General features: G+C 69.9%; 149 protein-coding genes and 1 tRNA gene. 89 read left to right on the forward strand and 61 right to left on the reverse strand.

The window, feature by feature from the left end; all coding sequences use genetic code 11:
* Window positions 1-17: 17 nt before the first annotated feature.
* On the forward strand, window positions 18-1391 hold the full coding sequence (locus RWN05_RS10785; protein WP_254628419.1) for an LCP family protein: 1374 nt from the start codon (window positions 18-20) through the stop codon (window positions 1389-1391).
* Between the two features lie 110 nt (window positions 1392-1501).
* Here RWN05_RS10785 and RWN05_RS10790 read toward each other — a convergent pair whose 3' ends face one another.
* The 4 genes from RWN05_RS10790 to RWN05_RS10805 form a co-directional block, all read right to left on the reverse strand.
* Window positions 1502-2320, reverse strand: coding sequence for a methyltransferase domain-containing protein (locus RWN05_RS10790; RefSeq protein WP_314139494.1), 819 nt, complete (start codon window positions 2318-2320; stop codon window positions 1502-1504).
* 99 nt (window positions 2321-2419) lie between these two features.
* Window positions 2420-3556, reverse strand: a complete 1137-nt coding sequence (locus RWN05_RS10795; RefSeq protein ID WP_079002852.1) for a glycosyltransferase family 1 protein — start codon at window positions 3554-3556, stop codon at window positions 2420-2422.
* Window positions 3553-4404, reverse strand: coding sequence for a dTDP-4-dehydrorhamnose reductase (gene rfbD / locus RWN05_RS10800; RefSeq protein WP_399542937.1), 852 nt, complete (start codon window positions 4402-4404; stop codon window positions 3553-3555). The genes RWN05_RS10795 and rfbD overlap by 4 nt, the downstream gene beginning before the upstream one ends.
* The gene (locus RWN05_RS10805) at window positions 4401-5033 is read right to left on the reverse strand and encodes a GtrA family protein (protein WP_314139496.1); all 633 of its coding nucleotides are present in this window, start codon (window positions 5031-5033) and stop codon (window positions 4401-4403) included. The genes rfbD and RWN05_RS10805 overlap by 4 nt, the downstream gene beginning before the upstream one ends.
* A 134-nt stretch (window positions 5034-5167) precedes the next feature.
* On the opposite strand from RWN05_RS10805, the gene RWN05_RS10810 reads away from it, so the two are divergent.
* Genes RWN05_RS10810 through RWN05_RS10820 form a run of 3 tightly spaced genes read left to right on the forward strand, consistent with a single transcriptional unit; the run spans window position 5168 to window position 9887 of the window.
* Window positions 5168-6121: a class I SAM-dependent methyltransferase gene (locus RWN05_RS10810; RefSeq protein ID WP_314139497.1), complete on the forward strand. Its 954-nt coding sequence runs from the start codon at window positions 5168-5170 to the stop codon at window positions 6119-6121.
* Window positions 6114-9254: a glycosyltransferase gene (locus RWN05_RS10815; protein ID WP_314139499.1), complete on the forward strand. Its 3141-nt coding sequence runs from the start codon at window positions 6114-6116 to the stop codon at window positions 9252-9254. The genes RWN05_RS10810 and RWN05_RS10815 overlap by 8 nt, the downstream gene beginning before the upstream one ends.
* Before the next feature lie 30 nt (window positions 9255-9284).
* Window positions 9285-9887 carry a dTDP-4-dehydrorhamnose 3,5-epimerase gene (locus RWN05_RS10820; protein ID WP_314139500.1) on the forward strand — a complete coding sequence of 201 codons (603 nt, stop codon included), beginning with the start codon at window positions 9285-9287 and terminating at the stop codon, window positions 9885-9887.
* 44 nt (window positions 9888-9931) lie between these two features.
* Here the strand turns inward: RWN05_RS10820 and RWN05_RS10825 are convergent, their stop codons facing one another.
* Together RWN05_RS10825 and RWN05_RS10830 are read right to left on the reverse strand one after the other, a co-directional pair.
* A complete protein-coding gene (locus tag RWN05_RS10825) occupies window positions 9932-11473 on the reverse strand; it encodes a glycosyltransferase (protein WP_314139502.1) in 1542 nt (513 codons plus the stop codon).
* Window positions 11474-11493: 20 nt separating this feature from the next.
* Entirely contained in the window at window positions 11494-11769 is a 276-nt protein-coding gene (locus RWN05_RS10830; RefSeq protein ID WP_314139503.1) for a hypothetical protein, read from the reverse strand.
* Window positions 11770-11927: 158 nt separating this feature from the next.
* Here RWN05_RS10830 and rfbA point away from each other — a divergent pair, with 158 nt between their 5' ends.
* The gene (gene rfbA / locus RWN05_RS10835) at window positions 11928-12797 is read left to right on the forward strand and encodes a glucose-1-phosphate thymidylyltransferase RfbA (RefSeq protein WP_314139504.1); all 870 of its coding nucleotides are present in this window, start codon (window positions 11928-11930) and stop codon (window positions 12795-12797) included.
* Between the two features lie 97 nt (window positions 12798-12894).
* Here rfbA and RWN05_RS10840 read toward each other — a convergent pair whose 3' ends face one another.
* A complete protein-coding gene (locus RWN05_RS10840) occupies window positions 12895-13635 on the reverse strand; it encodes an ABC transporter ATP-binding protein (protein ID WP_314139505.1) in 741 nt (246 codons plus the stop codon).
* Entirely contained in the window at window positions 13632-14471 is an 840-nt protein-coding gene (locus RWN05_RS10845; RefSeq protein ID WP_314139507.1) for an ABC transporter permease, read from the reverse strand. The genes RWN05_RS10840 and RWN05_RS10845 overlap by 4 nt, the downstream gene beginning before the upstream one ends.
* A 186-nt stretch (window positions 14472-14657) precedes the next feature.
* Here RWN05_RS10845 and RWN05_RS10850 point away from each other — a divergent pair, with 186 nt between their 5' ends.
* From RWN05_RS10850 to RWN05_RS10880, 7 genes are all read left to right on the forward strand, one after another.
* Window positions 14658-14924 carry a hypothetical protein gene (locus RWN05_RS10850; protein WP_314139508.1) on the forward strand — a complete coding sequence of 89 codons (267 nt, stop codon included), beginning with the start codon at window positions 14658-14660 and terminating at the stop codon, window positions 14922-14924.
* 8 nt (window positions 14925-14932) lie between these two features.
* Window positions 14933-16387 carry a glycosyltransferase gene (locus RWN05_RS10855; protein WP_314139509.1) on the forward strand — a complete coding sequence of 485 codons (1455 nt, stop codon included), beginning with the start codon at window positions 14933-14935 and terminating at the stop codon, window positions 16385-16387.
* A 17-nt stretch (window positions 16388-16404) separates the two neighbouring features.
* The gene (locus tag RWN05_RS10860; RefSeq protein ID WP_314139511.1) at window positions 16405-17643 is read left to right on the forward strand and encodes a glycosyltransferase family 1 protein; all 1239 of its coding nucleotides are present in this window, start codon (window positions 16405-16407) and stop codon (window positions 17641-17643) included.
* Complete coding sequence (locus tag RWN05_RS10865) at window positions 17636-18559, forward strand: NAD-dependent epimerase/dehydratase family protein (protein WP_314139512.1); 924 nt, start codon at window positions 17636-17638, stop codon at window positions 18557-18559. The genes RWN05_RS10860 and RWN05_RS10865 overlap by 8 nt, the downstream gene beginning before the upstream one ends.
* Window positions 18560-18687: 128 nt before the next feature.
* Entirely contained in the window at window positions 18688-19161 is a 474-nt protein-coding gene (locus RWN05_RS10870) for a hypothetical protein (RefSeq protein WP_314139513.1), read from the forward strand.
* On the forward strand, window positions 19158-21428 hold the full coding sequence (locus RWN05_RS10875) for a hypothetical protein (RefSeq protein ID WP_314139514.1): 2271 nt from the start codon (window positions 19158-19160) through the stop codon (window positions 21426-21428). The genes RWN05_RS10870 and RWN05_RS10875 overlap by 4 nt, the downstream gene beginning before the upstream one ends.
* A gap of 83 nt (window positions 21429-21511) precedes the next feature.
* Entirely contained in the window at window positions 21512-23536 is a 2025-nt protein-coding gene (locus RWN05_RS10880) for a hypothetical protein (RefSeq protein WP_314139515.1), read from the forward strand.
* On the opposite strand, the gene RWN05_RS10885 is transcribed toward RWN05_RS10880, so the two are convergent.
* The gene (locus tag RWN05_RS10885) at window positions 23512-25134 is read right to left on the reverse strand and encodes a DUF2142 domain-containing protein (RefSeq protein ID WP_314139516.1); all 1623 of its coding nucleotides are present in this window, start codon (window positions 25132-25134) and stop codon (window positions 23512-23514) included. The genes RWN05_RS10880 and RWN05_RS10885 overlap by 25 nt on opposite strands.
* A 214-nt stretch (window positions 25135-25348) precedes the next feature.
* On the opposite strand from RWN05_RS10885, the gene RWN05_RS10890 reads away from it, so the two are divergent.
* From RWN05_RS10890 to RWN05_RS10905, 4 genes are all read left to right on the forward strand, one after another.
* Complete coding sequence (locus RWN05_RS10890; protein WP_314139517.1) at window positions 25349-26587, forward strand: acyltransferase; 1239 nt, start codon at window positions 25349-25351, stop codon at window positions 26585-26587.
* Window positions 26584-27669 carry an NAD-dependent epimerase/dehydratase family protein gene (locus RWN05_RS10895; protein ID WP_314139518.1) on the forward strand — a complete coding sequence of 362 codons (1086 nt, stop codon included), beginning with the start codon at window positions 26584-26586 and terminating at the stop codon, window positions 27667-27669. The genes RWN05_RS10890 and RWN05_RS10895 overlap by 4 nt, the downstream gene beginning before the upstream one ends.
* 4 nt (window positions 27670-27673) lie before the next feature.
* Window positions 27674-28936: a hypothetical protein gene (locus RWN05_RS10900; RefSeq protein ID WP_314139519.1), complete on the forward strand. Its 1263-nt coding sequence runs from the start codon at window positions 27674-27676 to the stop codon at window positions 28934-28936.
* Window positions 28937-29067: 131 nt separating this feature from the next.
* Window positions 29068-30132, forward strand: coding sequence for an acyltransferase (locus RWN05_RS10905; RefSeq protein ID WP_314139520.1), 1065 nt, complete (start codon window positions 29068-29070; stop codon window positions 30130-30132).
* Here RWN05_RS10905 and RWN05_RS10910 read toward each other — a convergent pair.
* The 4 genes from RWN05_RS10910 to RWN05_RS10925 all read right to left on the reverse strand — a co-directional run bounded on the left by RWN05_RS10910 (window position 30065) and on the right by RWN05_RS10925 (window position 33282).
* Window positions 30065-30463 (reverse strand): DUF2304 domain-containing protein, encoded by a 399-nt coding sequence (locus tag RWN05_RS10910; protein WP_314139521.1) that lies wholly within the window; start codon window positions 30461-30463, stop codon window positions 30065-30067. The two genes, RWN05_RS10905 and RWN05_RS10910, sit on opposite strands and share 68 nt — an antisense overlap.
* Window positions 30460-31203, reverse strand: a complete 744-nt coding sequence (locus RWN05_RS10915; RefSeq protein WP_314139522.1) for a glycosyltransferase family 2 protein — start codon at window positions 31201-31203, stop codon at window positions 30460-30462. The genes RWN05_RS10910 and RWN05_RS10915 overlap by 4 nt, the downstream gene beginning before the upstream one ends.
* Window positions 31204-31295: 92 nt before the next feature.
* On the reverse strand, window positions 31296-32183 hold the full coding sequence (locus RWN05_RS10920; protein ID WP_314139523.1) for a glycosyltransferase: 888 nt from the start codon (window positions 32181-32183) through the stop codon (window positions 31296-31298).
* Window positions 32184-32235: 52 nt separating this feature from the next.
* On the reverse strand, window positions 32236-33282 hold the full coding sequence (locus tag RWN05_RS10925; protein WP_314139524.1) for a glycosyltransferase family 1 protein: 1047 nt from the start codon (window positions 33280-33282) through the stop codon (window positions 32236-32238).
* Window positions 33283-33472: 190 nt separating this feature from the next.
* Between RWN05_RS10925 and gmd the strand changes: the two genes are divergently transcribed.
* The 5 genes from gmd to RWN05_RS10950 all read left to right on the forward strand — a co-directional run bounded on the left by gmd (window position 33473) and on the right by RWN05_RS10950 (window position 40096).
* Window positions 33473-34504, forward strand: coding sequence for a GDP-mannose 4,6-dehydratase (gmd, locus tag RWN05_RS10930; protein WP_314139525.1), 1032 nt, complete (start codon window positions 33473-33475; stop codon window positions 34502-34504).
* Between the two features lie 5 nt (window positions 34505-34509).
* Window positions 34510-35445: an NAD-dependent epimerase/dehydratase family protein gene (locus RWN05_RS10935; RefSeq protein WP_314139526.1), complete on the forward strand. Its 936-nt coding sequence runs from the start codon at window positions 34510-34512 to the stop codon at window positions 35443-35445.
* Window positions 35442-36629 (forward strand): DegT/DnrJ/EryC1/StrS aminotransferase family protein, encoded by a 1188-nt coding sequence (locus tag RWN05_RS10940; protein WP_079002825.1) that lies wholly within the window; start codon window positions 35442-35444, stop codon window positions 36627-36629. Before RWN05_RS10935 ends, RWN05_RS10940 begins: the two co-directional genes overlap by 4 nt.
* 123 nt (window positions 36630-36752) lie before the next feature.
* Entirely contained in the window at window positions 36753-37580 is an 828-nt protein-coding gene (locus RWN05_RS10945) for a beta-phosphoglucomutase family hydrolase (protein ID WP_314139635.1), read from the forward strand.
* Complete coding sequence (locus RWN05_RS10950; RefSeq protein WP_064295207.1) at window positions 37577-40096, forward strand: glycoside hydrolase family 65 protein; 2520 nt, start codon at window positions 37577-37579, stop codon at window positions 40094-40096. Before RWN05_RS10945 ends, RWN05_RS10950 begins: the two co-directional genes overlap by 4 nt.
* 91 nt (window positions 40097-40187) lie before the next feature.
* Here the strand turns inward: RWN05_RS10950 and RWN05_RS10955 are convergent, their stop codons facing one another.
* The gene (locus RWN05_RS10955; RefSeq protein WP_314139528.1) at window positions 40188-41282 is read right to left on the reverse strand and encodes a glycosyltransferase family 1 protein; all 1095 of its coding nucleotides are present in this window, start codon (window positions 41280-41282) and stop codon (window positions 40188-40190) included.
* Window positions 41283-41355: 73 nt separating this feature from the next.
* Between RWN05_RS10955 and RWN05_RS10960 the strand changes: the two genes are divergently transcribed.
* Window positions 41356-42345 (forward strand): glycosyltransferase family 2 protein, encoded by a 990-nt coding sequence (locus RWN05_RS10960; protein ID WP_314139529.1) that lies wholly within the window; start codon window positions 41356-41358, stop codon window positions 42343-42345.
* On the opposite strand, the gene RWN05_RS10965 is transcribed toward RWN05_RS10960, so the two are convergent.
* The 3 genes from RWN05_RS10965 to RWN05_RS10975 are packed head-to-tail and all read right to left on the reverse strand — an operon-like array spanning window position 42342 to window position 45108.
* Window positions 42342-43622 (reverse strand): oligosaccharide flippase family protein, encoded by a 1281-nt coding sequence (locus RWN05_RS10965; RefSeq protein ID WP_314139530.1) that lies wholly within the window; start codon window positions 43620-43622, stop codon window positions 42342-42344. The two genes, RWN05_RS10960 and RWN05_RS10965, sit on opposite strands and share 4 nt — an antisense overlap.
* A gap of 7 nt (window positions 43623-43629) precedes the next feature.
* Window positions 43630-44475, reverse strand: coding sequence for a glycosyltransferase family 2 protein (locus RWN05_RS10970; protein WP_071262497.1), 846 nt, complete (start codon window positions 44473-44475; stop codon window positions 43630-43632).
* Between the two features lie 42 nt (window positions 44476-44517).
* Window positions 44518-45108, reverse strand: coding sequence for an acyltransferase (locus tag RWN05_RS10975; RefSeq protein ID WP_314139532.1), 591 nt, complete (start codon window positions 45106-45108; stop codon window positions 44518-44520).
* 124 nt (window positions 45109-45232) lie between these two features.
* Between RWN05_RS10975 and RWN05_RS10980 the strand changes: the two genes are divergently transcribed.
* Both RWN05_RS10980 and RWN05_RS10985 read left to right on the forward strand, forming a co-directional pair.
* Window positions 45233-46297: a glycosyltransferase family 4 protein gene (locus RWN05_RS10980; RefSeq protein ID WP_079002819.1), complete on the forward strand. Its 1065-nt coding sequence runs from the start codon at window positions 45233-45235 to the stop codon at window positions 46295-46297.
* On the forward strand, window positions 46297-47409 hold the full coding sequence (locus RWN05_RS10985; RefSeq protein WP_314139534.1) for a glycosyltransferase family 4 protein: 1113 nt from the start codon (window positions 46297-46299) through the stop codon (window positions 47407-47409). Before RWN05_RS10980 ends, RWN05_RS10985 begins: the two co-directional genes overlap by 1 nt.
* Here RWN05_RS10985 and RWN05_RS10990 read toward each other — a convergent pair.
* Window positions 47295-48632 (reverse strand): hypothetical protein, encoded by a 1338-nt coding sequence (locus tag RWN05_RS10990; RefSeq protein ID WP_314139536.1) that lies wholly within the window; start codon window positions 48630-48632, stop codon window positions 47295-47297. The two genes, RWN05_RS10985 and RWN05_RS10990, sit on opposite strands and share 115 nt — an antisense overlap.
* A complete protein-coding gene (locus RWN05_RS10995; RefSeq protein ID WP_079002817.1) occupies window positions 48629-49549 on the reverse strand; it encodes a polysaccharide pyruvyl transferase family protein in 921 nt (306 codons plus the stop codon). The genes RWN05_RS10990 and RWN05_RS10995 overlap by 4 nt, the downstream gene beginning before the upstream one ends.
* Window positions 49550-49734: 185 nt before the next feature.
* Between RWN05_RS10995 and RWN05_RS11000 the strand changes: the two genes are divergently transcribed.
* Window positions 49735-51180: a sugar transferase gene (locus RWN05_RS11000; RefSeq protein WP_314139538.1), complete on the forward strand. Its 1446-nt coding sequence runs from the start codon at window positions 49735-49737 to the stop codon at window positions 51178-51180.
* Between the two features lie 23 nt (window positions 51181-51203).
* Here RWN05_RS11000 and RWN05_RS11005 read toward each other — a convergent pair whose 3' ends face one another.
* The 3 genes from RWN05_RS11005 to RWN05_RS11015 are packed head-to-tail and all read right to left on the reverse strand — an operon-like array spanning window position 51204 to window position 55151.
* Complete coding sequence (locus RWN05_RS11005; protein WP_285039429.1) at window positions 51204-52481, reverse strand: O-antigen ligase family protein; 1278 nt, start codon at window positions 52479-52481, stop codon at window positions 51204-51206.
* 7 nt (window positions 52482-52488) lie between these two features.
* Window positions 52489-53916, reverse strand: coding sequence for an O-antigen ligase family protein (locus RWN05_RS11010; RefSeq protein ID WP_314139539.1), 1428 nt, complete (start codon window positions 53914-53916; stop codon window positions 52489-52491).
* A gap of 56 nt (window positions 53917-53972) precedes the next feature.
* The gene (locus RWN05_RS11015) at window positions 53973-55151 is read right to left on the reverse strand and encodes an acyl-CoA dehydrogenase family protein (protein ID WP_314139540.1); all 1179 of its coding nucleotides are present in this window, start codon (window positions 55149-55151) and stop codon (window positions 53973-53975) included.
* Between the two features lie 196 nt (window positions 55152-55347).
* Here RWN05_RS11015 and manA point away from each other — a divergent pair, with 196 nt between their 5' ends.
* Window positions 55348-56547 (forward strand): mannose-6-phosphate isomerase, class I, encoded by a 1200-nt coding sequence (gene manA / locus RWN05_RS11020; RefSeq protein ID WP_175117733.1) that lies wholly within the window; start codon window positions 55348-55350, stop codon window positions 56545-56547.
* A 31-nt stretch (window positions 56548-56578) separates the two neighbouring features.
* Here manA and RWN05_RS11025 read toward each other — a convergent pair whose 3' ends face one another.
* Window positions 56579-57559, reverse strand: coding sequence for a helix-turn-helix domain-containing protein (locus RWN05_RS11025; protein WP_314139542.1), 981 nt, complete (start codon window positions 57557-57559; stop codon window positions 56579-56581).
* A 93-nt stretch (window positions 57560-57652) separates the two neighbouring features.
* Between RWN05_RS11025 and RWN05_RS11030 the strand changes: the two genes are divergently transcribed.
* The 5 genes from RWN05_RS11030 (at window position 57653) to RWN05_RS11050 (ending at window position 64232) form a co-directional block, all read left to right on the forward strand.
* The gene (locus RWN05_RS11030) at window positions 57653-57796 is read left to right on the forward strand and encodes a hypothetical protein (protein WP_314139543.1); all 144 of its coding nucleotides are present in this window, start codon (window positions 57653-57655) and stop codon (window positions 57794-57796) included.
* A 54-nt stretch (window positions 57797-57850) separates the two neighbouring features.
* Complete coding sequence (gene galE, locus RWN05_RS11035) at window positions 57851-58813, forward strand: UDP-glucose 4-epimerase GalE (RefSeq protein ID WP_314139544.1); 963 nt, start codon at window positions 57851-57853, stop codon at window positions 58811-58813.
* A 186-nt stretch (window positions 58814-58999) separates the two neighbouring features.
* On the forward strand, window positions 59000-59329 hold the full coding sequence (locus tag RWN05_RS11040) for a WhiB family transcriptional regulator (RefSeq protein ID WP_079002812.1): 330 nt from the start codon (window positions 59000-59002) through the stop codon (window positions 59327-59329).
* Between the two features lie 111 nt (window positions 59330-59440).
* The gene (locus RWN05_RS11045; RefSeq protein ID WP_314139545.1) at window positions 59441-62809 is read left to right on the forward strand and encodes a glycosyltransferase; all 3369 of its coding nucleotides are present in this window, start codon (window positions 59441-59443) and stop codon (window positions 62807-62809) included.
* Window positions 62799-64232: a DUF5719 family protein gene (locus tag RWN05_RS11050; protein WP_121291867.1), complete on the forward strand. Its 1434-nt coding sequence runs from the start codon at window positions 62799-62801 to the stop codon at window positions 64230-64232. Before RWN05_RS11045 ends, RWN05_RS11050 begins: the two co-directional genes overlap by 11 nt.
* Window positions 64233-64248: 16 nt before the next feature.
* Here the strand turns inward: RWN05_RS11050 and RWN05_RS11055 are convergent, their stop codons facing one another.
* Window positions 64249-64686 carry a metallopeptidase family protein gene (locus tag RWN05_RS11055; RefSeq protein ID WP_064295223.1) on the reverse strand — a complete coding sequence of 146 codons (438 nt, stop codon included), beginning with the start codon at window positions 64684-64686 and terminating at the stop codon, window positions 64249-64251.
* A 107-nt stretch (window positions 64687-64793) separates the two neighbouring features.
* Between RWN05_RS11055 and RWN05_RS11060 the strand changes: the two genes are divergently transcribed.
* Window positions 64794-65003, forward strand: a complete 210-nt coding sequence (locus tag RWN05_RS11060; protein WP_369808449.1) for a DUF3499 family protein — start codon at window positions 64794-64796, stop codon at window positions 65001-65003.
* A gap of 82 nt (window positions 65004-65085) precedes the next feature.
* Window positions 65086-66576, forward strand: a complete 1491-nt coding sequence (ahcY, locus tag RWN05_RS11065; protein WP_121292048.1) for an adenosylhomocysteinase — start codon at window positions 65086-65088, stop codon at window positions 66574-66576.
* A 22-nt stretch (window positions 66577-66598) separates the two neighbouring features.
* On the opposite strand, the gene RWN05_RS11070 is transcribed toward ahcY, so the two are convergent.
* Window positions 66599-67459, reverse strand: coding sequence for an RDD family protein (locus RWN05_RS11070; RefSeq protein ID WP_085513390.1), 861 nt, complete (start codon window positions 67457-67459; stop codon window positions 66599-66601).
* A 67-nt stretch (window positions 67460-67526) separates the two neighbouring features.
* On the opposite strand from RWN05_RS11070, the gene RWN05_RS11075 reads away from it, so the two are divergent.
* On the forward strand, window positions 67527-68522 hold the full coding sequence (locus RWN05_RS11075) for a stage II sporulation protein M (RefSeq protein ID WP_121291866.1): 996 nt from the start codon (window positions 67527-67529) through the stop codon (window positions 68520-68522).
* Between the two features lie 3 nt (window positions 68523-68525).
* Here RWN05_RS11075 and RWN05_RS11080 read toward each other — a convergent pair whose 3' ends face one another.
* Window positions 68526-68921: a DUF5997 family protein gene (locus RWN05_RS11080; protein ID WP_314139549.1), complete on the reverse strand. Its 396-nt coding sequence runs from the start codon at window positions 68919-68921 to the stop codon at window positions 68526-68528.
* Between the two features lie 98 nt (window positions 68922-69019).
* On the opposite strand from RWN05_RS11080, the gene RWN05_RS11085 reads away from it, so the two are divergent.
* Complete coding sequence (locus RWN05_RS11085; protein WP_314139551.1) at window positions 69020-69886, forward strand: LysR family substrate-binding domain-containing protein; 867 nt, start codon at window positions 69020-69022, stop codon at window positions 69884-69886.
* Between the two features lie 60 nt (window positions 69887-69946).
* Here the strand turns inward: RWN05_RS11085 and RWN05_RS11090 are convergent, their stop codons facing one another.
* From RWN05_RS11090 to RWN05_RS11110, 5 genes are read right to left on the reverse strand one after another with little or no spacing between them, the layout of a single operon-like run.
* Window positions 69947-71254: a DUF58 domain-containing protein gene (locus RWN05_RS11090; RefSeq protein ID WP_314139553.1), complete on the reverse strand. Its 1308-nt coding sequence runs from the start codon at window positions 71252-71254 to the stop codon at window positions 69947-69949.
* A complete protein-coding gene (locus RWN05_RS11095; RefSeq protein WP_121291863.1) occupies window positions 71255-72244 on the reverse strand; it encodes a MoxR family ATPase in 990 nt (329 codons plus the stop codon).
* Complete coding sequence (locus tag RWN05_RS11100; protein ID WP_314139555.1) at window positions 72241-73458, reverse strand: DUF4350 domain-containing protein; 1218 nt, start codon at window positions 73456-73458, stop codon at window positions 72241-72243. Before RWN05_RS11100 ends, RWN05_RS11095 begins: the two co-directional genes overlap by 4 nt.
* Window positions 73455-74123, reverse strand: coding sequence for a DUF4129 domain-containing protein (locus RWN05_RS11105; RefSeq protein WP_175117739.1), 669 nt, complete (start codon window positions 74121-74123; stop codon window positions 73455-73457). Before RWN05_RS11105 ends, RWN05_RS11100 begins: the two co-directional genes overlap by 4 nt.
* Complete coding sequence (locus RWN05_RS11110; RefSeq protein WP_314139557.1) at window positions 74120-75619, reverse strand: hypothetical protein; 1500 nt, start codon at window positions 75617-75619, stop codon at window positions 74120-74122. The genes RWN05_RS11105 and RWN05_RS11110 overlap by 4 nt, the downstream gene beginning before the upstream one ends.
* 163 nt (window positions 75620-75782) lie before the next feature.
* Here RWN05_RS11110 and mtrA point away from each other — a divergent pair, with 163 nt between their 5' ends.
* From mtrA to hpf, 5 genes are all read left to right on the forward strand, one after another.
* Window positions 75783-76466: an MtrAB system response regulator MtrA gene (gene mtrA / locus RWN05_RS11115; RefSeq protein ID WP_064295232.1), complete on the forward strand. Its 684-nt coding sequence runs from the start codon at window positions 75783-75785 to the stop codon at window positions 76464-76466.
* A 6-nt stretch (window positions 76467-76472) separates the two neighbouring features.
* The gene (mtrB, locus tag RWN05_RS11120) at window positions 76473-78164 is read left to right on the forward strand and encodes an MtrAB system histidine kinase MtrB (RefSeq protein ID WP_064295233.1); all 1692 of its coding nucleotides are present in this window, start codon (window positions 76473-76475) and stop codon (window positions 78162-78164) included.
* 64 nt (window positions 78165-78228) lie between these two features.
* A complete protein-coding gene (locus RWN05_RS11125) occupies window positions 78229-79890 on the forward strand; it encodes an LpqB family beta-propeller domain-containing protein (RefSeq protein WP_314139559.1) in 1662 nt (553 codons plus the stop codon).
* A 275-nt stretch (window positions 79891-80165) separates the two neighbouring features.
* Entirely contained in the window at window positions 80166-80687 is a 522-nt protein-coding gene (locus RWN05_RS11130) for a ComF family protein (protein ID WP_285039438.1), read from the forward strand.
* Between the two features lie 141 nt (window positions 80688-80828).
* Window positions 80829-81473: a ribosome hibernation-promoting factor, HPF/YfiA family gene (gene hpf, locus RWN05_RS11135; RefSeq protein WP_064295235.1), complete on the forward strand. Its 645-nt coding sequence runs from the start codon at window positions 80829-80831 to the stop codon at window positions 81471-81473.
* Here the strand turns inward: hpf and RWN05_RS11140 are convergent.
* The gene (locus RWN05_RS11140) at window positions 81448-82068 is read right to left on the reverse strand and encodes a PadR family transcriptional regulator (protein WP_121291857.1); all 621 of its coding nucleotides are present in this window, start codon (window positions 82066-82068) and stop codon (window positions 81448-81450) included. The genes hpf and RWN05_RS11140 overlap by 26 nt on opposite strands.
* A gap of 227 nt (window positions 82069-82295) precedes the next feature.
* On the opposite strand from RWN05_RS11140, the gene secA reads away from it, so the two are divergent.
* Window positions 82296-85124 carry a preprotein translocase subunit SecA gene (gene secA / locus RWN05_RS11145; RefSeq protein ID WP_064295237.1) on the forward strand — a complete coding sequence of 943 codons (2829 nt, stop codon included), beginning with the start codon at window positions 82296-82298 and terminating at the stop codon, window positions 85122-85124.
* Between the two features lie 94 nt (window positions 85125-85218).
* Here the strand turns inward: secA and RWN05_RS11150 are convergent, their stop codons facing one another.
* Window positions 85219-85719, reverse strand: a complete 501-nt coding sequence (locus tag RWN05_RS11150) for an Rv3235 family protein (RefSeq protein ID WP_285039440.1) — start codon at window positions 85717-85719, stop codon at window positions 85219-85221.
* Window positions 85720-85866: 147 nt separating this feature from the next.
* On the opposite strand from RWN05_RS11150, the gene RWN05_RS11155 reads away from it, so the two are divergent.
* Window positions 85867-86457, forward strand: coding sequence for a hypothetical protein (locus tag RWN05_RS11155; RefSeq protein WP_314139563.1), 591 nt, complete (start codon window positions 85867-85869; stop codon window positions 86455-86457).
* Between the two features lie 33 nt (window positions 86458-86490).
* Here RWN05_RS11155 and RWN05_RS11160 read toward each other — a convergent pair whose 3' ends face one another.
* Window positions 86491-86787, reverse strand: coding sequence for a helix-turn-helix domain-containing protein (locus RWN05_RS11160; RefSeq protein ID WP_064295239.1), 297 nt, complete (start codon window positions 86785-86787; stop codon window positions 86491-86493).
* Between the two features lie 189 nt (window positions 86788-86976).
* Between RWN05_RS11160 and RWN05_RS11165 the strand changes: the two genes are divergently transcribed.
* The 4 genes from RWN05_RS11165 (at window position 86977) to RWN05_RS11180 (ending at window position 91082) form a co-directional block, all read left to right on the forward strand.
* Window positions 86977-87633, forward strand: a complete 657-nt coding sequence (locus RWN05_RS11165; RefSeq protein WP_314139566.1) for a hypothetical protein — start codon at window positions 86977-86979, stop codon at window positions 87631-87633.
* Complete coding sequence (locus RWN05_RS11170; protein ID WP_314139568.1) at window positions 87633-88898, forward strand: P-loop NTPase; 1266 nt, start codon at window positions 87633-87635, stop codon at window positions 88896-88898. Before RWN05_RS11165 ends, RWN05_RS11170 begins: the two co-directional genes overlap by 1 nt.
* Window positions 88899-89106: 208 nt before the next feature.
* Entirely contained in the window at window positions 89107-89442 is a 336-nt protein-coding gene (locus tag RWN05_RS11175; protein WP_314139570.1) for an Lsr2 family protein, read from the forward strand.
* Window positions 89443-89582: 140 nt separating this feature from the next.
* Window positions 89583-91082, forward strand: coding sequence for a sensor histidine kinase (locus tag RWN05_RS11180; RefSeq protein WP_079002802.1), 1500 nt, complete (start codon window positions 89583-89585; stop codon window positions 91080-91082).
* A gap of 77 nt (window positions 91083-91159) precedes the next feature.
* Here the strand turns inward: RWN05_RS11180 and RWN05_RS11185 are convergent, their stop codons facing one another.
* The gene (locus RWN05_RS11185) at window positions 91160-91408 is read right to left on the reverse strand and encodes a WhiB family transcriptional regulator (protein ID WP_056012627.1); all 249 of its coding nucleotides are present in this window, start codon (window positions 91406-91408) and stop codon (window positions 91160-91162) included.
* 193 nt (window positions 91409-91601) lie between these two features.
* Between RWN05_RS11185 and RWN05_RS11190 the strand changes: the two genes are divergently transcribed.
* Window positions 91602-92027 (forward strand): hypothetical protein, encoded by a 426-nt coding sequence (locus tag RWN05_RS11190; RefSeq protein WP_153303454.1) that lies wholly within the window; start codon window positions 91602-91604, stop codon window positions 92025-92027.
* Window positions 92028-92065: 38 nt separating this feature from the next.
* Here the strand turns inward: RWN05_RS11190 and bcp are convergent, their stop codons facing one another.
* The 3 genes from bcp to aroA are packed head-to-tail and all read right to left on the reverse strand — an operon-like array spanning window position 92066 to window position 94974.
* Window positions 92066-92545, reverse strand: coding sequence for a thioredoxin-dependent thiol peroxidase (bcp, locus tag RWN05_RS11195; RefSeq protein ID WP_079002800.1), 480 nt, complete (start codon window positions 92543-92545; stop codon window positions 92066-92068).
* Between the two features lie 13 nt (window positions 92546-92558).
* Entirely contained in the window at window positions 92559-93620 is a 1062-nt protein-coding gene (gene rsgA, locus RWN05_RS11200; protein ID WP_064295360.1) for a ribosome small subunit-dependent GTPase A, read from the reverse strand.
* Between the two features lie 4 nt (window positions 93621-93624).
* Window positions 93625-94974, reverse strand: a complete 1350-nt coding sequence (gene aroA, locus RWN05_RS11205; protein ID WP_314139573.1) for a 3-phosphoshikimate 1-carboxyvinyltransferase — start codon at window positions 94972-94974, stop codon at window positions 93625-93627.
* Between the two features lie 43 nt (window positions 94975-95017).
* Between aroA and RWN05_RS11210 the strand changes: the two genes are divergently transcribed.
* Together RWN05_RS11210 and RWN05_RS11215 are read left to right on the forward strand one after the other, a co-directional pair.
* Complete coding sequence (locus RWN05_RS11210; protein WP_079002798.1) at window positions 95018-95707, forward strand: sigma-70 family RNA polymerase sigma factor; 690 nt, start codon at window positions 95018-95020, stop codon at window positions 95705-95707.
* Window positions 95704-95955, forward strand: coding sequence for a zf-HC2 domain-containing protein (locus RWN05_RS11215; RefSeq protein ID WP_064295247.1), 252 nt, complete (start codon window positions 95704-95706; stop codon window positions 95953-95955). Before RWN05_RS11210 ends, RWN05_RS11215 begins: the two co-directional genes overlap by 4 nt.
* Before the next feature lie 16 nt (window positions 95956-95971).
* Here RWN05_RS11215 and RWN05_RS11220 read toward each other — a convergent pair whose 3' ends face one another.
* On the reverse strand, window positions 95972-97675 hold the full coding sequence (locus RWN05_RS11220; RefSeq protein WP_121291850.1) for a sodium:proton antiporter: 1704 nt from the start codon (window positions 97673-97675) through the stop codon (window positions 95972-95974).
* 136 nt (window positions 97676-97811) lie between these two features.
* Window positions 97812-101567, reverse strand: coding sequence for a multifunctional oxoglutarate decarboxylase/oxoglutarate dehydrogenase thiamine pyrophosphate-binding subunit/dihydrolipoyllysine-residue succinyltransferase subunit (locus RWN05_RS11225; protein ID WP_399542954.1), 3756 nt, complete (start codon window positions 101565-101567; stop codon window positions 97812-97814).
* 146 nt (window positions 101568-101713) lie between these two features.
* On the opposite strand from RWN05_RS11225, the gene RWN05_RS11230 reads away from it, so the two are divergent.
* Window positions 101714-103153 carry a GuaB1 family IMP dehydrogenase-related protein gene (locus tag RWN05_RS11230; protein WP_314139577.1) on the forward strand — a complete coding sequence of 480 codons (1440 nt, stop codon included), beginning with the start codon at window positions 101714-101716 and terminating at the stop codon, window positions 103151-103153.
* Between the two features lie 48 nt (window positions 103154-103201).
* Complete coding sequence (locus RWN05_RS11235; RefSeq protein WP_314139579.1) at window positions 103202-103501, forward strand: hypothetical protein; 300 nt, start codon at window positions 103202-103204, stop codon at window positions 103499-103501.
* A 15-nt stretch (window positions 103502-103516) separates the two neighbouring features.
* Here RWN05_RS11235 and RWN05_RS11240 read toward each other — a convergent pair whose 3' ends face one another.
* The gene (locus RWN05_RS11240; protein ID WP_079003972.1) at window positions 103517-104362 is read right to left on the reverse strand and encodes a LysR substrate-binding domain-containing protein; all 846 of its coding nucleotides are present in this window, start codon (window positions 104360-104362) and stop codon (window positions 103517-103519) included.
* A 203-nt stretch (window positions 104363-104565) separates the two neighbouring features.
* Between RWN05_RS11240 and RWN05_RS11245 the strand changes: the two genes are divergently transcribed.
* The 3 genes from RWN05_RS11245 to RWN05_RS11255 all read left to right on the forward strand — a co-directional run bounded on the left by RWN05_RS11245 (window position 104566) and on the right by RWN05_RS11255 (window position 108394).
* Complete coding sequence (locus RWN05_RS11245) at window positions 104566-105879, forward strand: MFS transporter (protein ID WP_071262469.1); 1314 nt, start codon at window positions 104566-104568, stop codon at window positions 105877-105879.
* A gap of 149 nt (window positions 105880-106028) precedes the next feature.
* Window positions 106029-107348 carry a hemolysin family protein gene (locus tag RWN05_RS11250; RefSeq protein WP_064295253.1) on the forward strand — a complete coding sequence of 440 codons (1320 nt, stop codon included), beginning with the start codon at window positions 106029-106031 and terminating at the stop codon, window positions 107346-107348.
* Window positions 107345-108394 carry a hemolysin family protein gene (locus RWN05_RS11255; RefSeq protein ID WP_064295254.1) on the forward strand — a complete coding sequence of 350 codons (1050 nt, stop codon included), beginning with the start codon at window positions 107345-107347 and terminating at the stop codon, window positions 108392-108394. The genes RWN05_RS11250 and RWN05_RS11255 overlap by 4 nt, the downstream gene beginning before the upstream one ends.
* A 75-nt stretch (window positions 108395-108469) precedes the next feature.
* Here the strand turns inward: RWN05_RS11255 and RWN05_RS11260 are convergent, their stop codons facing one another.
* A complete protein-coding gene (locus tag RWN05_RS11260) occupies window positions 108470-109546 on the reverse strand; it encodes an NADH:flavin oxidoreductase/NADH oxidase (RefSeq protein WP_314139583.1) in 1077 nt (358 codons plus the stop codon).
* Window positions 109547-109686: 140 nt separating this feature from the next.
* Between RWN05_RS11260 and RWN05_RS11265 the strand changes: the two genes are divergently transcribed.
* From RWN05_RS11265 to RWN05_RS11300, 8 genes are all read left to right on the forward strand, one after another.
* Window positions 109687-110550, forward strand: coding sequence for an ADP/ATP-dependent (S)-NAD(P)H-hydrate dehydratase (locus RWN05_RS11265; RefSeq protein ID WP_314139584.1), 864 nt, complete (start codon window positions 109687-109689; stop codon window positions 110548-110550).
* 149 nt (window positions 110551-110699) lie between these two features.
* Window positions 110700-111227: an FMN-binding protein gene (locus tag RWN05_RS11270; protein WP_139205505.1), complete on the forward strand. Its 528-nt coding sequence runs from the start codon at window positions 110700-110702 to the stop codon at window positions 111225-111227.
* Window positions 111228-111247: 20 nt separating this feature from the next.
* Window positions 111248-112135, forward strand: coding sequence for an FAD:protein FMN transferase (locus tag RWN05_RS11275; RefSeq protein ID WP_079002792.1), 888 nt, complete (start codon window positions 111248-111250; stop codon window positions 112133-112135).
* Between the two features lie 58 nt (window positions 112136-112193).
* Window positions 112194-113735: a hypothetical protein gene (locus tag RWN05_RS11280; protein WP_314139587.1), complete on the forward strand. Its 1542-nt coding sequence runs from the start codon at window positions 112194-112196 to the stop codon at window positions 113733-113735.
* An 89-nt stretch (window positions 113736-113824) separates the two neighbouring features.
* On the forward strand, window positions 113825-115054 hold the full coding sequence (locus RWN05_RS11285; RefSeq protein WP_314139588.1) for a glycosyltransferase 87 family protein: 1230 nt from the start codon (window positions 113825-113827) through the stop codon (window positions 115052-115054).
* A 2-nt stretch (window positions 115055-115056) separates the two neighbouring features.
* Window positions 115057-115365, forward strand: a complete 309-nt coding sequence (locus RWN05_RS11290; RefSeq protein WP_064295260.1) for a thiamine-binding protein — start codon at window positions 115057-115059, stop codon at window positions 115363-115365.
* Window positions 115366-115440: 75 nt separating this feature from the next.
* A complete protein-coding gene (locus RWN05_RS11295; protein ID WP_079002790.1) occupies window positions 115441-116742 on the forward strand; it encodes an MFS transporter in 1302 nt (433 codons plus the stop codon).
* A 330-nt stretch (window positions 116743-117072) separates the two neighbouring features.
* Window positions 117073-117789, forward strand: coding sequence for a hypothetical protein (locus RWN05_RS11300; RefSeq protein ID WP_314139590.1), 717 nt, complete (start codon window positions 117073-117075; stop codon window positions 117787-117789).
* 87 nt (window positions 117790-117876) lie between these two features.
* On the opposite strand, the gene RWN05_RS11305 is transcribed toward RWN05_RS11300, so the two are convergent.
* The 5 genes from RWN05_RS11305 to RWN05_RS11325 all read right to left on the reverse strand — a co-directional run bounded on the left by RWN05_RS11305 (window position 117877) and on the right by RWN05_RS11325 (window position 123795).
* Window positions 117877-118527, reverse strand: coding sequence for a response regulator transcription factor (locus RWN05_RS11305; protein ID WP_056012577.1), 651 nt, complete (start codon window positions 118525-118527; stop codon window positions 117877-117879).
* Entirely contained in the window at window positions 118524-119756 is a 1233-nt protein-coding gene (locus tag RWN05_RS11310; RefSeq protein ID WP_314139592.1) for a hypothetical protein, read from the reverse strand. The genes RWN05_RS11305 and RWN05_RS11310 overlap by 4 nt, the downstream gene beginning before the upstream one ends.
* The gene (locus RWN05_RS11315; protein WP_153303451.1) at window positions 119753-120910 is read right to left on the reverse strand and encodes a sensor histidine kinase; all 1158 of its coding nucleotides are present in this window, start codon (window positions 120908-120910) and stop codon (window positions 119753-119755) included. The genes RWN05_RS11310 and RWN05_RS11315 overlap by 4 nt, the downstream gene beginning before the upstream one ends.
* Before the next feature lie 89 nt (window positions 120911-120999).
* A complete protein-coding gene (locus RWN05_RS11320; protein ID WP_314139594.1) occupies window positions 121000-122205 on the reverse strand; it encodes a homoserine O-acetyltransferase in 1206 nt (401 codons plus the stop codon).
* A gap of 264 nt (window positions 122206-122469) precedes the next feature.
* The gene (locus tag RWN05_RS11325) at window positions 122470-123795 is read right to left on the reverse strand and encodes a bifunctional o-acetylhomoserine/o-acetylserine sulfhydrylase (RefSeq protein WP_064295265.1); all 1326 of its coding nucleotides are present in this window, start codon (window positions 123793-123795) and stop codon (window positions 122470-122472) included.
* Between the two features lie 204 nt (window positions 123796-123999).
* On the opposite strand from RWN05_RS11325, the gene RWN05_RS11330 reads away from it, so the two are divergent.
* Window positions 124000-124776: an SDR family oxidoreductase gene (locus RWN05_RS11330; protein ID WP_175117759.1), complete on the forward strand. Its 777-nt coding sequence runs from the start codon at window positions 124000-124002 to the stop codon at window positions 124774-124776.
* A 51-nt stretch (window positions 124777-124827) separates the two neighbouring features.
* Here RWN05_RS11330 and RWN05_RS11335 read toward each other — a convergent pair whose 3' ends face one another.
* Window positions 124828-126366 carry an MFS transporter gene (locus tag RWN05_RS11335; RefSeq protein WP_314139596.1) on the reverse strand — a complete coding sequence of 513 codons (1539 nt, stop codon included), beginning with the start codon at window positions 126364-126366 and terminating at the stop codon, window positions 124828-124830.
* Window positions 126367-126411: 45 nt separating this feature from the next.
* Here RWN05_RS11335 and RWN05_RS11340 point away from each other — a divergent pair, with 45 nt between their 5' ends.
* From RWN05_RS11340 to RWN05_RS11395, 12 genes are all read left to right on the forward strand, one after another.
* Window positions 126412-126909, forward strand: a complete 498-nt coding sequence (locus tag RWN05_RS11340; protein ID WP_071262460.1) for a phosphoribosyltransferase — start codon at window positions 126412-126414, stop codon at window positions 126907-126909.
* A 40-nt stretch (window positions 126910-126949) separates the two neighbouring features.
* Window positions 126950-127687 (forward strand): Type 1 glutamine amidotransferase-like domain-containing protein, encoded by a 738-nt coding sequence (locus RWN05_RS11345; RefSeq protein ID WP_064295268.1) that lies wholly within the window; start codon window positions 126950-126952, stop codon window positions 127685-127687.
* A 3-nt stretch (window positions 127688-127690) separates the two neighbouring features.
* On the forward strand, window positions 127691-128410 hold the full coding sequence (locus RWN05_RS11350; protein WP_079002785.1) for a uracil-DNA glycosylase: 720 nt from the start codon (window positions 127691-127693) through the stop codon (window positions 128408-128410).
* Window positions 128411-128475: 65 nt separating this feature from the next.
* Window positions 128476-129057, forward strand: a complete 582-nt coding sequence (locus tag RWN05_RS11355) for a GNAT family N-acetyltransferase (protein WP_314139599.1) — start codon at window positions 128476-128478, stop codon at window positions 129055-129057.
* 110 nt (window positions 129058-129167) lie between these two features.
* On the forward strand, window positions 129168-130598 hold the full coding sequence (locus RWN05_RS11360) for an amidase (protein ID WP_314139601.1): 1431 nt from the start codon (window positions 129168-129170) through the stop codon (window positions 130596-130598).
* 102 nt (window positions 130599-130700) lie between these two features.
* A complete protein-coding gene (locus RWN05_RS11365; protein WP_240555491.1) occupies window positions 130701-132221 on the forward strand; it encodes an NtaA/DmoA family FMN-dependent monooxygenase in 1521 nt (506 codons plus the stop codon).
* A 90-nt stretch (window positions 132222-132311) separates the two neighbouring features.
* Window positions 132312-133934, forward strand: a complete 1623-nt coding sequence (locus RWN05_RS11370; RefSeq protein WP_314139603.1) for an ABC transporter substrate-binding protein — start codon at window positions 132312-132314, stop codon at window positions 133932-133934.
* A 72-nt stretch (window positions 133935-134006) separates the two neighbouring features.
* On the forward strand, window positions 134007-135098 hold the full coding sequence (locus RWN05_RS11375; RefSeq protein ID WP_314139604.1) for an ABC transporter permease: 1092 nt from the start codon (window positions 134007-134009) through the stop codon (window positions 135096-135098).
* Window positions 135095-135967 (forward strand): ABC transporter permease, encoded by an 873-nt coding sequence (locus tag RWN05_RS11380; RefSeq protein ID WP_314139605.1) that lies wholly within the window; start codon window positions 135095-135097, stop codon window positions 135965-135967. Before RWN05_RS11375 ends, RWN05_RS11380 begins: the two co-directional genes overlap by 4 nt.
* The gene (locus RWN05_RS11385) at window positions 135964-137682 is read left to right on the forward strand and encodes an ABC transporter ATP-binding protein (protein WP_314139606.1); all 1719 of its coding nucleotides are present in this window, start codon (window positions 135964-135966) and stop codon (window positions 137680-137682) included. The genes RWN05_RS11380 and RWN05_RS11385 overlap by 4 nt, the downstream gene beginning before the upstream one ends.
* A gap of 35 nt (window positions 137683-137717) precedes the next feature.
* Window positions 137718-138482 carry an SAM-dependent methyltransferase gene (locus RWN05_RS11390; RefSeq protein WP_314139607.1) on the forward strand — a complete coding sequence of 255 codons (765 nt, stop codon included), beginning with the start codon at window positions 137718-137720 and terminating at the stop codon, window positions 138480-138482.
* 129 nt (window positions 138483-138611) lie between these two features.
* Complete coding sequence (locus tag RWN05_RS11395) at window positions 138612-139565, forward strand: oxygenase MpaB family protein (RefSeq protein WP_314139609.1); 954 nt, start codon at window positions 138612-138614, stop codon at window positions 139563-139565.
* 114 nt (window positions 139566-139679) lie between these two features.
* Here RWN05_RS11395 and RWN05_RS11400 read toward each other — a convergent pair whose 3' ends face one another.
* Genes RWN05_RS11400 through RWN05_RS11420 form a run of 5 tightly spaced genes read right to left on the reverse strand, consistent with a single transcriptional unit; the run spans window position 139680 to window position 144615 of the window.
* Window positions 139680-140465, reverse strand: a complete 786-nt coding sequence (locus RWN05_RS11400; protein ID WP_314139610.1) for an ATP-binding cassette domain-containing protein — start codon at window positions 140463-140465, stop codon at window positions 139680-139682.
* The gene (locus RWN05_RS11405) at window positions 140458-141246 is read right to left on the reverse strand and encodes an ABC transporter ATP-binding protein (protein ID WP_314139611.1); all 789 of its coding nucleotides are present in this window, start codon (window positions 141244-141246) and stop codon (window positions 140458-140460) included. Before RWN05_RS11405 ends, RWN05_RS11400 begins: the two co-directional genes overlap by 8 nt.
* Window positions 141243-142154 carry an ABC transporter permease gene (locus tag RWN05_RS11410; RefSeq protein WP_314139612.1) on the reverse strand — a complete coding sequence of 304 codons (912 nt, stop codon included), beginning with the start codon at window positions 142152-142154 and terminating at the stop codon, window positions 141243-141245. The genes RWN05_RS11405 and RWN05_RS11410 overlap by 4 nt, the downstream gene beginning before the upstream one ends.
* Complete coding sequence (locus RWN05_RS11415; RefSeq protein WP_314139613.1) at window positions 142151-143110, reverse strand: ABC transporter permease; 960 nt, start codon at window positions 143108-143110, stop codon at window positions 142151-142153. Before RWN05_RS11415 ends, RWN05_RS11410 begins: the two co-directional genes overlap by 4 nt.
* Window positions 143107-144615 carry an ABC transporter substrate-binding protein gene (locus tag RWN05_RS11420; RefSeq protein WP_079002776.1) on the reverse strand — a complete coding sequence of 503 codons (1509 nt, stop codon included), beginning with the start codon at window positions 144613-144615 and terminating at the stop codon, window positions 143107-143109. Before RWN05_RS11420 ends, RWN05_RS11415 begins: the two co-directional genes overlap by 4 nt.
* Window positions 144616-144888: 273 nt before the next feature.
* Between RWN05_RS11420 and RWN05_RS11425 the strand changes: the two genes are divergently transcribed.
* Window positions 144889-145344: an SIP domain-containing protein gene (locus RWN05_RS11425; protein WP_064295280.1), complete on the forward strand. Its 456-nt coding sequence runs from the start codon at window positions 144889-144891 to the stop codon at window positions 145342-145344.
* A gap of 46 nt (window positions 145345-145390) precedes the next feature.
* On the opposite strand, the gene RWN05_RS11430 is transcribed toward RWN05_RS11425, so the two are convergent.
* The 5 genes from RWN05_RS11430 to RWN05_RS11450 all read right to left on the reverse strand — a co-directional run bounded on the left by RWN05_RS11430 (window position 145391) and on the right by RWN05_RS11450 (window position 151067).
* Complete coding sequence (locus RWN05_RS11430; RefSeq protein ID WP_064295281.1) at window positions 145391-145801, reverse strand: hypothetical protein; 411 nt, start codon at window positions 145799-145801, stop codon at window positions 145391-145393.
* Window positions 145798-147213: an NAD(P)/FAD-dependent oxidoreductase gene (locus RWN05_RS11435; RefSeq protein ID WP_314139616.1), complete on the reverse strand. Its 1416-nt coding sequence runs from the start codon at window positions 147211-147213 to the stop codon at window positions 145798-145800. The genes RWN05_RS11430 and RWN05_RS11435 overlap by 4 nt, the downstream gene beginning before the upstream one ends.
* Complete coding sequence (locus RWN05_RS11440; RefSeq protein ID WP_314139618.1) at window positions 147210-148070, reverse strand: arginase family protein; 861 nt, start codon at window positions 148068-148070, stop codon at window positions 147210-147212. The genes RWN05_RS11435 and RWN05_RS11440 overlap by 4 nt, the downstream gene beginning before the upstream one ends.
* 76 nt (window positions 148071-148146) lie before the next feature.
* Window positions 148147-148923 carry a PspA/IM30 family protein gene (locus RWN05_RS11445; protein WP_314139619.1) on the reverse strand — a complete coding sequence of 259 codons (777 nt, stop codon included), beginning with the start codon at window positions 148921-148923 and terminating at the stop codon, window positions 148147-148149.
* Window positions 148924-148997: 74 nt separating this feature from the next.
* Window positions 148998-151067, reverse strand: coding sequence for a TPM domain-containing protein (locus RWN05_RS11450; RefSeq protein ID WP_314139620.1), 2070 nt, complete (start codon window positions 151065-151067; stop codon window positions 148998-149000).
* A 255-nt stretch (window positions 151068-151322) separates the two neighbouring features.
* Between RWN05_RS11450 and RWN05_RS11455 the strand changes: the two genes are divergently transcribed.
* Together RWN05_RS11455 and RWN05_RS11460 are read left to right on the forward strand one after the other, a co-directional pair.
* Window positions 151323-152069 carry a gamma-glutamyl-gamma-aminobutyrate hydrolase family protein gene (locus RWN05_RS11455; protein WP_064295286.1) on the forward strand — a complete coding sequence of 249 codons (747 nt, stop codon included), beginning with the start codon at window positions 151323-151325 and terminating at the stop codon, window positions 152067-152069.
* A 119-nt stretch (window positions 152070-152188) separates the two neighbouring features.
* Window positions 152189-153019, forward strand: coding sequence for a DUF3097 domain-containing protein (locus RWN05_RS11460; protein ID WP_071262446.1), 831 nt, complete (start codon window positions 152189-152191; stop codon window positions 153017-153019).
* Between the two features lie 230 nt (window positions 153020-153249).
* Here RWN05_RS11460 and RWN05_RS11465 read toward each other — a convergent pair whose 3' ends face one another.
* On the reverse strand, window positions 153250-154593 hold the full coding sequence (locus RWN05_RS11465) for an aminotransferase class III-fold pyridoxal phosphate-dependent enzyme (protein ID WP_399542967.1): 1344 nt from the start codon (window positions 154591-154593) through the stop codon (window positions 153250-153252).
* Window positions 154594-154752: 159 nt separating this feature from the next.
* Here RWN05_RS11465 and RWN05_RS11470 point away from each other — a divergent pair, with 159 nt between their 5' ends.
* Both RWN05_RS11470 and RWN05_RS11475 read left to right on the forward strand, forming a co-directional pair.
* Entirely contained in the window at window positions 154753-158757 is a 4005-nt protein-coding gene (locus RWN05_RS11470) for a Pls/PosA family non-ribosomal peptide synthetase (RefSeq protein ID WP_314139623.1), read from the forward strand.
* Window positions 158757-160091 carry a M1 family metallopeptidase gene (locus RWN05_RS11475; protein WP_314139624.1) on the forward strand — a complete coding sequence of 445 codons (1335 nt, stop codon included), beginning with the start codon at window positions 158757-158759 and terminating at the stop codon, window positions 160089-160091. Before RWN05_RS11470 ends, RWN05_RS11475 begins: the two co-directional genes overlap by 1 nt.
* Window positions 160092-160097: 6 nt before the next feature.
* On the opposite strand, the gene RWN05_RS11480 is transcribed toward RWN05_RS11475, so the two are convergent.
* Together RWN05_RS11480 and RWN05_RS11485 are read right to left on the reverse strand one after the other, a co-directional pair.
* Window positions 160098-160766 carry a 4'-phosphopantetheinyl transferase superfamily protein gene (locus RWN05_RS11480; protein WP_314139625.1) on the reverse strand — a complete coding sequence of 223 codons (669 nt, stop codon included), beginning with the start codon at window positions 160764-160766 and terminating at the stop codon, window positions 160098-160100.
* A 55-nt stretch (window positions 160767-160821) separates the two neighbouring features.
* A tRNA-Arg gene (locus tag RWN05_RS11485) sits at window positions 160822-160896 on the reverse strand.
* A 90-nt stretch (window positions 160897-160986) separates the two neighbouring features.
* Between RWN05_RS11485 and RWN05_RS11490 the strand changes: the two genes are divergently transcribed.
* The 9 genes from RWN05_RS11490 to rho form a co-directional block, all read left to right on the forward strand.
* On the forward strand, window positions 160987-161820 hold the full coding sequence (locus RWN05_RS11490) for a transglutaminase family protein (RefSeq protein WP_314139626.1): 834 nt from the start codon (window positions 160987-160989) through the stop codon (window positions 161818-161820).
* A gap of 60 nt (window positions 161821-161880) precedes the next feature.
* Entirely contained in the window at window positions 161881-163551 is a 1671-nt protein-coding gene (locus RWN05_RS11495) for an arginine--tRNA ligase (protein WP_064295369.1), read from the forward strand.
* A 118-nt stretch (window positions 163552-163669) separates the two neighbouring features.
* Window positions 163670-163939 carry a hypothetical protein gene (locus tag RWN05_RS11500; RefSeq protein ID WP_314139627.1) on the forward strand — a complete coding sequence of 90 codons (270 nt, stop codon included), beginning with the start codon at window positions 163670-163672 and terminating at the stop codon, window positions 163937-163939.
* 30 nt (window positions 163940-163969) lie between these two features.
* Window positions 163970-164251 (forward strand): hypothetical protein, encoded by a 282-nt coding sequence (locus RWN05_RS11505; RefSeq protein WP_314139628.1) that lies wholly within the window; start codon window positions 163970-163972, stop codon window positions 164249-164251.
* 37 nt (window positions 164252-164288) lie between these two features.
* Window positions 164289-165056, forward strand: coding sequence for a DUF2993 domain-containing protein (locus tag RWN05_RS11510; protein WP_314139629.1), 768 nt, complete (start codon window positions 164289-164291; stop codon window positions 165054-165056).
* A gap of 323 nt (window positions 165057-165379) precedes the next feature.
* Entirely contained in the window at window positions 165380-166786 is a 1407-nt protein-coding gene (lysA, locus tag RWN05_RS11515) for a diaminopimelate decarboxylase (RefSeq protein WP_314139630.1), read from the forward strand.
* A complete protein-coding gene (locus RWN05_RS11520; protein ID WP_079002763.1) occupies window positions 166783-168102 on the forward strand; it encodes a homoserine dehydrogenase in 1320 nt (439 codons plus the stop codon). Before lysA ends, RWN05_RS11520 begins: the two co-directional genes overlap by 4 nt.
* A gap of 65 nt (window positions 168103-168167) precedes the next feature.
* Complete coding sequence (gene thrB / locus RWN05_RS11525; protein WP_314139631.1) at window positions 168168-169124, forward strand: homoserine kinase; 957 nt, start codon at window positions 168168-168170, stop codon at window positions 169122-169124.
* A gap of 232 nt (window positions 169125-169356) precedes the next feature.
* Window positions 169357-171205 (forward strand): transcription termination factor Rho (rho, locus tag RWN05_RS11530; protein WP_314139632.1); only part of this gene is annotated, 1849 nt, incomplete at its 3' end.

Consider the following 171205-nt stretch of genomic DNA (forward strand, 5'->3'; position numbering starts at 1 on the left):
AACCTCAAAGCGCAGCTATGACGAGTGCAGCCACCGCCGCGAAGCCGATGCGGTACCCCGACACCCGTTCACGCGAGGTGATGACGAAGCGTGCCTGGTGGCTCGTCGTCCTCAACCTCCTGATCCCCGGCTCTGCACAGGTGCTCGCCGGGAACCGGAAGCTCGGCCGGTTCGGCCTCGGGTTCACCCTCTTCCTGTGGCTGCTCGTCGTCGTCGGCATCGCCACGATGTTCCTCGCCCGCGAGGTGCTCTTCACCCTCGCGACGAACCCGATCGCGCTGACCGTCGCCCAGGTCCTCCTCGTCGCCTACGCGATCCTGTGGGTCGTGCTGACGCTCGACACGCTGCGGCTCGTCCGCCTCGTGAAGGCCTCACCGAACGCCAGGCTCGGCGTCGCACTGTTCACGACCCTCGCCATGGTCCTGGTCGCCGGTGGCGCCGGGTACGGAGCGGTCGTCGCCGGTGCCACGCGCGGCTCGATCTCCTCCATCTTCGGCAACACGGGTCCCTCGGAGCCGCCGGTCGACGGCTACTACAACATCCTGCTGCTCGGTGGCGACGCCGGCCCCGACCGCGACGGCATGCGGCCGGACAGCATGTCGGTCGTCAGCATCAACGCCGAGACCGGGCAGGCGACGACGATGTCCATGCCGCGCGACCTCGTCGACGTCCCGTTCCCCGCGGGCAGCGAGATGGCGTCCCTGTACCCGGACGGCTACGACGACTCCTGCGATGTCGACGTCTGTCAGCTCAACTCGATCTACACCGAGATCGAGCTGAAGAACCCCGAACTGTTCCCCAAGGCGACGTCCGAGGCTAGTGAGCCCGGCATCGAGGCGATGAAGCAGGCCGCAGAGGGCATCACCGGGCTGCACATCCAGTGGTACGTCCTCATCGACATGTACGGCTTCGCAACGCTGATCGACACGCTCGGTGGAGTCGACATCGACGTCAAGGAGCGGCTCCCGATGGACGGCGACGCCGACCTCGAGAACGTCACGGCGTGGATCGAGCCCGGTCAGCAGCACATGGACGGCTGGACGGCGCTCATGTACGCCAGGTCGCGGCACTCGACGAGCGACTACGACCGCATGGAGCGCCAGCACATCCTGCAGACGGCGATGCTCAAACAGTTCAACCCGGCGAACGTCCTGGCGCGCTTCCAGGACGTGGCAGCCGCGGGCGGCGACGTCGTCAAGACCGATGTGCCGCAGGGCATGCTCGGCTACTTCGTGAACCTCGCGCTCAAGACGCGCGAGCTGCCGATCAACTCCCTGCAGTTCGTCCCGCCGACGATCGATCCGGAAGAGCCCGACTACACGCTCATCCACCAGATGGTGCAGGATCAGCTGTTCCCGCCGTCGCCGAGCCCGGAGCCCGACGCCGGCTGAGCCCGGTCCCTGAGGCGGCTTCCCGGTCCCTGAGCCGGCTTCCCGGTCCCTGAGCCTGTCGAAGGGCGGTCCCTGCGCCGCTTTATCGGTCCCTGAGCCTGTCGAAGGGCTCAGCGCACGGTCGCGATGATCTCACCGTGCGGGACGGCGAACCATCCGTCGTCCGCGTCGACCCAGTCCCGCCACGCTGTCGAGATCAGCGCGAGGTCGGCGTTGTCCGCGATCCCGGTCTCGAGCGCCTGGGTGGCGAAACTGGAGGTTCGCGCCCGCTCGGACCACGCGCCTCCCCACCACTCCCTGTCGTCCGGAGTCTCGAACGACCAGACGCTCGCGCTGCTCCGGATGTCCGCGAGCCCGGCTTCCATCGCCCAGGACTTGAGCCTGCTCCCGGCATCCGGTTCACCGCCGTTCGCCCTGGCGAGCTCCTGGTAGACCTCCATCCAGCGGCTGAGTCCGGGGGACAGCGGGTACCAGACCGCTCCGCCGTAGACGATCTCGCGCAGGGCGATGACGCCGCCCGGTCGGACCACCCGCCGCAGTTCGCGGATCACGGCGACCGGGTCGGCCACATGCTGGAGGAGCTGGTGGACGTGCGCGACGTCGACGCTGTCGTCGGGGAGGTCGAGTGCGTAGGCGTCACCGACGGTGAAGCTCACGTTGCCGATGCCGGCGGCGGCCGCGCGGGCTCGGGCGTCGGCCGTGACCTCGTCCGAGGCGTCGACGCCGATGACGCTGCCGGGCGCCACGAGGCGGGCGAGGTCGAGCGTGATCGTGCCCGGCCCGCTGCCGAGGTCCAGGACCTGGAGGCCTGCGTGCAGATGGGGGAGCAGGTGCGCTGCGGAGTTCTCGGCGGTGCGCCAGGAATGGGTGCGCAGGACACTGGGGTGGTGGCCGAGCGTGTAGCGCTCGCGAACGGTCGATGAGGTCACCAATCAACCCTACGAGTGTCGGATCGCTCGTCCGCCCACGTTACGAACGGGCGGGTTCAGCGGTGTGGATCGACGCCGATCGTCGGCATTCCGGCCGGCTCAGATCTCCGCGTGTAGCTGCCAGACGCGTTCTGCGGAATCGCGCCAGCTGAAGGCCTGCTCGCGGTCCATGCCGAGGATGCGCAGGCGGGAGAGGCGTTCGCTGTCGCCGATGACGTCGTTGATGGTAGCGATGAGACGATCGGCGTACCCCTTGGCTCCGGACTCGACCACGACGCCGGCTCCACCGCCGACCTCGACGAGCGCCGGCACGTCGGAGTGGATGACGGGCGTGCCGAAGCGGAACGCCTCGACGAGCGGGAGCCCGAACCCTTCGGCGAGACTCGGGTAGACGAAGGCGGTCGCGCGGTCGAGGACGACGGCGAGGTCGGCGTCGTCGAGGAATCCGAGTGCACGCACCCGCCCCTCCGGCAGGCCGGCTTCATCGGCCACCTGGGCGAGGGTGACGTCGCCCCAGCTGTCGGTGCCGACGATGAGCAGCGGGAGGTCGGGGGCGCCGGGGCGGCCGAGGCCGGTGATGAGCTCCGTGATCCCGCGGCGGGGGTCGAGCGAACCGACCGACACGAGGTATTCGGACGGGAGGTCGAGCGTCCGTGCGCGCCCGTCTGCGTCGGTGGGGATGGTGAGTGTCGTCGCGGCCGCGCCGCCGATGACCCGGACTCGATCGCCGAGATCGACGATGTCGCGCAGTTCGTCGGCGACCGCATGCGTCGGGACGACGATGGCGTCCGCGTGCTTCCGCGCCCGCTTGACCATCGCCTTCTGCCAGGCCACCGACATCGGCGTCAGTGACGAGGGGTGCGACCAGGCGAGCGTGTCGTGGATGGTGACGACGATCTGGTTGCCGTCGTTGATGCGATCGTGGCGGTTGAGTGGGGCGAGGAGCCCCGGGGCGTGCACCATGCCGTTCGCCGTCCCGGGTGCGACGATGCCGAGCTGCCAGGCGGCACTGAGCTCGCGACGCGGCAGCGTGGTGCGATGCAGCGCCGCCAGTCCGGGGAGCTTGGACTCCAGGAGGTCGATCTTCTCCTTCGGCACCGCCGAGACGATGCCCTCGACGTCGCACCCCGCCGGGGCGCTCGCGATGAGCTCCCGGGTGAGTTCCTCGGAGTATCGACCGACGCCACCGGCGACCGGCGCGACGATCTGGTCGACGACGACGCGCAGGGTGGTCACGGCGCCGTGACGACGCCGTGCTGCGTCGCTGCCTCGAAGGCCTCCCGCCAGTCACGCATCGGGGCGAGACCGGCGGTGGACCAGGCGTCGTGACCGAGCACCGAGTAGGCGGGGCGCGGGGCGGGGCGGACGAAGGCCGAGCTGTCGGTGGGGGAGACCCGTGCCGGATCCGCGCCGACCGCCGTGAAGACCGCCTGGGCGAACTCGTACCAGGAGGCCTGCCCGGCGTTGGTGCCGTGGTAGACACCGGCGGGTGCGTCGGCGTCGAGCAGCGCGACGATCTGCGCAGCGAGGTCGGCGGTCCATGTGGGCTGCCCCAGCTGATCGGTGACGACGGCCGGGTCGACGCCGTTCGCAGCCAGCTTCGCCATGGTCGCGGCGAAGTTCGGTCCGTTCTTGCCGTACAGCCAGGCCGTCCGGACGATGTAGCCGCCGTTCGGGTGCTCGGCGAGGACGGCTCGTTCCCCGTCGGCTTTCGTCCGGCCGTAGGCGCTGATCGGGGCCAGCGGGTGGTCCTCCTGATACGGCAAGGTGGCGGAGCCGTCGAAGACGTAGTCGGTGGACACCTGGACGAGCTTCGCGCCGGCCTCCCGGGCGGCGACCGCGAGGTTGCGGGCGCCGACAGCGTTCACGGCGGCTGCGTCGGCCTCATGCGATTCGGCGTCGTCGACCTTCGTATAGGCGGCGGCGTTGATGACGGCGGTGTGACCCGCGACAGCGGCGCGGACGGCCTCGAGGTCGGTCACGTCCAGCTCGGCGCGACCGAGGGCGGTGACCTCGCGACCCGTCAGGGCCTCCTGCAGGTCGTGGCCGAGCATGCCGGAAGCGCCGGTGATCAGGTACGTCAAGATAGGGGTCCTCTCGGGAGTGGCCCGTTCATCGTACCCGGCTCGGTCGGGGAGGTCGCTGACCGGGCGGCGCCGGCCGGCGGCTCCTCGAACAGGGTCCGCTGGGCCTCCTCCACACGGGCGAGGTTGGCCAGGCCGTCCGCCCGGTGGTGCCCGTACACCCAGAACCGGTAGAGGAAGAAGCGGAAGAGGGTTCCGAGGCCCAGTCCGATGACGTTCGACGCGATGTTGTCGGCGAGCAGCGAGGTGAAGCCGAGCACGTAGTGGCTCATGTAGAGGCACCCGACCGCGATGGCCATCCCGCCCAGGGAGACGATCACGTATTCGCCGAGCTCCAGGATGAAGTTCTTCCGGCGGTGCTCGCGGAAGGTCCAGTACCGGTTGCCGATCCAATTGAAGACGATCGCGACCGAGACGCTGATGACCTTGGCGCCGATGGGGGACTGCGCGAGGTGGTCATGCCCGAAGACGCCGACCCGCAGCAGGTTGAACACGAGGACGTCGAGGCCGAAGCCGATGAGTCCGACGACGCCGAACTTCACCGCGTACGCGGCGACGCCGTCCCAAAGGCGGCGGAGCAGGGACGGCCTGGGGTCGCGTCCCGGCGGGGTGGCCAGAGGAGTTGGCACCGTGCTCCCTCTGACCCGGCCCGAGTGTCGGCCGGTTGCCGACACGCTGTGTCCGGATCATCATAATCCGTCGGGCCCGGCCGCCCCGAGCGGCCGTCCGCGATAGCAACTGTCGACTTCGGTAGGGTGACTGCATGACCGTGCGCTCCGCCATCGGCACCGTCGTCGAGCGTATCGCCGGCGAACACCGCCTCAACTCCCTCCGCTCACGTGAGGATCGTTTCCGCCGTGGGCTCGCCAGGCGCCTCCACCCGACAGGCGGCGCCGAGCCGGAACCGGTCGCTCCGCCGGCCCTCCGCGAGGGCGAACCGGACAGTGACTTCGATGCGCCGGACCTGACCCGCCACGAGCTCATCTCCCGACTCCACGAGCTGCTCCAGCCGCGCACCTACCTGGAGATCGGCGTCAACGACGGATTGAGCATCGCCCTGTCCCGAGCGGTCACGATCGGGGTCGACCCGGACTTCGCCGTGCGCAGCGAAGTGCAGTGCGACCTGCAGCTCGTCCGGGCGACGAGCGACGACTTCTTCGCACGGCAACACCCGATGGGCCACCTCGGCGGTGTGCCGCTCGACTTCGCGTTCATCGACGGCATGCACCTCGCCGAGTTCGCCTACCGTGACTTCATGAACCTTGAGCAGTACATGGCGCCAACCGGCGTCATCGTCCTCGATGACATGCTGCCGCGTTCTTCGGACGAAGCGGCACGCAACCGCTTCACCCGGTTCTGGGCCGGCGACGTGTTCAAGTTCGTCGAGGTCCTCACCGAACTGCGTCCGGACCTCGTCGTCGTTCGGGTCAACACCGCGCCCACCGGCGTCGTGCTTGTCACCGGGCTCGACCCGGAGTCGCGCGTGCTCGCGGAGGCATACGACTCCGTCCTGGATCGACTCACCTCGGCCGATCCCCAGGTGGTCCCTGACTCCGTGATCCATCGGCGCGACGCCGTCGGAGCACAGTCGCTCCTCAGCTCGACGGCGTGGGCTCAGCTCGTCGCCGCACGCGACCAGGCAGACGTGTCGACCGTCGCGTCGGCGGTGTCCTCGCTCCGGCGATTGAAGACGCTCGGCGGAGCGTCAGGTGCGTGATCCACGAGCCATCGTTGGAGGCATCCTGGGACGTGCATCACGGATGCCGGCGGCCGACGCGATCATCCGTCGGGCCGTCGTCGTCCGGAGAGCGGCGTCGCTCATCGAGTCCGGCTTGTTCGACAGCGAGTTCTACGTTGCTCAAAGCGGACGGCGCTTCACGAGCGACCGCTCGGCAGCAGAGCACTTCTTCGCGGTCGGGATCGCCGCCGGGTGGTCGCCGCACCCGCTCTACCAGGAGGTCTGGTACGCCCTGGACACCGGGCAGCCCGCCGGGGTCCGGGTCCTGTCGATGCTGTTCGGCGCCGAGCCGCTCGCGGAGACGTCCCCCGTCTTCGACGCGCGCGCCTACGCAGCCGCTTGCGCGGACGAGGGACGGCCGGTGCCCGGTTCGACGCGCCAAGCTCTCGAACAGTTCCTGCGGCACGCGGTCCCCGAAACGGTCCTGCCGGTGTCCGGGAGAGCGCTCGGTCGGCCGACGCTCGCCGATGCACGTGCCGCGGCCATCCGCACGGCGCATGAGCAGCGTCGGCGCCGAGAGGATTCGCTCACGCCCTTCTCGGCGGTTTGGGACGACGATGCCGAAGCCCGGTTCCGCGCAGGGCTCACCGACCCCATCCCGGTCACCGGCGAGCTCGTCTCGGTCATCATGCCCGTGCGCGACCGCGCGGACATCGTGCCGGAAGCGATTCGCTCGGTCATTGCACAGGAGTACCGCTCGTGGGAGCTCATCGTCGTCGATGACGGTTCGGTCGACGACACGGTCGCCGTGCTGGAGCCGTTCGCCGCGGCCGATCCGCGGGTGCGCATCGTGCGTCAGGAGCCGGCTGGGGTCAGCGCCGCGCGTAACCGGGGGATAGCGGTCGCGACCGGACGCTATGTCGCCTTCCTCGATTCCGACAATCGCTGGTCGCCGGAGATGCTTCGCCTGAGTGTCGCGGCGCTCGCCGCACCGGGGGTGTGCTCCGTGCACACCGGTGCCAGGTTCGACCTCGCAGAAGGACCACCGATGTTCATCGCGGCCGAGGGGAGCCGACGGCAGCTCATCGACGACCAGAACTTCATCGACCTCAACACGTTTGTCGTCGAACGCGAGCTGCTCGACCACATCGGCGGGTTCGACCCGAAGCTCCGTCGGTGGGTCGACCATGACCTGTTCATCCGCTTGGCCGCCGAGTCCCGATCTCGGTTGCTGCCCTTCATCGGGGTCGCCTACACGCACTCGAGCACGTTCGATCGGATCTCGACGACAGAGTCCGCCGGGTGGCAGCAGGTCGTCAGGGAGAAACACCTCATCGACTGGGACCGCGTGCGCGCCGAGCTGCCGAGCCGCGATGCAGAGCTCGTCTCCGTGCTTCTCGTCGTCCGCGACGATGTCGACGCCGGCTCCAGGACGCTGCGATCGATCACCGATGCGGCTGGGGAGAAGACGGTCGAGATCGTCGTCATCGATGACGGCTCCCCCGACGGGATGCTCGAGGCGCTCGCAGCGATCTGCTGCTCCGTCCCGACCGTCCGTGTCCTCAGGCAGTGGCGCGGTGCCGGGACAGCGCTCGCGCTGAATCTGGCGTTCGCGGCCTCCTCCGGGGGGATCGTCGCTGTCCTCGACACCAATCTCGACGCGCGCGCCGGCTGGCTCGACCCGCTGGTCGATGCCCTCGCCGACCCGGACGTCCTCGGCGCGGCCCCGATCCTCAATGCGCCGGATGGCTCCCTGCGGGATGCGAACTGGTTGACCGCAGGCGACCGTATGCCGCCGGTCCGCCTGTTCGACGGTTACCCGGAGGAGGACCACGATCGGGTCGCCTCGGTGCGTCCGACGGCTCTGGGGGCCGAGGCGATGGTCGTCCGCGCTGCGGATCTCGCCGCTGTCGACGGATTCGACGCCCTGTTCATCAGCTCGTACGCCGACCTCGACCTCGGCCTGCGCATGCACGAGGCCAGGCCTGGTCGCTGGCTCGTCGAGCCGCGGTCGCGTGTCGTCCACCGCGGGTCCGGGCAACTCGAGTCGACCAGGAGCGAGGTCGACCTTCGGCTCTTGCGCGATCGCTGGCGCGGTCGCCTGCCGGAGGCGACCGGTCCGGCACTCCTCGCTGCCGGTCTGCGTTCGTCGGGCCTGGTCGACGGTGCGGATCTCGACCGGGCGTTCGTGCGTGACGCGCACCCGGACGTCATCGGGATCGAACCCGGCGACGCGACGCCGGAACGCCCGCACGGGCGCTTGCGCTGGTCGGTCAAGATCGCCTCGCCGACCGGAGAGCTTGGTGATCACTGGGGTGACACCCTCTTCGCGGCCGACCTGGCTGCGGCGATCCGGGCTGCCGGACACGATGCCGTGGTCGATCGGCGAGAGCGACACCGCAACCGTGCCGAGCACCTCGAGGACGTGGTCTTGACGATCCGTGGACTCGACGCAGTCGTCCCGAATCCGGCAGCGGTCAACATCCTGTGGATCATCAGCCATCCCGGCCTCGTGACCGAGCAGGAACTCCTCGCATACGACGTGGTGTTCGCCGCGAGCGAGACCTGGGCCGAGCGCACCACCGCGCGCACGGGGGTCCTGGTCCGACCGCTGCTGCAGGCGACGGAACCGCGACGGTTCCACCCGGCCGACGACTCGGAGCCAGCTGGAGGCGCCCCGGTGTTCGTCGGCTCCACCCGGGGAGTCCGCCGTCCTATCGTCGAAGCCGCGATCACCTCGGGTCACGCCCTTGCCGTGTTCGGCCCCGGTTGGACCGGACTCATCGCACCCGAGCATCACATCGCGGAGCACCTCTCGGCCGCTGAGGTGGGCGTGCTGTACCGGCGCGCCCCGGTGGTGTTGAACGACCATTGGCCGGAGATGGCGGCGCAGGGCTTCATCTCCAACCGCGTGTTCGATGCTGTGGCGTCCGCGACGCCGGTCATCACGGACCCCGTCGCCGGCCTTGAGGCGCTGTTCGGTCCCGCCGCACTCGTCGCTGCAGGGCCCGATGAGGTGGCGAGGCTGTTGGGCGACCGATCGGCACTCCCCGATCGAGCGACGCTCCTGCAGGTGGCCGCCGACGTCGCACGTCACCACTCCTTTGCTGCGCGCGCTGCGACGCTCATCGACGCAGTGCACGATCGGCTCGGAGCGTCGGCGATCCGCTGAGTGCCTGGGGCCTCTTGCTAGACTGCAGGGGTGCAGATCCGCGAACTGAACGTGCCAGACAGCTACGAGATCACCCCGAAGCAGTTCGGTGACGACCGAGGAGTGTTCCTCGAGTGGTACCGCTTCGACAAGCTCGAGGAGGCGTCAGGGCGGTCCATCGCACTTGCGCAGTCGAACACCTCGGTGTCCAAGCGCGGCTCGGTGCGCGGCGTCCATTTCGCCGACATCCCCATCGGGCAGGCCAAGTACGTGACGGCGACGCGCGGCGCCGTGCTCGACTACGTGATCGACATCCGGGTCGGTTCGCCCACCTTCGGGCAGTGGGACTCGGTGCTCCTCGACGACACCGACCGCAAGGCGATCTTCATCTCCGAAGGCCTCGGTCACTGCTTCGTCGCGCTCACCGATGACGCGACCGTGAGCTATCTCGTGACCGACGTCTACCGCCCGGAGCGCGAACACGGCATCAATCCGCTCGACGAGCAGGTCGGCCTCGTGATCCCACCCGAAGCCGGGACCCCCCTGCTCTCACCCAAGGACACCGAGGCCCCAGGGCTCGCCGAAGCTGCGGCATCGGGTCTGCTGCCCACCTGGGACGACGCACGGGCCTTCTACGCGTCACTGCGCGGCTGACCGTTCGCGATCGACGCCGCCCCGCCGAGGCGGACAGCGGCAGATCAGCCGATGAAGGGGTCGTCGGCGGTGTCGCCCCAACGCGCCAGGAGGATGCCGAGTTCTGCATCGGAGGGGTCAGCGGGCAGCGTGCTCCTGAGGTCCTGGACGCGGGCGTAGGCGAGCCACACGGACTGCAGGCCGGTGCTCGTGAGCTTGCGTCCGAGGTCGAGGTCCGCCGCATCACCCGAGAGGTCCTCGTTGAAGCCGCCGACGGCCCGGAAGGTCGCCGCGGAGATCGCGAGCGCATTCGAGGCCACAGCCGACACTTCGCGGTCGACGTACAGGGCATTGCCTTCGCCTGCGTCGTCGAGCGCGCGGCCGGTGTACGGACGCCGGTACGGGGTGAGCGCGTACCGGAAGCCCGCATCCCGAATGCGGTCCTCGGCGTCGATCGAGTGAGCACCCGTCGCGCCGACGCCTGATCGTGACAGTGGTCCGACGAGGTCGTGCAGGAACGCGTCCGAGCGCGCCCGTACGGTGTCGTCGAGGAAGACGAGCGTGGGGAACGAGGCGTGCGCGCTCCCGAGGTTCCTCGCCGCCGACGCCGCGCCCCGTGGATCGGCCAGGACACGGACCACCGGTCGACCCAACGCCTCCAGTGCGTCGAGTTCGGCGCGCGGTGTCTCCTGACCGTGGACGACGACGAACTCGAGCTCGACCCCGGCGGCCCCGTCGATGATCGAACGTACGGCATCGACGACGCCTGACGTGGTCCCATCGGTCAGCGGCCCACCGGTCGTCTGCACGCCGTCGATCGTCACGACCACGGAGACTGGGCCGATGTCCTGCTGTGACCAGTCGAGCCGATACGTGCCGGGGAGGCCCCCATGGCCGGCGGTGGCGTGGAGTCCGCGTCGATCCAGCGCGTCCTGCACGGCGCGCACTCCCGCGTCCCACGCGTAGTCCTTCGCGCGGACGTCGATGGCCGTCGAGCCGGCGACGGCACGCCAGCGGTACAGCACCTCAGGCACGTGCCGCACCTCGCGAGCGACCTCGACGACGCGCAGGACGAGATCGTGGTCCTGGGATCCGTCGAAGCCGCTGCGCAGGAGGCCGACCCGTTCGAGGACCGAGCGTCGGACGACCGAGGCGTGCGAGGTGTACATCTGGCCGAGCAGTCGTGACGGCGACCAGTCGGGCTTCCGGAACTCGCCCAGTGCCGAGCCGTCCTCAGCGATCTTGTCCTCGTCCGTGTACAGATAGTCGGTCTCCGGATGGGCCGTCAGCTCCGCTGCGATGCGCGCGAGCGCATGCGGGACGAGTGTGTCGTCGTGGTCGAGCAGGAGCACGAACTCGCCGCTCGCCGCGGCGACGCCCGTGTTCGTCGCCTCCGAGATGCGCCCGTTGACCTCTCGCCGGATGGACCGGATGCGGGGATCGGTGGGAGCGAGCCGCCCCAGGGCCGCCCGGGTCGCTTCAGACGGCGAGCGGTCGTCCACGAGCAGGAGTTCCCAGGATCGTTCGGTCTGGTGCACGACCGAGTCGACCATCTCGGCCAGGAGGTCCGGATCCGTGTTGTAGACGGGGGTGACGATGGAGAACATCGGCTTCATCCGCGCGCCCGTCACCGTGCGATGCCCCGCCGCACGATCTCGACCGGCGTGACGATCCGGCGGCCGACCCTCCATGTGGTCGAGGATTCGTATGCCGCGCGCAGTTCCCTGAGGTCGCGTTCGTGCTCTGCGCGCTCGGTGAGGATCTGCTGATCGCGGTCGTCCACGGTGCGTCGGCTGATCGACAGCTCGGCCCGTGCACCGAGGAGTTCGTCAGTGACTCTCAGGAGTTCGATGCGGAGATTCTGAACGGTGTCGATGGGGGCTCCGTCCTGCGGGTGGGTCAACCGTCTGTCCTTTGCTTCGCTGCGGGGGTCCCCACACAGTACCCGATCGTGCATGCAGGCACCCGGCTCCTGCGATAATGGTCCGATCGACTCGACAGTCGGCGTCCTCGACGGACGAGCGAACGAGAGACCATCGACCAAGGGAAATCTCAGAAACTATGCGCGGCATCATTCTCGCCGGTGGATCCGGCACACGGCTGTGGCCGATCACCAAGGGCATCTCGAAGCAGCTGATGCCGATCTACGACAAGCCGATGATCTACTACCCCCTGTCGACGCTGATGATGGCGGGCATCAAGGAGATCCTGATCATCACGACGCCCGAGTACAACGAGCAGTTCCGCGCGCTGCTCGGCGACGGCTCCGATCTGGGCATCCGGCTCGAGTACGCCGTGCAGCCGTCGCCCGACGGCCTCGCGCAGGCGTTCATCATCGGTGAGGAGTTCATCGGCGACGAGAGCGTCGCCCTCGTCCTCGGCGACAACATCTTCCACGGTACGGGCCTCGGCTCGGCGCTCCGCAACCACAACACGATCGACGGCGCGCTGATCTTCGCGTACCAGGTCGCCGACCCGAAGGCGTACGGCGTCGTCGAGTTCGACGAGGACTTCAAGGCGCTCTCGATCGAGGAGAAGCCGGCCAAGCCGAAGAGCAACTACGCCGTTCCCGGCCTCTACTTCTACGACAACTCCATTGTGGAGATCGCGAAGACCATCGAACCCTCCGCCCGTGGCGAGCTCGAGATCTCGACGGTCAACGAGCGCTACCTCGAGCAGGGGAACCTCCAGGTGCAGGTCCTCGACCGCGGCACAGCCTGGCTCGACACCGGAACCTTCGAGTCGATGATGCAGGCCTCCGAGTACGTGCGCGTGATCGAGGACCGCCAGGGCTTCAAGGTCGGCTGCATCGAGGAGATCGCCTGGCGCGCCGGCTGGATCGACGACGCTCAGCTCGCCGCCCTCGCAGCACCGCTCGTCAAGAGCGGCTACGGGCGCTACCTGCAGACGCTGCTCGACCAGCAGGGCTGAGACGCCGGCAGACGACACGAGGACGGCCGCTCACCGGGAAGGTGTGCGGCCGTCCTCGTCTGTCCGGGCGGAGAGGTGCCTCAGGGTGGTCGTGTGGTCAGGGCTGGTGCGGGTAGGACTGCTCGTACGCCGCAATGACCGGGTCGGCCCGGCCGACGAGCTCGAGGTTGCCCTTGTTAATCCATGCCGCGTGGTCACACATCGACTTCACGGAGCCCATCGAGTGGGAGACGAGGATGACGGTCTTGCCGGCGGCCTTGAAGTCCTCGAACTTCTGGAAGCACTTCTGCTGGAACTCGGCGTCGCCCACCGCGAGGACCTCGTCGACGACCAGGATGTCGGGGTCGACGTTGATCGCGACCGCGAAGCCGAGCCGGACGTACATGCCCGAGGAGTAGTTCTTCACCGGCTGGTCGATGAACTGCTCGACGCCGGAGAAGTCGACGATCTCGTCGAATTTCCGCTGGATCTCCTTGCGGCTCATCCCGAGGATCGAGCCGTTGAGGAAGACGTTCTCCCGGCCCGAAAGCTCGGGGTGGAAGCCTGAGCCGACCTCGAGGAGCGCTGCGACCTTGCCGTTGGCGGTGATCGTGCCCGTCTCCGGGTAGAGGATCTTCGCGAGGCACTTCAGCAGGGTGGACTTCCCGGAGCCGTTGCTGCCGATGAGGCCGAAGGTCGAGCCGGTCGGGACGTCGAAGGTGATGTCGCGCAGTGCCCAGAAGTCCTCGTGGACCGAGACCTTGCGTCGCATGATCGCCGACTTCAGGCTCTGGTTGCGCTCGTGGTAGAGCCGGAACTTCTTGCTCACGTCCTGGACGTGGACCGCGATCTCGCTCATAGGATCTCCGCCAGTCTCTTCTCTTTGCGGGTGAACACGAGGAACCCGGCGACGAGGGCGACGAGGGCCCAGGCGACGCAGGCGAGGACGTCGGCGGGGTCCGGCCAACGCTGGTCGTACATGAGGTTCCGGAAGACCTGCACGAAGTGGAACATCGGGTTGGACTCGTAGATGTCCATCACCGTGATCGGGGTGCCCAGCAGGCCGCCGACCTTATCCGACTGCACGCCCACGAGCGACGCCGGGTAGATGATCGGTGTGAGGTACATCCAGATCTGCAGCAGGATCGAGATCAAGTGCTGCGTGTCGCGGAAGTAGACGTTCGCGATGGCCAGCAGCATGCCGACGCCCACTGCGAAGGCGGCGAGAACCACCATGAACACAGCGACCAGCGGTAGCCAGACGATGACGCCCCAGCCGCCGACGGCGCAGAGGACGATGACGAGGACCGCCATCTCGAACAACCAGTTGTAGCCGGTCGTCAGGACGGCTGAGACCGGGAGCACGACGCGAGGGAAGTAGACCTTGGTAATCAGTCCGGCTCCGCCGACGATCGAGCTCATGCTCGCGGACAGCGCCCCGGAGAAGAAGGACCAGGGGAGCAGCCCGCACAGCAGCCAGACAGCGAAGATGTGGAGGCCACTCGGGTCACCGGCGGCAGGCTCTGCGCGCAACAGGAAGTAGAAGACGAAGGAGTAGACCAGCATCGACGAGAGCGGACTGACGAGCGACCACAGGCGTCCAAGGATGGTCCGCTTGTACTGACCGCGGATGTCTCGGAGAGTGAGATTCGCCAGGAGCTCCCTGGCGGATGCCAGTTCCCTGAGATACTGCATTAAGCCTCGATCGTGCGAGTGGACGGGTGGTGGTGTCGTGGAGCCTAGCCAATCTACCTCAGCTTTCGCCGCGTTCCTGTGAGGCGTGCACGGACCCCTGCGTCGCCCGGCTCTCAGGGCCCGTTCCGAGGCCGGTGTTACACTCGTCCAGTTCACCCGGCCGTACGAAAACGAGGCGAGAATTCCATGTCAGCGGATCGTCCGACACCTGAACAGATCGTCGCGGAACGCCGCGTCCTCGAGCTCGTCGACCGTGTGCTCGGTCTCGAGGCGGAGCTTGCGAGGGTGTCCGTCTACCACAGCCCCGGCCGCGAGCAGTTCGAGGCGCTCGAGCGCGAGAACGCCGGCCTGCGCCAGCAACTCGAGGCCGTCCGGTCGACGAGGACGTGGAAGGCGGGTCGCGCCGTCCTCTCGCCGTTGCGTCTCGTGTCCCGCGGCCGCGGCTCCCTGTGACGGACGCGGTGGCGCCCGCATCGACGGGTCTGACGTTCCTCCTGGTCGGGCTCGACGAGCGTGCGCGAGAGACCTTCGAGACGACGCTCCGTGCGGACACCGGGCGACTCGCGCCGACGGAGACCATCGTCGTGGAGCACGACGATGCTGGTGGGATCGCGGCTGCACTCGAGCGCGCTGCGTCCCCGTTCGTCTCGTTCGTGACCCGCGGGTTGCGTGTCCCCTCAGGCGCGATCGACGCAGTGCTCGCCGAGTTCGAGGTGCACTCCGCGACGGACGTGCTGTACACGGACGAGGCCGTCGAGCGCCCAGGCGTGGGCATCGAGCCCGTCCTCAAGCCCGACCCCGAACCGGAACGCCTTCGCAACCAGTACTTCTGGGGTGACCTCGTGGTCTTCCGCACCGAGGTGCTCCGGCGTCTCGGCGGGCCGCGCGAGGGCTTCGGCTCGGTGACGATGTACGACCTGGCCCTCCGAGCCACGCGTGAACCGCTCGTCGTACGGCACCTCGCCGTCGTCGGAGCGATCCGTGACGAGGCGTCCTCCCTCGGGGCGGTGGCGGAGGCCGACGTGCCCGCAGCACGCCTCGCGCTCGAGGAGCACCTCGCGGCGACGGGTGGCGGGACGGTCCGCTCGATCGGCCTCGACGGCGTGCACGACACCCGGCGCGCGGTGCAGGGCGAGCCGCTCATCTCCATCGTCATCCCCACCCGCGGCCAGTTCCTGCCCGGCGGCGAGCAGAGCTATCTCGTCGATGCGGTCGGGAGCATCGTCGAGCGCAGCAGCTACCCGAACTACGAGATCGTCGTCGTGATCGACGATGTCGCAGACGCCGGTGTCGTCGAGCGCATCACGGAACTCGCGGGGGACCGCCTGCACCTCGTGCCGTGGACGGAATCGTTCAACTTCTCCGGGAAGATCAACCTCGGCGTCCTCAACTCCATCGGCGAGTACGTCCTCATCCTCAACGACGACGTGCGCGTCCTCACTCCGGACTGGCTCGAGGCCATGCTCGCGCTCGCGCAGCTGCCGAACGCCGGGATGTCCGGCTGCATGCTCTACTACGAGGACGACACGATCCAGCACGCCGGGCACCACTATTGGCGGGGAGACACGATCCATGTCGGCATGAACGTCCCGCGCGGATCAGCCGGACCCACCGAGGGCTACCGCTTGGAGCGTGAGGTCGTCGGGATCACTGCGGCGTGCGCCATGATGCGTCGCTCCGTCTACCTCGAGGTCGGCGGCATGACGACCCTGCTGCCGGGCGCCTTCAACGACGTCGACCTCTGCCTCAAGGTCTTGCAGCAGGGCTACGACATCCTGTGGACGCCGCACGCCGAGCTCTACCATTACGAATCCAAAACACGTGACGCACGCGTCCGGCACTACGAGGTCACGACCGCGTGGGGCCGCTGGGAGCACCGGATGCACCAACCGGGCTTCTGGCCGTACCCTGTCTAGGTGACAGAGAAAGAATCATGAGATCCCTCCTTCGTTACCTCAAGGTCAGTCTCCACGTGCTCCGGCACGAGGGCCCGCGGCACTTCGTGCGCCGCGTTCAGATGAACCTGCGCGCCCGAGTCAAGGGCAAGACGATCTACCTGCCCGTCATCGTGTCCGACGCCGTCGCCGTCGACTGGACCCAGCCCGGTCCGCAGCTGCTCGACCCGGTGGTGGTCACCGACCGCAAGGCGCACATCGCGTGGATCATGTCCCCGCCGAGCGCGACGAGCGGCGGCCACCAGAACCTCTTCCGCTTCATCGACTTCGCCGAGCGGGCCGGTCACACCTGCAGCATCCACTTCTACAACAGCATCGGCGTCGTCGTGGACGTGAAGGACATGCGTCGGATGCTCACGCAGTCACACGCCTACCCGGACATCAAGGCGAGCTTCCACAACTACGACCCGAAGCGCGGCGTCGGCCCCGGGCACGACGCGCTGTTCGCGACGGGCTGGGAGACGGCGTACCCGGCGTACACCGACCCGTCGAACGCGCGCCGCTTCTACTTCGTGCAGGACTTCGAGCCCTCGTTCTACGCAGCAGGCACCGAGGCCGTCCTCGCCGAGAACACCTACAAGTTCGGCTTCCACGGCATCACCGCCGGCGGCTGGCTGTCGAAGAAGCTCCATGACGAGTACGGCATGCCGACAGACCACTTCGACTTCTCCGTGGAGCGCAAGTACTACTCGGTCACGAACCACGAGCGCCGCAAGGAGGTCTTCTTCTACGCGCGCCCCGTCACGCCCCGTCGCGCCTTCGAGCTCGGGGTCATCGCGCTCGCCGAGTTCGCGAAGCAGCGCCCGGACTACGTCGTCAACATGGCCGGCTGGGACGTCTCCGACTGGGACATCCCGTTCGAGCACAACAACCTCTCCGGCCTCGAGATCTCCGAGCTGAACGCGGTCTACAACCGCTGCGCCGCCGGGCTCGTGCTGTCGCTCTCGAACATGTCGCTGCTCCCGCTCGAGCTCATGGCCGCCGGTGTCGCACCCGTCGTCAACGACGCACCGAACAACCGCCTCGTCTCCGACAACCCGTTCATCGAGTACGTGCAGCCGGCACCCGGTGCCATTGCACGGAGACTCGTGGAGATCGTCGACCGTGAGGACGCCGTCGAGCGCTCGATCGCGATGTCCGAGTCGCTCGACAACACCACCTGGGAGGACAGCGGCCGACAGTTCGTCGATGCCTTCGAACGGGCCATGCGTGGCTAAAGCACTCGTCATCGGAGCCAACGGCTTCATCGGTTCGCACCTCGTCGACGCCCTCGTGGCCGACGGTCACGTGGTGTCGGCGTTCGACCGCTTCAGCGGGGGAGACCCGAGCTACACCTCGGATGGCGTCGAGCTGTTGCGCGGCGAGTTCCTCAGCCGGACCGACCTCGACAGTGCCGTCCGCGGCAAGGACTACGTCTTCCACTTCCTGTCCACGACGAACCCCGCGACGGCCGAGGCCGACCCGACGCTCGACATCCGCACGAACGTCGCCCAGACGGTCGAGCTCCTGGAATCGAGCGCCGAGGCGGGTGTCGGCCACTTCTACTTCGCCTCGACCGGCGGCGCGATCTACGGACCGCAGGGCAAGGCGAGCTACGCCGAGACCGATCGGGCACTCCCGGTCTCGCCGTACGGCATCGGCAAGCTCACGATCGAGCACTACCTCCACTACTTCCGCACGATGCACGGCCTCGACTCGACGAGCCTGCGGATCTCCAACCCCTACGGCACGAGGCAGCACCCGCACAAGAAGCAGGGTCTCATCCCCATCGCGCTGCGCCAGGTGGCGTCCGGCCAGTCGACGGTCCGGCTCGGCGACGGCTCGATGGTCCGCGACTACATCTACGTCACTGACGCGGTCCGCATGATCACGGCGATCGTCGGCCGCGACCGCAAGCACGACCTGTACAACATCGGCAGCGGCCAGGGCTACTCCGTCAACGAGGTCTTCGACTCGCTGCGGCGTGTCACCGAGATCGACTTCCCCATCGAGGATCGCCCTGCCCCGCCGACCTTCGTCGACCGCGTGGTGCTCGACGTCGCGCGCTACACGGCCGAGTTCGGCGCCCCGTCGATCGTCGATCTCGACGACGGCGTGCGCGCGACCTATGAGGAACTGCGCTCGATCCGATGACGTGAGGACGGCGACACACACGGACGAGTTGTCCGTGAGGCACGCCGGACATCGATACTTGTCGGAAAGAACTCTCAGCAACCGCTACCCTGAACGGGGGTAAGCAATCGAGAGTCGAGGACCCGATGATGAAGCGACCGGTCACCACGGCCGTGCTGGCAGCGGTGTTGCTCGCTGGCGTGTCCGCCCTGACCGCATGCACCTTCGGTTCGGGGGATGAGACGCCGAGCGGTTCCGCGACGAGCATCGCTCCCGGTGTGGTCCCGACCGACAAAGGATCAGACACGACCCCGACGCCGCCCCCGGCGGACGCCGTCGTGAGCTACGCGGGTGTCGACTTCGACGGACTACACGCCTCGGCAGCGGGGTACGTGCAGGGGATCATCGAGAACGGCGGCTCGTGCACCTTCACGTTCACGGGGCTCGGCGAGCCGATCGTCGTGACGAGTGAAGGTATCGCCGACTCCAGCACCACCTCATGCGGCACCGTGCAGGTGCCGCTCGAACAGCTCCCGTCCGGCACCTGGTCGGTCACGCTCACGTACTCGTCGGATGAGATCGACAAGCTCTCCTCGACCGCACTCGACCTGGAGGTGCCATGAGGCGCTCACGTTTCCCTGCGATCCTCGCGGCCATCGCGCTCATCGCAGGGGTCCTGACCATCGCTCCGGTCGCGGCGCAATCCGCGAGTGCGGCGAACGCCAGCGACTTCCAGGCCGGGAACATCATCACCGATGAGCTGTTCTACGACGGTGGAGCGTGGAGCGCGGCCTCGGTGCAGGGGTTCCTGAACTCGGCGCGTCCGACGTGCCGTGCCGGGTACACGTGTCTGAAGGACTTCGCCGAGGCCACGCCGACGCGCGCCGCGGTCGCCGGGCGTTGCGCGGCGTACGCGGGATCGTCCCGCGAATCGGCCGCGACGATCATCGCGAAGGTCGGTGCGGCCTGCGGGATCAGTCAGAAGGTCATCATCGTGATGCTCGAGAAGGAGCAGAGCCTGATCACCGACGACTGGCCGTCGGCCAGGCAGTACCGGAGCGCCATGGGCTACGGCTGCCCGGACACCGCTGACTGCGACACGAACTACTACGGCTTCTTCAACCAGGTCTACGCCGCGGCGCTGCAGTTCAAGAACTACCAGGCGAACCCCACCCGCTGGAACCACGTCGCAGGACGCGTGAACGCCGTGCGCTACAACCCGAACGCCGCGTGCGGATCGAGCTCCGTCTACATCCAGAACGCCGCGACCGCCGGCCTCTACAACTACACGCCCTACCAACCGAACGCCTCCGCGCTCGCGAACCTGTACGGCACGGGCGACGCCTGCGGCGCGTACGGCAACCGCAACTTCTGGCGCCTGTACACCGACTGGTTCGGTTCGACCACCGGCACGAGCAGCCTGGTGAAGTCGTCGGCGTCCGCGGCGATCTACCTCGTCGCCGGGACGCAGAAGTACTACATCCCCGACCAGGCGTTGCTTTCCGCGTACAGTGCGCTCGGCGGCGTCACCACCGTGTCGCAGTCCTACCTCGACAAGTACCCGACGGCTCAGAACGCCTCGCGGATCGTGCGTTCGCCGGCCGGCGGCATCGCCTTCATCGACGCGGGCATCAAGGTCGGCTTCGCCAGTTGCGAGATGGTGATCGACTACGGCGGCTCCTGCACACCCGCGGGCTACACCCAGCTCACCGACGCGCAGTTCAACCTCTTCGTCTCGGTCGGCGCGACCGTCACTCCCGTGTACGCGACCACCTCAGGTGCGCGCTACTACGTGACGCGCGGTACCAAGCGCGAGATCGTGGACGCCACGGCGCAGTCGCTCGCCGGAATCCCACCCGCGATGATCGTCCTCACCGAAGCCGGTGTCTCCAACCTGGCCGACGGGGTGCCGATCCTGCGCGACTCGGTCTATCTGCAGAGTCGCGGCGCGGGGACGTTCTCCTACGTGATGAGTGGCAAGCAGTACACGATCGACGCGGCGAGCGCCTCGGCCCTCGGGCTTCCGGCTCGTTCGTCGAGCGCGCTGTGGCCGAGGAACGTGGCGCAAGTCGCGGGTGGCGGGACCTTCCCCGGCGCCGTGTCGGTGAACGGGGGAGCGCCACAGGTGCTCACCTCCAGTGGACGGTTCAACTGGGGTGTCGGCGGATCCCTGGCGACCGTGCCGGCCAGCCAGGGCTTCGTGGACCAGTACGCCGCGCTCGGCACCATCGGTGAGGGCAGCCATGTGAAGGGGGCGAGCGCCGTCGTCTACTACGTCACCGAGGGCAAGGCTCGTCCGTACTCAGGTTGGGGAGCGCTCGTCGCGATGGCGGGCACGGAGAACCCGAACATCATCACCGTCCCGCAGCCCATCCTCGGCCAGGTACCGGTCGGCAACCCCGTGCTTGCACCCGGATCGCTGGTCCGGAGCCCCGAGAGCGCAGCAGTGTTCCTGATCGACGGCGCGAACAACCGCCTTCCGGTGACGAGCTTCGACTTCCCGACGGCGATGGGCGTCACCGGGACCTCGTTCGTGCCGCAGGCCTACCTCGACGCGTACCCGACCGGGCAGTACCTGGGGTACGGAATCACCTGCAACGGTCAGGACTACGTGTCCGCCGGTGGCTCCCTGCACAAGGTCTCCGCCGAGTTGAAGCCCCTCTACCCGATCACCTTCGTCGCGCTCACCGCGACGAATTGCGCGAAGCTCAAGATCGGCTCCGACGCGAACCGCTTCATCCGCAGCCCGGGCGGGACGCTGTACTACCTCGACGCTGGCACGAAGCGAGGGATCACCTCGATGGCGAAGTTCGCGGAACTGGGCGGCACCTCGTTCCTCGACGTCCCGTGGTCGTTCGCGAACCTGCTCCCGAACGGACCCAACGTCTGATCCGAAGGGATGCACACGGGCCGGTCCCAGGCGGGACCGGCCCGTGATCCGTTCCAGGCGCGAAACGGGCTACGCTCGACGGGATGCCTGATTCCACCGCACCTGATCTGCTCGCTCCCGCACGGCGCGAGCGCTGGGCACCGACCTCCGACGGGCTCCCGCGTCTTCGGGTCGTCCTGGCGCCCCTCGCAGCCCTCCTCGTCGTCTTCATCGCGCTCGTGGCCGGCGGGATCACCGGGAGCTCGTCGGGCATCCTCAACCAGTCGTTCAACTCGCAGGCGGACCCGAACCACCTCCTGGGCGACCCGCAGGCGATCCGAAGCGATGAGTGGGGCGTCAACACCTCCTGGATCATCTCCCAGGTGAAGCAGGGCCTCCCGGTCACCAACAGCAACTTCGCTGACAGCTACGACGCCACGATCCTGCAGGACCTCCCGAGTACGGACTGGTCGGTCGCGTTCCGCCCACACCTGCTCGGCTTCTTCCTCCTGCCGCTCGACAACGCGATGGCGGTCAAGTGGTGGCTGCCGGCCTTCGCGCTCATCGCGGCGATGTACGTCTTCGCCATCACGCTCATGCCGAGGCGCCCAGTCACCTCGGTACTCCTCGCCCTCGGGTTCTTCGCCTCGCCCTTCTTCCAGTGGTGGTTCGGCTCGAACACGCACTGGCCCGTCGCCTGGGCGCTGCTGCTCATGTCGAGCGTCGTGTGGCTCCTCCGATCCAGGCGCCGGAGGACGAAGGCCTTCTGGGGTCTCGTCATCGCCTACACCTCGGTGACCACCGGGATGACCGTGTACGTGCCGTTCATCGTCCCGGTCACGCTCGTCGCGATCGCCTTCATCGTCGGCTTCCTGCTCACGAGGCGGTCGACCTCCATCGTGGGCTTCGGTCGCCGCCTCCTGGCGCTCTGGCCGGTCTTCGCGGCCGGGGTCGTCGCCGGCGGTGTCCTCGCGGTGTGGATGATCACGCGGGCGGAGATCATCCGCGCGTTCACCGCGACCGTGTACCCGGGGGAGCGGCTGCAATCGACGGGCGACGGCACGATCCGCGACCTGCTGTCGCTGTTCGCCGGGCCGTTCTCGAAGGGGCTCGACGCAGCCCAGGGTGTGCCGTTCGGCCCCAATGCCTCGGAGGCCTCGACCTTCATCCTCGTGGGGCTCTTCCTCGCGCTCCCAGCGCTCTGGCTCGTGGTCGGTCAACCACGGCGTCGCCCCATGGTCGACTGGCTGCTCATCGCACTCCTCGCCCTCGGCGTCGTCCTGCTGGCCTTCTTCTTCATCCCCGGCTGGGACGCGATCGCGCACGTGCTCTTCCTCGACCGCGTGCCGCTCAACCGCATGCGCCTCGCGTTCGGGCTGCTTGCGATCGTCCTCGTCGTCGTGGTGGTCGTCCGGCTCGACGAACGGCGTGCCGCGGGTGAACGCGGTGTGCCGTGGTGGATCGTCGTGCTCGCGATCACACCGGCAGCGATCCTGTCGGCCGCGATCGCGTGGGACGCCCTGCGCTACCAGACGGCGGTCACCGCCGGCCCCGTGTGGGTGATCATGGTCGTGCTGACGCTCGTCTCGATCGGCTTCTTCCTGAGCCGCCGGCCGGTCATCGGCGCCGTGGCGTTCGCGATCGTCGGCGCCGTCACGGGCGGCACCGTCAACCCGGTGTACGCCGGTGTCTACGACCTCAACGGCACGACCCTCGTCAAGACGATGCAGGAGATCGACGCCGAGGCGCCGGGGAACTGGGTCGGCGCGGGCAACAGCTCCCTGCTCGGGATCACGCTCGTGCAGTCCGGGCTGCCCTCGTTCAACGGCGTCCAGGGCGCTCCGTCGCGCGAACTCTGGGACCGCATCGACCCCGACGGCTCGCACGAGTCCGCGTGGAACCGACTCGGGAACGTGTCGTGGGGTGTCGGCGACGGCCCCCCGAACCCGATCAACCCGACGCCGGACCAGATCAGGCTGATCTTCGACTCCTGCGAGACCTTCGCTCAGGAGAACGTCCAGTACGTGCTGTCCGAGTTCGACATCCAGCAGCCGTGCGTCGACCTGCTGCGCACCGTCAAGCAGGGGCCGTCGACCTTCTACATCTACTCGGTGGTCCCGCGGCCCTGAGCACGGGTGTCGAGGCGTTCGATCTCGGCGGTCTCGAGGCGCTCGGCGGGCGTGATCAGCTGATCGTCGCGGGTGATGTCCGCACCCTCAGCGACCGTGAACGCCCGCCGGAGCAGCAGCACGGTGAGGACTGAGGCGATGAGGTACACGAGCGCGAGGGACTTCCAGCCGAAGGGCGGCTCCCAGCCGTCGTTGAAGAACATCTCCGAGAGGCTGCCGTTCGCGCCGACGATGTAGCGGCGCAGCACCATCACGAAGGCGAGCAGGTGGCCGACGAACAGGAACCCGTAGGTGCCGGTCACGAAATGCCGCACCCGTCCGTCCGCTCCGAGACCCGCGTCGTCGAGGGCGACACCGGCGACGACGAGGAGGCACAGGAACATCGCGAGCATGTACCGCCCCTGCCAGATGTAGCCGTACTGCGCGTAGACGCCCAGCTGCGTGAAGCCCGGGACGAGCACGCAGACGACGAGGAACACCCACATCGCCCACTTCGTGCTCCGCTTGCCCCAGAGAAACGCGACGGCGACGAGGAGGGCGATGCACATGGCCCATGCCGCAAGGGTGAGCGAGGGGGCGCTCGTGTCCACCCAGCCGAAGAAGCCGATCATGCCGAACATGTAGTCGAAGGTCTGGAGCTCGGTGAAGAAGAAGACGAACGCGAGGCTCACGGGGCTCACCGGTGTCGCGGGTGACGGTGCGCCGAGCACGGGGGGATTGAGGTACCAGAGCACGGTGAGCGCCGAGACGACGCCGAGGCCGAGGATGAGCACCCACGCGACGGGGGAGCGCAGCACACGCAGCACGCGTTCGCGGTTGCCGAGCAACATGGAGACGACCGCGATGATGAGGAGCCAGAGCAGGGAGATGCTGCGCGTCGTGATGAGTGCGGAGGCCAGCACGAGTGCGAGCCCCGCCTGCTCGACGAGTCGTCTGCCGAGCAGCGAGCCGCGGAAGGTCGTGAGGAGCGTCGCGAAGAGCCCTCCGGCGGCGGCGACCTCGAGGCCGTTGGGATTGATGGAGCCGCCGAGGTAGAGCACCATCGGCGTCACGCCGACGGCTGCGCCGACGACCGCCCAGCGGAACCGGGGGAGTAGCGTCAGCTGCATGAACATGACCGCGAGGGAGGCGGCGCACAGGAGCACGCTCATCATGCGCATGCCGTAGAACGCGGCGTCGCCGGTCAGGAACAACGACGGCCAGCCGACGAGGGCGTAGAACACGGGGCTATTGAGCCCCGCGGAGGAGCCGGTCTCGACGAGCTGCTGCCCCGTGTCGCGGACTGCGGTCTGGCAGTCGGCGGTGACCTCGGCGTCGAAGGCGAAGCAGACGAGGTCGTGGGCGTTCGCGATGTTCTCCGGCACGGTCGCGGCGGTCAGCGTCGGGTTCTTCGCCCACGGCGTGGCGATGACCTCGCCCCGCGCGACGGCGGCCGCACGGATCGCGTGGGACGGCTCGTCCGGCACCGATCCGATGGGGGAGGCGAGCGCCCAGAGCGTCATCGGCACGAGGAGTGCGACGAAGGCGATGAGGAAGGTGAGCCAGCGACGCCGTTCCCAGCGGGAGGCGGCGGCGTGGGCGGGAGCGTTCGAGGCCATGGAGGGTGGGTCCTAACGGTGGCGAGCGAGCGGCACCCCGCGACGGTTCGGCGGGGCGCGACCGCAGGTCATCCTATCGCCACGGGGTTGACGAGCCGCGGCGACTGGCTGGCGCTGCCGCGACCGGCGTGCGGCTCGGGGTATCCTTACCGGGACCCCGCACCGCGGTGCCGGCGCGGAGGCGTCCGGCGCCACCAGCCACCGAATGGATCGCATGACCTCGACGACGAACGTCCCGTTCGATCAGCCGACGCGTCGTCGGTCCCGCCCGCTGCGGCGTCCTGGCGGGTCCGTCTCACTCTCCGAGGCGCTCGGCGGGCACCGCAACTCCCTCGGCATCCTGCGGCTCGTCCTCGCCTCGATGGTGATCTTCTCGCACGCCTTCCCGACGGGTGGCTGGGGTGAGGACCCGTCGAAGGGCTGGACGAACGGCCAGGAGACGATCGGCGGCTTCGCGGTCGTCGGTTTCTTCGCCATCAGCGGGTACCTCATCGCGAAGAGCGGTGCCTCGGCGGACATCCTCCAGTTCGTCTGGCGGCGTGCGCTGCGCATCTTCCCGGCGTTCTGGACGGTCCTGCTCGTCGGCGCCCTCATCGTCGGCCCGATCGCCTGGCGTCTGTCCGGCCACGGCCTGCGCGACTACATCGGCTCAGGGCCGATCATGTACGTGTTCCAGAACGCCGACCTCACGATCCGCCAGTGGGGCGTCTACGACATCTTCGTCACGACGACGCCCTACGGCCAGGCCGTGCAGTACAGCGTGTTCAACGGCTCGCTCTGGACGCTCGCGCTCGAGTGGGGCTGCTACATGCTCGTCGCGGCGCTCCTCGTGCTCGGGGTCCTGCGTCACGCCAAGTGGGTCGTCCCGGCACTCGCGGGCGCGTACTGGGCGCTCTTCATCATCTACAGCCTTGCCCCGACGATCGTCGCGCAGTTCGCGCCGCTGCTCGCCGACCCGAACAAGATCAAGCTCACCCTCGCCTTCCTGCTCGGCTCGACGCTCGCGATGTACTCGCGCAAGGTGCCGCTGAATGACTGGATCGGCATCGCGTGCGGCATCGTCATGGTCGTCACGCTGCTGACCGGCGGCTGGGTGCTCCTCGGCTACCCGGCGTTCGCCTACTTCGTCCTGTGGCTGGCCGTGCGGCTGCCGAAGCGCATCCAGTGGATCGGCGCGAAGAACGACTACTCCTACGGCATGTACGTCTACGGCTTCCTCGTCCAGCAGTTCACGGCCTTCTTCGGCTGGTACCTGCTCGGCTACTGGGCGTGGGTCGCGCTGACCATCCTCGTGACCGCGGCCTGCGCCTGGCTCAGCTGGCACGGCATCGAGAAGCGCGCGATGTCGCTCAAAGACCGGGGCCCGGGGCGCGGGCTCGACTGGCTCGCCACGCGCGGACGCCCTGTACCATCGAAAGTCGATCCGTCCCAGACCGAAGGAACCACCACGTGACTGCATCAACGCTCGGAACCGTCCTGGTGACGGGAGGCGCCGGCTTCATCGGCTGCGCGCTCTCCCACAAGCTGGCTGCAGCCGCGGAGCGCTGGGTCGTCATCGACAAGCTGCACCCGCAGGTGCACCCGAGCGCGGAGCGCCCGGCGGACCTCCACGAGGCGGCTGAACTCGTGGTCGGCGACGTCACCGACGCCGCGGCGTGGGACGCGTTGCTCGCCGACGTCCGGCCCGACGTCATCGTGCACCTCGCCGCTGAGACCGGCACGGCGCAGTCGCTCCACGCGGCAACGAGCCACGCCGAGGCGAACGTCGTCGGCACGACGGAGATGCTCGACGCCCTGGGGCGTGCCGGTCAGGTGCCCTCGCACTTCGTCCTCTCGTCGAGTCGCGCCGTGTACGGCGAGGGCCAGTGGCAGCGGGAGGACGGCTCGGTGTTCGAGCCCGGCCAGCGTTCGCACGCGCAGTTCGAGCGCGGCGAGTGGGACTTCCCCGGCGCGACCCCGCTCGCGAGCCGCGCGGCGGTCACGATGCCGGCGCCGACGAGCGTCTACGGCGCGACGAAGCTCGCGCAGGAGCACATCCTCTCGGCGTGGACGGCTGCACACGACGCTCAGCTCACGATCCTGCGCCTGCAGAACGTCTACGGCCCCGGCCAGTCGCTCATCAACTCCTACACGGGCATCGTGTCCCTGTTCTCCCAGCTCGCCATGGACGGCGGCACCATCCAGGTCTACGAAGACGGTCGGATCGTCCGTGACTTCGTGTTCATCGACGACATCGCCGAGTCCTTCCGAGCCGTCATCACGGCCGGGCCCTCGGCGGACGTGTCGCGATTCGACATCGGGTCCGGTGTCGGCACCACCATCCTCGAACTCGCCCAGGCGATCGCCGCATACCACGACGCTCCGGCACCTGTGGTCAACGGCATGTACCGCGACGGCGACGTCCGGCACGCCGAGTGCAGCATCGAGGACTCGCTCGCCGGTCTCGACTGGGCCCCCGCCTGGGACGTCACCCGAGGCGTCGCCGCACTGCAGGAGTGGATCGCCGCCCAGCGTGGTGCCGACGCGCGGGCCTAGCGGCGTGCCGCAGGAGAGCGGACGCCGCGGACCGAACGGCGCCGTCCTCATCCTCGCCGCGACGGCCATCGGCGGCGGCGCGGGCTACGTCCTGCAGATCATCACGGGCGCGGCGCTCGGCACGGCGGCGTATGCGCCGTTCTCCGTGTTCTGGTCGGCCCTGTATCTCCTCGTGAGCGCGCTGTCCGGCCTGCAGCAGGAGGTCGCCCGAGCGACCCATCCGCTCGAGAACGGCGCGACGGCCGGACGTACCCCGCTCCTGCGGAACTTCGCCCTCGGAGCGGCGCTCGTCGTCGCCGTCGTCCTCGCTGGGACCGCGTGGCTGTGGGTCGGGGCCGTGTTCCCAGTGAACGGCTGGTCGCTCGTCCTCCCGCTCGTTATCGGTCTGGCCGCCTACCTCGTCGTCGCCACGATCTCCGGCGTGCTGTACGGGCTCTCGTTCTGGACCGCCGCGGCCGCCATGACGATCATCGACGGCCTGCTGCGCTTCGCCATCGTCGGCGGGATGCTCCTGTTCACGACGGACACCGCGTTGCTCGCCTGGGGCGTCGCCCTGCCGTTCGCGATCACGCCCCTCGTGCTGTGGCGGTTCATCCGCCGCGGGGTCGTCGGGCGCTTCGGTATCGACGTCGGGCCACGCGAGCTCAGCTGGAACGTGCTCCGGACGGTCGTGGCCGCTGCCGCGACGGGCGTCATGGTGAGCGGGCTGCCGCTCATCATCCAGGCGACGGGGGACATCGTCTCGGCGAACGCATTCGGTTCGCTCACCTACGCCATCACCCTCACGCGCGCGCCCATCGTCATCGTCGTGCTCGCCCTCCAGAGCTACCTCGTCGTCGTCTTCCGCTCTCACGCGAACGCTGTGCTCGGATGGGTCCTGCGGCTCGCGGCCGTCGTGCTGGCGGGCTCCGGCCTGCTCGCGCTCCTGGCGTGGTGGCTCGGGCCGTGGGCGCTCTCGGTGCTGTTCGGGCGGCCCGACGTGCTCGCCGGCGGGACGATCGCCCTGCTCGTCGCGAGCGCGGGCCTTGTCGGCGTCCTGTGCGTGACCGGCTCCGCGACGCTCGCCCGCGCGCAGCACGGGCCGTTCACCGCCGGCTGGATCGTCGCGGCCGTCGTGACCGTACTCGTGCTCGCGCTGCCGCTCGGACTCCACGAACGGACCCTGCTCGCCCTGACCCTCGGCCCTCTCGCGGGGCTCATCGTGCACACGGTCGCGCTCGTGCGCGGTGGAAGGGGTCCGGCACCCGTCATCGAGCCGACCGCCTGAGCAGCGGCGCGGGCGCCAGCGGGCGTCGCGTACGGCACGCGCCGATTTCGAGAACAGACAGCTGTCGGATAGCGTGGTCGTCGCGTTCGCGGGAACGCGTCCACCCGTCCGGCGACATTCCGGGAGCCACCGTGACGCCCAACTCCTTCACCGCGCTCCGCCTCATCGCGGCGGTCGCCGTGCTCGTCAGGCACTCGCTCATCATCCTCGACGACGACATCTCGCCGTTCGGCCCGGTCGGCACCGACGACGTGCCGGCGCTCGGGCTCTGGGTGTTCTTCGTGGTCTCAGGCTTCCTGCTACCCGCTGCATGGGAGCGCCGGCCGCAGCTCGTCCGATTCGTATCGGCGCGTGTGCTCCGCATATTCCCGGGCCTCGTCGTCAGCCTGCTCGTCACGGTCGCCGTCATCGGCCTGATCGCCTCGACCCTCGGCGTGCGCAGCTACCTCGTCCACCCACAGACCCTGCAGCACCTGGCGAGCAACCTCGTGCTGAACCCCGACTACCTGCTGCCCGGCGTGTTCGCGGAGAACTCCTACGCGAACGCCGTGAACGGAGCGCTCTGGTCGCTCGGGCCGCTCTTCGCGATGTACCTGCTCGTGCCCGTCGTCGGCTGCATCCCGTGGCACCGGGTCCGAGCAGCCGTGTGGACCGCCCTGCTGCTCTGGTGCGTCGTCGCACCCCTCGCCGAGGCGGTCGACACCGACGGCATCGTCTGGGGCAACTACGTCCACGACATCCTGCGCGTCGGCGCGTTCTTCTGCGCGGGAGCCGCGCTCCGCGAGTGGCGGGTGCCGCTGCGCGGGGGAGCCGCCGTGATCTCCGGGTCCGTGCTCGCGATCGTCATGGTGCTCGCGCCGGACCTGACGTGGTTCCTCGCGCACCTCGCCGTGCCGTACGTGCTCGTCACGATCGGTGCGCAGCCGATCCCCGTCCTGCGCTCAGCCGGTCGGTTCGGCGACCCGAGCTACGGCGTGTTCCTCATCGGCTTCCCCGTGCAGCAGCTGCTGATCCACCTGAACCCGGAGCTCGACTGGATCCCGAGCATCCTCTGCACGCTCGTGATCTCGGTGGCCTACGGCTACGCGCTCTGGTGGTTCGTCGACCGCCCGATCGCCGGGCTACGCGTCAGGCCCGGTCGTCCTGCGAGGACCGACCGCGTCGCGCCTCGTGGAGCTGCGCTTCGAGTGCACTGATCCGCAGATCCTGCAGCGCGCTCTCCTCGGCGAGCGTGCGGCTGCGGTTCTCGAGCGTGGTGAGTTCCGAGCTGTGCTGGATGCTCACGAGGAACAGGATGAAGATGCTCACGAAGAACACGAGGTTCGTCGGGATCTCGACACCGATGATCCCGGCCGCCCAGACGAGGACCTGCGGGAAGACGCCGATGACGAGCGCGAGGATGCCCGCGAAGAGCCACCAGACGGCGTGACGCTCGCGCAGGCGCCGCTTGCGGAGCATCTCGATGACGATGCCGAGCGTGAGCAGCGCACCGACGATGCCGAGGATGTACGTGCCGACGGGGATCACGCGGTCACCACCTCTTCACCGCTGTGCAGGGCGACCGGCGGGCGGATGAGCGCGAAGACGAGCGCGAGCGCCGCGCGGGCGAGGTACTTGGCGGCCTTCACCGGGTTGTGGGACGGTGTCCCGCCGGCGCGGGGTCGCATCGCGACGGGGACCTGCCGGATGACGCAGCCGGCGCGGGCTGCGATGACGAGGGATTCGATGGTGTCTCCGAGATACTCGGCCGGGTAGTGCTCGGCGAACAGGCGGACGGCGCGTGGGCCGGTCGCGCGGAAGCCGCTCGTCGTATCGGTCAGCTTCGTCTTCGCGACACCGCTGAGCGTGCTGGAGAGGACCACCATCGCCCATTTGCGTGGGCCGTTGACCTCGTAGTCGCCCTCGCCCGCGAAGCGCGCGCCGAGCACGAGGTCGGCCGTCTGCAGCTCCTCGATGAGCCGGACGACGCCCGCCGGATCGTGCTGGCCGTCGGAGTCGACCTGGACGACGTTGCGGTAGCCGTGGGCGAGTGCGTACTTGAAGCCGGCGCGCATGGCGCCGCCGACGCCGAGGTTGAAGGGGAGCTCGGCGACGATCGCACCCGCCGAGCGGGCCTCGGTCGTGGTCGCGTCGGTCGAGCCGTCGTTCACGACGAGAACGGCGACGCCCGGGAGCTTCTCGTGCACCTCGCGCACCACGGCGGCGACCGAGGCCTCTTCGTTGAGCGCGGGCATGACGATGAGCGTGCCGGCGAGGGAGATCGTCATGTGGGGAATCCTAGCAATCGGGAGCGGATGCGGTGCTTCGGCGCGGCCCGACCGACCGATCGGGCCGGAGCGCCGCCGGGCTGGTGGACGGCTCAGACCCGCGCGAACACGTGCTCCAGCAGTGCCTTCCGGCCGGCTGCGTTCCGGGCCTTGAGCGCGGCGGGCAGTTCGCTGAGCGCGTTCGCCCTCGAGGTCCAGTGGTTCGCCGCCGCGCGCGCCGCACGCGTCCAGCCCATCGCGGTGAGGTCGCGTCTGGCCTCGCCGAAGAGCGTCCGCTCCTGCCGGAACTTCGAGCCGTCCGGCCCCGTGACCGCTGAGACGCTCTGGGAGTGCCTGCGGTAGGAGAAGCAGACCTCGTCGTCGAGGACGAGGCTGCCGCCGTCCTTGGTGATCTCGAGCAGCATCGCGAGGTCCTGGACGACGTCGAGGTCGAGGCGGAACTCGTGCTTGCGGAGGGCTTCGACCCGCCACACGAGCGAGGGGAAGTAGGTCCAGTTGCCGCGCAGGAGGCTCGTCGCGAGCTCCTCGCCGCGGTAGGCGCGTGCGCCCGTCCCGGAGAAGCGGTACAAGGCCTTGATGCGGTCGGCCAGGGGCTTCGACGGCATGCCGTGCTCGTCGACGACCGAGACGCCCGGCTGGATGATCGAGGCGTCGGGGAACTGGCGGATGAGCTCGCCGACGCGTCGCACGTAGTTCGGGTGCATGAGGTCGTCGCAGCCCATGATGACCGAGAACTCGCCGGACATGAGTCCGACGCACTTCCGGTAGTTCTTGGAGGGTCGGAGGTTGACTTCGTTGCGGATGTAGGTGATCCGCCGGTCGCCGAGCGCCGTGGCCCATTCGCCGGGCGCGAGGTCGGGGTAGACGTCGTCGACGATCGTCAGGTGCCAGTCCGGGTCGGTCTGGGCGAGCACACTCTCCACCGCCGCCTGGAAATGGTCGGGGCGGCCGTAGAAGGGCATCATGATGTCGAGCGTCACCCGGCTACGCTAGCAAGCTTCGACCGACAGGTGGAATCGGCGTGCGCGCGGGTCAGGCCCCCGTCGCGAGCGCCGCTCGGAACGAGTCGAGCGTCTGCGCCGCCGTGGACCGCCAACTGAACCGCGCTGCCCGCTCGAATCCTCGACGGGTGTATTCGGCGACGACGTCCGCGTCGGTTGCGAGCAGCCGAAGCCCCTCCGCGATCGACGCCGGGTCGTGTGGGTCGACGTACATGCCGGCATCGCCACACACCTCGCGGTGCACTGCGATGTCGCTGACCAGGACCGGGAGGCCGCTCTGCATGGCCTCCAACGGCGGGAGGCTGAAGCCCTCCGCGAACGAGGGGACGGCCAGGGCGGTCGCTGTCGCGTAGAGCTCGCCGAGTTCCTCCGGCGCGAGCCAGGCGAGCAACTCGACGTCCGCGTCGAGCCCCAGCTCGTCGACGACAGCGCGCAGTGGATCGTCACCGTGACTCCCGGTGACGACGAGGCGGGGTCTCGCCGGCGGATCGATGAGGGCCAGTGCGCGGATGAGCCCCTCGAAATTCTTGTGCGGACGACGGTTGCCTGTCGCCAGCACGATCGGGCGAGTCCGGTCGGGACGACGGACCGTCGTCCGTGGTTCTGCGGCGGCGAGTGGGATGACGTCGATTTCGGAGGACTGGACGCCCAGGAACTTGACGATCTCGTTCTTGGAGACCTCACTGATGGTGATGATGCGGGTCGCCGCCGCTGCGACCCGCCGCTCCATCCACTTCACCGGTGCCGTGTAGAACGGGGTCGACATCAGCTCCGGATGGCTCCAGTAGAGCATGTCGTGCATCGTGACCACGAGTGGGATGTGCGAGCGGGCAGGGCCGAGCGTGGCCGGGGCATGGAGCATCGACGCTCCGTGTCGTTCCGCCAGCCGAGCGATCCGCCAGAGTTCGCCGGCCGCCCATTCGAAACGCTTCTCGCCGCTGATGCCGGTGTCGACGATCTCCCCGGGGAACCAGCTCTGATCGAGCGCTGCCCCTTCGCGGCTCGCGAGCCCCACGAACGTGAACTCGTGATCGAGCGAGCCGAATGCCCGGTACAGCTCTCGGGTGTAGGTTTCCATGCCCCCTTTGGTGCCGGTGTAGGAGAGGAGATCAACGGCGACGAGCGGCATGTGAACAGAGCTTAGCGGGCCCAGGGAGAACGGCGCGGGTGGCGCACCGAGCCGTTCCAGACGCCTCCGGTACACTGCATGAGTCGAACGGCCGGCCGAAGATCATCCCCCATCTGTGAAGCGAAGCGAGTGCGCGCGAATGACTGAGACCCCCATCAAGAAGGCCGTCATCACCGGTATCACCGGTCAGGACGGCAGCTACCTCGCCGAGCTCCTCCTCGCGAAGGGCTACGAGGTGCACGGCTTCATCCGCCGCGCGTCGACCTTCAACACCGGGCGGATCGACCACATCTACGACCCCGAGGCGACCCACGACGGTTCGCCCAGGCTCCAGTTGCACTTCGCCGACCTGGCCGACGGCTCGCGCCTGGCGACGCTGCTCGCGGAGATCCAGCCCGACGAGGTCTACAACCTCGCCGCGCAGTCGCACGTGCGGGTCAGCTTCGACGAGCCGGAGTACACGGGCGACACGACCGGCATCGGGACGGTCCGACTCCTCGAAGCCATCCGCCAGATCGGTCTCCACTGCCGCTTCTACCAGGCGTCCAGCTCCGAGATGTTCGGTGCGACACCGCCGCCGCAGAACGAGGAGACCCCGTTCTACCCGCGCTCGCCCTACGGCGTCGCGAAGGTGTACTCCTACTGGATCACCCGGAACTACCGCGAGGCCTACGGGATGTTCGCGGTCAACGGCATCCTGTTCAACCACGAGTCGCCGCGTCGCGGTGGTACCTTCGTGACCCGCAAGATCACCCGTGCCGCCGCGCGCATCGCCGCCGGCCAGCAGGACTTCCTGTACATGGGCAATCTCGACGCCGTCCGCGACTGGGGCTACGCGCCCGACTATGTCGAGGGCATGTGGCGGATGCTGCAGGCCGACGAGCCGACCGACTTCGTGCTCGCCACCAACACCGCGTACACGGTCAAGGACTTCCTCCAGTTCTCCTTCGAGCGGCTCGACCTCGACTGGGAGCAGTACGTCAAGTTCGATGAGCGCTACCTCCGTCCCACCGAGGTCGACGCGCTGATCGGCGACTACGCGAAGGCCGAGTCGGTCCTCGGCTGGTCGCCCAAGGTGCTCCCGCCCCGGCTCGCCCAGATCATGGTCGACTCGGACGTCGCCGAGCTCGAGGCGTCGGGCACGCCCTACATCGACACCGCCGAGGTCTAGGCGCGGTGCGCGTCCTCCTCACCGGTGGTGCCGGCATGCTCGGTTCGAGCATCGCCGAGGTCTGGCCCACGCTCCGCGCCGCCGACGAGCTGATCGTGGCGACGCGTGCGGACGCCGACCTCACCGATCGAGCCGCCGTCGCAGGCCTCATCGGCCGGACGGCGCCGGACGCGATCGTGCACACGGCGGCCAAGGTCGCCGGCATCCAGGCGAAGCTCCAGCGTCCCACCGACTTCCTGCTCGACAACCTCCTGATCGACACCTCGGTCATCCGGGGCGCGATCGACGCCGGTGTCCCGGAGCTGCTCTACGTGTCGAGTGCTGCGATCTACCCCGAGGGACTCCCGCAGCCGATCGGTGAGGCCGCGCTCCTCAGCGGCACGCTGGAGGGCGCGAACGAGGGCTACGCACTCGCGAAGATCGCCGGGACGAAGCTCTGCGAGTACGCGAGCCGGCAGTATGGGTTCGCCTACCGCGCGGCCGTGCCGTCGAACCTCTACGGCCCGGGCGACGACTACACCCACGGCCAGGCGCATCTGATCGCGGCCGCCCTCGGCAAGGTGCACGCAGCCGTGACGAGCGGCTCCGACGAGGTCGAGGTCTGGGGCGACGGCACCGCCCGACGCGAGTTCACCTACACGCCCGACCTCGCGGCCTGGCTCGTCACGCAGCTCGGCGCACTCGACGCGTGGCCCGTCACGCTCAACCTCGGGCCGGGTGTCGACCACAGCATCACCGAGTACTACGAGGCAGCCGGTCGCGCCGTCGGCTTCACCGGTCGCTTCCGATACGACGCCACCAAGCCTTCCGGTGTCCACCAGCGCCTGCTCGACTCAGCCGCCGCCCGCGCGCTCGGCTGGAACCCCACCACCCCGCTCGCGACCGGCGTCGCCGCGAGCTACCACGCCTACCTCGCAGCTCAGGAGCCACAGACACCATGACCGACGACATCTTCGACTCCGGTTTCCCCCTCGCGACCTCCTCCTGGGATGCCGCGGAATACGCCGCCATCCAGCGTGTCGTCGACAGCGGCCGCTTCACCATGGGTCCGCTCGTGGCGCAGTTCGAGCGCGATTTCGCCAGTGCGTTCGGCGCCGGGTTCGGTGTCATGGTCAACTCCGGGTCGAGCGCGAACCTCCTCGCGATCGCCGCTGCCGTGCTCGACGACCGGGTCGACCTGCAGGCGGGCGACGAGGTGCTGGTGCCCGCCGTGTCCTGGGCAACCACCTACTATCCGCTCCAGCAGTACGGCCTCATCCCGAGCTTCGTCGACATCGACGTCGACACCCTCAACCTGGACCTGGCGCTCGCCGAGGCGGCGATCACCCCGCGCACCAAGGCGATCTTCGCGGTCAACCTCCTCGGTAACCCGAACGACTTCGCGGCGCTCACGGCACTCGCCGAACGTCACGGTCTTCTCCTGTTGGAGGATAACTGCGAGTCCCTCGGCGCGAAGGACGACGGCCGGTTCGCTGGCACGGTCGGCGCGATGGGCACGTTCAGCGCCTTCTTCTCCCACCACATCTCGACGATGGAGGGTGGGATGATCCTGACGGACGACGAGGCCACGGCGCAGATGCTCATCTCGCTGCGAGCCCACGGCTGGACGCGTGGACTCCCCGAGCAGAACGCCGTGCACGACAAGTCGGGCGACGAGTGGGACGACCTCTTCCGCTTCGTCCTGCCTGGCTACAACGTCCGTCCGCTCGAGATGTCCGGCGCGATCGGCATCGAGCAGATCCAGAAGGTCCCACAGCTCATCGCCGGTCGTCGGGAGAACGCCGTGTACTGGACGGAACGCTTCGCCGACCTCGACTCCGTGCGCATCCAGCGCGAGCAGGGCGAGAGCAGCTGGTTCGGATTCTCGCTCGTGCTCGAGGGCGCGCTCGCCGGTCGCCGCAAGGAGGTCGTGCGGGCGTTCGCGGCCGAGGGGATCGAGTCACGGCCCATCGTCGCCGGCAACTTCACGAAGAACCCGGTCATGAAGTACCTCGACGCGAGGGTCCCGGCCGAGCTCCCCGCCGCCGACAAGATCCACGAGGACGGGCTCTTCGTGGGCAACCACCACTTCCCGGTCCACGCCGGGATCGACCGCGTGTACGACGTGGTGGCCAAACTCTCCTAGGCTGGGTCTGCGCGGTCGCCCCACCGGTCCGCAGCAGCTTCCGTCCCACTGTCCACCTCTTCCCCCGACCGACGAGGACCGTGCACCGTGAACCAGCCGATCAACGCGCCATCGAATGTCGTCCTGAGCCTCCCCGAGGCGGCCTCGCGCCTCCTCGGATGCAAGGCGGTGCTGTTCGACCTCGACGGCGTCATCACCCCGACCGCCGAGATCCACATGCACGCGTGGGCGAAGCTCTTCACGGACGAGCTCGTCGCCCGCGGGATCACCGAGCCGTACACCGACGCCGACTACTTCCGGTACATCGACGGCAAACCGCGGTACGACGGGGTCCGGGCGATGCTCGCGTCGCGCGGTATCACGCTCCCCGAGGGTTCAGCGACCGACGCCCCCGAACTCGAGACCGTGTGCGGCCTCGGCAACCGGAAGAACTCGGTTTTCACCGCGGTGCTCGAGCAGGACGGCATCGCGGCCTATCCCGGCTCCCTGTCGTTCCTCGACGCGGTCGAGCAGGAGGGTCTCCAGGTCGCCGTGGTGTCGAGTTCCAAGAACGCCGAGGTCGTCCTCCGAGCGGCAGGGCTCCGTGAGCGGTTCCCGGTCGTGATGGATGGCGTCGTCGCCGCGCGCGAGGGGATCGCCGGCAAGCCCGCGCCGGACACCTACGTCGAGGCCGGTCGTCTGCTCGGCTACGCTCCGTCGGAGTGCGTCGTCGTCGAGGACGCGCATTCCGGGGTCGAGGCCGGCCGCCGCGGCGACTTCGGTCTCGTGCTCGGCGTCGACCGCGGTATCGGACACCAGGCGCTCATCGATGCCGGCGCGGACATCGTGGTCGATGACCTCGCCGACCTCGTCGACCCACTGCGGTCGGCTTCGCGAACAGCCGGGCCGGACGCGCCGGCCGACCCACAGACCCCCACGGCACCCCACGACTCCTCCGAGGACCAGGCATGAACCACATCACCAGCGACCCGCTCGACCGTCACCGGTTCCCACTCGACGACTGGGCGCTCGTCGAGACGCACGTCGACGCAGACGACGAGGGCACGACCGAGACCCTCTTCGCGCTCGGCAACGGCTACCTCGGTTTCCGCGGCAACGTCGAGGAGGGCCGCGACGGCCACGTCCACGGGACGTTCATCAACGGGTTCCACGAGACCTGGCCGATCCGTCACGCCGAGGAGGCGTTCGGCTTCGCCCGCGTCGGTCAGACGATCGTCAACGCGCCCGACACGAAGGTCGTCCGCCTCTACGTCGACGACGAGCCGCTGATCCTCAACGACGCCGACCTGCTAAGCTTCGAGCGTCGGCTCGACTTCAAGACCGGTGTCCTCAGCCGCGAACTCGAATGGCGGACGCCCTCCGGGAAGCGGGTCCACATCCGTTCCCGTCGCATGGTGTCCTTCACCGACCGCCACCTCGCGGTCCTCGACTACGAGGTCACATTGCTCGACGCGGATGCGTCGCTCGTGCTCTCCAGTCAGATCATCAACCGCCAGGACCGTCAGGACGACTACCTGACGAACGCACCCGAGCCGGGGATGGGCGACCCGCGCAAGGCGGAGTCCCTCACCGAGCGGGTGCTGCAGCCTCGCTACAAGCTCATCGACGGTCCACGAGCGATGCTCGGGTACCAGACGACGAACTCCGGCATGACGATCGTCGCCGGCGCCGACCACACGATCGAGACCGAGAACGAGTACGAGGTCTCGACGCACATCGAGTCCGACCTCGCGAAGCACGTGTACACGATCCGCGGTCGCGCGGGCGTGCCCACGAAGCTCACCAAGATCATCAGCTACCACACCTCGAACGCCGTCCCGCCGAAGGAACTCGCCGACCGCTGCGCCCGCACGCTCGACCGTTCCGCCGAGAACGGCATCGAATCCGCGATCCGCAACCAGGAGCTGTGGCTGGAGGACTTCTGGGCGCGCTCCGACGTCGAGGTCCACGGACAGCCGGCCATCCAGCAGGCGACGCGCTGGAACCTCTTCCAGCTGGCGCAGGCGTCCGCACGCACGGACGGCGGCGGTGTCGCGGCGAAGGGTGTGTCCGGGTCCGGGTACGGTGGCCACTACTTCTGGGACACCGAGGTCTACGTCCTCCCGTTCCTCAGTTACACGGCGCCGCTCGTCGCACGGAACGCCCTCCGGTTCCGCCAGAACATGCTCGACGCCGCCCGCTCCCGCGCGACCGAGCTCAACCAGCACGGTGCCCTGTTCCCGTGGCGCACGATCAACGGGCTCGAGTCGTCGGCGTACTACGCGGCAGGCACGGCGCAGTACCACATCGACGCCGACATCTCCTACGCGCTGCGGCAGTACGTCGCGGCGACGGGGGACGAGGACTTCCTCGCCCGCGGAGCCGTCGACATCTTCGTCGAGACGGCGCGCATGTGGGCCGACCTGGGCTTCTGGCGCGCGAACGGCAAGGACTCGTTCCACATCTACGGGGTCACGGGACCCGACGAGTACACGACCGTCGTGAACGACAACCTCTACACGAACGTCATGGCACGGGCGAACCTGCTGTCGGCCGTCGAGGCCGTGGAGCGCCTCCGCGAGGACGACCCGGCCTCCTTCGAGCGGCTGGTCACGCGGCTGTCGCTCGACGACGCCGAGGTCCGCGAGTGGCAGCGCGCCGCCGAGCACATGCACATCCCCTTCGACAAGCGGCTCGGCATCCACCCACAGGACGCCCAGTTCCTCGAGAAGGAGCTGTGGGACCTCGATCACACCCCTCCTGAGCACCTCCCGCTGCTCCTGCACTTCCACCCGCTCGTCATCTACCGGTTCCAGGTGCTCAAGCAGGCGGACGTCGTGCTGGCGCTGCTCCTCCAGGGCGACCACTTCACCGACGAGGAGAAGCTCGCCGACTTCGACTACTACGACCCGCTGACGACTGGCGACTCGACCCTGTCGGCGGTCGTGCAGTCGATCATCGCCGCCGAGGTCGGGTACCAGCGGCTCGCGCTCAAGTACTTCTGGTCAGCGCTGTTCGTCGACCTTGCGAACCTGCACCGCAACACCCCGGACGGTGTGCACGTCGCCTCCACCGGCGGCGTGTGGAGCGCCCTCGTGCTCGGCTTCGCGGGCATGCGCGACCACGGCGGCGTGATCTCCTTCTCGCCGCGCCTGCCGGTCGACTGGCAGGGCATCACCTTCCGACTCACGGTCAAGGGCACGCGGGTGCGCATCTCCGTCCGGCGCACCGAGATGCGGTTCACCGTCGAAGAGGGCGATTCCGCCTCGTTCGTCGTCGGCGGGGGCAACGTGCTCGTCGAGGCCGGGACGACGGTCACCGTTCCGCTCGACAACCAGGGTCCGCACCTCGTCGGCGAGCCGAGCGCGAGCGACATCGAGGGCAGCCGCCGTGCCGACGGCTCGCTCATCACGGTGTCGATGCCGACGATCGCCCTCGGCCCGGCCGACACCGAGTCGATCCCGGTCATCCAGCCGCAGTCGGAGTAGGCGACTCCCGTCGTCCATTGACCTGCTCGACCGACCGGCGAGTGGGTCAGTGGACCACGGTCGGCTCCCGGCCCCGGGAGACGGCTCGACGCTAGACGGTCAGGGCCCGTCGGAAGGTCTCGAGCGTCTGGGTCGCCGTGCGCTCCCACGAGAACCGCTCCGCCTGTTCGAGACCGGCCGTGGCCAGTCGTCGCATCTCATCGGGCCGGGTCACGGCGGTGCGCATGACCGACGCGATGCTGTCGAGTGACGTGGGGTCCAGGTACAGGGCCGCGTCGCCGCACACCTCGTGGTAGACGGGGATGTCGCTCATCATGACGGGGAGGCCGACCATCATGGATTCGAGTGCCGGGAGGCTGAAACCGTCGACGAACGAGGGCATCGCCATGATGGTCGCTCGTCGGTAGAGCTCACCCAGTTCCTCGTTCGTGAGCCAACCTTTGAGTTCGACCCAGTCCTGCATGCCGGTCTCCTCGACGACCGCCTGCAGGGGATCCTCTCCATGGCTGCCGGTGATCACGAGCCGCGGGCGTTCGTGCTCGGCCAGCAACGGCAGGGCGCGGATGAGGCTCGCCCAGTTCTTGTGCGGGCGGCGGTTCCCGGTCGCGAGCACGAACGGGCGCTCCTGATCCGGTTCGCGGTCGCCGTCGATCGTCGGCATGGTGCCGGCCAGAGGCACGAGGTCGATCCTGGCCCGCGGGACGTGCAGGTACTTCTCGATCTCGGCGCGTGAGACCTCGCTGATGGTGAGGACCCTGGTGGCGTTCCTGGAGGTGAGGCGCTCCATGAGCTTCACGGGAGCGGTGTACAGCGGCGTCGTCATGAGCTCCGGATTGCTCCAGTACAGCATGTCGTGCATGGTGACGACCGACGGCATCGACGAGCGCGCCGGCCCGAGCGTGGCGGGGGAGTGGATGAGGTCCGCTCCGTGTCGCTTCGCCTGGCGGGCCACCTGGAACAGCTCGCCGTAGGCCCAGATGAACCGGTTCTCGCCGCTGATCCCCGTGTCCACCATCTCGCCGGGGAACCAGGAGCGGTCGAGCCGGTAGCCCTCTCGGCTGGCGAGCCCCACGAATTCGAACTCGCTGCCCTGCCGGCCGATCTCCCGATAGAGCTCGCGGGCGTAGGTCTCCATGCCGCCCTTCGTCCCGGTGTAGGAGAGGAGGTCGACGGCTACGCGGGGCATAAGGCCCGAGGATATCAGCGGGACGGTGGGGATAGGCTGGTGGGCGGTCCAGCGAGCGGTGAGGAGCGGGTCAATGCCAGCAGCACCAGTCGACGCACGCGTCTCCGTCGCCCTCTGCACGTACAACGGTGAGGCGTTCCTCGCCGAGCAGCTGGCGAGCATCGACCGGCAGACCGTACTGCCCGGCGAGATCGTGATCAGCGACGACGGGTCCACCGACGGGACGTCGGCCATCGTCGAGCGCTTCGCCGAGGCGTCGTCGGTCCCGGTGCGCTTCCTGCGGAATCCGACCGCGCTCGGTGTGACACGCAACTTCGAGAGCGCGATCCGTGCCACCGACGGGGACCTGGTCGTCCTGTCCGATCAGGACGACGTGTGGCGGCCCGACCGTCTCGAGCGTGCCCTGGCCGCCTTCGACGCGCGTCCGGAACTCCAGATGGTGTGCTCCGACGCCCGTCTCGTCGGAGCCGATGGGGCGTCCCTCGGCACCACGCTCTTCGCGTCGCTGTCGATCGGCCCGCACGAACGCGACGGGATCCGGGCTGGTGACGCGTTCGGCGTGCTGTTGCGGCGCAATCTGGTCACCGGTGCGACCGCGATGCTCCGACGAGAGGTCTTCGACGCGGCCGTGCCGTTCCCGGCTCCATGGGTCCACGACGAGTGGTTGGCGATCGTCGCCGCATCGCGCGGACCCATCGAGCTGCTGGACGAACCGCTCGTCGACTACCGGCAGCACGGCGCGAACCAGATCGGGATCGTCGAGCCGACGCTGGCGTACAAGATCTCGAGGCTGATGCAGCCGGGGCGTCAGCGCAATCGGGACATCGCCGACCGCGTCGCAGGGCTCGCTTCCTGGCTCGACGAGGCCCGTGAGCCCGCACCGCTCGCCGATCGCTCGGCCGTCGTCGCCAAAGCGGCCTTCGAGCGGTTCCGGGCCGATCTCCCTCCGGCCCGATGGCGACGGATCCTCCCTGTCCTGTTGCGTGCTCCCCGCGGCGAGTACCAGCGCTACGCCAGCCAGGGGGCCCTGGACATCGTCAGGGATCTGCTGCAGCCGGCCTAGCCTCGGGTCACCTGCGATACGGCCGCGCCGGCCACGACCACGCCGAGCGCGAGGAGGCCGCCCCGCCACGGCGCCCGATGACGCGCGGCGAGGAGGAGCAGTGCCATCACGACGAGTTCCCGGGCGTTCACGAGCCAGGCTGCGAGCTGCAGGTCGTGGAGGGCGACGACGCCGACCGGGAGGGACAGCAGCACACCGACCGCCTTGATCGGACTCGCCCAGCGCATCCGGCTCTCGGCCTGGAGGACTGCCGTGACCGACCAGGCGACGACCGAGGGGGCGACCGACAGCGTGAGGACTGGGACGAGTGCCAGGGCGGGGTCCCAGTCGTCTGCGAGGAAGGGGCCCAGGACCAGCTCAGCCCCGATGCTCGTCGCCATGGCGGCCACGACCGCCAGGACCAGGGATCGTCGAAGCGAAGCCTCCGTGAGCGCGACGATCTCGGACCCTCGGCCGTCGCGTGCCGCTTCGGCGAGGACCGGCCGGAGGACGTTGATCGCAGCCAGCGCCGCCGCGTCGCCGATGCTCCGCGACAGCGACATGGCGAACGCGTACTGGCCCAGACGTGCCCCGCCGGCGAGAGCCCCGATCGAGAGGCGGTCGGTCTGTCCCTGTCCCCAGCCGAGCAGCGAGAACAGTGCCGTGTGGAGGTAGTCGCCCAGGACGTTCACGGTCGGTTCGCGGGAATGCGCGTCGGCGGCGGACGCGCGGGGGAGTCGCGCTGCGCGTCGCCGGTTGAGCAGGGCGAACCCCGCCTCCGCGAGCATCGCCTGCAGGGCGCTGGCGAGGAGCGATCCTGTCGCCAGGAGGGTCGGCACGCTGCAGAGCAGGGAGCCCGTCGACGACCATGCCTGATGCGATGCGATCTCCTTCCATCTCCCGGCTCGCTGCAGCCGGACCAGGGCGTCGATTCCCACGGCCGAAGCCGCCGGGACGAGGACGAACGGCGCGAGGGCGATCGCCTGCCATCGGTCCTCCGCAAGATGCGTCAGGACCAGGGCTCCGACGGTCACGGCGAGCGCGGCGCCTCCGATCAGCGCGGACCAGACCCGGAACCGGCGGACGAACCGTTCCCCGGCCTCGGTGTCTCCGTGGACGACGGCGGTCTGCCGGGCGGCCGTGTCGCCGACGGTCTGGACGAGCGTGAGGGCGAGGACCATCCACGCGTACATGCCGACGAGGGACGGCGTGAGCCGGGCGGCCAGGACGAGCATGATGAGCGCCGACGCCACCCGGGGAAGGATCCGCTCGAGGATCGCCCAGGCGAGATGGATCATCGGCCGTTCACAGATAGCACGTGCCTCGGCGCACGCTCTCCCGGAGGCGTCCGATCCTGCCAGCCAACCGTTCGACGGCGAACCGTCTGCGGAGCGACCGGTGACCGCTCGTGACGATGATCAACAGGCACGCCGTGACCGAGAGGACCGCACGGATCGGCGATGATCGCGGCATCCCCGATGAGCGGTGCCGGACATACAGATGGGTGACCCCGCGGCCGTAGTTGATGTGCTGCCGTATCACCTGTCGGAGATCGGCGCGGAGCGCGTACGTCACGACAGCGTCGGGCACGAGTACCGTCGTTGCTCCGGTCAGCGCGGCTCGCCAGAAGAAGTCTGTATCGTCACCGCCGTCGCGGAACGTCTCGTCGAACCCACCGACACGTTCGTACACCTCCCTCGTGAACCCGCAGTTCGCACCGAACGGGCTCGCGAGATCCCAGCCGACGAACAGGAGCTCTCGCTGTCGCATGATGACGGTGCCGTCTGGCAGGGTGCGATCCAGCCCGCCACCGACGCACTCGGCGCCGGCTTCGAACGCGGCATGGTGCGCTGCCAGCCAGCCCTCGTGGACGATGTCGTCGGCGTCGCACAGCAGGATCCGGTCACCCCGTCCTGCTTCTACCCCTCGGTTTCGAGCGTGGTTGATGCCGGTCCGCGCGGAGGCGTCGATGAGACGCACACGGTCGTCGTTGCGGGCGACGGAACGGATGAGGTCGGCGGTCCCGTCGGTGGAGCCGTTGTCCGCGACGAGCACCTCGAGGTCGATCGAGGCATCCTGCTTCAGGACGGCGTTCAGCTGCGCGTTCAGTGTCGCTGCCCCGTCACGGCAGGGGATGACGATCGTGTACACGGGGGCCTTTCATGGGTGGAGAGGGGCGAAGTCCGTCGGGTGTCACGGGGTCCGTCGGAATGCTGACGGGATCGGGAACCGTTCGACGGTCGATGCGGCGGGACCGACGACGAGGGACCCTGGAGCGACGGACCGAGTGACGATGGCTCCGGTCCCGATCACGGACCCCCGTCCGATCGTCACGCCCGCCAACACGGTGACCCCGGCGGCCAGCCAGACGTCGTCCTCGATGACCACCGGCTCGACCTTGACGGGCTGCCCGGGCCGCACCGGATGGAAGTTCGTGTCGTAGATCCGCGCGCCGTCTCCGATCGACACGCGGTCGCCGATCACGATCGACTGCTCGGCGTGGATGCACGACCCCTGGTTGATGAAGACCCGGTCGCCGAGGACGAGCGAGCCGCCTGGGCCGGTGGATATCGACGAGCGCTGCGTGGTCGAACGGAGCTTGAGGCGCACGCCCGCACGAAAGGTTCCGGGGATCACGAGGACGGGCGCGCGCCCTTCGAAGATCGCGAGGCGCGGACTCGCACCGGCGCGGATCCACAGCAGGATGCCGGCGCGGACCAGGCCCGAGGCGTTCACGGACAGTTTGCGGAGACGCAGGAGGATTCGGCGCAGCGTTTTCGGCACGGGGTCCTTCGAATCGGCGGAGTTTGGAGTTCACTGGGTCGACCAGTATATTACAGATGCCCTCCGCTGATATTTATCATGACAGGGCGAGACGTTCCGACAACCGAGTCCGTGAAGGAGTGCCATGACGACCGTGCTCCACGTCACCGACTGCTATGCGGGTGGCATCCCCGTGGCGATCGAGGCGTACGTGCGGAATTCACCGCCGGGTGTCGAACACCACCTGCTCGCGCAGATCCCGGACGGTGCCCCCGTCGACGACACGCTGTCCGACTGCTTCACGTCCGTGACTGCCCTCGGGCGGCGACCGCTCGCTGCCGTGCGAGCGATCCGCCGTGTGCGCCGTCGGACCGCGGCCGACATCGTGCACGCCCACTCGAGCTTCGCCGGCGCGTACGCCCGCGTGGCCCTGCGCAGTTCGCCGCGGACCCGCATCGTCTACACCCCGCACTGCTACGCGTTCGAGCGCGCCGACCTCTCGGTCTGGAGCCGCCGTACCTTCCGGGCCGTGGAGTGGCTGCTCTCGTTCAACGTCGAGACCATCGCCGCCTGTTCCGAGGGCGAGGCCGCAGCTGCGGAACGGCGCGGGCCCCTCCGACCGCGCGTGGTCCACGTGCCGAACGTGGTCGCGGTTCCGCTGTGCGATGCCCGCCGAGACGGCCTGGAGCGGCACCGGCCGCTGCTGGTCGCGAGCCTCGGGCGGATCGCTCCGCAGAAGGACCCGATGCGGTTCGCCGACGCCGCGGCGTCGATCCGTGCGGGAGGGATCGAGGTGGTCCCGGTCTGGATGGGTGGTGGCGCGGACGACGACGTCACCCGGTTGGAGGCCTCCGGTGTACACGTCACCGGGTGGATTCCGCACGCCGAGGTGGGCAGGCGGCTCGCGCAGAGCGACGTCTACCTCCATACCGCCGCCTGGGAGGGGTTCCCGCTCGCCGTCCTGGAGGCGGTGCAGGCTGGTGTCCCGACGCTCGTCCGCCCGATCGCCGCGTTCGGGACGCTCCCGGACGCCCTCACGCTCGACGGTGGTCTCGAGGCGCTCATCGCCAGCAGGCTGGCCGGGCCCCGGGCCTTCGCCGCGTGGGCCGAGGCGAACGTCGCCCGCTGGTCGGACCGCCTCCGGGGCCACACGCCCGCCCACCAGCGGACGGCGATCGCCGAGGCCTACCGGATACCGCAGGTGACCTGATGCGGGTCGCTGTGGTGCAGTGGGGACGCACCGGTGCGGGCCCGCTCTTCGCCCAGGAACTGGCTCAGGCGCTTCAGGAGGACGGCTGCGATGTCGTCGTGTCCTATTCCCTCGACGCCGAGGTGGCCGACCGGTTCGTGGCACTCGGTGTGCCGTCCTTCCCGATCCGCACGTATCGCGACAAGCGCGGCGCGGTGCTCGGTCTCCCGCGTCTGCTCTGGGCGGCGTTCCGGCTCGACCGGTTCCTCCGGCGGCATCGCATCGACGTCGTCGTCACCGCCATGGAGCAGCTCTGGCAGGGGGCGGTCGCGCCCGTGTTCCGCTTCGGCGGTCGTCGGAGTCTGCTCTGCGTCCATGACGCGACGATGCACCCCGGGGACTTCTCGCGGCTCGAGCACCTCCTGCGTCGCGCCGAGCGTCGGGCGGCGGACGGAGCGATCGTGTTCTCCGCGCCGGTCGCCGATGCACTCGCGTCCCGTGGTGAGTTCCGCGCGGACCGCGTCCACGAGACCGTCCATGCCGCATACCAGGTCGACGCGGGCCGTGCCGTGGTCCGGTCGACGTACCGGGAGGGTGTTCCGGTCGTCGGATGCTTCGGTCGGCTGTCGGCGTACAAGGGGCTCGGTCTCGGGGTGGGAGCGATCACCGAACTGCGACGTCGCGGGATCCGGGTCCGATTGCGGGTCGTCGGGTCCGGGACCGACGACGCTCTCGACCTCCTCCGACACGAGGACGACGAGCTCGAGAACCGCTGGGTCGGTCAGGAGGAGATCGCACAGGTGGTCGGCGGGTTCGACATCGCCCTGCTGCCGTACACCGAGGCCAGTCAGTCCGGTGTGCTCGCCTACGCGATGGCGCTCGGGGTGCCCTCCGTCGTGACGCCGGTCGGCGGCCTCGCCGAGCAGACGATCGCGTCAGGATCGGGCATCGTGGCCACGGCGGTGACGTCGACCGCGCTCGCCGACGCGCTGGAGGAGATCCTCGCCGACGCCGGTCGCTACCAGACGCTCTCAGCGGCGGGTGTCCTTGCTGCAGCGGGTCCGTTCTCGTGGGCGCGCGTCGCAGCGGACGTGCGCGTCGCCGCAGCATCCGTCGTGTCCGTACGTCGCTGATGCGCGCGGGACGCAGCGGAGGTCGGCCTCCGCGGGGCCGGGGGTGCCGTCGCTCCAGGTCGCAGAGACAGGAGGAGGCACACGGCGACGATCAGCATCGGCGTGAGATGCCGGAGGAACGAGCCGTAGTCCGGCTCGAAGATCGACTGCACGATCAGGAAGGCGAGGATCGCCGCGAACAAGCGGTTCTGGAACGCTGTGAGGATCGGAGCGCCGCGGGGCGCTCGCAGCCTCGCCGACCGGATCGCGGCGATGAGTGATCCCCAGATGACCAGCAGGACGAGCGCCACGACGAGGTAGATCGCCCCGCCGCGGAGCATCAGCGGGATCGGGATGATGAACGAGACGAAGGTGAGGACACTGTTGACGAACCCGGACACGGGGCCGGCACCGGGGAAGAACTGCACGATCAGGGTGTTGACCGATTCCGCGGTGCGGTGCTCGTTCACCATCAGGCGGTAGTGGTCGAGGTCGACACCGACGACCAGCGGGAAGACGACGGAGAGTCCGGCGTAGAGCACGAGGACGACCGCCAGGGTGGCCCTCCAGCCGCGCCGTGCTCGCAGGGCGAGACGGAGCGCCAGATAGAGGCCGGCCACGAGGAACCAGTACGTGCGGAAGCCCTGGGCGTACAGCAGTATCGCGGCCACCGGCACCAGCTCGGCCAACAGACCTCGTCCGCGGTGGGCGATAAGGGCGAGTACCGCGCCCACCGTCAGCAGGTCCTTCGTGTACGCGCCGTGGTAGACCGCGGCGAGCGCGACGCAGCTGATGATGATGGCCCAGTCCACCCACTCGGCCGTCGTCGTCCGGGTGCGTGAGATCGCCGCCGTCAGGACGAGCAGGTAGCTCGCGACACCGACGAGGGCGGCGAGCGTCGGCAGCTCGGCCAGGCCCATCCAGCGGTAGACCGCGGCGATGAGCCGGAACGACGAGTCGGCCTCGGTGAACGTCCCCCGATTCACGCTGATGATCGTGCCCTCGTCGTTCGCGAAGTGCCCGGGCAGTCCTGGTTGCTCGGCTGCCACCCAGGCGAGCGCGAGGAGGGAGGCGATCAGGAGGAGCGAACCGCCGACGAGCGGGCGGTCACGTTCCCGCCCGCTGACATCGGGCGTCCGTCGCGTCAGCTGCCGGCGCCACACGGCCCGGTCGGCGCTGGCCTCCGCGCGGGCCCTGGCCGCGTCCCGCCGCGTCAGGTCCGCGAAAGGCTGCCGGGAGGTCACGGACGGATCGTGTGCTCGAAGCGCAACCTCGGCTGGAGGTCGCCGAACCAGGTCTCCGCGTAGTTCGACAGCTTGCGGTTGTTGTTGTCGAGCGCGACGACCCGGCGGCCCATCTGCAGCCCGATGAGCATGGCGTGGAGGCGATCGGTGACGACCACCTCGCCGCGGGCGATCAGCCGGACGGCGGCATCGAATCGACGTTCGGCTCGCCGCATCCACGCGGCATGATCGCGCTCCATGAGCGGTTTCAACACCGGGTGCTTCGCCGCGCGCCAGCCGAGCCACTCGTGCGCCCGGAGGTCCAGGGGGTCGGCCGGCCAGTCGGCGCTCTCGGAGCCCACGAGCCCACCCGCGCTCTCGCCGTCCGTCCGGGCGATGACGATGCGCCGCTGGGTCGGTTCGGGGGCGCTGATCGGGCCGAGGAGGTGCACCGCGTCCGGCGAGAGGCTGAGGTCCTCGACCTCGTCACGGAGGAGGTCGTAGGAGGTCTGGTCGCGGACGGCGACCCGCAGGTTGAGCCGGGCGGCGAACCGTCGGGAGAACGCCCGGCGGTCCGCATCCGTGGGGAAGACGACCGACTGCGGTGCCTGGATGAGCAAGGTGTCGGCTGGGAGGCGCTCCGCGAGTTCGTAGCGAGCCTCGCTCAGCACCGGGTAGAGGCCTCCGAGGTTGCCGCCGCCCTGGATGAGGACCGGGATCGACGCGTCCCGGACCCGCTCGGGCATGCTGCCGGCGCTCGAGGTCGTGCGCACGTCGATGCCGTGTGCGCGCCAGAACCTGGCCTGTCCGAGGGCGATGGCTGAATCGCCCGAGTTCCGGTGATCGGGGAACTGGGTGTAGTGGAGTTCGGTGACGCCGCGATGCAGCTCGACGAAGGAGGTCTCGGCGCGCCGTCGCATGGTCTCGAGGTAGGGCATGGTTGCTCCGTCCGGATCGACACCGAGCGTTGCGCTGGAATCGGATACTTCAGTTGGTCGAATACATTATGCTCGATTGTCGCCGGGTCGTCTCGCACCTCGGCGATCGACCTCGCCCACCGCGCCTCGTGCGCGCCGAGGCTCGATCCGATGCACACCAAAACATCCCCAGGGAGGCCACCGTCATGCCCTTCGTCGAAGCCCGCCGCTGCTGGGAGCGACGGTGCTCGCGCATGGTCCTCGTCCTCGACCTCCTGGCCGTCACCCTGGCGCTCACCGTGACCCAGCTCCTGTGGTGGGACGCGTACTGGCGCGGGACCGTGGAGGTCGTGGGGCCGTTCGGACGCCGAGACCTCGGCTACCCGGCGGTCACCCTCGCGCTCGCCGTCGCGTGGTGGTCGCCCCTGGCAGCGGCCCGATCGCGCCACCCGCGGGTCCTTGCGGACGGTTGGACGCCCTATCGACGGGTCGTGGTCGTGACGACGACGGTCTTCGGCACGGTGGCGATGGCGTCCTATCTCCTCAAGCTCGAGATCGGACGCGGGTTCCTGCTCACCGCCATGCCGCTCGGGGTAGCCCTCCTCCTGGCGGTCCGATGGGGCGCCCGTCGACACCTCCGTGCGCGGCGACGCGGAAGCGCATTCGTCTACCGCACACTGCTCGTGGGGGACCGCGACCAGGCGGTGCATGTCGCCGAGCGCATGCGCCGGGGCGACTGGGCAGGGCATCGGGTGGTGGGCGTCGCGACCCCGGGCATCGTCGACGATGACCGCATCGTGGGTGCCCCCGTCCTCACCGGGCGGCCCTCGATCGTCGATGCCGCCGAGGAGGTCGAAGCGGACACGGTGATCCTCGTCGGCCCAGTCGAACTCACCCCCGCCGAGCTCCGCCGCCTGGGTTGGGACCTCAGTGAGCGCGGGGTGAAGTTCATCATCGCGCCGACGCTCACGGGGGTGGCCTCGACCCGCCTGTACCTCCAGGCGGTGGCCGGCATCCCGCTCATCCATGTCGACCACCTGGAGCTGTCGCGGCTGGAGGCGGCGGCGAAGCGGGCGTTCGACGTCATCGGTTCCGCGACGCTGCTCCTGCTGCTGGCCCCGGTCATGCTCGCGGTCGCGCTCGCGGTGAAGACGACGAGTCGGGGGACCGTGCTGTACCGGCAGGAGCGCGTCGGCCTGCGCGGCCGCCCCTTCCAGATCCTGAAGTTCCGCTCGATGGTCGCCGACGCCGACACCGGAGCAGCCCTCGCCGTGCAGCAGCATGCGGACGAACTGCTCTCGAAGGCTCCGGACAACCCGCTCGTGACCCCGATCGGACGGATCCTCCGGAAGTACTCGCTCGACGAGCTCCCGCAGTTGTTGAACGTCCTGGGGGGTTCGATGAGCCTCGTCGGGCCGCGGCCGCACCGTGGGTGGGAGGTCGAACGCTACGATCTGCTCGCCCAGCGACGCCTCCTGGTGAAGCCGGGTATGAGCGGACTGTGGCAGGTCAGCGGGCGGTCCAACCTCTCCTGGGACGACTCGGTCGACCTCGACCTGTACTACGTGGAGAACCGGTCGGCCGCGATCGACCTGAAGATCCTCGCGCAGACGGTGCGAGCGGTCGTCGCCCCGGGAACCGATGCACGGTGATCCGGCGCCGCTCGGGGCCGGGTTCAGCGTTCCGGAAGCTTGTGCCGCCAGCTCAGTCCGCCGGCACCGATGACCGCGCAGACGACGAGGAGCAGCCAGCCGCCGCTCAACAGCAGGCTGCTCTCGGCAGCGCCCGATGCGAGCAGGGTCACGACGATGAGGGCAGCCCAGACGTGCACGACGCTGCGTCGGTTGGTCGCGATGAGCCAGGTCCGCACGAGCGCCAGACCGCCGAGGAGGAGGAACAGGGCGAGCCCGATCAGTCCGAGCTGCAGGTACACGTCCAGGTAGGCGTTCAGCGCCGAGTCGTTCGTGCGGCCGAGGCTCGCGTCGATGAACCGGTACGGGACCGCATCCGAGACCCAGCCGCCCGTCCAGCCCCAGCCGTTGAGCTCGCTCGGGGCCAGGCGTCGCAGGGTCTCCTGCCAGAGTGCGTAGCGCTGCTCGATTTCGAGCCCGAGACCGAGGACGCGGAACACCTCGGATCGGAACAGGTACCCGATGAGGCCGATGAGCGCGAGGACGGTGAGCAGGACGAACTGCCAGGTGCGGCGCGGTTCCGGCCGGAGTTGCCGGAAGACGTAGAGCACGGCGGTCGCGATGCCGAGGGCCGCGGCGAGGAGCGCGACGCTCGGCGAGCGCGTGCCGAGGATGAGCCCGGCGGCGAGCGCGATGGACCCGATCGTCACCCCGTGCCGCACGGAACGGGTCCGCCATTCGACGACGAAGGTGACGAGACCGAGCAGGGCCGCGATCCCGAGGGCGCTCCGGGTTCCGAAGACCCCCTCCAGCGGACCGCCGAAGGCGAGGTTCCCGCTGATGCCGAGGAACGGCAACGGGGTGTCGATGAGGACGCCGCTCACGACCTCGAGCGCCAGGGACGTGCCGAGGAGCGCGCGGAAGGCGGTGCCCGTCGCCCGGACGATCTGGATGGTGTCGCGGGTCAGCGCGATCACGATGGCGATGAAGGCCCACGCGAGCTGCCCGCCGATGGCGGGCAGGGTCGCGAGGGGCGTGGCGCTCCACACCACCGACACCGCGCTCCAGGCGAGGAACAGCAGGACCGAGATCGGCAGGAGGCCACGCCACTCGATGATGGGGAGGCGTGCGAGGAGGATGCCCGTGCCGATCGTCGTGAGGCCGACGAGCATCGCGCTGAACCCGGCGACACCGATCAGGCTCGTGACGAGGTGCTCACCGAAGGCGGTCGCGACGGCGATGGTGGCGAACGCGGCGGCCAGCGGCGCCGACGACAGGACGCGCGCGGCGACGGAGAACGCGTCGAAGTCCGCCGGTCTCACGCCGGGCTCATCCGCGGATGACGTCGCGCCGGTGCGCGGGTGCGAGGTCGGAGGAGGCCGCCACGGTGGGAACAGGCCAGGCGGGTTCCTGCTTGGTCTTCACCACGAGGAGCACGAGGAGGACCCAGCCGGATTCGATGAGTATCCGGCTCTCCGCGACCGACTGCACGACGAGGGAGACCGCGATGAGGACGGGGGCGAGCGACAGGGCCGTGTACGGCCGCTGTGCGTCGAGGTCGACGCGTGGACGGTCGACGGCCAGGAACCAGGTGCGGGTCAACATGGACAGGACGACCGCGGCGAAGAGCACCAGGCCGACGACGCCGAGTTGGAACCAGACGTCGAGCCAGGCGTTGTGCGCCTGGAGCTGTCGGACGCCGCGTCGGATGACCAGGTCGGTGAAGAGCGGCTCCCACGGTGCCCACGGACTCGAGAAGCCCCATCCGAAGACCGGCCGCTGTTCGATGAGGCGCCACACGGTCGCCCAGATGTCGAGTCGACCGGTGAGGTCCGGGCTCTTCCCGAGCAGGCCGAGGAGTTGCGTCCGGAAGACGACCGCTCCCACCGCACCGACGACCCCGATGCCGAGGAAGCCGAGGTACACCGGTGTCCTCGCCTCCGGGCGAGGTGCCCGACGGATCGCCAGTGCAGCGGCGAGGACCACCGCCGTCACCACGGCGGCGAGCAGGATGGTGGTCGAGAAGCTCAGGAGGAACATCACGACGGAGAGACCGAGACGGATGAGCAGGGTCCAGCGACGTTCCGGGCCGGCCAGCCCGGCTGCGCCGGGCTCGTCGCGGCGCGCCGCCAGCCGGAGCCCGAAGACGATGATCCCGAGCAGCGCCACCACGGCGAGGAGGTTGGCGTTCCCCGAGATGCCCTGGATGCGTCCTCCGGAGAACAGGAGGTCCCGCGACCAATAGTCGAGCAGGGGCGGGTCCGCCGAGTCCCCGGCGTAGAAGTTCGGGAGGACCGGGTGCCGGATGATCGCCGCGACGACGAACTCGAAGAGGAGGGAGAGTGACAGCACCCACGTCACGGCACGGCCGAGGACGCGGATGACCTCGGGCCAGGAGAAACAGCCGGCGAGGGTCACGCCGAGGATGGTGCACAGCGCCGCACCGAGCAGGGTCGCGGCCGTGCCGCTGGGGTAGGCGGACCAGGCGATCGAGACGATCGACAGCACCCCGTAGCCGACGAGTGACCACGGCACCCGGGTGCGGCGCCAGTTCGGGCGGACGACCATCAGGCACGCGAGGGCGGCACCACCTGAGACGAGTGCCACCGCCGTGTAGCCCCAGATGGTGAAGAGGTTCGTCCAGAACGTCCCGGCGAGCACCGCGAACGTCGCGAACACCGCGACGTGCCTGACGACGAGTGCGCGTGTCGTCAGCGCTGCCGGCGGGCGGGGCGGGGCGGGTTCGGTGGACAGCATCGTGCCCCCAGGGTAGCGGCTGCGGCCGCCGCCGAGGCCCTGGTCCAGCGCGGTGGTCAGACGAACGCCGCAGTGCCGGTGATGGCCCGCCCGACGATGAGCGCGTTCATCTCCCGCGTGCCCTCATAGCTGTAGAGGGCTTCGGCATCCGCGAAGAACCGGGCGGCGTGGTAGTCCAGCACGATGCCGTTCCCGCCCATGATCTCCCGTGCCCACGCGACCGTCTCGCGCATCCGCGCGGTGCAGAACGCCTTGGCGAGCGCGGAGTGCTCGTCGCGCTGGCTGCCCTCGTCGAGCATCTGCGAGACCCGGACGCACATCGCCATCGACGCGGTGATGTTCCCGAGGCACTTCGAGAGGAGGTCCTGGATCAGCTGGTGGCCCGCGATCGGCTTGCCGAACTGCACGCGCTCCTTGGCGTAGGCGACCGCCGCCTCGTACGCGCCGACAGCGACGCCGACACTCGACCAGGCGACGCCGGCGCGCGTGAGTCGCAGTACCTTCGCCGTGTCGCGGAAGGAGTTCGCGTGCTGCAGCCGGAGGCGCTCGGGGACCCGGACGTCGTCGAGGGTGATGTCGGCGTTCTGCACCATGCGCAGGCTGATCTTGCCCTCGATCTTGGTCGCGGAGTAGCCGGGGGAGTCGGTCGGCACGATGAAGCCCTTCACCTGACCGTCGGCGGTGTCCTTCGCCCAGATGATCGTGATGTCGCTGAAGGTCGCATTGCCGATCCACCGTTTCGAGCCGGACAGGATCCAGTCGTCGCCGTCCCTGGTCGCCGTGGTGCGGAGCCCCTGTGCGCTGTCCGACCCCGATTGCGGTTCGGTGAGTCCGAAGGCACCGAGGACCTCGCCGGAGGCGAGCTTCGGGAGCCATTCGTCCTGCTGCTCCTGGGAGCCGCACTCGCTGATCGAGCCCATGGTGAGACCGTCCTGCACCCCGACGAAGGTGGAGATCGACGCGTCGATCCGGGAGAGCTCCATCGAGGCGAGGCCGCGGAACACGGCGCTGTTCTCGAACGGCGTCGTCTCCGGCCAGGCCCATCGGGCGACGTCGAGCTCGAGGAGCGGGGTGATGAGGTGCTTCGGGAACTCGGCTCGCTCCCAGTACTCGTTCACGATCGGCTTCGCCTCGGTCTCGGCCCAGGCTCGAAGGCGGGCGATGGCCTCCTGCTCGGGAGCCGTCAGAAGGCTCTCGAAGCCGTAGAAGTCGCTGGCGAGGGGTTCGAAGATCATGGTCCGTTGCTCCATTGCGTCCGCTGGCGCCGGATCGGCGTCCCGGCCAGCCTAGGCAGGTGCGCTCGGCGCGGACAACGGCTTGGTAGTTTGGTGCACGGTGCCGGGCGACCGCGTCGCACGGCTTGTAGGACGACGCCAAGCGGCCCCAGGGTCCGGCTGGCGCGTCACCCTCGTCCGTCGAAAGGGCCCCACCATGTTCGTGCCGCTCCGTGCCACTCCTCGTGACTACGCGTGGGGGTCGTCGACGGCGATCGCGGAGGTGCTCGGGTCCGAGCGCTCAGGGCGCCCGGAGGCGGAACTCTGGCTCGGCGCACACCCCGGGGCGCCGACGCCGATCGCGGATCCGTCGACGGTGGGGGGACACGCCGACCTCGAGCGCTGGCTCGCCGCCGATCCCTCCGCGCTCGGCGGGCACGGCTCGCTGCCGTTCCTCCTCAAGGTCCTCGCAGCGGCTCATCCGCTCTCGCTGCAGGCCCACCCCGACCTGCACCGCGCCGCCGCGGGCTTCGCCGCCGAGAACGCGCGAGGGGTGCCGCTCGACGCCCCGCACCGCAACTACAAGGACGCGCTCCACAAGCCGGAACTCATCGTCGCCCTCCGGGACGGCTTCGAGGCGCTCTGCGGGTTCCGCGAGCTCGATGCGACCGATGCGCTGCTCGCCGAGCTGGTGGCCTCGTCGCCCGATCCGGCTGCTGCGGCGCGCATCACCATGCTCCGCGGGATGCTGGCCGCCCCCGACGGGCTCCGCGACACCGTGCGAACCCTGCTCGAGCAGCTCCCCGGCGGGCTGCTCGACGCCCTCGTCGCGTCCGCCGCTGCTCCCGGTTCGGGTGCATTCGACGCCGAGCGGACCCTGGTCGGACGGCTCGCCCAGGAGTATCCGGGCGATCCCGGCATCGCGGTCGCACTCCTCCTCAATCTCGTCACGTTGCGAGCCGGCGAAGCGCTGTACCTCCCAGCCGGGAACATCCACGCCTACCTCCGCGGCATCGGCGTCGAGCTCATGGCCGCGAGTGACAACGTCCTGCGCGGCGGGCTCACCCCGAAGCACGTCGACGTGCCCGAGCTGCTCGAGGTCCTGGAGTTCGAGCCGCGGCCGGTGCCGTGGCTCACCCCGACGGACCTGGGTGGGGGGCTCAGCCTCTTCGTCCCTGACGTGCCGGACTTCGAGCTGCTGCGGGTGGACCTGTCCGGTGAGCCGTCCGAGCAGGGGTCGTCGTTCCGACTCCCCGGCCCCGGGATCGCGATCGTGGTCGACGGCTCGGTACGGATCACCGGAGCCACCTCGTCCATCGAGCTCGGTCGAGGTGGCTACGCCTTCATCACGCCCGACGAGGCGGAGCTGCGCTTCTCCGGGACCGGGACCCTGTTCCTGGCGACGACCCAGGCCTGACCGCCCGGCCGGGTGGCCCGGTCCACCCAGCTCAGGCGCTCTCCCGCACCCCGAAACTCCGCCGGTAGGCGGCAGGCGTGGTCCCGAGGACGCGGTCGAAGTGGTGACGGAGGACGGCTGCGGTGCCGAACCCGGTGTCGGCCGCGATCCGCTCGACACCGTGGTCGGTCCGTTCGAGCATCTCCTGGGCTCGGAACAGGCGTTGCCGGTTCAGCCAGGCGGCCGGCGTGCTGCCGAGCTCCGAGCGGAAGCGGCGTGCGAAGGTCCGCTCGGACATGTGCGCCTGCCGCGCGAGGCGCCCGATGGGCAGGTCCTCGGCGAGGTGGTCGAGCATCCAGTCGACGACCGGGGCGAGCGACTCGCACTGCTGCACCGCGACGGGGGAGAGGACGTATTGCGCCTGACCGCCGTCGCGCTGAGGTGGGACGACCATCCTGCGGGCGATGACGTTGGCGCTCGCCGCGCCGTACTCCTGTCGCACCAGGTGCAGACACGCGTCGATGCCGGCCGCGGTCCCCGCGCCCGTGATGACCTTGCGGTCCTCGACGAACAGCACGTCCGGGTCGACGGTGGTGCCCGGGAACGTCGTCTGCTGCTCGCTGGTGTACATCCAGTGGGTCGTGCTGCGCCGACCGTCGAGCAGCCCTGCCTGACCGAGGACGAACGACCCGCTGCACACACTGAGGACCCAGGCACCCCGTGCCTCCGCCGCTCGGAGGACGTCGAGGTAGGCCTCGTCGACCGCTCCGGCACGCGATCCACCACGACCGGTGATCACCACGAGGTCCGCCTCGGCCGCGAACGACAGGTCGTCGTCGACGATCATGTCGAAGCCCCGCGCACCGTCGTCGCTCAGGTTCATCCGGACCGGACCGGGGTCCTTCGTGACGATGCGGAGGTCGAAGGCGGGACCGCCCTGGTCCGACCGGTCGATGCCGAAGACCTCGCAGACGACGCTGAACTCGAACGGTTGCAGCCCCGGAATGGCGAGCAGGGCGACCTTCGACAGCATGGGACCTCCGGATGATCGATTTGGCAGGAATGTGCTCATTTGCGTCCATCCTGCCACTGGTGGCAGTTTTTCGCCATTCCTAGAGTTTCAGACATGTCCATCATCGCACTCGTCATCGGCATCCTCACCGTCCTCATCACCGTCGTCGCTTCCGCCGCGACCCTCCGTGCCGTCCTGACCGACGGCTATCGCCGCGTCCCCAGCCGTGCCGGCGCACGACGCACGCGCCTCCAGTAGTCTGGTCACTCCGTCTGCAGCACGGCAGGTGGAGGACTCCCTGGAGGAAGCATCGTGGCGTGGCTGGTGACGGGCGGAGCCGGATACATCGGAGCCCATGTGGTGCGGGCCTTCCAAGCGGAGGGGATCGACGTCGTCGTCCTCGACGACCTGTCGAGCGGACACGAGCGCTTCGTTCCTGCGGGTGTGCCGTTTGTCCGCGGAACCCTGCTCGACGGCTCGGTCCTCGAGCGCACCTTCTCCGAGTTCGAGCTGAGCGGTGTCGTCCACGTCGCCGGGTACAAGTACGCGGGTGTCTCCGTGCAGCGCCCGCTCCACACGTACACCCAGAACGTCACGGCCACCGCGATGCTGCTCGCCGCGATGGAGGAGCACCGGGTGGAGCGCATCGTCTTCTCGTCGAGCGCCGCGGTGTACGGGACCACGGACGTCGACCTCGTCACCGAAGACACCCCGAAAGCGCCCGAGTCGCCCTACGGCGAGTCCAAGCTCATCGGTGAGTGGCTGCTCCGCGACCAGGGTGTCGCCACCGGGCTGCGCCACACGTCGCTGCGGTACTTCAACGTCGTCGGCTCCGGGACGGACGAGGTCTACGACACGAGCCCGCACAACCTCTTCCCGCTCGTCTTCGACGCGCTCCTCGCCGGACGCACCCCCCGCATCAACGGCGACGACTACCCGACGCCGGACGGCACCTGCGTCCGCGACTACCTGCACGTCGCGGATCTCGCGGCCGCGCACGTCGCCGCAGCCAAGCGGCTCGATGCGGGTGAGCCCCTCGAGGCGGCGTACAACCTCGGAAGCGGGGACGGGTCGAGCGTCGGCGAGATCATGACCGCGATGGCGGAGGTGACCGGGATCGACTTCACCCCCGAGATCATGCCGCGGAGGGCGGGCGATCCCGCACGGATCGTCGCGTCCGGCGCGCTCGCAGCGCGCGACCTCGACTGGCGGATGCGACACGATCTGCGCCAGATGGTGGAGAGTGCATGGCGGGCCAGGCGCGCCGCCGACTGACGTCGCGCGGCCGCACGATCCGCCCCGACGGGCTCCGACACCCAGTTCGGGTCACACGCGGCGCGTCGCGAACCCTCACCTCGTGATTGAGGCTTTACGATGTGCGACTTGACTCGACCATAACTACAAGGGTGTAATTATGTATCGCGCCGCGTGGCGCAGGGTACGAGTAGGTGGGGAGACGGTATGGCGATTCCTGAGTATCGTGCCGGAGTACCCGACGACTGGTTCGTCGATCCGGTCAATCTGGGAGTCCCCGGCGTTCGTCAGCCCGCTGCGGAGGGCGAGGACGACACCCAGCTCTCCTGGCAGACCGATGCGCTGTGCGCGCAGACCGACCCCGAGGCGTTCTTCCCCGAGAAGGGTGGATCCACGCGCGACGCGAAGCGGATCTGCACCAGCTGCGACGTGAAGTCGCAGTGCCTGGAGTACGCGCTCGCGAACGATGAGCGCTTCGGCATCTGGGGCGGCCTCTCCGAGCGCGAGCGCCGGAAGCTGCGCAAACGCGCCGTCTGACGCTTCTTCGAACGCCGACCGAGCCGTTCCCGGCTCACCGGAACGCCCCCGATTCGGGGCGCGCCCGCTCGGTTCCCGCTCTTCCGGCCGCACCCGCTTAGTCTGAATCCGATGTCTCCCCGAGTAACGGCGATTCTCGTGGTGCGCGACGGCTCAGAGCCGCTCGCACGCACGCTCGACGCCCTCCGTGCCCAGACCCGTCCGGCGGACGGGATCATCGCCGTCGCCACCCGCGCGAGTGAGGCGACGATCGAGGAACTCGGCCGCGTCCCCGGCATGAAGCTCGTGACCTCGACCGAGGACCTCAGCTTCGCGCAGGCCGTGGCCGCCGGCGTCCGCGTCACCGATCAGCCGGAGGACGCCGAGCAGATGCTCTGGTTGCTCTCGGAGGACACGGCTCCCGAGCCGACGGCGCTCGCCGCACTGTTGGGCGCCCTCGAGGTCTCACCGTCCGTCGGTGTGGCCGGCCCGAAGATCCTCGACTGGGACGACGCGTCGTTCCTCCGTCGCTACGGCGAGACGATCACCACCCTCGGTGCGGCGGTCCCCGTGGTCGAGGACGAGCTCGACCAGGCCCAGCACGACACCATGAACGACGTGATGGCGGTCGGTCCGGCCGGCATGCTCGTCCGCCATCAGCTGTGGGACCAGTTGGGCGGCTTCGACCAGGCCCTCGTGGCGGACGACGCCCTCGACTTCTGCATCAGGACCCGCCTCGCGGGCTACCTGGTCGCGGTCGTGCCGACGGCGCGGGTCGCCTCCGCCGGCGAAGGCATCGCCGGGCCCTCCTGGTCGAACCGGCTCGGCGCGCGTCGCCGCCGCCACCGTCAGGCCCGCGCCGCACAGCTCCACCGCCGTCTCGTCTATGCGCCCGGGATCATGGTCCCGGTGCACTGGCTCAGCCTCGTGCCCCTCGCCATCCTGCGGGTCATCGGGCACTTCGTGAAGAAGCAGCCCGAGCTCGTGCTGGGCGAGCTCTCGGCGGCGTTCGCCGTCGCGTTCTCCGGGACGAAGGTCGGGAGCGCCCGGCGCCAGCTCGCGAAGAACCGGACCTTGGGCTGGTCGAGCATCGCCGGCTTGCGGATGCGACTCGACGAGGTGCGACGCAAACGCGCGCTCGCGCGGGAGGCGACGCAGATCGGCTTCATCGGCGAGGAACGCGACCTCCGCTTCTTCTCCGGCGGAGGCGCCTGGGTCGTCCTCGCCACGGCGGTCATCGGAGCGGCGATCCTCGCCCCGCTCCTCGGCGCCACCTACCTCACCGGCGGGGGACTCCTCCCGCTCTCGGCGACGGTCGGCGACCTCTGGCAGCACATCGGCTTCGGGTGGCGCGACGTCGGCCTCGGGTTCGTCGGTGCCGCCGACCCGTTCAGCGCCGTCCTCGCGGTGCTCGGGACCATCACCTTCTGGCAGCCCTCGTTCTCCCTGGTCCTGCTCTTCCTGCTCGCGCTGCCGCTCTCCGCGCTCGGCGCCTGGTTCGCCGCCACCCGACTCACGGAGCGCAGCGGACCCCGTGCGGTGGCGGCGCTGCTCTGGGCGCTCGCCCCGACGCTCCTGACCGCGCTCGCCGACGGTCGTCCCGCGGCCGTCATCGTGCACGTCCTGCTGCCCTGGCTGTTCTACGCGGGTGCGGTCGCGTCCCGGTCGTGGGCAGCAGCCGGCACGAGCGCCTTCCTGTTCGCCGCAATCGTCGCGAGCTCGCCCTCCCTCGCCCCGGCGTTGCTCGTCATCTGGCTCGTGGCGATGGTCTTCGCCGGTCGGGGAGTCGCCAGGGTCGGCCTCGTCCCGATCCCCGCCATCGCGCTGTTCGCTCCGCTCATCTGGCAGCAGGGCATCCATCGCAACAACTGGCTCGGACTCCTCGCCGACCCGGGTGTCGCGACGCCTGCGACCGCGGCGTCCGGCTGGCAACTGTCCCTCGGCTTCCCCGGCGGCAGCCTGGGTGGATGGAGCCAGCTCGGTGCGGCGCTCGGGCTGCCGGGTGCGGCTCCCGTGATCGTGGTGCCCGCGCTGCTCGCGCCGCTCGCGATCGTCGCTCTGCTGGCCCTGTTCCTCCCGGGCTCCCGACGGGCCGTCCCGTTGCTCATCGCGGCGTTCCTCGGTCTCGTGTCGGCAGTGTTCGCCACGCATCTCCTCCTCGCCTCCGCCGCCGGAACGGCCGTCCCTATCTGGGCCGGTGCGGCGATCAGCCTGTACTGGCTCGGAATCGCGGGCGCTGCGACCCTCGGCCTCGACCGCATCCCACGGTTCCGGGCGGTCCCGGCGCTCGTCATGGTCCTCGCCGCTGCGGTCATCGCCCTCCCACTCGCCCTCGCCCAGCCCCTCGGCACCTCGGTGGTTCGTGAGAGCTCCGGCCGCCAGCTGCCCGCCTATGTGACGGCCGCGACGCAGACCGATCCTCGGCTCGGCACCCTCGTCATCACACCCGGTGACGACGGCACCATCACCGCGGTCGTCATCCGTGGCCAGGGGGAGACGCTCGACGGCCAGTCGACCATCGCCCAGACGGCCCCCGGCGTGTCCTCGGACGACCGCGTCGTCGCCGAGCTCGCCGGCAACCTCGCGTCGCAGAGCGGGCTGGACCCGACGGAGACCCTCGTCGAGCACGGCATCGCCTTCGTGCTGCTGTCGCCGGTCGCAGACGGCGAGGAGCAGACGGTGGCGGGTCAGACCGCCGGCCGCGCGGCGAGTGCGCTCGACGCCAACGCAGCGCTGGTCGCCGTCGGTGACACGACGAGCGGGACGCTCTGGCGCACCGTCGCGGACGTCGGCACCGGCCCCGAGCTCCCCACGTCCAACGTGCTCGGCACCCTCATCGGTGTCGGCCTGGGCGTCGTGTTCCTCATCACCCTGCTCCTGAGCATCCCCAACGGTGCGTCCCGCGACGGGTACCGCGCGGGATCCAGGAAGCCGGCGAAGCTGAAGGGCCGTGCCGCTCGCAAGGCGGCCGCGTCCGGGGCGACGGTCGCGGTGATCGACGACGACGCGACCGGCACCTATGACGACGAGGAACCGACCGCCGATCTCGACGACGAGGCGGAGGGATCCGCGTCGGCCGACACCGCCGACGGGTCGACCCGTCCCTCCAAGCCGCGTTGGTGGCGCCGGGGTCAGGCCTCCGCCGGGGCACCCGCTCCCGCGTCGGCACAGGCCGAGGCAACCGATGACGCCGTGTCGGTCGATGACGCTCCGTCGACCCCCGACGCCGCGTCGGCCGATGACACCGTCGCTCGCGATGGAACCGGGGTGGTGGTGGAAGACGCCGTCGACCCGGACCCCGACGTGACCGGATCGACGCCGGCCGCCGACGCCGTCGTGGACTCGAACACCACGGCCGACCAGGTCCCCGACGAACCGGCGATCGCCACGGGCGATGCCGTCGTGTCCGAGGCGGATCCGAGCGACGCGACCGTGACGACGCCGGATACCGACACCACCCGCCGGGACACCCCGGGAACGGAGCAGCCGCATGCCCAGTAAGCGCGGAGTCGCCATCACCTCCGGTCGGATCGTCACCGGCCTCGTCGGGATCGGGATCGCCGCGGTCACGATCGCAGCGGCCGGGCAACTGCCCCTCCCGACGGTCGAGATCGCCCCTCAGGACATCCGAGTCACTCCGGTGGCCGGCGACCAGTCGGTCGTGTGCCCTGGGCCGCTACTCGCCCTGGCCCAGGACGCGACGGCCGCCACGGCAGCCGGCTCCTTCGGCCCGGCGAGTGTCGACTTCGGAGCGAACGGGGTGACGCCCACGACGCGTGAGCTGGCCGCACCCGACAACACGAGCGGCGCGGCGGACGGCGGGCCCACGGTGATCACCGTCCCCGGCGCGACCGACGGGACGGTGACCCCACTGAGTGGCGCGCAGTCGCAGATCGCCGCCGAAGCCGAGGTCGCCGGTCTGGCGGCTGCCGCCTGCACGCCGGCCTCGGCCGAGAGCTGGCTCGTCGGCGGGTCGAGCGACATCGGTCGCACCACGCTGGTCCTGCTGAGCAATCCGTCGGCCGTCGATGCGAACGTGACCCTCGAGGTCTTCGGTGCTGCCGGGCGGATCGACGCTCCGGGTGCCGCCGGGATCGTCGTCGCCACCGGCACGCAGCGGGTGATCGCCCTCACCGGCCTCGCGCCCAACGAGCCGACCCCCGTCGTGCACGTGACGAGCGAGGGTGGTCAGGTGGTGGCCGCGCTCCAGCAGAGCACGGTCCGCGTCCTGACCCCCGGCGGCGTGGAGGTCCAGGGGCCGACCGCGTCGCCCTCGACCGACCTCGTGATCCCGGGCGTCGTCGTCACGGCTCCGGCGGCCGCAGGGGCGAGCTCCGACACCGCGTCCGTCGACGACCGGGCCACGGCCCTCAGACTGTTCGCGCCGGGATCCGAGCCCGCCGACGTCGTGATCACCGCCACTCGGGAGAACGCGAAGGACGAGCCGATCGTCATCGACGCCACCATCCAGCCGGGCGTTCCCGGCGAGATCGCCCTGGCCGACCTCCCGGCCGGTGAGTTCTCGCTGGAGGTCACCTCGACCCGACCGGTGGTCGCCGCGGCCAGGACGAACTCGCGCGGCGGAACGCTCGAGGACTTCGCCTGGTTCGGAGCGACGCCCGCACTCGACGACACCGCGGCCTTCACCGTCCCGACCGGGCCGGGGCAGAAGCTCCACGTCTTCAACCCGACCGGCACCGACGCCGAACTCACGTTGACGGGGGCTGACGGCAAGGAGACCACGGCGAAGATCGGGGCAGGCGCGGCGGTGACGCTCGGCGTCGGCTCGGGTCAGAGTTACGTCCTCGCCGGGGGCGACGGCCTCCACGCCTCGATCAGTCTCGCTGCGGCGGGGCGGCTCACATCACTGCCGGTCACACCGCCGAACCCGCTGGCGGCGCCGATCAGCGTCTACCCGCGCTGACCGCGGCGGCGGCGGGTCAGAGGAACCGGTAGCGTTCCGGCCCGAGGTCCCAGGGGTCCTTGCCGAGGAGCTCGGCGACGGCGCGGAACACGCAGCTCTCCACCATCATGCGCTGATGCAGCTCGTCGTTCCGGTGGAGCTTGCTCATCCGCTGGATGGGCAGCCGGTACAGGATGATCCGTCGGCGTGCTCGGTCGACGAACCAGCGGTCGACGCCGTCCGTCCCGGAGTTCTGCGCCGGCATCGCGCCGACCTCGAACCTGACGTCGGCGAGTTCGGCGGGCCAGGCTCCGCGGAGGTAGTCGGCGGTGGTGGCGACCGTCAGGTCGAACTGGTCGATCCGGGTGTCGATCGGTGGCACGTCTGGTCCGACGACGCTCGAACGACCGTTGCGACCGTGCCGTGATCGGCGGCGCGAGAGGGCGCCTCGCGTCTCCTCGTCAGCCTGCGCCATGCGTCCAGTCTAGGTGTCGCCGGCGGCCCGGTTCAGACCCGCTCGACCGGCGAGCCGGACGGTGCCGCCGGCGCCCCCGGGCTACGCTGGGGCAAATGGTGGACAGGATGTGTTCGAAGGTCGGCTGCTCGCGCGAGCCCGTAGCGACGCTGACCTATGACTACCGTGACTCGATGGCGGTCCTCGGACCGCTGAGCATCGAGAAGAGTCCACACAGCTACGACCTCTGCTCCATCCATGCCGTACGGCTGAGCGTGCCGCAGGGCTGGAGCGTCGTGAAGCACAGCGTCCTCGGCGACGTCGGCTACGGCTCCTGACCAGCGGCATCCCACCGCGCCGTGCCGATCTCGGGGCCGACATGAAGGTCCACGACGCGTGACGGTCTGCGAGAATGGCGTCATGAGTTCTTCCGCACCGTCTGCCCCCACGACCACCCTGCCGTACAAGGTGGCCGACCTGTCGCTCGCCGAGGCCGGCCGACACCAGCTCCGCCTCGCCGAGAACGAGATGCCCGGCCTGATGGCCCTCCGCGAGGAGTTCGGCGCGAGCCAGCCCCTCGCCGGCGCCCGTATCGCCGGTTCGCTGCACATGACGGTGCAGACCGCGGTGCTCATCGAGACGCTCGTCGCGCTCGGTGCCCAGGTCCGCTGGGCGAGCTGCAACATCTTCTCGACCCAGGACGAGGCGGCGGCGGCCGTCGCAGTCGGTCCGCACGGGACCGTCGAGGCACCGGCCGGTGTGCCGGTCTTCGCCTGGAAGGGCGAGACGCTCGAAGAGTACTGGTGGTGCACCGAGCAGATCTTCGACTGGTCGACCGAAGCGGCCACGGCCGGAGCCGAGTGGACCGGCCCCAACCTCATCCTCGACGACGGTGGCGACGCGAGCATGCTCGTCCACCAGGGCCGTCGGTTCGAGCTGGCCGGAGCGGTCCCCGACACGACCGACGCCGACAGCCACGAGTACAGCATCGTCCTCGACGTGCTCCGCCGTTCGCTCGCCGGCAGCAGCGACCGCTGGACGAAGGTCGCCGCCGACATCCTCGGCGTGACCGAGGAGACCACCACCGGTGTCCACCGCCTCTACGAGCTGGCGAAGCAGGGTGAGCTGCTGTTCCCCGCGATCAACGTGAACGACTCGGTCACGAAGAGCAAGTTCGACAACAAGTACGGCATCCGGCACTCGCTGCCGGACGGCCTCAACCGCGCGACCGACGTGCTCATCGGTGGCAAGGTCGTCTTCGTCGCGGGCTACGGCGACGTCGGGAAGGGCGCGGCCGAGGCCCTCCGCGGCCAGGGAGCCCGGGTCATCGTCTCCGAGGTCGACCCGATCTGCGCCCTCCAGGCGTCGATGGACGGCTTCCAGGTCGCGACCCTCGAGAGCGTCGCCGACCAGGTCGACATCATTGTGACGTGCACCGGCAACTTCAACGTCGTCACCCTCGACCACATCCTCGCGCTCAAGCACCTCGCGATCGTCTCGAACGTCGGGCACTTCGACAACGAGATCGACATGGCCTCGCTCGAGGCGCTCGAGGGCGCCGAGAAGATCGAGATCAAGCCCCAGGTCCACGAGTGGCGCCTCCCCACGGGGCGCAGCGTCCTCGTGCTCAGCGAGGGACGCCTCATGAACCTCGGGAACGCGACGGGGCACCCCTCGTTCGTGATGAGCAACTCCTTCACGAACCAGGTGCTCGCGCAGCTCGAGCTCTGGACGCGGATCGAGGAGTACCCGATCGGCGTGTACGTGCTGCCGAAGCACCTCGACGAGAAGGTCGCTCGCCTGCACCTCGACGCGCTCGGCGTGCAGCTGACGACGCTCACGGGCGAGCAGGCCGACTACATCGGTGTGCCGGTCGAGGGCCCGTACAAGGTCGACCACTACCGCTACTAGGCGGTGTCGCCGGTTCCCCGCCTCAGCGGTCGGGGAACCGGTGCGGCTGACCGCTCAGCACCGGCTGGAGGAGCGACAGGCGCTGACGGGCTGCGAGTTGGGCCTGGTACTCGCGCTCCCGGCGGATGACGGAGACCCCGACGAGGAACGCCTCCGGCGGAGCGATCGGCAGGGGCGACACGAATCGGGACACCTCTGCCGCGAGTTCGGCCGCCAATCGGGTCCTCGTGGCCGGGGTCAGTGAGCCGGCCTGCTTGAGGAACTGGGTGACGCGCCGCGCCAGCGGGTCGGGCAGTCGGGCCACGTCGGCGCCGCCGGCCCAGGCGGCGAGCTGCGGTGGGATCATCGCGACGGGCTCCACCACCCGCGGCAGACGCTCACGTTGGCTGTAGGTCCCGGCGAGCACGTCGCCCAGACGCTTCGAGCGAGCACTGAGCAGGCCGGTGAGTGCGGCGATGCCGCCAGCTGTGGCGTAGATCTCGAAGTACCCGGTGAGGGCACGGATGAACGCGTGCCGGAAGCCGGGTGCACCCCCGTCGTCCCGGACGATGCGGGCACCGACCACGAGTCTGCCGAGCGACCGTCCGCGGGTGGCGATCTCGACCGCTGCCGGCAGGACGACGAGGCAGAGCACCGTCAGGCCGAGCACGATGGCGGTGAACATCGCGGTGTCCATGGCGACCCCGGACAGGATCCAGGAGAACATCGCGAGCATGAGGCCGACGAACACGAGGATCGACACCACGTAGTCGATGATGGCGCCCGCCGCGCGCAGGATGAACCCGGTGGGCCGCACGTCGAGGGCGACCGCCTCGCCGGTGATCAGCTCGGTGCCGTCGTCCAGCGTCGTCTCGTGCAGCGGGACCCGGGCCGGTTCGGACATGTGCTCCATTCAAGCAGATGCGCGGGGGACCGGCCATGGAGCGCCGCCAACGCGTAGCATGGCTGCGATGGACCTCGACGCCTACTCCGCAGCCCACCGCCAGGAATGGGACCGCCTCGACGCGCTCGGCAAGCAGCGGTTCTTCAGCGGGCCGGAGGCCGATGAGCTGATCGACCGCTATCAAGCCGGGGCGACCCAGCTCTCCGCGATCAAGACGACGGCCGGATCGACCCTCGTCGGCGACCGCCTCTCGGTGTCGCTGTCGCGGGCGCGCCTCCGGTTCACCGGGGCCAGTGCGAACGTGTTGTCGAGTGTCCCGCGGTTCTTCGTCCTGGCGCTGCCGGCCGCGCTCTACCGGGTCCGGTGGGTGACTCTCGCGGTCGCGGTCGCGACGGTCGTCATCGCGACCCTGTACGCCGTGTGGATCGCCGGCAACCCGCAGGTCCTCGCGAACCTCGGGACCGACGCCCAGCTCAAGCAGTACGTCGAGGATGACTTCGTCGCCTACTACTCCGACAACCCGGCTGCGAGCTTCGCCGGCCAGGTGTGGACGAACAACGCGTGGATCGCGGCGCAATGCGTGGCGTTCGGCATCAGCGGCGTCTGGGTCCCGTACATCATCGTCACCAACGCCCAGGGGGTCGGGCAGGCCGCAGGGGTGATGTTCGCCTACGGCAAGGGTGACGTGTTCTTCGAGTACATCCTCCCGCACGGCATGCTCGAGCTCACGGCGGTGTTCGTCGCGGCAGCGGCGGGTCTCCGCATCTTCTGGGCCTGGGTGGCACCAGGGCCACGGACGAGGGGCCAGGCGCTTGCCGAGGAGGGCCGAGCGCTGTTCACGATCGCCATCGGGCTGGTGATCGTGCTCTTCGTCTCGGGGCTCGTCGAGGGCTTCGTGACGCCGGCACCGTGGCCGTGGGCGGTCAAGATGCTCATCGGCGGGGGAGCGCTCGCCGCGTTCCTGACCTACATGTGCTGGTGGGGCGGTCGCGCGTACCGCTCGGGGGAGCGCGGCGACCTGGCTGAGTTCGAGGCCGGCGCGAAGCGGATCGTCGCCGGCTGACGGCTACTCGCCGGCTTCGGATCGTGCGCGGCGCTCGGCGTTCCTGGCGTTGACCCGGGCGTTCTCGGCGTTCACCTCGGCGTGGACGGCACGCTCCTGCACGAGCCATGCGGGCAGCGTGCGGAGCAGCTCCTGGATCTGTTCGGTGGTCAACGCCTCGGTCATCTCGGCGCGAGCCAGACCGGAGGTCGACACGCCCAGCTTGCGGGCGACGACGTCGCGCGGGTGCGGTCCGTTCTTGCGGAGCTCGACGAGCCAGTCCGCCGGGTTCGCCTGCAGTTCGAGGAACGCCGACCGCGTGATCGGCTCCTCCTGGAACGACGCCGGGGTCGCCGGCAGGTAGACCCCGAGCTTCTTCGCCGCGGTCGCCGGTTTCATGATCTGTTCGCTCGCACCCATCCGCTCAGCGTACCTCGCTGCAGTGTCCTCGCCCAACCGGCCGGATCACCCGTCGACTGAGCTGCAGTAGTGTGGCAAGCCGAGCAGTGGAGGCTTCGATGGACAGGCAGGACGACCAGGTCGACGGGATCGAGATCGGCGACGACGGGATCGGCGCCGACACGGTGCCGGAGAACGTCCCGCCGGTGCTGACCGTCGCCTACGCACGCGGCGTGAACCCGGGGAAGTGGGCGCGCATCTGGAGCGAGCGCCGTCCGGACGACGAACTCCGCCTGATCCGGGTGGACCTCGACGAGCAGCGAGCGGTCCTGGCCTCCGGTGCAGCGGACGTCGTGCTCGCCCGGGTCCCGATCGACCATGACGGGCTGAACACGATCGCCCTGTTCGAGGAGCTCCCCGTCGTCGTCTTCGCCAAGGGCGCTGTCCTCGGAGCCGAGGACACGGTCGGGATGGCCGCGCTCGCCGACGAGCAGCTGATCATGACGCCGCTCGTCCTCGAGTGGGCCGAACGTGCCGCCGCGCTCGGGTTCGACGCCCCGGCGGCGCCGTTGACCGACGACCCGGAGGCCGCGGTCGAGCTGGCCGCGTCCGAGGTCGGAATCGTCGTGGTCCCGCAGTCGGTCGCGCGACTGCACCAGCGGAAGGACGTGGAGTACCGTCCGATCGCCGATCTTCCATCCATCCCGGTCGTGCTGGTGTGGCCTCAGGACCGCGAGGACGAAGCCGTGGAGGAGTTCATCGGCATCGTGCGCGGACGCACGGCCAACAGTTCGCGACGGTCCGCCCCGACCGAGCAGGCCGCCGCTCCTGCACCGCAGCAGGCCGCGAGACGACGGAAGAAGCCGAAGGCCGGCTCGACCCAGGGCACCGCCGCCGGGACGAGCCGGGGCGCCCAGCTCGCCGCGCGGAAGGCCAAGCAGGAGGAGCTCGCCCGGGAACGCCGCAAGAAGCGCAAGGGCCGCTGATCCGTTCTCCCGGGTCCCGCCGGCACGCGGAGGGACCCGGTCGATCGGCGACGGATCGGGTCAGAGTCGACCGGAGGCCTTGAGCGCGATGTAGGCGTCGGCGAGCGCCGGAGGCAGGGTCTCGGGTGAACCGGTGACGACGTCGGCCCCGAGCTGTCTGATCGCCGCCGACACGCGTTCGATGTCGAGCAGGGCGCGTTCGGCCGCAGCGGCGCGGTACACGGTCTCGCGGTCGCCGCGGTCGCGCGTGGCCTCGAGGGTCGCCGGGTCGACGACGCTCGTCACGACCACCGTGTGGCGCTGCGTGAGCTGGGGGAGGACGGCGAGGAGCCCGCGCGCGGCCCCGGGGGCGTCGATCGAGGTCTGCAGGACGACGAGGGCGCGCTGGTTCGTGATCTGTCTGACCTGGCCGGGGACGGCGTCCCAGTCGGTCTCGATGAGTTCCGGGTCGACGAGCGCCATCGCGTCGACCATCCTCGAGAGGAGTTCGGCACCGGTCGCGCCCTGGACGCGACCACGCACCCGACGGTCGTAGGCGAGATAGTCGATGCGGTCCCCGGCTCTCGTGGCGAGCGCGGCCAACAGGAGCGCGGCTTCGAACGCCGTGTCGATGCGCGGCTCATCGGCGATGCGGGCAGCCGAAGTGCGGCCGGTGTCGGTGACGATGACGACCCGGCGGTCACGCTCGGGCCGCCAGGTGCGGATCATGACGTCGCCGCGTCGTGCCGTGGCACGCCAGTCGATCGAACGCACGTCGTCACCTCGCACGTATTCGCGGAGGGAGTCGAACTCGGTGCCCTGACCGCGGACCATGACGCTCGTCGCGCCGTCGAGTTCGCGGAGGCGTGCGATCCGGCTCGGGAGGTGCTTCCGGGAAGTGAACGCTGGAAGGACCCGGAGGTGCCCGGCGCTGTTCAGCGTCGCCTGTCGAGCGAGGAGACCGAGCGGACCGAACGACCGCACCGTGACCTGGGACACCCGTCGCTCGCCCCGACGGAACGGGGTGAGCACCAGGCTGAGGCTCCGCCGCTCACCGGGCGGGAGGTCGACGCGGAGTCGCTCGGTGGGCGCGCCGGCCGATGGTTGCCAGGCGTCGCGCACCAGCGCCCGGACGCGGCGACGTCCTCGGTTGGTGAGGAAGAGGGTGCTCGTCGCCGAGTCACCGAGCCTGACCCGGGACGGCAGCTGCCGCTGCAGGACGATGTCCCGAGGCGAACCGGCGACCGCCAGGTCGAGCGCTCCGAGCGCGGCGGCGAGCACGAGCCACGCGATGAACGCCGGAGCGGCGTCGCCCGTGAGCACGCCGAGCACCACGATCGGCACGATGCCGAACGCGACGAGCGCGACGAACCTCCCGGTGACGGCCATCTAGATGGGCACCTGCACCTGCTGCATGATCGAGCGCAGGATCGCGTCGACCGAGACACCCTCGAGCTCGGCCTCGGGTCGCAGCTGCATGCGGTGGCGCCACACCGGGAGGACCATCGTCTGCACGTGGTCGGGGGTGATCGACTGGTAGCCGCTCAACCAGGCCCAGGCCTTCGCCGACGCGAGGAGGGCGGTCGTCCCTCGGGGGCTGACGCCGAGCCGGACGGACGGGCTGCGCCGCGTGGCGCGCGCGAGGTCGACGATGTAGGCGAGGACGTCGGCGCTGGCACCCACGCGTCCGACCTCGAGCTGCGCCGCTCGCAGATCGGCCGCGCCCATGACCGGCAGGACACCCGCAGCCGTGAGGTCGCGCGGGCTGAACCCGGCGGAATGCCGCCGGAGCACCTCCACCTCGACGTCGCGTTCGGGCACGTCGAGGACGAGCTTCAGCAGGAAGCGGTCGAGCTGCGCCTCGGGGAGTGTGTAGGTGCCCTCGTACTCGATCGGGTTCTGCGTGGCGGCCACGATGAACGGGTCCGGGAGCGGGAGGGAACGGCCGTCGACGCTGACCTGGCGCTCCTCCATCGCCTCCAGCAGGGCGGACTGGGTCTTCGGGGGCGTGCGGTTGATCTCGTCGGCCAGCAGGATGTTCGTGAACACCGGGCCCTCGCGGAACTCGAACTCCCCGGTCTTGGCGTCGTAGACGAGGGAGCCCGTGACGTCGCCGGGCATGAGGTCGGGCGTGAACTGCACACGCTTCGTGTCCAGACTGAGCGCGTGGCTGAGTGATCGGACGAGCAGCGTCTTCGCGACGCCGGGCACACCCTCGAGGAGCGCGTGGCCCTTGGCGAGGAGCGCGATGACGAGCCCGGTGACGGCGGCGTCCTGACCCACGACGGCCTTGCCGACCTCGACGCGGACCTGGGCGAGTGCTCGCCGAAGGTCGTCCGGGTTCGGTGCGGTGGATCCTGGCACGGGGGCGTCGGTCATGGATGGTTCCTTCCGGTGAGGTCCGTGGCGCGCGCGACGGCGGCTTCGAGATCGAGCAGGTGATCGGACAGGGAGACGAGCTCGGCGTCGCTCGTCGGTACGGCGTCGAGCAGGACGGACCGCACGTGCTGAGGGTCGAGTCCGGCGAGTCCGGCGACCGTGTCGGCGACCTCGACGACCGAGGCGTGGCGCGAGAGGCCCACGGCGACCGCGAGGCGGGACACGGTGCCGATCCGCAGCGCGTCCAGCGCCCGCTGACGGTTGCCGGACCGCTGGTAGAGGCGTGCGCGCCCCTCCATCGTCTCGCTCGCACGGACCGCGACGGGCAGGTCCTCGATGACGAGCGGGCCGAAGCGCCGCCCGCGCCAGAACATGGCCAGGATCGCCGTGATGATGACGGTGCCGGTGACCCCGGCGACCCAGCTCGGCGTCAGCGCGTCGAGGCTCGGGGGGCCGGTGACGGGCACGTCGGCGAGGCTCGGCAGGTACCAGACCAACTGCTCGGTCGAGCCGAGCAGGCCGAGCGCGAGGGCGGCGTTCCCTGCACGGTCGACGACGTCGTTCGTCAGGGCGTCGGCCGAGCCGAGGAGCACCCGTGCGCCGTCCGCCTGCGTCACGACCGCGCTCCCGCCGCTGTCGGCCGTGAAGCAGCCCTCGGCGTCGGCGTCGGTGGTCGTGTACAGCGTCCAGCCACCGGTGACCGTCCCCGCCCGCTCGGCGGTGGGGTCGCCGCAGTCGGACGACAGGACGTCGGAGGCATCCGAGCTGCCCGCGAACGAGACGCCGGGGAACAGGGTGCGGAGCGCCGCGGCCCGGGGGGTGACGACGACGAGTCCGGCGTCGGCGTCGCCCAACCGCTCGAGCTGCGAGGCGTCGAGCAGCCCGCTGGGATCGAACAGGAGGACGGTGCTGTCGGTGTCCTCGACCGCCTCGAGCGTCGCATCGAGCGTGGTGGTCTCCGTCACGGTGACGCCCTCCTGACGGAGCACCTGCGCGAGCGCGCGTCCGCCGTTCGGGGTCTGGTTGCCCGGACTGAGCAGCGCCGCGTCGATCGACGCGCCTCGCGTCGCGAACATGAGCACGAGGGCGATCCCGACCGCGAAGACCGCCGCGATGATCCAGAACCGGTTCCGTCGCAGCCGGGTCCGCAGCCGTGGTGTGGCGACGTCGGGCTCGGGCTGCCCATGCTCCGTGGGCTTCGTCGTGAGCGTCACCGGACCAGCTCCTCGGGGTCGGCGAGGAGCTGCGGCGCGGCGACGGAGAGCCGCGCGTCGAGTGCTTCGAGCTCCCGGTACTGTGCCTCGGTACCCGTCGCCTCGAGGTAGCGGACGGCGTCGAAGACGTCCGCGGCCTCCGCGAGCGCGCGCCCGTCCTGCGGGAACGCGGCCGCCGCCCGGGCGGCGAAACCGTGCGCCGTCGTGCCGGGGGTGACCACGACGATCGTCCGCTCGGACAGTCCGCGAGCGATCGCCCGATACAGCTCCTGGAGCGCGAGTGTCCAGTCGCCGGCCGCGGCGGCGGTCCTCGCGTCCTGACGCAACCGCTCGGCGGTCCGATCGTCGCGTTCGCCGAAGAGGTCGAGCTGACGGGCGCTCCGCCGGTTGAGGCGGGGGAGGCCCCACACGATGAACGCGATGACGATCCCGACGACGACCACGGTCATCGCGATGATCGGGAACAGGCCGGTGAAGGGGCCCTCACCCGGTACCCGGAGGGAGTTCACCCAGTCCCAGAACGCCTTCGACACGATGTCCCACAACGACGGTTGCGCCGTCTGGTACTCGGGCTTCGACAGCTCACGCTGCAGGAGGTCCCGGGCGCCCGGTGCATCCGGGACGAGCGGGACGTCGAGGCGCGACGCGAGGAACAGCGGGCTCATCGGGTCGCTTTGCCCCCGGCGGCGGCGGCATCGAAGGGGTTGTCGACCGTCTCGCGACCGCCCGCGCGCGCCTCGACGAACCGCGCGAGGTCGAGGTCGAGCCCCTCTTTGCGCATCCGCAGGTCGACATAGATGACCGCCGACGTGGCACTGATGACGACGACCGTGATCGCGCCGATGATGACGGAGACGAGCAGGGACAGGCCCTGCGCGGCGATGGTGGCGACGATCATGGTCGCCTCCGAGTCCACCCCGACGAACAGCACGGGGACGAGACTCGCGAGCAGGCTGATCGGGGTCGCGACGACCTGCGACGCGACGCTGACGACCGATGAGACGAGGAACTGGACGCCGAAGGTCCGCCAGAAATAGCCGTCGGTCAGACGCCAGGAGCGAGCGAGCGAGGGGAACACCCTGCCGTTCTCGAGGACGATGATGCTCGGTGTGAGGGAGAACTTCGTCCCGAGCCACACGGAAGCGGAGATCAGGACGAGCAGGGCGCCGATGCCCATGACCACCGTCAGGACCACGCCCGCGGTCCCGCCGAGACCGGTCAGCACGAATCCGAGGCCCACGGCGACGGCGATGAACACCGTCACGACACCGATCAGGAGGAAGGTGTAGCCGATGAGCGGCAGGAAGCGCGCTTTCGTGCGCCGCCAGAGCACGCCGAGTGGCAGCTTCTCACCGAGGGTGCCGCGAGCGACCTCTTGCGCGATGATGCCCTGCAGGATCGCGCTACCGGCGATCGAGACCGCCACCGGGATGAGGAAGGACAGGATGATGGCCGTGATGGCCCCGGCGCTGATGGCGTCCTCCTCGCCAGGGGCCGCCTGCGACAGCCGGCTCAGCGAGAGCCAGGTGACGACGCCGACGATGACGAGGGAGAGGACGGCGGTGAGACCCTGCAGCAGCAGGGCGCTCCCGAACGTCGCCTTCGGGTTGCGGCGCAGCACGAGGAAGGGCGCGCCGAACAGATCGCTGAAGGACAGCGGCCGGAGCGGGATGAGCCCCGGCTTCGGTGGTGGTGCCCATCCCTGCTGGGGACCCGGGGCCCAGGACGCACCGGTCGCGTAGGGATTCGCGTCGTAGGCGGCGGTCGGAGCCGAGGGAGGGGTCCCGTACCCGGGCTGCTGAGCCTGGGGGTACGGCTGGGTGTACTGGGGCGGGACCTGCTGCGGATACGGCTGCTGGCCGTATCCCGGCTGTGGGTACGCCGCCTGCGCCGGATACCCGGGCTGCTGCGGGTATCCCTGCTGCGGCGGGTACCCGGGCTGCTGCGGGTATCCCTGCTGCGGCGGATAGCCGGGTTGCTGTGGGGCTCCCTGTGGGGCCAGCGGCGGAGAGCCGGGCTGCTGTGGATACCCCTGCTGCGTTGGGAACGGCTGCGGTGTCGCCTGCTCCGGCGCCACCGGCTGCTGTGGCCCCTGCGGCGTCGCCCACGGGTTCGGATCCTGATCGCCCATCTCGCCCCCGGCTCGCTGTTCCGTGTCCATCAGCAACACCCCCTCGCCGTCTCGAACCACTCCATGTTGTCACACCGAGCCTGCCCGCGACCGGCGGTTCGGCGGTTCTCCTGGACACTTCGACTACGCTGAGGCGAGACGTAAGGACACCGGTCAGGCAGCGCGGCCGGCCGGTCACACCCGAGACGGAGCTATGAACGCACGCATTCTCGTCGTCGACGACGACACCGCACTCGCCGAGATGATCGGCATCGTGCTGCGCACCGAGGGCTTCGAGCCGTCGTTCTGCGCGGACGGCGGCGGCGCGCTCCAGGCGTTCCGCGACACCAAGCCCGACCTCGTCCTCCTCGACCTCATGCTCCCGGGGATCGACGGGATCGAGGTGTGCCGCCTGATCCGTCAGGAGTCCGGCGTCCCGGTCATCATGCTGACCGCGAAGTCCGACACCGCGGACGTGGTGAAGGGGCTCGAGTCCGGCGCCGACGACTACATGGTGAAGCCGTTCAACCCGAAGGAGCTCGTCGCCCGGATCCGCACGCGGCTGCGCGCGCCGGCCGCCGACCTCGCGGAGACCCTCCGCATCGGCGACCTCACCGTTGACGTCGCGGGCCACGAGGTCCGTCGCGCCGACGGCGTCATCGGGCTCACGCCGCTGGAGTTCGACCTCCTCCTCGCACTGGCCAGCAAACCCCAGCAGGTCTTCACCCGCGAGATGCTGCTCGAACAGGTCTGGGGATACCACTACAAGGCCGACACCCGACTCGTGAACGTCCACGTGCAGCGGCTCCGCGCCAAGGTCGAGGAAGACCCCGACAACCCGAAGATCGTCATGACGGTGCGTGGCGTCGGATACCGCGCCGGCGCGGTCACCGGCTGATCCGACATGGCCTCCCGACTCGCCGGCTGGGCGGCCGACTGGCGGCTGTGGCGGAGGTGGCCGCAGCAGGTGCGCTCGCAGTGGCGGCGCTCGCTGCAGTTCCGGACGGTCGCCATCACGGTCGGCCTCTCGGGACTCGCCATCCTCCTGACCGGCGCATACCTCTCGTTCAGCATCGGCAACGACCTCTTCCAATCCCGGCTGCAGCAGGCGCTCGGCGGCTCCGGTCGCGCCATCGCGTCCGCGCAGAGCATCCTCGACGCGTCCGACGCCAGCGAGCGGGTCGCCCTGCAGCAGCTCATGGGGACCGTGCGGACCGATCTCCAGACGACGTCCGGCAGCAGCCTCATCGCCGCCTACCGAGCACCGGGCCAGGACTTCAGTCAGGTCACACCCCCGGGCTTCGAGTCGCCGGGGCTCGGCGGCGGTGTCATCTCCGACGCGCTGACCGAGGCGGTCCGGGCCGACCCGGACACCCTCCAATGGCAGTCGGTCACCCTCACCGCGGCCGACGGCTCGTCGACGGCCGGCATCGTCGTGGGCTCGGAGGTCTCGATGCCGACCGCCGGCTCCTACGAGATCTACCTCGGCTACGACCTGAGCGAATCGGAGCAGACGCTCGGCTTCGTGCAACGGACCCTCTTCGTCGCGGGCGTCGGCCTCATGATCCTCGTCGGTGGTGCCGCGTGGTTCATCGTCCGCTTCGTCGCGACACCGATCCGGTCCGCCGCCGAGACGAGCCAACGTCTCGCCGGCGGTGACCTGGACGTGCGGATGCCCGAGAAGGGCGAGGACGAGCTCGCCATCCTCGCCCGCTCCTTCAACGGGATGGCCGCCAGCATGCAGAAGCAGATCAAGGAACTCGCGGAGCTCTCGCTCGTGCAGCAACGGTTCGTCTCGGACGTCTCGCACGAGCTGCGCACGCCCCTGACGACCATCCGCCTGGCCGGCGACGTGCTCTACGACCAGCGCGACTCCTTCCCGCCGGCCACCGAGCGGACGGCCGAGCTCCTCCACGACCAGGTCGGGCGGTTCGAGATCCTGCTGGCCGATCTGCTGGAGATCAGCCGCTACGACGCGGGCAGCATCGAACTCGAATTGGAACCGACGAGTCTCGTCCATCTCGCCGAAGAGGTCGTGGAGGAGCTCCGCCCGCTCGCGGAGCCCACCGGTTCGGACCTCCGGATCGTCGCACCGGGTGGCTACTCTGCGGTCCCGATGGACCCGCGGCGTATCCGGCGGATCGTGCGCAACCTCGTCGGCAACGCCATCGAGCACGGCGAGGGCAAACCGATCGTGGTGTCGGTGGACAGCAACGAGTCCTCGGTCGCGATCGCGGTGCGCGACTACGGCCAGGGCATGACGCGCGAGGCGACCGAGCGCGTGTTCGACCGCTTCTGGCGCGCGGACCCGTCGCGCAAGCGCACCATCGGCGGGACCGGGCTCGGGCTCGCGATCTCCCTCGAGGACGCGGTCCTGCACGAGGGGTGGCTGGAGGTCTGGTCGGAGCCCGCCGCCGGCTCGTCCTTCCGCCTCACCATCCCACGCGAACCCGGGACGGAGATCGTCCGCTCGCCCATCAGCCTGCCGCCCGACGATGCGATCGAGTCCATCGTCGACGAGCTCACCGCGCCGACGACCCGCTCACTCCCGACCGTGCGATCGACGGACGACGACAAGGAGGATGCTCGTGGTTGACGTCCCCGCACGATCGCCGAGACGACGGTCCGCAGTACGTCGGATCGCTGCGGCGGCGCTGCCGATGCTCCTCGTGATTGTGCTCACCGCCTGCGTGGGCATCCCGCGGGGCGGTTCCGTGCAGGACGGCGGCACGGTCGAGGGGGACGGCGGCGACGTCGACGTCAACTTCATCGCGCCGGGCCCCGCCGAGGGGGCGACGCCGGAGCAGATCCTCCGGGGCTTCATCGACGCCGCCGCGAGCCCGCAGAACAACTACGAGATCGCGCGGGAGTTCCTCGCACCGGCGCTCCGGTCCGACTGGGATCCCGACGCCGGAGTGACCATCGACCAGGGCGGCCGCACGTTCGCCCCGGTCGCCGACACGGTGCAACTCACCGTCAGCCCCGTCGCGGCGGTCGATGATCGGGGTGAGTACCGCGAATCGGGGAACTCGTCGCCGCTCAGCTGGACCTACTCCTTCGAGCAGGTGCGGGGGGAGTGGCGCATCGCGGCTGCTCCGCCTGGCATCGTCCTCGAGTCCTCGACGTTCGCCGACGTCTTCGCGGCGTACTCCCTGAGCTACTTCGACCCGAGTTTCACCCGACTCGTCCCCGACCAGCGCTGGTTCCCCTCGCGAGCGTCGACCGCGACGAGGATCGTCGGGGCGCTCCTCGACGGACCGGCCGAATGGTTGAAGGGCGCGGTGGCGACGGCGTTCCCCGAGGGGACCTCGCTCACGAGTGACGCCGTTCCGGTCGAGGCAGGGACCGCGCGCGTGGACCTGACCAAACCGGCCCTGCAGGCGGACGCGGTCACCCTCCAGCGGATGCAACTCCAACTGAGCAGCAGCCTGGTGCAGCTTTCGGGCAGCGTCGGCGGGGTCGCCGCCGTCTCGAACGTCGCGATCACCGTCGTGGGCAACTCCACGCAGACGGTCTCGCCGCTGTCGCTCGCCGCACCACGCGTCGACCCCCGGGCACTCGTCCAGCGCGGGGACGAGTTCGGCTTCGCCTCGGGGAACCGGCTCGAGGCCGTGCCGGGGATATCGGCGGCGGTCGTGGCGGCCGGGGCCGACGCGGCCGTGTTGTCCGCCGACCATGACCAGGCCGCGGTCCGTTCCGCCGCCGGCGTCACGGTGATCCAGGCGGACGGCGACGTCCGGCTCGTCGACAACCGCCCGGGCCTCCTCCCGCCGACGATGGACCCGTTCGGCTTCACCTGGACGGTCCCGGCAGCGGCGCCGTCCGCACTGCTCGCGCACGACGCCGCGGGTGGCACGGTGCAGGTCGCGACGAGTTGGACCGGCGCGTCCACGATCGATTCGATCCAGGTGTCCCGGGAGGGTACGCGCCTCGTCGCGGTGCTCAGGGACGGGACGCAGTCGCGGCTCGTGGCCGCGGCGATCATCCGCGGTGACCGGAACGCGCCGTTGCGACTCGGCGACCCGGTGGAGCTCCGGGTGATGTCCACGGAGGCGACGACCGTCACCTGGGTCGACGACATCACGGTCGCCGTCCTGCTGGGCGGCGGTGACGGGACGACGATCGTCACGCAGCAGATCGGTGGCCGCTCCGCGCCCGTGCCCAAGCTGGCGGACGTCACGAACCTGGTCGGGGGCAACGGACCGACGCAACTGCGTGCCCTCACGAGTGACGGCCGGCTGCTGTTGCCCCGTGGATCGAGCTGGCAGGAGGCGGGCAGCGACGTCCGGTTCATCGCGACCCAGTTGGGGTCGCCGGACTGAGTGAGCGCGCTCCACAGCGCGTCCGGCGTCCCGGAGCCGTCTGCGTCTCGGACGATGCGCCACCGGACGCGCTGCGTGGGCGCGACCATCGGATGATGCGATCCTCGTCGAGTCGAAGTGCGACCCTCGCTCATGTCCGCGAAGCCTGCCTGGACGCGTGGGCCCTGCTGGTCCCGGTCACGTGCGCCGGATGCGGTGCGCCGGACCGTGGGCTGTGCGACGACTGCCTCGGGCGGCTGGTCCGGCCGGCGGCCTCCGACGACGATGCCCACCTCGTGCGGTGGAGCGATGCGGGCGGTACCCCCGGTCTCGCCGCCCGTCGGTACGACGAGTTCGTCGGCGCCGTCCTCCTCGCCTACAAAGAGGACGCCCGGACCGGCCTCGTCCGACCGCTGGCCGCCGCGCTCGAACCGGCGTTCCGGTCCGCCGTGCTCGAGGCGAGCCGGGCGATGGGCGGCGTCTCGCCGGAGATCGCGACGATCCCGGCCAGGCGATGCGCCGCCCGCGAGCGGGGCTTCCATCCGGTGGAGCAGCTCGTGCGTCGGCTCGGCACCAGACCGTCGCGCCCGCTGCGGTGGGCACGGCAACCAGCCGACCAGCGGGACTTCGGCCGGGCTGAGCGTCTGGAGAACCTCGCCGGGGCACTGGTCGCGGCGCGGCGGCTCGACGGACGCCGCTTCCTCCTCGTGGAGGACGTCGTCACGACGGGGGCCACCGTCGGGGAGGCCGTTCGGGCGATGCGCGACGGTGGTGGTCTCGTGGTCGGTGTCGTGGCCCTCGCCAGGGTCGGACCGTGAACGGACGGCGGGTCACGAGGCCGGAAGATGAACGTTCCCTGAACACCGCTGATGACTTCCGCAGGCTCGGGCACTACGGTGGCAGAACGGCGTGAAAGGACCGCCCGGGACCGGGTGGTCAGCCGGATGAGGAGGTCGAACGTGGATATCAACATCGTCGGACTTGGACTCGGCATCACCGATCGGTTCCGCGAGTACGCGACCGAGAAGGCGGAGAAGGTCGCCCATCTGGTCGAGCAGGCGCAGTCGCTCGACATCAAGGTGTCCCGCCATCACGACGCCAACGGGCGCAAGGGCGAGGACCGTGTCGAGCTGACGCTCGTCGGCCCCGGACCGTTGGTTCGTGCGGAGTCGACCGGCTCCGACAAGTACGTGGCCTTCGATCTCGCGATCGCGCGGATGCTCGAGCGCGTCCGCCGCTCGAAGGACCGCAAGAAGGAGCACCGTGGCAAGCACCGCACCTCCTTGCACGCCGCCAGCAGCGAGGGGTTCAGCGGCGTCGACATCACCCCTGCCGCACCGGAGCTGCTCGAGCAGGTCGCGACCGGCAGCGTCGCGACGCTGACCCACGAGGACGAGGAGCAGGAGGCGTACTCGCCGGTCGTCATCCGCACGAAGGAGTTCCCCGCGGAGTGGATGAGCGTCGAGGACGCCGTCGACCGCATGGAACTCGTCGGCCACGACTTCTTCCTGTTCATCGACGCCTCGTCGGAGCGGGCGAGCGTCGTGTACCGCCGCAAGGGTTGGGACTACGGCGTGATCAGCCTCGAGGACGGCTCGAACTAGCGTCCTGCACCCCGACCGACGCGGTCGCCCGGTTCGCCGGGCGGCCGCGTCGTGGCATGTCGGTGCCGACCTCGAAGACGGCGTCGTGCACGCGCAGGCGTGCCGAGGTCGCCTCGAGCCAGTCGAGCTCGGCCAGGGAGCGTCGCCGTCTGGCTTCGAGCCCGATCCACACGATGTCACCCTGCGGCGTCGGGGGGAGCGCCGAGAGGTCCTCGTCGAGCTGCTGCACGAGATCGAGTGCCCACGCGCGTTGGACGGCGATGACCCCGAACACGTCGACGCCCTCGAGCGACGCCGCGAGGGCGACCTTGTTCGGGAGCTCGTCGCGCGAGGCACTCGCCGTGACGGGTGTCGCCCACCAGCGTTCGAGCACGTCGCGCCCGTCGGCGGTGATGCGGTAGAAGACATGCCCCTGTGCGTCCACGGCGGCGCGCTCGACGAGCCCGTCCCGCTCGAGACGATCGAGGGTCGCATAGGCCTGGCCGACGTTGAGCGGTGTGTCGGGCGTCGTCCGCCGGTCGAACTCGCCACGCAGACGGTACCCGTAGTCGTCACCGAGCGCGAGGATCGCGAGCAGACCGTGCTTGACCGACATCGAACCTCCATGAATTACCTACGCGGTAGGGTGTCGCCAGCCTAGTGAGCCGTCCGTCCCGCACTGCGGCGGCGCTCCGTCGACATCCGACCGCCCCTCGATACACAGCGTCCACTCAAGGGACTCCCCGCTAACATGTTCAGAGGACTGCCCCGTTCTGGTGCACCCCGTCCGTCCCGGTCAGTCGACCAGGACGGAGATCAGGAACACGTAATGGAGAGCAATTCGTGGCCTCACCACTTGAGAAGATCCTTCGCGTCGGCGAAGGTCGCATCCTCCGGAAGCTGACCAGCCTCACGAAGGCGGTCAATGCCCTCGAGGACGACTTCACGGAGTTGAGCGACGAGGAGCTGAAGAGCGAGACCGTCGAGCTGCGCGAGCGCTTCGAGAACGGCGAGACCCTCGACGACCTCCTCCCCGAGGCCTTCGCCGCGGTGCGCGAAGCTGCACGCCGCACGATCGGCATGCGCCACTTCGACGTCCAGATCATGGGTGGGGCCGCGCTCCACCTCGGCAACATCGCCGAGATGAAGACCGGTGAGGGCAAGACGCTCGTCGCGACCCTTCCGGCCTACCTGAACGCCATCGCCGGCAAGGGCGTGCACATCGTCACGGTGAACGACTACCTCGCGTCGTACCAGTCGGAGATCATGGGGCGCGTCTTCCGTGCGCTCGGCATGACGACCGGCGTGATCGTCGAGGGGCAGACGCCGGAGCAGCGCCGTGAGCAGTACGCGGCCGACATCACCTACGGCACGAACAACCAGTTCGGCTTCGACTACCTCCGCGACAACATGGCGTGGCAGGCGAAGGACATGGTCCAGCGCGGTCACTTCTTCGCCGTCGTCGACGAGGTCGACTCCATCCTCATCGACGAGGCACGGACCCCGCTCATCATCTCCGGGAAGGCCTCCGGTGAGGCGAACCGCTGGTTCCAGGAGTTCGCCCGGCTCGCGGTACGACTCGAGCCCGGTGAGGACTTCGAGGTCGACGAGAAGAAGCGCACCGTCGGCGTGCTCGAGCCCGGCATCGAGAAGGTCGAGGACTACCTCGGCATCGACAACCTCTACGAGTCCGCCAACACCCCGCTCATCTCCTTCCTGAACAACGCGATCAAGGCCCGCGCGCTCTTCAAGAAGGACAAGGACTACGTCGTGATGAACGGCGAAGTGCTCATCGTCGACGAGCACACCGGTCGCATCCTGGTCGGACGTCGCTACAACGAGGGCATCCACCAGGCGATCGAGGCCAAGGAGGGCGTCGCCGTCCAGGCCGAGAACCAGACCCTCGCGACCGTGACGCTCCAGAACTACTTCCGTCTCTACGAGAAGCTGTCCGGCATGACCGGTACGGCCGAGACCGAGGCGGCGGAGTTCATGTCGACGTACAAGCTCGGCGTCGTCCCGATCCCGACCAACCGCCCCATGCAGCGCATCGACCAGTCGGACCTCGTGTACAAGAACGAGGAGGCGAAGTTCGCACAGGTCGTCGAGGACATCGTCGAGCGCCACGAGCAGGGCCAGCCGGTCCTCGTGGGCACCACGAGCGTCGAGAAGAGCGAGTACCTGTCGCGGCTCCTCGCCAAGAAGGGCGTCAAGCACGAGGTCCTCAACGCGAAGAACCACGCGCGTGAAGCCGCGATCATCGCCCAGGCCGGTCGACTCGGCTCGGTCACCGTCGCCACCAACATGGCCGGTCGTGGAACCGACATCATGCTCGGCGGCAACGCCGAGTTCCTCGCTGTCGCGGAGATGAACGCCAAGGGCCTCAGCCCGATCGACACCCCCGAGGAGTACGAGGCCGCGTGGGACGAGGTCTTCACCGAGGTGAAGGCAGCGGTCAAGGAGGAGGCCGACAAGGTCATCGACGCCGGTGGACTCTACGTCCTCGGTACCGAACGCCACGAGTCGCGCCGCATCGACAACCAGCTGCGCGGTCGCTCCGGTCGTCAGGGAGACCCGGGCGAGAGCCGGTTCTACCTGTCCCTCACCGACGACCTCATGCGCCTCTTCAACGCCGGAGCCGCGGAGAGCCTCATGGGGCGCCAGAACGTGCCCGACGACCTCGCGATCGAGTCGAAGATCGTGAGCCGCGCGATCCGCAGTGCCCAGTCGCAAGTCGAGGCGCGGAACGCGGAGATCCGCAAGAACGTGCTCAAGTACGACGACGTCCTCAACCGGCAGCGTGAGGCGATCTACTCCGACCGCCGCCACATCCTCGAAGGAGACGACCTCCACGATCGTGCGCAGCAGTTCCTGGAGAGCGTCGTCGACGACGTCCTCGACGAGCACACCGGCGAGGGTAACGGCGACGACTGGGACTTCGACGCACTCTGGGCAGAACTGAAGACGCTCTACCCCGTCGGCCTGACAATCGACGAGGTCGTCCAGGAGGCCGGGACGAAGGGGCGGATCAACCGCGACTTCATGCGCCGCGAGATCCTCTCCGACGCCAAACTCGCCTACACCAACCGCGAGGAGTCGCTCGGTGCCCCGGCGATGCGCGAGCTCGAGCGCCGCGTCGTCCTCCAGGTGATCGACCGCCGCTGGCGCGACCACCTGTACGAGATGGACTACCTGAAGGACGGCATCGGTCTCCGGGCCATGGCGCAGCGCGATCCGCTGGTCGAGTACCAGCGCGAGGGCTACGCGATGTTCCAGCAGATGATGGGCCAGATCCGTGAGGAGAGCGTCGGCTTCCTGTTCAACCTCGAGGTCGAGGTCGCCGGCGAGGTCGATGCCGGCACCGCCGCACCGGCGATCACGGCCAAGGGCCTCACGCAGGAGACCCCCGACACCGAGAAGCTCAGCTACTCCGCACCGACCGAGCAGGGCGGGGTCGAGGTCCGCAATCAGCGCGGGCAGATCGAGAAGGCGGCCACCGAACGCGCACAGCGCCTCCAGCAGACGAACCGTCCCGCCGGCGATGCGGCTCCCGCGACGAAGGCGGCCCCGGCCGCGAAGGCGTCGCGCGGGGCCTTCGGTCAGCAGTCAGAAGCCCCTGCGGCTGCTCCGAGCAACCGTTCGGACCGTCGCAAGCAGGGCAAGAAGAAGTAGGCCCACGCCGGCACGAAACGGGAGCCCTCCGGACCATGGTGACATCGGTCCGGAGGGTTCTCGTCTGTCGGGTACTGCGCGGATGCAGCGGCGGTCAGAGCACGCTCACCGAGGTCGCCCTCCAGCGGCCGTCCAAGCCCTCCAGTCGGATGGCCACGGCTCGGGACCGGGCTCGTCCGTGGACGATGACCACGGACTCCACGACCCCGTCGCGTGGCTCGGAGACGGTCACGGTGCCGATCGAGACGACCGGGACGGTGCCCGGGACGCCGCGGACGCGTCGTGCCCGTTCGGCGAGGATCACGCGCTTCAGTAGGACGGTGTGCACGTCGGCGGTGATCCAGCGCGCGAGCTGCGTGAGGTCGCGGGCTCCGGCGATCACCTCGATCACGCTCCGAGTCAGGTTCTCGAGCAGTGGTCGCGGATCGGGGAGCTCGGCTCGGGGCGCCGGTTGGGGCGCGAAATAGTCGTCCGCACCGGTCCGGGCGGCCGCCCGTACCTCTCGCGTGCGTCGCTCGGGGAGCGGAGGCGCGGGCCGGAGGCGAGCCGTGCGTGCTTCGGGCTCGTCGTCGTCGTGCCGGGCAGCGGTGCTCATGGGGCCTCCGAGGGGTGCGCGGGCGCCACGAGTCGGGCGACCGGAATCTGAAATGTCACACTCATCATGTCAGGTACCCCGCGTCCAGGACCAGGGGTCTGTGGAGAACGCAGGACGAGGCCGCTCTCGGCGCACTACCGTCGGCGTATGCGTTGGGACAGCCTGTTCGACGATCTCGCCGGTCAGCTCGACGACGAGCTCGCCGTCGACGACGACGCCGTCCGCATCGAGGCCGAGCGGCTCCGGCGTGGGCGTCTCACCCTCCGTGAGCGGCTGGTCGCCCTCTGCGGCGATGCCGGCGCACCGGGACCGCTCGTCGTCGAACTCGTCGACGGGACGACCTGGCGGCTGCGGGTCCGGAGCATCGGGAAGGACTGGTTGCAGGCCGATTCCGGCAGCCCGGGCGGCCGGGAGGTCGTCGTCCCGTTCGATGCGATCGCGGCAATCGCCATGACGCAGACCCAGGTCGATTGGAGTCTCGACGACGTCGCGGTCCGCGAACCGCGACTGCTCGACCGCCTGACCGTCTCATTCCTGCTCCGTGATCTGTGCCGGCGCCGTGCTGCGGTGGTCGTGCGGACCCGGACGGGCAGCTGGACGGGCACGATCGACCGAGTGGGCCGCGATCATCTCGATCTGGCCGTCCACGAGCCGGGGTCGCCGCGCCGGAGCCGGAGCGTCGAACAGATCCGCGTCGTCGTGCTCTCGGAGGTCGTCGTCGTCGAGTGTGCTGCCTGAGGCGTTTCGGCGGGCGCCCGCCGGGGCCGGGGCTCAGCCGAGGGGAGGCACGGGCCGGAGCATCGGTGCGCCGGAGAACTCGGCGAGTTCGGTGAGCTGGGCCTGATGCCAGAGGCCTGCACGACGTGCCTCCTCGTACTGACCGCTGATGAAGGCTTCGAGTGCCGGGAACTCGATGCGCCACGGTCCGCTGCGCCCGATCCGGATGGCGGGCAGCTCACCGCTCGAGATGAGCTCGGCCACGTGCTGGGCCGAGACGTTCAAGACCTCGGCCGTGTCGGCGACGGTGAGGAAGCGACCGAGCGGGGCCGCATCGCGCTGCGATTCCATTCCTCGATTATCCTCTCGCGCGAGCATCGTCCGCCGGGCTGTGGATAACTTCGGCGCGATGTCCGGAGCCCGGGCAGCATGGGACCGGAAGCGGCGCGCGGGGTGCCCATGAAGGAGGAGACGGTGCGGGGAAGCGAGCGGGGACACGGATCGGAAGGCGGAGGGGCGCGAAGCGACGGCGACGAGCGGATGAGCGACCGTCTCGCCGGACTGCGTCATGGTGTCGGCGGACGGCCGGTGTCCCGGTCGCGCATCTGGGTGGACCCACGCTTCCTCGTGGGCCTCATGCTGGTGGTCGCGTCGATCCTGGGGGTGTGGTGGCTCGTCACGACCTCGAGTCGGACGACCCCGGTGTATGCGGCCTCCGAGACGCTGACGCCCGGAACGCGGCTCGACCGCTCCTCACTCCAGGTGATCGACGCACGTCTGGGATCGGTCGAAAGCGGGTACCTCGGAGCCGGAGCGGCGCCGCCGGCGGGAATCGTCGTCACGCGGACGATCGCGGCGGGGGAGCTCGTACCGCTCGACGCGCTCGGCGAGGCGAGCGCCGTCGGCGTGACCACGCTCGTCGTCGAACCGGCCGGCCGGCTCGGCGCCGACGTCGTGCCGGGGACCGTCGTCGACCTCTGGGCGGCCGCGCCGGAAGGCGACGGGTACGGAGTGCCGGAGGTGCTGGTCTCGGCCGCGACGGTCGTACGGGTCGGCGAGGACGAAGGGCTACTGTCCGGCCGCGGCTCGGTCGCGCTCGAGCTCGCGGTCCCACGCTCGGCCGTCGCGACGGTCCTCTCGGCGACGGCTGCAGCGCACCTGCTGTCCGTGGTCCCCACCGAGCCCGGCGAACGCTGATGCAGCGTGTCGGACTCGCCCTCGATCCGCGGGTCGAGGGCGAGATCCTCGCGACGATGCTCGACCTCGGACACCGCGTCGCCTGGCGCTGTCACGACGGCGCCGAACTCGACGAGCGCATCGGTGCCGGGACGCCCGTCGACGTGCTGCTCGTGTCACCCGGGGTCGACCGCCTGAGCGCCGAACTCATCGACCTCGCGGACCGCGTGGGTACGAGGGTCGTGGCGCTCGCGTCCGGTGAGTCCGAGCGTCGCCATGCGGCGGGGCTGGGCCTGGTCGACATCGTCCTCCTGCCGGTCGATCCCGAGGAGCTGGATCGGGCCATCGCGCCGCTCGACCTCGGCGGTGACGGCCCTCGTCCGGTCGCCCAGGCCGCCGGGCGGGTCATCGCGGTGTGGGGCGCGGCCGGGTCGCCCGGCGCGACCACCGTCGCCGCGGGCATCGCCAGTGAACTCGCCGCGCGCGGACGCCGGGTCGTCCTCATCGACGCGGACACCTACGGGTCATCGGTCGCGGCCATGCTCGGCCTCCTCGACGAGGCACCCGGGTTCGCCGCGGCCTGCCGGCTGGCCGGAAGTGGAGCGCTCGACGTCGAGCAGCTCGAGCGGATCGCGGTCGTCCATCCGTCGCCGTCCGGGGCGTTCCGGGTCCTGACCGGCATCTCCCGTGCGGCGCGCTGGACGGAACTGTCGACGGAGCGCGTCGCGACGACCATCGAACGCTGCCGGGCGTGGATGGACGACATCGTGATCGACACGGCATTCTGCCTGGAGGCGGACGAGGAGATCTCGAGCGACCTGTTCGCGCCCAGACGGAACGGGGCGGCGTTCGCCGTCCTCGGGTCCGCAGACCGGGTGGTGGAGGTCGGCGCGGCCGACCCGGTCGGGGTCACGAGGCTGCTCCGCGGGCACGCGGAACTCGTCGAACTCGTCGACCCGTCGCGCATCTCGGTGGTCGTGAACCGGCTGCGTGGCGTCGCGCTCGGTACCGGTCCGGCCGGCCAGCTGGCGTCCACGCTCTCCCGCTTCGGCGGGATCGAAGCGGCCGCGCTCCTGCCGGAGGACCAACGGGTGGTGGACGCCGCGGTGATCGCGGGGAGGAGCCTGCGTGACCAGGCCCCGCGCGGAGCGCTTCCCGTCGCGTTGCGGCAGTTCGTGTCCACCGTCCTCGACCAACCGTCGACGCCGGTGCGGGACCGCTCGCGGCGCTCGGCGGGTGGAGCACGCGGGCGTCGTGTGCGGAGTGGATCGCGCCGAGCGGAATAGTCCGGACGAAGTCACTCAATACAATTGGGTGATCAACCGAATATGCATTTGCGCGCCGATATATGCATCTGCATTCTCCTCCGATGCATCGCTATCCGTTGGGTGATGAATTACTCCGATATCGTGTCGGTATTCAGATTCGCTTGGTGGTGTTCGATATGATCGGATAACCGTCGGACTCACCACGGATATCTTCAGGAGGACCCCCATGGCTCAGAAAGTCATCACCACATACATCGACGATCTCGACGGCAGCGAACTCGCTTCCGGATCAGGAGAGACCGTCCGGTTCGCGATCGACGGAACCGAATACGAGATCGATCTCGGTGCGGACAACGCGAAGAACCTCCGCGAGTCGCTGAAGCCTTACATCGGGGCCGGACGCCCGGTCAAGCGTGGGCGCCGCACCTCGAACACCAGCACCCGCAACAGCGCCGAGAACCTCGCCGCGATCCGCGAGTGGGCCGCGAAGAACGGGCACGCCGTGTCGTCGCGCGGACGCATCCCCCAGGCGGTCCAGGACGCCTACCGCGCGGCCAACTGACGCGTCACGTCCGATCGACGGCGCTCAGCGGCCCCAGGCGGGCCGCTGAGCGCCGTCGTCGTTCCGTGCCTGCCCGATCAGCGGTCGTCAGGGGACGCCCGGCGCACTCGGTGCCGGTCGGCCGAGCCTAGACTGGCATCGTGTCGACGCTCAGTGATCTCGTTCTCGCCCAGGGCCGCTCCAGTGCGGCCGACGTGGAGTGGCTGCACATGCTGCTCGCTGACAGCCAACTCCTCGCGGATCTGGCGTTCGCCGATATCGTCATCTGGGTACCGACCGATTCCGGCAGTTTCATCGCGGTCGCGCATTCGCGTCCGTCGAGTGCCGCGACACTCTTCTATCGCGACTTCGTCGGACAATCCATCAAGCAGGAATGGCGCAAGCAGGTCACCGACTGTTTCGAGAGTGGACGGATCATCGAGTCGTCCGCACCGGACTGGTACGAGGAGACCCCGACCAGGGTTCGTGCCGTACCCGTCGCCCGGCGGATATCTCCGACCGAGACGACCAATGCCGATGGACCGATCGCGGTCATCACCCGCCACACCAATCTCGGTGAGGCTCGTACGCCCAGCCGCCAGGAACTAACCTTCAACGACTGCGCGAGCGACCTGTTCGAGATGATCGCGGTCGGCGACTTCCCGGATCTCGGTGCGCCGACCGGACCACGCCGTGGCGCACCGCGCGCGAGCGACGGCCTGATCCGGCTCGATGTCGACGGCACCGTCACCTTCGCCAGCCCCAACGCGCTCTCGGCCTTCAACCGGATCGGCTTCGCCGAGGAACTCGAGGGCGAGTCGCTCGCGGACGTCACGACCCATCTGCTCTCCGGGACGGGGACCGTCACCGTCGACGAGTCCCTGCCGCTCGTCGTCACCGGTCGGGCGCCGTGGCGGACCGACATCGAGGACAAGGGTGTGACGGTCTCCCTCCGGGCGATCCCGTTGCGGAGCCGCGGCGAGCGGGTCGGCGCGATCGTGCTCTGCCGCGACGTCAGCGAACTGCGTCACCAGGAGCAGGAACTCATCACGAAGGACGCGACGATCCGCGAGATCCACCACCGGGTGAAGAACAACCTCCAGACGGTCGCGTCGCTCCTGCGGATCCAGGCCAGGCGGACGCACTCGGAGGACGCCCACGACGCCCTCACGCAGGCCATGCGGCGCGTGGCCGCCATCGCGGTCGTGCACGACACGCTGTCCGAGGGGCTCAACCAGAACGTCGACTTCGACGAGGTCTTCGAGCGCGTGCTCCTGCTCATCGCCGAAGTGGCGAGCTCCCACAACACCACGGTCCGCCCGAAGTCCTCCGGCTCGTTCGGCGTGCTCCCGAGCGAGTACGCGACGCCACTCGCCCTCGCGCTCACCGAACTCGTCACCAACGCGGTGGAGCACGGCTTGAACGGCCGCGACGGCGACGTGGAGATCACGGCCGACCGCACGGACGAGCTGCTGAGCGTGCAGGTCCGCGACAACGGCGTGGGGCTCCCGGAGGGGAAGGTCGGGTCCGGTCTCGGCACCCAGATCGTGCGGACGCTCATCCAGGGCGAACTGGGCGGGACGATCGACTGGCACACGCTCATGGGGAGCGGCACCGAGGTCACGATCGCGATCCCGATGCGCTGGGTCGCCAAGAGCTGAGGTCCTGGTCCGTCGCGAACGGCCGCGGGCATGCGAGAACCCCGGGGCCGTTCGGCACCCGGGGTTCTCGTCCGCGATTAGGAGGCGCGGCGGGCGCGAGCCGCGCGACGCTTGAGAGCGCGACGCTCGTCTTCGCTGAGGCCGCCCCACACACCGGAGTCCTGGCCGGTCTCGAGCGCGTACTGGAGGCACAGCTCCGTGACACTGCAGGTGGCGCACACGGCCTTCGCCTTGTCGATCTGATCGACCGCCGGACCGGTGTTCCCGACCGGGAAGAACAATTCCGGGTCGACGGTCAGGCAGGCAGCTTTATCGCGCCAATCCATAGGGGAGCTCCTTTTATTGCATGGTGAGATTTCTTCAACCGAGTGAGGGGTATCGGGAAGCGAAAGCCGAAATGCGAGGGGGATGATCGTCCGGGATTCGGGATCTGTCCACACCCTCGTGGACCTCATGTCGGCCTCAAACATGGTTTCATATCGGTAAGAGCAAATCAATAGCCAAGTTTGGGTGAACCCTGTGAGTACCGATCGAAACGCCACCTCCGCTCCGAACCCGGAGGAGCGTCGTCATCCGGCGGTGCTGGCCTTCATCGTCCTGCTCGTCGCCGAGGCGTTGCTCATGATCGGGCTCTCGGCCTGGTTCCTCTTCGAGCTGGTCGCGGCGACGCCGGCCTCGTTCACGAGCGCACTGGCGATCTTCGTGATCCTGCTCATCGCCACGGCGTTCGTCACGGCGCTCGCCCTCGGCGCGATCCGCGGACGGAGCTGGATCCGCGGGGGAGCGGTCACCTGGCAGCTCGTGCAGATCGCCGTCGCCGTCGGCGCGTTCCAGGGGGTCTTCGCGCAACCCGCGATCGGGTGGTTCCTGCTGTTGCCGTCGCTGGCCGTCCTCGGGCTCCTGTTCACGCCGGCGGTCGCCGCCGTGACCCGACGCGAGATCTGAGTGCGACTCGTCGGTCGTGATGGTCCAGCCGCGACGCGTCAGGCGTCGAGGCCGAGGGCCTTGCGGAGGCTCTTCACGTGGCCGGTGGCCTTGACGTTGTACCGGGCGAGGGTGAGGGTGCCCGTCTCGTCGATGACGAACGTCGAGCGGAGGACTCCCGTGACGATGCGTCCGTAGGAGTTCTTCTCGCCGTAGGCTCCGTACGCCTGGTGGACCGTCAACTCCGGGTCGCTGAGAAGCGGGAACGTGAGCCCGTCCTCCTCCTGGAAGGCCTTGAGCTTCTCGACGGAGTCCTTCGAGACGCCGAGCACCACGTACCCGGCACCGCTGAGCGATGCGAGGTTGTCGCGGAAGTCGCACGCCTGGGTGGTGCAGCCGGGTGTCATCGCGGCGGGGTAGAAGTAGAGGATCACCCGTCGTCCGGCGAAGTCCGACAGGGACACGCTGGTGCCGTCCTGGTCGGTGAGGGTGAACGCGGGGGCCGGGTCGCCGGCGGAGAGACGGAGGGGTTCAGGCATACCCCAAGCCTAGTCAGGAGTACTGGTCGGCTTTGATCGTGGCGAAGGTCCCCAGCAGCCGCTGGAGCGAGTCGAGGCGTGCCGGGCCGTTCTCCCCGAGCCGCCCCTCTGCGACGGCCTCGATGATCGCGCAGTCGGGGGCGTCGGGCAGATGGGTGCAGCCGCGTGGGCACTCGAGCGCGATCTCCGCGAGGTCGGTGAACGACTTCAGGATGTTGGCGGTGTCGACGTGTCCGAGACCGAACGAGCGGACGCCCGGGGTGTCGATGACCCACCCGGATCCTCCGGGCGCCTCGATGCGCAACGAGACGGTCGACGAGGAGGTGTGGCGGCCACGACCGGTGACGACGTTCACATGCCCCGTGGCGCGCTCAGCGGTCGGGACGAGGGCGTTGACGAGGGTGGACTTGCCGACGCCCGAGTGGCCGACGAAGACCGTGTCGTGACCGATGAGGGCTTCGGTGATCTCTGCGAGAGGGACATCGTCCTCCCGGCTGCGGAACACCCGCAGGCCGAGCCCGGCGAAGTTCGCGAGGAACTCGTCGGGGTCCTGGAGGTCCGTCTTCGTGATGCAGAGGATCGGGGTGATCCCCGCATCGTAGGCGGCGACGAGGTAGCGGTCGACGAGTCGGGCACGTGGTTCGGGGTTCGCCGCAGCCACGACGATGAGCATCTGGTCGGCATTGGCGACGACGACGCGCTCCATGGCGTCGGTGTCGTCGCCGCTGCGGCGGAGCAGCGTCGTGCGCGGCACGATCCGTACGATGCGCGACAGCGTGCCCTCGGCGCCCGAGGTGTCGCCGACGACGTCAACCCGGTCGCCGGTCACGATGGCCTGCTTGCGGAGTTCACGAGCGCGAGTCGACGTCAGGACGCGCTCCTCGGGCGTGCCTTCGTCGAGGAGCACCGTGTAGCGACCGCGGTCGACCGCGAGGACGCGGGCGGTCAGTGCATCGAGGTGCTCGGGGCGCGTCTTCGTCCGTGGGCGGTTCGCCTTCGGGTTCGGCCGCATCCTGATGCTCGACTCGTCGAGTTCCGGTTCGTCGTCGTCGACGCCGTCGTCCCACCAGCTCATCGATTCAGCCCCCGACCATCGCATGCCACAGTTCGGTGAACTGCGGCAGCGTCTTCGCGGTCGTGGCGACGTTCTCGATGGTGACCCCGGGCACGACGAGACCGAGGATCGCTCCCGTGGTCGCCATGCGGTGGTCGTGGTAGCTCGACCACTCGCCGCCGTGGAGGGGGCGCGGCTCGATGCGGAGACCGTCCGGGAGCTCCGTGACGGCGCCACCCAGCTTGTTGATCTCCGTCGCGAGGGCCGCGAGCCGGTCGGTCTCGTGGTGACGGATGTGCCCGATGCCCGTGATGGTCGACGGTCCGTCGGCGAGTGCCGCGAGTGCGGTGAGGGCGGGCGCGAGCTCACCGCCGGTGGTCAGGTCGAGGTCGACCGCGGTGATCCGCTCGCCGCCGGTGACGGTGAGGCGGTCGCCGTCGAGGGTGACCGTCGCGCCGAAGCGGGGCAGGAGGTCCGCCAGGTCGGCACCGACCTGGGTGGTGGAGGTGGGCCAGCCGCGGAGCGTGACGCTTCCGCCGGTGACGAGCGCCGCGGCGAGGAACGGTGCGGCGTTGGAGAGGTCGGGCTCGAGGTCGACGTCGAGCGCGGCGATCGTGCCGGGGGCGACGACCCACTCACCGACGGAGGGCTGTTCCACGGTGACCCCGCGGGCCGCGAGGGCCGCGATGGTCATCTCGATGTGCGGCAGGCTCGGCAGACGATCGCCCTCGTGGACGAGGTGGAGGCCGTGCTCGAAGCGGGCTGCGGCCAGCAGGAGGCCGGACACGAACTGGCTCGACGACGACGCGTCGATCGTGAGCTTGCCACCCTTCACCGTGCCCGTGCCGTGCACCGTGAAGGGGAGCGCCTTCCGGCCGTCGTCGCTGATGTCGACGCCGAGCGCCTGGAGCGACCCGATCATGGTGGCCATCGGCCGGTTCCTGGCCGATGGGTCGGCGTCGAACACGGTCGGCCCGAGGGCGAGGGCGGCCAGCGGTGGGACGAAGCGCATGACGGTGCCGGCGAGCCCGCACTCGACGGTCGTGCTGCCGAACAGCTCGCCCGGCGTGACGAGCCAGTCCTTACCGAAGGCGCCCGACGCCGGTCGCTCGACGATGGTGGTCCCGAGTGCGCGCAGCGCCTCGACCATGTTGGTGCTGTCCATCGAGTGGAGCGGGGCGCGCAGGAGGGAGGGCCCGTCGGCCAGAGCGGCCAGGACGAGCTCGCGGTTCGTGAGCGACTTCGAGCCCGGAAGCGAGACGGTCGCATCGACCGGACCGCCCGCGACGGGCGCCGGCCAGGCTGCGTCGTCGTGCTCGGGTTCGGCATCGCCGTACACGTCGAAATCTGGTGCGGAATACGGATTGGTCAACATTGGTTCCAACAGTAGTCGGGGTCGAGAGCAGAAGGAGGAGCGGATGTCCACAGCGGTACTGGAACGACCGGTGACGGAGGCCGATCACGGCCGTCTGGCGCTGGCCGTAGACTGGCCGGTGATGACCTCCGTCGACCCAGAAGCCCTTCCGGCCGAGCCGGACCCCCGATCACTGTTCGAAGCACAGGCACTGCCGTTCATCGATCAGTTGTACGGCGCTGCCATGCGCATGACGAAGAACCCGTCGGACGCTCAGGACCTCGTCCAGGAGACGTTCGTGAAGGCCTTCGCCGCGTTCGCGCAGTTCGAACAGGGCACCAACCTCAAGGCGTGGCTCTACCGCATCCTCACGAACACGTACATCAACACGTATCGGAAGAAGCAGCGCGAGCCGTACCAGGGCACCATCGACGACCTCGAGGACTGGCAGTTGGGCGGTGCCGAGTCGATCAGCGCCACCTCCAGCCGATCCGCCGAGGCCGAAGCGATCGATCACCTGCCGGACAGCGACGTGAAGAACGCGTTGCAGGCCATCCCGGAGGACTTCCGCCTCGCGGTGTACCTCGCCGACGTGGAGGGCTTCGCCTACCAGGAGATCGCCGACATCATGAAAACGCCCATCGGGACCGTGATGAGTCGTCTGCACCGTGGCCGACGACTCCTACGCGACCTGTTGGCCGACTACGCCTCGTCCCGGGGGTTCACCGTGACGAAGCAGGGGAGCAAGAAATGAGCGACTGCGGCTGCGACAAGGCCAAGCGAGACCTGGAGGAGTACCTCCGTCACGAGGTGTGCAAGACGGAGGCCGCCGACATCCGCGAGCACCTCGCGAACTGCCCGGAGTGTCAGAACGAGGCGCTCGTCGCCCAGACCCTCACCGAGGCCGTGCAGCGGGCGTGCAAGGAGACGGCACCCGAAGACCTGAAGAACCAGGTCCTCGCGTCGCTCCGGGCCACCCAGGCCACCCACGAGAGCGCCTGACGGCCGACCGACGGCATCAGCCGGCACCGTCGAGGCGTGACTCCTCGACGTCCAGCATCCGCTGCGCCTTCGCCAGCACCTCTGAGGAGTAGCTGCCGGTCGCCCGCGCATCGAGGAGCGCGTCGCGTTCGGCGTCGAGCACCCGGCGTCGCAGTTGTCGGAACTGCTCGTGCGGGCCCACGCCGGCGTCGGTGCGTTCCGCCGCCGACTCGACGCGGATGAGGCTGCTCGTACGCACCCGGTCGACGACCGCGGTGTCGAACGGCTCGCCACCGTCCGTGCGCAGCTGCGGGTCGTCGAGGGCGGCCACACCGACGGTCGAGATCTCCTCGACGAGACCGGCCAGTTCCGCCATCGCGGCCTGCTCGTCCGTCCCGCCGACCCGGGACAGCCGTATGACGAGCGGGAGGGAACCGCCCTGGAGCAGCAGGGTGACGATCGCCACCGTGAACGCGATGAGGACCAGCTCCGCCCGATACGGCGTGTCGAGCGGGAGCGACTGCGCGGCGGCGATCGTGACGACCCCACGCATGCCCGCCCAGGCGAGCACCGCGCCGCCGCGCCACCCGAGTCCCTCGCGTTGCAGGAAGTCCAGGTCGGCGCTCCGCCGGGCGATCGACCTCGAGAAGGCGGCCTTGCGCTTGGCTGAGCGCGCGTTCTCCGTCGGATGCTCCTCGAGACGTGCTGAGACCTCCGCCAGCCTCGGGCGCCGGGCGAGGGCCTCCCGTTCGTCGCGTCGCAACGACCAGACGAGGACGCCGACGAACACGATGCGGACGACGATGAGGGTGCTGGCGGTCAGCAACCCCAGGCCGATCGACGACCAGATGCCGAGGTCGTCCTGCTCCACCTGCGAGACGATGGCCTCGAGCTCAAGGCCCATGAGCAGGAACACCCCGTTCTCGAGGAGGAACTGCGTCGTCCGCCAGTTGATGCGCTCGCTGATGCGGTCCTGGGCGGTGAAGTACTTCGCGCTCTGATGCCCGGTGTAGAGTCCGGCGACGACGACCGACAGGACGCCCGAAGCGTGGAAGTGCTCGGCGGGCAGATACGCGATGAACGGCACGGCGAAGGAGATGACCGTCGTGAGGACCGGGTCGCCGAGGCGGGACCGGATCCGGACCGTGATGAACCCGACGACGATCCCGATCGCGATCGCGAGCGCCACGGCATAGGCGAAGTCGCCCAGGACACCCCACAGCGAGACCGTGCCGGCGGTCGCGGCGATGGCGGAGCGCAGGAGGACCAGGGCCGAGGCGTCGTTCACGAGGCTCTCGCCCTCGAGGACGCTCACGAGTCGTGACGGCATGCCCAGCCGCTTACCGATGGAGGTCGCGGCGACCGCGTCGGTCGGACTGACGACGGCACCGAGGGCGATGCCGGCGGCCAGGCTCAGGTCGGGGAGGATCGTCGACAGGATCCAGCCGATGAGGACCGACGACACCACGACGAGGACGACCGAGAGTCCGGAGATCGCTTTGAGATTGCGTCGGAAGTCGACCAGGGGCACGTTGACCGCGGCGGAATAGAGGAGCGGCGGCAGCACGCCGGCGAGGATCCACTCCGGCTTGACCTCGACGTCCGGCACGAACGGCAGATAGCTGAGGGCGAGCCCGACCAGGACGAGGATGAGCGGGGCTGCCACGCGCAGCTTGTTCGCGAAGCGGGCCACCGCGACGATGGTCACCACCGCGACGACGGCGAGGAATGCGAAGTCCATGGCGTCAGCCTATTGGCGGCGGCTCACCGCCCACTCACGGATCGCTGTCGCCGTGCTGACCACCCGCGCTCAGAGGACGAGGCAGACGACGACGACCGCCCGTCGGAACGGGCGGTCGTCGGTCGTGCGGCTGGGGTCAGAGCGCCAACGCGGTGCGGAGGAGCTCCGCCTGCTCGGCGGCGTGACGCTTCGCCGAACCCGTTGCGGGGGAGGCGGACGCGCTGCGGGACACGTTGCGGATCGTCCGACCCTCGAGGTGCTTGGCGGCCTCCAGGCAGATGAACGGCCATGCGCCCTGGTTCTCCGGCTCGTCCTGCACCCACACCAGTTCGGCGTTCGGATACTGCGCGACCACGGCGTTCAGCTCGGCCACCGGGACCGGGTAGAACTGCTCGACGCGGACGAGGGCGATCTCGTCGTTCGGCTGCTTCTGCAGCTCGCTCAGGAGGTCGTAGTGGATCTTCCCGGAGTGCAGGAGGACCCGTTTGACCGCGGCCTTGTCGGTGATCCGTTGGTCGTCGATCACCGGCTCGAAGCGACCGGAGGTGAAGTCCGCCACCGGGCTGGTCGCGCCACGCAGACGCAGCATCGCCTTCGGGGTGAAGACGACGAGCGGCCGACGCGGGCGGGCGTACGCCTGGCGACGCAGCAGGTGGAAGTACGACGCGGGGGTCGACGGCCGTGCGACGGTCATGTTGTCCTCGGCGCAGAGCTGCAGGAACCGCTCGATCCGCGCGGACGAGTGGTCGGGCCCCTGGCCCTCGTAGCCGTGGGGGAGGAGGAGCGTGACACTCGACCGCTGCGACCACTTCTGCTCGGCGGAGGAGATGAACTCGTCGATGATCGTCTGCGCGCCGTTGGTGAAGTCGCCGAACTGCGCCTCCCACAGCACGAGCGCGTCGGCGCGTTCGACCGAGTAGCCGTACTCGAAGCCCATGACCGCGTACTCGCTGAGGAGCGAGTCGTAGATCCAGAAGCGGGCCTGGTTGTCGCTGAGGTTCGCGAGCGGCAGCCATTCCTGGCCGTTGACCCGGTCGTGGAGGACGGCATGGCGCTGCACGAAGGTGCCGCGGCGGGAGTCCTGTCCGGACATCCGTACCGGGGTGCCCTCGATGAGCACCGATCCGAGCGCGAGCAGTTCTCCGAAGCCCCAGTCGATGTTGCCGTTGCGGCTCATGTCGAGTCGCTTCTCGAGGAGCTGCTGCACCTTCGGGTGGACGGTGAACCCGGCGGGCTTGTTGTTGAACGCGTCGCCGATGAGCTGCACGACGCCCTCGGAGACGCCGGTCGTCTCGAGTTCGCCGGAGTAGCCGTCCTCGTCGAGGACCTCGGTCGGGATCGGCGTCGGCGAGGTCTGCTCGGCGTGCGTCTCCATGAAGGCGCGTTCGAGGCGGTCCTGGAAGTCGCGGTGCGCGGCCTCGTACTCCTCCTCGGTGATGTCGCCACGGCCGACGAGCGCCTCGGTGTACAGCTTGCGCACGGAGCGCTTCGCCTCGATGAGGCTGTACATGAGCGGCTGGGTCATCGACGGGTCGTCGCCCTCGTTGTGGCCGCGTCGGCGGTAGCACACGAGGTCGATGACGACGTCGCGCTTGAACTCCTGGCGGTACTCGAAGGCGAGCTCCGCGACCCGCACGACGGCCTCGGGGTCGTCGCCGTTCACGTGGAAGATCGGCGCCTGGATGGTCTTCGCGACGTCGGTGTTGTAGATGGAGGAGCGGCCCTCGCCAGGAGGCGTCGTGAACCCGACCTGGTTGTTGATGACGACGTGGACCGTGCCGCCGGTGCGGTAGCCGCGGAGCTGGGACAGCTGCATCGTCTCGAGGACGACGCCCTGACCGGCCATCGCCGCGTCGCCGTGGATGAGGATCGGGAGGGTGCCGAACGCGCCGATCGGTCCGCGGTCCTGCTTCGCGCGGACGATGCCCTCGAGCACGCCGTTGACGGCCTCGAGGTGCGAGGGGTTCGCTGCCAGGTAGACGGGGATCTCGCGGCCGTCCTCGGCCTTGAAGGTGCCCTCGGTGCCGAGGTGGTACTTCACGTCGCCGGAACCGTGGCTCGCCGGGTCCTGCGTGCCCTCGAACTCGCGGAAGATCTGACCGTACGTCTTACCGGCGATGTTCGTGAGGACGTTGAGGCGGCCGCGGTGGGCCATACCGATCGCGACCTCGTCGAGCTGGGCCTGCGACGCACCCTGGAGGATGGTGTCGAGGAGGGCGATGGTGGACTCGCCGCCCTCGAGGCTGAACCGCTTCTGGCCGACGTACTTCGTCTGCAGGAAGGTCTCGAACGCCTCGGCCTCGTTGAGCTTGCCGAGGATCCGCATCTGCTCGTCGTGCGTCGGCTTCTCGTACTTGCGCTCGACCTTGCTCTGGATCCACTTGCGCTGCGCGGGGTCCTGGATGTGCATGTACTCGATGCCCGTGGTGCGGCAGTACGAGTCGCGGAGGACGCCGAGGATGTCGCGCAGCTTGGCCGTGCGAGCCGAGCCGAAGGCGCCCGTGACGAACTCGCGGTCGAGGTCCCAGAAGGTCAGGCCGTGGGTCTCGATCTCGAGGTCGGGGTGCGAGCGCTGCACGTACTCCAGCGGGTCGATGTCGGCCATGAGGTGGCCGCGGACGCGGAACGCGTTGATGAGCTCCTGGACGCGGGCGGTCTTGTCGACGGCGTCGGCGAGGTCGACGCTGATGTCGGGCGACCAGTGGATCGGGTCGTACGGGATGCGGAGCGCGGCGAAGATGTCCTGGTAGAAGCTGCGGCTGCCGATGAGCAGCTCGTGGACGACCTTGAGGAACTCGCCCGAGCCGGCACCCTGGATGACGCGGTGGTCGTAGGTGCTCGTGAGCGTGATCGTCTTGCCGATCGCCAGCTCGTTGAGCGTGCGCTCGGAGGCGCCCTGGAACTCGGCCGGGTACTCGAGGGCACCGGCGCCGATGATGCAGCCCTGGCCCTTCATGAGGCGGGGGACCGAGTGCACGGTCCCGATGCCACCGGGGTTCGTGAGCGAGATCGTGACGCCCTGGAAGTCGGCTCCGGTGAGCTTGCCCTTGCGGGCGCGGGTCACGAGGTCCTCGTACGCCGAGAGGTACTCGTTGAAGGTGAGGGTGTCGGCGCGCTTGATGCCCGGCACCATGAGGGCGCGGGAGCCGTCGGGCTTCGGGAGGTCGATGGCGATGCCGAGGTTGATGTGCGCCGGGGCGACGACCGTGGGCTTGCCGTCGGTCTCCTCGTAGTAGACGTTCTGGCTCGGGAAGTCCTTCAACGCCTGGATGAGGGCCCAGCCGATGAGGTGGGTGAAGCTGACCTTGCCGCCTCTGGCGCGCTTCAGGTGGTTGTTGATGACGATGCGGTTGTCGATCATCAGCTTCGCCGGGATGGTGCGCACGCTCGTCGCGGTCGGGACCGTCAGGCTCGCGTCCATGTTGGTGGCGAGCGACTTGGCCATGCCCTTCAGCACGGTGACCTTGTCGACGTCCTCCGGAGCGGGTTCGGTCTGGTCGCTCTTCGGCTGCTGGATCTGGTTCGGGCTCGTCATCGGGGCGTCGGCCGGGATCGGGGCCGGCTTCGCCTGGACCGAGGTGGTGCGGGCGACCGGCTGCGCACCGATGACCTGGATCGGGGCCGTCGGCGGGTTGACCCGGGCCGCGTCCTCGGCCGCCGCAGGGGCGGGGGCCGGCGCCGTGGTGCCGACGGACGCCGCACCGTCGTCCGACTGGCCGCCCGTCGTCCCCTGGGCTGCGCCGTTCACCGGCCGGTAGTGCTCGAGGATCGGCCACCAGGAGCGGTCCACGGAATCCTTGTCGACGAGGTACTGCTCGTACATCTCGTCGACGAGCCATTCATTGGCTCCGAATTCGTTCGTTGCGCCGTCATCGGCGCCCACTCCGGTCATCTGGCTCGACACCGTCGATCGCCCACTCTCTCCGTTGAATTCTCACTGTTTGCAGGCAGGGAACATGCCCGCACGATCCAGTCATCAAGCCTAAACCCATTCCGTCGTCGGTGCGGCTCGGACGCCGCTCGGGATACGGTGTTCTCATGCGGTTCATCGGTGAGATCCCCAGCCACGACCTGACGTACTCGGACGTGTTCCTCGTCCCCAGCCGCTCCGGGATCACGAGTCGACTCGACGTCGACCTGGCTCCGGATGACGGCACCGGCGCCACGATCCCGATCGTCTCCTCTAACATGAACTCCGTCACCGGGCCACGCCTCGCGGCGGCCCTGGCGCGGCGCGGCGGACTCGGCGTCCTGCCGCAGGACATGCCGCTCCAGGAGCTCGACGCGGCGATCCGCTGGGTCAAGGAGCAGCCGGTCGCCTTCGACACCCCGCTGATCATGCGCGCCGATCAGACCGCGGCCGACGCCCTGCGCCTGATCCCCGCGGTCGCCGGTCACGGCATCGTGCTCCACGACGAGCGCGACGCCTTCGCCGGCTGCATCCCGGCCGCGCGTCTCGCCACGGCGCTGCCCGACGCACGGCTCGGCGACCTCGCGCGCGGATCGCTCGCCTCGATCGACGCCGACGACGTGACCGGTGGCCGGGCCGCGTTCGACCTCATGGTGGCCGCCGACCTCGAGTTCGCGCCCGTGCTGCACCACGGAGCGGTCGTCGGCACCCTCAGCCGGACGAGCGCGCTCCGGTCGACCATCTACACGCCGGCGCTCGACGCGTCGGGCCGACTCCGGGTCGCCGCGGCGATCGGGATCAACGGTGACGTCGCCGTCAAGGCGCAGGCGCTCGCCGCCGCCGGGGTGGACGTCCTCGTGATCGACACCGCCCACGGGCACCAGGAGGGCATGCTCCGGGCGATCGCGGCCGTCCGCGCCCTCGGTCTCGGCCTCCCGATCGTCGCCGGCAACGTCGTGTCCGCCGTCGCGGTGCAGGACCTCGTCGACGCCGGCGCGGACATCCTCAAGGTCGGTGTCGGCCCCGGTGCGATGTGCACCACCCGGATGATGACGGCGGTCGGACGTCCGCAGTTCTCGGCCGTGCTCGAGACGGCCGCGACCGCCCGCGCGCTCGGCGCGAAGGTCTGGGCGGACGGTGGCGTCCGCTACCCCCGCGACGTCGCACTCGCCCTCGCGGCCGGCGCGTCCTCGGTCATGATCGGTTCCTGGTTCGCCGGCACGATCGAAGCCCCTGGTGAGCTGCAGCGCGCCGCCGACGGGTCGCTCTACAAGGAGAGCTGGGGCATGGCGTCGACGAAGGCCGTGCACGAGCGCTTCGGTCGACTCGATCCCTTCGAACTCGCGCGGAAGACGCTCTTCGCCGAGGGCATCTCGTCCTCCCGCATCACGATCGACCCGCTCCGGCCGTCGGTCGAGGACCTCCTCGACATGATCACCGCCGGTGTGCGCTCGTCGTTCACCTATGCGGGTGCCGACTCGGTCCCCGGCTTCCACGAGCGCGCCATCGTCGGCGTCCAGTCGGCCGCCGGGTACGAGGAGGGCAAGGCGCTGCCCGTCTCCTGGTGAGCCGCGGCACTGGTGCGGCGCGCACGACCGCGGTGGGATGATGGGCCCATGGCGGTGAACGGTGGGACGCGCGGGTTCGGTGTCGGCATGCAGGTCCTCGTGCTCGTGGACCCGGGATCCGACCCCTCGACGGGGGAGCGTGCCTCCGGGGTCATCGTCGCGCCCGGCCGCCAGCGTGCCGCGGCGTTCGTCTCGGTGTGGACCGAACAGCTGACGACGTGGATCGTCGAGTTCGACGAACCCTTCACCGCGCCCGACGGCAGCGGCCCGCACGAATCGGCCGAGGTCCGCGAGACCTACCTCATCCCGGCGCCGTTCGCCGAGGCGTGGGAGTCCATCGACGCCTGACCGCCGTGTGCTCGCTCAGGCGAGCGACCGGTCCATGATGGCCGAGGAGAGCGCCTCCACCGGGCCGGCGGCCGCCAACGGGTTCGCGAGCAGGGTGAAGTCGACGCCGCCCAGGGTCGGGAGTTCCAGCCGGTTGCTCAGCATGACGAGGTCGCTCGGGATCAGGCTGCGCGGGAAGACCGCGACGCCGAGCCCGGCCCGCACCGCCGCGAGGACGCCGTTCACCTCCCGCGTACTGCAGGTGATCCGCCAGGTGCGCCCGGCGGCTTCCAGGGCGTCGATCGCCAGCTGCCGGGAGAGACTCGGATCCTGGTAGGCGATGAGGGGGACGGGCTGGCCCGGCTCGATCGTGGTCTTCTCGAGACCGACCCAGACCATCGAGTCGGTCCGCACGAGCTTGCCCTCGTTCTGGCCGGGGTGCATCTTGATGAAGATGAGGTCGAGGGCGCCCGCCTTCAGCCGGCGGTACAGCGGCCCGCTCTGGTTCACCGTGAGTTCGAGGTTCAGCTGCGGGTGACCCTGCCGGAAGTGCCGCAGGATCCGGGGGAGCTGGGTCATCGCGAGGTCGTCGGCGGCCCCGAAGCGGAGGCGACCGCTCATCGCCGAGCCGGTGAAGTAGCTCTCCGCCGAGGCGTGTGCAGCGAGGATGGTCCGCGCGAACCCGGCCATCGCGTCACCGTTGTCGGTCAGGCGGACCGCTCTCGTGTCCCGGACGACGAGCCACCGTCCTGCGGCCTCCTCGAGCCGTCGGATCTGCTGACTGACCGTCGGCTGGCTCAACCCGAGCTGCGCGGCGGCGCGCGTGAAGTTCTTCGTCTCGGCGACGGCCAGGAAGGTGCGCAGCAGTGCGGGGTCGAACATGCATGAGCCGATCATTCAAGAATCGAATAGGACTGATAGGGATCATCCTGCTCGGAAATGGCCGCGTCCGCAATAGCGTGGACGGGAGCCGACGGCCTCCGCGGCTCCACCCATACGACACGCACTCGACATACGAAACGCTGGCTCTCTCCGTGACCCCTCCCTCCGACACCGCCGTCGCTCCGCCGCCGCCCACCGCCCCCATGCCGATCGTGGGGGAGCGCCCCGCCTGGCGGGACACCTTCTCCTCGCTCCGCGTCCCGAACTTCCGACTCTTCACGATCGGACACATCGTCGCGACGACCGCGATCGGAATGCAGCGCATCGCGCAGGACTGGCTCGTCCTCGAACTCTCCGGCAGCGTCGCCGCCGTCGGGATCACGGTCGCGATGCAGTTCGCGCCCATGCTGCTGTTCGGACTGCTCGGCGGCGTGATCGCGGACCGCTACTCGAAGCGCGTGCTGCTCATGATCACGCAGTCGCTCGCCGCCGTCCTCGCGGTCGCGCTGTCGATTCTGACGCTCAGCGGCGCGGTCGAGGTGTGGCACATCTACGTCATCGCCTTCATGCTCGGGCTCGTCACGGTCGTCGACAACCCGGCGCGACAGGTGTTCGTGAACGAGCTCGTGGGCCCGGCGAGACTGCGGAACGCCATCAGCCTCAACTCCGCCGTCTTCCAGCTCGGGCAGCTCGTCGGTCCGGCCGTCGGCGGTGTCCTCATCACCGCCGTCGGTTCCGGGTGGTCCTTCGCGATCAACGCCCTCGCCTGTTCCGGCGTCGTGCTCACCCTGGCGCTCATGCGCGTCTCGGAACTCGTTCCGACCCCGGTCGTCGCGAAGGCGAAGGGCCAGCTCAAGGAGGGGCTCGGCTACGCCATGCGGAAACCGGCCATCCGGTGGACGGTCATCATGGTCGCGTTCATGTCGGTGTTCGCCTTCAACCTGCCGGTCCTGCTCGCCGCCTACGCCTCGGACGTCTTCGACATCGGCGCGAGCGGCTACGGGTTCCTCAACGCCCTCGTCGCCGTCGGAGCGCTGACCGGGGCGCTCGCGTCGACGAGGCGTGGGGGTGTGGACCTGCGCATCGTGATCGTCGCGGCGGCGGCGGTCGGTGTCCTGCAGGCGGCCGCCGGCGCGATGCCCGTGCTCCTGCCCTTCGCCCTCCTGCTCGTCGCGGGCGGGGTCGCGAACCTCCTCTTCATCACGGCGGCGAACTCGCTCGTCCAGCTGTCGTCCAACGTGGCGATCCGCGGACGGGTGATGTCGCTGTACATCCTCGTGCTGCTCGGCGGGCAGTCGATCGGCGGTCCGCTCATGGGCTGGCTCGTCGAGGTCGCCGGGCCACATGTGGGCATGATCGTCTCGGGTGGGGTCCCGGCGCTCGCCGCGGCGTGCATCGGAGCACGGTTCCTCCTCCTGCGGCGTCGGAAGCGTCGCGCGGCCGAGGATCGCCAGCGGCAGACGGAGGCTGAGAAGAACCCCGGAAATCCGGGGTCCACAGCCGCGGATGTCCGATAGACTCGTCCGCACAATGGACGACCCTCCTTCAGACAGATCCCCCGGCCACCATCCCAGCCCCGTGCTGACCCGATCACGGGAGACGACCGCCCATCCGGGCGACGGATCCCCCACTCCGGCATCGACCGCTCAGCACGGACGGGATCGTCATGTCTGAGTGGATCATGCTCGGCGTCGGCCTCGTACTGACCATCGGCACGGGCTTCTTCGTCGCCTCCGAGTTCGCGCTCGTGAACCTCGACCGCGCCGATCTCGAGGCCCGCCGCGACCGTGGTGAGACCCGCCTGACGATGACGATCGCAGCGCTCAAGATCACGTCGACGCACCTGTCGAGCGCGCAGCTCGGGATCACCCTGACCACCCTCCTCACCGGTTACACCATGGAGCCGGCGCTGTCGTCGATGCTCGCCGGTCCGCTCGGCGCCATCGGGATCCCCGAGGGCGTCGTCGCCGTCGTGGCGACGATCGTCGCGATCACCCTCGCCACGCTGCTCAGCATGATCATCGGCGAGCTCGTGCCGAAGAACTTCGCGCTCGCGTTGCCCCGACAGACGGCCAAGTTCGTCGTCCCGTTCCAGACGGCCTTCACCTGGGTGTTCAAGCCCGCCATCGTCGTCCTCAACGGCAGCGCCAACGGCTTGCTGCGGTCGATGGGCATCGAGCCCAAGGAGGAGCTGTCGGGAGCCCGGACGGCCGAGGAGCTGTCGTCCCTCGTGCGTCGATCGGCGCTCGAGGGCACACTCGAGGCCGACACCGCGACCCTGCTCAACCGCACGCTCCGGTTCTCGAGCCACGACGCGTCGGACGTCATGACGCCCAGGCCGCGCATCGCGTCGATCCAACGAGGCGAGCCCGCCCAGGCGGTGCTCGCCCTCGCGAGGTCGACCGGCCACTCGCGCTTCCCCGTCACCGATGCCGACGTCGACGACATCACCGGTGTGGTGCACGTGAAGCAGGCCATCGCAGTCCCGCGCGACCGCCGCGGCGAGGTGCCCGTCTCGGCCCTGCAGTCACCGGCGCTGCGCGTCCCGGAGACGATGAAGCTGGACGTGCTGCTCTCGCAGCTGCGCGGACGCGGCTACCAGATGGCCGTCGTGGTCGACGAGTACGGCGGCACCGCGGGCGTCACCACCCTCGAGGACCTCGTCGAGGAGCTCGTGGGCGAGGTCGCCGACGAGCACGACCGTTCGCGTGCCGGGGTGGTCCGCGGACGCGACTCCACGACCTTCCCGGGCAGCCTGCGTCCCGACGAGCTCCTCGAGCGCGCCGGCGTGCGCGTCCCCGAGGACGGCCCGTACGAGACGGTCGCGGGCTACGTCATGAGCGAGCTCGGACGGCTCGCGGTCTCAGGCGACGAACTCGAGCTCGAAGACGGAACGCTCCGCGTCGAGCGACTCGACGGCCGACGGATCGATCGGATCCGATTCACCCCGAGACCCGTCGTGTCGGAGGACGGTGGTGACGTATGAGCGACTGGGCAGGAATCGCCTGGCTCGTGGTGCTGCTGCTCGCGAACGCCTTCTTCGTCGGTGCCGAGTTCGCGGTCATCTCCGCGCGTCGGTCGCAGATCGAACCCCTCGCCGAGCAGGGGAGCCGGAGCGCCAAGACCGCGCTGTGGGCCATGGAACACGCCACGCTCATGTTGGCGACGAGTCAGTTGGGCATCACCGTCTGCTCGCTGCTCATCCTGAACGTCTCCGAACCGGCGATCCACCACCTGCTGGAGGTGCCGTTGGCGCTCACCGGCTGGCCTGAGGAGACCATCGGCACGGTGGCGTTCATCATCGCGCTGCTGCTCGTCTCCTACCTCCACGTGGTCTTCGGCGAGATGGTCCCGAAGAACCTCTCCTTCTCGATCCCGGATCGCGCGGTCCTGCTGCTCGCTCCGCCGCTCGTCTTTGTGGCGCGCGTCTTCCGACCGATCATCGTGTCCCTCAACGCGACCGCGAACGCCGTCCTCCGCCTGTTCCGGGTGGAGCCGAAGAACGAGGCCGCGAGCGCGTTCACGCTGGACGAGGTGGCGACCATCGTGGACCAGTCCACCCGCGAGGGTGTGCTCACCGACTCGACGGGTGCGCTCGTTGCGGCGTTCGAGTTCACCGAGAAGAAGGTCCACGACGTGGCCCTGCCGCTCGGCAGCCTGATCACGCTGACGGAGGAGGCCACCCCCTCGGACGTCGAGCGCGCCGTCGCCAAGTACGGCTACTCGCGGTACGTGATCGTCGACGACGAGTCGGTGCCGATCGGCTACCTGCACTTGAAGGACGTGCTTCGGTACGACGACCTCGACGGCAGTGGCGACGAGGAGCGGCCGGTGCCCGCGAAGCACATCAGGCAGCTCGTGTCGGTGTTCGAGGATTCGGACGTCGAAGACGCACTGACCACGATGCGCCGCTCGGGAGCACACGTCGCCCGGGTGTTCGACGAAGCGGGCGCCACCACCGGGGTCCTCTTCCTCGAGGACATCATCGAGGAGCTCGTCGGCGAGGTCCAGGACGCCACCCGGCGTCGCTGATCGGACGCCGGAGCCCCGACACGACGACGGCCCCCACGCGATCGCGTGCGGGCCGTCGTCGTGTCGGGGTCGCGCTCAGGCGCGCGGCTTGGCCCGCTCGTACTGGCCCGGCCAGGCGACCTCCACGCCGAGCTCGGTCGCGGCGCGCAACGCGAAGTGCGGATCACGGAGCGCCTCGCGGGCGACCATGACCGCCTCCGCCTGCCCGTCGGCGACGATGGCCGCGGCCTGCTGGGCGTCGGTGATGAGCCCGACGGCGCTCGTGTCGACACCTGTCGATCCGATGTGCGCCGCGAACGGGACCTGGTATCCGGGGGAGAGCGGGATGCGGACGCCGCCGACGGCTCCACCGGTGGAGATGTCGAAGAAGTCGGCGCCTCGCTCGGCGCACCAGGCGGCGACGGTCGCGGTCTGGTGCTCGTCCCATCCGTCGTCCACCCAGTCCGTGGCCGAGAACCGGACGAACAACGGCAGACCGGCCGGGAGGACCCCGCGCACGGCCTCGACGACGCGCAGGAGGAGCTTGGCCCGGTTTTCGAGCGAGCCGCCGTAGCCGTCCTCGCGGTGGTTGACGAGCGGGGAGAGGAACTGGTGCAGCAGATAGCCGTGCGCGGCGTGGAGCTCGATGACCTGGAAGCCGGCGTCGACCGACCGGACGGCCGCCGTCCGGAAGTCGTCGACGACGCGGTCGATCCCCTCCTCGTCGAGGGCCTCCGGGACGGCGTAGCCCGGGAAGGGCTCGGGCGACGGGGCGACGGTCGACCAGCCGCCCTCCTCGATCGGCACGCTGCCGTGCCCGTCGGTGCCCCAGGGGGCGAACGTGGAGGCCTTCCGGCCGGCGTGCGCGAGCTGGATGCCGGGGACGGCACCCTGATCGGTGATGAACGCGGTGATCCGTCGCCAGGCGTCGCGCTGTTCGTCGTTCCAGATGCCTGCGTCCTGGGGGGTGATCCGACCTTCGGGGCTGATCGCCGCCGCCTCGGAGATGACGAGGCCGAAGCCGCCCGCCGCGAACTGGCCGAGGTGCATGAGGTGCCAGTCCGTCGGGACGCCGTCCCGGGCGGTGACGCTGTACTGGCACATCGGGGCGATCCACAGGCGGTTGGGGACGGTGAGGTCGCGGATGGTGATCGGATCGAACAGCTGGGGCACGGAACTCCTCGGGTCTCGGGGCGACGGGCGTCGCCACCCGGCTCAACGTCCCCGGGCGCGCTTGGATTCCCGACACCGGGATGACCGACGATCGACGGCTCAGAGCCGGGTCGCCGCGGCGACTGGCCTAGGGTGATGGCATGGCCGAACCGCGACTCTGGACCCCTGCCGACGCACGCGACTGGATCGCCGTGCCCGATGCCGAATCGGACAAGTACTCCCGGGGTGTCCTCGGCGTCGTGACCGGGTCCGACCGCTACCCGGGTGCCGCCGTGATCGGTGTCGAGGCGGCGATCCGCACCGGCGTCGGCATGGTCCGCTACCTCGGAGCGGACCGACCGGCGAACCTCGTGCTGCAGCGACGTCCCGAGATCGTGACGGCGGAGGGGCGCGTGCAGGCCTGGCTCATCGGCTCCGGCATGGACCCCGGCAAGCTGACCCGCGAGGAGAGCTCGCTGCTCGACGCAGCCCTGCACGGGGGCGAGCCGGTCGTCGCCGATGCCGGGTCGCTCCGTCGCGTCGCCGCGGGTGCCCACCAGCGGGCGTTCGGTGTCGACGAGTCGTGGCGCATCGTGGCCACACCCCACGTCGGTGAACTGGCGACCATGTTGAGCGGCCTGGGGAGCCCGGCCGAGGTCGGGGACATCCGCGCCGACCCCGTGTCGTACGCGGCCGACGTCGCCGCCCGCCTCGGCATCATCGTGGTGCTGAAGGGCGGCACGACCCACGTGGTCGCGCCGGACGGCGACGCCATCACGGTCTCCGGCGGATCGCCCTGGCTCGCGACCGCCGGCACCGGTGACGCCCTGGCCGGGATCATCGGGGCGCTCGTCGCCACGAACGCCGAGCGCGTGCTCGCCGACCCCGGCTGCCTGGCGAGCGTCGCCGCGAGCGGGGTGCTCCTGCACGCGGCCGCAGGGGACGCCGCCGCAGCCGACGGCCCGCTGGCCGCGCTCGACGTGGCCGAAGCGGTGCGCGGTGTCGTCGATGGTCTCCTCCGCTGAACGAGCGTTCATCGGTGGACGAAGGACAACTCCCAGAACGCTCATAGCTCGCCCATAGGGAAGCTCAGGACACTGGTGCCACCGCGGCGGAGACCTCGCCGCGGCGGCCGCCGCACCGCGGCCCACACATCGCCCGAGGAGATTGAACGATGCGCAACCCCACCACCACCCAGCCTCCCGTCCGCACGCCACGGCTGTCCGTGGCGGCGAAGAAGACGACGTTCGCGGCTCTGACCGGCCTCACCCTCGTCGGCAGCCTGGCCGGTTGCTCGGCGGCCGACGCCGGCAGCTCGACCACCACCACGCAGCCGAGCACCGAGAGTGCGGCGACGCCCGAGGCGACCACCTCGACCGACGCCGCGGCGGGCTCGGGCGCCACCGACTACCAGGACGGCTCCTACACCGCGGACGGCAGCTACCAGTCGCCGAACGGCACCGAGTCGATCACGGTGACCGTCACCCTCGCCGCGGACACGGTCACGGCGGTCGACGTCGTCTCGCACGCCGAGAGCGCGAACAGCAAGCGCTACCAGGCGGAGTTCATCTCCGGGATCGCCGCCGAGGTGGTCGGCAAGGACATCGACAGCCTCAAGGTCTCCAAGGTCGCCGGTTCCTCGCTCACGAGCGGCGGCTTCAACGCGGCCATCGACACGATCAAGACCGAAGCGAAGGGCTGAGCCGCAGGGCCGGACCGACGATGAGCGAGACGACACTGCGCTTCGAGGCGATCGGCACCGGATGGGAGCTCGACACGGCTCTCCCGCTCGAGCCCGAGACCGCCGAGGCCGTCGCCGCGTGCATCGACCGGTTCGACCGGACCTGGTCGAGGTTCCGGGACGACGCGTTCATCGCGCGCTTCGCCGCCGGCCCGGTCTCGACCGCCTTCCCCGACGACGCGCGCGAGGACGCGGTCGCGCTGTTCGACACGTACCGGCGTCTGCACGATGCCACCGCCGGAGCCGTGACGCCGTTCATCGGCACCTCGCTCGAACGGCTCGGCTACGACGCCTCCTACTCGCTCGTCCCCCAGGGCCCGGCGGTGGCCGCCCCGCACTGGGACGACGTGGCCCGGTGGGACGGCGAGGTGCTCGAGACGAGCGTTCCGCTCGTGATCGACATCGGTGCGGCCGGCAAGGGGCGGCTCGTCGACCTCGTCGCGGACCTCCTCCGCAGCCACGGCCACGAGTCCTTCACGGTCGACGCCTCGGGCGACCTGCGTCACGAGCACGGGTCCCGCACGTCGGACCCGCTCCGCATCGCGCTCGAGCATCCGTACGATCCCAGCAAGGCCATCGGGGTCGCGACGATCGACGACGGAGCCCTCTGCGCCTCCGCCACCAATCGTCGTGCCTGGGGCGACGGCCTCCACCACGTCATCGACGGCCGGACCGGCGAACCGACGAGGACCGTCGCGGCGACCTGGGTCACCGCCCGGGAGGCGATGGTGGCCGACGGACTGGCCACCGCGCTGTTCTTCACCGATCACGAGACCCTGGCGGAGGCGTTCACCTTCGAGAGCGTCCGCATGTTCACGTCCGGTCTCACCGACCGGTCCGTCGGGTTCCCCGGCGAACTCTTCACCTGAGTCACGCGCCACAGGGCCCGAGCCCGGTCGGCACCATCTCCCAGAAAGCAGACCGCACATGAACGGCCGTACCGGCTCCTTCTTCGGCACCGTCCTCGGGCGGGTCACCATGTACCGCCTCGTGACGCTGTCACTCGGCACCCTCGCGATCTACGCCTTCGTGCTGTCACTCTTCGGGCAGGTGTTCTACAAGCCGCTCGAGCTCCTCGCCACCCTGGTGACGCTGCTCGTCGTCGGCTACCTGACGAACCGCCTGTTCGGTGCGCTGTTCCAGGTGCAGCCGCACAGCGAGTCGTCCGTCATCACCTCCCTCCTGCTGTTCTTCATCCTGTGGCCGACGAGCGAGCCCACCGCACTGGCCTGGATCGCCCTCGCCGCCACGGTCGCCTCTGCGTCGAAGTACCTGCTCGCGATCAGGGGTCGGCACGTCCTCAATCCGGCGGCCATCGCTGCACTGGTGATGAGCGTGGTGGCGAGCTACGTCACCCTCCCGGGCGTGTCACCGTCGGTCTGGTGGGTCGCCAACCCGTGGCTGCTGCCCGGTGTGGTCATCCTCGGCGGCCTCGTCCTCATCCGGACGAAGCGCCTCACCATGGCGCTCGTCTTCATCGTGCTCTCCTGGGCGCTCGTCACCGTCCGGCTCGTCACCGGCGGTCAAGAACTGGGACCGGCACTGCTGGCTCCGCTCACGTCATACCCGATCCTCTTCCTCGCGGCGTTCATGCTCACCGAGCCGCTCACGCTCCCGCCGCGGCGCTGGCAGCAGCTCGCCGAGGCGGCGATCGTCGCGGTGCTGTTCTCCATCCCGTTCATGCTCGGCCAGGTGGCGTCGACCCCGGAGCTCGCGCTCATCGTCGGCAACGTGCTCGCGTTCGCCGTCGCCCGTCGTCGGGGGATGCGTCTGACGCTCGAAGGCACCCGCGCCCTCACCCCGACGGCGGTCGAGTACCGGTTCAGCTCGAAGCGGTCGATCCCGTTCGCGGCCGGCCAGTACCTCGAGCTGTCGTTGCCGCACCGCGGAGCCGACGTCCGCGGCTCGAGGCGCGTCTTCAGCATCTCCTCGCCACCCGACGACGACCGCACGATCCGCGTGGCGATGCGTGTGCCCGAGCGGGCCAGCAGCTTCAAGCGGGCGCTGAGTGCGCTGCCGGTCGGCGCGAGCCTCTCGGCGACCGGCGTGTGGGGCGACTTCGTCCTGCCGAAGGACGCGAGCAAGCCGATCCTGCTCATCGCCGCCGGCATCGGGATCACCCCGTTCGCCAGTCAGCTGTCCCGCCTGCACCTCCGCACCGACAAACGTGACGTCGTCCTCGTCTACGTCGTGTCAGACGCGCAGGAGCTCGCCTACGCGGCCGAGCTCGAGACCTGGGGGACACCGGTGCTCGTCGTGGGACCGACGGACGACATCCGGCTGCCGGACGGCTGGCGTGGCCTCGGACCCGGGCGCCTCGACCACGAACGCCTCGCTGAGGCCGTCCCGGATCTGGCCGAGCGTGAGGTCTTCATCTCCGGGCCGCCCGCGATGATCGAGGCCCTGAAGCCCGCCCTGCGCGGGATCGGCGTCGGACACGTCCGCACCGACGCCTTCAGCGGGTACTGATCAGCAGGCTCGCGGACCCGACCCGCTCGGGCGTCGAGCCAGTGGCGGACGGGTTCCACAGGCGGCGCGAGCCTAGGATGGTCCACGTGATGCGGCGTTGGCTCCTCTGGTGCGGGTTCAGCCTCGTGCACCTCCTCGTCGGGTGGCTGTGCCTCGTGGCGGAGGGTCTCCCGCTCGGCGACGTCGTCCTCGTGTACCGGCCGTGGGTGGAACAGGCGACGTCCGGCGGCCCGATCCCCGCCATCGACGAGCCCTGGGTCTACCCGATCCTCGCGATCGTCCCCATGCTGATCCCGCTGCTGCTCGGCAGCGCCGGGTACGGCGTCGGCTGGCTCCTGCTGGTGACCGCGATGAACGCCGGGGCGTTCGCGGTCCTCCTCGGCAACGGCCACTCGCGCCCACGATTGGTCGCGGCATGGTGGTGGCTCGCGTTCCTCCTCCTGCTCGGACCGATCGCGCTCGCCCGGATCGATTCCGTGACCGTCCCCATCGCGATCGTCGGGCTCCTCTGGGTCGCCGGCCGCCCGCGGGTCGCCGCCGTCCTCCTGACGCTCGCCGCCTGGATGAAGATCTGGCCGGCGGCCCTGATCGGCGCGATCGTCCTGGCGCACCGCCACCGCGGCCAGGTGCTGATCGCGGCGGCGGCGACGTCGGCCGTGGTCCTCGGGGTCGGCCTCGTGCTCGGCGGCGCGAACGCGGTCAGCTTCGTGACGGAGCAGACCGGACGCGGTCTCCAGATCGAGTCGCCCATCGGCAACGCCTACCTGTGGCTCGCCGTCCTGGGCGTCCCGCAGAGCTTCGTCTACTACGACCGCGACATCCTGACCTTCCAGGTGACGGGCCCGGGCGTCGACACGGCGATCGCCGTCATGACGCCGCTCCTCGGTCTCGCCGTCGCCGGCGCGGTGCTCCTCGGGGTACTCGCAGTGCGGTCCGGGCGCCCACTCGTGCAGGTGCTCGCGCCGTTGTCGCTCCTCTTCGTCCTCACGCTCATCATCTTCAACAAGGTCGGGTCACCGCAGTTCGCGATGTGGTTGGCTGCACCGGTGATCCTCGGGATCGTCCTGCAGCGTCGGCGTTTCCTCGCGCCGGCCGTCCTCGCGGTGATGATCGCCGCGCTCACGCAGCTCGTCTACCCCTACTTGTACCTGTGGTTGCTCAACGTCGACCCGGTCCTCGTGACGGTGCTGACGGTCCGCAACCTCGCCTATCTGGTCCTCGCCGGCTGGGCCGTCCATGCGTTGTTCTCGCCGCGTCACCACGACGAGGACGTCTCCTCGGTCTCCATCCCCGTCCCCGCTCGAACCCACAAGGAGTGACCATGCTCGTCGCCTTCTCCGTCGCCCCCAGCGGCACCGGCAACTCGGACGGTTCCGTCCACGACGCGGTCGCCGCGGCTGTGCGGATCGTCCGCGAGTCCGGCTTGCCGAATCGGACCGACTCCATGTTCACGACCATCGAGGGGGAGTGGGACGAGGTGTTCGCGGTCATCAAGGACGCCACCGAGGCGGTCGGCGCCTACGGCAGCCGGGTCTCGCTCGTGCTGAAGGCCGACATCCGTCCCGGCTACACGGGTGAGCTGACCGCCAAGCTCGACCGGCTCGACGCCGCGCTCGAGAACGACGGCTGAGCCCATCGGGCAGCGGTCGTCCGGTTTCGTCCGTCGGGACTCGAATCGATTCGAGGATTCCCGTACACTCGATCCATGCCCACCATCCTGGACGGGTCGACGCAGCTGTCGCCGACCCGTGTTCGTCTTGCCATCCTCGCGCTCGCCGTCGGGGCCTTCGGCATCGGCACGACCGAGTTCGTGGCGATGGGTCTGCTGCCGAACATCGCGACCGACCTCCTGCCCGAGCTGGCTGCTCGCAGCCAGGAACAGGCGAACGCGCAGGCCGCCTGGTTGATCACGGCGTACGCGCTCGGCGTCGTCGTCGGTGCGCCGACGATCGCCGCGCTCGTCGCGCGGTACCGGCGCAAGACCGTCCTGCTCTGGTTGGGCGTCGCGTTCACCGTCGGCACGCTCGCGTCGGCGGTCCTGCCGAGCTTCGGCCTCGTCCTGCTCGCCCGGTTCGTCGCGGCGCTGCCGCACGGCGCCTACTTCGGCATGGCCGCCCTCGTCGCCGCGAGTCTCATGGGGCCGGGGAAGCGCGGCAAGGGCGTCGCGCTCGTCATGACCGGGCTCACGATCGCCAACGTCGTGGGCGTGCCGTTCGCGACCTGGGTGGGCCAGGAGTTCGGGTGGCGCTCCGCCTACCTCATCGTCACCGGCATCTTCGCGCTCGCGACCGTGACCATCTGGTTCGCCGTGCCGGTGCAGGCGGGCAATCCGCAGCAGACGATGCGTCGTGAACTCCGCGTCTTCCGGCGCGGCCAGGTGTGGTTCGTGCTCGGGTTCGGGTCGATCGGGTTCGGCGGGCTCTTCGCCGTGTACAGCTATCTCGCGCCCCTCGTGACCGAGGTCGCGGGGGAGTCGGCGACACTCGTCCCATGGGCGCTCGCGACCATGGGGGTCGGCATGACGATCGGCAACCTGGTCGGTGGGCATCTCGCGGACCGTGGGGTGAGGCGGGCCCTGATCGTCTTCTTCGCGCTCATGACCGTGGTCCTGACGGCCCTGGCGCTCACCGCGACGTGGACTCCGACGATGTTCCTGTTCGTCTTCGCCGTCGGCTTCGCGTCGCAGGGCCTCGGCCCGGCCATCCAGACGAGGCTCATGGACGTCGCCGGCGACAGCCAGTCCCTCGCTGCAGCGCTCAACCACTCGGCGCTCAACATCGGCAACGCGCTCGGGGCCTTCCTCGGCGGTGTGGTCATCGCCGGTGGCCTCGGCTACCTCGCCCCGGTCTGGACCGGTGTGGTGCTGACCGTGATCGGCCTCGGGATCGTCGTCACGAGCTTCTCCGTGGAGCGTCGGCAGCTCAGGCGTGAGCTCCTCCGCGCGAATGATGTCGAGGAGCGCAGGATCGCGGACCGCAACCCGCCGACGGCGCCGATCCCTGTCTGACTCGCTCACGTCTCAGGTTTACATCTAGAATTTCAAGTTCATAAATTCTACGCTGGTGGAGTCGAACCGATGTCCGCAACGGTGCGGGCATCGCGAGATCCTCTCATCGACAGGATGGATTGAGCTCATGGTGGAGAGAAGCACTCGCGCGGCAGCCGGGAACGGCCGGATGGGTCGCGGCGTCGTCGTCGCGCTGCTGTGCATTGGAGGAGGACTACCGCTCGTCGCAGCGACGACCGCTCCGCAGGTTGCGAGCGTGCTGTGGACAATGTCCCTCGGGTGTTTCGTCGCGGCGGCGGCGTGTGTTGGACGCGTTCGAGGAGCACGAGGATGAAGGGGCAACGATCAAACCGAGCAGCAATGTTGGCTACGCTGGTCGTGATTGCTCTTTCTTCTCTCGGCCTCAATGCCGCACCCGCGGCAGCGGAAACGATCCCGGTGGCGGACGTTTCAGCTTTTCTCCACAGCGCAGCGGCGCAGACGCCGACCGTGGTCACTGACGAGGTCGAGCGCGTTTCTCTGACCTCGACGGCGCGAGAGCACATGGACATTCGGGGCCACGGGGCACCTGCGCTCGGCGAGGAGAGTGTTCTGGATCTTGTCGATGGAAACTCGGCGGTGAGGTTCCCGATGGAGGGGCAGGGAATCGCTCCCTTGTCGAGTTTCACCGTGTTGTTCGACTCCGAAGGCGCGTTTGTGCACACGGTTGAGCTCGAGTTCGTCGACGACCTGGCGGGCGGAGGGTCGCTGACAGCCTGGCAGGACGGAGAACTGACGTTCACTGACTCGATTACTGCCAGGGAGGCGGCGCAACTCGTCGGGGGAAGCGGGGATGTTGCGGGCAGCGGCGATTGGTGGGGCGAATTGAATTGGTGCCTCGGCCAGCAGGGAGTGGCTGCTTGGGCGCTCGCCTTGTTGTCGACCCTCTGCGCGGCTGCGTGCATTGTCACGTTCGGGATCGCGTGCGCCGCGTGTATCGCTGCAGCGATCGGCATTTCCGAAGGGGTGATCATCTCCTGCATTGCGTACGCGAACGCGCACGCTTAGACCCAGTGGAAACAGCATTCGCAATCCTCTGGCGCTGACACAGGTATGGCCGCTCACGTTGTGAGCGGCCATACCGAGCGGTTCGCGTCAGTCGACGATGATGCCGTCGAGGATCGCCCGCTTGCGCAGGGCGACCTTGGTACCGACGTCGATACCGGCGTTGCGGTACTTCTCGCGGATGCGCTTGAGGTAGCTCTTCGCGGTCTCGTCGGAGATGCCGAGGCTCTCGGCGACCATCTTCACGGGCTCACCGGCGGCGTACAGCGCCATGACACGACGCTCCTGCGCGCTGAGGCGGGGGCCGGTCCCGGAGGCTCCGCTCGCGAGGGCGAGGTCGAGCTCGGGGGAGATGTAGGACTCGCCGCGTGACGCCGCACGCAGGGCGTGCACGATGGTCTCGGCGTCTTCGCTCTTCGCGAGGTAGCCCAGGGCGCCCGCGGCCAGGGCTTCACGGACCACTGCCGGGTCGCTGTAGGTGCTCATGAGGACGGTCGTGACGCCCGTGGTCTTCAGCGTCGCGAGCTTCACGGCGACCGGGACGTTGTCCTTGAGGTCGACGTCGAGGAGCAGGACGTCGACGGGGAAGGCGGGGTGCGTCAGCAGCTCCGGCCAGGACGGGGTCACGACGACGAGTTCGATGTCGTCGGCGACGCTCCTGATCCATTCGGTGAGCGCGCCGAGCAGCATCCGGTGGTCATCGACGATGCCGACCCTGATGCGAGACTCCTGTGACGTCATTGACGTTCCCCTTTCCGCTGGCCCGCAGCAGGATTGTCGACGGTGCTGTCGATCTCGATCCTGATCCGGGATTTCTGGTACGTGTCCGTAGAGCTGCCCACTCGTCCGAGCGCTTCCCACACCGCGGGATCCACCTTGGCGCGTTGCACTCCGACCGCTTCGAGGACGATCGGGATGACGAGCGCACCTGATCGGCCCGGTCGTTCGGAGCGGTCGACCGGTCCGAGCGTCAGCACAGCTCTGGCACTCTGCGCATCTGCTTCCCCGAGGAGCAACCATACTGCAGAGAGCAGTCCATCCCGCTGATCCGTTGCGAGATACGTCGCGAGTCGCTCGGGGTCGCGGAGGGTCGCGCTGTCCGACAACACGGACGACTCCTGGAACGCATGCTCGAGCCAGGACTCCTTGCCCTCGGACATGAGGTGACGCCGGAGCTCGGTCGCAAGGCGGGAGGCGCGCGCCGCGAGCTCGGGGCTGAGCGGGAGGTCGACCGAGCCGTCGGCGACGCCGACGAACAGCTCCTCCGCTTCGAGGTCGAGGGTCACGAGTTCCTCCGAGTCGAAGAACCCGAGTGCGTCCCGGACGCTCGCGACGGTGGAGGCGACCATGACCCGGTCGAGTTCGAGGCGGACGATCCGGCGGTAATGGGAGACGATCGCGCAGGCGATGAGCGGTGGGACGACGGCGACCGCGGCGAAGAGCAGCTCCGCACCGAGGGTCGCGGTCTGGGTCCGCGTGACTGTGAGGATCGAGCCCACGAGCATCAGCCCGAGCACCACGGTCGCGGCGGCGACGTCGCGCACCGGGCGCAGGGTGACGACCGCGAGCAGGACGCCGCCGACCGCCGCGGCCGCCGTCGGATAGACGCCCACGGCGTCGCGACTCCAGACGCTCGCCAGGTCGAGCGCGGCGACCACCACCAGCTGGATCAGCAGCGCGACGAACAGCCGATCCGAGAGGTGGAACGCGGAGCGGCGGAGGAGGAGGAAGGTCGACACGATCGCCGCGGTGAGCAGCAGCCAGGCGACGACGCTGAGCAGTGGTCGCGGGTAGTGGTGGACCGAGCTGACGAAGCGGATCGCGGCGTAGACGACGAGGATGACGCCGGACACTGAGAGACCGATGCCCAGCTGTGTCGTTCCGAGTGACGAACGCTGCCGGTCGATGGCGCGACGATGACGGTAGCGCCGGGTCGGTCCGGTGGCCTGCTCGAGGGCGTCGACACTCATGCTTGCGGGACCTCCAGGATGACCGTCGTCCCGGCCCCGGGGGCGGAGAAGACGCGCGCCTGTCCGCCGACCTCCTGGATGCGCGCGACGACCGATTCCGCGACGCCGAGATGGCCGTCCGGCACTGCCGACGGGTCGAACCCGGTGCCGGTGTCGGTGATGAGGAGTCGGGCCGTCAGCTCGTCGATCGAGACCGTGACGTCGGCCGAATCCACGCCGGAGTGACGCCGGACGTTCTCCAGGCACTCCCCGAGAGCGAGGAGGAACGCCTCGCGCACGCGTGGGTCGAGGTTCGCCTGTCCACCGCCGTAGACGTTGACCGTGAGGCCGAGCCCGGCGAACCGGTCCGTCACGGCCTCGATCCCTTCGTCGAGGGTGAAGTCGACACCGCGCTGCAGGATGTACGAGCCGGAGGAGACGGGGGTCAGCTCCTCGCCGAGGCGGAGGCTGCGGAGCAGATGCGCATCGTTCCCGGCCTGCGAGCGGAGGGCGGCGCCATCGACGCCCCGTCCGGAGTGGGCGAGCATGGTGAGGGTCGCGAGTGCGGTGTCGTGCAGGAGGCGTGCGTCCTGTCGCCGTTGCGACTCGGCCTGACTCGCGAGCCGCTCAGCGTTGTAGGCGTTGCCGATAGTGTCGACCCGACGGATGAGTCGGGGGATGCTCGTGTCGAGCCACCCGCCGAAGGCGCCGATCGCGATCCACACGACCGCGGTCAGGCCGATGGTCGGGATCGTGAGCGCGGTGGGCCCGGTGACGACGACGATGGTGGCCGCCGTCACGACGAACGCGGTCAGGAGCAGCGGCCAGGTGCGACGGATCGGCACCAGTCGGGCCGCGACAGCACCCATCCCGAGGGAGGTGATCGCGGCGATCGCGCTCGCGGAGCCGACCTGGCCGGTGTTCCCGTCGGACAGACCGATGACGACGACGACGCCGACACCGACGAGGAACACCAGCAGGACCCACCGCTGACCGTCGTACTGCTCGGCGGCCACGTGGGTGAGGGCGAGGACGGCGACGAGGACGAGGAGGACGGCGTACCGACCGCCCGAGACGACGCCCGGGACGCTGAGGATCATCGCGGCCGTGACGCAGCCCGCGAGCCCGAAGAGGCGCGTCGTACGCAGCAGCAGCCGTCGCTGGGTCCTCGCCACCCGATCCATGCTCACGCTCCTCTGAGGAGTCACCTTATCGGGTGACACGGGCGCCGCGGAACGGTTGTCGGACAGACGGAGCGCGGCTGTCAGACGGCGAGGAGCCGGCTGAGATGCGGCGCGACCAGCGCGTTCTCGATGAGGAAGCCGTCGTGTCCGAAATCGGACCGGAGGACCGATGGTCGGGTGCCGTCGAGGTTGCCGGCGAGGTGGAGTGCGATCTCCTCCTGTCCACTGACCGGGAAGAGCCGGTCGCTGTCGATCCCGAGCACGAGCGACGGACCGGCGTAGGCCCGCAGCGCCGCGCCGACGCCGCCGCGATCGCGCCCGACGTCGTGGGAGTTCATCGCCTCGACGAGGGTCTCATAGCTCCCGGCGTCGAAGCGTCGGGTGAACTTGTTGCCGTGGAAGTCGAGGTACGACTCGACGGCGAAGCGTCCACCATGCCCGAGCGGGCTCACGCTCGACTGCCAGCTGCGTTCGAAGCGGGCGTTCAACTCACCCGGGCTGCGGTAGTTGAGCAGGGCCATCCGTCGGGCGAGGGCGAGGCCGCGGTGCGGGCCCTCACCGTCCGGGGCGTCGTAGTAGTCGCCTCCCTGGAAGTGCGGGTCCGTGCGGACCGCTTCGAGCTGCACGAAGTTCAGCGAGATCTGGTCCGCCGTCGTGACCGGGGGTGCGGCGATCACGGCCAGTCGGTCGACGAGCTCCGGGTGGGTGGCGGCCCACTCGAGGGCGTGCATGCCGCCCATCGACCCGCCGATCACCGCGGCCCAGTGGTCGAGCCCGAGGTGGCCGAGCAGCCGGTGCTGGGCCTCGACCTGGTCGCGGATCGAGGTGTACGGGAACCGTGAACCCCACTCGACGCCGTCGGGCGCGAAGGAGGAGGGGCCGGTACTGCCCTGGCAGCCGCCGATCATGTTCGGCGCGACGACGAACCAGCGGTCCGTGTCGACGGCGAGTCCCGGACCGACGATGCCGGCCCACCACCCGGCGGTCGCATGCCCGTTGCCGGCGCCACCGAGGACGTGGCTGTCTCCCGTGAGCGCATGGAGGACGAGGACCGCGTTGCCGCCGTCGTCGTCGAGGGTGCCCCAGGTCTCGTAGGCGAGTCTGGCGTGCGGGATGCTCCCGCCGTGCTCGAAGTCGAGGCGGCCGAGCGGGGCGAAGAGTCGGTCGCCCGGCCGATCGCCGTCGCGCCAGGCGCCGCTCGAGGGCGGGTTCGCGAGCAGGGCGCCGACCTCGGCTTCGGTCACGAAGCGGGAGGGCACGCTGTCTTCCGGGGTCTGCCAGTCCATAGGTGTCCATTGTGGCGTGCCCGCGGGCGTCGACCGGCCGTGTTACGTCACCCGATCGGCCGAGGTCGGCGCGGCGCGCTGACGCGAGTGCGCTTTCGCCGACTCCGGCGCTCCGGAACGGGCTCGAGTGGCGGGGAACCGGCCCGACTGCGCAACGAACGACGCGAGCGCGGGTCTCTGGAGACCCGCGCTCGCGGCTGTGGGGTGCGCTCGCGTCAGCGCACCGCGCTGGCGCAACCGGGGAGGGGACGCGGTGGGACGGGCTCAGACCCGGGCGGCCTCGACGACCTGCTTCGCGGCGGTCAGACCGGCCTGGAGGTCGGCCGTGATGTCGTCGATGTTCTCGAGTCCCACCGAGAGCCGCACGAGCCCGGGGGTGACGCCGGCCGTGAGCTGCTGCTCCGGAGTGAGCTGTGAGTGCGTCGTCGACGCCGGGTGGATGACGAGCGAACGGACGTCGCCGATGTTCGCGAGGTGTGAGAACAACTGCAGGGAGTTCACGAAGGCGCGGCCCGCGTCGACCCCGCCCTTCAGCTCGAACGACAGGACCGCTCCGACGCCCTTCGGCGCGTACTGGTTGGCAGCCGCGTACCAGGGGCTCGACGGCAGACCCGAGTAGTTGACGCTGGCGATGTCGGGGTGGGCGTCGAGCCACTCGGCGACCTGCTGGGCGTTCTGCACGTGGCGCTCGATGCGGAGGCTGAGCGTCTCGATGCCCTGGATGAGCTGCCAGGCGCTCGCCGGGGCGATGGCCGCACCCAGGTCGCGCAGGAGCTGCACGCGCGCCTTGATGATGTAGGCGAGCGAGTCGCCCACGGCGTCGGTGTAGACCGCCCCGTGGTACGAGGGGTCCGGCGTCGTGAGGCCTGGGAACTTGTCCGCGTGCCCGGTCCAGGAGAAGGTGCCGCCGTCGACGATGACCCCGCCGATGACCGTGCCGTGACCGCCGAGGAACTTCGTCGCCGAGTGGACGATGATGTCCGCTCCGTGCTCGAAGGGTCGGATGAGGTATGGCGTGGCGATCGTGTTGTCGACGATCAGCGGGACGCCGGCCTCGTGCGCGACGTCGGCGACGAGGCGGATGTCGAGGATGTTGATCTTGGGGTTGCCGATGGTCTCCGCGAAGAACAGCTTCGTGTTCGGGCGCACCGCACGCCGCCACTCCTCGGCGTCGTCCTGGTTCTCCACGAAGGTGGTCTCGATGCCGAGCTTCGCGAGCGTGTACTTGAAGAGGTTGTACGTGCCGCCGTAGATCGACGACGACGACACGATGTGGTCGCCCGCCTGCGCGATGTTGAGGACCGCCGAGGCCTCCGCCGCCTGTCCGGAGGCGAGGAGGAGGGCGCCGCTGCCGCCCTCGAGCGCGCTGAGGCGCTCCTCGACGACGGCCTGCGTCGGGTTCTGGATGCGAGTGTAGATGTTGCCGAACTCCGCGAGGGCGAAGAGGTTCTTGGCGTGGTCGGCGTTGTCGAACACGTAGCTCGTGGTCTGGTAGATCGGCGTGGCCCGAGCCTTCGTGACCGGGTCGGGCGCTGCTCCGGAGTGGATCTGCTTCGTCTCGAACTTCCAGTCGTTCGTGGCATCGCTCATGGTGGATGGTCCCCTCTGCTCGGGTGGTCGGTGCTGCTCGGGTGATGGGTGCCGCCGGTGAGGCCGCTCGGTCCGACAGCGATGTCGCCGGGCGTGGCTCCGGGTGGTGCTCCGTCGTGACCCCGAGGCTACCGGCCCCGCCTGCACGCGCCAACCGCGCGGACACACGGCGTAACGGCTCGGCCCGGTGGCTACCCTGGAGGCATGACGACGAGACGTGTGGTGGTGACCGGTGCGAGTTCAGGGATCGGGGAGGCGACGGCGAGGCGTTTCGCGGCCGACGGTTGGGAGGTCGTGGCGGTGGCCCGCCGTGCGGAGCGGCTGGAGGCGCTCGTCGCGGACATCGGCGGCACCGCGGTCGTCGCCGACCTGACCGTGCAGGCGGACGTCGACGCGCTCGCCGCCCGGGTGGAGGAGCTCGGCGGCGCCCAGGCGCTCGTCAACAACGCGGGCGGTGCCTTCGGCCTCGCGTCCGTCGAGGACGGCGACGCGGAGGACTGGCGGCGCATGTTCGACATCAACGTCCTCGGCACGAAGCGCGTGGTCCAGGCGCTCCTGCCGATCCTCCGTCGGAGCATCCCGGAGGGTGGTGCCGCCACCATCGTCGGTGTCACCTCGATCGCGGGCCACGTCGCCTACGTGGGTGGCGGCGGGTACAACGCGGCGAAGTTCGCGGAGCGCGCGCTCTTCGAGGTGCTGCGGCTCGAGCTCAACGGCGAACCGATCCGGGTGATCGAGGTGGCGCCGGGCATGGTGCACACGGAGGAGTTCTCGCTCGTGCGCTTCGGTGGCGACCAGGACCGCGCCGACGCCGTCTACGAGGACGTGCCGGATCCGCTCTCGGCCGACGACGTCGCCGAGGCCATCGTCCACGCGACCTCGCTGCCGCCGCACGTCAACCTCGACCTCATCACGATCAAGCCGGTCGCCCAGGCCGCCCCGTACCGCCTGGCGAAGGGGCCGTTGCGCGTCGCGGAGTAACCCTTCGACAGGCTCGGGGACCGGTCGGGGGCTCGGGGACCGGTCGGGAGGTCAGTGACCGGTCGGGTGCTCAGCAGCGGGATCGATGCCTGGCTCGGGTCCCGTGTCGACCGGGGCGGCATCCGCGAAGGCGAGTTTCGGGACGAAGCAGAGCAGGACGGCGGCGACGAGCGCGCCCGCCCCGCAGATCGCCCAGACCGTGAGATAGCCGGACAGGCTCGACGCTCCGGCCGTGACGGCCTGCGCGGCGCCGGCGAACAGGACCACGCCGAAGACGGCCGAAGCGAAGGAGCCACCGATCGTCTTCGTCGTGTTGGTCAGCGCCGACGCGACACCCGTCTGCCCGCGAGGTGCGGCGGCCGCGGCCGCGGCCGGCATGGCGCCGACGAGGGCACCGGAGCCGAGACCCGCGATCGCCATGTTCAGGAAGACCTGCCACGTCTCGAGGTGGAAGGGGAGGAACAGCAGGTACCCGACCGCGACGAGTGAGGCGGCGATGATCAGCGCGATCCGAGGCGTCGCCCAGCGCGACACGAGTGGGAACAGGAGCGCACCGACGATCATCGAGATCAGGTAGGCGCCGATGAGCGTGGAGATGTCACCGGCGTCGAGCCCGAGGCCGTATCCGTTCTCCCGCGGTGTCCCCGCATAGGTGCTGAGCGGCGCCTGGGCGCCGAGCAGGCTGATCCCGATGAGCCCCGCGGTCAGTTGCACCGGCCACATGTTGGGTTGCCGCAGCACCCGGAGGTCGATCGCCGGGTCGGGCTGCCGCAGTTCATGTCGCCCGAACGGCAGGAACGCGAGCACGCCGATCGCGATGAGCCCCCACACCCACCACGTCTGCGGACCGTTGAGACGCAGGAAGGTGAGCCCCGAGGTGATCAGGAGGAGCGCGAGGCTGAGGAGCACGAAGCCCGCGAGGTCCAGGGTCCTGCCCGGCAGGGGTTCGGACTCGGGGACGCCGAACAGGATGGCGAAGAAGACGAGGGTCACCGCGACGGCCGGCAGCATCATCGTGAGTGGGATGTCGCCGCCGAGGGCGGTGAGGATGCGTCCACTCGACAGCGCACCGATGATGGCCCCGGCCTCGAGCGCCACGACGAGGAGGCCGGCGGCCCGCCGGGTCTGCGAGGCCCCGGTGCCGGAGCGACGGCCCCGCTCGAAGATGAGTGCGATCTCGAGGGGCAGCCAGACGACGTAGAAGCCCTGCAGCGCCCAGGCCGCGAGGAACGACCAGAAGTCCCCGGCGACGACGAGCCACCAGCTGGCACCGGCCGTCAACACGGTGGAGACGAGGAGGACCCGCTTGTGTCCGAACATGTCGCCGAGCTTCGCGAGGATGGGGACGACGAGTGCCGACAACAGCAGCTGCGCGGCCTCGAACCAGTTGAAGTCCGCGTCGTGGATGCCCAGGTGCTCGACGAGGTCGGGGATGAGTGGGACGTAGTAGCCCTGCAGGACACCGCTCGTGATCTCGACGAGGAACAACCAGCCGATGAGTCCTGCGGTGATACCAGCTGCCGACCCACGGATCGACGTCCGCCATCCGGTCGCCGAGGCTCCGCCGATCGTCGTGCTGTCTCGCGCCATGTGGGGATGGTACAGGCGGCCCGGCCGGCAGGATAGCGTTGGGGGATGTCGACCGAGAACCCCAGCGCAGCGTCCCCGGAGCGAGAGGTCCTCGACTGGCCCACGTTCGGTGACGCGGCCCGCGAACTGTCCAGTGCGATCGTCGCGAGCGGGTTCCGGCCCGACTCCGTCGTCGCGATCGCGCGCGGGGGGCTCCTGCTCGCCGGTGCCATCGCCTACGCCCTCGACGTGAAGGCGTGCGGAGCGCTGAACGTCGAGTTCTACACCGGGGTCGACGCGCGTCTCCCCGAGCCCGTCGTGCTCCCGCCGCTGCTCGACGTGGCCGGGTTGCCGGGGAGCCGGGTGCTGCTCGTCGACGACGTGTCCGACTCGGGTCGCACGCTCGCGATGGTGCTGGAACTCATGCAGGCGAGCGGCGCGGAGGTCCGCACGGTGACGCTGTACGAGAAGCCGCAGACGGTGCTCCGTCCCGACTACGTGTGGAAGCGCGTCGACCGCTGGATCTCCTTCCCCTGGTCGACGCTGCCGACGATCACGGCCTGATCGTCCCCGCCTGATCCGGGGTGCCGGGTAGGGTCTCAGGGTGAGTGTTTTCCTCCTCGGCGGTCCGGCCGCCCCAGAGACCGAGTCGACCGTCTACGCAGCGTTCATCGCCGAGGCGGCCGCGCTCGCGGTCGTCGCCGGTCGGTTGGCCCCGCGCATCGCGATCGTCGTCGTGCACGACGGCGATGGACTCGAGCAGTCCGCCGCCCTGGAACGTGCCGTCGCACGCTCCGGTGAGATCGAGGCGATCCGCGTGGTCGTCCGCGAGGGCGGTGTGGTCGCGCAGGCTCAGCTGGCCGAGGTCGACGGGATCGTCGTCGGCGGCGGGCTGCCCTCGGCCTACGCGGAGGCGGTCGCGCCGGTCGCCACCGACATCCGACGCCTCGTCGCGTCCGGTCTGCCCTACCTCGGCATCTCGGCCGGCGCGATGATCGCCGCCGAGCACGCGATCATCGGCGGATGGCGTGTCGGCGAGGTCCCCGTGAGCCCCGAGGCGGCGTCCGAGGAACTCGACGAGGTCACGATCGGCGACGGTCTCGGGCTCGTCGACATCGCCGTCGAGGCGCACGCCGCTCAGTGGGGCACCCTCGGGCGGCTCGTCGCCGCGACTGAGGCCGGGGTCGTCGACGGCGGGGTCGCGATCGACGAGAACACGGCGCTCGTGGTCGGGCAGGGGGCGCTCTCCGTCCTCGGCGGCGGCAGCGTCTGGCAGGTCTTCACCGCCGAGCACGGGGTCGTCGTCCGCACGATCGGTGCCGAGCAGCCGCAGCAGCAGTAGGCCATGACGAACGGGATCCTCGGCGGTAGCCCGGCACAGCTCGCCGCGGCGGGGTCGATGGACGAGGGCTGGGCCGACGCGCTCGCGCCTGTGGCCGATCGTCTTGCGACGATCGACCACTGGCTCGCGGCGCAAGCGGCGGACGGTGCCCGATGGTTGCCGGCCCCCGAGCTCGTCCTGCGGGCCTTCCGCACGCCGTTCAGCGCGGTCCGGGTCCTCATCGTCGGGCAGGACCCGTACCCGACACCGGGTCATCCGATCGGCCTGTCGTTCGCCGCGGACCGGGATGTGCGCCCGCTGCCACGCAGCCTCGCGAACATCCACCGGGAACTCCGCGACGACCTCGGTGTCCCGACGCCGGAACACGGCGACCTCAGTCCGTGGACCCGACAGGGCGTGCTGCTCCTCAACCGCGTCCTCACGGTCGAGGCGGGTTCCGCCGGTTCCCACCGCCGACACGGCTGGGAGGCGGTCACGGAACAGGCGATCCGGGCGCTCGCCGCACGCCCCGCACCGCTCGTGTCCATCCTCTGGGGCAAGGACGCCGAACGACTGGCCCCGCTGCTCGAATCATCGAGCGACCCCGACCGTCACGTCATCGTCTCGGCGCACCCGAGTCCGCTCTCCGCCTCACGCGGGTTCTTCGGCTCGAAGCCGTTCAGCCGCACGAACGACTTCCTCGTCTCCCGCGGCGTGGACCCGATCGACTGGTCGCTCGACTGACGACCGGGTCGGGGGGTCGGCCGCAAGGGCTGTCCGCCGACCCACCCCCTCGTTAGGCTTGGGGGATGTTGGAAGAGGAGTACGAGCCGAGGCGACGGCTGCCGCCGCACCTGCGCAAGCCGCCGACCCCCGAGACCCCCTTCGCATTCACGATGCGCGACGCCACTGCGGCCGAACTGCCCGACGTCCGGGCGATCTACAACCACTACGTCGCCAACAGCATGGTCACCTTCGACGAGGACGCGATGACCCTCGCCGAATGGCGCTCCAAGTTCGCCTACCTGCAGCGGCTGCAGCTCCCGTTCATCGTCGCCGTCAACCCGACCGGACAGATCCTCGGGTACGCGCTGTGTGCGCCGTGGAAGCAGAAGCGCGCCTACCGCTTCACGGTGGAGAGCTCGATCTACCTCGGAGCCGCAGCGACCGGCAAGGGCCTCGGCACCGATCTGCTCGGTGAGCTCATCGAGCGCTCGAAGGCCGCCGGGCTCAAGGAGATGCTGGCCGTCATCGCCGACAAGGGCGCCGAGTCGTCGATCGCCCTGCACGAGAAGTTCGGGTTCACCGAGGTGGGCCGCATGGGCCGTGTCGGGTTCAAGTTCGACCGCTGGATCGGCACGGTCCTCCTCCAGAAGTCCCTGAAGCGCTGAACCGGTCGACGCCTTTCGACAGGCCCAGGGACCGGAACCGCCCGGGAACGGGGACCGGAACGGGCAGGGAACGGACGGGCTGTGGCCACCGCCGCGCCTAGGCTGGTCGCATGGCGGAACTCCACGAGCTGACGGCGCTCGAGCAGTGGCAGGCGTTACAGCGGGACGAGGTCTCACCGACGGAGCTCGCCCGGCACTACCTCGACCGCATCGAGCGGCTCGACGACGCGATCGGCGCCTTCACCTCGGTCGCCGCCGGATCGCTCGCCGAACGCGTGGAGGCGGTCGAGGCACTTCCCCGGACCGCACCGCTCTGGGGACTCCCGATCGGCGACAAGGACCTCGTGTCCCGTGCCGGTCAGCCCGTCCGCTTCGGGTCCCGGCTCACGGCGGATCTCGTGGCGACGACCGACGACGAGCTCGTCGGCGTCCTCGACCGGGCCGGTGCGGTGAGCCTCGGGAAGACCGCGACCCCGGAGTTCGGGCTCTACGGCTACACGGAGCCGCTCGACGGGACACCGACCCGGAACCCGTGGGCCCTCGACCGTGGGGCGGCCGGGTCGAGTGGCGGGGCCGCCGCCGCCGTCGCCGCGCGGCTCCTCCCGTTCGCCCCCGGCTCCGACGGCGGCGGCTCCGTCCGCATCCCGGCGGCCGCCTGCGGGCTCGTCGGTCTGAAGCCCACGCGGGGGCTCGTCCCCGCGGGCTCCGGTGTCGACCGACTCGCCGGCCTCGTCGTCCCCGGGCCGATCGCCCGGACCGTCGCCGACGCGGCCCTCCTGCTCGACGCGATGATCGAGCGCGTGCACGGACGCATCGACCACCACTTCACGCTGCGCGCACCCGACGCCGACGACGGACCGCTGCTCGGGCACGCCGTGCGCGGCGAGGGCCGGTTCCAGCTGGCGGTCCTCGCCGGCTCACCCTGGGACAGCGCCTTCGAGCTGGCGGTCGACCCTGAGGCCCTCGCGGCCGTCGACGTCGCCACCCGGGCGTTCGCCGCGATGGGGCACGGCCTGGAGGAGCTCACCCTCCGCGACGCCGAACGGTACCCGGCCGACTTCACGACGATCTGGCAGGCCTCGGCGGCCGGTGTCCCGGCGTCCTCGGAGGCGGAGCTGACGCTCCTCGAACCCATCACGAGGTCCCTCGTCGAGCGCGGTCGGGCGCTGCCGGCGACCCGGCTGATGGAGACGCTCGCCAGTCTCCACCGGTTCGAACGCAGCGTGCTCGCGCAGTTCGCGCCGTTCGACGCGATCATCACGCCGGCCCTCGCCCAGACGCCACGTCCCATCGGATGGTACGACCAGGACTCGCCCGAGCTGAACTTCGAGCAGCAGGTGCGCTACGCGCCGCACACCTCCTTCGTGAACGCGACCGGCTTGCCGGCCATCACGCTCCCGGTGCACGAGACGTCCGAGGGACTGCCGATGGGCGTTCAGCTGATCGGGCGTCCCGGCGGTGAGGCGACCCTGCTCGCCCTCGGTGCGCAACTGGAGCGGCGCCTGCGCTGGCAGGACCGCGTCCCGCCGATCGCCCACTGACCCGACGCCCGCTGACCGATCGACGTGGACCCCGCGTCGCAGCGCTCCGTATGACGTGATGTGACACCGCGGCCGGACCTCGCCCCTCCCGCTGCGCCTAGGGTGCTCAGACGGCCCGGTCCGGACGGACCGATCGCCGCCGCACCGGAGGAGTCGATCATCAACGCACCGTCCAGCCCGACGCAGTCCCACCCCAAGCAGCTCATCCTCAACCTGTTCGAGATGAACTGCGTGAGCCACATCACCCACGGCCTCTGGCGCCTGCCGGACAACCGACGCGACCAGTACACCGACATCCGGTACTGGACGACGCTCGCCCGGACGGCGGAGGCGGGCGGGTTCGACGCGATCTTCATCGCCGACGTGGTCGGCGCCTACGACGTGTTCCGTGGCGGCCCGGCCGACGCCCTGCGCGAGGGCCTGCAGATCCCGAACAACGACCCCCTGCTCGTCGTCCCCGCGATGGCCGCCGTGACCGAGCACCTCGGCTTCGGCATCACCTTCTCGACGAGCTACGAGCCACCGTTCGCCTTCGCCCGTCGCATGAGCACCCTCGACCACCTGACGAACGGCCGCGTCGCGTGGAACATCGTCACCTCGTACCTGCCCAACGCCGCACGCAACTTCGGCCTCGCCGAGGAGATCCCGCACGATGAGCGGTTCGCGATCGCCGAGGAGTACCTGGACGTCCTCTACAAGCTCTGGGAGGGGTCCTGGGACGACGACGCCGTCATCCGTGACCGGGAGGCCGGCGTCTACTCGGACCCCGACAAGGTGCGGTACATCGACCACGTCGGGCGCTACTTCCAGGTCGCCGGACCGCACCTGTCCGAGCCCAGCGCGCAGCGGACACCGCTGCTCTACACCGCGACCGCCTCGCCGGCCGGCATCGCGTTCGCCGGACGGCACGCCGAGGCGGTGTTCACGGGCGTACGGGGTCCCGGCGGTGCAGGACCGCTCTTGGAACGGTTCCGTGCGGCGGCGGCCGACAACGGACGCGACGGGGCCGCGCTCAAGATCGTCGTCCAGGCCGCCGTCATCGTCGCGCCGACGCAGGAGGAGGCCGAGGCGAAGGCCGCGCAGTACCGGGAGCACGCGAGCATCGTCGGCCGGTTCGTCCACGCCGGGCTGCCGTTCGACCCGGAGGCGCACCCGGAGGACCGGACGGTCGCCGAGGCGCTCGCCGCAGAGGGGGTCCCGGCCGACGCGCTCCCGCCCCAGGTGACGGCCGGCACCGTCGGCGAGTTCATCAGCCGGGTCGGCAGCGACCTCGAGCGGGACTTCTTCGCCGTCGGCACCCCCGAGGTCGTGGCCGACGAGATCGAGCGATGGTTGGACGAGATCGGTATCGACGGCATCAACCTGCGGCAGTACCACAGCCTCGACACGCTCACCGATTTCGTCGAACTCGTCGTGCCGGAGCTGCGTCGCCGAGGGCGGCTGCGCGACGCGTATCGACCGGGGGAGACGCTCCGCGAGCGCCTGACCGGCGGGGCGGCCCGGCTCCCCGACGACCACCCGGCCGCACGATACCGCGGAGGACGGAACCTCGGCGACCAGCACGACGGGACGGTCGACGGTCACACGGCGTCATCGAGGGAACCCGTGGGAAACCTGTCGTAACAGAGCAGCGGGGTGGCCCGGTGCGCCGTCCAGGATGGGCAACCACACCGGCACAGCACCGGACCACCCCGACCCACAGGAGTACCCGTCATGACCCGAACCACCAGACGGCGAGCACGACTCGCCGCCGCAGCCCTCGTCGCCGTGAGCATCGCGCTGACCGGCTGCTCGGCGGCGTCGGCCTCGTCCGACGCGGACGGTGGCAGTCTCACCTACCTCGATGCGGAGATCCCCACCTCGGCGCAGGTGCAGGAGGCGGGTACGTGGCAGACCCGTGCGCTGCAGCAGAACATCACCGACCGCCTGCTCTACCCGAACGCGGAGACGGGCGAACTCGAACCGTGGATCGCCGACTCCTGGACCGTCAGCCCCGACGGTCTCACGTACACCTTCGTGATCCGTGACGGCGTCACCTACAGCGACGGCACCGCCGTCGACGCCGCGAGCGTCGCGAAGAACCTGAACTGGCAGTCGACCGGTGACGAGGCGAAGGGGACGACCCCGAACGCACAGTTCCCGTCCGGTCTCGTGGCGACGCCGGACGACGCGACCAGCACCGTCACCGTCGTCCTCGCCGCACCCTACGCGCCCTTCCTCAACGTGCTCACCGGGTGGGGATCCGGGCTCGTCGCCGACGCCACGATCGACGCGAGCAAGGAGGAGCAGTCGAAGTTCGTGAACCTCATCGGCTCCGGTCCCTTCGTCGTCGCCTCCGAGACCTACGGCAAGGAGATCGTGCTCGACCGTCGTGAGGGGTACGCCTGGGCCCCGCCGTCCTCCCCGAACCAGGGCGAGGCGCACCTCGCCTCGGTCACGGTCATCCCCGTGCAGGAGGACAGCGTCCGGCTCGGCACCCTGAAGTCGGGCGAGGCGGACGTCATCCGCTACGTCCAACCGAGCGAGGAGCAGGGGCTCGTCGACGCCGGCTACGACATCGTGTCCAAGACGGGTGTCGGTCTCAGCAACCAGTGGTTCCTCCGCAGTCAGGCGCCGTTCCTCGACGACGTCGACGTCCGCAAGGCGCTGCTGCACGCGATCGACCGTGAGCAGATCATCGAGACGCAGTACACCGACAGCTGGACGCCCGCGACGTCGGTCCTGTCGCCTGGCACCTTCGGCTACGTCGACGAATCGGCGAAGTTCGCCTACGACCCGGATGCGGCGAACCGCCTCCTCGACGGCGCCGGCTGGACCGAGCGCGACGCGGACGGCTACCGCACGAAGGGCGGCGAGCGGCTCACGGTGAAGACCTACATCGACGTCTACGACAACACGGCGAAGAGCCTCTTCCAGCAGATCCAGAACCAGTTCAAGGACGTCGGGATCGAGCTGTCACTCAACGAGCTCGACTACTCCACCTACTGGGCGACCGCGTTCGCGGACCCGGAGGTCGGAGCGCTCCGAGTCGGTTGGCCGCACCCTGACCCCTCGAAGGGCCTCAGCGAGTACTACAGCAAGGACGGGTCCGACCTCCTCGGTCTCGCAGGCTCCGACACGACCCTGCAGTCGCTGCTCGACGCGCAGAACGCGGCGACCGACGACGACACCCGTGCGGCGATCCTCGGACAGATCCAGGACCACCTGATCGACCAGGCCTACGTCGTCCCGATCCTCAACGACAGCCAGGTGTTCGTCACCCAGCAGCGGGTGAAGGGCTTCTCCCTCACCGACGGCGCCCTGCCGGAGTTCTACAACACCTCGATCGAGGACTGAGCGAGCGGGAGGGCCGTCGACCGGACGGCCCTCCCGTCTCCGGTCCCGTCCCTTTCCGAGAGGAGGCCCCACATGTCCAACCAGCATCCGAACGCCAGCGCGGCGGACACGCGACGCCGGCAGTACCGCGAGTACGTGATCAGGCGCGTCGCCCAGGCGCTCCTCGTGATCGCCCTCGTCTACACGCTCGTCTTCTTCACCCTCTTCGTCCTGCCCGGCGACCCCATCGAGAACAAGCTGACGAGCCCGCTCAACCCACTGCCCCCGTCCGCCGGCGAAGCACTGCGGGCCTACTACCACTTCGACCTGTCGCCGATCGAACAGTTCGCGCTGACGGTGAGCCGACTCTTCCAGGGAGACCTGGGGTACTCGCTGGTCAGCGGTCGTGCCGTCTCGGACCTCGTCGCGCAGGGCTTCTCGGACACCATCGTGCTCGCAGGCGTGGCGTTCATCATGACGATCGTGCTGTCGCTCGCCATCGCACTCACCGCCGTGTACGCCCCCGTCAGGGCGATCAGGAGCATCGCGGCCTCAGCGCCCATCGCCTCCATCTCCGCGCCGAGCTTCCTCATCGGCTTCGTGCTCCTCGCGATCTTCTCCTTCCAGCTCGGCTGGGTGTCGTCGGTGCGCGATCAGGGCTTCGTGTCCTACGTGCTCCCGGCACTGACCCTGGCGCTCGCCGTCAACGGTCCGTTGACGCAGGTGTTGATCCAGGGACTCCGGAAGGCTGCGGACGAACCCTTCGTCACCGTGCTCCGCGCGAAGGGGACGAGCGAGGTCCGGATCGCCCTCGGCCACGTCCTGAAGAACGGTGCGATCCCGTCGATCACGATGCTCGCCCTCGTCGTCGGAGAGCTGCTGGCCGGTGCCGTCGTCGTCGAGGCCGTGTTCACCCGCACCGGCCTCGGATTCATCACCTTCGAGAGCGTGCGCGATCAGGACACCCCGGTGATCCTGGCCGTCGTCATCCTCATCTCCTCCATCTACGTCGGCATCAATCTCGTGACCGACCTCGTCTACCCCGTCCTCGACCCGCGCATCGTCCGCCCGGGGCATGGGCGGTCCCGACGCTCCCGCCTCGCCAGGCCGACGGTCGCGACAGCGGCGGCGACGGGGACGGCGGTGCCCGACGGTATCCCGACGAAAGCGAGCGTGGACGCATGAGCCTCCGACTCCGACCGGACCGCGACGTCACCGCGGCCGACGACGGACCGGACGCGTTCCGTCGACTCCTCGGCCGCCTCGGGGTCGCTGACGTCCTGGCGATCATCGTGGTCGGTCTCGTCCTCGTGTCCGTGGTCGCACCCGGCCTCCTCACGCCGTACGACCCGCTCGAGCCCGACGACGCCAACGCGCTCGCCGCTCCATCGGTCGCGCACTGGTTCGGAACCGACTCCCTGGGTCGCGACCTGCTGTCGCGGGTGATCCACGGTACCGGTCGGACCCTGCTCGGCTCTGCGGTCGCCGTCCTCATCGGTCTCGGCGCCGGCACGGTCCTCGGGCTCGTCGCCGCGTCGTTCGGCGGTCTCGTCGACGCCGTCATCAGCCGGATCGTCGACGTGCTGCTCTCGATCCCCGGGCTGCTCCTCGCGATGGTCGTCGTCGTGGCGCTCGGCTTCGGCACCCTGAACGCGGCCGTCGCCGTGGGGATCTCCTCGATCGCGGCGTTCACGAGGATCATGCGCTCCGAGGTGTTGACGGTGAAGGACCTGCCGTTCGTCGAGGCGAGTCACCATCTCGGCGGTTCGCGGGCGCACGTCCTCGCCAAGCACGTCTTCCCGAACTCGTACTCTGCGGTGCTGTCGCTCACGGCCCTCCAGTTCGGACTCGCGATCATCTGGATCTCCTCGCTCAGCTTCCTCGGGTACGGAGCTCCGCCGCCCGACCCGGAGTGGGGTCTGCTCGTCTCCGAGGGTCGTCAGTACGTCGTGTCCTCGCCGTGGCTCGTCGTCGTCCCGGGCCTCGTGATCGCCGTCACCGTGCTCGCCATCAGCCGTCTCAGCCGACTCACCCGCGAGAGGACCACCGCATGAACCAGGCAGCACTACAGCACAGCGCACTCCACGTCGTCGACGCGGCTCCGGTGCCGTTGCTCGTCGACGGACTCGCCGTCGGGTACCGGACGCGCGGCTCGAGGGGGCCGACCGACACGGTGCGCGACGTGTCGTTCCAGGTGGGACGCGGCGAGACGGTGTCGCTCGTGGGCCAGTCCGGTTCGGGGAAGAGCACGATCGCCCGGGCGGTCGCGGGGCTCCTCCCCGGCAACGGCTCGGTCACCGCCGGTCGGGTCACGGTCGCCGGACACGAGGTCGCCGATTTCTCCCGGAAGCAGTGGCGCCCCCTGCGCGGCTCGACGCTCGGTTTCATCCCGCAGGATCCGCTGAGTTCACTCGACCCGCTGCAGCGGATCGGCGTGCAGATCGCCCAGGCGGTCCAGGTGGCGGGCGACACCCCACGCTCGGAGGTCCCCGCGCGCGTGATCGAGTTGCTCGAGCACGTGGGCATCCGTCAGGCCTCGGCCCGCGTGCGGTCCTACCCGCACGAGCTCTCGGGCGGGCAGTTGCAGCGGGTGCTCATCGCGATCGCCATTGCGGCGAGGCCCAAGCTGCTCATCGCCGACGAGCCGACGTCCGCGCTCGACGTGACCGTCCAACGGCGCATCCTCGACCTCCTCGACGGCCTCCGGCAGGAGCTCGGGCTCGGGATCCTCTTCATCACCCACGACCTGGCGCTGGCGCAGGAGCGCAGCGACGCGATCGTGGTCCTACAGGACGGGAACGTCCGTGAGTCGGGCCCGGCCGAGGAGGTGTTGCTCGCACCGCGGCACCCCTACACGGTGGGGCTGCTCTCCGACTCGCCCGCGTCCTCGCCCTTGCGCTACCGGGAACGCATCCGCGCTGCGGCCGAGCAGGTGCAGGCGGAGCAGCGCGGCGAGACGAACGCGGCGCCCGCAGTGGTCGAGGTGTCGCAGGTGTCCAAACGGTTCGGACGCGATCCGCAGGCGCCGCCCGCACTCGACGGCGCGTCGCTCGTCCTCCGTCCGCGTTCGATCCACGCGCTCGTCGGCGAGTCCGGGTCGGGCAAATCGACGCTCGCGCGCATCGTCGCCGGGCTCACCTCCTTCGACGACGGCTCGGTGCGGGTCGTCGGCCGGGAACTCCCGCGGGACAACGCCGTCGCCAACCCCTTCGCGCGCGACCTCCAGCTGGTCTACCAGAACCCGCTCTCGGCGGTCGATCCGCGGTACACCGTCGGACAGATCATCGAGGAGCCCCTGCGGATCCACGGGGTGCGGAGCGCCGCCGAACGCCGGCGCCGCGTCGCGAACATCCTCGACCAGGTCGCCCTCCCCGCGAGTGCGCAGGGGCGTCGTGCACGGGAGGTGTCGGGCGGTCAGCGCCAGCGGGTCGCACTCGCGAGGACGCTCGTCCTCGCGCCGTCGGTGCTCGTCCTCGACGAGCCCACCTCGGCGCTCGATGTCTCGGTGCAGGCGCAGATCGTCGAACTGCTCCTCGACCTCCGGGACGAGCACGCGCTCAGCTACCTGTTCATCTCGCACGACCTCGGTCTCGTCCGGCAGATCGCGGACGAGGTGACGGTGCTGTCGAACGGGCGCGTCGTCGAGTCGGGCCCGGCCTCGGCCGTCCTCGGGCATCCGCAGCACGCGTACACTCGGGAGCTGCTCGACGCGGTGCCGCGGCTCGACGTCGAGCGGCTCGATCCGAGCCGGTTCGAGGCCGTCGGATGAGCGCACCGAGCACGGAGCCGCGCACGGAGGAGACCATGTCACGATCGTTCGACGACCTCGTCGCCGAGGCCGACGCCGCCTCGGTCGACGGGTGGGACTTCTCCTGGCTCGACGGCCGGGCCAGTGAGGAGCGCCCCTCCTGGCGGTTCTCGGAGTTGCTCGGGAGACGTCTGGCCGACGTCCCGTCCTCGCTCGACCTCGAGACCGGCGGGGGAGAGGTGTTGGACACGGCGCCGGTGCTTCCGCCGCTCGCCGCCGCCACCGAGTCCTGGCCACCGAACCTCGCCCGAGCCGCCGCCCGCCTGCACCCGCGCGGCGTCGTCGTCGTTCGCACGGAGGAGGGTGCTCCATTGCCGTTCGCGGACGACTCGTTCGCGCTCGTGTCGAGTCGGCATCCCGTCGCCGTGGACTGGACCGACGTGGCTCGGGTGATCGCCCCGGGCGGCGGCTACCTCGCCCAGCACGTCGGACCGGCGAGCGTGTTCGAACTCGTCGAGGCCTTCCTCGGCCCACAGCCCGAAGCGGTCCGTCGCGCGCGTCATCCCGACGACGAGGCCGTCGGCGCCCGTGCCGCCGGACTCGAGATCGTGTGCTTGCGGACCGAACGGCTGCGCATCGAGTTCCACGACGTCGGTGCGATCGTCTGGTTCCTGCGCAAGGTGATCTGGATGGTGCCCGGATTCACCTCCGCGCGGTACCTCGACCGCCTGCGGGAGCTGCACCGTTCCCTGCAGGAGGACGGCCCGTTCGTCGCGCACTCCTCCCGAACCCTCATCGAAGCGCGCAAGCCAGCCCGGTGACCGGGGCCCTGCCGAGGCGCCCTTCGACAGGCTCTGGGACCGCGATGGAGGAGATGATCCCCCTACGGGCGGGGCCGCCGGCATCCCGACGTAGGCTCGTCGTGACGGCGAGTGGAGGACGATCGAGTGGTGGATGTCGGCACTGGACGGCGACCGGTCTCCCGCCTGCGCACCCGCCTGCTCGCCGGGCTCCGCTCACGCATCCTCGCGGTCTTCGCGGTGGAGCAGGACCGCCCGCCGCAGTGGACGCTCGATCTCGAGGACGGCACCGACGCGGGGTTCTTCACGCCCGACTCCGCGGCCTGGACGGTGCACGGCGGTGTCGAGACCATGGTCGCCGGCATCCGGGCGCTCCTCCTGCAGGCGGCCCACCCCGGGGCGCTCGCCGGCGTGCACGACTGGTCCCGGTACCGGGAGGACCCGCTCGGACGGCTCGACGGCACCATCCGCTGGATCTTCACCGTCACCTACGGCGACCGCGACACGGCCCGTCGGACGAGCGACTACGTGCTCAAGCTCCACGAACGCGTCGTCGGGGAATACCTCGACGCCCATGGCGTGGTGCGCCCGTACGCGGCCAACGACCCGGACCTCCTGCGCTGGGTGCACCTCGCGTTCACCGACGCCTTCCTGAGCGTGCGACAGACCTGGGGTGGCCGGATCCCCGGTGGTGCGGACGCCTATGTGGCCGACTGGGCACTCGCGGGTGAGCTCATGGGCGTCGTCGACCCGCCCCGCTCCGAGGCTGAGCTGGCCCGACAGCTGCGCGGTTACCTCGACGCGGGCGAGCTGACCGGCGGCCCGAGGGTGGACGAGACCCTGGCGTTCCTCCGGCGTCCGCCGCTCGACCGCTCGCTGCTCCCCGCCTACGGGATCCTCTTCGCGGGAGCCGTCGCGACGATCCCAGCCGAGTACCGCCGCATCCTCGGGCTCCGCACCGCGCACCTCGGTCCGATACCGCTGCCGGTCGTGACGGCGACGCGGGTCGTCCTGTGGATCGTGGGGCTCGTCCTGCACGGTGAGTCGCCGAGTCAGCGCGCGGCCCTGCGCCGGCACCGGCGGCTGGCGGACCCGGCCGCCTGAGGCCCTTCGACAGGCTCAGGGACCGGGGATGGTGGCTCAAGGGACCGGATGGTGTCTGAGGGGCCGGAGATGGTGGCTCAGGGACCGAGACGGTGGCTCGGGAGCTGGGCGGCGTCAGAGGCGGGGGACCGAGGCGAGCAGCTGGGTCGTGTACGGGTGCGAGGGCCGACTGAGGACCTTGGCGACCGGACCCTCCTCGACGATCGATCCGTCGCGCATGACGACGACCCGGTCGCAGAGATGCTGCACCACGCCGATGTCGTGCGAGACGAGCACGATCGCGAGCCCGAGCTCCTGCCGCAGCCCGCCGAGCAACTCGAGGATCTGCGCGCGGACGGTGACGTCGAGCGCGCTGAGGGGTTCGTCGCCGACGAGGAGGCGAGGGCGGTGCACGATCGCTCGCGAGAGGGCGATGCGCTGGCGCTGACCACCGGAGAACTCATGCGGGAAGCGGTCGGCCGCGTCGGCGTCGAGACCGACGAGCCGGAGTACCGCGCGCACTTTGGAACGGTGGTCGCCGTCGATCCCGAGCGCGGAGAGCGGCTCGGCGACGATCCGCCCGATACTCATCCGCGGGTCGAGCGACGCGTACGGGTCCTGGAACACCACACCTGTCTGTCGACGGAACCAGTGCAGACTCCTGGCGCTCGCCGCGGCGCTGACCGGACGGCCGTCGAACTCGACCGTGCCGGAGCTCGGGGTGTCGAGCGCGAGCAGGAGGCGGACGAGCGTCGACTTGCCCGACCCCGATTCGCCGATGATGCCGACGGCCTCACCCGGGGCGACGACGAGGTCGCTCGGGTGGAGGGCGGCGGTGCGGCTCGGGCGCTGGAAGAGCGACTCCCGCGGGTTCGTGTAGACCCGTCCGAGGCCCTGGGCGCGGAGCAGCGGCTCAGTCATCGTCCTCGCCCTTCCAGCTCATGGTCTTCGCGGCGGCCAACAGCCGCTGCGTCACGGGAGAGACCGGCGTCGAGAGCAGCTGTGCGACGGGCCCGGCCTCGACGACCTTGCCCTGCGCGAGCACCACGGCATCGCTGGCGATCCGGGAGAGGACCGCGAGGTCGTGCGTGATGAAGACGAGGGACGCCCCGGTCTCGTTCACGAGACGCTCGAAGAGGCCCAGGATCTCCGACTGGATGGTGACGTCGAGCGCCGTGGTCGGTTCGTCCGCGATGAGCAGGGAGGGTCCGCAGGCGAGCGCGATGGCGGCCGCGACCCGCTGGCGTTGCCCGCCGGACAGCTGGTGCGGGTACCGCCGGACGATGCGCTCGGGGTCGGGCAGACGGACCCGCGCGGCGAGTTCGACGGCCCGGTCGAGTGCTTCCCGTTTCGACAGCCCCTCGTGGATGCGCAGTGACTCGCCGATCTGACGTCCGATGGTGCGGATCGGGTTGAGCGCCGTCCGAGGTTCCTGGAACACGATCCCGATCTCACGCCCGCGGATCCGCGCCAGTTCGCGGTCGTCCCGGCCGAGGAGTTCCTCGCCCTGCCAGCGGATGCTACCGCTCACCGACGCGCCGTCGGGGAGGAGTCCGAGGATCGCCAGCGCCGTCAGCGACTTCCCGGAACCGGACTCGCCGATGAGGCCGAACCGTGCGCCCGCCGGCACGCTGAAGCTCACGCCGTCGACGACCCGGCGGCCGCCGAGCGTGACCACGAGGTCCTGGACGTCGAGACTCATGCGGTCACCCCCTGGGGCGAGGTGGGCGTCGAGGCGGGGGCCCGGCGACCGAGGGTCGGGTCGGTCGCGTCCCGGAGGGCGTCGCCCAGCAGGTTGAGGGCGAGGACGGTGACGGTGATGGCGAGCCCCGGCCACAGCACCGACAGCGGGTGCACGGCGAGGTAGGTCTGCAGCTCACTGAGCATCCGACCCCACGACGGGACGCTGGAGGGGGCGCCGTAGCCGAGGTACGACAGGCCCGCCTCGGCGAGGACCGCGACCGCCATCGACCACGACAGCTGGACGATGAACACCGGTGCGACGTTCGGCAGGAGATGTCGCGTCAGGTTCCTCACCGGCCCGAGACCGGCGGCCTTGCCGGCGAGCACGTACTCGCTGTGCGAGACCCGGCGGATCTCGGGGCGGGTCACCCGGGCGATGTTCACACCGAAGCTGATGCCCACCGCCCAGATGACGACCCACAGCGAGCCGCCGAAGACCGAGGCGATCATCATGGCGATCAGGAGGGTCGGGAACGCGATGAGGATGTCGATCAGCACCGCGACCGTCTCCCGGACCCAGCACCGCGTGAGCGAACCGAGGGCGGCGAGCGCGACCCCGATGATCGTCGAGACCACGGCGGAACCGATCGCGACGGCCACGGTCACCCGAGCACCGACGAGCAGCAGGCTGAAGATGTCGCGTCCGACCTCGTCCGTGCCGAGCAGATGGGCCGGCGACGGAGCCAGCCACTTCGCGAACGGATCGGTGAGCTGGGGGTCGTAGGGCGTCCAGAGGAAGGAGACACCGGCGCTCAGGAGGACCAGGATGACCACGACGAGCCCGAACACGCCGGCCGGGCCGGACACGAGCGTGCGGAGTCCACCTGATGCCGTGCGCCGACGGGCGTGATCCTGACGGGCGGTCATGCGCTGCGCTCCCGTTCTCGGAGTCGCGGGTCCGCGAGACGGTGGACCACGTCCACGACGGCACCGATCACGAGGACCACCCCGGTGAGGACGAGGAGTTCGCCCTGCACCTTCACGAGGTCGCGGTTGCCGACGTCGGCGACGAGCATGCGCCCGATGCCGGGCAGGGTGAAGAGCTGTTCGATGATGACGCTGCCGACGATGAGCCCGGCGATCTGGAGCCCGAGCACGGTGACGACCGAGAGGGCCACGTTCGGCAGCCCATGGCGGATGAGTGCCTGCGAACGGGTCAGCCCCTTGGCCGCCGCCGTCCGGACGTAGTCCTGGCCGATCGCGTCGAGGGCGGCGGAACGGACGAAGCGCAGCAGGACCGCGCCCTCGACGACGCCGATCGTGAGTGCCGGGAGGAGGAGTGCGCGGATCGCCGCCAGCGGATCGTTCCAGCCCGCGCGCGGGAAGCCCTGCGCCGGGAGCCAACCGAGCACGACGGCGAAGAGGAGCACGAGCATCATGCCGGCCCAGACGACCGGGACGGCGGCGAGCCCCTGCGACGCGAAGGAGATGACGACGCCCGTCGCGCGGGTGCGCCGGACGGCGGCCAACACCCCGAGCGGCACGCTGAACGCGAGGGCGATCACGAGGGCCATGATGCCGAGCGGGACGGTGACCTGCGCCTTCTGGGCGAGTTCGCTGGCGACGGGGGTGCCCGTGATGAGCGAGTTCCCCAGATCGCCGCGGAGCAACCCGCCGATCCAGTCGAGGTACTGCAGGAGGACGGGCTGGCCGAGTCCCAACCGTTCGCGGATCGCGGCGACCGCTTCGGGCGTCGCGTCCGTTCCGGCGATGACCTGGGCGACGTCGCCCGGGAGCACCCTGATGGTGAAGAAGATCAGGGCGCTCGCGGCGAGGAGCCCGACGAGGAGGAGCACCAGCCTCGTCAGGATGAAGCGGGTCACCCGGTCACGGCGACCTTCGCCAGGTCGATGCGCGAGTTGACCGAGTCCACGGGGAAGCCGGTCACGCCGTCGCGCACCACCGTGAGGGTGATCGCGGTGTAGAGCCAGTCGGCGGCGTTGTCCTTCGACACGAGGTACGCCGCCTCCTTGAGCTTCTGAGCTGCGACGGCCGGGTCGGTCGCCGCTACGGATTCAGCATAGAGCGACTGGACCTGCGCGTTGTCGTAGCCGAAGTAGTAGTTCGGGTTCGCCCAGTTCTGGAAGTCGCGCGCCTCGACGTGGTTCACGTAGCTGAGGTCGTAGTCCTTGTTCGTGTAGACGTCGTTGAGCCAGGTCGGGAACTCGACGCTCTTCACGGTGAGGGTGACGCCGATGGCCTTGAACTCGGACACCAGGACGTTGGCCACCGAGGTGCCGTAGAAGCTCGGGATCGTGAGTGTCAGCGACAGGTTCTCCTGGCCGGCCTGGGCGAGGAGCGCCTTCGCCTGGTCCGGGTCGTACTTCACGAGCTCGCTGAGGTTCTCGTAGCCCGGGTCGAGCTCGGGGATCGGCCCGTACTGCTCGACCGCGGCGCCGCCGACGGCCTCGACGATCGCGGCGTGGTCGATGGCGGAGCGGAGCGCCTGTCGGACGAGGGGGTCGTTCAGGGGAGCGCGCTGGTTGTTGAAGGCGAGGGTGTACTTGTCGGTCGTCTTGCCCTCGGTGATGCTGAACCCGTCGGCGCGGGTGATCTGGTCCTTGAGGTTCGCGTCGAGCGCCGTCTGCACGTCGAGTTCGCCGGCGAGGGTGGCGTTGACGGCGGAGGAGGCGTCGGGGATGTAGCTGAAGACGACCTCCTTGACCTTCGGAGCGTCGCCCCAGTACTTCGTGTTCCGGTCGAAGGTGATGCTGTCGCCCTGCTTCCAGGTCTTCAGCGTGAACGGCCCGGTGCCGTTGGCGGTCGTCGACAGGTCGTTGGTGGCGCCCGACTCCAGCACGAGTCCTGCGCGTCCGGTCAGGGTCCACAACAGGTTGGAGTCGGGCGAGGTGAGCTGCAGCTGCACGGTCGAGTCGTCGACGGCCGTGATCGAGGCGACCTTCTGGAGCGCCACGTTGTCGACGAAGGTCGGGTCCTGCTGCACCTGGGTGATGGAGTCGACGACGTCGGCCGCGGTCAGGGCGGCGCCGTCGTGGAAGGTCACGCCGTCGCGGAGGACGAAGGTGTAGGTGAGACCGTCGGCGCTGATGTCGTGGCTCTTGGCGAGCGTGTCGACGATCTGGTTGTCCTCGGTGCGGGACACGAGGCCCTGGTAGACGTTGTCGATGAGTATCTGATCGAGCGCGGCACCCGAGGTGGTGCGGATGTTGAGGTCGGAGGGCTCCAGGACGAGACCGACCCGCAGGGTCGCGTCGGCGTCGGGCGTCGGCGTCGCGGCCGGGCCTGCGCAGCCGGTGAGGACGAGGGCGGCGCCGGTGACCGCGATCGCGGCGGTGAGGAGCTGACGACGCAGCTGACGATGACGCATGGAGGTCCTTTCGGGGATGCTGGAGTGGCCGGCATCTGGAGACGCACAACCGGTTCCGGGCAGCGGGCATTCCCGCCTGGGCCGCGTGAATACTGGACCGCGTCCGGAAAGCCGCATCGCTGGGGCTCCAGCGAGCGTACCCAGTCGACGTGTGTGGTGCCAGCCACGGTGTCGGGGGGCGTCACAGAGTGATCGGATCGTGATGTGCTCCGCCGCCTTGGAAGACCCTGCGCAGGGGATCGAAGTGAGCTTAGGCTCGCCTATACTGATCGCGTGAGCTATTTCGAGGATCCGGCGGAGTTCGCCGTCGCGGACGCACGCCACGTGCTGCTCGCGGGCGACGAGTCGTCGGTCGGCGAGCTGGCCGAGGTCCTCGCGCTGCTCCCCATCTGCGCCCGCGGTCAGGTCTTCGTCGAGGTCGACGACGCCGCGTCGATCACCACCCTCGACTCGCCGGGACGCGTCGTCGTGACGTGGCTCGTCCGCGCAGCGCGTTCGGGGGAACCCGGAACGGGCAGCCGGTGCGCACGCGGTCAGGCCGTCGCGCGAGCGACCCGGGCCTGGGCGAGCGAGATGCTCGACGTCGACGGACACGACGCGGCCGACTACCACGTGTGGATCGGCGGCGAGACGGAGCACCTGACCGGTCTCCGGAACGACCTCAGGATGACCCTGGCGAGCATCGGCGTGCGTCAGCGCTCGAGTTCGGTCGAGCGCGCATCGCACTGACACGCCCTCGAACCGGCTCGGCATCGCGCGGACGCCGCGACGCTCGTCAGCGGCGCTTCGGCAGGTAGCCTCCCGCTTCGAGACCGGCTTCGATCTCGAAGCGGTTCCGGAGCGGATCTCGACCGGCGATCGCGTACATCAGCGGGAAGAGCATGCCGTACCGCTGCCACTGCCGCTTGTGCACCGCCTCGTGTTCGAGCACCCGGGTCGACACGTTCCGGTCGGTGAGGTACACCCCGCCGACGCACGAACCACCTCGGCCGAACGTCCACGACGGCATCCCGCGGAAGACGATCATCCCGCCCCGCCGTTCGACCGGGCCGGTGCTCCAGAGTGCGCCCCAGACGAGCCCGGTGAGCGTGGCGTACCAGTACCCGATCCGGCTCAGGGGTGAGTCGAGCCACGGGCCGCCGGAACGACGGCTCCGCGGCTCGTCGACGTCGCCGGGACGGGTCACGCACCGCTCCGGTAGGTCTCGAGGAGTCGCAGCCAGATCTCGCTCATCGTCGGGTAGGACGGCACCGCGTGCCAGAGGCGGTGCAGCGGCACCTCACCGACGACGGCGATCGTCGCGGCGTGGACGAGTTCGGCGACGTCCTGACCCACGAAGGTCATCCCGATGATCACGCCGCGATCCTCGTCGACGACCATCCTCGCCCGCCCGGTGTAGCCGTCGGCGTGGAGGCTCGAGCCCGCGATGCCACCGAGGTCGTAGTCGACCACCCGGTGGGCGATCCCCGCCGCCTCGGCCTGCGCGGCCGTGAGTCCGACGGCTGCGACCTCGGGCTCGGAGAAGACGACCTGCGGCACGGCACGGTGGTCGGCGGTCGCCGCGTGGTCGCTCCACGGGCTGGTGTCGACGTCCTCGCCGTTCGCCCGTGCTGCGATGACCGCTCCCGCGGCACGTGCCTGGTACTTGCCCTGGTGCGTCAGGAGCGCCCGGTGGTTGACGTCGCCGACGGCGTAGAGCCAGTCGCTGCCGTGAGCGAGGAGCTGATCGTCGACCTCGATCCAGGCACCCGGTTCCAGGCCGACGGTCTCGAGCCCGAGGTCGTCCGTCCGGGGCGTCCGGCCGGTGGCCACGACGAGTTCCGCCGTCGTCACCGCGTCCCGGTCGTCGAACTCGAGCGTGACGGCGCCGTCGGCGGCCCGGGAGACGGCGGTGGGGGAGGCGTGCACGATCGTCACGCCGAGTTCACGCAGGGAGGACTCGACGAGCTCGCCGGCGAACGGCTCGGTGTTGCCGAGCAGGCCGCTGCGGGCGACGAGCGTGACGTCGACCCCGAGCGAGCGGTAGGCGGTCGCGAGCTCGACGGCGACGACGCCGCCACCGAGGAAGGCGACGGACTCGGGCAGGGTCTGGACGCTCGTGGCCTCGCGGCTCGTCCACGGCTCCACCGCCGACAGCCCGGGGATGTCGGGAAGGAGCGCCGCGGAGCCGGTGCAGACCGCGACGGCGTGCGTCGCCGTGAGCACCGTCGTCGAGCCGTCGGCGGCCGTCACGGTGACCTCGCGCTCGCCGGTCAGGCGACCGTGCCCACGCACCAGCTCGATGCCGGCGCCCTCGAGCCACTCGACCTGGCCGTCGTCCGACCAGTCGCTCGTGAACGAGTCCCGTCGCGCGAGGACCTTGAGCGGATCGAGCGCGGTGTCCTCGGGGATGGCTCCCCCCGTGCGCTTGGCGGCCCGCAGGGCGGCTCCCGAGCGGATGAGGGCCTTGGACGGCATGCAGGCCCAGTAGGAGCACTCACCGCCGACCAGTTCGCTCTCGACGATGACGACGCTCAGACCGCTCTTGTGGGCGTAGTCGGCGACGTTCTCGCCGACGGGTCCGGCTCCGATGACGACGAGATCGACGGTACGGCTCATGGGGTGACTCCTGTCGGGTTGATGCTGTCGGGTTTCGGTTCGCGACTGATCGCGCCGATGATGCGGAGGATGGTGCCGAGGTCGTCGGCTGCGGCGTCGGGGGAGCCGGGCGAGAAGCCCGTGACCCCGGCCCCGGCGAAGCCGAACCGTGCCCTGAGGGCGGTGATGCAGTCGAGCAGGGTGCCGAGTTCGAGACCGAAGGGGACGGCCGAGCTGACGCCGGCGATGACCGCGGGGTCGAGGACGTCGACGTCCACGTGTAGGTAGACGCGGTCGGCGCCCGTCGCCTCGACGGCCCCGACCACCTCGGCGGCGCTCGTCATCACCGAGGAGACCATGGGGATGCCACGCTCCTCGATGTGGGCGAGTTCACCGTCGTCGAGGTCGCGCACCCCCACGAGGACGAGTCGGGCGGGATCGAGTGGGGCCTCGGGCAGCAGCATCGCGGCGCCTTCGCCGGTGAGTGCCCGGGCGACCATGCCGCTGAACGACCCGGACGGCGAGCTGAGCGGGGTGTTGAGGTCGCCGTGGGCGTCGAACCAGACGACGGCGATGCCGGGGTCGCGTCGGAGGGCCTCACCGACCGACGCGAGTTCGACGCCGCAGTCCCCACCGATGGTGATGACGGGCTCGTCGATCCCGACGAGCGCCTGACGTTGGAGTTCCGCGGTCGTCACGAGGGAACTTGCGCGCCGGATGTCGGTGTCGAGTGCCTCGCCGGCCTCGGTCGGCACGTGGACGAGTGTCGTGGCCGCCGTCGGCAGGTCGCCACGGATCGCCTCGGCTCCATCGATCAACTGCATGGCCCTGGACGAGCCGGAGCCCTGCCACTGGGGGACGACGACGAACTTCGTCATGCGGTGCCTTCCTGGAGATGGTGCGAGGGGGCGAGGGCGACGGGCCCTCGGGAGGTTCCGAGGGCCCGTCGGATCGTCAGGAGTGGTCGGCGTTCGGCGTGTACTCGGGGCCGGAGGACTCGATCGCGGGCGACGCGGAACCGCCGCCCTTCAGTGCGGCGAGCCGGGCCTCGACCTCGGTCAGCTCGCCGAGGTCCTCGAGCTCGTTGAACTGCGCGTCGAGACTCGATGCGGCGAGCTCCTGCTGGCCGAGCACCTTCGCCTCCTCGCGACGGATCTTGTCCTCGTAGCGGCTGAGGTCGCTCGTCGGATCCATGATGTCGATGCTGCCGACCGCGTCCGCGACCTTGCGCTGCGCCTCGGCGGTCTTGGCCCGGGCGACCAGCTCGCTGCGCTTCGTCTTCAGCTGCTCGAGCTTCGTCTTCATGCCGTTGAGGCCGTTCTTCAGCTGTTCAACGACCTTCGTCTGGGACGCCAGCTGCGGCTCGGCCTGCTTGGCCTCGTTCTCGGCGCCGATCTGGCGCTGGAGCGCGATCTTCGCGAGGTTGTCGAACTTGTCGGCGTCTGCGGCGTTGCCCGCCTGACGGTATTCGTCGGCCTTGCGACTCGCGGCCAGCGCCTTCGTGCCCCACTCGGAGGCCGCCTCGACGTCCTGCTGGTGGTCCTGTTCGAGGAGCCGGAGGTTGCCGATCGTCTCGGCGATCGCGCTCTCGGCGTCGGCGATCGAGTTCGTGTAGTCCCGGACCATCTGGTCGAGCATCTTCTGCGGGTCCTCGGCGGAGTCGAGCAGCGCGTTGATGTTGGCCTTGGTCAGCTGGGCGATGCGTCCGAAGATGGACTGCTTCTCTGCCATGGTGTGGTTCCTCTCTCGTGTCCTGCTGGGTCGTGTCGGTCGGTGTCTGGTGATGAGATGGGTGGTGCAGCGGATCAGAAGCGACCGCCGCCGCGTCGGGATCGGGTGCCGCCGCCACCGAAGCTGCCGGCGCTGCGTGAGCGACCGGAGCCGCCGCCGAACATGCCGCCGCTCGATCCGCCGCCGCCGAACATGCCGCCGCCGGAACGGGACCCGCCGCCGAGGACGGAGTTGATCAGGATGCCGCCGAGGACCGCACCGAGCATCCCGTTGCCGCCCTGCTGACCCTGGCCGCCGCCGAACATGCCGTCGAGTCCGCCCGCCGACTGGCTCTGGAACTGCCCGAGGTCGGCCTGGGCGAGCTGCACCGCTTGGCTCGCGAGCGAGTTGGCGCGCTGGGCGAGGGGGAGCGCCTGCGTCGGGTCGCTGGCGGCGAGGCCCTGGGCCTGCACGAGGGTTCGGCCGGCCTCGGCGAGGCGCGTCCGGGCCTCCGGGCCGACGGCTCCGCGCCGCGAGACGATGAAGTCCTCTGCAGCCGACACCTGCGCGCCCGCCGTCTGCAGGGTCTGTCCGAGGGCGGCCGCGGCGCGTTGTCGCTGCTCCGCCGCGGTGCGCACCCCCTGGAGAGCGCCGTCGATCTGCGTGTTCGCCGCATCCAGGCGGGCGAGGAGGGCGATCGGGTTGTTCGGTGCGCCGAGCGCGCCGCGCACCTGGGAGACCGTCGCGGTGGTGCTCGCGACCGCTGCGGCGAGGGTGCCGGTCGGGTCGGATTGGCCGCCCGCCGCGGCGACGTCCCCGTCCAATTCGGCCAGTCTGGCGGCGAGGTGCTGCTCGGCGGTCGTCAGATCCGCCTGCAGCCGCTTCACGGCCCCGGTGAGCTGGGTGGCCTGATCGAGCGCTTCCTCCGCGGCGCGGATGCCGACGGCGGCCTCGCCCGAGTCTCCGGCGGCGAGCCGCGCAGCTGCGTCCGAGATCGCCGCAGTGGCGAAGGCGAGTCGCTCGGTCGCCTGCGCCGGGTTGTCGATCACGGTGATGAGGGCGTCGGGGCTGTAGCGCGTCTGCAGGGCGTGCACCGCGTCTTGCGCGGCCGTCACCGTCGGTCCGGCTGCGGCCGCCCTGGCTCGCAGCTCCTCGACCGCCGCGGGCGCGTTCTTCTCGAGCGCGCGGAGCTCGTCGAACGAGGCGGCCTGTTCGTCGAGCACGTGGTTCGCGTGCTCGCAGAGCCGGATGATCTGGAGGTTCCATTCGCGTTGTTGCTGCTCCGTGTCCGGCTCGGCGTCGTCGAGCCGCTGCTTGAGTGCGAAAGCGTGCGAGAGGTCGTCCTTCGCTCCGGCGAGGGCAGCGGTGAACGCGGCCGTGGCCGGTTCGCCGTAGGAGGCGGTCGCGAAGCCGAGCTCCTCCTCGCTCGTCCGGACCGCGTCGTCGGTCTGGACGAGCGCACTGCCGGCGAGTCGTTCGAGCTCGGGGATCGGGGCGATGGTCAGCGGGTCGACCGGCGCCCCCTGCCGGCCCGCGGTCACCGCGCCGTCGCCGTTCGCAGCACGGCGCCGGCGGAGGAAGACGACCAGGAGGACGACGGCCACGACGGCGACGACCACGATCAGCAGGATGGTCAGCCACCCGGTCGAGCCACCTGATCCGCTACCGGTGCCCCCGATCGACCCGCCGCCGACGGCGGCACCCAGGCCTTCGGCGGCAGCGACGCCGGCGCCGGTCCAGTCGTCATCACGCAGCTGCGGCAGGATCCGCTGCTGCTCGATCTCGGTCAGCTGGTCACCGCTCACCGGTCCGCTGGAGTCGCCGGAGAGGTAGTAGGCGCGGTCCTCGGTCGCCACGGCCAGCAGGTACTGGTTCGGTCCGAGGTTGTTGTCCTTCGCGGTCTGGTTCGCCCAGGACTCGGCGTCACTCGGGTCGGTGAAGGTCGGCACGTAGACCACCCAGAGGTCGACGCCGTGATCCGCGGCCAGCTCGTCGACGGCCGTCGTGATCTCGGTGACCTCACCGCTGCTGAGGACACCTGCGCTGTCGGACACGCGCCCGGCCCCGAGCTGCACCGGGCTCTCCGCCCAGGCGGCGGTGGCTCCCACTCCGAGGAGCACGGCCACGCAGCAGGCCCAGATCGATACCGCCCAGCGAACCCGCATCGGCCACCTCGTCACTCGTTCGGACCCTGGAGCCCCACCCCGCGGCTCGGTTCCGAGTCTAGGTCCGGGCCCTCGACATCTCTACAGCGGGCTCCCAGCGAGCGTGCCGAACCACAGCTGTGCTATACGGCGGTGACCGGGCTTCACCGACGCCCACCGGGACTCTGTTACCGACCGTGACACGGCAGCTCGCGCGAGGGCATCCGCCCGGTGAGACTGGTGGAGTCACCTCACGGAACCCCTGGAAGGAGCATCATGCAAGGACACGTCTCACCCATGCTGGCGCTCGTCGAGGTCACCAGGTTCCGTGAGGACGACCAGGCGTACCACGAGTACGTGCAGATCCTCGTCGGACGGACCATCGCCGCCGCCGAACGGGCAGGCTGGCGCGTGACCCGGTTGGCCGCGCACGACCTCGGCACCGATGCGCTCCTCGCCTCGACCGACGGGGCCTCCGCCGTCGTCATCATGGGCGGAGCCGACATCGATCCCGCCCAGTACGGCGGCACCACCGGCTACCGCGCCGAAGGCCAGCACTTCCCCGAGGCCGACCGCGCCCAGCTCGCGGTCGCCCGTCGCGCCGCCGAGCGTGGCACGCCGCTGCTCGGGATCTGCCGCGGTCACCAGATCATCAACGTCGCCCTCGGCGGGACGCTCGTGCAGGACCTCGGTGAGCACAGCGCCCACCGCAACGAGGGCGTCCCGGTCGATGAGAGCATGACCCCGCACGAGGTCGAGCTCGACCCCTCGAGCGCCCTCGCGTTCCGACTCGGCGCCCGTCACCTCCAGGTGCAGAGCGCCCACCACCAGTCGGTCGGCGAGCTCGGCGAGGGTCTGCGTGCCGTCGCCTGGGCCTCCGACGGCACCGTCGAGGCGATCGAGCACCGCACCCTGCCGATCACGGGCGTGCAGTGGCACCCGGAGGACCCGGGCACCGTGGACGACCAGCTCGGGCTCCTGCTCGGCGGTCTCGCCCGCGAGGCCGAGCGCGCCGCAGCCTGAGTACCGGCGCGGTTCGCAATTCAGGACGATCTCGGAGTGTCGTCGGCCCGAGGCGGCAGGTGCCGCCGCCACGCCGCGGTGATCCTGAGTTGTGAACGGTGCTGTCGTAGCGTTGACGGGTGTTCGAAGACAGGTACGGTCAGGACGTCCTCGCGGGGGACTGGCGGAAGAAGAACCGCGTGGTGGCCCGCGAGGTCGAGGCGGTGACCGACCTCGTGGTCGAGGAACTGGGCGGCTTCTGCGGCGCTATCACACGCGTCGAGGCGAAGACGGTCGAGCTCGAGGACTACCGCGGCAAGCGGCGCGTGTTCCCGATGGGGGCGGGGTTCCTCCTCGAGGGTGAGCCCGTCGTCCTCGTCGTGCCGAAGCGTGCACCGACCGGGCGGGCGCGCACCGCTTCCGGCTCCTTCGCGGTGGAGACGACCGCTCGGGTGGCTCGCGCGAGCCGGATCTTCGTCGAGGGCCGCCACGACGCGGAACTCGTCGAGCGGGTCTGGGGTGACGACCTCCGCGTGGAGGGCGTCGTCGTCGAATACCTCGCGGGCGTCGACCACCTCGACGCCGCGCTCGCCGAGTTCCGGCCCGGCCCCGACCGTCGTGTCGGCGTCCTCGTCGACCATCTGGTCCCCGGCTCGAAGGAGCAGCGGATCGCCGACGCCGTCATGGCCGGACCGAACGGCCGGAACGTCCTCATCGTCGGACACCCGTACGTCGACGTCTGGCAGGCCGTGAAGCCCGCCAGGGTCGGTCTGCGCGAGTGGCCGACCATCCCTCGCTCCATCGAGTGGAAGAAGGGCATCTGCCAGGCCTTCGGCTGGCCGCACGACTCGCAAGCCGACATCGCCCGTGCCTGGAAGCGCATCCTCGGTCAGGTCCGGACCTTCAACGACCTCGAGCCGGAGCTCCTCGGTCGCGTCGAGCAGCTCATCGACTTCGTCACCGTCGACTGACCCGTTCGTCGGTTGCGTCAGCGCGGTGCGCTGACGTCACCGCGGGGCACAGCCGCGAGCGCGCCCCTCTGGAGACCCGCGCTCACGCGCGCGGGCCGCGCCCGCGCCGATTCGGGCGGGTTCGCGTGGGCGCACCGCGTTGGCGGAAGGCCCCAGCGCGCAGAGACCCGCGCTCGCGTCAGCGCACCGCGCTGGCCGAAGGGTTCCGTGCGCAGAGACCCGCGCTCGCGTCAGCGCACCGCGCTGGCGACCTGACCCAGGGCGTTTTCGAGGACGGACACCGCGTCGCGGAGGAGCTCGTCGGACATGACCGCGCTCGGGAGGAGTCGCAGCACCGAGTCCCAGGAGCCGGCGTCGAGCACGAGCACGCCCTGCGCGATCGCCGCGTCGATGACGGTCTGCAGTGCCGTGGGGTGCGGTTGCTTCGTGCCGGGGACGACGAACTCGACGCCGGCCATCGCACCGATGATCCGGACCTCGCCGACGATGTCGAAGCGCTCGGCCCAGTCGCCCATGAGCGATCGCAGGGTCGCCTCCACCCGACGGGCCTCGCCCAGCAAGTCCTCGCGCTCGATGACCTCGAACGTCGCGAGCGCGGCCGCCGTGGACACCGGGTTGCCGCCGAAGGTGCCGCCGATGCCACCGGGCTGGACGGCGTCCATGATCTCGGCGCGCCCGGTCACGGCCGACAGCGGGAAGCCGCCGGCGATGCCCTTGGCGCTCGTGATGAGATCGGGCACGACACCGTGGTGCTCGATCGAGTACCAGGCGCCGGTGCGTCCGATGCCGGCCTGGATCTCGTCGGCGACGAACACGATCCCGTTCTCGGTGCACCATTCGCTGATGCGCGCGAAGTAGCCGGGCGCGGGGATGACGATGCCGCCGTCGCCGAGGACCGGTTCGGCGAAGAACGCGGCGACCTCACTCGCACCGATGTGCCGCTCGATGTAGTCGATCGTCACTTCGGCGGCCGCCGGTCCGTCGAGTCCGTCGCGGAAGGGGTAGGAGAGCGGGACGCTGTAGATCTCGCCGGGGAACGGACCGAACCCGAGGCGCTCGGGCGCCGGCCGGTAGGTCATCGCCATCGTCAGGTTCGTGCGTCCGTGGAAGGCGTGGTCGAGGGCGACGATCGCGCGGCGACCGGTGTACTTCTTCGCGATCTTCACGGCGTTCTCGACGGCCTCGGCGCCGGAGTTCAGGAGGATCGATCGCTTCTCGAAGTCGCCCGGCGTGATCTCGGACAGCTTCTCCGCGACCCGCAGGTAGTTCTCGTACGGCGTCACGGTGAAGAGCGTGTGCGTGAGCTTCGTGGCCTGCTCGGCTGCTGCCGCGGCGACGTCGGGGTTGGCGTGTCCGATGGTCGTCACACCGATGCCCGTTCCGAGGTCGATGATGTGGTTGCCGTCGACGTCCACGAGGATGCCGCCGGAGCCGTGGTCCATCCACACCGGCGCGAGGTTGCCGGCACCGCCCGACACCGCCCGGCGGCGCCGTTCCGTGAGTGCGAGCGATCGGGGGCCGGGGATGGCGGTCACGAGCTGGCGTTCCTGGGGCACGGAGTAGTCGATGGTCATGCAAGCCATGGTAGGCGCGCGTCCTCCGAGGATGCCGGGGCTCGGCGGAGCGTCGCCGACGATTCCACGACATCTGGCGGTTGACTGGTGTTCACCAACCGTCCATGCGCGCTGCCTACCGTTGGCGGCGCTGAACAGCCGGACGACAGGGGATCGCGTATGGACGCCGACACCAGCACCGCCCTCCTCCTCGAGCGGCAGCCCACGCTGCTCGGTGGCGTGCGCGCACCGGCCGAACGCACCCTCCTCGACGTCCTCCGTGACGTCGCCGAGTCGCATCCCGAGGCCTCGGCGATCGAGGACGCGGAGGGCGCGCTCAGCTACCGCGAGCTCGTCCTCAGTGCCGAGCGGGTCGCGGCCGGGCTGTTCGCCGCCGGGGTCCGCCGCGGTGACCGGGTCGGTGTCCGGATCGCCTCGGGCACCCGCGACCTCTACCTCGGGATCCTCGGGATCCTGTTCACCGGAGCGGCCTACGTCCCCGTCGATGCCGACGACCCGGAGGAGCGGGCACGACTCGTGTTCGGTGAGGCGGCCGTCGTCGGCGTGCTGGTCGACGGCGGTGTCTTCGAGCGCTCGCGCCGCGGAACGGAGGACCCGGCCGACGACGCCGCCGACCCCGACCGGGTGCAACTCGCGACGGGCGCGGCACCCCACCCGGGCACCCGGGCGATCCCGGTCCTCGAACCACCGCGACCGGGCGACGACTCCTGGATCATCTTCACCTCCGGCTCGACGGGCATGCCGAAGGGCGTCGCCGTCTCGCACCGCTCTGCCGCCGCGTTCGTCGACGCCGAGGCGCGGATCTTCCTCCAGGCGGAACCGCTCGGCCCCGGTGATCGTGTGTTGGCCGGCCTGTCCGTCGCCTTCGACGCGTCGTGTGAGGAGATGTGGCTCGCCTGGGGACACGGCGCGTGCCTGGTCCCGGCGCCGCGCTCGCTCGTCCGCAGCGGCATGGACCTCGGACCCTGGCTCACCGCGAAGGGCATCACCGTGGTGTCGACGGTGCCCACGCTGGCGGCGATGTGGCCCGCCGAATCCCTCGAGAACATCCGCATGCTCATCTTCGGCGGCGAGGCTTGCCCGCCGGAGCTCGCCGCGCGGCTGGCCGTGGACGGCCGAGAGGTCTGGAACACCTACGGACCCACCGAGGCCACCGTCGTCGCCTGCGCCGCGCTGCTGACCGGCGAGCAGCCCGTGCGGATCGGACTGCCGCTCGACGGCTGGGACCTCGCCGTGGTCGACGCCGAGGGCGTCCCGGTCGAGGAGGGCGGCGTCGGCGAACTCATCATCGGCGGCGTCGGACTCGCCCGGTACCTCGACCCAGCCAAGGACGCCGAACGGTATGCGCCCATGCCGAGCATCGGGTGGTCGCGGGCGTACCGGAGCGGCGACCTCGTCCGCTACGAGGCCACAGGACTCGTGTTCCAGGGGCGCGCGGACGATCAGGTGAAGATCGGCGGTCGGCGCGTGGAACTCGGGGAGATCGAGGCCGCCCTGCAGGCGCTGCCGGGCGTCTCGGGTGCGGCAGCAGCCGTCCAGCGCACCGCCGCCGGGAACGCCGTCCTCGTGGGGTACCTCGCGGTGCCCGACCGCGACGGGTTCTCCCTCGAGCGGGCGCTCGACACCCTCCGTGAGCAGCTCCCGGCACCGCTCGTCCCGCTCCTCGCGGTCGTCGGCGAGCTGCCCACCCGCACCTCCGGCAAGGTCGACCGAGCCGCGCTGCCGTGGCCGCTCGACGCCGCCGGCGGGGAGGACGCCTCGACCCTGTCGGGCACCGCCGCGTGGCTCGCCGAGCAGTGGACGGCCGTCCTCGGGGTCCGGGTCACGGCCGAGAGCGACAACTTCTTCAGCCTGGGCGGCGGGAGCCTGGCGGCCGCGCAGCTCGTCTCGCTCATCCGCACCCGCGATGCCGAGTTCACCGTCGCCGACATCTACGGCCACCCCCGACTCGGCGCGATGGCCGCCGAACTCGACGGCCGACGCCCCGAGCGTCGCAGTCGGGCGGCCGTCGCGGACCCCGTGCTCCCGACGCCGCTCGCGACCCAGTGGGCACAGACCCTCCTGGGTGTCCCGCTCCTCATCCTCGTCGGACTCCGGTGGCTCGTGTACCTGCTCGCCGGCAGTCGGGTCCTCGGCCTCGTCGCGGACGTCCCGTACCTCCCCATGGTCTCCTGGTGGTGGATCGCCCTCGGGTTCCTCGTGGTCATCACCCCGATCGGACGCATGGCGATCTCCGTCGTCGCGGCGAAGCTCCTCCTCGTCGGCGTCCGCCCGGGCGACTACCCGCGCGGTGGCTCGGTCCATGTGCGGCTCTGGCTCGCCGAACGCGTCGCCGACACGGTCGGCGCGGTGAGTCTCGCCGGTGCCCCGTGGATCTCGAGCTACGCCAGGGCGCTCGGCGCGAAGATCGGTGCCGACGCGGACCTCCACAGCGTGCCGCCCGTCACCGGGTTCCTCACCGTCGGGGCGCGCGCATCGATCGAGCCCGAGGTCGACCTCCGCGGCTACTGGGTCGACGGCGACACGCTCCGACTCGGCCACGTCCACATCGGCGCGGAGAGCACGGTCGGCGCTCGCAGCACCCTGCTCGCCGGCACCCGGATCGGCAAGCGTGCGGAGATCGCCCCGGGATCGTCCGTCTTCGGCCGCGTCCCCTCCGGACACCTGTGGTCGGGGTCGCCCGCCGTCCGAGTGGGCAAGGCGAAACCGGTCTGGCCGACCGAGCGACCCCCGCGTCGCCGACGCTGGCTGTTCGCGTACGGCGCGGGATCGGCGCTGCTGTCGGTGCTGCCGTTCCTCGCCTTCGTGCTGGCGGCGGCGGTCGTGGCGGCGGGCGCGTCGGGCGCGACCAGCCTGCTCGACTTCTCCTGGCGCGCGCTCCTCTGGGTGCCCATCGCCACCCTCGTGTGGTTCGTCGTCCTGGCGATCAGCACGATCGGCCTCGTCCGTCTGCTCGGCCTCGGTCTCAGCGAGGGCTACTTCCCGGTGCGCAGTCGGGTCGGTTGGCAGGTGTGGGCAACGGAGCGGCTCCTGGACGCCGCGCGCACCCTCCTCTTCCCCCTGTACGCGAGCCTCTTCACGCCCGTCTGGCTCCGTCTGCTCGGGGCGAAGGTCGGACGCAACGTGGAGGCCTCGACGGTCCTCCTCCTCCCGCGGATGACGACCGTCGGCGACGGCGCGTTCCTCGCGGACGACACGATGGTGGCCTCCTACGAGCTCGGTGGCGGGTGGATGCGGATCGCCGGTGCGTCCGTCGGCAAGCGCGCCTTCCTCGGCAACTCCGGCATGGCGGGCCCCGGCATGCACGTGCCGAAGAACGGCCTCGTCGCCGTGCTGTCGGCCGCACCGCGGAAGGCCAAGTCCGGCTCGTCCTGGCTCGGGAGCCCGCCGATGCGACTCCGGCGGCAGGTGTCCGACGCCGATCTCGACCGGACCTACGACCCGCCGCTCCGGCTCCGGATCGCCCGCGCGCTGTGGGAGCTCTGCCGCATCGTCCCCGTCATGGTGACGACCGGCATCGCGCTCCTGGTGCTCCTCGCGCTCGCCTGGTTCGCCGACACCTGGGGTCTCGGTGTCGCGATCGCCGTCAGCGGAGCCGTGCTCCTGGCGGCCGGCGCGGTCGCGGCGGGGATCACGACCGTCGCCAAGTGGGTGATCGTCGGACCGATCCGCACGGGGGAGCACCCGCTCTGGTCCTCGTTCATCTGGCGCAACGAGGTGTCCGACACCTTCGTCGAGATGGTCGCGGCGCCCTGGTTCGCGGCACCCGCCACCGGTACACCCGCCCTCACCTGGTGGTTGCGCTCGCTCGGTGCCCGCATCGGTCGTGGGGTCTGGTGCGAGAGCTACTGGCTGCCGGAGGCCGACCTCGTCCGACTCGGCGACGGCGCGACGGTCAACCGGGGCTGCGTTGTGCAAACGCACCTGTTCCATGATCGAATCATGAGTATGGATCAGGTCGAACTCGCATCGGGCGCCACGCTCGGGCCGCACAGCGTCATCCTCCCCGGGGCGCGGATCGACGACGATGCGACGGTCGGGCCGGCCTCGCTCGTCATGCGCGGCGAACGCGTCCCGGCCGGCACCCGGTGGAGCGGCAACCCGATCGGCCCGTGGCGCGAGGTGACGACGGCGGAGTACCGGGAGCCCCAGGTCGCGTCCTGATGGGGGAGGCTCTCGCCCGTCTGCGGAGCGCAGGCGACCCCTACACGCCCTCCAGCGGGAATCGTGGCTACCGCGTCGTCCGGTACGAGCTGGAGCTCGACTACGACGTCGACCGCAACGCCCTGTCCGCCACGGCTCGGCTCACCGCCGTCGCGACGGAGGAGCTCACACGGTTCTCGCTCGACCTCGCCGCGCTGCGCGTCACCCGTGTCCAGGTCGACGGGGCCGACGCGAAGCGGACGCACGGCTCGGGCAAGCTCACGCTGACGCCCCGGGACACCATCGCGGCCGGCGCCGAGTTCTCCGTGCTCGTCCGGTACTCGGGTGCGCCCCGTCCCGTGCGCAGCCCCTGGGGCGAGATCGGCTGGGAGGAACTCGAGGACGGCGTCATCGTGGCGTCCCAGCCGTGCGGTGCGTCCAGTTGGTTCCCCTGCAACGACCACCCCTCGGACAAGTCGTCCTATCGGATCAGTGTCACGGCGTCGTCGGCGTACACGGTCGTCGCCCCCGGGGAGCTGGTGTCGCGGGTCGCCCGCGCGAGCCGGACCACGTGGGTCTACGAGCAGCCCGAACCGATGGCCGCCTACCTCGCGACGGTGCAGATCGGCCGGTACCAGCGGCTCGCCGTCAGCGCTCGGGTCGCGACGAGCACGGTGCCCGTCGTCGCACACCTGCCACGCGACCTCACCGCGCGGTTCCGACACGACTTCGCCGAGCAGGTCGACATGCTGGCGTGCTTCGAGCGCGCCTTCGGGCCCTACCCCTTCGGCAGCTACGGCGTCGTCGTCACGGACGACGTGCTGGAGATCCCACTCGAGGCGCAGGGGATGAGCGTGTTCGGCCGCAACCACGTCGACGGCGTCAGCGGTTCGGAGCGGTTGATCGCGCACGAGCTCGCCCACCAGTGGTTCGGGAACAGCCTGACGATCGCCACCTGGCGGGACATCTGGTTGCACGAGGGCTTCGCCTGCTACGCCGAGTGGCTGTGGTCGGAGGAGTCGGGCGCTGAGACCGCTGAGGCCTGTGCCCGGGCGCACTACGCGGCGCTTCGACGTGCACCGCAGGACCTCCTCGTCGGCGATCCGGGACCCGCGGACATGTTTGACGACCGGGTCTACAAGCGAGGCGCGATCGCCCTGCACGCCGTACGCCGGCTGCTCGGCGACGAGGCCTTCTTCGACCTCCTGCGTGACTGGGTGGCGTCCTTCCGGCACTCGAGCGTGTCGACGGACGACTTCATCCGGACGGCCGATCGACATGCACCGGCACCGGTCGAGCCGCTCCTCGACGCGTGGCTCTTCCAGGAGACGCTCCCGCCCTTCCCCGTCGGCTGAACCGGGTCAGGGGAGCATGAGGGCCGTCGCGATGACGAATCCCGGCGCACGCTCCTGGTGGTCGATGACGAAGCGGTGGCCGGCGGTCTCGGTGACGCGCGGTGCGGCATCCGGCCCGAGGTCGATCGTCGCGGGATCGGTCGTGAGGCCCGTCCCGAGAGCTTTCGTCACGGCCTCCTTCGCCGTCCAGCGCTCGGCGAGCGCCCGCAGGCGTCGTCGGTCCGGCAGGCGCTGCCACTGCTCCCGTTCCGCGGGGGTGAGGGCGACGTCCTCGACCCCGGTGAACCGGGCCACGTCGATCCGTTCGACGTCGACACCGACGGGGTGCTCGGTCGACACCGCCACCGCTGAGGCGTCGGCGGTGTGGGAGACGCTCACGTGGACGGTCCGGCCTCCCGCGCGCACCCGTGGTCGTCCGTGCGCGAGACCGCAGTCCGGGCAGACCGCCGTGACCTCGATCCGCTCGGGGTCGGTACCGATCGTCTCCGCGACGGTGCGCAGGAGCAGTGCACGACCGAACAGGAACCGCCGGGCCGAGGTCGCGGAGGAGGTGTCGAGGCGGTCTCGGGCGGGCGCGTCCAGCAGGGCGGCCGTGCCGGCGAGGTCGAGCTCGACGGCGCTGGCCCAGCGCAGGAAGCGGACCGTCGGCTGCGGCAGGGGATCGGCTCGGTGCATGGCCCCCGCGTCCCGGAGTCGGAGCGATGCGAAGCAGGACCTCGCGAGATGGTGATGGTGCCCTCGACTGGATTCGAACCAGCGACTTCTTCCTCCGGAGGGAAGCGCTCTTCCGCTGAGCTACGAAGGCGGAACACGTCCAAGCTACCAGAGTCGGGACCCACGCCGGTACCGGAGGCGTGCGGGATCCGCGTCGCCCGTCGCGTGGAACAATGAGGTCATGCAGCGCACCCTGACCGCGTCGCTCGATCTGCGGGTGCACGATCGAGCCGACCTCATCTTCTCCATCGCTGCAGCCGGCGGCACCCCGCTGGCCAGCGAGCGACTGCAGGTGTACTCCTCGGACGGCCCGTGCGCCGTGACCGAGATCGCGGGTCCGGACGACACACGACTCCACCGGGTCATCGCCGAGCCCGGCCGATTGCAGGTCGACTACGAGGCGGTGGTCGTCGGGCAGGCCGTGCCGCGTCCCGTGGACGCCCTGGAGACCGTGACGTACCTCCGTCCCAGCCGGTACTGCGAGTCGGACGCGCTGTTCTCGCTCGCGCGTTCCGAGCTCGGTTACCTGCTCGAGCACCGTCGCCTGCACGAGGACGGCACGGTGTCCGGCGGTCTGCAGGTGCTGCCATGGGTGGCGGCCTGGGTCGGACGACACCTCTCCTACGTCTCCGGCTCCACGACCGTGTCGGACAGTGCGGTGTCGACCCTGGCCGCGGGGCGTGGCGTGTGCCGGGACTTCGCACACCTGACCATCGCGATGCTGCGGGCGCTCGACATCCCGGCCCGGTACGCCGCGGTCTACGCCCCGGGTCTCGTGCCCATGGACTTCCACGCGGTGGCCGAGGGCTTCGTCGACGGCGCCTGGCATGTGGTCGACGCGACGGGTCTGGCACCGCGCCAGTCGCTCGTCCGCATCGCCACCGGACGCGACGCCGCGGACGTGGCCTGGTTGAGCAACCACCACGGCAACGTGACCGTCGAAGACATGCGGATCGACGCCCTGATCGACGTCCTGCCCGCCGACGACCCGGCGCGGGCGGTCGTGCTCGCCTGACGGTCGCCCCAGAGGACCACCGTGTCGCTGCTGCGACGCGCCCGGGTAGAATCGCTCCTCGTGACTCCTGAAGACCTCGCCTCCGCCCTGCACGCCATCGTCGTTCCGATCGTCGAACGACGACGCGAGGCGGCGGGCATCACCGACGAGGTCGCGGTGTCGGTCGACGACGTGGTGCTGGAGCGGCCGAAGAACCGCGATCACGGCGACTGGGCCTGCAACATCGCGATGAAGCTCGCGAAGCGGGTGGGCGCGAACCCGCGCGAACTCGCGCAGGAGTTCGCCGACGCGCTCGTGCAGGTCGACGGTGTCGCCTCGGTCGAGGTCGCGGGTCCCGGGTTCATCAACGTGCGCCTCGACGCCGCTGCCGCGGGTGCGCTCGCGAAAGTGATCGTCGACGCCGGTGACGCGTTCGGTCGCAACGACAGCCTCGCCGGTCAGACCATCAACATCGAGTTCGTCTCGGCCAACCCGACCGGCCCGCTCCACATCGGCCACACGCGCTGGGCCGCGCTCGGCGACTCGCTGGCCCGTGTCCTGAGCGCGTCCGGCGCGACGCTCGTCAGCGAGTACTACATCAACGACGCCGGCAACCAGATGGACACCTTCGCGGACTCGATCCTCGCCGCGGCCAAGGGGGAGCCGACGCCGGAGGGCGGCTATCCCGGGGCGTACATCGGCGACCTCGCGAAGACCGTACTGGCCGAGATCCCCGACCTCCTCGAGCGTCCGGACGCCCGCGAGGTCGCGCGGGAACGCGCCTACGCCCTGCAGCTCGGTGAGATCCGCGCGTCCCTCGAGCGCTTCAACGTCCACTTCGACGTCTGGTTCAGCGAGCGCACCCTGCACGCGACGGGCGAGGACGGCACGAGCCTCATCGACCAGGCCGTGGACCGGTTGCGCGAGCAGGGGCACGTGTTCGACGAGGAGGGCGCCGTCTGGGTGCGCACGACGGACTTCGGCGACGACAAGAACCGCGTCATCCGTCGCTCCAACGGGGTCTACACCTACTTCGCCGCCGACGCCGCGTACTACCTGAACAAGGGCGACCGCGGCTTCCAGCACAAGATCTACCTGCTCGGTGCCGACCACCACGGGTACGTCCACCGGCTGAAGGCGCTCGCGGGCGCGGCCGGAGACGACCCGGACCGCGACATCGAGGTGCTCATCGGGCAGCTCGTGAGCGTGAACGGCGCCCGGCTCTCCAAGCGGGCCGGCAACATCATCGAGCTGGACGACCTGCAGGCCTGGATCGGGACGGACGCCCTGCGGTACTCGCTCGGTCGCTACCCGGCCGATTCGCCGTTGGCCCTCGACCCGGAGCAGCTCCGCAGCCGGACGAACGACAACCCCGTGTTCTACGTCCAGTACGCGCATGCCCGCACGAACTCGGTGGCGCGCAACGCCGCCTCGGCCGGGGTCGACCGCAGCGCTTTCGCACCGGAGCTGCTCGTCCACGAGACGGAGTCGGCGCTCCTCGGCGTCCTCCAGGAGTTCCCGCGGATCGTCGCGCAGGCCGCACAGCTGCGCGAGCCGCACCGCGTCGCCCGGCACCTGGAGGAGACCGCGAGCCTGTACCACAAGTGGTACGACAGCTGCCGGGTCGTCCCGATGGGGGAGGAGCCGGTCACCGACCTGCACCGCACGCGCCTCTGGCTGAACGACGCGACCGGCACCGTCATCCGGAACGGGCTGGCGCTCCTCGGCGTCTCCGCGCCGGAGCGCATGTAGCGTCCCCGCAGCAGGAGATCCGCGCGAGCGCAGGACGGTTCCCCGGGAACGGTCCTGCGCTCGCGCCTATCTCCGGTGTGCGCTGTCCGAGCGGTGAGTCCTTCGGTAGCGTGACAGGATGCGCAGCCTCACGTCCCGCCCGTCCCTCGTCGTCGTCGTGATCGCGGCGGCCCTGTCGCTCTCGGGCTGTGTCGGCCAGGGCTCGGGCGTTCCCGGCACCGCGGCGCCGAGCGCGACCTCCGCGTCGGCCGTGGACCTCCGCGCGTTCGCACCGTTCGGAACGGAAGGGTCCGGCGTCTCGATCCGCCTGCAGTTTTCCGACGGCCTGCACGCCGGCAGCGTCGGCACCATGGACTACTTCCAGAACATCGTCTCGCCTCCGGTGTAGTGCGCGCCGTTCGAGATCGAGCTCGAGGAGGTGGGCACGAGCACGCTGCAGATCGACGGGGCACTCTCCGTCGTCGTCCGGGGCGAGGGCGGGAAGACGGTCGCGCCGGCGTTCGTCATCCCCGGTGACCCGGTTCGTGCGGCGTTCATCTCGCCGGACGTCCTGACGAGGAGTTCCCTGGAGGACTCGAACCTCACCGAGCTGGAAGGGTTCACGCTGGCGGCCTTGTATCCCACCTCGACTGCCGACTGGGAGCGATTCAGTGGCAGGGTGCTCGACATGCCGGAGGTCGAGCTCGACCAGGTCTGCTGACGCGGCCCCGGAGACGACGGTTCGCTACCCTCGGAACATGAGTGAGCAGCAACCGTCGGGCAAGCGCAGGCGTCCCTGGCTTCCGATCGTCATCGTGGTCGGGGTGCTCGTCGTCCTCGTCGGCGCGTTCCTGATCGCCGACACGATCGTGCGCGGCGTCGCCGAGGAGCGCGTCGCGACGCAGATCGAGCAGAGCCTCCCCGACAACGTCGACGCGGACGTCTCCGTGTCGATCGGCGGTGCCTCGGTCATCGCCCAGTACCTCACCGGAACGTTCGAGCACGTCGACCTGCGTGCTCCGGACGCGAGCGTCGACGGCATCCCGCTGGATCTCCGGGTGAGCGCGGACCGGATCCCCCTCGACCCGGAGCAGACCATCGGTCGGGTGGTGGCGACCATCAGGATCGATGCCGCCGGAGCGGCGGACCTCGCCGAGATGGCCGGGCTTCCTGGCACGCTCACCCTCGGCGCCGACGAGATCGGGTACGCGGGTGAGGCGACCGTCCTCGGGTTCACGATCCCGTACGACTTCTCCGTGGCGCCGACCACCACGGCCGACCGGGTGAACCTCATGCCGACGTCCGTGAACGTCGACACCGGGCTCCTCGGCGTCATCGACCTGCGGGCGCTCGTGACCGGCTTCCTGCAGGGCGACCCGCCGAGCATCTGCGTCGCCCAGTACCTGCCCGAGGGGGTCGACCTCGATGGACTCGCGGTGACGCCGGAGGCGGCGACCGCCACCCTGACGTCGACGACGCTCCGGCTCGACGAGGCGTCGCTGCAGACGCTCGGCAGCTGCGACTGAGCCTCACCCCGCCACCCGGCGGGGGAGGGGAGCGGGCCGCCCGACGTCACGATGCTGCACGGTCACGCGCGTCTCGCTAGACTTTCCACACACCCACTGCTCCGACCGGGCGGTGAGGTGTGCCGTCGGGCCCTCGGGCCCGTGTTCCACCACAGTCGTTCCAACCGAGCGGCGATGGGTGCGGACGACCGGGATCACCAACCACCGGGTCGTGCGCATCCACCTTCATCGGTGCTCTGCAAATCGGTGCTTCAGGGGCCAAACCGGGTCCGCTCGCCCAACGAGAACCTCCTTTTCCGCTCAACAGGACTCAGGACACCCCCGTGGCCAGAAACCCCCTCGCCCCCGACTGGCTCGCCGAGCCCGTCGATCCGAACGCGCTCGATAAGGCCGTGTGGCCGGCCTCGGCCGCCCGCGACACCGACGGCCTCCTGCAGCTCGGCGGCGTCGACGTCCGCACGCTCCAGGAGCGCTTCGGCACGCCCCTCTACGTCGTCGACGAGGACGACGCCCGGGCCCGCGCCCGCACGCTGAGAGAGGCGTTCGAGCGTGAAGCGGCGGCCCGCGGCACGAGTGTCGCCGTCTACTACGCGGGGAAGGCGTTCCTCTCGGCCGAGGTCGCGCGCTGGATGACGGCGGAGGGCCTCCGCATCGACATCTGCAGCGGTGGAGAACTCGCCGTCGCACTCGCCGCCGGAACCGATCCGGCCCAGCTGGGCTTCCACGGCAACAACAAGTCGGTCGCGGAGATCGAGCGAGCCGTGGGTGTCGGGATCGGCGCGATCGTGCTCGACAGCCTCACCGAGATCGACCGCGTCGCCGCGGCGGCCGAGCGCGCTGGCCGGGTCCAGTCGGTGCGCCTGCGCGTGAACAGCGGCGTCCACGCCCACACGCACGAGTACCTCGCGACCGCCCACGAGGACCAGAAGTTCGGGCTGCCGCTCGAGGACGCCGCCGACGCCGTCGCGCGCATCCGGACGCACGCCTCGCTCGACTTCCTCGGACTCCACTGCCACATCGGCTCGCAGATCTTCGGGTCCGACGGGTTCGCCGAATCCGCGGCCCGCCTGCTCGCCGTGCACGCACACCTGCTCGAGGGCGGCCCCGTGCCCGAGCTCAACCTCGGTGGCGGCTTCGGCATCGCCTACACCAGCGCCGACGACCCGACGCCGATCGAGCAGCTCGCGGCGGACATCCTCGCCGGTGTCCAGGCTGCGGCAGACCTCCACGGCGTCCGGATCCCGAAGCTCGCCTTCGAACCGGGACGCGCGATCATCGGCGGCGCCGGCATCACGCTCTACGAGGTCGGCACGATCAAGGACGTCGTGGTCGCCTGGAACGACGAGGGCGAGACGGCCGTCCGCCGCTACGTCAGCGTCGACGGCGGGATGAGCGACAACGCCCGGCCGTCGCTGTACGGCGCGGACTACACGGTCCGGATCGCCGACCGCGTGAGTGAGGCGCCTCCTGCGCTCGTCCGGATCGCCGGCAAGCACTGCGAGTCGGGCGACATCGTCGTGAACGCCGACTACCTGCCGGCCGACGTCCGCGACGGCGACCTCTTGGCCGTCCCCGCGACCGGGGCCTACTGCTGGTCCCTCGCGAGCAACTACAACTACCTCGGTCGCCCGGCCGTCGTCGCCGTGTCGGGTGGCGCGGCCCGCGTCATCGTGCGGGGCGAGACCGAGCACGACCTCCTCAGCCGCGATGCGGGATTGGACACGGAATGATCGAATACCGCGGACTGAAGGTCGCCCTGCTGGGCGCCGGATCGGTGGGCTCGCAGGTGGCGCGTCTGCTGCTCGAGCACGCCGACGAACTGGCGTCCCGCGCCGGAGCGAGCCTCGAGCTCATCGGCATCGCCGTGCGCGACGTCGACGCACCTCGCGACGTCGACCTGCCGAAGGAGCTGTACACGACCGATGCCGAGCAGCTCATCCTGAGCGCAGACATCGTGATCGAGCTCATCGGCGGCATCGAGCCGGCGCGCAGCCACATCCTGCAGGCCATCAACGCCGGTGCCGACATCGTCACCGCCAACAAGGCGCTGCTCGCGACGCACGGCCCGGAACTGTTCGACGCCGCTGAGCAGGTCGGCGCCCAGCTGTACTACGAGGCGGCCGTCGCCGCGGCGATCCCGATCATCCGACCCCTGCGGGAGAGCCTCGCGGGCGACCGCATCAACCGGGTGCTCGGCATCGTCAACGGCAGCACGAACTACATGCTCGACCGGATGGACCGCTTCGGCGACACGATGGAGGACGCGGCAGCCGTCGCGAGCGAGCTCGGGTACCTCGAGGCCGACCCGACCCTCGACGTCGAGGGCTACGACGCGGCGCAGAAGGCGACCATCCTCGCGAGTCTCGCCTTCCACACCACCGTCCCCGTCGAGGCCGTCCACCGTGAGGGCATCACCGGGATCACGAAGGCGCAGGTCGATCTCGCCCGCAGCGAGGGATACGTCATCAAGCTGCTCGCGATCGCGGAGCGGATCGTCGATGAGACGACCGGCGAGGAGGGCCTCTCCGCCCGCGTCTACCCGGCGCTGATCGGTCGCGAGCACCCTCTGGCCGCCGTGCACGGCGGCAACAACGCCGTCTTCGTGGAGGCCGAGAACGCCGGGAGCCTGATGTTCTACGGCGCGGGCGCCGGCGGCAAGGAGACCGCCTCCGCGGTCCTCGGCGACCTCGTCTCCGCGGCCCGTCGTCACGTCGCCGGCGGCCCCGGTGTCGGCGAGTCCACGCACGCCGACCTGCCGGTCCTCGAGATCGGCCGCGTCACGACGCGATACCAGGTCACCCTCGAGGTGGCCGACGAACCCGGCGTGCTCGCCGCGGTCGCGGGGATCCTCAGCGACGGCGGCGTCTCGGTCGAGACCTTCCAGCAGTCCGTGGCCTCCTCGGACGGGACGCTGTCGACCGCTACCCTGGTCATCGGCACCCACCGGGCGCTCGAATCGGCCCTCGCGGCCACGGTCGAGCAGCTCGCCTCGAACGCCCACGTCGAGCGGGTCGTGTCCGTGCTCCGGGTCGAAGGAGCCGAGTAGGTGCCGAACCGCACGACCCCCGACCGCGTCGCTCGACGACCTCTCACCAGATTGCAGGCATCCCTATGAGTCACACCGAACCGCTTGCGATCGGACGCACCGTCACCGTGAAGGTGCCGGCGACCACCGCCAACCTCGGCCCCGGCTTCGACACGCTCGGTCTGGCGCTCGCCCTGTACGACGAGCTGACCGTCACGGTCCGCGAGGAGCCCGGCGTGTTCGTGGAGGTCATCGGTGTCGGCGCCGGCGAGGTGCCGACCGATGCGTCGAACCTCGTGATCACCGCGATCGCGCACGCTCTGCGTGCCTACGGCCACGATCTCCCCGGTCTCGACGTCGTCGCGCGGAACGTCATCCCGCACGGCCGCGGCCTCGGCTCCTCGGGCGCAGCGATCGTCTCCGGCATCATGGCGGCGAAGGGGCTCCTCGAGGGTCGGGTCGAGCTCGGTCCGGACGACCTCCTCCGGCTCGCGACGGAGATGGAGGGTCACCCCGACAACGTCGCTCCGGCGCTGTTCGGCGGCCTGACGATCGCGTGGACGACGGACGACGGCCCACAGCACAAGAAGCTCATCGTGCACCGCGGGGTCTCGCCGCTCGTGCTCGTCCCCGAGCACACGATGTCCACGGAACTCGCCCGCAGCCTGCAGCCCGCCAACGTGCCGCACGCCGACGCGGCGTTCAACGTCTCGCGTTCGGCGCTCCTCGTCGCCGCGCTCACGCAGAGCCCCGAGCTCCTGCTCGCGGCCACCGAGGACCGGCTCCACCAGAGCTACCGCGCCGCAGCGATGCCCGAGACGAACACCCTCATCACGCTGCTGCGCGAGCACGGCTTCGCCGCCGTCGTGTCCGGCGCCGGTCCGTCGATCCTCGTCCTCGCGGACGATCCCGGACGACGCCTCGAAGCCACCACGCTGGTCGCCGAGCACGCCACCACCCCGTGGCAGTCGCTCATGCTCGCGGTCGACTTCAAGGGTGCTACAGTGGGAGGGCACCCGGCCCACCCCGCCTCTTCGGCGTAACCGGCTTCCGGGGCAATTCCGCACAATCATCGCTTTCGCACCAATTGATCGCGTCTGTTCGGGTCCCACCGTGTTTCCATCCTGCTGAGCAGCGCTCCGCCGGGTCGTCGCACCGGGCTATCCGCACAGGCTCTGCGTCGTGTGAACATCACCCACCCGCCGCACAGGATTCCGGTGCGATCGCCGCCTGCGCGAGACAGCTCTGTCTCGACGCAAGGGAAGGAAGACACACGTGACAGACGTCAACGAAGGCGCCTCAGGCGTCTCGCTGGATGCCGACCCGAAGACGCTCAAGGTCGCCGACCTGCAGCGTCTCGCCGCCGCTCTCGGAGTGGCCGGAGCCTCGAAGCTCCGCAAGGGCGAGCTGGTCGAAGCCATCCAGACCATCCAGAACAGCACCGACACCGACACCGACGCCGCGGCCACCGAGACCGCCGACGTCATCGAGTCGGTCTCCGCGCTCGAAGTCGCGCCGGAGGCACCGGTGCAGTCCAAGCTGCCTGAGCTCGACCTCGCGCTCGACCAGGCCTTCGGTGCCGAGAAGGCGGCCCCGCCGGCGCGACGCAAGTCCCGCCGGGCCACGACGGCCACCGTCGCCCCGAACGCGACCCCGATCGTCGGCGCCCCCGTCGTCGAGGCACCGGCTGCGCCGGCAGCCGCACCCGCCCCGGTCGAGGCCGAGGCGCCGTCCGCTCCGGCCGACGCGGCTCCCGCCGAGCAGTCCGACGACGCCGCCGCGACCGCTGCGTCGCAGAGCGCCGACGAGACGACCCCCGAGCAGACGCCCAGGCGTTCGCGCGGCAACCGCCGTGGTCGCGGACGCGATCGCGACCGCAACGCCGACGACGCCGAGCAGAACACGGCTGAGCAGGGCACCGGCGAGCAGGCCGGCGGCGAGCAGCGCCGCGCCGCACAGAACGCCTCCGAGCAGGACTCGAACGACGACGCCGCGAACACGGACGCCGACGACACCCAGGACGGCGAGCAGCAGGACGGCCAGTCGTCCGGCGGACGTCGCGGTCGCGGCCGCGGGCGCAACCAGAACAACGGTGGCCAGAACGCCGATGCCGGCGTGAAGGCCGACGCCAAGCAGGAGCAGCAGGGGCAGAACCGCGGCAACCAGGGCGCACCGGGCGACGAGTCCGAGGGTCGTGGCGGCCGCAGCCGCTACCGCGACCGCAAGCGTCGCGGATCCGTGCAGAACGACGACGTCGAGCCCGAGATCGCCGAGGACGACGTCCTCATCCCGGTCGCCGGCATCCTCGACGTCCTCGACAACTACGCCTTCGTGCGCACCTCCGGCTACCTCCCGGGCACCAACGACGTCTACGTCTCCCTCGGCCAGGTGAAGAAGTACCACCTGCGCAAGGGCGACGCCGTCGTCGGGGCCATCCGTCAGCCGCGCGACAACGACAGCAGCAGCCGCCAGAAGTACAACGCGATCGTCAAGGTCGACTCCGTCAACGGCCTGTCCGTCGACGAGGCCGGCGCCCGCGTCGAGTTCGGCAAGCTGACCCCGCTGTACCCGCAGGAGCGCCTCCGTCTCGAGACGGAGCAGACGAAGCTCACGCAGCGCATCATCGACCTCGTCGCACCGATCGGCAAGGGACAGCGCGGCCTGATCGTCGCCCCGCCGAAGGCCGGGAAGACCATCGTCCTGCAGCAGATCGCCAACGCGATCTCGATCAACAACCCTGAGGTCCACCTCATGGTCGTGCTCGTCGACGAGCGTCCCGAAGAGGTCACCGACATGCAGCGCACGGTGAAGGGCGAGGTCATCGCCTCCACCTTCGACCGGCCGGCCGAGGACCACACGACGGTCGCCGAACTCGCGATCGAGCGCGCCAAGCGTCTCGTCGAGCTCGGCCACGACGTCGTCGTGCTGCTCGACTCGATCACGCGTCTCGGTCGTGCCTACAACCTGGCCGCACCCGCCTCGGGTCGGATCCTCTCCGGTGGTGTCGATGCCGCGGCGCTGTACCCGCCGAAGCGTTTCTTCGGTGCCGCTCGCAACATCGAGAACGGTGGATCCCTCACGATCCTCGCGACCGCGCTCGTCGAGACCGGTTCCAAGATGGACG

This window comes from uncultured Plantibacter sp. (assembly GCF_963518075.1).
GTDB classification, from domain to species: domain Bacteria; phylum Actinomycetota; class Actinomycetes; order Actinomycetales; family Microbacteriaceae; genus Plantibacter; species Plantibacter flavus_A.

Excerpts from the sequence above, each read along its gene's own strand:
- RWN05_RS11490 (WP_314139626.1), top strand. The coding sequence starts at position 160,987 with ATGCAGCGCACCCTGACCGCGTCGCTCGATCTGCGGGTGCACGATCGA.
- RWN05_RS10880 (WP_314139515.1), top strand. The coding sequence starts at position 21,512 with ATGCCTGATTCCACCGCACCTGATCTGCTCGCTCCCGCACGGCGCGAG.
- RWN05_RS11435 (WP_314139616.1), bottom strand. The coding sequence starts at position 147,213 with ATGAGCCGTACCGTCGATCTCGTCGTCATCGGAGCCGGACCCGTCGGC.
- RWN05_RS11470 (WP_314139623.1), top strand. The coding sequence starts at position 154,753 with ATGGACGCCGACACCAGCACCGCCCTCCTCCTCGAGCGGCAGCCCACG.
- RWN05_RS11105 (WP_175117739.1), bottom strand. The coding sequence starts at position 74,123 with ATGAGCCCGCTGTTCCTCGCGTCGCGCCTCGACGTCCCGCTCGTCCCG.
- RWN05_RS10940 (WP_079002825.1), top strand. The coding sequence starts at position 35,442 with ATGACCGACGACATCTTCGACTCCGGTTTCCCCCTCGCGACCTCCTCC.
- RWN05_RS11360 (WP_314139601.1), top strand. The coding sequence starts at position 129,168 with ATGGCGGAACTCCACGAGCTGACGGCGCTCGAGCAGTGGCAGGCGTTA.
- aroA (WP_314139573.1), bottom strand. The coding sequence starts at position 94,974 with ATGTTGACCAATCCGTATTCCGCACCAGATTTCGACGTGTACGGCGAT.
- RWN05_RS10985 (WP_314139534.1), top strand. The coding sequence starts at position 46,297 with ATGCGGGTCGCTGTGGTGCAGTGGGGACGCACCGGTGCGGGCCCGCTC.
- RWN05_RS11340 (WP_071262460.1), top strand. The coding sequence starts at position 126,412 with ATGTCGACCGAGAACCCCAGCGCAGCGTCCCCGGAGCGAGAGGTCCTC.
- RWN05_RS11520 (WP_079002763.1), top strand. The coding sequence starts at position 166,783 with ATGATCGAATACCGCGGACTGAAGGTCGCCCTGCTGGGCGCCGGATCG.
- RWN05_RS11010 (WP_314139539.1), bottom strand. The coding sequence starts at position 53,916 with ATGCTGTCCACCGAACCCGCCCCGCCCCGCCCGCCGGCAGCGCTGACG.
- RWN05_RS10850 (WP_314139508.1), top strand. The coding sequence starts at position 14,658 with ATGTCAGCGGATCGTCCGACACCTGAACAGATCGTCGCGGAACGCCGC.
- RWN05_RS11160 (WP_064295239.1), bottom strand. The coding sequence starts at position 86,787 with ATGGAATCGCAGCGCGATGCGGCCCCGCTCGGTCGCTTCCTCACCGTC.
- RWN05_RS11510 (WP_314139629.1), top strand. The coding sequence starts at position 164,289 with ATGAGTGAGCAGCAACCGTCGGGCAAGCGCAGGCGTCCCTGGCTTCCG.
- RWN05_RS11110 (WP_314139557.1), bottom strand. The coding sequence starts at position 75,619 with ATGGACACGGAACAGCGAGCCGGGGGCGAGATGGGCGATCAGGATCCG.
- RWN05_RS11225 (WP_399542954.1), bottom strand. The coding sequence starts at position 101,567 with ATGACCGGAGTGGGCGCCGATGACGGCGCAACGAACGAATTCGGAGCC.
- RWN05_RS10885 (WP_314139516.1), bottom strand. The coding sequence starts at position 25,134 with ATGGCCTCGAACGCTCCCGCCCACGCCGCCGCCTCCCGCTGGGAACGG.
- RWN05_RS11420 (WP_079002776.1), bottom strand. The coding sequence starts at position 144,615 with ATGCGTCATCGTCAGCTGCGTCGTCAGCTCCTCACCGCCGCGATCGCG.
- mtrA (WP_064295232.1), top strand. The coding sequence starts at position 75,783 with ATGAACGCACGCATTCTCGTCGTCGACGACGACACCGCACTCGCCGAG.
- RWN05_RS11090 (WP_314139553.1), bottom strand. The coding sequence starts at position 71,254 with ATGGCCGTCACCGGGAGGTTCGTCGCGCTCGTCGCGTTCGGCATCGTG.
- RWN05_RS11085 (WP_314139551.1), top strand. The coding sequence starts at position 69,020 with ATGGACAGGCAGGACGACCAGGTCGACGGGATCGAGATCGGCGACGAC.
- RWN05_RS11290 (WP_064295260.1), top strand. The coding sequence starts at position 115,057 with ATGCTCGTCGCCTTCTCCGTCGCCCCCAGCGGCACCGGCAACTCGGAC.
- RWN05_RS11185 (WP_056012627.1), bottom strand. The coding sequence starts at position 91,408 with ATGGATTGGCGCGATAAAGCTGCCTGCCTGACCGTCGACCCGGAATTG.
- RWN05_RS11400 (WP_314139610.1), bottom strand. The coding sequence starts at position 140,465 with ATGACTGAGCCGCTGCTCCGCGCCCAGGGCCTCGGACGGGTCTACACG.
- RWN05_RS11285 (WP_314139588.1), top strand. The coding sequence starts at position 113,825 with ATGCGGCGTTGGCTCCTCTGGTGCGGGTTCAGCCTCGTGCACCTCCTC.
- RWN05_RS11215 (WP_064295247.1), top strand. The coding sequence starts at position 95,704 with ATGAGCGACTGCGGCTGCGACAAGGCCAAGCGAGACCTGGAGGAGTAC.
- RWN05_RS11410 (WP_314139612.1), bottom strand. The coding sequence starts at position 142,154 with ATGACCGCCCGTCAGGATCACGCCCGTCGGCGCACGGCATCAGGTGGA.
- RWN05_RS10860 (WP_314139511.1), top strand. The coding sequence starts at position 16,405 with ATGAGATCCCTCCTTCGTTACCTCAAGGTCAGTCTCCACGTGCTCCGG.
- RWN05_RS11045 (WP_314139545.1), top strand. The coding sequence starts at position 59,441 with ATGTCTCCCCGAGTAACGGCGATTCTCGTGGTGCGCGACGGCTCAGAG.
- RWN05_RS11375 (WP_314139604.1), top strand. The coding sequence starts at position 134,007 with ATGTCCAACCAGCATCCGAACGCCAGCGCGGCGGACACGCGACGCCGG.
- RWN05_RS11385 (WP_314139606.1), top strand. The coding sequence starts at position 135,964 with ATGAACCAGGCAGCACTACAGCACAGCGCACTCCACGTCGTCGACGCG.
- RWN05_RS11270 (WP_139205505.1), top strand. The coding sequence starts at position 110,700 with ATGCGCAACCCCACCACCACCCAGCCTCCCGTCCGCACGCCACGGCTG.
- RWN05_RS11070 (WP_085513390.1), bottom strand. The coding sequence starts at position 67,459 with ATGTCCGAACCGGCCCGGGTCCCGCTGCACGAGACGACGCTGGACGAC.
- rfbA (WP_314139504.1), top strand. The coding sequence starts at position 11,928 with ATGCGCGGCATCATTCTCGCCGGTGGATCCGGCACACGGCTGTGGCCG.
- RWN05_RS11030 (WP_314139543.1), top strand. The coding sequence starts at position 57,653 with ATGTCCATCATCGCACTCGTCATCGGCATCCTCACCGTCCTCATCACC.
- RWN05_RS11250 (WP_064295253.1), top strand. The coding sequence starts at position 106,029 with ATGTCTGAGTGGATCATGCTCGGCGTCGGCCTCGTACTGACCATCGGC.
- RWN05_RS11325 (WP_064295265.1), bottom strand. The coding sequence starts at position 123,795 with ATGAGCGATGCCACGAACGACTGGAAGTTCGAGACGAAGCAGATCCAC.
- RWN05_RS11480 (WP_314139625.1), bottom strand. The coding sequence starts at position 160,766 with ATGCACCGAGCCGATCCCCTGCCGCAGCCGACGGTCCGCTTCCTGCGC.
- RWN05_RS11170 (WP_314139568.1), top strand. The coding sequence starts at position 87,633 with ATGCAGCGTGTCGGACTCGCCCTCGATCCGCGGGTCGAGGGCGAGATC.
- RWN05_RS10875 (WP_314139514.1), top strand. The coding sequence starts at position 19,158 with ATGAGGCGCTCACGTTTCCCTGCGATCCTCGCGGCCATCGCGCTCATC.
- RWN05_RS11455 (WP_064295286.1), top strand. The coding sequence starts at position 151,323 with ATGCAAGGACACGTCTCACCCATGCTGGCGCTCGTCGAGGTCACCAGG.
- RWN05_RS11025 (WP_314139542.1), bottom strand. The coding sequence starts at position 57,559 with ATGCTGTCGAAGGTCGCCCTGCTCGCCATTCCGGGGCTGCAACCGTTC.
- RWN05_RS11295 (WP_079002790.1), top strand. The coding sequence starts at position 115,441 with ATGCCCACCATCCTGGACGGGTCGACGCAGCTGTCGCCGACCCGTGTT.
- RWN05_RS10980 (WP_079002819.1), top strand. The coding sequence starts at position 45,233 with ATGACGACCGTGCTCCACGTCACCGACTGCTATGCGGGTGGCATCCCC.
- RWN05_RS11060 (WP_369808449.1), top strand. The coding sequence starts at position 64,794 with ATGTGTTCGAAGGTCGGCTGCTCGCGCGAGCCCGTAGCGACGCTGACC.
- RWN05_RS11140 (WP_121291857.1), bottom strand. The coding sequence starts at position 82,068 with ATGTCGGTCAAGCACGGTCTGCTCGCGATCCTCGCGCTCGGTGACGAC.
- RWN05_RS11125 (WP_314139559.1), top strand. The coding sequence starts at position 78,229 with ATGCTCCTCGTGATTGTGCTCACCGCCTGCGTGGGCATCCCGCGGGGC.
- RWN05_RS10965 (WP_314139530.1), bottom strand. The coding sequence starts at position 43,622 with ATGATCCATCTCGCCTGGGCGATCCTCGAGCGGATCCTTCCCCGGGTG.
- RWN05_RS11440 (WP_314139618.1), bottom strand. The coding sequence starts at position 148,070 with ATGACGAAGTTCGTCGTCGTCCCCCAGTGGCAGGGCTCCGGCTCGTCC.
- RWN05_RS11095 (WP_121291863.1), bottom strand. The coding sequence starts at position 72,244 with ATGACCGACGCCCCCGTGCCAGGATCCACCGCACCGAACCCGGACGAC.
- RWN05_RS11350 (WP_079002785.1), top strand. The coding sequence starts at position 127,691 with ATGACGAACGGGATCCTCGGCGGTAGCCCGGCACAGCTCGCCGCGGCG.
- RWN05_RS10955 (WP_314139528.1), bottom strand. The coding sequence starts at position 41,282 with ATGCCCCGCGTAGCCGTCGACCTCCTCTCCTACACCGGGACGAAGGGC.
- RWN05_RS11155 (WP_314139563.1), top strand. The coding sequence starts at position 85,867 with ATGCGTTGGGACAGCCTGTTCGACGATCTCGCCGGTCAGCTCGACGAC.
- gmd (WP_314139525.1), top strand. The coding sequence starts at position 33,473 with ATGACTGAGACCCCCATCAAGAAGGCCGTCATCACCGGTATCACCGGT.
- RWN05_RS11445 (WP_314139619.1), bottom strand. The coding sequence starts at position 148,923 with ATGGCAGAGAAGCAGTCCATCTTCGGACGCATCGCCCAGCTGACCAAG.
- RWN05_RS11040 (WP_079002812.1), top strand. The coding sequence starts at position 59,000 with ATGGCGATTCCTGAGTATCGTGCCGGAGTACCCGACGACTGGTTCGTC.
- RWN05_RS10925 (WP_314139524.1), bottom strand. The coding sequence starts at position 33,282 with ATGGAAACCTACACCCGAGAGCTGTACCGGGCATTCGGCTCGCTCGAT.
- RWN05_RS10915 (WP_314139522.1), bottom strand. The coding sequence starts at position 31,203 with ATGACGATCTCCCTCGCCGGCACGCTCATCGTCATGCCCGCGCTCAAC.
- RWN05_RS11240 (WP_079003972.1), bottom strand. The coding sequence starts at position 104,362 with ATGTTCGACCCCGCACTGCTGCGCACCTTCCTGGCCGTCGCCGAGACG.
- RWN05_RS11330 (WP_175117759.1), top strand. The coding sequence starts at position 124,000 with ATGACGACGAGACGTGTGGTGGTGACCGGTGCGAGTTCAGGGATCGGG.
- RWN05_RS11000 (WP_314139538.1), top strand. The coding sequence starts at position 49,735 with ATGCCCTTCGTCGAAGCCCGCCGCTGCTGGGAGCGACGGTGCTCGCGC.
- RWN05_RS10960 (WP_314139529.1), top strand. The coding sequence starts at position 41,356 with ATGCCAGCAGCACCAGTCGACGCACGCGTCTCCGTCGCCCTCTGCACG.
- RWN05_RS11015 (WP_314139540.1), bottom strand. The coding sequence starts at position 55,151 with ATGATCTTCGAACCCCTCGCCAGCGACTTCTACGGCTTCGAGAGCCTT.
- RWN05_RS10840 (WP_314139505.1), bottom strand. The coding sequence starts at position 13,635 with ATGAGCGAGATCGCGGTCCACGTCCAGGACGTGAGCAAGAAGTTCCGG.
- RWN05_RS11150 (WP_285039440.1), bottom strand. The coding sequence starts at position 85,719 with ATGAGCACCGCTGCCCGGCACGACGACGACGAGCCCGAAGCACGCACG.
- RWN05_RS10995 (WP_079002817.1), bottom strand. The coding sequence starts at position 49,549 with ATGCCCTACCTCGAGACCATGCGACGGCGCGCCGAGACCTCCTTCGTC.
- RWN05_RS10890 (WP_314139517.1), top strand. The coding sequence starts at position 25,349 with ATGACCTCGACGACGAACGTCCCGTTCGATCAGCCGACGCGTCGTCGG.
- ahcY (WP_121292048.1), top strand. The coding sequence starts at position 65,086 with ATGAGTTCTTCCGCACCGTCTGCCCCCACGACCACCCTGCCGTACAAG.
- RWN05_RS11380 (WP_314139605.1), top strand. The coding sequence starts at position 135,095 with ATGAGCCTCCGACTCCGACCGGACCGCGACGTCACCGCGGCCGACGAC.
- RWN05_RS10950 (WP_064295207.1), top strand. The coding sequence starts at position 37,577 with ATGAACCACATCACCAGCGACCCGCTCGACCGTCACCGGTTCCCACTC.
- RWN05_RS10810 (WP_314139497.1), top strand. The coding sequence starts at position 5,168 with ATGACCGTGCGCTCCGCCATCGGCACCGTCGTCGAGCGTATCGCCGGC.
- RWN05_RS11305 (WP_056012577.1), bottom strand. The coding sequence starts at position 118,527 with ATGACGTCACAGGAGTCTCGCATCAGGGTCGGCATCGTCGATGACCAC.
- RWN05_RS11050 (WP_121291867.1), top strand. The coding sequence starts at position 62,799 with ATGCCCAGTAAGCGCGGAGTCGCCATCACCTCCGGTCGGATCGTCACC.
- RWN05_RS10785 (WP_254628419.1), top strand. The coding sequence starts at position 18 with ATGACGAGTGCAGCCACCGCCGCGAAGCCGATGCGGTACCCCGACACC.
- RWN05_RS11320 (WP_314139594.1), bottom strand. The coding sequence starts at position 122,205 with ATGGACTGGCAGACCCCGGAAGACAGCGTGCCCTCCCGCTTCGTGACC.
- RWN05_RS11355 (WP_314139599.1), top strand. The coding sequence starts at position 128,476 with ATGTTGGAAGAGGAGTACGAGCCGAGGCGACGGCTGCCGCCGCACCTG.
- mtrB (WP_064295233.1), top strand. The coding sequence starts at position 76,473 with ATGGCCTCCCGACTCGCCGGCTGGGCGGCCGACTGGCGGCTGTGGCGG.
- RWN05_RS11390 (WP_314139607.1), top strand. The coding sequence starts at position 137,718 with ATGTCACGATCGTTCGACGACCTCGTCGCCGAGGCCGACGCCGCCTCG.
- thrB (WP_314139631.1), top strand. The coding sequence starts at position 168,168 with ATGAGTCACACCGAACCGCTTGCGATCGGACGCACCGTCACCGTGAAG.
- RWN05_RS11255 (WP_064295254.1), top strand. The coding sequence starts at position 107,345 with ATGAGCGACTGGGCAGGAATCGCCTGGCTCGTGGTGCTGCTGCTCGCG.
- RWN05_RS10845 (WP_314139507.1), bottom strand. The coding sequence starts at position 14,471 with ATGCAGTATCTCAGGGAACTGGCATCCGCCAGGGAGCTCCTGGCGAAT.
- bcp (WP_079002800.1), bottom strand. The coding sequence starts at position 92,545 with ATGCCTGAACCCCTCCGTCTCTCCGCCGGCGACCCGGCCCCCGCGTTC.
- RWN05_RS11465 (WP_399542967.1), bottom strand. The coding sequence starts at position 154,593 with ATGACCATCGACTACTCCGTGCCCCAGGAACGCCAGCTCGTGACCGCC.
- RWN05_RS11175 (WP_314139570.1), top strand. The coding sequence starts at position 89,107 with ATGGCTCAGAAAGTCATCACCACATACATCGACGATCTCGACGGCAGC.
- RWN05_RS11280 (WP_314139587.1), top strand. The coding sequence starts at position 112,194 with ATGAACGGCCGTACCGGCTCCTTCTTCGGCACCGTCCTCGGGCGGGTC.
- RWN05_RS11230 (WP_314139577.1), top strand. The coding sequence starts at position 101,714 with ATGCGGTTCATCGGTGAGATCCCCAGCCACGACCTGACGTACTCGGAC.
- RWN05_RS11245 (WP_071262469.1), top strand. The coding sequence starts at position 104,566 with ATGCCGATCGTGGGGGAGCGCCCCGCCTGGCGGGACACCTTCTCCTCG.
- RWN05_RS10870 (WP_314139513.1), top strand. The coding sequence starts at position 18,688 with ATGAAGCGACCGGTCACCACGGCCGTGCTGGCAGCGGTGTTGCTCGCT.
- RWN05_RS10825 (WP_314139502.1), bottom strand. The coding sequence starts at position 11,473 with ATGTTCTCCATCGTCACCCCCGTCTACAACACGGATCCGGACCTCCTG.
- RWN05_RS11405 (WP_314139611.1), bottom strand. The coding sequence starts at position 141,246 with ATGAGTCTCGACGTCCAGGACCTCGTGGTCACGCTCGGCGGCCGCCGG.
- RWN05_RS11475 (WP_314139624.1), top strand. The coding sequence starts at position 158,757 with ATGGGGGAGGCTCTCGCCCGTCTGCGGAGCGCAGGCGACCCCTACACG.
- RWN05_RS11300 (WP_314139590.1), top strand. The coding sequence starts at position 117,073 with ATGAAGGGGCAACGATCAAACCGAGCAGCAATGTTGGCTACGCTGGTC.
- RWN05_RS11370 (WP_314139603.1), top strand. The coding sequence starts at position 132,312 with ATGACCCGAACCACCAGACGGCGAGCACGACTCGCCGCCGCAGCCCTC.
- RWN05_RS11055 (WP_064295223.1), bottom strand. The coding sequence starts at position 64,686 with ATGGCGCAGGCTGACGAGGAGACGCGAGGCGCCCTCTCGCGCCGCCGA.
- RWN05_RS11335 (WP_314139596.1), bottom strand. The coding sequence starts at position 126,366 with ATGGCGCGAGACAGCACGACGATCGGCGGAGCCTCGGCGACCGGATGG.
- RWN05_RS11310 (WP_314139592.1), bottom strand. The coding sequence starts at position 119,756 with ATGAGTGTCGACGCCCTCGAGCAGGCCACCGGACCGACCCGGCGCTAC.
- RWN05_RS11080 (WP_314139549.1), bottom strand. The coding sequence starts at position 68,921 with ATGGGTGCGAGCGAACAGATCATGAAACCGGCGACCGCGGCGAAGAAG.
- RWN05_RS11075 (WP_121291866.1), top strand. The coding sequence starts at position 67,527 with ATGGACCTCGACGCCTACTCCGCAGCCCACCGCCAGGAATGGGACCGC.
- RWN05_RS11165 (WP_314139566.1), top strand. The coding sequence starts at position 86,977 with ATGAGCGACCGTCTCGCCGGACTGCGTCATGGTGTCGGCGGACGGCCG.
- RWN05_RS11275 (WP_079002792.1), top strand. The coding sequence starts at position 111,248 with ATGAGCGAGACGACACTGCGCTTCGAGGCGATCGGCACCGGATGGGAG.
- manA (WP_175117733.1), top strand. The coding sequence starts at position 55,348 with ATGTTCGTGCCGCTCCGTGCCACTCCTCGTGACTACGCGTGGGGGTCG.
- RWN05_RS11235 (WP_314139579.1), top strand. The coding sequence starts at position 103,202 with ATGGCGGTGAACGGTGGGACGCGCGGGTTCGGTGTCGGCATGCAGGTC.
- rsgA (WP_064295360.1), bottom strand. The coding sequence starts at position 93,620 with ATGAGCTGGTGGGACGACGGCGTCGACGACGACGAACCGGAACTCGAC.
- RWN05_RS11210 (WP_079002798.1), top strand. The coding sequence starts at position 95,018 with ATGTCCACAGCGGTACTGGAACGACCGGTGACGGAGGCCGATCACGGC.
- RWN05_RS11500 (WP_314139627.1), top strand. The coding sequence starts at position 163,670 with ATGCGCAGCCTCACGTCCCGCCCGTCCCTCGTCGTCGTCGTGATCGCG.
- RWN05_RS11450 (WP_314139620.1), bottom strand. The coding sequence starts at position 151,067 with ATGCGGGTTCGCTGGGCGGTATCGATCTGGGCCTGCTGCGTGGCCGTG.
- RWN05_RS11265 (WP_314139584.1), top strand. The coding sequence starts at position 109,687 with ATGGCCGAACCGCGACTCTGGACCCCTGCCGACGCACGCGACTGGATC.
- RWN05_RS11220 (WP_121291850.1), bottom strand. The coding sequence starts at position 97,675 with ATGGACTTCGCATTCCTCGCCGTCGTCGCGGTGGTGACCATCGTCGCG.